221 protein-coding genes, 3 pseudogenes and 3 riboswitches (1 of these 227 running past the window's edge) are annotated in these 230,686 nt (G+C 44.7%); of the genes and pseudogenes, 91 read left to right on the top strand and 133 right to left on the bottom strand.

Annotated elements, in window-relative coordinates; genetic code table 11:
* Window positions 1-42, top strand: the end of a protein-coding gene (gene msrB / locus DP120_RS10495; RefSeq protein ID WP_420812436.1) for a peptide-methionine (R)-S-oxide reductase MsrB. Its footprint begins 1,110 nt before the window's first position; 42 of the gene's 1,152 nt are visible here — the last part of the coding sequence; its start codon lies off the left edge, out of view; its stop codon occupies window positions 40-42.
* A 202-nt stretch (window positions 43-244) separates the two neighbouring features.
* The gene (locus DP120_RS10490; RefSeq protein ID WP_112223623.1) at window positions 245-1,255 is read left to right on the top strand and encodes an STAS domain-containing protein; all 1,011 of its coding nucleotides are present in this window, start codon (window positions 245-247) and stop codon (window positions 1,253-1,255) included.
* A 102-nt stretch (window positions 1,256-1,357) separates the two neighbouring features.
* Here the strand turns inward: DP120_RS10490 and DP120_RS10485 are convergent, their stop codons facing one another.
* Complete coding sequence (locus tag DP120_RS10485) at window positions 1,358-1,816, bottom strand: hypothetical protein (protein ID WP_112223622.1); 459 nt, start codon at window positions 1,814-1,816, stop codon at window positions 1,358-1,360.
* 19 nt (window positions 1,817-1,835) lie between these two features.
* Window positions 1,836-2,393 (bottom strand): methyltransferase family protein, encoded by a 558-nt coding sequence (locus DP120_RS10480; protein ID WP_112223621.1) that lies wholly within the window; start codon window positions 2,391-2,393, stop codon window positions 1,836-1,838.
* Between the two features lie 200 nt (window positions 2,394-2,593).
* On the opposite strand from DP120_RS10480, the gene DP120_RS10475 reads away from it, so the two are divergent.
* Entirely contained in the window at window positions 2,594-4,414 is a 1,821-nt protein-coding gene (locus DP120_RS10475; RefSeq protein ID WP_112223620.1) for an LTA synthase family protein, read from the top strand.
* A gap of 59 nt (window positions 4,415-4,473) precedes the next feature.
* Here DP120_RS10475 and DP120_RS10470 read toward each other — a convergent pair whose 3' ends face one another.
* Window positions 4,474-5,373 carry a 3-hydroxyacyl-CoA dehydrogenase gene (locus DP120_RS10470; RefSeq protein WP_112223619.1) on the bottom strand — a complete coding sequence of 300 codons (900 nt, stop codon included), beginning with the start codon at window positions 5,371-5,373 and terminating at the stop codon, window positions 4,474-4,476.
* Window positions 5,374-5,783: 410 nt separating this feature from the next.
* On the opposite strand from DP120_RS10470, the gene DP120_RS10465 reads away from it, so the two are divergent.
* From DP120_RS10465 to DP120_RS10455, 3 genes are all read left to right on the top strand, one after another.
* Window positions 5,784-6,407: a hypothetical protein gene (locus DP120_RS10465; protein WP_112223618.1), complete on the top strand. Its 624-nt coding sequence runs from the start codon at window positions 5,784-5,786 to the stop codon at window positions 6,405-6,407.
* A gap of 172 nt (window positions 6,408-6,579) precedes the next feature.
* On the top strand, window positions 6,580-7,479 hold the full coding sequence (locus DP120_RS10460) for an oxidoreductase (RefSeq protein WP_233785946.1): 900 nt from the start codon (window positions 6,580-6,582) through the stop codon (window positions 7,477-7,479).
* A 192-nt stretch (window positions 7,480-7,671) separates the two neighbouring features.
* A complete protein-coding gene (locus DP120_RS10455; RefSeq protein ID WP_112223616.1) occupies window positions 7,672-9,150 on the top strand; it encodes a protein adenylyltransferase SelO in 1,479 nt (492 codons plus the stop codon).
* Between the two features lie 305 nt (window positions 9,151-9,455).
* On the opposite strand, the gene DP120_RS10450 is transcribed toward DP120_RS10455, so the two are convergent.
* A complete protein-coding gene (locus DP120_RS10450; protein ID WP_112223615.1) occupies window positions 9,456-9,881 on the bottom strand; it encodes a hypothetical protein in 426 nt (141 codons plus the stop codon).
* A 212-nt stretch (window positions 9,882-10,093) separates the two neighbouring features.
* Here DP120_RS10450 and DP120_RS10445 point away from each other — a divergent pair, with 212 nt between their 5' ends.
* From DP120_RS10445 to DP120_RS10435, 3 genes are all read left to right on the top strand, one after another.
* The gene (locus DP120_RS10445; RefSeq protein WP_112223614.1) at window positions 10,094-10,981 is read left to right on the top strand and encodes a fructose bisphosphate aldolase; all 888 of its coding nucleotides are present in this window, start codon (window positions 10,094-10,096) and stop codon (window positions 10,979-10,981) included.
* 151 nt (window positions 10,982-11,132) lie between these two features.
* Window positions 11,133-11,597 carry a BsuPI-related putative proteinase inhibitor gene (locus tag DP120_RS10440; protein WP_112223613.1) on the top strand — a complete coding sequence of 155 codons (465 nt, stop codon included), beginning with the start codon at window positions 11,133-11,135 and terminating at the stop codon, window positions 11,595-11,597.
* A gap of 366 nt (window positions 11,598-11,963) precedes the next feature.
* A complete protein-coding gene (locus DP120_RS10435; RefSeq protein WP_112223612.1) occupies window positions 11,964-12,869 on the top strand; it encodes a DMT family transporter in 906 nt (301 codons plus the stop codon).
* Window positions 12,870-12,923: 54 nt separating this feature from the next.
* Here the strand turns inward: DP120_RS10435 and DP120_RS10430 are convergent, their stop codons facing one another.
* The 10 genes from DP120_RS10430 to DP120_RS10385 form a co-directional block, all read right to left on the bottom strand.
* The gene (locus tag DP120_RS10430) at window positions 12,924-13,340 is read right to left on the bottom strand and encodes an RDD family protein (RefSeq protein WP_112223611.1); all 417 of its coding nucleotides are present in this window, start codon (window positions 13,338-13,340) and stop codon (window positions 12,924-12,926) included.
* Window positions 13,341-13,353: 13 nt separating this feature from the next.
* Window positions 13,354-14,475, bottom strand: coding sequence for a GGDEF domain-containing protein (locus tag DP120_RS10425; protein ID WP_112223610.1), 1,122 nt, complete (start codon window positions 14,473-14,475; stop codon window positions 13,354-13,356).
* 177 nt (window positions 14,476-14,652) lie between these two features.
* Window positions 14,653-15,273: a type 1 glutamine amidotransferase family protein gene (locus DP120_RS10420; protein ID WP_112223609.1), complete on the bottom strand. Its 621-nt coding sequence runs from the start codon at window positions 15,271-15,273 to the stop codon at window positions 14,653-14,655.
* A 64-nt stretch (window positions 15,274-15,337) separates the two neighbouring features.
* Entirely contained in the window at window positions 15,338-15,853 is a 516-nt protein-coding gene (locus DP120_RS10415) for an RDD family protein (protein ID WP_112223608.1), read from the bottom strand.
* Window positions 15,854-15,973: 120 nt separating this feature from the next.
* Entirely contained in the window at window positions 15,974-16,651 is a 678-nt protein-coding gene (locus DP120_RS10410; protein ID WP_112223607.1) for a protein kinase family protein, read from the bottom strand.
* Window positions 16,652-16,814: 163 nt separating this feature from the next.
* Complete coding sequence (locus DP120_RS10405) at window positions 16,815-18,797, bottom strand: FtsX-like permease family protein (RefSeq protein WP_112223606.1); 1,983 nt, start codon at window positions 18,795-18,797, stop codon at window positions 16,815-16,817.
* On the bottom strand, window positions 18,790-19,557 hold the full coding sequence (locus tag DP120_RS10400) for an ABC transporter ATP-binding protein (RefSeq protein WP_112223605.1): 768 nt from the start codon (window positions 19,555-19,557) through the stop codon (window positions 18,790-18,792). Before DP120_RS10400 ends, DP120_RS10405 begins: the two co-directional genes overlap by 8 nt.
* Window positions 19,558-19,697: 140 nt before the next feature.
* Complete coding sequence (locus tag DP120_RS10395) at window positions 19,698-20,714, bottom strand: sensor histidine kinase (RefSeq protein ID WP_205854530.1); 1,017 nt, start codon at window positions 20,712-20,714, stop codon at window positions 19,698-19,700.
* Window positions 20,707-21,396 (bottom strand): response regulator transcription factor, encoded by a 690-nt coding sequence (locus DP120_RS10390; RefSeq protein ID WP_112223604.1) that lies wholly within the window; start codon window positions 21,394-21,396, stop codon window positions 20,707-20,709. The genes DP120_RS10395 and DP120_RS10390 overlap by 8 nt, the downstream gene beginning before the upstream one ends.
* A gap of 198 nt (window positions 21,397-21,594) precedes the next feature.
* Entirely contained in the window at window positions 21,595-22,104 is a 510-nt protein-coding gene (locus DP120_RS10385; RefSeq protein ID WP_165843776.1) for an NUDIX domain-containing protein, read from the bottom strand.
* 115 nt (window positions 22,105-22,219) lie between these two features.
* Here DP120_RS10385 and DP120_RS10380 point away from each other — a divergent pair, with 115 nt between their 5' ends.
* Window positions 22,220-22,429 (top strand): TM2 domain-containing protein, encoded by a 210-nt coding sequence (locus DP120_RS10380; protein WP_084242712.1) that lies wholly within the window; start codon window positions 22,220-22,222, stop codon window positions 22,427-22,429.
* Between the two features lie 54 nt (window positions 22,430-22,483).
* Here the strand turns inward: DP120_RS10380 and DP120_RS10375 are convergent, their stop codons facing one another.
* On the bottom strand, window positions 22,484-22,654 hold the full coding sequence (locus DP120_RS10375) for a hypothetical protein (RefSeq protein ID WP_165843775.1): 171 nt from the start codon (window positions 22,652-22,654) through the stop codon (window positions 22,484-22,486).
* A 248-nt stretch (window positions 22,655-22,902) separates the two neighbouring features.
* On the opposite strand from DP120_RS10375, the gene DP120_RS10370 reads away from it, so the two are divergent.
* From DP120_RS10370 to DP120_RS10350, 5 genes are all read left to right on the top strand, one after another.
* Window positions 22,903-24,828, top strand: a complete 1,926-nt coding sequence (locus tag DP120_RS10370) for a S9 family peptidase (protein ID WP_112223601.1) — start codon at window positions 22,903-22,905, stop codon at window positions 24,826-24,828.
* A 145-nt stretch (window positions 24,829-24,973) separates the two neighbouring features.
* On the top strand, window positions 24,974-25,492 hold the full coding sequence (locus DP120_RS10365; RefSeq protein WP_112223600.1) for an SRPBCC family protein: 519 nt from the start codon (window positions 24,974-24,976) through the stop codon (window positions 25,490-25,492).
* A complete protein-coding gene (locus tag DP120_RS10360; protein WP_112223599.1) occupies window positions 25,489-25,929 on the top strand; it encodes a VOC family protein in 441 nt (146 codons plus the stop codon). Before DP120_RS10365 ends, DP120_RS10360 begins: the two co-directional genes overlap by 4 nt.
* Before the next feature lie 173 nt (window positions 25,930-26,102).
* On the top strand, window positions 26,103-26,609 hold the full coding sequence (gene mug, locus DP120_RS10355) for a G/U mismatch-specific DNA glycosylase (protein WP_112223598.1): 507 nt from the start codon (window positions 26,103-26,105) through the stop codon (window positions 26,607-26,609).
* A 114-nt stretch (window positions 26,610-26,723) separates the two neighbouring features.
* Entirely contained in the window at window positions 26,724-27,206 is a 483-nt protein-coding gene (locus DP120_RS10350; protein ID WP_112223597.1) for a DUF2975 domain-containing protein, read from the top strand.
* Window positions 27,207-27,462: 256 nt separating this feature from the next.
* Here DP120_RS10350 and lipA read toward each other — a convergent pair whose 3' ends face one another.
* Together lipA and DP120_RS10340 are read right to left on the bottom strand one after the other, a co-directional pair.
* The gene (gene lipA, locus DP120_RS10345; protein ID WP_112223596.1) at window positions 27,463-28,407 is read right to left on the bottom strand and encodes a lipoyl synthase; all 945 of its coding nucleotides are present in this window, start codon (window positions 28,405-28,407) and stop codon (window positions 27,463-27,465) included.
* Window positions 28,408-28,418: 11 nt separating this feature from the next.
* Window positions 28,419-29,243, bottom strand: coding sequence for a lipoate--protein ligase family protein (locus tag DP120_RS10340; protein ID WP_112223595.1), 825 nt, complete (start codon window positions 29,241-29,243; stop codon window positions 28,419-28,421).
* A gap of 81 nt (window positions 29,244-29,324) precedes the next feature.
* Window positions 29,325-29,428: riboswitch (TPP riboswitch) on the bottom strand.
* A 131-nt stretch (window positions 29,429-29,559) separates the two neighbouring features.
* Between DP120_RS10340 and DP120_RS10335 the strand changes: the two genes are divergently transcribed.
* On the top strand, window positions 29,560-30,078 hold the full coding sequence (locus DP120_RS10335) for a cysteine hydrolase family protein (RefSeq protein WP_112223594.1): 519 nt from the start codon (window positions 29,560-29,562) through the stop codon (window positions 30,076-30,078).
* Between the two features lie 52 nt (window positions 30,079-30,130).
* Here DP120_RS10335 and DP120_RS10330 read toward each other — a convergent pair whose 3' ends face one another.
* The 3 genes from DP120_RS10330 to DP120_RS10320 form a co-directional block, all read right to left on the bottom strand.
* Entirely contained in the window at window positions 30,131-31,009 is an 879-nt protein-coding gene (locus tag DP120_RS10330; RefSeq protein ID WP_112223593.1) for a GNAT family N-acetyltransferase, read from the bottom strand.
* Window positions 31,010-31,087: 78 nt separating this feature from the next.
* Window positions 31,088-31,861 carry an SDR family oxidoreductase gene (locus DP120_RS10325; RefSeq protein ID WP_112223592.1) on the bottom strand — a complete coding sequence of 258 codons (774 nt, stop codon included), beginning with the start codon at window positions 31,859-31,861 and terminating at the stop codon, window positions 31,088-31,090.
* Window positions 31,862-31,889: 28 nt separating this feature from the next.
* Window positions 31,890-32,732 (bottom strand): DUF4037 domain-containing protein, encoded by an 843-nt coding sequence (locus tag DP120_RS10320; protein WP_112223591.1) that lies wholly within the window; start codon window positions 32,730-32,732, stop codon window positions 31,890-31,892.
* Window positions 32,733-33,085: 353 nt separating this feature from the next.
* Between DP120_RS10320 and DP120_RS10315 the strand changes: the two genes are divergently transcribed.
* Window positions 33,086-34,630: a collagenase gene (locus DP120_RS10315; protein WP_112223590.1), complete on the top strand. Its 1,545-nt coding sequence runs from the start codon at window positions 33,086-33,088 to the stop codon at window positions 34,628-34,630.
* 266 nt (window positions 34,631-34,896) lie between these two features.
* Here DP120_RS10315 and DP120_RS10310 read toward each other — a convergent pair whose 3' ends face one another.
* A complete protein-coding gene (locus DP120_RS10310; protein WP_240612004.1) occupies window positions 34,897-35,859 on the bottom strand; it encodes an Abi family protein in 963 nt (320 codons plus the stop codon).
* A gap of 113 nt (window positions 35,860-35,972) precedes the next feature.
* Window positions 35,973-36,470, bottom strand: a complete 498-nt coding sequence (locus DP120_RS10305; protein WP_112223588.1) for a pyridoxamine 5'-phosphate oxidase family protein — start codon at window positions 36,468-36,470, stop codon at window positions 35,973-35,975.
* 183 nt (window positions 36,471-36,653) lie between these two features.
* On the opposite strand from DP120_RS10305, the gene DP120_RS10300 reads away from it, so the two are divergent.
* Both DP120_RS10300 and DP120_RS10295 read left to right on the top strand, forming a co-directional pair.
* Entirely contained in the window at window positions 36,654-37,403 is a 750-nt protein-coding gene (locus DP120_RS10300) for an SDR family NAD(P)-dependent oxidoreductase (protein ID WP_112223587.1), read from the top strand.
* Window positions 37,404-37,571: 168 nt separating this feature from the next.
* Window positions 37,572-38,093 carry a DUF2798 domain-containing protein gene (locus DP120_RS10295; RefSeq protein ID WP_112223586.1) on the top strand — a complete coding sequence of 174 codons (522 nt, stop codon included), beginning with the start codon at window positions 37,572-37,574 and terminating at the stop codon, window positions 38,091-38,093.
* Window positions 38,094-38,156: 63 nt separating this feature from the next.
* Here DP120_RS10295 and DP120_RS10290 read toward each other — a convergent pair whose 3' ends face one another.
* Window positions 38,157-39,290, bottom strand: a complete 1,134-nt coding sequence (locus tag DP120_RS10290) for an NADH-dependent flavin oxidoreductase (RefSeq protein WP_112223585.1) — start codon at window positions 39,288-39,290, stop codon at window positions 38,157-38,159.
* Window positions 39,291-39,443: 153 nt separating this feature from the next.
* Here DP120_RS10290 and DP120_RS10285 point away from each other — a divergent pair, with 153 nt between their 5' ends.
* Together DP120_RS10285 and DP120_RS10280 are read left to right on the top strand one after the other, a co-directional pair.
* The gene (locus DP120_RS10285) at window positions 39,444-40,472 is read left to right on the top strand and encodes an NADP-dependent oxidoreductase (protein WP_112223584.1); all 1,029 of its coding nucleotides are present in this window, start codon (window positions 39,444-39,446) and stop codon (window positions 40,470-40,472) included.
* Between the two features lie 383 nt (window positions 40,473-40,855).
* On the top strand, window positions 40,856-42,343 hold the full coding sequence (locus DP120_RS10280) for an aldehyde dehydrogenase family protein (protein WP_112223583.1): 1,488 nt from the start codon (window positions 40,856-40,858) through the stop codon (window positions 42,341-42,343).
* A 104-nt stretch (window positions 42,344-42,447) separates the two neighbouring features.
* On the opposite strand, the gene DP120_RS10275 is transcribed toward DP120_RS10280, so the two are convergent.
* The 5 genes from DP120_RS10275 to DP120_RS10255 all read right to left on the bottom strand — a co-directional run bounded on the left by DP120_RS10275 (window position 42,448) and on the right by DP120_RS10255 (window position 45,946).
* Complete coding sequence (locus DP120_RS10275; RefSeq protein WP_112223582.1) at window positions 42,448-42,984, bottom strand: DUF1697 domain-containing protein; 537 nt, start codon at window positions 42,982-42,984, stop codon at window positions 42,448-42,450.
* A gap of 35 nt (window positions 42,985-43,019) precedes the next feature.
* Entirely contained in the window at window positions 43,020-43,790 is a 771-nt protein-coding gene (locus DP120_RS10270) for a class I SAM-dependent methyltransferase (RefSeq protein ID WP_233786255.1), read from the bottom strand.
* Between the two features lie 172 nt (window positions 43,791-43,962).
* Window positions 43,963-44,163: a hypothetical protein gene (locus DP120_RS10265; RefSeq protein ID WP_112223580.1), complete on the bottom strand. Its 201-nt coding sequence runs from the start codon at window positions 44,161-44,163 to the stop codon at window positions 43,963-43,965.
* Between the two features lie 171 nt (window positions 44,164-44,334).
* The gene (locus DP120_RS10260) at window positions 44,335-45,270 is read right to left on the bottom strand and encodes an NADP-dependent oxidoreductase (protein WP_112223579.1); all 936 of its coding nucleotides are present in this window, start codon (window positions 45,268-45,270) and stop codon (window positions 44,335-44,337) included.
* Between the two features lie 79 nt (window positions 45,271-45,349).
* The gene (locus DP120_RS10255) at window positions 45,350-45,946 is read right to left on the bottom strand and encodes a TetR/AcrR family transcriptional regulator (protein WP_165843774.1); all 597 of its coding nucleotides are present in this window, start codon (window positions 45,944-45,946) and stop codon (window positions 45,350-45,352) included.
* Window positions 45,947-46,103: 157 nt separating this feature from the next.
* Here DP120_RS10255 and DP120_RS10250 point away from each other — a divergent pair, with 157 nt between their 5' ends.
* Window positions 46,104-46,886: an SDR family oxidoreductase gene (locus DP120_RS10250; protein ID WP_112223577.1), complete on the top strand. Its 783-nt coding sequence runs from the start codon at window positions 46,104-46,106 to the stop codon at window positions 46,884-46,886.
* 69 nt (window positions 46,887-46,955) lie between these two features.
* Here the strand turns inward: DP120_RS10250 and DP120_RS10245 are convergent, their stop codons facing one another.
* From DP120_RS10245 to DP120_RS10225, 5 genes are all read right to left on the bottom strand, one after another.
* Complete coding sequence (locus tag DP120_RS10245) at window positions 46,956-47,177, bottom strand: hypothetical protein (RefSeq protein WP_112223576.1); 222 nt, start codon at window positions 47,175-47,177, stop codon at window positions 46,956-46,958.
* An 80-nt stretch (window positions 47,178-47,257) separates the two neighbouring features.
* Window positions 47,258-48,238 carry an SPFH domain-containing protein gene (locus DP120_RS10240; protein ID WP_112223575.1) on the bottom strand — a complete coding sequence of 327 codons (981 nt, stop codon included), beginning with the start codon at window positions 48,236-48,238 and terminating at the stop codon, window positions 47,258-47,260.
* A gap of 33 nt (window positions 48,239-48,271) precedes the next feature.
* On the bottom strand, window positions 48,272-49,054 hold the full coding sequence (locus DP120_RS10235; RefSeq protein ID WP_233785948.1) for a TPM domain-containing protein: 783 nt from the start codon (window positions 49,052-49,054) through the stop codon (window positions 48,272-48,274).
* The gene (locus DP120_RS10230) at window positions 49,051-50,079 is read right to left on the bottom strand and encodes a TFIIB-type zinc ribbon-containing protein (protein WP_112223574.1); all 1,029 of its coding nucleotides are present in this window, start codon (window positions 50,077-50,079) and stop codon (window positions 49,051-49,053) included. The genes DP120_RS10235 and DP120_RS10230 overlap by 4 nt, the downstream gene beginning before the upstream one ends.
* Window positions 50,080-50,127: 48 nt before the next feature.
* A complete protein-coding gene (locus DP120_RS10225; RefSeq protein ID WP_112223696.1) occupies window positions 50,128-50,844 on the bottom strand; it encodes a PspA/IM30 family protein in 717 nt (238 codons plus the stop codon).
* Between the two features lie 780 nt (window positions 50,845-51,624).
* Here DP120_RS10225 and DP120_RS10220 point away from each other — a divergent pair.
* Together DP120_RS10220 and DP120_RS10215 are read left to right on the top strand one after the other, a co-directional pair.
* On the top strand, window positions 51,625-52,518 hold the full coding sequence (locus DP120_RS10220; RefSeq protein WP_112223573.1) for a glycine betaine ABC transporter substrate-binding protein: 894 nt from the start codon (window positions 51,625-51,627) through the stop codon (window positions 52,516-52,518).
* Window positions 52,519-52,920: 402 nt separating this feature from the next.
* A complete protein-coding gene (locus DP120_RS10215; RefSeq protein WP_112223572.1) occupies window positions 52,921-53,481 on the top strand; it encodes a DUF4256 domain-containing protein in 561 nt (186 codons plus the stop codon).
* Window positions 53,482-53,599: 118 nt separating this feature from the next.
* Here DP120_RS10215 and DP120_RS10210 read toward each other — a convergent pair whose 3' ends face one another.
* Window positions 53,600-54,334 carry a glucose 1-dehydrogenase gene (locus tag DP120_RS10210; RefSeq protein ID WP_112223571.1) on the bottom strand — a complete coding sequence of 245 codons (735 nt, stop codon included), beginning with the start codon at window positions 54,332-54,334 and terminating at the stop codon, window positions 53,600-53,602.
* Window positions 54,335-54,486: 152 nt separating this feature from the next.
* On the opposite strand from DP120_RS10210, the gene DP120_RS10205 reads away from it, so the two are divergent.
* The 3 genes from DP120_RS10205 to DP120_RS10195 all read left to right on the top strand — a co-directional run bounded on the left by DP120_RS10205 (window position 54,487) and on the right by DP120_RS10195 (window position 56,805).
* Window positions 54,487-55,071, top strand: a complete 585-nt coding sequence (locus tag DP120_RS10205; protein ID WP_112223570.1) for a TetR/AcrR family transcriptional regulator — start codon at window positions 54,487-54,489, stop codon at window positions 55,069-55,071.
* A 112-nt stretch (window positions 55,072-55,183) separates the two neighbouring features.
* On the top strand, window positions 55,184-56,356 hold the full coding sequence (locus DP120_RS10200; protein WP_112223569.1) for a DUF2157 domain-containing protein: 1,173 nt from the start codon (window positions 55,184-55,186) through the stop codon (window positions 56,354-56,356).
* Entirely contained in the window at window positions 56,353-56,805 is a 453-nt protein-coding gene (locus DP120_RS10195) for a GDYXXLXY domain-containing protein (protein WP_112223568.1), read from the top strand. The genes DP120_RS10200 and DP120_RS10195 overlap by 4 nt, the downstream gene beginning before the upstream one ends.
* Window positions 56,806-56,896: 91 nt before the next feature.
* Here DP120_RS10195 and DP120_RS10190 read toward each other — a convergent pair whose 3' ends face one another.
* From DP120_RS10190 to DP120_RS18480, 3 genes are all read right to left on the bottom strand, one after another.
* Complete coding sequence (locus DP120_RS10190; protein ID WP_112223567.1) at window positions 56,897-57,412, bottom strand: hypothetical protein; 516 nt, start codon at window positions 57,410-57,412, stop codon at window positions 56,897-56,899.
* A 77-nt stretch (window positions 57,413-57,489) separates the two neighbouring features.
* Window positions 57,490-58,083, bottom strand: a complete 594-nt coding sequence (locus DP120_RS10185) for a hypothetical protein (protein WP_112223566.1) — start codon at window positions 58,081-58,083, stop codon at window positions 57,490-57,492.
* Window positions 58,084-58,300: 217 nt separating this feature from the next.
* Complete coding sequence (locus DP120_RS18480; protein WP_165843773.1) at window positions 58,301-58,462, bottom strand: hypothetical protein; 162 nt, start codon at window positions 58,460-58,462, stop codon at window positions 58,301-58,303.
* A 195-nt stretch (window positions 58,463-58,657) separates the two neighbouring features.
* Between DP120_RS18480 and DP120_RS10180 the strand changes: the two genes are divergently transcribed.
* The 8 genes from DP120_RS10180 (at window position 58,658) to DP120_RS10145 (ending at window position 67,548) form a co-directional block, all read left to right on the top strand.
* Complete coding sequence (locus tag DP120_RS10180) at window positions 58,658-60,757, top strand: MMPL family transporter (protein ID WP_112223565.1); 2,100 nt, start codon at window positions 58,658-58,660, stop codon at window positions 60,755-60,757.
* A gap of 66 nt (window positions 60,758-60,823) precedes the next feature.
* The gene (locus tag DP120_RS10175; RefSeq protein ID WP_112223564.1) at window positions 60,824-61,495 is read left to right on the top strand and encodes a response regulator transcription factor; all 672 of its coding nucleotides are present in this window, start codon (window positions 60,824-60,826) and stop codon (window positions 61,493-61,495) included.
* Window positions 61,492-62,886 (top strand): sensor histidine kinase, encoded by a 1,395-nt coding sequence (locus tag DP120_RS10170; RefSeq protein WP_112223563.1) that lies wholly within the window; start codon window positions 61,492-61,494, stop codon window positions 62,884-62,886. Before DP120_RS10175 ends, DP120_RS10170 begins: the two co-directional genes overlap by 4 nt.
* Before the next feature lie 16 nt (window positions 62,887-62,902).
* Window positions 62,903-63,292: a hypothetical protein gene (locus tag DP120_RS10165; RefSeq protein ID WP_112223562.1), complete on the top strand. Its 390-nt coding sequence runs from the start codon at window positions 62,903-62,905 to the stop codon at window positions 63,290-63,292.
* A gap of 157 nt (window positions 63,293-63,449) precedes the next feature.
* Window positions 63,450-64,223, top strand: coding sequence for an ABC transporter ATP-binding protein (locus tag DP120_RS10160; protein ID WP_112223561.1), 774 nt, complete (start codon window positions 63,450-63,452; stop codon window positions 64,221-64,223).
* Complete coding sequence (locus DP120_RS10155) at window positions 64,220-66,049, top strand: FtsX-like permease family protein (RefSeq protein WP_112223560.1); 1,830 nt, start codon at window positions 64,220-64,222, stop codon at window positions 66,047-66,049. The genes DP120_RS10160 and DP120_RS10155 overlap by 4 nt, the downstream gene beginning before the upstream one ends.
* A gap of 154 nt (window positions 66,050-66,203) precedes the next feature.
* Complete coding sequence (locus DP120_RS10150; protein ID WP_112223559.1) at window positions 66,204-66,527, top strand: PadR family transcriptional regulator; 324 nt, start codon at window positions 66,204-66,206, stop codon at window positions 66,525-66,527.
* A complete protein-coding gene (locus tag DP120_RS10145; protein WP_112223558.1) occupies window positions 66,520-67,548 on the top strand; it encodes a DUF4097 family beta strand repeat-containing protein in 1,029 nt (342 codons plus the stop codon). Before DP120_RS10150 ends, DP120_RS10145 begins: the two co-directional genes overlap by 8 nt.
* Window positions 67,549-67,872: 324 nt before the next feature.
* Here the strand turns inward: DP120_RS10145 and DP120_RS10140 are convergent, their stop codons facing one another.
* Window positions 67,873-68,697, bottom strand: a complete 825-nt coding sequence (locus DP120_RS10140; protein WP_112223557.1) for an SDR family oxidoreductase — start codon at window positions 68,695-68,697, stop codon at window positions 67,873-67,875.
* Between the two features lie 98 nt (window positions 68,698-68,795).
* Between DP120_RS10140 and DP120_RS10135 the strand changes: the two genes are divergently transcribed.
* On the top strand, window positions 68,796-69,317 hold the full coding sequence (locus tag DP120_RS10135) for a TetR/AcrR family transcriptional regulator (RefSeq protein ID WP_165843772.1): 522 nt from the start codon (window positions 68,796-68,798) through the stop codon (window positions 69,315-69,317).
* A gap of 108 nt (window positions 69,318-69,425) precedes the next feature.
* Here the strand turns inward: DP120_RS10135 and DP120_RS10130 are convergent, their stop codons facing one another.
* The 13 genes from DP120_RS10130 to DP120_RS10070 all read right to left on the bottom strand — a co-directional run bounded on the left by DP120_RS10130 (window position 69,426) and on the right by DP120_RS10070 (window position 83,060).
* Complete coding sequence (locus DP120_RS10130) at window positions 69,426-69,986, bottom strand: hypothetical protein (RefSeq protein WP_112223555.1); 561 nt, start codon at window positions 69,984-69,986, stop codon at window positions 69,426-69,428.
* Window positions 69,987-70,360: 374 nt separating this feature from the next.
* Entirely contained in the window at window positions 70,361-71,287 is a 927-nt protein-coding gene (gene rbsB / locus DP120_RS10125) for a ribose ABC transporter substrate-binding protein RbsB (protein WP_112223554.1), read from the bottom strand.
* Window positions 71,288-71,300: 13 nt separating this feature from the next.
* Entirely contained in the window at window positions 71,301-72,245 is a 945-nt protein-coding gene (locus DP120_RS10120; RefSeq protein WP_112223553.1) for an ABC transporter permease subunit, read from the bottom strand.
* Window positions 72,226-73,728: a sugar ABC transporter ATP-binding protein gene (locus DP120_RS10115; protein WP_112223552.1), complete on the bottom strand. Its 1,503-nt coding sequence runs from the start codon at window positions 73,726-73,728 to the stop codon at window positions 72,226-72,228. The genes DP120_RS10120 and DP120_RS10115 overlap by 20 nt, the downstream gene beginning before the upstream one ends.
* A gap of 18 nt (window positions 73,729-73,746) precedes the next feature.
* Window positions 73,747-74,133, bottom strand: coding sequence for a D-ribose pyranase (rbsD, locus tag DP120_RS10110; protein WP_112223551.1), 387 nt, complete (start codon window positions 74,131-74,133; stop codon window positions 73,747-73,749).
* Window positions 74,130-75,011 (bottom strand): ribokinase, encoded by an 882-nt coding sequence (gene rbsK / locus DP120_RS10105; protein ID WP_112223550.1) that lies wholly within the window; start codon window positions 75,009-75,011, stop codon window positions 74,130-74,132. The genes rbsD and rbsK overlap by 4 nt, the downstream gene beginning before the upstream one ends.
* Window positions 75,008-75,991, bottom strand: coding sequence for a LacI family DNA-binding transcriptional regulator (locus DP120_RS10100; RefSeq protein WP_112223549.1), 984 nt, complete (start codon window positions 75,989-75,991; stop codon window positions 75,008-75,010). Before DP120_RS10100 ends, rbsK begins: the two co-directional genes overlap by 4 nt.
* A gap of 177 nt (window positions 75,992-76,168) precedes the next feature.
* Complete coding sequence (locus tag DP120_RS10095; RefSeq protein WP_112223548.1) at window positions 76,169-76,855, bottom strand: FusB/FusC family EF-G-binding protein; 687 nt, start codon at window positions 76,853-76,855, stop codon at window positions 76,169-76,171.
* A gap of 252 nt (window positions 76,856-77,107) precedes the next feature.
* The gene (locus DP120_RS10090) at window positions 77,108-78,127 is read right to left on the bottom strand and encodes an SDR family oxidoreductase (RefSeq protein WP_112223547.1); all 1,020 of its coding nucleotides are present in this window, start codon (window positions 78,125-78,127) and stop codon (window positions 77,108-77,110) included.
* A gap of 51 nt (window positions 78,128-78,178) precedes the next feature.
* The gene (locus tag DP120_RS10085; protein ID WP_233785950.1) at window positions 78,179-78,874 is read right to left on the bottom strand and encodes an MgtC/SapB family protein; all 696 of its coding nucleotides are present in this window, start codon (window positions 78,872-78,874) and stop codon (window positions 78,179-78,181) included.
* 126 nt (window positions 78,875-79,000) lie between these two features.
* Entirely contained in the window at window positions 79,001-81,748 is a 2,748-nt protein-coding gene (locus tag DP120_RS10080; RefSeq protein WP_112223545.1) for a YfhO family protein, read from the bottom strand.
* 192 nt (window positions 81,749-81,940) lie between these two features.
* Window positions 81,941-82,585 carry a class D sortase gene (locus tag DP120_RS10075; protein WP_112223544.1) on the bottom strand — a complete coding sequence of 215 codons (645 nt, stop codon included), beginning with the start codon at window positions 82,583-82,585 and terminating at the stop codon, window positions 81,941-81,943.
* Between the two features lie 52 nt (window positions 82,586-82,637).
* Window positions 82,638-83,060, bottom strand: a complete 423-nt coding sequence (locus tag DP120_RS10070; RefSeq protein WP_112223543.1) for an LPXTG cell wall anchor domain-containing protein — start codon at window positions 83,058-83,060, stop codon at window positions 82,638-82,640.
* 276 nt (window positions 83,061-83,336) lie between these two features.
* Here DP120_RS10070 and DP120_RS10065 point away from each other — a divergent pair, with 276 nt between their 5' ends.
* Both DP120_RS10065 and DP120_RS10060 read left to right on the top strand, forming a co-directional pair.
* Window positions 83,337-83,846 carry a glycine/sarcosine/betaine reductase selenoprotein B family protein gene (locus tag DP120_RS10065; RefSeq protein ID WP_112223542.1) on the top strand — a complete coding sequence of 170 codons (510 nt, stop codon included), beginning with the start codon at window positions 83,337-83,339 and terminating at the stop codon, window positions 83,844-83,846.
* A gap of 66 nt (window positions 83,847-83,912) precedes the next feature.
* The gene (locus DP120_RS10060; protein WP_112223541.1) at window positions 83,913-84,116 is read left to right on the top strand and encodes a hypothetical protein; all 204 of its coding nucleotides are present in this window, start codon (window positions 83,913-83,915) and stop codon (window positions 84,114-84,116) included.
* Window positions 84,117-84,241: 125 nt separating this feature from the next.
* On the opposite strand, the gene DP120_RS10055 is transcribed toward DP120_RS10060, so the two are convergent.
* On the bottom strand, window positions 84,242-85,609 hold the full coding sequence (locus DP120_RS10055; protein ID WP_165843771.1) for a YkuS family protein: 1,368 nt from the start codon (window positions 85,607-85,609) through the stop codon (window positions 84,242-84,244).
* A gap of 148 nt (window positions 85,610-85,757) precedes the next feature.
* Between DP120_RS10055 and DP120_RS10050 the strand changes: the two genes are divergently transcribed.
* Window positions 85,758-86,630, top strand: a complete 873-nt coding sequence (locus tag DP120_RS10050) for a sulfurtransferase (protein ID WP_112223539.1) — start codon at window positions 85,758-85,760, stop codon at window positions 86,628-86,630.
* Window positions 86,631-86,702: 72 nt separating this feature from the next.
* Here the strand turns inward: DP120_RS10050 and DP120_RS10045 are convergent, their stop codons facing one another.
* The 4 genes from DP120_RS10045 to dcuS all read right to left on the bottom strand — a co-directional run bounded on the left by DP120_RS10045 (window position 86,703) and on the right by dcuS (window position 91,454).
* On the bottom strand, window positions 86,703-87,608 hold the full coding sequence (locus tag DP120_RS10045; RefSeq protein WP_112223538.1) for an AEC family transporter: 906 nt from the start codon (window positions 87,606-87,608) through the stop codon (window positions 86,703-86,705).
* A 63-nt stretch (window positions 87,609-87,671) separates the two neighbouring features.
* Window positions 87,672-88,979: a 2-hydroxycarboxylate transporter family protein gene (locus DP120_RS10040; protein WP_233785952.1), complete on the bottom strand. Its 1,308-nt coding sequence runs from the start codon at window positions 88,977-88,979 to the stop codon at window positions 87,672-87,674.
* A gap of 152 nt (window positions 88,980-89,131) precedes the next feature.
* Window positions 89,132-89,848, bottom strand: a complete 717-nt coding sequence (locus DP120_RS10035) for a response regulator (protein ID WP_112223536.1) — start codon at window positions 89,846-89,848, stop codon at window positions 89,132-89,134.
* A complete protein-coding gene (gene dcuS, locus DP120_RS10030) occupies window positions 89,841-91,454 on the bottom strand; it encodes a DcuS/MalK family sensor histidine kinase (protein WP_112223535.1) in 1,614 nt (537 codons plus the stop codon). The genes DP120_RS10035 and dcuS overlap by 8 nt, the downstream gene beginning before the upstream one ends.
* A 253-nt stretch (window positions 91,455-91,707) precedes the next feature.
* Here dcuS and DP120_RS10025 point away from each other — a divergent pair, with 253 nt between their 5' ends.
* Window positions 91,708-92,706 (top strand): TRM11 family SAM-dependent methyltransferase, encoded by a 999-nt coding sequence (locus DP120_RS10025; protein ID WP_112223534.1) that lies wholly within the window; start codon window positions 91,708-91,710, stop codon window positions 92,704-92,706.
* Window positions 92,707-92,903: 197 nt separating this feature from the next.
* Here the strand turns inward: DP120_RS10025 and ilvD are convergent, their stop codons facing one another.
* On the bottom strand, window positions 92,904-94,613 hold the full coding sequence (gene ilvD / locus DP120_RS10020; protein ID WP_112223533.1) for a dihydroxy-acid dehydratase: 1,710 nt from the start codon (window positions 94,611-94,613) through the stop codon (window positions 92,904-92,906).
* A 349-nt stretch (window positions 94,614-94,962) separates the two neighbouring features.
* On the opposite strand from ilvD, the gene aldA reads away from it, so the two are divergent.
* A complete protein-coding gene (gene aldA / locus DP120_RS10015; RefSeq protein WP_112223532.1) occupies window positions 94,963-96,414 on the top strand; it encodes an aldehyde dehydrogenase in 1,452 nt (483 codons plus the stop codon).
* Window positions 96,415-96,783: 369 nt separating this feature from the next.
* Here aldA and DP120_RS10010 read toward each other — a convergent pair whose 3' ends face one another.
* Both DP120_RS10010 and DP120_RS10005 read right to left on the bottom strand, forming a co-directional pair.
* Window positions 96,784-97,548 (bottom strand): hypothetical protein, encoded by a 765-nt coding sequence (locus DP120_RS10010; RefSeq protein ID WP_112223531.1) that lies wholly within the window; start codon window positions 97,546-97,548, stop codon window positions 96,784-96,786.
* A gap of 4 nt (window positions 97,549-97,552) precedes the next feature.
* A complete protein-coding gene (locus DP120_RS10005; RefSeq protein ID WP_112223530.1) occupies window positions 97,553-101,320 on the bottom strand; it encodes an AAA domain-containing protein in 3,768 nt (1,255 codons plus the stop codon).
* 368 nt (window positions 101,321-101,688) lie between these two features.
* Between DP120_RS10005 and DP120_RS10000 the strand changes: the two genes are divergently transcribed.
* Window positions 101,689-102,531: an aldo/keto reductase gene (locus DP120_RS10000; RefSeq protein ID WP_112223529.1), complete on the top strand. Its 843-nt coding sequence runs from the start codon at window positions 101,689-101,691 to the stop codon at window positions 102,529-102,531.
* 66 nt (window positions 102,532-102,597) lie between these two features.
* Here DP120_RS10000 and DP120_RS09995 read toward each other — a convergent pair whose 3' ends face one another.
* Window positions 102,598-102,933 (bottom strand): hypothetical protein, encoded by a 336-nt coding sequence (locus DP120_RS09995; RefSeq protein ID WP_112223528.1) that lies wholly within the window; start codon window positions 102,931-102,933, stop codon window positions 102,598-102,600.
* 198 nt (window positions 102,934-103,131) lie between these two features.
* Here DP120_RS09995 and DP120_RS09990 point away from each other — a divergent pair, with 198 nt between their 5' ends.
* Together DP120_RS09990 and DP120_RS09985 are read left to right on the top strand one after the other, a co-directional pair.
* Window positions 103,132-104,331 carry an MFS transporter gene (locus DP120_RS09990; protein ID WP_112223527.1) on the top strand — a complete coding sequence of 400 codons (1,200 nt, stop codon included), beginning with the start codon at window positions 103,132-103,134 and terminating at the stop codon, window positions 104,329-104,331.
* A gap of 171 nt (window positions 104,332-104,502) precedes the next feature.
* Window positions 104,503-105,804, top strand: coding sequence for a DUF2254 domain-containing protein (locus tag DP120_RS09985; protein WP_112223526.1), 1,302 nt, complete (start codon window positions 104,503-104,505; stop codon window positions 105,802-105,804).
* Between the two features lie 218 nt (window positions 105,805-106,022).
* Here the strand turns inward: DP120_RS09985 and DP120_RS18475 are convergent, their stop codons facing one another.
* Window positions 106,023-106,196: a hypothetical protein gene (locus DP120_RS18475; protein ID WP_165843770.1), complete on the bottom strand. Its 174-nt coding sequence runs from the start codon at window positions 106,194-106,196 to the stop codon at window positions 106,023-106,025.
* A gap of 218 nt (window positions 106,197-106,414) precedes the next feature.
* On the opposite strand from DP120_RS18475, the gene DP120_RS09980 reads away from it, so the two are divergent.
* Genes DP120_RS09980 through DP120_RS09970 form a run of 3 tightly spaced genes read left to right on the top strand, consistent with a single transcriptional unit; the run spans window position 106,415 to window position 109,023 of the window.
* On the top strand, window positions 106,415-107,848 hold the full coding sequence (locus DP120_RS09980; protein WP_112223525.1) for a PQQ-dependent sugar dehydrogenase: 1,434 nt from the start codon (window positions 106,415-106,417) through the stop codon (window positions 107,846-107,848).
* Window positions 107,849-107,861: 13 nt separating this feature from the next.
* Window positions 107,862-108,416 (top strand): hypothetical protein, encoded by a 555-nt coding sequence (locus tag DP120_RS09975; protein WP_112223524.1) that lies wholly within the window; start codon window positions 107,862-107,864, stop codon window positions 108,414-108,416.
* A 37-nt stretch (window positions 108,417-108,453) separates the two neighbouring features.
* Entirely contained in the window at window positions 108,454-109,023 is a 570-nt protein-coding gene (locus tag DP120_RS09970; RefSeq protein ID WP_112223523.1) for a hypothetical protein, read from the top strand.
* 125 nt (window positions 109,024-109,148) lie between these two features.
* On the opposite strand, the gene DP120_RS09965 is transcribed toward DP120_RS09970, so the two are convergent.
* The gene (locus tag DP120_RS09965) at window positions 109,149-109,604 is read right to left on the bottom strand and encodes a hypothetical protein (protein ID WP_112223522.1); all 456 of its coding nucleotides are present in this window, start codon (window positions 109,602-109,604) and stop codon (window positions 109,149-109,151) included.
* 135 nt (window positions 109,605-109,739) lie between these two features.
* The gene (locus tag DP120_RS09960) at window positions 109,740-113,915 is read right to left on the bottom strand and encodes a tetratricopeptide repeat protein (protein ID WP_112223521.1); all 4,176 of its coding nucleotides are present in this window, start codon (window positions 113,913-113,915) and stop codon (window positions 109,740-109,742) included.
* A 281-nt stretch (window positions 113,916-114,196) separates the two neighbouring features.
* Here DP120_RS09960 and DP120_RS09955 point away from each other — a divergent pair, with 281 nt between their 5' ends.
* A complete protein-coding gene (locus DP120_RS09955; RefSeq protein WP_112223520.1) occupies window positions 114,197-115,279 on the top strand; it encodes an AI-2E family transporter in 1,083 nt (360 codons plus the stop codon).
* A gap of 215 nt (window positions 115,280-115,494) precedes the next feature.
* The gene (locus DP120_RS09950) at window positions 115,495-116,319 is read left to right on the top strand and encodes an STAS domain-containing protein (protein ID WP_112223519.1); all 825 of its coding nucleotides are present in this window, start codon (window positions 115,495-115,497) and stop codon (window positions 116,317-116,319) included.
* Between the two features lie 89 nt (window positions 116,320-116,408).
* On the opposite strand, the gene DP120_RS09945 is transcribed toward DP120_RS09950, so the two are convergent.
* The 4 genes from DP120_RS09945 to DP120_RS09930 form a co-directional block, all read right to left on the bottom strand.
* On the bottom strand, window positions 116,409-117,278 hold the full coding sequence (locus DP120_RS09945) for a foldase protein PrsA (RefSeq protein ID WP_112223518.1): 870 nt from the start codon (window positions 117,276-117,278) through the stop codon (window positions 116,409-116,411).
* A gap of 159 nt (window positions 117,279-117,437) precedes the next feature.
* A complete protein-coding gene (locus DP120_RS09940) occupies window positions 117,438-119,105 on the bottom strand; it encodes an alkaline phosphatase (RefSeq protein WP_112223517.1) in 1,668 nt (555 codons plus the stop codon).
* Between the two features lie 225 nt (window positions 119,106-119,330).
* Complete coding sequence (locus DP120_RS09935; protein WP_112223516.1) at window positions 119,331-120,836, bottom strand: phytoene desaturase family protein; 1,506 nt, start codon at window positions 120,834-120,836, stop codon at window positions 119,331-119,333.
* A 284-nt stretch (window positions 120,837-121,120) separates the two neighbouring features.
* Window positions 121,121-121,363: a hypothetical protein gene (locus tag DP120_RS09930; protein ID WP_112223515.1), complete on the bottom strand. Its 243-nt coding sequence runs from the start codon at window positions 121,361-121,363 to the stop codon at window positions 121,121-121,123.
* A gap of 244 nt (window positions 121,364-121,607) precedes the next feature.
* Between DP120_RS09930 and DP120_RS09925 the strand changes: the two genes are divergently transcribed.
* A complete protein-coding gene (locus tag DP120_RS09925) occupies window positions 121,608-122,432 on the top strand; it encodes a GNAT family N-acetyltransferase (protein ID WP_112223514.1) in 825 nt (274 codons plus the stop codon).
* Between the two features lie 52 nt (window positions 122,433-122,484).
* Here DP120_RS09925 and DP120_RS09920 read toward each other — a convergent pair whose 3' ends face one another.
* The 3 genes from DP120_RS09920 to DP120_RS09910 form a co-directional block, all read right to left on the bottom strand.
* Window positions 122,485-122,805 (bottom strand): hypothetical protein, encoded by a 321-nt coding sequence (locus DP120_RS09920; RefSeq protein ID WP_112223513.1) that lies wholly within the window; start codon window positions 122,803-122,805, stop codon window positions 122,485-122,487.
* Between the two features lie 132 nt (window positions 122,806-122,937).
* Window positions 122,938-124,323 (bottom strand): Na+/H+ antiporter NhaC, encoded by a 1,386-nt coding sequence (nhaC, locus tag DP120_RS09915; RefSeq protein WP_112223512.1) that lies wholly within the window; start codon window positions 124,321-124,323, stop codon window positions 122,938-122,940.
* Between the two features lie 403 nt (window positions 124,324-124,726).
* Window positions 124,727-125,542 carry an STAS domain-containing protein gene (locus DP120_RS09910; RefSeq protein WP_112223511.1) on the bottom strand — a complete coding sequence of 272 codons (816 nt, stop codon included), beginning with the start codon at window positions 125,540-125,542 and terminating at the stop codon, window positions 124,727-124,729.
* A gap of 217 nt (window positions 125,543-125,759) precedes the next feature.
* On the opposite strand from DP120_RS09910, the gene DP120_RS09905 reads away from it, so the two are divergent.
* A complete protein-coding gene (locus DP120_RS09905; RefSeq protein ID WP_112223510.1) occupies window positions 125,760-126,431 on the top strand; it encodes a 5'-methylthioadenosine/S-adenosylhomocysteine nucleosidase family protein in 672 nt (223 codons plus the stop codon).
* An 85-nt stretch (window positions 126,432-126,516) separates the two neighbouring features.
* Here the strand turns inward: DP120_RS09905 and DP120_RS09900 are convergent, their stop codons facing one another.
* Window positions 126,517-127,581, bottom strand: coding sequence for a saccharopine dehydrogenase family protein (locus tag DP120_RS09900; RefSeq protein WP_112223509.1), 1,065 nt, complete (start codon window positions 127,579-127,581; stop codon window positions 126,517-126,519).
* Between the two features lie 136 nt (window positions 127,582-127,717).
* Window positions 127,718-127,817: riboswitch (purine riboswitch) on the top strand.
* A gap of 70 nt (window positions 127,818-127,887) precedes the next feature.
* Between DP120_RS09900 and DP120_RS09895 the strand changes: the two genes are divergently transcribed.
* A complete protein-coding gene (locus tag DP120_RS09895; protein ID WP_112223508.1) occupies window positions 127,888-129,063 on the top strand; it encodes an MFS transporter in 1,176 nt (391 codons plus the stop codon).
* Between the two features lie 186 nt (window positions 129,064-129,249).
* Here the strand turns inward: DP120_RS09895 and DP120_RS18620 are convergent, their stop codons facing one another.
* The 3 genes from DP120_RS18620 to DP120_RS09885 all read right to left on the bottom strand — a co-directional run bounded on the left by DP120_RS18620 (window position 129,250) and on the right by DP120_RS09885 (window position 131,617).
* A complete protein-coding gene (locus tag DP120_RS18620; protein ID WP_205854529.1) occupies window positions 129,250-129,408 on the bottom strand; it encodes a hypothetical protein in 159 nt (52 codons plus the stop codon).
* 98 nt (window positions 129,409-129,506) lie between these two features.
* Window positions 129,507-130,442 (bottom strand): nuclease-related domain-containing protein, encoded by a 936-nt coding sequence (locus DP120_RS09890; protein WP_112223507.1) that lies wholly within the window; start codon window positions 130,440-130,442, stop codon window positions 129,507-129,509.
* 290 nt (window positions 130,443-130,732) lie between these two features.
* A complete protein-coding gene (locus DP120_RS09885; RefSeq protein WP_112223506.1) occupies window positions 130,733-131,617 on the bottom strand; it encodes a proline iminopeptidase-family hydrolase in 885 nt (294 codons plus the stop codon).
* A gap of 193 nt (window positions 131,618-131,810) precedes the next feature.
* Between DP120_RS09885 and DP120_RS09880 the strand changes: the two genes are divergently transcribed.
* Window positions 131,811-133,118, top strand: coding sequence for an acetamidase/formamidase family protein (locus DP120_RS09880; protein ID WP_233785958.1), 1,308 nt, complete (start codon window positions 131,811-131,813; stop codon window positions 133,116-133,118).
* Between the two features lie 54 nt (window positions 133,119-133,172).
* Here DP120_RS09880 and DP120_RS09875 read toward each other — a convergent pair whose 3' ends face one another.
* Together DP120_RS09875 and DP120_RS09870 are read right to left on the bottom strand one after the other, a co-directional pair.
* Window positions 133,173-134,159: an aldo/keto reductase gene (locus DP120_RS09875; protein ID WP_112223504.1), complete on the bottom strand. Its 987-nt coding sequence runs from the start codon at window positions 134,157-134,159 to the stop codon at window positions 133,173-133,175.
* Window positions 134,160-134,338: 179 nt separating this feature from the next.
* Window positions 134,339-135,145, bottom strand: coding sequence for an alpha/beta hydrolase (locus tag DP120_RS09870; RefSeq protein WP_112223503.1), 807 nt, complete (start codon window positions 135,143-135,145; stop codon window positions 134,339-134,341).
* Between the two features lie 234 nt (window positions 135,146-135,379).
* On the opposite strand from DP120_RS09870, the gene arr reads away from it, so the two are divergent.
* The gene (arr, locus tag DP120_RS09865) at window positions 135,380-135,796 is read left to right on the top strand and encodes an NAD(+)--rifampin ADP-ribosyltransferase (RefSeq protein WP_112223502.1); all 417 of its coding nucleotides are present in this window, start codon (window positions 135,380-135,382) and stop codon (window positions 135,794-135,796) included.
* Between the two features lie 303 nt (window positions 135,797-136,099).
* On the opposite strand, the gene DP120_RS09860 is transcribed toward arr, so the two are convergent.
* From DP120_RS09860 to DP120_RS09845, 4 genes are all read right to left on the bottom strand, one after another.
* Window positions 136,100-136,573 (bottom strand): DinB family protein, encoded by a 474-nt coding sequence (locus DP120_RS09860; protein WP_112223501.1) that lies wholly within the window; start codon window positions 136,571-136,573, stop codon window positions 136,100-136,102.
* A 216-nt stretch (window positions 136,574-136,789) separates the two neighbouring features.
* Window positions 136,790-138,220 (bottom strand): carbon starvation CstA family protein, encoded by a 1,431-nt coding sequence (locus DP120_RS09855; protein WP_112223500.1) that lies wholly within the window; start codon window positions 138,218-138,220, stop codon window positions 136,790-136,792.
* 720 nt (window positions 138,221-138,940) lie between these two features.
* A complete protein-coding gene (locus tag DP120_RS09850) occupies window positions 138,941-139,975 on the bottom strand; it encodes a zinc-binding alcohol dehydrogenase family protein (protein ID WP_112223499.1) in 1,035 nt (344 codons plus the stop codon).
* 146 nt (window positions 139,976-140,121) lie between these two features.
* Window positions 140,122-140,478 (bottom strand): winged helix-turn-helix transcriptional regulator, encoded by a 357-nt coding sequence (locus DP120_RS09845; RefSeq protein ID WP_112223498.1) that lies wholly within the window; start codon window positions 140,476-140,478, stop codon window positions 140,122-140,124.
* 118 nt (window positions 140,479-140,596) lie between these two features.
* Between DP120_RS09845 and DP120_RS09840 the strand changes: the two genes are divergently transcribed.
* Both DP120_RS09840 and DP120_RS09835 read left to right on the top strand, forming a co-directional pair.
* Window positions 140,597-141,655 carry an LLM class flavin-dependent oxidoreductase gene (locus tag DP120_RS09840; RefSeq protein ID WP_112223497.1) on the top strand — a complete coding sequence of 353 codons (1,059 nt, stop codon included), beginning with the start codon at window positions 140,597-140,599 and terminating at the stop codon, window positions 141,653-141,655.
* A 12-nt stretch (window positions 141,656-141,667) separates the two neighbouring features.
* Window positions 141,668-142,234: an NADPH-dependent FMN reductase gene (locus tag DP120_RS09835; protein ID WP_112223496.1), complete on the top strand. Its 567-nt coding sequence runs from the start codon at window positions 141,668-141,670 to the stop codon at window positions 142,232-142,234.
* 165 nt (window positions 142,235-142,399) lie between these two features.
* Here the strand turns inward: DP120_RS09835 and DP120_RS09830 are convergent, their stop codons facing one another.
* Window positions 142,400-143,263: an SDR family oxidoreductase gene (locus tag DP120_RS09830; RefSeq protein WP_112223495.1), complete on the bottom strand. Its 864-nt coding sequence runs from the start codon at window positions 143,261-143,263 to the stop codon at window positions 142,400-142,402.
* A gap of 230 nt (window positions 143,264-143,493) precedes the next feature.
* On the opposite strand from DP120_RS09830, the gene DP120_RS09825 reads away from it, so the two are divergent.
* Window positions 143,494-143,769 carry a hypothetical protein gene (locus DP120_RS09825; RefSeq protein ID WP_112223494.1) on the top strand — a complete coding sequence of 92 codons (276 nt, stop codon included), beginning with the start codon at window positions 143,494-143,496 and terminating at the stop codon, window positions 143,767-143,769.
* Window positions 143,770-143,863: 94 nt separating this feature from the next.
* Here DP120_RS09825 and DP120_RS09820 read toward each other — a convergent pair whose 3' ends face one another.
* From DP120_RS09820 to DP120_RS18790, 3 genes are all read right to left on the bottom strand, one after another.
* A complete protein-coding gene (locus tag DP120_RS09820; RefSeq protein ID WP_112223493.1) occupies window positions 143,864-144,604 on the bottom strand; it encodes a class I SAM-dependent methyltransferase in 741 nt (246 codons plus the stop codon).
* A gap of 101 nt (window positions 144,605-144,705) precedes the next feature.
* The gene (locus tag DP120_RS18795) at window positions 144,706-144,927 is read right to left on the bottom strand and encodes a zinc-binding dehydrogenase (RefSeq protein WP_112223695.1); all 222 of its coding nucleotides are present in this window, start codon (window positions 144,925-144,927) and stop codon (window positions 144,706-144,708) included.
* A 44-nt stretch (window positions 144,928-144,971) separates the two neighbouring features.
* A complete protein-coding gene (locus tag DP120_RS18790) occupies window positions 144,972-145,142 on the bottom strand; it encodes a zinc-binding dehydrogenase (protein ID WP_205854528.1) in 171 nt (56 codons plus the stop codon).
* 415 nt (window positions 145,143-145,557) lie between these two features.
* Here DP120_RS18790 and DP120_RS09805 point away from each other — a divergent pair, with 415 nt between their 5' ends.
* The gene (locus DP120_RS09805) at window positions 145,558-147,963 is read left to right on the top strand and encodes a S8 family serine peptidase (RefSeq protein WP_112223492.1); all 2,406 of its coding nucleotides are present in this window, start codon (window positions 145,558-145,560) and stop codon (window positions 147,961-147,963) included.
* A gap of 335 nt (window positions 147,964-148,298) precedes the next feature.
* Here the strand turns inward: DP120_RS09805 and DP120_RS09800 are convergent, their stop codons facing one another.
* A complete protein-coding gene (locus tag DP120_RS09800; RefSeq protein ID WP_112223491.1) occupies window positions 148,299-149,075 on the bottom strand; it encodes an Ltp family lipoprotein in 777 nt (258 codons plus the stop codon).
* 221 nt (window positions 149,076-149,296) lie between these two features.
* Between DP120_RS09800 and DP120_RS09795 the strand changes: the two genes are divergently transcribed.
* Window positions 149,297-150,226 (top strand): AAA family ATPase, encoded by a 930-nt coding sequence (locus tag DP120_RS09795; protein ID WP_112223490.1) that lies wholly within the window; start codon window positions 149,297-149,299, stop codon window positions 150,224-150,226.
* Between the two features lie 117 nt (window positions 150,227-150,343).
* Here DP120_RS09795 and DP120_RS09790 read toward each other — a convergent pair whose 3' ends face one another.
* On the bottom strand, window positions 150,344-151,111 hold the full coding sequence (locus DP120_RS09790) for a toxin regulator (RefSeq protein WP_112223693.1): 768 nt from the start codon (window positions 151,109-151,111) through the stop codon (window positions 150,344-150,346).
* 259 nt (window positions 151,112-151,370) lie between these two features.
* A riboswitch (SAM riboswitch) is annotated at window positions 151,371-151,475 on the top strand.
* Window positions 151,476-151,549: 74 nt separating this feature from the next.
* On the opposite strand from DP120_RS09790, the gene DP120_RS09785 reads away from it, so the two are divergent.
* The 6 genes from DP120_RS09785 to DP120_RS09760 all read left to right on the top strand — a co-directional run bounded on the left by DP120_RS09785 (window position 151,550) and on the right by DP120_RS09760 (window position 158,020).
* Entirely contained in the window at window positions 151,550-152,671 is a 1,122-nt protein-coding gene (locus tag DP120_RS09785; protein ID WP_112223489.1) for a methionine biosynthesis PLP-dependent protein, read from the top strand.
* Window positions 152,668-153,840, top strand: coding sequence for a cystathionine beta-lyase (metC, locus tag DP120_RS09780; protein WP_112223488.1), 1,173 nt, complete (start codon window positions 152,668-152,670; stop codon window positions 153,838-153,840). Before DP120_RS09785 ends, metC begins: the two co-directional genes overlap by 4 nt.
* Window positions 153,841-153,885: 45 nt before the next feature.
* On the top strand, window positions 153,886-155,013 hold the full coding sequence (locus DP120_RS09775) for a 5-methyltetrahydropteroyltriglutamate--homocysteine S-methyltransferase (RefSeq protein ID WP_112223487.1): 1,128 nt from the start codon (window positions 153,886-153,888) through the stop codon (window positions 155,011-155,013).
* A gap of 580 nt (window positions 155,014-155,593) precedes the next feature.
* Window positions 155,594-155,968 (top strand): Na-translocating system protein MpsC family protein, encoded by a 375-nt coding sequence (locus DP120_RS09770; RefSeq protein WP_112223486.1) that lies wholly within the window; start codon window positions 155,594-155,596, stop codon window positions 155,966-155,968.
* Window positions 155,969-156,128: 160 nt separating this feature from the next.
* Window positions 156,129-157,151, top strand: a complete 1,023-nt coding sequence (locus DP120_RS09765) for a sodium-dependent bicarbonate transport family permease (RefSeq protein ID WP_112223485.1) — start codon at window positions 156,129-156,131, stop codon at window positions 157,149-157,151.
* Window positions 157,152-157,195: 44 nt separating this feature from the next.
* On the top strand, window positions 157,196-158,020 hold the full coding sequence (locus DP120_RS09760) for an STAS domain-containing protein (RefSeq protein ID WP_165843768.1): 825 nt from the start codon (window positions 157,196-157,198) through the stop codon (window positions 158,018-158,020).
* Window positions 158,021-158,116: 96 nt separating this feature from the next.
* Here DP120_RS09760 and ystJ read toward each other — a convergent pair whose 3' ends face one another.
* Both ystJ and DP120_RS18465 read right to left on the bottom strand, forming a co-directional pair.
* On the bottom strand, window positions 158,117-159,331 hold the full coding sequence (gene ystJ, locus DP120_RS09755) for an NADP-dependent malic enzyme (RefSeq protein ID WP_112223483.1): 1,215 nt from the start codon (window positions 159,329-159,331) through the stop codon (window positions 158,117-158,119).
* 148 nt (window positions 159,332-159,479) lie between these two features.
* Window positions 159,480-159,626 carry a hypothetical protein gene (locus tag DP120_RS18465; protein WP_165843767.1) on the bottom strand — a complete coding sequence of 49 codons (147 nt, stop codon included), beginning with the start codon at window positions 159,624-159,626 and terminating at the stop codon, window positions 159,480-159,482.
* A gap of 293 nt (window positions 159,627-159,919) precedes the next feature.
* Here DP120_RS18465 and DP120_RS09745 point away from each other — a divergent pair, with 293 nt between their 5' ends.
* Window positions 159,920-160,432: a zinc metalloprotease gene (locus tag DP120_RS09745; RefSeq protein WP_112223481.1), complete on the top strand. Its 513-nt coding sequence runs from the start codon at window positions 159,920-159,922 to the stop codon at window positions 160,430-160,432.
* Between the two features lie 69 nt (window positions 160,433-160,501).
* Here the strand turns inward: DP120_RS09745 and DP120_RS09740 are convergent, their stop codons facing one another.
* The 3 genes from DP120_RS09740 to yiaA form a co-directional block, all read right to left on the bottom strand.
* Window positions 160,502-161,467, bottom strand: coding sequence for a DMT family transporter (locus DP120_RS09740; RefSeq protein ID WP_112223480.1), 966 nt, complete (start codon window positions 161,465-161,467; stop codon window positions 160,502-160,504).
* Between the two features lie 55 nt (window positions 161,468-161,522).
* Window positions 161,523-162,107, bottom strand: a complete 585-nt coding sequence (locus DP120_RS09735) for a hypothetical protein (protein ID WP_112223479.1) — start codon at window positions 162,105-162,107, stop codon at window positions 161,523-161,525.
* 113 nt (window positions 162,108-162,220) lie between these two features.
* A complete protein-coding gene (gene yiaA / locus DP120_RS09730) occupies window positions 162,221-162,679 on the bottom strand; it encodes an inner membrane protein YiaA (protein WP_112223478.1) in 459 nt (152 codons plus the stop codon).
* 109 nt (window positions 162,680-162,788) lie between these two features.
* On the opposite strand from yiaA, the gene DP120_RS18270 reads away from it, so the two are divergent.
* Entirely contained in the window at window positions 162,789-163,088 is a 300-nt protein-coding gene (locus tag DP120_RS18270) for a hypothetical protein (RefSeq protein WP_165843766.1), read from the top strand.
* A 118-nt stretch (window positions 163,089-163,206) separates the two neighbouring features.
* Here DP120_RS18270 and DP120_RS09720 read toward each other — a convergent pair whose 3' ends face one another.
* From DP120_RS09720 to DP120_RS09695, 5 genes are all read right to left on the bottom strand, one after another.
* Complete coding sequence (locus DP120_RS09720) at window positions 163,207-163,494, bottom strand: hypothetical protein (protein ID WP_112223476.1); 288 nt, start codon at window positions 163,492-163,494, stop codon at window positions 163,207-163,209.
* A gap of 380 nt (window positions 163,495-163,874) precedes the next feature.
* Window positions 163,875-165,293, bottom strand: a complete 1,419-nt coding sequence (gene xylE, locus DP120_RS09715) for a D-xylose transporter XylE (RefSeq protein WP_112223475.1) — start codon at window positions 165,291-165,293, stop codon at window positions 163,875-163,877.
* Between the two features lie 377 nt (window positions 165,294-165,670).
* Window positions 165,671-166,564: an acetamidase/formamidase family protein gene (locus DP120_RS09710; RefSeq protein WP_112223474.1), complete on the bottom strand. Its 894-nt coding sequence runs from the start codon at window positions 166,562-166,564 to the stop codon at window positions 165,671-165,673.
* A gap of 457 nt (window positions 166,565-167,021) precedes the next feature.
* The gene (locus tag DP120_RS09700; RefSeq protein ID WP_112223472.1) at window positions 167,022-167,246 is read right to left on the bottom strand and encodes a hypothetical protein; all 225 of its coding nucleotides are present in this window, start codon (window positions 167,244-167,246) and stop codon (window positions 167,022-167,024) included.
* Window positions 167,247-167,629: 383 nt separating this feature from the next.
* Window positions 167,630-168,718, bottom strand: coding sequence for an acetamidase/formamidase family protein (locus DP120_RS09695; protein ID WP_112223471.1), 1,089 nt, complete (start codon window positions 168,716-168,718; stop codon window positions 167,630-167,632).
* Window positions 168,719-169,154: 436 nt separating this feature from the next.
* Here DP120_RS09695 and DP120_RS09690 point away from each other — a divergent pair, with 436 nt between their 5' ends.
* A complete protein-coding gene (locus DP120_RS09690) occupies window positions 169,155-170,591 on the top strand; it encodes a carbon starvation CstA family protein (protein ID WP_112223470.1) in 1,437 nt (478 codons plus the stop codon).
* A 91-nt stretch (window positions 170,592-170,682) separates the two neighbouring features.
* Here DP120_RS09690 and DP120_RS09685 read toward each other — a convergent pair whose 3' ends face one another.
* Together DP120_RS09685 and DP120_RS09680 are read right to left on the bottom strand one after the other, a co-directional pair.
* On the bottom strand, window positions 170,683-171,894 hold the full coding sequence (locus DP120_RS09685; protein WP_112223469.1) for a DUF1572 domain-containing protein: 1,212 nt from the start codon (window positions 171,892-171,894) through the stop codon (window positions 170,683-170,685).
* A gap of 406 nt (window positions 171,895-172,300) precedes the next feature.
* Window positions 172,301-173,110 (bottom strand): tryptophan-rich sensory protein, encoded by an 810-nt coding sequence (locus tag DP120_RS09680; RefSeq protein WP_112223468.1) that lies wholly within the window; start codon window positions 173,108-173,110, stop codon window positions 172,301-172,303.
* A gap of 242 nt (window positions 173,111-173,352) precedes the next feature.
* Here DP120_RS09680 and DP120_RS09675 point away from each other — a divergent pair, with 242 nt between their 5' ends.
* Entirely contained in the window at window positions 173,353-173,730 is a 378-nt protein-coding gene (locus tag DP120_RS09675) for a YidH family protein (RefSeq protein ID WP_112223467.1), read from the top strand.
* Window positions 173,731-173,793: 63 nt separating this feature from the next.
* Here the strand turns inward: DP120_RS09675 and DP120_RS09670 are convergent, their stop codons facing one another.
* The gene (locus DP120_RS09670) at window positions 173,794-174,303 is read right to left on the bottom strand and encodes a YfiT family bacillithiol transferase (protein WP_112223466.1); all 510 of its coding nucleotides are present in this window, start codon (window positions 174,301-174,303) and stop codon (window positions 173,794-173,796) included.
* 227 nt (window positions 174,304-174,530) lie between these two features.
* Window positions 174,531-175,235, bottom strand: a complete 705-nt coding sequence (bioD, locus tag DP120_RS09665) for a dethiobiotin synthase (protein WP_165843765.1) — start codon at window positions 175,233-175,235, stop codon at window positions 174,531-174,533.
* 909 nt (window positions 175,236-176,144) lie between these two features.
* On the opposite strand from bioD, the gene DP120_RS09660 reads away from it, so the two are divergent.
* Window positions 176,145-177,659 carry an acetyl-CoA hydrolase/transferase family protein gene (locus tag DP120_RS09660; RefSeq protein ID WP_112223464.1) on the top strand — a complete coding sequence of 505 codons (1,515 nt, stop codon included), beginning with the start codon at window positions 176,145-176,147 and terminating at the stop codon, window positions 177,657-177,659.
* 330 nt (window positions 177,660-177,989) lie between these two features.
* Here DP120_RS09660 and citZ read toward each other — a convergent pair whose 3' ends face one another.
* Window positions 177,990-179,111, bottom strand: a complete 1,122-nt coding sequence (gene citZ / locus DP120_RS09655) for a citrate synthase (protein WP_112223463.1) — start codon at window positions 179,109-179,111, stop codon at window positions 177,990-177,992.
* 591 nt (window positions 179,112-179,702) lie between these two features.
* Between citZ and DP120_RS09650 the strand changes: the two genes are divergently transcribed.
* Window positions 179,703-180,986, top strand: coding sequence for an L-lactate MFS transporter (locus DP120_RS09650; RefSeq protein WP_112223462.1), 1,284 nt, complete (start codon window positions 179,703-179,705; stop codon window positions 180,984-180,986).
* Window positions 180,987-181,630: 644 nt separating this feature from the next.
* Here DP120_RS09650 and DP120_RS18710 read toward each other — a convergent pair.
* The 6 genes and pseudogenes from DP120_RS18710 to DP120_RS09620 all read right to left on the bottom strand — a co-directional run bounded on the left by DP120_RS18710 (window position 181,631) and on the right by DP120_RS09620 (window position 186,134).
* Entirely contained in the window at window positions 181,631-181,876 is a 246-nt protein-coding gene (locus DP120_RS18710; RefSeq protein WP_276310402.1) for an SDR family oxidoreductase, read from the bottom strand.
* A 198-nt stretch (window positions 181,877-182,074) separates the two neighbouring features.
* A pseudogene (locus tag DP120_RS09640) lies at window positions 182,075-182,731 on the bottom strand (Type 1 glutamine amidotransferase-like domain-containing protein).
* A gap of 278 nt (window positions 182,732-183,009) precedes the next feature.
* A complete protein-coding gene (locus tag DP120_RS09635; protein WP_112223460.1) occupies window positions 183,010-183,468 on the bottom strand; it encodes a GNAT family N-acetyltransferase in 459 nt (152 codons plus the stop codon).
* Window positions 183,469-183,585: 117 nt separating this feature from the next.
* The gene (locus DP120_RS09630; RefSeq protein WP_112223459.1) at window positions 183,586-184,635 is read right to left on the bottom strand and encodes a glycosyltransferase; all 1,050 of its coding nucleotides are present in this window, start codon (window positions 184,633-184,635) and stop codon (window positions 183,586-183,588) included.
* A gap of 308 nt (window positions 184,636-184,943) precedes the next feature.
* A pseudogene (locus DP120_RS09625) lies at window positions 184,944-185,207 on the bottom strand (VWA domain-containing protein); the annotation flags it as partial.
* A 231-nt stretch (window positions 185,208-185,438) separates the two neighbouring features.
* Window positions 185,439-186,134, bottom strand: a complete 696-nt coding sequence (locus tag DP120_RS09620; protein WP_165843764.1) for a response regulator transcription factor — start codon at window positions 186,132-186,134, stop codon at window positions 185,439-185,441.
* Between the two features lie 169 nt (window positions 186,135-186,303).
* On the opposite strand from DP120_RS09620, the gene DP120_RS09615 reads away from it, so the two are divergent.
* Window positions 186,304-187,338, top strand: coding sequence for a zinc-binding dehydrogenase (locus DP120_RS09615; RefSeq protein WP_112223457.1), 1,035 nt, complete (start codon window positions 186,304-186,306; stop codon window positions 187,336-187,338).
* 597 nt (window positions 187,339-187,935) lie between these two features.
* Here the strand turns inward: DP120_RS09615 and DP120_RS09610 are convergent.
* Both DP120_RS09610 and DP120_RS09605 read right to left on the bottom strand, forming a co-directional pair.
* On the bottom strand, window positions 187,936-190,206 hold the full coding sequence (locus DP120_RS09610; protein WP_112223456.1) for an ATP-binding cassette domain-containing protein: 2,271 nt from the start codon (window positions 190,204-190,206) through the stop codon (window positions 187,936-187,938).
* A 146-nt stretch (window positions 190,207-190,352) separates the two neighbouring features.
* On the bottom strand, window positions 190,353-190,658 hold the full coding sequence (locus tag DP120_RS09605; RefSeq protein ID WP_112223455.1) for a hypothetical protein: 306 nt from the start codon (window positions 190,656-190,658) through the stop codon (window positions 190,353-190,355).
* Between the two features lie 597 nt (window positions 190,659-191,255).
* Between DP120_RS09605 and DP120_RS09595 the strand changes: the two genes are divergently transcribed.
* Window positions 191,256-192,302 carry an aromatic acid exporter family protein gene (locus DP120_RS09595; RefSeq protein ID WP_112223453.1) on the top strand — a complete coding sequence of 349 codons (1,047 nt, stop codon included), beginning with the start codon at window positions 191,256-191,258 and terminating at the stop codon, window positions 192,300-192,302.
* A gap of 177 nt (window positions 192,303-192,479) precedes the next feature.
* Window positions 192,480-193,472 carry an MsnO8 family LLM class oxidoreductase gene (locus DP120_RS09590; protein WP_112223452.1) on the top strand — a complete coding sequence of 331 codons (993 nt, stop codon included), beginning with the start codon at window positions 192,480-192,482 and terminating at the stop codon, window positions 193,470-193,472.
* A 185-nt stretch (window positions 193,473-193,657) separates the two neighbouring features.
* On the opposite strand, the gene DP120_RS09585 is transcribed toward DP120_RS09590, so the two are convergent.
* The gene (locus DP120_RS09585; RefSeq protein ID WP_112223451.1) at window positions 193,658-194,728 is read right to left on the bottom strand and encodes an alpha/beta fold hydrolase; all 1,071 of its coding nucleotides are present in this window, start codon (window positions 194,726-194,728) and stop codon (window positions 193,658-193,660) included.
* Between the two features lie 277 nt (window positions 194,729-195,005).
* Between DP120_RS09585 and DP120_RS09580 the strand changes: the two genes are divergently transcribed.
* Both DP120_RS09580 and DP120_RS09575 read left to right on the top strand, forming a co-directional pair.
* Window positions 195,006-195,800 (top strand): CPBP family intramembrane glutamic endopeptidase, encoded by a 795-nt coding sequence (locus DP120_RS09580; RefSeq protein ID WP_165843763.1) that lies wholly within the window; start codon window positions 195,006-195,008, stop codon window positions 195,798-195,800.
* Window positions 195,801-195,970: 170 nt separating this feature from the next.
* The gene (locus DP120_RS09575; protein WP_112223449.1) at window positions 195,971-196,927 is read left to right on the top strand and encodes a calcium/sodium antiporter; all 957 of its coding nucleotides are present in this window, start codon (window positions 195,971-195,973) and stop codon (window positions 196,925-196,927) included.
* Between the two features lie 49 nt (window positions 196,928-196,976).
* On the opposite strand, the gene DP120_RS09570 is transcribed toward DP120_RS09575, so the two are convergent.
* The 5 genes from DP120_RS09570 to DP120_RS09545 all read right to left on the bottom strand — a co-directional run bounded on the left by DP120_RS09570 (window position 196,977) and on the right by DP120_RS09545 (window position 203,016).
* Window positions 196,977-198,632: an SWIM zinc finger family protein gene (locus tag DP120_RS09570; protein ID WP_112223448.1), complete on the bottom strand. Its 1,656-nt coding sequence runs from the start codon at window positions 198,630-198,632 to the stop codon at window positions 196,977-196,979.
* Between the two features lie 609 nt (window positions 198,633-199,241).
* A complete protein-coding gene (locus DP120_RS09565; protein ID WP_112223447.1) occupies window positions 199,242-200,417 on the bottom strand; it encodes a M20 metallopeptidase family protein in 1,176 nt (391 codons plus the stop codon).
* A gap of 309 nt (window positions 200,418-200,726) precedes the next feature.
* Window positions 200,727-201,053, bottom strand: a complete 327-nt coding sequence (locus tag DP120_RS09560) for a hypothetical protein (protein WP_112223446.1) — start codon at window positions 201,051-201,053, stop codon at window positions 200,727-200,729.
* 588 nt (window positions 201,054-201,641) lie between these two features.
* Complete coding sequence (locus DP120_RS09550; RefSeq protein ID WP_112223444.1) at window positions 201,642-202,097, bottom strand: hypothetical protein; 456 nt, start codon at window positions 202,095-202,097, stop codon at window positions 201,642-201,644.
* A gap of 196 nt (window positions 202,098-202,293) precedes the next feature.
* Window positions 202,294-203,016, bottom strand: a complete 723-nt coding sequence (locus DP120_RS09545) for a hypothetical protein (protein ID WP_112223443.1) — start codon at window positions 203,014-203,016, stop codon at window positions 202,294-202,296.
* A gap of 332 nt (window positions 203,017-203,348) precedes the next feature.
* Here DP120_RS09545 and DP120_RS09540 point away from each other — a divergent pair, with 332 nt between their 5' ends.
* Complete coding sequence (locus DP120_RS09540; RefSeq protein ID WP_112223442.1) at window positions 203,349-204,878, top strand: FAD-dependent monooxygenase; 1,530 nt, start codon at window positions 203,349-203,351, stop codon at window positions 204,876-204,878.
* Window positions 204,879-205,649: 771 nt separating this feature from the next.
* On the opposite strand, the gene DP120_RS09530 is transcribed toward DP120_RS09540, so the two are convergent.
* Window positions 205,650-206,348, bottom strand: coding sequence for a DUF4085 family protein (locus DP120_RS09530; protein ID WP_112223440.1), 699 nt, complete (start codon window positions 206,346-206,348; stop codon window positions 205,650-205,652).
* 222 nt (window positions 206,349-206,570) lie between these two features.
* On the opposite strand from DP120_RS09530, the gene DP120_RS09525 reads away from it, so the two are divergent.
* From DP120_RS09525 to DP120_RS09515, 3 genes are all read left to right on the top strand, one after another.
* On the top strand, window positions 206,571-207,260 hold the full coding sequence (locus DP120_RS09525; protein WP_112223439.1) for a GIY-YIG nuclease family protein: 690 nt from the start codon (window positions 206,571-206,573) through the stop codon (window positions 207,258-207,260).
* Window positions 207,261-207,286: 26 nt separating this feature from the next.
* The gene (locus DP120_RS09520; RefSeq protein WP_112223438.1) at window positions 207,287-207,820 is read left to right on the top strand and encodes a hypothetical protein; all 534 of its coding nucleotides are present in this window, start codon (window positions 207,287-207,289) and stop codon (window positions 207,818-207,820) included.
* Window positions 207,821-207,938: 118 nt separating this feature from the next.
* Window positions 207,939-208,532: a hypothetical protein gene (locus DP120_RS09515; protein WP_112223437.1), complete on the top strand. Its 594-nt coding sequence runs from the start codon at window positions 207,939-207,941 to the stop codon at window positions 208,530-208,532.
* Window positions 208,533-209,080: 548 nt separating this feature from the next.
* Here DP120_RS09515 and DP120_RS09510 read toward each other — a convergent pair.
* Window positions 209,081-209,263: a hypothetical protein gene (locus DP120_RS09510; RefSeq protein ID WP_112223436.1), complete on the bottom strand. Its 183-nt coding sequence runs from the start codon at window positions 209,261-209,263 to the stop codon at window positions 209,081-209,083.
* 269 nt (window positions 209,264-209,532) lie between these two features.
* Between DP120_RS09510 and aspA the strand changes: the two are divergent.
* Window positions 209,533-209,851: pseudogene (gene aspA, locus DP120_RS18705) on the top strand (aspartate ammonia-lyase); the annotation flags it as partial.
* A gap of 26 nt (window positions 209,852-209,877) precedes the next feature.
* Window positions 209,878-210,675 carry a fumarylacetoacetate hydrolase family protein gene (locus DP120_RS09500; RefSeq protein WP_112223435.1) on the top strand — a complete coding sequence of 266 codons (798 nt, stop codon included), beginning with the start codon at window positions 209,878-209,880 and terminating at the stop codon, window positions 210,673-210,675.
* 308 nt (window positions 210,676-210,983) lie between these two features.
* On the opposite strand, the gene DP120_RS09495 is transcribed toward DP120_RS09500, so the two are convergent.
* Both DP120_RS09495 and DP120_RS09490 read right to left on the bottom strand, forming a co-directional pair.
* Window positions 210,984-212,357, bottom strand: coding sequence for a PQQ-dependent sugar dehydrogenase (locus DP120_RS09495; RefSeq protein WP_112223434.1), 1,374 nt, complete (start codon window positions 212,355-212,357; stop codon window positions 210,984-210,986).
* A 534-nt stretch (window positions 212,358-212,891) separates the two neighbouring features.
* Complete coding sequence (locus tag DP120_RS09490) at window positions 212,892-213,164, bottom strand: hypothetical protein (protein WP_112223433.1); 273 nt, start codon at window positions 213,162-213,164, stop codon at window positions 212,892-212,894.
* A gap of 430 nt (window positions 213,165-213,594) precedes the next feature.
* On the opposite strand from DP120_RS09490, the gene DP120_RS09485 reads away from it, so the two are divergent.
* Complete coding sequence (locus DP120_RS09485) at window positions 213,595-213,942, top strand: hypothetical protein (RefSeq protein ID WP_112223432.1); 348 nt, start codon at window positions 213,595-213,597, stop codon at window positions 213,940-213,942.
* Between the two features lie 396 nt (window positions 213,943-214,338).
* On the opposite strand, the gene DP120_RS09480 is transcribed toward DP120_RS09485, so the two are convergent.
* The 9 genes from DP120_RS09480 to DP120_RS18785 form a co-directional block, all read right to left on the bottom strand.
* Window positions 214,339-214,560, bottom strand: a complete 222-nt coding sequence (locus DP120_RS09480; RefSeq protein ID WP_112223431.1) for a DUF2188 domain-containing protein — start codon at window positions 214,558-214,560, stop codon at window positions 214,339-214,341.
* A gap of 24 nt (window positions 214,561-214,584) precedes the next feature.
* On the bottom strand, window positions 214,585-214,905 hold the full coding sequence (locus tag DP120_RS09475; RefSeq protein ID WP_205854527.1) for a hypothetical protein: 321 nt from the start codon (window positions 214,903-214,905) through the stop codon (window positions 214,585-214,587).
* Window positions 214,906-215,186: 281 nt separating this feature from the next.
* Window positions 215,187-215,372: a hypothetical protein gene (locus tag DP120_RS09470; RefSeq protein ID WP_112223430.1), complete on the bottom strand. Its 186-nt coding sequence runs from the start codon at window positions 215,370-215,372 to the stop codon at window positions 215,187-215,189.
* A 150-nt stretch (window positions 215,373-215,522) separates the two neighbouring features.
* The gene (locus tag DP120_RS18460; protein WP_165843762.1) at window positions 215,523-215,696 is read right to left on the bottom strand and encodes a hypothetical protein; all 174 of its coding nucleotides are present in this window, start codon (window positions 215,694-215,696) and stop codon (window positions 215,523-215,525) included.
* Window positions 215,697-215,937: 241 nt separating this feature from the next.
* Complete coding sequence (locus DP120_RS09465) at window positions 215,938-216,168, bottom strand: hypothetical protein (RefSeq protein WP_112223429.1); 231 nt, start codon at window positions 216,166-216,168, stop codon at window positions 215,938-215,940.
* Window positions 216,169-216,688: 520 nt separating this feature from the next.
* The gene (locus DP120_RS09460) at window positions 216,689-217,366 is read right to left on the bottom strand and encodes a hypothetical protein (RefSeq protein WP_112223428.1); all 678 of its coding nucleotides are present in this window, start codon (window positions 217,364-217,366) and stop codon (window positions 216,689-216,691) included.
* Window position 217,367: 1 nt separating this feature from the next.
* Window positions 217,368-218,432 carry a ParA family protein gene (locus DP120_RS09455; protein ID WP_112223427.1) on the bottom strand — a complete coding sequence of 355 codons (1,065 nt, stop codon included), beginning with the start codon at window positions 218,430-218,432 and terminating at the stop codon, window positions 217,368-217,370.
* Window positions 218,433-218,816: 384 nt separating this feature from the next.
* Complete coding sequence (locus DP120_RS09450) at window positions 218,817-220,421, bottom strand: DUF2075 domain-containing protein (RefSeq protein ID WP_420812435.1); 1,605 nt, start codon at window positions 220,419-220,421, stop codon at window positions 218,817-218,819.
* A gap of 233 nt (window positions 220,422-220,654) precedes the next feature.
* The gene (locus DP120_RS18785) at window positions 220,655-221,407 is read right to left on the bottom strand and encodes an excalibur calcium-binding domain-containing protein (RefSeq protein WP_112223425.1); all 753 of its coding nucleotides are present in this window, start codon (window positions 221,405-221,407) and stop codon (window positions 220,655-220,657) included.
* Between the two features lie 384 nt (window positions 221,408-221,791).
* Here DP120_RS18785 and DP120_RS09440 point away from each other — a divergent pair, with 384 nt between their 5' ends.
* Entirely contained in the window at window positions 221,792-222,280 is a 489-nt protein-coding gene (locus tag DP120_RS09440; RefSeq protein ID WP_112223424.1) for a DUF2975 domain-containing protein, read from the top strand.
* Window positions 222,281-222,366: 86 nt separating this feature from the next.
* On the opposite strand, the gene DP120_RS09435 is transcribed toward DP120_RS09440, so the two are convergent.
* The 4 genes from DP120_RS09435 to DP120_RS18455 form a co-directional block, all read right to left on the bottom strand.
* Window positions 222,367-222,549: a hypothetical protein gene (locus DP120_RS09435; protein WP_112223423.1), complete on the bottom strand. Its 183-nt coding sequence runs from the start codon at window positions 222,547-222,549 to the stop codon at window positions 222,367-222,369.
* Between the two features lie 34 nt (window positions 222,550-222,583).
* Complete coding sequence (locus tag DP120_RS09430; protein ID WP_112223422.1) at window positions 222,584-223,249, bottom strand: type 1 glutamine amidotransferase domain-containing protein; 666 nt, start codon at window positions 223,247-223,249, stop codon at window positions 222,584-222,586.
* 158 nt (window positions 223,250-223,407) lie between these two features.
* Window positions 223,408-224,088 (bottom strand): hypothetical protein, encoded by a 681-nt coding sequence (locus tag DP120_RS09425; protein WP_112223421.1) that lies wholly within the window; start codon window positions 224,086-224,088, stop codon window positions 223,408-223,410.
* Window positions 224,089-224,428: 340 nt separating this feature from the next.
* Window positions 224,429-224,581: a hypothetical protein gene (locus DP120_RS18455; RefSeq protein ID WP_165843761.1), complete on the bottom strand. Its 153-nt coding sequence runs from the start codon at window positions 224,579-224,581 to the stop codon at window positions 224,429-224,431.
* Between the two features lie 165 nt (window positions 224,582-224,746).
* Between DP120_RS18455 and DP120_RS09420 the strand changes: the two genes are divergently transcribed.
* The 5 genes from DP120_RS09420 (at window position 224,747) to DP120_RS09400 (ending at window position 228,532) form a co-directional block, all read left to right on the top strand.
* Window positions 224,747-225,937, top strand: coding sequence for a D-alanyl-D-alanine carboxypeptidase family protein (locus DP120_RS09420; protein ID WP_112223420.1), 1,191 nt, complete (start codon window positions 224,747-224,749; stop codon window positions 225,935-225,937).
* 481 nt (window positions 225,938-226,418) lie between these two features.
* Window positions 226,419-226,778, top strand: coding sequence for a YciI family protein (locus DP120_RS09415; protein ID WP_112223419.1), 360 nt, complete (start codon window positions 226,419-226,421; stop codon window positions 226,776-226,778).
* 47 nt (window positions 226,779-226,825) lie between these two features.
* On the top strand, window positions 226,826-227,020 hold the full coding sequence (locus tag DP120_RS09410) for a hypothetical protein (RefSeq protein WP_112223418.1): 195 nt from the start codon (window positions 226,826-226,828) through the stop codon (window positions 227,018-227,020).
* 98 nt (window positions 227,021-227,118) lie between these two features.
* On the top strand, window positions 227,119-227,640 hold the full coding sequence (locus DP120_RS09405) for a hypothetical protein (RefSeq protein WP_133257387.1): 522 nt from the start codon (window positions 227,119-227,121) through the stop codon (window positions 227,638-227,640).
* A gap of 175 nt (window positions 227,641-227,815) precedes the next feature.
* Complete coding sequence (locus tag DP120_RS09400; protein ID WP_112223416.1) at window positions 227,816-228,532, top strand: 3-ketoacyl-ACP reductase; 717 nt, start codon at window positions 227,816-227,818, stop codon at window positions 228,530-228,532.
* Window positions 228,533-228,670: 138 nt separating this feature from the next.
* On the opposite strand, the gene DP120_RS09395 is transcribed toward DP120_RS09400, so the two are convergent.
* The gene (locus tag DP120_RS09395; RefSeq protein WP_112223415.1) at window positions 228,671-229,450 is read right to left on the bottom strand and encodes a 2-keto-4-pentenoate hydratase; all 780 of its coding nucleotides are present in this window, start codon (window positions 229,448-229,450) and stop codon (window positions 228,671-228,673) included.
* Window positions 229,451-229,853: 403 nt separating this feature from the next.
* On the opposite strand from DP120_RS09395, the gene DP120_RS09390 reads away from it, so the two are divergent.
* Both DP120_RS09390 and DP120_RS18450 read left to right on the top strand, forming a co-directional pair.
* On the top strand, window positions 229,854-230,201 hold the full coding sequence (locus DP120_RS09390) for a hypothetical protein (RefSeq protein WP_112223414.1): 348 nt from the start codon (window positions 229,854-229,856) through the stop codon (window positions 230,199-230,201).
* Between the two features lie 95 nt (window positions 230,202-230,296).
* The gene (locus tag DP120_RS18450; RefSeq protein ID WP_158593214.1) at window positions 230,297-230,458 is read left to right on the top strand and encodes a hypothetical protein; all 162 of its coding nucleotides are present in this window, start codon (window positions 230,297-230,299) and stop codon (window positions 230,456-230,458) included.
* Window positions 230,459-230,686: the final 228 nt, after the last annotated feature.

Below are 230,686 nucleotides of genomic sequence, written 5' to 3'. Positions count from 1 at the left end.
GAAAAAAAGGGATATGGCCACCTTATTGATTTAGTCGATTAAGTGCAATAAATAGTTTAGAAAGAATGAAAGCGGTACATTCCAATTTGGGGTGTGCCGCTTTTTTAGATATAAATTTAATTTTACAGGGAGCATATATTTCAAAGCATTAGGGAATAAGATACAGTATCCAAAAATTCATTCGTAAATTATTACACTTTAAAGAGCGATAGCAGGAAATATCAACTGACGGAGGAACGCCATTATGAAAAAACAGATTATAGTCGGCGATGTGGAAATGAACTGGGATTTGAAAACCGGTGAAGTATTATTCGAAGGTGGAGATGTGGTCCTATTTTGGATATCCGCGATGGAGACATTTTTTGATTCTATCCGGGAAATCTCAGGTACTGAAGCGACGAAACTCGTATTGGAAACAACCGGTTTCCGCCAAGGGGTTATTGTCGGGGAAGGGTTTCTGGATAAAAAGAATATCAACACATCCAACGTTGTGGAATGGCTCTCCAATACATATGCGCCTGCAGGCTGGGGCAAAGTGAAAATCGTGGAGATGGATAAAGAAGCCAAGCATTTTACACTCCACATCCAGGACGACTGGGAGTACAAAATGAATCAGCGCAAACAAAAAGGGCTTGACGGTATTTTCGTTCCTTCCCATTATGCGGGAGTATTGACCGGCCTGTTCCGCACAAATTTCTGGTATACCACTGTCCAATACCAGAATGACGAAAATCCTTACAGTATTGTCAAGTATTACCCTTCTGATGTAACCGTTCAATCCAATATTCATGAGATGTCCCGGAAACAGGAAGCGATGCAGATAAAAGAACTTGAGCGAAGGGTTGATGACAAGACGAAAATGCTCCAAAATCTTGTCAAAGAACTTTCTTCCCCGATCATCCCGGTTTTGGAAAAAATCGTTGTGGTGCCGATGATCGGCAGCTATGACGAAGACCGTTCGGAAGACCTTATCTATAATACCTTAAGTGAACTGCCGAAACACCAGGCCCAGTACCTCTTACTTGATCTCACCGGACTTCATAAGCACATTACGGAACATACTGCCATGCTTATAGACAAACTGGGAGCTGCAGCCCGCCTGCTGGGAATCGAAACCATATTGGTCGGCGTATCCCCCGAGCTCGCGATGGTCATCGTCCAATCGAACAGCAACCTGAGAAAATTTGAATGCCTTCAAAGCCTTCAGCATGGCGTCTACTATGCCCTTGGAAAAAGTGGCAGAAGAATCGTATAAAAAGAATGAAATGTTTTCCAACGTTGAAACAGGAAACGCCACCTCAATTCAAATTGAGGTGGCGTTTGTCCGTTCATCAGCACTTTTTAACGCCTGCTGAAATCAGTCCCAAAAATTAAAAATAGTCTCGCCAATAGTTTCCGGCTTCCAGTACTGTATTTGATCGATTTCACCTTTGTTCAGATCGCTGTCCGGTAGTTCCTCCAGATTTTCCGGCACGGGAGTTTCCAGTACGGATACAGGAAGCACCGTAAATTTCTCCGGAACTTCTGCAGCACCTTCAGCATAATCGATAAATTGAATTTTCAAATCCTCCACTGCAGTTGCAAATGCGACGATTGGATAATGCTTGTTCATGACCAGGCAAATATTCAGCGCAGGCAACTTAAAATCCGCTTTATAAAAATTGGCCGGGTATAGCGTATCCGAGAACTCAAGCAATTCACCATTCAGTTTCTTGGCAATCCCATTACACAGCTCCTTGTACTCACTGAGTTCCATCTCTGGCGGCTTTTGTTCATCAGAATTATAAAAACCAGTTACACCGTAAGGAAGTTTCACACAGACCACTCGCTTTCAATTAATATATGAATGGGATGAGCCTTGATCGCTGCTCCATCCATTCCCGATATTCTTCACCAAATTCGTCTATTAACATCGCTTCCTCGCCATCCATTCTTCTGGCCAGAGCCCATCCTACCAACGCTCCCCCAAGAACGGCTGCAAGTATGCTTTGGAAAAACAATGCCATGCCGATGGCAATCAATAATAAACCGGTGTAAAGCGGATGGCGCAGCTTCCGGTAAGGCCCCGTGCTGACAATCCTGTCTCCGTCCTGTACAGTAACATGCCGGGTAAACTGTGCCTTCAAATGAAGGATTCCCCAATACCGCAGAAATACACCCACTCCAAAAAACAAAAGACCGATCCCTTTCATCCAGGGAATCGCTGTTTCAAATGACCGCATTTCACCAAGAACTGCCGCCGCTCCAATCGTAGCTGAAAGCGCAATGAAAATGAGGAAGAAAGAGCGCCTTTCCACTGGGTTTTCTTCACCAGTTCCACGATTGCGGAAAAGCATGAACTCCAAAATCCATACTACTGCGATTGCTGTAAAAATCCAATCCAATGCCGTCATTGAAAACCTCTGCCTTTCCTGTTTACATTCATTATTTTACAGATAATTCAGACACAAAACAATATTCAAGTCCTTTAATACTTACGGCGTTCCCTTTAATGGCATACCCCCAATGGCCTGTTTTATGTTTTCGCTAAAGCGAAAAGAGGTACTGTGAAACAAAGAGTTTTTCACTGGCCCTGATGGAGGTGCATCTTAGAATGACAGTTCTCGACTATGCCATCTATTTGGCAATTTCAATGATCAAATTATTTCTTTTCAGTGTTTATACGGATACGGCCTTTTCTTTCGGTTTTTTCATACTGAATTTTGCTTCCGTACTCGTTCTCTCAAGCTGGACTTTATTGCTTAAAGCAAAAACCCGGCGCTGGGTCTTGTTCTCCCTCCTGTTTCTCCACAGCACATTGATCGTATCGGATATTTGGTATTACCGGTACTTCGAAGATCTTCTCAGTGTCATGCTGATTGCCGATGTACCGCAGATGAGCAGTGTCGGCGGCGGTTTCCTGACCCTTGTCGCCTGGAAGGATCTTCTTTTTTTCACAGACCTCATCCTCTTCTCTGCTGCAGTCCATTATTTCCGCAATCAAACCGGAACGCTTCCCCGCAAAAACAGGATACGATTTGCAGGTGCCGGATTTGCAGCCGGATTGGTTGTTTTTACTGTACCTCTTGCCTGGAGTTATCTGCAGCAAGAGGAATGGCTGGTGGACAATCCAATTTCGAATATGCGGGAATATTATCAGCTTGGATTTTGGGGGTATCACGGAGCCGATCTTCTTAAGGGTGCAGCGAGTTTAGCAGAAAGCAATGGCCTATCCGCTGATCAAATGGATTTATTGCCGGAGACCCTGTCGGAGATCGAAGCTGCCCCGGTGCCTGAAGAGCTGCCGAATGTTATCGTCGTTCAACTGGAATCCTACCAATCTTCAGTGATTGGGCAAGAAATCAATGGAACAGCCTTAACCCCAAATTTGAATGAGCTGAGGGAAGAAACTATTTACTTCCCGAACTTTTACCACCAGACACACGAAGGCAGAACGTCAGATGCTGAGTTCCTGACTCTCTCTTCCCTGCATCCGATAAAGTCCGGTTCAGTTTATACCCAATATGCCGGAAATGATTTTAATGGCCTGCCTGCTCATTTACAACGTTACGGTTACAATACTGTTGCCATGCATGCTTTCGAAAGAAGTTTCTGGAACCGGGATGAATTTTATGACAACATCGGCTTCGATGAATTTTACAGCAAACAGGATTTTTCCCAGGAAGGTCAAATCGGTATGGCATTGAATGATAAAGACTTCTTTTCCGAATCGATTGAGTACATTTCTGATCTCGAAACACCATTCTTCGCTTTCATGGTTGCATTGACCAGCCATACCCCCTATGAGTTCCCTCAAGATCTCGAAAAAATGGAACTCAGTGCATACGACGACGAACTGGTAAGAGGCTATTACCATACCGTCCATTATGTCGATGAAGCAATCGGCGAAATGGTCAGCGACTTAAAGCAACGCGGATTATGGGAAGATTCCCTAATTGTTTTCTATGGTGACCATGACAGTGGCCTGACTCAGAAAGGAACGGCAATGGCCGAAGACGCCGATGCAGATAATGTTGTTGATCTATTCAAATTGGATCACGGAGTCCCATTGTTTATCAAAACACCTGGTTCCTCGAGTGGGGAAATCAACGAAAATGTCGGCGGACAGATTGATATTGCCCCGACTATCCTGGATATGGTCAATATCGATCCGCCTTATATGCTCGGCAACTCGCTGATGGATGAAGAGGAAAATGTCACCGTATTCCGCGATGGTTCATTCCGCTACAATGATTTCTATTACAAACCGGACCTGACTGCCCCGATCGGCAGCGGGACGTGTTATTCTACACTGACTGAAGAACAAGTTGCTTATGGAAATTGTAAGGATAAAGTTGAAGAGGCTGCTGAACAATTGCGTATTTCAGATTTGATAATTCATGAAAATGCGTTGGAAAAGATTCGGGAGCGGTAAATTTTCGACATGCTAAAAGGCGATGAAGAGAATTTCTTCATCGCCTTTTATTTGTTTGATCAGTTTTTCAGGAAATCAGGATCGGCAAATGCCGGGTTCGGGTATTTATAGAAACCTTCGCCCGATTCACGGCCGATTTTCCCTTTATCGAGATACTCTGTCTGCAATAGTTCAGCAAGTTTTACATATTCTTCTTTGCCAGTCGCAGCAGCTTTCGCCTGCACTATATTATGCGCTGTGCGGATACCTACAACATCAAGAATTGCGAATGGCCCAAGCGGCGCTCCTGTCGCAATCATCCATGTCTTATCAACCGTCTGGACATCCGCCACTTCTTTGACGAGCAATAATTCGGCGGCTTCGAGGAACGGCACAAGCAGTGAGTTTAGGATATAGCCCGGCTGTTCTTTATAGAGCGGCAACGCAACCATTCCGATGGCTTTTGCAAAGTCGATGACTTCATCGAAGAATTTCATATCCGTCCCCGGATGTTTCATAACTTCTGCGGTGTTGTTGACCCAGATTGTGTTTGCAAAATGCAACGCCAGGAATTTCTCCGGACGTCCGGTAGCTTCCGCAAACTGGCTTGGCAATAAAGTCGATGAGTTAGTAGCGAAGACCGTTTTCTCAGGCGCCACTTCTCCCAATTTCTGATAAAACTCCGTTTTTATTTTAACCACTTCAGGAATTGCTTCGATTAAAAGGTCAGCCTGAGCAACAGCCTCTGCCAAATCAGTATGGAAAGTCAGACGTTCGTATGCTGCATCCACCTCTGCATCTGTCGCTTTTAAATCATTCTTGTAATTTTCCTTCAGCTTCATCATACGCTCTTTCGATTTGCCAATGGCTTCTTCGTTAATATCATAGACAGCCACTTCAAATCCTTTATATGCAGTTTGGAAAGCAATTTGACTTCCAAGTACGCCGCTGCCGGCGACTGTAATATTCTTATAATCCATACTCCACATGTCTCCTTTTTCTCCATTATATTCCTTGTTTTCCCTTTTGGAAATGGGTAAAACATTGGCGAGCACACTGATAACTAAATTGGAAATCATAAAACCTGCACCAACTGCCTTATATAGTTTGCCAATCAAACCAAAATTATAATCAGCACCCTAATATTCCAATAAAAACAGGTATTTTTTGATAGAAACTTGTCCAAAAATCGCTTGAAATCGTATAGTATTTTATTGACCTTTGTAATATAATGATTGCAATTCCATGGATAACTACTTGGATGCGGCCGCTGAAAAGTAGAGCAATACCTAACTTCATAAATTTCGCATCTGGTCTCGGCTTAACTTTAGCTGCCTGTTAGCACGCCTTGTGAAGAGTAAAAATCCAAACTTCAAAGGAGATAGACATCATGAAAAAGTTATCCATGATTTTATTGACTCTTCTTCTGGCATTCGGATTCACTTCTGCAGCAACGGCAAATAATGGCCACGGAGCCGACCTTGACCCAGATCCAAATAGAACTGTCACCTTCCATAAGGGCATAACGACGATTGTTACTACTGAAGTCGATGTTTCATATGATGAAAAAGTGAAAGTCAAAAAGTACACAGAGTATTTTACTGAGAAAAAATCTTCTACAGTTTCCGAGAAAAAAGTTTTTGTTTCTTATAAAAAGCAATATCATTCTACAAAAGACCTGTACAGAAAAGTGAAAATAGCCAAGACCTACCGAGTCGATACCATCACTACATGGGATGAAGTGACACGTGTCGATAAGATTGTAACGTTCAAAACCCCGATTAAAATTACAACTACTACAGTCACTACTGTGAAACACAGAGGAGCCCCTGGCAGCAATGGTAAATTCCTAAGCAAAGATGTGCAAAAATCTGTAGACAAGGAATATGGGGAAACTATAAAACACGTTGAGAAGAAAAAAGAAGTCTATAAAAAGAACGTAGAAACTGTTGTCAAAAAAACCTTTCTTTACGTGAAGAAAACTTACGGAAAATGGATGAAAATCAAACGGTAAGAATACCTCTGGCTCCCGCTGAAAGCGGGGGCTTTTTTTGAGCAATCATTTTTCGCCATAGGTGAAAAAGCTTACTGATTGCAGTCTGTGCTGCCCTTCCCGTAGACTTGGTTTTGATACACTGGGAATAAATACAGAAACCAACCAACGCCCCGTGAAAGGAGCAATTCACTTGCCTCAAAGCATCTCTGGAAAAAACGTGATCATTACTGGAGCCAATAGCGGCATCGGCCTGGAGGCGGCAAAAGTGCTTGCCGGCAAAGGATTTCATATCGTTATGGCCGTGCGAAGTAAAACCAAGGGGACAACTGCCTGCAAAGAAATTTTGGCTTTGCATCCGAATGCTGCTGTTGAAATAAAGCTGTTGGATGTTGCCGATTTGGCTAGTGTCCGTTCATTTGCAGACGAAATTCTGCGTGACTATGATGCACTCGACCTGTTGATCAATAATGCAGGCGTCATGATGCCGCCCTATTCCAAAACGAAAGACGGCTTTGAAATGCAATTCGGCAGCAACCACCTTGGCCATTTTGCCTTGACTGCCCTTCTCTACCCTTTGCTGAACCGAACTCCGGAGTCGCGCATTGTGACGACCGGAAGCCTGGCGCATAACCGGGGGACCATCGATTTTGATAATCTGGACGGCGCAAACGGCTATAAAGCCAAAAAATTCTATAATCAAAGCAAGCTGGCCAATATGCTGTTTGCACTGGAACTCGACCGGCGCTTGAAAGAACACGGTTCAAGGACCATCAGCGTCATCTGCCATCCAGGCGTTTCCGCCACCAATATTTTTAAGATCGGCAAGAAAGATGCTCCGCTGTTCTTACGCAATCTCGCCAATAAATATTATCTGCAGCCCCCTGAACTCGGTGCCCTGGCAACGGTCCATGCAGCGACCGATCCCGGTTTAACAGGCGGCGAATACATCGGTCCAGATGGTCCCGGCCGCCGAAAAGGCTACCCGGCACTGGAGACGCCGCATCCATCAGCCCTCGATGAAGAAGTTGCGAAACGTTTATGGCAAGTTTCAGAGGAATTGACTGGAATTAGATTCGATTTCGGGGATTGATGATGTTGAGGTGCGGGTCAATCAGATTCGGCCAGCTAAAAAGCAATATCCCCCATTTAGTTGCACTCAGGTTTTTCAGTTGCATTTTATAACCCGCAAAAGATTGTCACCCCATCGGAACGGGTAAATAATAACCAGCAAGGTTTTATTGCGAAGAGCCGCTGGAAACTACTTTTTAGAAAAGGTGATCTTATGAAAAACACAACGAATATTCCGGCAACCGGTTGGAATCTAGATAATAGCTATGCACGGTTGCCCAAGAAATTCTTTACAAAAACAGCTCCTGAACCGGCACGCAATTCGGAACTGATTCTCTTCAACAGCGACTTGGCGAAATCTCTTGGCCTCGACGCACAAGCGCTGAACTCTGAAGACGGTGCAAAAATACTGGCCGGCACGGAAGTTCCTGACGGTGCAGAGCCGATTGCGCAGGCATATGCCGGCCATCAATTCGGCAACTTCACTATGCTGGGTGACGGCCGCGCCGTACTGCTGGGCGAACAAATTACACCTGAAGGACAGCGTTTTGATATTCAGTTGAAGGGTTCCGGGAAAACCGCTTATTCAAGAGGCGGCGACGGCCGTGCGGCACTTGGCCCGATGCTGCGGGAATATATCATCAGTGAAGCGATGCACGGGCTCGGCATCCCGACAAGCCGCAGCCTGGCAGTCGCAACTACGGGCATCCCTGTAGTGCGCGAGACCTTCCTTCCCGGTGCAGTGCTCACACGCGTGGCATCAAGCCATCTCCGTTTTGGGACATTCCAATTCGCAGCGCAGTGGGGAACATTTGAAGAATTAAAAGCGTTGGCAGATTACGCGATCAACCGTCACTACCCAACAGCTCAGGACAGCGAAAATCCTTATCTTGAATTATTGAAAAATGTAATAGCCAAACAGGCACAGCTAGTTGCAAAATGGCAGCTCGCCGGGTTTATTCATGGCGTTATGAATACCGACAATATGACGATCAGCGGTGAAACGATCGATTACGGTCCTTGCGCATTCCTCGATACCTATGAGCCGGGCCGCGTGTTCAGTTCTATTGACCAATACGGACGCTATGCCTACAGTAATCAGCCAAAAATCACCGGTTGGAATCTTGCACGTTTTGCAGAAACCTTGCTTCCGCTGCTTGATAAAAATCAGGAACAGGCAATTGAGATGGCTCAGGATTTATTGGGCGATTTCGGCAATCAATTCCAGAAAAACTGGACAGCAGGCATGAAAGCGAAACTTGGTTTATTTGGCAATGAAGAAGGTGATGACCAGCTGATTGATGATTTGCTGAAACTGATGCATGATCACAAAGCGGATTATACAAATACATTCCGCACTTTAACATTCGATAAGCTTGAAGAGATGCCGCTCGCTGGCAAAGAAGGATTTGAAGCGTGGTATGCAGCTTGGAAATCCCGACTGGATGAACAAACCGAAAACGCGGAAACTTCTCAGGAATTGATGCGCAGCAGCAATCCGGCCGTCATCCCCCGCAATCATCGTGTCGAAGAGGCGATCGATGCGGCGGTCAGCAGACAGGATTACAGTCTGGCCGAAAAATTAGTGGCAGCAGTCAAAAATCCTTATGCCCATACTAATGAGCAGCTTGAATATACGGATGCACCGCCTGAAGATGAAGAGCGGACGTACAAAACTTATTGCGGAACTTAAATAAGAAAAGCGAAAGCGCCCGTTCAGCTCTGAAAGGCATAAGACGGAATAGCGGAGCGGCGTTCTTTGCCGCATAGACTCGAAAAGCGGAAACGGCCGTTCAGCTCCGAAAGGCTTAAGCTGAACTTCCGAAGCGGCGCTTTTTGCCGCACAGGAAGGGCAGCTTAAGTCCGAGGAGTTGGCCGTTGGAGTCTAGACACGAGCCGGCTTATGACCCGAAGAGTTGGGCCGCTGGAGTCTAGACAGTAAATAAGAAAAGCCATCGAAGAAAATCTTCGATGGCTTATTTCTATTGTAATTTCCCATTAGTCTTCCTGTATTTCTCTGAACTGCAGTTCCGGATCCCTTGCAAGTTCGAATGCATAATATTCACCTTGGCTGAGTTCCATAGGTTCCGTTGTACCAGCAGACACTTCCACTCCATCAATCATCGCCACCGCTTCAATCACAACAGGTTCATTAAAATCGATATCTTGTGTGAGAATCTCGAAATCAACAGCTTCCCCCATTACAATCAGTGACTCATCCGCATTCATAACTGTCGGAGATGCCTGCACCATGTCATTTTGATAAAGCTTCAATTCAATTGATGTGATTTGGCGGTCCGAACTATTCGTCACTTGTATAATTGCGGCTTCTTCGTCTGTCCCGGCAGTTTCCGCTTCATCCGAACATGCCGACAGGACAGCTCCTATTAGCAATATAAATAATATTATATATAATTTCTTCATGCCTGCCTCCTGTCAATTCATTTTCAAGCTGAACGCTTTCTCGTTCCGCCTGTTCCCTATTTATACAATACCCTTATTTCAAGCCAGCCATACATAGGGCTTCCAATTCCTTAAACTCCTTTCATTTTTGATGAATGCACTGTTTATTGATACAATATTCAGTGTAGAGTTTTACTTCAGTTTCTCTCAAATTAATCAAAGGAGTTGGGAAAATGAATCAAGAACAATTTGAATTCGTGAAAAATGGAAAAGGGTTTATTGCAGCGCTCGACCAAAGCGGCGGCAGTACACCAAAAGCCTTGGCGCAATATGGTGTCTCGGAGGATTCTTATTCGAACGAAGATGAAATGTATGATCTGATCCATGAAATGCGCACTCGCGTCATAACAGCACCCGCCTTCAATTCCGAGTCGATCATCGGCGCCATCCTGTTTGAACACACGATGGACCGGAAAGTGGAAGGGAAATATACTCCGGATTATCTTTGGGATGAAAAAGGTGTCGTTCCTTTCCTGAAAATCGACAAAGGGTTGGCGGATGAAGAAAATGGCGTTCAGCTGATGAAGCCGAATCCTGGCTTGGACGATTTGCTGAAACGTGCTAACGAACGCAATGTTTTCGGTACAAAAATGCGTTCCGTCATCAATCAAGCCAATGCTGATGGCATTAAAAAAGTGGTCGAACAGCAATTCGAAGTTGCTGATCAAATCCTGGCTGCCGGGCTCGTACCGATCATCGAACCGGAAGTCAATATCCACAGCGAAGACAAAGCGGAATCCGAAGAGATTCTCAAAAAAGAACTCATGAATCACTTAGATAAGCTGAGCGAAGACAAGAATGTCATGCTAAAACTATCGATTCCGACAGTTGATAATTTCTATAAGGAATTGATTGAACACCCACGGGTTGTTCGCGTCGTTGCACTTTCCGGCGGTTATTCCCGTGATGAAGCCAATTTGAAGCTGACTGCCAACGAAGGCTTGATTGCAAGTTTCTCAAGAGGCTTGTCTGAAGGTTTGAATGCCAGCCAGTCCGATGAAGAATTCAACAAGATGATCCAGGAATCGGTGAAAACGATTTACCTTGCGTCAATTACCTAAGTCCATGAAAAGATGCTCCCAATCGGGGGCTCTTTTGTTTTAGGGCAATTATTCTTGCTTCCTTTGTAACTTTTCAGCCGGTCAACCGTTCAAATAGGAAAGCAGAAAAGCGAAAGCAATAAGGGATTTTTCAGACCGGGGAGGGTTATCTATGAAAGCACACAAAATTTTGGCCGTATTCTTATTTCTGTCAATGGCGTTCATTTTGTCAGCATGCGGAACGTCGGATACAGTCGAACCGGATATGGGCAACGGCTCGTCCGAGGGAGTCGTGGAAGATGAGGTGACGGCATTGCTCGAACAAATGGACAATAATCTTTATCGCTACACAGTCAACAATCAGACTGAAGAAACAATGACTTTTGAATTCACAAGCGGGCAACGCTACGATTTCACAATTTCCAACGAAGACGGCGATGAGCTTTACCGCTTGTCCTCTGTCAGCACGTATATACAGGCACTTGGCGAAGAAACCCTGGAGCCTGGTGATAAGCTGGAATATGAATTCGAAATTCCTCCAATGGAGCTGGAACCTGGTTCTTATCAGCTCACCGCATGGCTGACACCGAAGGAAGGCCCGAAATACGAAGCTGAAACTGAATTTACAGTCGAGTAAAATCGATGCAGCCGCTCTTTGGAGTGGCTGCTTTTTTATTGCGCTTGTGCTTTTCCGCTGTCCAGACTCCAGCGGCCCAGCTCTTCGGGTCATAAGCCGACTCAGCTTAAGCGGTACATAACGGCACTTGATCGTGCTCCTGTCTCTGCATCGCTTCGCTAGCTTCGAGACATGAAAAACCGTTGCATCGCTGCGCTGCTTCGTCGCAAAGAGATGGCCCAAAAAGGTTTTGGCCATCTCTTCGCTTACGCTTTTCTTTACTGCTGACTTTCCGCCTTTAAAAGAATATAATAGAATCTGTCTGTTTATTACTGCAGATGGAATAGCTATTCTGTATTTGGCTGAATGGCTGACGGAGGAGAATTTATGAACGCAAAAGCATTTTCTTTGGCATTATTTTCAGTAGTGATATGGGGTTCATCGTTTGCGGCAATCCGCGTTGGCCTTCAGGGCGGATATGATACAGGCCAAAATGTCCTTGTCCGGTTTCTGATTGCTTCCCTTTTGTTTCTTGTATACGCATTATGGCCAGGAGTAAAATTTCAGCTTCCCCACAAAGGTGATATTCTGCGCCTGCTGGTCCTTGGATGGATTGGCATCAGCGTCTATCATATCTTCGTGACATTCGGTATGGAGACCATCTCTGCTGGAACCGCCGGCATGCTGGTCGGATCCGGCCCGATTTTCACGGCTTTGATCGCTGCAGTTGTTTTAAAAGAACGTTTGACCCGGATCGGCTGGCTTGGTATGGGCGTTGGTTTCATCGGTATTATCTGTATCGCCTTCGGATCTAACGGTGGCGCACTGACATTGACGAACGGCGCGCTGCTAGTGGTGATTGCCGCTTTCGCTTCCGCTGCTTTCTTTGTATTCCAGAAACCGTTATTAAAAAAATACACGGCTATAGAGTTGACCGCTTATTTCACGTGGGCTGGCACACTGCCGTTCTTCATCTTTTCACCTGGCTTGATGACGACTTTACAAAATGCGACACTGGAAGCGCATCTGGCGACTCTTTACGTCGGCATCTTTCCTGCCGCAATCGCCTATGTGACCTGGGCAACGGCGTTGTCACTGGCAAATGCCAGCTCGGTATCCAGTGTGATCTACCTTGAACCGGCTGTAGCCATTGTGGTTTCCTGGATGTGGCTCCATGAATTGCCTACTGGACTTTCGCTCATTGGCGGTGTCATTGCAATTGCAGGAGTCATGCTCGTTAATGCACTGGGCCGCAAAAAGAAAGTATTATCCGGAGAAATTGCGGAAGCCTGAAAAACTGAAGCAAGAGAAAAAAGGAAGCAATTCGCCTGGCGAATTGCTTCCTTTTTATAATTTTGGTTCCATGTTTTCTTTGATGTATTCTTTCACCACTGTGTTTGCATACAAATCATGCGGCAATTTGGTGCCTTCATAGAAATCGTATTTTCCCCGGTCTCTTAAATATGAGATCGTGCTGATGGAATCACGGTGAATCAGCCTTTTCAAAATCTGTTCGGAGCTCATTGCACTGCCGTCTGTCGTATCGATGACAATACCCGCAACTTTATGCCCGATTGTTTGTCCGCTCATACGCATCTGCGCATATTCAAGTCCCCAAAATATAAGCGACGGCGCAATTGCGTCATAGGCCATTTTGTCTTTCAATTTGTTTCTGAACAACGGTTCCAGCGCAGCAGAGACTCCCATTGTGATTGCTGTGTCAATCGCCATCGCTTTGATGCGTTTCTTCATTAATCGTTTCATGCGTCATCCTCCTTCAGTTAAACACCTTGTCATTGGATTCTACCATGATGCCGGGAAAAACGGTTATGCGGTTACGTCCTTGCCGTTTTGATTGGTACAGAGACTGGTCCGCTTCTTCAATCATTTCCTCAAGCGGCGCTCCACCTTTAGTATAACTTACTCCTATCGACACTGTCAGAACACCCTCCGGCTGCTGCTCTTCACCTTCGAAATGGAATTCCTGGATATTCTTCCGAATACGATCAGCCATTTCCTCAGCTTCATGCACATCATTCGGTGATACAAGACAGCAGATGAATTCCTCTCCGCCATAACGGGCGACAAAATCTTCTTTTCTTGTAGAATCCATCAGAATCTGTGCGACGGACCGCAATACGGCATCACCTTTTTGATGGCCATGTGTGTCATTGTAAATTTTAAAGTAATCAACATCCAGCATTACAATTGCCATCGGCAGCTGCTTGTCGACAAGGTTGGCCACATTATTTTTAAAAAATCGGATATTCGGCAATTGGGTCATGGGATCCCGATTCGAATAAAACTCGAGTTCCTCCTTCAGTAATGTGCTTCGATTTTCTCCATTAAGAATCAAAGCCATTGAAAATACAGCCACCATTGCAAAAATGAACATACCGACAACAATCAGCAGATTTACAGGAGTTGAGACAATCATCCAAACTGACTTTATCGCTTCATAAACAACAAATGCAATCAGCATCTTCCTTATGTTCAGAATCCCGAAAAACTGGTCTTTGCGCTTCCGGTCATGGAATAGGCTGCCGACTAGTATCGGCAGCAAAATGGCTTGCAGAATCCCAACCACCATAGTTGGCCCGCCCAGATATGCACGAAAAGCAGTTGGCAGAATTGCTGAAAGCACCCCGTATTGCCATCCCCCTACATAAGAAATAAAAAAAATTGGCACTTCTCGCAAGTCGAGCCGCATCCCTTCATATATGAATGGATTATACATAATTGAAAATGTCAGAAAGCCAAAAAATGCTGAAATAATGATGCGCTGTTTAAATGGATCAGTCCAATCCAATAATATGGCTTCTTTTGATTTTATCGCCAAATACATAAGCGCTATAATCAGCGCCATATTTTCCAAAAAGAAAAACAGTAAATCCCCCATAATACAACTCCTAAATTTTTAGTTCCTGAATAGTTTACCAGTATTACCAAAAATAATACATCTGAAATTCACTTGAATATATATTAATAAGCCTAATAAATTATCAAATTATGTAAGATAAAAAACGTCACCGGTTTTCTCCCCGGTGACGTTTTTAAATTTCTGCTTTATGCATTTTCACTGACCGCTTTTCTCTTTCATGAATTCATGATATCCCTTTTTGAAAAAGCTGTACCACTCTTCAATTTCTTCGTCCGGCGCCGCATTTAATGCATAAAGAATCTCCCTGCCGAAGTCCAAGTATGCCGAGCCATTGGCTGTAACAAGCTTTCCGTCCCTTACTGCCTGCTGCTCCAGGTAATTCTGTTCCGCTGTGTAGTTGCCGCCTGCCGCTTCTTTCAATTTCTCCAGTTGGTTGCTCGTATGCTGAGCCGAGTTCAGCTTTCCATTCATCCCCAAAAATACAGTCGCAGCGCAGATGGCTCCCACCACAATATCTTTCTGCTGTGCTCTTTCCACCAATTCAACCACTCTTCGGCTCTCTTCTTTTCTCCATGAATTCCCGCCGATCAATATCAAACCGGCAAAATCTTCCGGAGCGGTATCCACTGAATAATCCGGAAGCACTTTGAATCCTCCTATTGAAGTCACCGGTTCCCCGTCAAGCGACACTGTCTTAACAATGTACTTCTTTTTTTCTCCATGTTCCGGGTCTTCATTCAGTGCAGCTGCTATTGCTGCGGCTTCCCAGTCTGCATATTGCTCCAATATTACAAACAAAACTTCCTGCACTTCCATTTCCCTTCCTCCGTCCATTTTTAGATCCTGACAATCCAATACCGAATGCTGCAACTGTTTCTTTTCATTTGCATACTACTGCTGTTCCACTCAACCTGTCATAGAGCGACCGGTTTTCTTTTGAGAAAATGGCTGTCAGGATATAAATGAAAATCAATAGATAAACCAATGAGCCAATCAACATAAGATACAAGGGGAATTCGCCTTCACTGAGACTGACCAGCCGATAGACGAGAAAATGCGATAATTCCCAAGGCAAGAATTTGAGTATCACTCTGATAGCAGAACGTAAGATACCTATCGGTTGTCCATGTACATTCACAACTTGAATCCCCATTTTCCTTTTTCCATATGTGCCTTTAAACAAAACAGAGTCGCCTATCGCAAAATACAGGGAAACCGGCAAAGTCACCAGAAGAAATCCGGTCAATTGCGCAACCCACACCGAACCGTTGAAATAGCCCTGGATATCAGGCGCTGCAACCATTGTAATCAGCACAACCAAACAGAGATAAAGGAATACCCACAGATAATCCAGTGTGAAAGCTTTTAGCCTGATCCAGATTCCGGCTGAAGGCATCGGGCCACGTCCTTTCTTATCTACTGTATTCGCTTAGCCCCTTTCTCTTTCCTGCACATCTTTGCCGATGAAATAATTCTTCAAGGTATACTCTATTCAAAATATTAAAAGACATTCTCTCTACTTCCTATAATTTAATTGTTCAGAAACAATGCGCATGAATCCATCGAATGTAGCCGAATAGCGATTCCAATGATGGTACCATTTGCGAATCGTTTCAAGCAGCCAGAAAGGCATAGGTGTCCCTTCGATAATCGGATAGTATTCCTCGTAAGTTTTTTTCAGATGTTCCCATCGGAAATCGTTGCCAGGTTTGATATATTCAGAGACATCAATTAGTTTAGCCCGCCCATCCTGCAGTAAAATATTCTTCAAATGGATGTCCCTGGGATTTAAACCGAGTTGCCGGATGTATTCCCTTGCATCTTCAACATCCTGAATCACCTGTTCAGGTATATAAATTCCCTGCAGCAGACAATCAAACAAAGTTGGACCTTCCTCGTATTTCAGGACGAGGAGACGGTCGGCTACTCCATAACAATACGAAAAATATACAGACGAACCGATACGGGCATAAACTTCCGCTTCCGCTTCGAGTTTATCCCGCTTCCCTTCCGCATATATTTTGAAAGCATATTCCGGCGCCGCTCGGGATTGGAATACTGCTGCATCCGTACCAACACCTACACAGCGAAACCCTTCCGCTATGCCTTCAATTAGCACAGGTTCGTTATCAAAACTTGCAGTGACTTTAATTTCTGCCAAGGCGCTAACAGCTGTTTGCCAATTGTGTTCCATGTCATCTCTCCTTAAATCTGAAATGCGTTTCTTTATATTCTCTCTCCAATGTTATACGTCAATCCTCTAAGGAAGTTCCCAGAAATAACGGTTCTATGCAAAGAAAGCTCGTTACAAATAAAAAACCAATCATTGAAAATTTAATTTCAATGATTGGTTTATATTATTTCACAATGCTGTAATAAACTCTTGAAGTTACACGGTAAATCATCCAGTAAATCGCTGCAAAGGCGATAACCACTGCAATGAATGTCAGCAGCCATGTCATATCATTGGTGACGCCGAAAATCATCAGTAACTTCCGCACAATAGGATAGGCAAAGCTGACGTGGATGGTGGCAATCACAATCGGCAACAGGAACATCCAGACAATCTGTGACCGCGTAGACTCTTTAATCATCTCTTCGTCGAGTCCGACTTTCTGCATAATCTGGAATTTTCCGCGGTCATCGAAACCTTCGGATACTTGTTTGAAGTATGTGATCAACAAGGTGCCAAGCGTGAACAGCAATCCCAGGAAAACACCGAGGAACAGGAAGCCTCCATTTACGCTATACCATTCTTCGCGTTGGACATCTCTTGAATTATAAAGCCCGTCGTTTTCTGAACTGAAACTGTACTCACTCCTCAATTGTTCAATAAGAGCTTCCTCCTGCTCTTCCGTTCCTTCCGTGTTCCAGCCGATTTCCGCGTCGATTGTAATATGGGTCGATTCAGGAAATTGTTCCATATAGGCTTCACGGAAATCGAGCAGGTGTGATACATCCGGCACCACTATCGCAATCGATTCTGTTAATGCCATGTCTGCACTGAATTCGTTTTCGATTTCAGTCAGTCTATAGCTTTTATTGCCGATCGCAAGCTCTTCTTTTTCATAGGTTTTAGTTGAATGGTAAAACAAGGCTTCGTCGTCTTCCAATGAATAGTTTTCCCCAGCCATCTCATTAAAATCTTCAAGCGGAATCGCCATCATCAATATGGGCAGAGTTCCATCTGCCGAGCTCTGTTCAAAAACGAAACTGCCGTCTTCAAGCTTACCGAAAAAACTTTCATAGCGGTAACTTTCCATTTCGGTAACTTCCAGTCCCTTTTCTTCCGTTAAGGCAAGAACTTCATCTTGCAGTTCAAAAAATCTGTTATTCATCTCTGCCACGTTATCCATGTCCCCGAACAACTTTATATTATGTTCGTAAGGGTAACGGTTTTCCAGAGTTTCCTCTGAACCCAGATAAATCGTAACTGTCGTGGACACAGCAATAATGACCATAGAAGCCAATATACAGATATTCGCAAGACCGACAGCATTCTGTTTCATCCTGTATAGCATACCTGATATGGAGATAAAAGCGCCTGGACGATAATAGATGCGTTTATTATTTTTCAGCGCTTTCAAGATAAAGATCGAACCTGAAATAAACAATAGATACGTTCCGATAATCACCAGCAGTACAGCAAGGAAGAACTTTTCAATGGCAGCGAGCGGATCCGGGATTGTAATGGATATTCCATATCCCCATCCCAAAAAGATCAGCGACAGGATGAAAAGAATCAGTGAACCCTTCGGCTCTTTTTCCCCTTCCTGTTTGCCTTTCAGTAATTTGATGGGATTGGCGAATGTAAACTGACTGACGTTATACAGGTATGTCAGTCCAAAAATCACCGTGAACAGAGCAATGGTTACGCCCACACTCAGCAGGGATGTCGTATACATAATGTTATTCGGCATCCTCAGCATAAAATTCAGCAGCATGAATACAAGACGTCCGAAAAGCAATCCTGTGAGCAAACCGGCTGCAATACTCAATAGACTGGAAAACAACGATTCAAAAAACAGGATTTTTGCTACATGCTTTTTTTCCAATCCAAGAATTCCGTATAGTCCTATTTCTTTTTTACGCCGTTTGATCAAAAAGCTGTTCGTGTAGAGGATAAATATCACCGAGAATATTCCGATCACCACAACGCCGATCATGAAAAGAGTCGGAAGTGAACTTGAACGCTCCTGCACAAAACGATTGGTCATCAGTGAAACCATCAGGAAAAACATGGCGATGATTGCAGTGGATGATAGAAGAAAAGGAATATACAATTGTTTATTCGACTTGATATTGCGCAGTGCCAAAGATGAGAAAAAACGGTTATTCATCCCGCTCACCCCGGCTTGACAGAACTTTCAGCGAATCGGAAATGCGGTCCATGAATTCATCAGCCGACCCTTCGCCGCGGTAAATTTCGTGATAGACCGAACCGTCACGGATAAACAGGACGCGTTTCGAAAAGCTGGCAGCCCTTGTACTATGGGTCACCATTAAAATCGTTTGGCCTGTTTCGTTGATGCCTCTCAATATTTCCATCAGGTTTTGCGAAGCTTTTGAATCCAATGCACCCGTCGGTTCATCCGCCAGAATGATTTTCGGTTTTGTAATCAATGCCCGCGCTACCGCCACGCGCTGTTTCTGCCCGCCCGATACTTCATAAGGAAACTTATTGATATGCGCTTCAATTCCTAGATTGCGGACAATCGGCATCAAACGGCTTTCCATTTCCTCAATAGGTGTTTTCGACAAAACCAGCGGAAGCAGAATATTATCTTTGATGGTGAAATTATCGAGCAAGTTGAAATCCTGGAATACAAAGCCAAGTGTATTGCGCCGGAACGCTGAAATTTCCTTATCTTTGATCTTTGATAACGGGTTGCCGTCCAAATAGACTTCTCCTGAACTCGCGTCGTCGAGTGTAGAAATGATATTCAACAGAGTTGTTTTTCCGGAACCAGATTCTCCCATGATGGAGACAAATTCTCCTTCTTCCACAGAGAAATTCACCGCTGCGAGTGCTTCGGTCTGCTGGTTTGAAAACCGCGCTGTATATATTTTCTTCAAATTTTTAATTTCCAATAAGGTCATTGCTAACCCCTCCTTGCTATTCATGATACGGGGATTCGAGCGCATCTGCCTGTACCTATCCTTACAAACAGAAACGCAATCTTACGGTTTCGTAAGATTGCACAATTGGCAGCCATTATTCGCAAAATAGTTTGTGTCCGTTAATCAAAAACGGCCAATTCCTTCCTGACCATATTGATTTCTGCTCGTGTACCTTTTTCCAGCTCGGATTTTATAGTAAGTTCATGCCCCAGTCGCCTGCAGATCTTCCTGCTGAGAAACAAACCGAGCCCTGTAGATTTTTCGTGCAGCCGGCCGTTCAAACCGGAATAACCCTTATTGAAAATTTTCGGTAAATCCTCCGGGCGGATTCCAACTCCCGTGTCTTCGATGATGAGCGTCTGTTCTTTTACTGGATCAAGGTAAATGGAAATGGAGCCGCTCGCCGTATATTTCAGACTGTTCGATAATAATTGTTCAATGAGGGTCTGCAGCCACTGTCCGTCGGATAAAACCGTCGTGTTCAGCGGCTGATAATTGAGTTTGATGCCTTTATAGATGAAAAGAATCGAATATTTCTTTACAGCCCTTTTAATAACCGAATCCAGATCCACTTGGGACAAATCCATGTCCGACCCGGTCTCTTCGAGTTTTACGTAATTCAGCGCCATGTGTGTATAGTCTTCCAGGCGCACAATTTCCTGTGAAATTTTCTTGGATTCAGGTGTTGCATTGCTCTGATTCAATAAGCTGATGGCAGAAAGCGGCGTTTTGATCTGATGCAGCCAAAGCGTGAAATAATCGAGCTGATCCGCCTGCCGTTCAGCATGAAGATTGTTCATCTCTCTTATACCCTGCTGCAGCTCCTCTATTTTCTCCAGATACAGCTGGTCCGCCGGATCTGTTCCAGCAGCGATATTCTCATCTTTAATGGAATGGGCTTCTCCCACCTGAATAATTGCTTCGTATCTTTTTCTGTACCTGAAATACTGGGTAACCAGATAAATGAATAAAAAAAACAGGGCCAGTTCCATACTATAGAGATAAAGTGTCAAAGGAAGGCTGCCGAGTACGAAGATGACAGCAAATATCAAAGCCATGCCGATAAAGATGAAAACCTGTTGCCGGACAGACAAAAGAAACAACTTGAATACGCCAGTCTTAGTGTTATCAGCCATTCGCTGATTCCTTGTTCAAGGCGTAGCCGATCCCTTTTTTCGTCAGGATGAAATCAGGCAGGCCGACCCCCGCCAGTTTTTTCCGCAGCCTTGCCATATTGACTGCCAGCGTGTTGTCATCGATAAACGATTCATCTTCCCACAGCTTGACCATCATATCTTCCCTCATGACATATTCACCTTTTTGCATAAACAGCTGCTCCAGGATTTTCAGCTCCGTACGAGTCAAATCCACTTCCTGCTCCGCATAATAAAGCTTGGATTCTCCTGGTTTCAGCACAGTCCGGTTGAAGTTCTGGTAGTTATCGGATTCATTGAAATCATAAGTCCTTCTGAGCAGCGCCTGGATTTTCGCCACTGCCACCGTCAAATCGAAAGGTTTTGGGATAAAATCATCAGCTCCCATCTGAATGCCCATGACAATGTCCATATTTTCACTGCGGGAAGAAATGAAAATGATCGGCACCTGTGAAACTTTGCGGATTTCCTGACACCAATAATAACCATTGTAAGCCGGCAAAGATATGTCCAGTAACACCAGCTGCGGTGCTTCGGCTGCGAAAACTTCCATAACGTGATTGAAATCTTCCACAACAGCCGCTTCCAGATTCCATTTCACCAGCTCTTTTTGTAGCACTTCTGCAATCGTCAAATCATCTTCCACTATTAAAACTTTGACCATCGGTATACCCCGTTTCCCTTTATCGTTTCATCTGTTTCAATCTCTTATGCTCCAGTTTAGCGGATATTCCCATTTCAAACCAGCTGGATTCTTCCAAAGAAAAGGAAGTTACCATGCATTTAGTTTTGTAAAAGCAAAGTCATAAAAAAGAGCATAAAAAAAAGCGCAGCCTTTCATTCTAAGGCATACGCTTTTCTGCTATAAGTTTTCCCTTAACCATTCCAACACGAAATTTTCACGCAGAATGAAAACTCGGGTTTTATTTTCTTTAAAAACCAGATTGTTAGCATCGATCACTTCCTGAATCGGAACCCAGACAGGCTGGTATCCTTCTTCCAGTTCATAACCAATAAGCGACTGGCCAGCCGTTTCTTTATTGTCCAACTCACATAGAAAATGACGGGAAACCATATGGAAATGTGATTCTGGCGATTTATGGTCAAGGCGATGCTCTGAAACGATTCCAAGCTCCTCTTTTATGCCACAATTAATATAACCCGTCTCCTCAGCCACTTCTCTGACTAAAGCTTCTGTGAGGCTCTCCCCTTTTTCCACTCCGCCGCCAGGCAATTTGTAATAGCCCAGCCGGGAACGGACCATCAAAATCTTTTCTTCTTCTATTATAATTGCGCGGACTGCTGTCCGATGAATGATTTTAGTGGATTCTGCAGCTTCACGAATAAAGCTGATTGTTTTATTGAAATGCATTGCATTGTTTCCTCCTGGATGGTGTGAATAAATAAAAAGCGGAAATTTCATTGTTGTGCAGATTAACTTTCAATAATTCGGGAAAACATTCATATATGCAGAAAGGATGATCGGCATGAAAAATAAATTAGCTGCTGCCTTGCTCGCCATTTTCCTGGGAGACTTCGGCGCCCATAAATTTTACTTGGGCAAACCGGGCACCGGGCTAATCTACCTTCTTTTCTTTTGGACAGGAATACCTGCGGTGATTGGTGTTATCGAAGGCATCATCTATCTTCTTTCTTCTGAAGAAGATTTCCAGAGAAAATACAGCAAAAGGTATTAAGAGCAAATTTTTAAGCATGCTTCCTGTAACGACTTGGGAGCATGCTTTTTTGTTTCATGTAGAAAATGGGCCGATAAAGAAGCAGAGAGCCAGGCCGATTAATGCACCAACCTGGAAAGACAATTGACTTTTGAAAATCAGCCTTAATATCATGGCAGGGACAAGCATCCAGAGACCAATCGGCAATATGTAAGTTGTTAAAATCGGCAAGAAACCATCCATCATACTTTCAAACAAAATTGAAGAAAAATCCATTCCCTTCATCTCCCTGTTATTATTCATAAAATATTTAATGAGTCTATTATACTAAACAAGATACAGAGTGTATGCTTTTACTCATATTAATTCCCATTTATTTCACAAACTTTTTCGATTTAATATAAAAGTCTTTTCCAGCCCCTAAATTATCCAACAATTCCAACTCTTCTCCTGTTAAACTAAATATACTCAAGTTGAATAGGAGGCGTTTTCTGATGGAGAGAAAAATAATGCCATACGGCAACTGGAAGTCGCCGATTACCAGTGAATTGATATTGAAGGACACAGTAGCTTTTGAAGGAGTCGTGTACGAAGGGGATGATCTTTATTGGCTGGAGCGTCTTCCTTCCGAAGGCGGCCGCAGTCGGGTTATGAAAATGACATTGGATAATGCTCCGTCCGAACAGACACCCGCTCCCTTTAATGTCCGGACCCGAGTTCATGAATATGGCGGCGCGCCTTTCACAGTCTTTGGGGAACGCCTCTATTTTTCTAATTTTGAAGATAACCTTTTATACATGAAAGCCGGTGAAAACCACCCGAAACCGATTACTGCCGACTCAAATAACCGCTATGCTGATGCAGGAATCGATCGCCTGAATCAGCGCCTTTACTGGATTCGCGAAGACCATACTGAATCCTCGCTCACGCCTGAAACAACCATCGTCGTGATGAATGCTGACGGCAGTGCTGAAAAGATTGTTGTTTCAGGTAATGATTTCTACTCGAATCCACGGGTCAGTCCTGATGCCAAGCATTTGGCTTATGTGACTTGGAATCATCCGCATATGCCGTGGGATGAATCGGAATTATGGGTGGCTGATATCAATGAAGATGGCACGCTATTCAATAACCGGAAATTAACCGGCGGTTCCGGTGTCTCGATTGTCCAACCCTTATGGTCGCCTGAAGGCACACTCTATTTCCTCTCCGACCACACCAATTGGTGGAATTTGATGCGCTGTTACGGCAGCCGAAAAGAAGAAGTCTGTCCAGTCAAAGCAGAATTCGGATCGCATAGTTCAGTGCTGGGGAAATCGGATTATTGCTTTATCGATGAAAACACCATCATCGCTTCCTATTCACAGCATGGCATGAGGCAGCTTGCAAGCGTGGATGTCTGGAATGGACGGCTGAATCCCATAACAAATCGCTTCACTTCATTTTCATCTCTTCAATCCAATGGAAACCGTGTTGCCTTCATCACAGCGTCGCCGACGGAATTTCCGCGGATTGCCCTAATGGATGCGGATTCAAAGAAAATTGAAGACGTGAGAGTCTCCTCAGAAACATCGCTCGATAGTGATTATTTATCGCTGCCGGAAGCGATCGAGTTCCCTACAGCGAACCATAAAACAGCGCATGCACTCTACTATGCGCCGAACAATCCTGACTTTGCCGCTCCTAGAGGTGAAAAACCGCCGTTGCTCGTACATGCGCACGGTGGACCGGTTGGCGCCACTTCTTCAGCGCTCAATCTGGTAAAGCAGTATTGGACAAGCCGCGGATTTGCAGTGGTCGATGTGAATTACGGCGGTTCCACTGGTTATGGGCGTGAATACCGGGAACGCCTGAGGGGCCAGTGGGGCATCGTTGATGTTGAGGATTGCGCAAACGCAGTCCGTTACCTCATCGACAGCGGTGAAGTCGACAGCAGCCGCATCGCCATTGCCGGCGGATCGGCTGGCGGTTATACGACGCTCGCCTCTCTTGTCTTTACGGATATTTATCATGCAGGCGCAAGCCATTTCGGCTTGAGCGAACTGGAAAGTTTTGTTCTCGAAACGCATAAATTCGAGTCCCATTATCTTCATGGACTCATCGCCCCTTATCCAGAAGAAAAGCACGTTTATTACGAACGATCACCGATCAATTTCACCAACCGCCTGTCCTGTCCCGTTATTTTCTTTCAAGGGCTTGATGATAAAGTGGTTCCGCCGAACCAGGCAGTGCCGATGGTTGAGGCGCTCCGCGAAAAAGGGCTGCCGGTCGCTTATCTGGAATTCGAAGGTGAAGGGCATGGTTTCCGAAAAGCGGAGAACATTAAACGCTCCATCGACGGAGAGTTCTATTTCTACAGTCAAATATTTGGATTCGAGCCCGCCGATGACATTGAACCGGTAAAAATCGATAATCTGTAATTAATAATGCGAGTTGAAAAAGAACTGAATTTTCGTTTTATTTTCAATGAATAATAGCTATACTGTAAGTGACAAACCGGTCAATCCTTAAGAAAGGAGGCTGCCGAAAGCGATCGGTCATCTAAGGCAGAAGGAGGATTTTCCAATGTCTACGAAAGGTACCCGAACCCGCACAGAAGGACGCGAACTGATTATGGAACGTATTTTTGAAGCACCGAAAGAGCTTGTATACGAGGCACATGTCAGCCCCGACCGCATTAATCGCTGGTGGGGACCAACCGGGTGGGAAACTCATAGCTACGAAATGGCTGTCGAACCGAATGGTATTTGGCATTATTGCATGCGCTCTTCAGAAGACGGACAGGAATCCTGGGGCAAAGCGACCTATCAGGAGGTGGTTCCCACTGAGCGGCTGGTTTATGAAGATGCATTTGCCGATCAATACGGCAATGAGCTGTCCGGCATGCCGAAAATGCTGGTTCAATTGGATTTTTCTGAAGAAAGCAATCAAACAAAACTAACTTCCCGCACACGCTTCGAATCTGAAGAAGAGTTGCAGAAAATCATCGATATGCAGGCAGTTGAAGGAATGTCGGAAACTTATGACAGACTGGCAGAATATTTGAATGACCTGCAAAAAAACAAGGAAGAAGGTCAATCATGATTACAAAAATATTTCCTTATTTGAATTTTGATGGACAAGGTCAGGAAGCTGCCCACTTCTATACTGACGTTCTAAATGGTGATTTGATTGGGCTGATGACTTACGGCGATGCAAATGGCGACGACATGGAGGGCATACCGGAAGAAGCGAAAGATATGGTCATGAATGCCCAAATTGTTTTGAAGAACGGTGATTATCTGATGATCTCGGATGTGCCGCCCGGTATGGGGATATCTTATCGAAAAGGAAATAATGTATCGCTTACTTTGACGCTCGATGACCAGGAAGAAGCAAGCATCATTTTTGGAAAGCTCGCAGAAGGCGGCATGGTCAGCATGGATTTGCAGGAGACATTCTGGAGTCCTCTTTACGGCAATTTAATCGACCGCTTCGGCATTGAGTGGCAGATATCAGTAGATCCGGAAACAGAAAAGTAATAATAAGTAAAAGCCAGCCTCCTGGATTTCTCCGGGTGGCTGGCTTTCTTTGATCAATTTTTGTATTCGTCCATTTTCTCTTCTTCGAGCTTGTCTACTTGTTCATATACTATTGCTTTGTTCAAATCGGGTATGATAAATACACGCCCAAACAACTAAAGGAGGAGTTCGTATTGCATTTAGAACCGATTCCCGATTACATACAACCCGGTTTGAAGATATTATTTGTCGGCTTCAATCCCAGTATCCGCTCGTCCGAAACTGGATATCATTACGCGAATCCAAATAACCGTTTCTGGAAGATCCTCCATCAGGCAGGAGTGACGCCTCGGAAGTTCCGTCCTGATGAAAACAGCAAGCTGCTGGAGCTCGGCCTCGGCTTGACGAATATCGTAGCCCGCCCGACCAAAGAAGCAGCCGAGATTTCTAAGGAGGAATATCGGATCGGGGCAGAAAAACTGAAGAAAAAGATTCAGCGTTATCAGCCGGCAGCCGTCTGCTTTGTCGGTAAAGGTGTATACCAGCAATACAGCAAAAAGCGAGTGGTCCCATGGGGAGAACAGGTCGAGCCGATCATCCCGGGAATCGCTGAATTTGTTGCGCCATCGTCGAGTGGGCTCGTGCGGATTAAACAGGATGAAATCGTGGATATTTATAAGGGGCTGCAAAAATACCTATAAGTATATGACTAGCTGAACAATAATTAAACATTAAATTAAGATAATTATTTATTGATATTCAATAAATAATGGTGTATTATCTCATTAACAATATTATTTAATGAGGTGCTTATGATGAAACGAAGTTCAACCGCTGTCTTAAAAGCCGCTGTCTTTCTCATCGGTCTTCCCGTGCTCGCAGTGTGCATCTACGGCTTGTCCAGATTCGATCCCAATTCGCCGTACTGGGCTCTGCCGGAACTTGAAAACCTGCAATATCCGCTGTTGATCGGCATGTATATCGGAATGATTCCATTCTTCATTGCGCTGTATCAATCTCTGAAACTCCTTGGGTATATTGATCGCAATCAGGCATTTTCCACCCTTTCGGTAAAGGCAATCCAAAACATCAAGCGTTGTGCAATTGCCATCATCATTGTCTATCTGCTTGAGATGCCTTTCCTTTATATGCTGACTATGGCAGATGACGCGCCGGCAATCGTTATGGGCTTGTTCATCATTTTCGCCTCGCTGGTCGTCGCAGTCTTTGCTGCAGTGCTCCAGAAACTATTGCAGGACGCCATACGGATAAAATCCGAAAACGACTTAACGGTTTAACGGTAAAATTAAGCGGAAAATAGTAAAGGTCACCGAATATGGTGACCTTTACTATAGGTGTTGAATTTTTTCTTCTTTTATGGACGACTAGAGGCTATTCTCTCCTGTTTTTACGAAACAGGGTGGGTTTGTTTGCGGAGAATCGGATTTGTTTGCGCTGAGTGGAATTTATTTGCGCAGCTCAGATTTTATTTGTGCTAAGCACAAAACCAGAGAAAAAAGCCACCGCATATGCGATGGCTTGTCACATTATAACTTAAAAAGATTCCACTTCCAGCTTCTTGCCTTGCGACTCGTAGCCTTTCATGTAATTGATGCGGCGCTGTGCCGAGGTCGCATTGACCTGTTCGTCCGCATGATAGGATGAACGTACCATCGGCCCTGCTTCGCAATGGCTGAAGCCTTTCGACAAAGCAATTTCTTTCAGCTCCGCGAATTCATCCGGATGGTAATAGCGTTCCACATTCAAATGTTTCTTGGTCGGCTGCAGATACTGGCCGATCGCCATGATATCAACATTGTGCGCACGCAGATCATCCATCGTTTCAATGATTTCTTCCTTCGTTTCACCAAGCCCGACCATGATGCTCGATTTCGTCGGTGTGTTCGGCGCAATTTCTTTAACCCGCTCCAGCAATTGCAGAGACCGGTCATACATCGCCCGGGCACGCACCCGCTTCGTCAGGCGTCTGACGGTTTCAATATTATGGTTGAAAATATCCGGCGCACTGTCCATCAACGTGTGGAGACTTTCGTAATCGCCTTTCATATCAGAAGGCAGAATTTCCACTGTCGTTGCCGGCATCCTTCTTCGGATGGCCCGTACCGTCTCCGCAAAAACAGCTGCGCCCCCGTCATTCAGGTCATCCCGGGCAACTGCTGTCACCACGACATGCTTCAAGCCCATAATTTCTACAGATTCCGCTACGCGTTCCGGTTCGCCCAGATCAAGTTCATTCGGCAAACCTGTTTTGACTGCACAGAACCGGCATCCTCTCGTGCAGGTATCTCCAAGAATCATGAAGGTAGCGGTTTTGCGTTCACTCCAGCACTCGTGGATATTCGGGCATCTCGCTTCTTCACACACCGTGTTCAGCTTTTTCTCCCGCATCAATTTCTTGAGCCCGGTAAACGATTCGTTCGTGTTGATTTTCACCTTCAGCCAATCCGGTTTCCGTATATATTCTTCTTGTTTTGACATTTAAACTCCTCCTATTTTTCAGTTGAGTGACTCCAATCAAGATTTTTATACTTCGTTTCCGCTAATTGGCTGATTTCCAGCAACCTCGCCTCCGACAGCATAAGCGGTTCCAATTTAATGCCGAGCCCTTGTTCGAATCCCTTTTTGAAAGCACCCTTCACTCTGTCAAAATCAAACGATTGACCAGTCGCCGCGTTGATGGATATGGCCTTATCTTTGAAAGCATCCCTTGCGCGCTGTTTTATTCCAGGTGAAGGATAACTGAATAAATCGAATAACTTCACGCTGTCAATTTCAATCGGAATCGAACCATGCTGTAATATCATGCCTTTTCTTCTCATTTGGGCACTGCCTGCTGCTTTTTTGCCATCAACCAGCAGTTCGTACCAGGAAGATTTATCGAAGCAGACCGCCGACTCCGTCTTTTCAATCGATGTTTCCGGTATCGCAAATTCTGCGTCGATTCCAAGTTCCCTGAAGCCTTCCAATAAACCTTTTGAAATGACTAGATAAGCTTCCTTTACAGAACGCGGCATGGCCGGATGAGTTTCCGGAACCACTACACTGTATGTCAATTCCTGATCATGCAGCACAGCGCGTCCGCCCGTCTGCCTGCGGACGATTTTCGCTCCGTAGGCTGATGCCTGCTGAAAGTCGATTTTTTTATCGGCATCCTGAAAACGGCCGATTGAAATGCCCGCAGGTGACCAGCCGTAAAATCGGATGGTGGGACCGATTTCCCCTTTGCTTAGCCATTCCAGCATCAACTCATCCAAAGCCATATTGAACGCTGGGCTGTTATGGCCTGAATCGATAAATCCCCATGTTTCTCCCATCGCTTCTCCCCCTTTTTTGCACAAAAAAATACACAGCTTCCATAGAAATGGACAGCAGTGCAGAGTGGTTGCATCACAATAAGTATGCAGTTGCCACTTCCCTCCGCCGGCATAATCCAGATCAGGTTCAAAGGGTCCAAGCAATGCTTGTCTCAGCCCAAAAAGCGGCTCCCCCAGTGCAAAATTTAGTTGTTAACCAAATCCTATCACAAGGTAACAGAAAAACAAACCTCTTTTTTATTGTCATTGTTCAAGAAGGTATTGAAACGCGGCTGTCGAATAAAACAAAAACAGTATATGAAGAGGAGACGGTCCTATGCCGAATACGGCCTTGCTGATCATCGATGCCCAAAACGAAATGTTTGAACCTGCCAACCCCGTCCATGAAAGTGATAAATTGCTGGAGAATTTGCAAACGCTGATCCAAAAAGCGCGTTCAGCAGACGTGCCCGTTATTTATGTGCAGCATAACGATGCAGGTCTTGTGGAAGGCACAGATTTCTGGCAAATTCATAAGGCGATCCAGCCGGAAACAGGAGACGCAATCATCCAGAAAAAATCGCCGGACTCATTCAACGAAACAGCATTGCTGGAGCAGTTGAAAAACCTGGGGATACAGAATCTCGTCATTGCCGGCAACCAGACTGAGTATTGCATAGACGCAACTACTCAAAGCGCCAGCAAACACGGATTCAATGTGACGCTCGCGAAAGATGCCCACGGCACATGGGATTCAGACACGATGAGCGCTGAGCAGATTATCAGCCACCATAATGAGCTGCTGAGCGATTTCGCTGAATTGCGTGAGACCCTAGACATTAAATTTCCGTTATGAATTTTATTGAAGAAGGAAAGCACCTGTTATATCGGCGCTTTCCTTTTTCGTTTTATGAATGAGACGTCATCGGGAATGCAAAATATCGTGGAAAATCGAACAATGCCTGCCGAATAAACAATCTGTCGCTTGCAGTGCTTTTTTCATTAGTATAAATTTCATCATTCTGAAACTCGGGCGTAAAATGAAGATGAATATTTTCCGTCCCTTCCGAAACAATCTTTTGGAGAACGGTATCTACATCAACTGCGCTTTTCGAGATTATGTCATAGACATGGTGCTGACCATCCGTTTCTTCAAAAATCACAATCAGATTCATCTCCTCCACATAATAAAGATAGTCCGGAAATGCCAGCAGGAAGTGGAAACACAGCAGGTGTGAATTGTTTCTTATCCCTAATACTGTAGAGACAGGTACTCTTTTCTCTGCAAAATCCTTTAACAAGGCAAAATCTTTCTCTACGTCGAGTTTTCGGAGAGTATAATCTCCTGCTGACTCCCAAGCAGTCCGCTTCATTGCAAAGCGACTCTCCTCTACTGCATTAAAGCCAAACTTCGGATAAAATTCCAATACGGAATCATTTGCAAAAAGATAGATAAAATCGCATTCTTTTTCATATTTCGCAATGACGATTTCCATCAGCTCAGCAGCCAACCCCTGCTTCCGGTAATCAGGATGAGTCATCACGGTTCCCAATTGAACCGCTTGTACATTTTTGCCTTTGAGAATGAGACTCATCTTATTAACGGATACATTGGCGACAACCCGATCACCGTCAATATAGGAATAACAAATGTAATCCTCATTCCAACACCCTGCTTCGATCCATTTGCTGAAATCAAGCCCGAATACCTGTTTCGAAAGCTCGTTAAAACTATTCCTGTATTTCGCATTCGAACTATAATCAAAAATCAATTGAAAATTTCCCATGGAACTTCCTCCGTTTTCAAACAAGCCATTTGCTTCTTATTATATCCAATGCCCACCCATTTCTGAATGAGTTCCCGACTACCGCACAAACCCGCCTTCCGAATGGATGATCTGACCCGTAATCCATGCGGCATCGTCACTTGCCAGGAATTTCACTAATTTCGCCGCGTCCTTCTGTTCACCTGGACGTCCGAATGGGAACCGCGGCTGCAGTGCATCTTGTATTTCTGGTGTCATCCATCCGCTGTCGGTCGGACCGGGATTCACCGCATTGACGGTGATTCCAAGCGTTGCAACTTCCGCTGACAAAGTGATTGTCAAAGCATCCACCGCTCCTTTAGTCGTGGCGTAAGCCAGTTCTCCCGGCATCGGGCCTTTGGACTGCCCTGACGTGAGGTTGATAATCCGTCCGCCGGATTTTTTTGTAAAGCGCTTGGCAAAACCGATGCTCAGCATAGTCGTGGCACGCACATTCACCCGGTAATGCCGATCCAGTTCTTCGATGGTCAAAGTGGAATAGCCGGTACCCGTAGAATAGGCAGCGTTGTTCACCAATATATCAGCTTGACCGCTCTCGCTTTCCACCTGTTTAAGCAATGATTCCAGTTCTGCCGTTTGTGACAGATCCACTTCCAAAGACGCCACTTTCACGCCGAAACTCTCCAATTCCTCTTTCAACCTGGCCGGTTCGTCCGATTCAATTTTCCAGGGCATGCTATTATCATACGCTGTCCAATAAGTGAAAAAGATATTGCAGCCGTTCTCCGCCAGTTCCTTGCAGATTGCAGCTCCGATGCCGTTCAGGCGACTGGCACCTGTCACGATGGCAAGCTTGCCATTTAATAGGCCCATTCCATTTTCCTCCTCAAATCTTTTTACTTCATCGACTATCGTTTCGCGGCCTCACCCGCCCTGTCTGTATTATTGCCTCAGATAAATCCATGTCAGGGATTTCCTTCCCGATAAGGATGAAAACTTCGCGAATGATTTCTTCCAATATTTTTATCGCGTCCTGCGGATTTCCAAGAAAAACGGATTCCATACGGCCTTCTATGTTTTCCGGTTTAATGGCCATTCCCTCCAGTGAATTCCGCTGCCATTTAAAACCTGGGTGCACAATGTATTGACGATTCAACGCGAATAAAATCGACATGATTTTTGTTTCTGCATCAGCCATTACCCTATGGAGCATCAGCAAGTCTTTCCGGTAAAGCAAAGCTTCCCTATTGCTCCAGCGACTGCCAAAGTTGACGTTTGCTCTAATCACTGCTCTTCTCAGACCATCCGGATAATCATGGCCCCTGCGCTTCATTCCATTGATCAACGATTCACCTGTGAGCGGTGATCCATATTGGATTGCAGCCGCAATGCATTGCGTTTCAGGATTGGTATCAAAAAGCTCGACTGTGTCAGTGATAGACCGCTGGATGGTTGCAGTCAGGAAATTGCTGATTTCGAGCTTTACCCCTTCTGTAATATAAGTTTCGGACCATTCTTCATCTTCATAAGGATGAAAATCAAGGACGGTCCCTTTGGATTTGTTTATGGGTGTTTTTCTTTCTTCATCTGCTGGCGGTTCATTCCAGAAAACCAGTAATTCAATATCCGAATAACGATCCTGCCATCCCCGTGAAACGGATCCGCCAAGCAGCACTCCATCCACTTTCGGATTTTCTGCATATAGTCGCGCAAGCTGCTCAGCCAGTATCTTCAAATCTGCCATTGCTTCTCCTCCATTTCTCAGTTTTATAAATTTTTACCGATAGTATCTTATTCCCTTAACTTTATCACAGCGGTTGATCGACAGAGTCAATTTCTTTGTAAATGAATTCCATTTCACTTTTAACTTAATCATTTTTCAAATAAGGACTATCTTCACATGAAAATTAGATATATTCCAGGACTTTTAAATGTTAATATATAGAAAACTTCTAAGTAGTTTATCGTTAAAAACAACTTGAAAGGTGATACCCGAGGCGAAAAATACAAGTCAAAGCTGAATCCAGCGAAACACTCCTCTTTTTTCAATCGGCAGAATACGACTTCAATCAAATCAGATGGATAGTGGAGGGAAATATGAAAGTATTGCGGAAAGTAGTAATTTTGTCTGTTTTATTTCTTGGATTCAGCATCGGGAGCTATTGGCTCATATTCAGCCAGGGACTTGTTTCAGGCATTCTTATATCGTTCATGCTGCTGGTGCTTTGTGTAGCTGGACTCGCATTCAGCCTTTATGGACTTGAAAGTGGGCAGCTTGAAAAAATATGGCTCAAAAGCCGGATGGAAGTCGCTGCCCTATTAATTTTGACTGTGTACCTAAGTTCGGCGATCGGCCTGTTCGCTGTCGCCAATTCTTTTTTGGAAGCCAAAGAGCTTACAAAGAATTTTTCAGCTGCCGAAAAGACGCAGATGCTGGCTTCGTCTCTTTGGAACAGCAATTCAACTTCCAGCACGATTGGCAGCATCGAGAAAAACGGTGTGGTTTATTCCTTCACTGCTTCAACTAAAAATGAGATTGATAAAATCGATGCGTTCCTGGAAGAGGAAAAAGCACGGATCGCCGATTTCTATGGCAATACAGAAATGGGCGGCTTGACGATTGTCTTCCATGATGATTTTGATACATTATCCAAAGCGTCCGGCTACGAGGAAGCCATGGGCTATTATGATTATTACAGCCAGGAAATCCATTTGGTTCCGGACGATTATTCATGGGATATCATTCTCCTTCATGAATACAGCCATTACCAGAGCCATTTGTATTCACAGAAATATGGCCTGTCCGAGACACGCCTGCCTTTATGGTTTGAAGAAGGGGTTGCTGATTATCTGGCTGGTGAAACAAGCGATTGGTATGTACTTGAAGATGTGGAGGTCACTGATTTCAAATTACTGGACTACGACTATTCATTCCATAATACGTATTCACGCAATTATGATCCATATGTCCAAAGCTTTTTAGCCGTAGAATCGCTGGTCAATGATCACGGCGAAGAGTTATTGCCGACATTTCTTTCTGCCAAGATGCCGAGTGAATTCTACGCCATGCTTGAAGAAGCGACCGGCATGGAACTTGCCGAATTCCAGAAAACTTTCCTTGATAGCATGATTGAAGAAAGTACAGCGGAGCAGGAGAAATACGACGCAGCTTATGAAGCAATGGAAAAAAGGAAATACGAGGAAGCTGCAAAAATCATAGACGAACTGAAGGAAAATGCATCGGAAGAGGATTTAAACCATCTGACCTGGATGCAGACTGATCTTTACTTGATGCAGGATCAATTTGATGAAGCCATCGTTTTCATGCAAGACCGTCTTGAAAACGGAAATTCCGACTATCGCCTTGATGACCTCATGACGCTTGCGGAAATTTATCTGCTTGTCGATCCGGAGGTGTCTTTGGAGTTGGTCAGGGAAGCGGACGTGGTCGCCATGGAAGATGAGAATATGGAATTCGGCTATTATGATATGGAAGCCTATCTTGAAGCTTATGAGCTGATCAACTCCTCATCACCTTATGAGGGATATATGATTTTATTGGAAGAGGAACTGATCTATAACGAAACCATCATCGAGAAAATTGATGAAAAAGTAGCGGAAGAGTTTCCGGAAGCCAGTTGATTGATAAGAAATAAAGCAGGCTCCGCTGATGTGCGGGCCTGCTTTTTAGCGATTTTGCTAGGATGATTTGTGCCGAATGATCATAGAATGCTTATAAGTGATCATAGAATGCTTATAAGTGATCATAGAACTCGCTGAGTGATCATAGAACTCGCTAAGTGATCATAGAACTCGCTGAGTGATCATAGAATCCGATAAGTGATCATAGAACCCCAAAAACCGCTCATAGAATCCTAAATAGTCTCCACTGACCCTAAATCAGCTGCTCAATTCTCCCGAAACCCCGTATCACGCATAACCACGCCATAAGCGCGACCCGGCAGCGCCGCTTTCAGTTCCGCCATCAGCCGTTCCAATTCCGCCGAAAACACTTCGTATTCTTCTTTCGCTAGCACCAGCCTCAAAAGGCTTACCATTGAATAAACCGTCCCTTTGCCGAGGCTTCCCCCCGGCAATCGAAGCATCGCATCGACGTCAATGAGTTCTTCCGGATGCGTCAGCCTGTATCGGTACAGCACTTCTTCATGCGCGGATTTATTGCGGTACGGAAACGCGATGCGCAGCAAGGCGTCCAATTCACTCGCCTTCAAGTGCAGCGGTTCGTATTCCTCGCTGAATTCTTCGGCAAAGTCCTGCGCAATGCGCTCGCGCAGTTCATCATCGATCACGGAATAGAAATTCGTGATTTGCCCTAGCGACAGGAAATTGACGAGCACCCATAACGGCACGTTTCGGTGCTTGTCGAAGAATTCGCGGATAGCCGGGTATTTCACACGGTCGCGTTTCTTATGGCTCTTGATCAAATTATAAAGTGTCGAAATGATGCGGTCCCGCTCATGGTGGCGATCTGTTTCCCCGCTGTAATTAGCCGGTTCCAGGAAAGAGTCCATGTCTTTAAACTTCTCCGAAAAGCGATACGCCACTTTCGACTTGATGTTCTTTTCGAACTTCAGCAATTCATTGAGCATCAGCATCCGCAGTTCCCGGTCGAAACGATATAGCGCGTAAATATGTCCAAACTCCGTTCCCGCCTGATACTGCTCTCGGCCGTATGGATTCAATCGCTCATCCCGTTCCAGAAACGGTTCCTTGTAACCGTCAATCAGCGCATAGTAATTCTCGCGCGATAAGATGCGCCGGGCCGCCGCCTTGTCCGGCACCAGCAGTCCGCGGTTCTGCAATATCGTTATCTGTTCATCATGGGAAGCAAATACTTTCATCGGTTTCATCCTTTGCAAGTGATTCTTTCTATAACTGTAAGCGAGTTTCTGATTTTAATAAACCCATACAAACAGAAAAACCCGCAGACATCTGAATGTCTGCAGGTTTTCTCAAACGTCGATCAGTTGAATTCCACTGTATCGTTCATCTGTTTTTTATCGCCTTCATCTTCATTGCCAGTCAGCTTTTTGGCGAAATTCTTGACAGTTTTCGTCATGTTGCCAGACTCCCAGTATTCCGCTGTTTCGGCAGTGACTTTGATCAAAATGACGTTCGGGTCGTCATAGGTCGTATTCAGCAATTTATCGAAAACCGGATTCCAATATTCCTTTTTGCGCTCCAGATCATCGATAAATTGTGCAGAGCCACTGATGGATACATATGATTTACCTGCATAAGCTACGTTGACGGAAGGGTTCTGTAATATCTCCTGGTACTTGTCCGTATCTTTTAAAGTCAGGAACCAAAGGTCACCGTCGAATTCCGCTTCTTGCGTCTGCAACGGACGTGACACCGGTTTATTACCGACAATGGTGGTAAACATCGCGACATCGATATCCTTGATCAAATCGTTGACGATTTTCAATTCTTCTTTGTGAGTCGGTTCATTTTCAGCCATAACTTAAATTCCTCCTTGAGTAATTTAACTTCCACTTATTTACTGACTCTTCCCGGTTTTCAATTTGAATAAACAGTCCGAATCTTCCTTCTGATTAGCCCTTTTCGAAATCGGGTACCCGTATTATGGGAAGCATACACAAGTTAAGGTATGCAATAAATAAAACAGGAGGCAGATTTCATTATGAGTAAAGTGGCAATTATCACAGGTGCAGGCAGTGGACTCGGACAATCAACAGCGTTGCGCCTGGCACAGGATGGTGTCAACATTGCAGTGGTCGATATAAATGAAGAAGGCGGCAATGAAACCGTCAGCAAAGTGAAAGAGCTCGGCGCGGACGCCCTTTTCATCAAAGCCGATGTATCGAAAGCGGAAGAAGTGAAAAACTACGTCGACAAAACGGTGGAACATTTTGGCTCGATTGATTATTTCTTCAATAATGCCGGTATTTCAGGAAGCGGTAAGTACTTCCTTGAAACCGATATAAAAGAAATCGAACAGATTGTCGGCATCAATATGCTCGGCGCACTTTATGGCCTTCGCTATGTCGCGGAAGTGATGGTGAAAAACGGCGGCGGTTCAATAGTCAATACCGCATCAAGTGCCGGCGTCATCGGCCAGGATACAGTCGTCACCTATTCAGCGACCAAACACGGTATCGTCGGCATGACGAAATCACTTGTTGCCGAGTACGCAAAAGACGGTTTGCGTGTCAATGCCGTTGCACCGGGACCAACTGAAACGCCGATGGTCAAAGCTTATTTCGATGCCAACCTGGAGATGAAGAAGAATGCGGAAGCCGGCATCCCGCAAAAACGCCTTGGTACAGCGGATGAAGTCGCGGAACTTGTTACTTTCCTGCTGATTTCAAAAGCACAGTACATCAATGGCGACGTGATCCGCATCGATGGCGGATTCACGAATACGAAATAAGAAATTGTTTTTCATTTCATTAATTGTTAAAGGCAGAAAGCTGCATAAGCTTTCTGCCTTTTCATCTGATACTGTCACACAATGGACACTTACGAATCCCCTTTCTTATTTGCTATAGTTAGCAACAGTCTTAAAAAGAAGGCACCAGAAAAGGGGTTAACAGATACTATGCATTTAGAAAAACGACTGCCGCGCAACGGCAAAGAAGGACTTTTATACGGCACGATTATTTCCACACTGACGGTTTTTTTCATGACAACTTACAGCGCCATTTATTTCGCAGGCGATTTTAACGGTGAAGTAGCCTTTACGATTTTAAAGATGCTGCCGATCATCTGGATCATCGTCATGATTATTGAACCTGCCATTTTCGGCCGAATTGCAGAGGCGTTGACGGCAAAATTCACGAAACCGGAAGACAGCTTCAACTCGAAGATCCTGTTCCGTATTCTGTTTACCGTACTCGGCATGTCTGCAGCAATGACTTTTATCGGTGACGTTGTCGGAAACGGCTTCCATTCAGAGCTGTTCAGCAACTGGCTGCTCAACTGGCCGCGCAATTTTGTCATCGTTCTGGCAGCTGAAAGCCTGGTCATCCAGCCAGTTGCCCGGTTCGTCATGGTGAAACTGCATGAATCACAGGATGCAAAAGCGAAGGTTTCGACTGAAGTGAATGGCAAAATTATTTAATGAGAACCAAAAAGCTCCCTGGCCGAATAACGGTCAGGGAGCTTTGTAAGTTAGATATCGGGATTAAACTTCCACTTCTTCATCGATTTCCACCATTTTATAAGTGACCATCCGTTCCCATAGCGGTCCAGGAATATCGAGCTTGCCAATCATTTCCTTTGGAACGTTTTCATTGATTTCGTCTTCTCTGCCTGATTTCACTTTCTCTGTCCATTCCGGATCAGCCAGCACCTGGCGTCCCATCACGACCATGTCCGCTCCTTCTTCAAGAGCCGCGACTGCTTCTGCCGGTTTTTTCACACTGCCGACGACGACAAATGCCACTCGTCCAGCAATCTGTTTTGACAGGATTTCGACGATGCTGCCTTCCGCTTTATCATCATGCGGCAGTTTTTGGAAATCCATCAACGATACATGCAGATAATGAATTCCCCCAGCAATCAATTTATCAGTCAGAACCTTCGTTTCATCGATTGTATAACCGATACCTTCCGGGCTGTATTCTTCCGGAGACAAACGATAGCCGATGATGAATTGCTCATCCGCGTATTCCGCTGCCACTCGTTTCACTTCCGCCAATACAGCCAGCGGGAATTTCAGGCGATTCTCGAGGCTGCCGCCCCATTCGTCTTCACGGCGATTTGTTACTTCCGAAACGAATTGCTGAATCAGATACGTATTGGCACCATGGATTTCAACGCCGTCAAAACCGGCTTTAATCGCACGGCGCGTCGCTTCGCCGAAATCACGGATGATGTCCGTAATTTCATCAGTTCTCAGTGCGCGCGGTGTCGGTCTGCCAGCAGGACCTTCAACTGCACTTGGGGCAACCGTTTCGTTGGTTTTAATCAGCGCCGGCTGTCCCTGGCGTCCGCCGTGCTGGATTTGAAGAATAGCTTTATTGCCATTCGCTTTCATCTCGGTTGCCATTTGCGTCAAGCGCGGCAGTACCTCGTCCTTGAAAGCGACAAATTGGTTCGGAAACGCAATGCCGTTTTCAGATACAGCGATACACGCCGAAACGAACAGGCTGCCGATATTTGAACGGCGGCGGTAATAAGCAAGTTCCTCGTCCGATACAGTGCCATCCGGATTGCCTGAGTACGTGGTCATTGGTGCAACGCCCAAACGGTCATTCAACACTACACCGTTCGGTAACGTGATTTCTTCGAATAAAGATTTGAATTGTGATTTCATATATAAGTTCCTCTTTTCTCATGAGCTTCGTTATTTCAAAATAGCATAGCCTCCATTCCACTACAAGAATTCAAGCTTGCAGGCTGTAATTTTTGATTCCATTCTTTTACAATGGTACGATTTTTCCGAATAGAATTTTGAGGAGGAATTTGCATGACACCGAAAACATATAAAGAAATCCATTTGGCAAATCGCCCTGAAGGCACGCCATCCAACGATGATTTTGCTTTTATAGAAAAAGAGATTGGATCACCCGGCGAAGGCGAAGTCTTGCTTAAAACCCTTTACCTTTCCGTCGATCCTTATATGCGCGGACGTATGCGGGACGTGAAATCATACGTGGCTCCCTATAAATTGAACGAAGCGATTTCCGGAGGAATCCTTGCTGAAGTCGTGGAATCGAATTCAGAGCTTCTGCAAAAAGGCGACATCGTCAACGGCACGCTGAAATGGGCGGAATACAATATCGCCAAAGCGGAGAAGGCCCAAAAAGTCGACCCAACAATTGCCCCGATTACGACGCGTCTTGGTATTTTAGGATTAACGGGTTTGACTGCCTATTTCGGGCTTCTTGATATCGGCAAGCCGCTAGCTGGCGAAACAGTCGTTGTCTCAGGCGCAGCTGGGGCAGTCGGTTCGGTTGTGGGCCAAATCGCTAAATTGAAAGGCGCACGCGCTGTCGGCATCGCCGGTTCACAGGAAAAAATCGATTACCTGATCAACGAACTCGGTTTTGACGCTGCAGTAAATTATAAATCGGACAGTTTTAAAGAAGATTTGAAACAGGCATTGCCTGACGGCGTCGATGTCTACTTCGACAATGTCGGCGGCGAAGTTTCCGATGCAGTGATTTGGGAGCTGAACAATAAAGCACGCGTTGTGTTATGTGGAACCATTTCTTCCTATAACACGCCTGGTGCAGATATCGGCCCGCGCATCCAGTGGAAATTCATCACGACAAGCTCCATGATGAAAGGCTTCACTCTCGGCGATTACGCATCCGAATTCCGCACCGGTGCCACTGATTTAGGCAAATGGCTGCAGGAAGGCAAGCTGAAATACGAGGAAACCATCGTTGAAGGTTTTGAAAATACACCTCAGGCATTTTTCGGATTGTTCGAAGGATCAAATCTCGGCAAACAATTGGTGAAAGTCGCAGATCCGGAGTTTGCGGAACTTTAGAGTTTATTTTTGAAGTAAAAGAACGTGGATTTGTTGGGTAGGAAGCGGTTGTAATGCGTTTGTGATCGGCTAGCAGTCATTTATGATCGGCAAGCTAATTTTAAAGGTCTCTCCTTCCAAAGAGCCAACGATTCCCTACATCCTAACCGGATTCTTTTCGCACCTCGAAAAGAATCCGTAATTTTAGAACCCTCCACAACTGTGGAGGTTTTTTTATAATACGTCATTGAACCAGCACCTCACTATGAAACTTAATTTAAACCCGCACCTTGCCAAACAGGGAGCGGGTTTTCTGTTTTATTTGAAAAAATGTCCGCAAGTTTATCATCGATAATACAGGGAAAACTATATAAGCAGTTACTCTGATCCATTTTAAGAAAGGAATGATTGAATTGGTACATGAACCAGTTACAGTACATGCTCTTATAAACGGAGAAAAAGTGGATACGAAAGATAAAATCACCCGGGAGAATCCGTCGAATCCGTCAGAGATTGTCGGCTACGCGCCCTTGAATACAAAAGAAGATACGGTCCGCGCAATCGATGCAGCCGACGAAGCGTTCAAAACTTGGCGCAATAGTTCGCTTGAAGAGCGTATTGAACGTATGCAACGCGCAATCAAAAGATTGCAGGATTCGCAAAAGGAGATCACGGAACTACTGTCCCGCGAACATGGTAAACCGGTATACGACTCTGAAGGTGAATTATACGTTTCAATCGCATGGATGGAGCACGCCTGTAAAACAGCAAAAGATGTGATAGGCGATGATGTCCGTGAAGATGAAAACGGCACGACAATCATCAAGCATGATCCGATTGGCGTTGTTTCGGCCATTGCACCATGGAACTATCCGATTTCCCTGTCGACAATCAAAGTCGCTCCTGCCCTGCTGGCCGGCAATACGATTGTCGTGAAACCAAGCCCGCTCGCACCGCTTGCCGTGACCGTCGTGCTCGATATCATTGCGGAGGAATTCCCTCCAGGCGTCGTGAATGTGCTGAACGGCGAAGCGGATGTCGGCATTGAAATGACCTCGAATCCGAAAGTCATGAAAATCGCCTTTACTGGCGGTACAGAAACCGGACGCAAGATTATGGAAGCGGCGGCTCCGACCGTTAAGGAATTGACGCTTGAACTCGGCGGCAACGACCCGGCAATCATGCTGCCAAGCTTTGATCCGAATGACGAAAAAGCCATGCGCCGCTTAGTCGTTTCAAATTTCCTGACGGCCGGCGAAATCTGCATGATCGCTAAACGCATTTACGTGCCGCGCTCGATGCATGATCAATTTGTTGAAAAATATATCGAAGCGGCAAACAAATGGGTGCGTGTCGGCGATCCGTTCAACCGCGATGTGACATTAGGTCCTGTCAACAATAAAAAACAGAAGGACTACGTTCAGGAACTTGTGGATGATGCGCAGGCTAACGGTGCTGAAATCCACAAACTTGGAGAAATTCTTGACCCTGAACTATTCGAGAAAGGTTACTTCATGCAACCGACCTTAGTCGTCGGCGCGAAGCAGGAAGACCGTATCGTTAAAGAAGAGCAGTTCGGCCCGACAGTACCAATTGTCGCATATGACGATGTCGACGAAGCCGTGCACCTCGCCAACGACAGCATTTTCGGTTTGACAAGTTCTGTCTGGGGCGATGATCAGGAAGCGATCGAAGTGGCTGCACGCATTGAAGCCGGCACCACGATGATCAATACTGCCGCTATCCAGGGGCTCGACGTCCGCTATGAATTCGGCGGCGTAAAACAATCCGGTGTTGGCCGTGAATACGGTGAACAAGGTCTGAAATCGTATGTGAACATTCACATCATCAACAATCCAAACACGAAAGACTTGCCGCATATTCCGGAATAATGTGGTTAGAACACGATAAATATTTAAGAGCCTCTGCGGATGCAGTGGCTCTTTTTTTAGCTTTACTGGAATGAAGAAGTAATTTCAATACATCGGCTTCCCTCTTACTCTTCCATCAGCCCGAGTAATTTCCTGACCGTGTTGACATTGCGGATGGTCACCAATTTATATAATTTTGTCCCAATCACTTTCTGCATACCGCTTTTCGTAACGCACTCCTTATCGACAGACCATAAAACTGCGCCGGGTACATAGTTCACCCTGTCGATTTCCGGCTTGATCGTCAACTTTTCCAGTACAGCCTCATCATCTGCTTCCGGCCATAAGAACCAAACATCACTTTTCATATCCTGATCGTTAGTCCAATTATCCGGAATACTTGCAGCTATCCGCTGGAATTCGTCAAAGCTATATACAAGCACTTTGATGCTCAAATTGAAGTGAACCAGAATTGCCGCTTCTAAAATAGCCGGCAATTCTTCTTTTTCATGAAGGCTGTCCGCAAAAATGATATTTCCTGAATTGATATAAGTCTTAACTGATGACATACCTGCTTCTTCAAACACCTTTTTCAGCTCTTTCATATCCACTTTATTGTTGCCGCCAACGTTTATACCCCTTAAAAGCGCGACATAAATCATCATTACGCCTCCCCTCACGCCAAATTTTCTCGTGTTTACTCCGCTGTAATTACAAAACTGTCCAAGCTTTCGGCCTCTTCATCAACTTCAAGCATTTCATAGAGACTGGCGGCCAGCGACTGAATCCGTTTCGGCACACTGGAAAACGCCTGCTGGACACTCTTTGCGTAATCAGCTTCCCACTTACCGTCTTGCAAATAGCCGGCATCAACTACAGCGGTTTTCCCGACTGTCCATCCTGCTGTACCAAGCATTTCCTGCAATTGAAGTGAATTGAACATGTGCTGGATATTGCCTTCATTATCAATAAATTCACTGTACAGCGCTAGAATTGCTGCCGCCGCAAAATGCGGACGCTGCGACATGCGGGTAAAATTGACATCCCATTCCGCAATACAGATCCGTTTGGCCATACGCCGCATTTTTTTTAAATATGCGAGAAGCTGTTCCGGATTACGAAAATACCATGAGGAATGGGAAAGAATTGCCACATCAAAACTCTCCTCAGGCAAGTCGAGAAAATCTGTCTGCAGCTTGAAGTCGATACGGCTGCCGAGTGCAGAAGCGACAATCGCTGAAGTCGCTTCTCCCAGTGTTATCGGCGCACCATAATCCGGATCCGCAATATCCACCGCCAGCACACGCCCTTCTTCACCCACAGCATCTGCCAAAACAACCGTTGTATCCCCTTGGCCGCAGCCGATTTCCAAAATGCGCATTCCTTTCTCCAAGCTGAAGGCATTTACGAGTGACTGCCGATGCTTCAGCTGTACTCTTTGGATAGTGTCGTCTCCCACAATCTTCATACTTGCCAATAAGTGTTCCACCATATATATCCTCGATTCATCAGTTTATTTATAATAAAAGCATTTTTTCTGCAGACATAAATTCCTTTTTTCTTAGTTTCGATCCTTGCAGCTAATGAAAAAACTGCTATGTCCAGCTTACAGCCGGACATAGCAGTCTCGATAATTGGACTCACACTTCTTTAACACTCACCATTTTTACTTCTTCCATTCTAAATTGAAAATGTGTGTCGTTTTCTCCTAGAAAGTCTTTCATTTCTTTCTTATCCAGTCCACAAGCAGCTTCTTTGGGGCTTCCCGCTTCTACAATTTGAACAGCCTCAACGTCTTGGCCTAAATGATATATGACCCGGTAATTTTTGTTTTCTGCCACGGTATTCGCCCCTTTGCATTTGATGGTAACTCAATCTAGTATGGGCAAGGTCTTCGAGCGGATTGCGACCGAAGTTCTTGTCTGTCCCACCTAATCAATGTCTACCCTTTCGAGCCATTAAAATGCATATCGGATGAATTTTCCAAATAATTTTTTCTTTTATACTTTTCATTACTTCACTTTAATGACAATTTTCCCTTGCGCATGATTTGTTTCGCTTGCAGCGTGTGCGTCTTTCAGTCCCTGCGCTGAAAATTCAAAGGTTTCCCCAATCACCGGTTTCAGCTTGCCCTCTTCATACAGTTTGGCCAGTTTCTGCAATTTCTTGCCTTCCGGCTGAAGGAAGACATATCCTGCTTTAACGCCAAACTTTTCTGCTTCTTCTTCAGATGGTGGCTCAGCAATCGACACCAGCGTGCCGCCTTTTTTCAGCACACCGAAGCTTTTCGACTGGATATCGCCTCCCAGCGGATCGAGCACGATGTCAAAGTCTCTCACTACTTCTTCGAATGCTTCTGATTTATAGTCAATCACCTGATCGGCTCCCAGTGACTGGAGCAGCTCTAAATTTTTATCGCTGGCTGTAGCTGCGACATAAGCACCGAAACTTTTCGCGATTTGAATGGCGTGAGTGCCCACTCCGCCAGCTCCCGCATGGATCAGCACTTTATCGCCTTCCTTAATGCCCGCCACTTCAACCAGGCATTCCCAAGCCGTCAGACCGACCAGCGGCATAGCGGCTCCTTCTTCATAAGTCATACTGTCCGGCATTTTAGCAAGTAAACGTTCTTCCGTGGCAATAAATTCTGCGTATGTCCCGTCACGGGTCAGCTCCGGGCGGACAAATACCCGGTCACCCGCCTGAAACTCCTTAACATTTCCACCAGTTTCTGCAACAATTCCTGCCGCATCCCATCCGAGTATGATCGGAAATTCAAAAGAAAGCATTTCTTTCAAATAGCCTTCACGTAATTTCCAGTCTATCGGATTAATCGAAGTGGCATGCACTTCGACCAGCACTTCGTTCTCTCCAATGTTGGGACGGTCCAGTTCACGCTCTTTCAACTCTTCTTTTCCACCATATTGATCAATGACAATTGCTTTCATTTATTCCCTCTCCTTTCTCACTCTCCTTTATTCCTTCCCGATTATCCTGGTATTACACATGAGGTTCAGTTATCCTCTTTCACTCCACCCGAAATCCGACAGCAAACGTCTGCAGAATATTGATCAATTCGCCTGTAATTTCCCGCGGCGATTCACAATATCCATTCCTTGCCCAATCAAGAATCAGACCCGCTGTCCCATGAGCCATATATAATTTGAACTTCTTGGAGTTGAGGTCATGGCCTCCTTTTGCCACCAGTGTGAATTGCTCGTCCAGCAATTCGAAAATAGCTTTCGGCAAATCCTGGTGCAAACCCGGAATGGTATCTTCCATCAAATATAAGTTAAAAAACGAACGATTATCATAGATGAAAGACACCAATTCGAACGAATCTGTATCCAGGGATTCGGTTGTGATGATTTTCCCAGGTGTGTACCGCTCCATACTTTTCCTTTTAATCTGCTCGAACATTTCCTGTTTTAATTCTTCTGTGATATGAGGCTTGTCCAAAAAATGAAGATAGAATGTTGCGCGGTTATAAGCTGCCCGCTGGACAATATCCGTCACCGATACATGGCTGTATCCTTTTTCATTGATCAATTCGGTAAATGCCTGCTTGAAATGCTGCTTGGTGCGCAATGCTTGCGGACTCAACTTTTCTTTATTCATTTCCATCCTGTTTCTCCTCCAAAATCGACACATTTCCTCTTGTTGTCGATTTACTCGACAACGCCGGAATATCTACTGATTGAGGCGTTCTCAGCCCGGGTATATATTGGAATAGAAGCTTTTACTTCAGTTTAGCATACCTATAAAAAAGGAGAGGTGACCAATGATTAATTACAAAGACAAAGTCGTCATTATTACAGGCGGAGGTTCGGGTCTCGGACGCGCTGCGGCTGTATCGATTGCCAAACAGGGCGGCAAGCTCGTACTCGTGGATATGAATAAAGAAGGCTTGGAAGAAAGCAAAAATGAAATTATGTCTGTGGCTTCAGACGCTCAGATTGAAACGGTCGAGGCAAACGTAACCAATGAAGAAGATGTAAAAAACTATGTGGACTTCACAATCGAGAAATTTGGTAAAATTGATGGATTCTTCAATAATGCCGGTATCGAAGGCAAACAAAACCTGACTGAAGCTTACGGCTCGGATGAGTTTGAAAAAGTCATTAATGTTAACTTGAACGGTGTTTTCTATGGCATGAAATATGTACTCAAAGTCATGAAAGAACAAGGCTACGGTTCAATCGTCAACACGGCTTCCGTTGGCGGTATCCGGGGCGTCGGCAATCAATCCGGTTATGCAGCGAGTAAACACGGCGTTGTCGGTTTGACCCGCAACTCCGGGATTGAATACGGCGAATTCGGCATCAGCATCAACGCCATAGCTCCTGGTGCAATTATGACACCAATGGTTGAAGGCTCTTTGAAACAAATGGCTGGCGATAATTGGGAAGCTGCCGGCAAGGAATTTGTCAGCGTCAACCCGATGAAACGTTTCGGTAAACCGGAAGAAGTCGGCAACCTCGTTGCATTCCTTCTTTCCGATGCAGCGAAGTTCATCAATGCTTCTGTCATTCCGATTGACGGCGGCCAATCTTATAAATACTGATTTAAAAGTATGCAAAAAAGCGTTGCAGCTAACCAATCCGGCTAGCCGCAACGCTTTTTCCTTCTGCTTCTATTCATTTCGGCGTGGGTTATTCGGACGTTCATCCGACACTTTCTCGGAATATTCCTTGGCATCCTGCTGTTCATCTCTGCCTTTTACTTCTTCGTAATCCGTCGCATCGTTATCACCGTCAAAAGCTTCTTTCGCTTTATTGATTGCTTTATCAATTCCGGATTCGTGGGCTCCCACCTGTTTTTCAGGCGTGCGGCCGGCTGTTCCTTTTCTCGCCATTGAAATCCCTCCTGGTAAAAATTATTTACTAATAGTTTACCCGGTAACGAAGATTCTACTCCTGTTTTATAAGTCTCGGCTCAGGTGAGTTTCTGCCCGCAGTTCGGGCAGAATTTGGCACCATTGACTTTCTCGCCGCAATTCGGGCAAAAGTTTGGCGCTTTTCCGTTGCCGGACTCGGAGCCGCCAGTTTGTTTATTGGGATCCCCACTGCCTTCTTTGGAATCTTTCTGATCGCCCATCATTTCTTTTGCGATATTCATGCCCATCATCATGCCGGCCATATCGGATGCCGTATTCGACCCCGATGATTTACCCATCGCATCAGCCACTGATATCTGCTGGTATCTGGAGACGTCCCCCACCATCCCTTGGGACGCATTTTTATTGATCATATCCTGAATTTCTTTTGGATAGTTGAAGCTCATGATCTGGAAACCGGTAATTTTCATACCATCGTCCATTATCTGCATATCAAGATCGTCCTGAATTCCTTTTGAAATATCATGGGCATTGGCCTGGAGGTTGAACATATCCTTGCCTTCTTTTGGAATCCATTTCATCAATAATTGGTCCAGAACAGCCGTGATGCGGATCTTCACATCATCGACTGTATAGCTGTTGCGCACACCGGCGATTTTGTCGATGAGATTAATGTAATCGTTGACTTTGAACTGGAACGTCCCGTTTGCCCGGATTGGCATGCCGCCTGGAAGACCCGGTGCCGGGATGTTAATCGGATTCTGGGTGCCCCATCTGACAACAAACTCTTTCGTGTTGACGAATAGCACTTCGACCCGCATGCCGCTGTTGAATCCGAATCGGAACCCTTTTAATGTCGACAGGAACGGGACGATTTCCGATTCGATATCGTACTCGCCGTCATCTTCAAAGATCCCTTCAATTTTGCCGTTATTAAGGAAGATGGCATCCTGTCCCGGACGGATAATCAGGCGGCTGCCTTTTTTCACTTCTTTATTGGCCCATTTATAAAAAATCATATCGTCGCGGAATTCATCCCATTCCACTACATCTGCAAATTGATTGCCGAAAAAAACCATGTTGTTCATTCCTTCCTTTATTTCGATTGGCGCTTAGAAGCTTCTGCCGCCTCCACTGAATGAACGGCCGCCGCCGGTCATGCCTCCTCCGCCGCCAAAGCCGCCGCCACTATTGTTGTTTTTGGGAATCCTGCGCCTTGTGACGGTTTTATTGCGGAAACGATCCGAATCTCTCGTCACACGTGTATGATCACGGTCGATATAAGTTGCTGCAGTGGTCGTATTGCGCCCTCCTGAGTTGTAAAGCATCGTGCCGACGATTCCTCCTGCCAGCAGCAATGCCACTGCTGCATGGAACCAGGTTTGGAGGAAGATGCTTTCGGGATTGACACCCGGATTGTATTCCATGTAACGATCCGCTGTTTCAATCGTTTCGCGGAATGCGCCGGCATATTGTCCCTGTGCCATATAAGGAGTGATCCGGTCGAGCACCATTTCAACGCGTTCATTGTCGAGGCGGGTTCTGGCATTACCGAAACCAGCCAGATAATATTCGCGTCCACCTATATCGATCGTCAGTAGCACTGCATTTTCCATTCCTGTTTCATCAGCCAGATCGTCATAAAAATCACCCATGTAATCTATAATCGGCATACCACTTGTACTGTCAGTCGTCAGCAGCAGGAATTCCGTTCCCTGTTCACGGCTCTTTTCGGCGGCATACGCCTCGAGATCACTGATTTCTGAATCAGTCAGCAATCCCGCCTGGTCATAAATATGCTGATCAGTTTGGGCAAAAGCTGCAGTACAATTCAACATCATCAATATTGTAAGCAATAAAATCAGCATACTTGCTTTTAACACCGGTTTTCTCACCAGAGGACACCTCCCACCAGATATGAGATGGCCTTTAATGCCGCAAATGTCGAAACAGCAATTCCTGTAAACCAGGCAGCGACCTTGCCTCCGCTGATGGGCGGCTTGCCGACCACTTTGCCGGTCTGGCCATTCATCGCAAAGGTATGTTCTTTGTTCTCAAAATCATAGTAAACCATCCAAACCGGGAATAATGTATAGTAGACCTTATGTTTATTGGCGTTGATCTGCTTATTTGTGTAGCTGACTGTCGAATAGCCGGAAATCGTGCTGCCGATATAAGAATCGATATACGGCACAATTTTCGACTCCACACGTGAAAACAGAGCATCTTCATCAAAATCGTATTTTTCAGCCAGAAAACCCGCTAGATAAGGCATCCTGAAATCTTTTAAATCACTGTAATCATAAGGCTCCAATTTATCCATCAATTCGTCATCCATTTTTTCGGAGGCATCTGCCGGCACCTTCAAATAGCTTAGATCGATTTCGCGATAGACATCGTAAAAGTCAGTTTCCGTAACAACCGTATCGCCTTGCTGATAAGTCCGCATCCGTGTTCCGATTGCTGCCACTTCCGCCTTGCCGTTAATGTCATAAAGCCAAAAGGGTACATACATGCCGGTCATCTTTTTTATGCGGTCGCCGTTCATGAATCCTCTCGGCGTCAGCCTGCCGTTTTTCGTCCATTTACGGAATGCGGCTACAGCTTCGTCTTTGCTGATGGTGAAAGGAATCACTTTTGCCGGTGCCAGGTCGCCGGTCAGCCGGTCGGCGAGCACGACTGCTGCACCGCAAAAGCTGCAATGCGTCGCAGTCGTTTCCGCTTCTGTCAGAAGCACGGCGCCGCAGTTTTCACAATGATATTCCTTCGCTTCTTCAGGAGCGAATTTCTGCTGGATGTTTTCTTCCGGAAACGTCTCGATATCATCCTGCCGGCCACAATTCGGACAGGACAATTTGCCGGAGGTGGCATCGAACGCCATGTCCGATCCGCAGTTTGGACATTTATAATGAGTGACCAACCCGTCTTCCTCCCTTCTGCGCAACATCTATCTTATGGGTGGCAGTCATTATTCACCTTTATTCAGCTGTTCTTTCAGTGCCTTCATTTCATCATCCGTGTTGACCCCGCCTTTCAGCGATTTCAGTTCATCGTCTACGTTCGTGTCGCTATCGTATTTTTTTGCCAGGTCTTTGACGGAATCTCCTGAACTTTTGTTAAGCTCGGACATGGCATTCGCTTCATCAAGCTGCTGATTAATTTTCTTTTCCATTGCATCAAACGCCGATATCCGTTCTCCCGCTCCTCCCATTGATGAATTGAATTCATTCATGCGCTCTTGGGTTTTTGCGACTGAAGCTTTCCCTTTCAGTTCAGCACGGCGCGATTCAAGTTCACCGATGTCTTCTTCCAGCTTATCGTGCACCTGGCGCATCTGTTGGGTATTGGCTACGGCCATTTCGACAGCTGTCTCTAGCCCCTGTTCTCTTTCAGTTAACTCAGCTTTGCGCTGAAGGAATTTACGGGCATCATCTTCGTTGTCTGCTTCCAGAGCTTTGACCGCATAACGCTGCATATCATCTATCTCTTTCTGCACATCAGCAAGTTCCCGGCGCTCGCGTTTTTCCGCCGCCATGATGGCTGCTGTCTCCGACTTCACTTTACCGAGATCGCTGTTTAAATCACGCAGATATTGATCGATCATTTTTTCAGGATCTTCCGCCTGATCCAGCATTGCGTGAATATTGCTCGTCATAATATCACGAAAACGTTTTAAGATTTCCATCATCATTCTCCTCTTCGGTTTTTTCCTGCATTGCAGGAGTTCTTTATTCAATAAAACTACCCTTTCCAGCCGCGCATTAATCATGAAATCCCCTAGCACTGAAAATCCTCAGACTCCTTCTATATAAACCTTCTCCTATTGAAGGAAAGTTCCTGCCTGAGCGTTTTAACGGATTAGGGAATCATCGTTTATATAATATCTTTGATGATCCGGAATATCCCCCGAGGGATAAAAAGAAGCAACTCCCCAGCATCAATTAATAAGTCCACTACCCACCATCGATCTTTCTTCTTTCGCACTTCAGCCGACATCCTGATCCTCCGCCTTTCTTTTTTTACAATCTACGGAATTGATTGACTAATGGTTTCAATCCTTATCAGTTATTTTGTTATTCGAAACTGGATTCCCCAAAAATCAACGAACCTCAAATAGGCTAATTATCTGCTATTTCCACTCCTTTTCTGCTTAGACCCTGTTTATATGTTATACTAGTATTTGTCGCGTTAAATTCGATAACCGTAAATCTCGGTTTAAAGAGAGATAATTCAGCAGGATTCACTGGCTGAAACCGATCAGTAATATTAAATAATGTGATTATTTATGCCATAGGAAACTCCCGAAACCATCAGTTTTCATCACTTTATACTGATTCAGCTGAGAGCTGAAATCCTGTTGAAATTCCTTTCAAGAAATGTACGGATTGCACCACCTGATTCCTAGAAATTGAATCGAAGAATTATGACCGGCTGCTTACCACCAAATCTTAAGGAGGAATTATTTATGATTAAATACAAATATCTTACTGGCACTGCCGCTCTGTCTGCTGCGTTACTGGTTGCAGGCTGCGGAAGCGATGAAGGATCTGCTGGCGGGCAATCGCTTGGCGAAGAGTTGGATTACACGATTACTGGGATCGAGCCTGGAGCCGGCTTGACCGGTCTTGCCAAAGATACACTGGAAGAGTACGACAATTTGGAAGGCTGGGAACTCGAAGAAAGTTCGACAGCAAGTATGCTGACTGCCTTGGACGATGCCATTGACGATGAAGAGCCGCTTATCATCACTGGCTGGACGCCTCACTGGATGTTTTCTGCCTATGACCTGAAATTCCTGGAAGACCCGAAAGAAACGCTCGGTGGACCTGAGAATATCCAGACGATTGCAAGAGAAGGTTTTGAAGAAGATTTTCCGGAAGCCTATAAAATTTTGGACGCTTTTGAGTGGGAATTGGAAGACCTTCAATCAGTAATGTATGCGGGGCAAGACATGCCCTTTGAAGAAGCTGGCCAAAACTGGATTGATGAAAATCGTGAAACAGTCGATGAATGGACAGCAAATGCTGAACCGGTAGACGACAAGAAAATTGAACTGGTATCAACTCCTTGGGACAGTGAACGCGCTTCTGCAAGCGTGCTGGAAATTGTCCTGGAAGAACAAGGATTTGACGTAACAGTAACTGATGTAGACCCTGCAGTTTTATTCGAAGCTATCGCGACTGGCGGCGCTGACGCTTCCATCGCTCCTTGGCTGCCTGTGACGCACGGGGCTTTTTATGAAAAGCATGAAGAAAATATGCTCGATCTTGGACCGAACCTGACTGGCGCACAAAACGGCATTGCTGTTCCTGCCTATATGGATATCGATTCAATTGAAGATCTTGAACCAAAAGAGTAAAGAAAAGCGACAGCGCCCGTTAAGCTCTGAAAGGCATAAGACAGAACAGCAGAGTGGCGCTCTTTGCCACGGCAGCTTCGAAAAGCGGAAACGGCCGTTCAGCTCCGACAGGCTTAAGATGAACTTCCGTAGCGGCGCATTTCGCCGTGCAGGAAGGGTAGCTTAAGTCCGAGGAGTTGGCCGTTGGAGACTAGACACGGGCTGGCTTATGACCCGAAGAGCTGGGCCGCTGGAGTCTAGACAATAATAAAGTACGCACGAGCCGGACCCTTTTCCAAGCGGTCCGGCTTTTTTTTCTTTTAATTTCTTCTATATGAATTATCTCAACTAAGAATTCGCCAATACGCTTATTAGAATGTATATACTTAAGCTAAGAAGATTTTTTAAAAGGAGGAATTTCAAATGGCGAAAAAGGAATTGTCTACTGAACAGCAGGAAGAATTGCTCGGCAAATTGAAAAGCCGTTTCGAAAAGAATATGAATCGGCACGAGGGTGTGGAGTGGGATGAAGTGCAGAAGAAACTTGAAGCAGCTCCCGACAAGCTATGGTCACTGTTCCAAATGGAAGAAACGGGCGGCGAGCCGGATGTCGTAACCTTGGATCTGCAGGACGGCGTCCATGTATTTTATGATTGTTCTCCCGAAACACCGAAAGACCGCCGCAGTCTTTGCTACGACCGCGAAGCCTGGGAAGCACGGAAGAAATTCAAGCCTGAAAATACTGCGATGGACATGGCTGCTGAGATGGGCATCAAAATGATTTCAGAAGATGAGTATCGCTCGCTGCATCAATTTGGCGAGTTTGACCGTAAAACGTCGACCTGGGTGCTGACACCAGAAAACATCCGGTCCCATGGCGGCGCAATTTTCTGCGACTACCGTTATGGCCAGGTCTTCACCTACCACAACGGCGCTGACTCTTATTACGCCAGCAGAGGGTTCCGCGGCAAACTGGAGGTTTAACTGGCCAATTCGTTTATCCCTAAATTCACTGTAAGAGTCATAGTTAGAATGGATCTTGAGTCTAATAACAAAGCCAGTCCGGAATTTTTTGGACTGGCTTTGTTATTGCAACACTTATTTATTGGGCAGTCAAACCGCCGTCGATGACAAATTCTGAACCTGTTGAGTAGCTTGCTTCATCTGAAGCAAGGAATAGCACCATATTGGAAACTTCCTCCGACTGAGCCACACGCTTCAAAGGGATATGTTTTGAGAATTCCTCCACGGCAGCTTTTGTATCTTCCTGTACGACCATCGGCGTAGCGATGACGCCTGGATGAACAGAATTCACGCGAATTCCATAATTAGCGCATTCAATTGCGGCCGCTTTCGTCATTCCGCGAACCGCGAATTTCGTATCCGTATAACCGATTGCTCCTGCTACCAGTCCATTCATGGATGAGATATTGACAATCGAACCGCCACCCGCCTTTTGCATGGACGGAATAACAGCCTTCATCCCTAGAAAAACAGAAACCTGATTGATTTCAACAATTCGGCGGTATTCTTCTGCAGTCGTCTGCAAAATTGACTTGGCCATTGTAATACCGGCATTGTTAACCAAAACATTCACTGGTCCGAATGCTTTTTCAGCTTCCTCGATCACTTTTGACCAGTCATCCTCAAGCGCGACATTTTGCTTTACGAAAAAGGCATTTTCTCCAAGCTCATGTGCCAATGCCTGGCCTTTTTCCTCATTTAAATCTGTCAGCACCACTTTCGCGCCTTCTTCGATGAATTTTTTTACGTGTGATGCACCCATCCCTTGAGCGGCACCTGTAACAATCGCTACTTTTCCAGCTAATCGGTCCATTTTCCATTCCTCCAGCAAATTATTGGTTCTATGAAATAAACTACACTTGTAAGTTAACGGAAAAATGTGCTGTTTGTCCATTGAAAATAAATCATGTCATAATAAATTCAAGAGTATCATCCACAGGATGGACATAAGAGGAGGTTTTTGACATGGCAAGCCCAGAAGATCGCCGCATCTTACGGACACAGAAAAAGTTAAAAACCGCGTTACTGGATTTATTGCAACACAAAGAGCTGCAAGAGCTGTCTATCACTGAAGTTACTAAACAGGCTGAATGCAATAGAGTCACCTTCTATTCGCATTACAGGGATTTAAATGCCTTACTGGAAGCAATAGTGGAAGACCACTTAGCCGGGTTGACGGCTCATTTCCGTCGAAGCTTTAAAGGCCGCGAACGTTTTTCTTCAACAGATGTGGAGCGCCATCTGCCAATTTTCGAATATATGTACCAGAACCAGTTCATTTTTTCGCTGATCATCAAAGGAGAAGTACTTCCTGGTTCTCAAAATCTCTTTTGCGAGAGCTTGGTCCAGGTTTCCAGTATCGAGTTGAAATTGGAAGAAGAAAGCAATATCGAGATTCCTTCGCTCAATTATTTTGTGACTTATGGCAGCCTTGGTTTCTTCCTGTACTGGATTAAAGAAAATTTCAGCAGTCCGCCAAGAGTCATGGCTGAAAAACTGGCCGTTCTCCATGGCAAGATATACGGAGGCGCAATAGTAGTCAAAGATTGACCACCTTGGCCCCTTTTTTCAGTAAAATCTTTAAGTCTTTTTGTTCATTCATTGTCTGTCAATTCTGTCAAATCGGCATTATAATAAAGGCAAAGATTAGGGGGAGACGATGATGGATTTCGAACGGAAACTGGTGCAATGGCGCAATGAAGGGTTTATTGACCAAGCGGCTGTTGACCGCATACTGATATTTGAAAGAGGCCAGCCCAAAAAGAAAAAGATTCCATTATTACTGCTGATCGGCTTGATTTTCTTCGCATTGGCTGTGTTCAGTTTTATCGCAGCCAATTGGCAGGCGATTCCTGAGCTGGTGAAAGTGGCATTGGTTGTTGCATTGATGTGGATTTTCTATATAATTGCCTACTTTTCCGAAAAGAAACGTGTCGGACAGCCGATACTATTCCGATTGCTCGGACTCGCCATGTTCGGAGCCAGCATTCTGGTGACGGCCCAGACATTCCATTTCAGCCTCTCCAATTCCATGTTGCCATGGGCAATTTTCATCGCTGCATTGGCCCATTACTTCCAGTGGAGGCATTTAGCGTATGTAATGATCGCCTTCATTTTTGGCATATTTACGCTCACGTCATTTTTGCCCGATACCAATTGGGTTGAATGGGGAATCTTTGTAGCCATCTCCCTCGCCTGGTTCTATTTCAGCAAAGATGATGCACCGAAGATATTAAGCTGGATGCTGCTGTTTTTCTCGGGTCTGTTAATGTGGGATCTTGTTACATACAGCAGCCCTTTCTGGCCGGTTTGGACCCTGTTCGCGCTCGTCCTTCTGCTGTTCTTAGCTCCAAAGGACAAACAGGAGCTTTTGTCGCCGCTTTATCTGCTCTTCGGCGCTGTTATGCTCGTCGTCTATCTGGCCCTTAGAGGTGAAACCGAAATGTCGCTCGTCGATCTCAACTGGCCAGAGGCGATTATGCTTGCCGCTGCTGGACTTGCTGTATTATTTCTTGCCTATACGAGATTCAGGGATATCATTTGGATTTCCATTCTCGGTGCCATGGGCTTCCTGCTGTATGACGATACAGCCATCGCATTGGCGCTGGTTGCTGAAGTGAGTGCACTTGCTTACCTCATTATTGCCCAGCGGCAAAACCGGATGCTTGCTCCAGGGTTCGTCTATTTTATCTTGGTGCAATTTGTGATTTACGTCATCTATGCCTGGGAACGCCTTGATATGTCGCTGTTCTTCCTGATCGGTGCACTGTTACTGTTTGCACTTTCAGCAGCTGCCTGGTGGTTGAACCGCAAGAGAGAAGGTGCTGCATCATGAAATTAAAATCTTGGATTTTGCCGATTCTCATGACGCTGTTCATTGTCATATTAGTAGCAGCTTTCTATTCCGCCTCCTGGTTTGGTGAACAATATACACTGCGGGCAGAGCCTTTTGACCCGTTTGATCCGTTTTACGGAGAATACGTTATGCTGCAGTATCCTGATTTAAACGCAGTGGGCGGTACCTATGAAGGAGATATCTATTTTACATTGACAGAAGGACCTGAGGGTTTTGCTGTCATCGATGAAATCAGCGAGAATCCTTTTTTCGGTGCCATCAGCGGTTACTCTTATGGCAACCGTTTGACCGCTCCGCAGCTTGAGCAATTCTATGTCGAACAGGGTCTCGGACCACAACTGGAAAGCGCGGTTGAGCTGCAGGTGACAATCGATGTCGCGCCGTGGGGCACCATCCGTCCGGTCAGTATCGCGGAAAGGGAAGAATAAATCAGCGTCTGAATTTAACCAATATTAAAGACCTCCATCAGATCAAGTAATCTGATGGAGGTCTTTAATATTGGCCTATTTCTACATCGAACTAGATTTTATTTCTTCGGTTTGATAACGAAATCCAGACACCTGCAATGACAATCCCTGCCACCAAAAGCGACATCAGGACAATTACAGTTGTGTTATTCGAATCGAACCCGCTCGATTCCACTTCCTGTAAAACCACTTCTTCTTTCTCTGCATAGGCTTCATCCGCAAGTTCCGTCTTATGGGTAGTCGGAGAGCATAGAGGATGTATCCACTTCCCTGCGTCCTGGTTGAGGAAGAATAAATACTCTGCGTTCTTTTGGCTTTCTCCCCAAGTAATATCTTCGTAAACTGTAATGGTTTTAGTCTCCACACCTTTATAACTTTTCCCGACTTCGATTATCAGCATTTTCATATTATTGTTACGGTTGATATCTTTCACTTCCCCAACCAAAACAGCATCATATTCGTCATAGGCAATCTTCACCGGTGATGGTTCCGCACACGACAAGGCAAAACTTTGGGCCGGCATCAGGACAAAAGAGGTTAAGAATACCAGAATCATGATTTTTTTCACAATAAAGCCTCCCCGTTTAGCCATTTGTCGTTTTGCCTTTGCTGAAGTTACATCTTCTCCATATATATTTCCAGAAGTTAAGCTGCGGCTTGCCTATTCATTCGGTACATAGCAAAAATCAGGAAACCAACCAGCAAAACTGCCAGGATGCTGAGCATATAGATCTCTTCTGAAAGCTGGAACAGCAAAAGGAAAAAAGCTGATATTCCAAACAATGATACAAAGCAAGTTCTGACAAACGGAAGGTTATAGCGAAAGCCTATTAATGCAGTAATGCCTGTCACTGTTACGAAAATCCATCCCATCAATTCATTTGGCACGAATAAGAAGCAAATCAGTATGTTAAGAAAAACAAAAACCGCTGAAGCCGCCACCCCATCTTTATTCTTATAAAAATGCGGCAGCAGGAACAATCCCATCAATAAACTGCAGATGGCGGTCGCTGCATACTGCACAAAAAAGATTCCATCAAGCGTAATCAACAAACATACGGTGATAATCACCAGTCCAATTGGAGATCTTCCCCACCGTTTCCAGCCTTGTAAAAACAAAAAGAACAAAAAGACAGTCAATAAGCCGAAAATCCATTCCGCTCCAAATAAAGCTTCCCCTAAATACGACAGCACACCTGCAACGATCAACGTTGCTGAGTAGAGTAAAACTTGCTTCATCTTTATCCCTCATTTTCCGGAAAAATATGTATATATATGATTCTACGCTTTTTCCAATCTATTTGGCGGTAAATTCTTTCTTCTACTTTTACTGATGATTTTCCAAAGCCTTCTAACGCATTCACGGGTTCATCTGGACCTTAAAACATCAATAGATTTTCGCACTAAAAAACCGTATTCCGGAAGATCCGGAATACGGGCTATTATCATATCGGTTTTACTTCTTCTTATCTTCCTGCTCATCGTTATTGTCATTGTCCATGCCACGGAATTCCTCTTCTGGAAGATTGATCTCTTCTTTATATTCCTGTGCCTCTTGTCTCAATTCCAGGTCTCGCTGATTCGTTTGCAATTCGTCTTTGTTCTTATCTCGTGCCAATCGAATCCCTCCTCTATCGTGTTAGTCCTCCTATTCCCGAAAAGAAAAGAGTGAAACGGGGGATAAAGTTTCATTTATTTTTCTGCCTCCACTTCCGATCGTTCATATCCCTGCCACCAAAAATTGATATTGAATTTATATTCGGACGCTACGATAGCTCTGATACATCTTAAAAGAGAAAGAGGAGTGGAATAAATGCATAAATTTTTAACCTCGATAACCGATTGGGTATCTACGAAACGGGGCATGTGGATTACCATCATCACCTGGTTTGTCGTGATGATCGCACTCAGTATGGGCCCGAGACTGAATGATTACAAAGTCGCGAACTTCCAGTCACTGCCGGATGATGCGCAATCAATCATCGCAGACCAGAAGCTGAAGGAATATTTCCCGGATGACCAGGGAACTCCCGGCATACTCGTCTTCCATAATAGTGAAGGTGAAGTAGCAAATGAAACTGTCGAAGAAATCCTGACAGCGATCAATGCCGAAAACATTGAAGGCATTGATTCGATCATCGATATCAGCCAGTTGCCGCCACAAGCGCTGGAAGGTTTCTATTCTGATGACAATTCAACGATGATTGTTCCCATGACGCTTGAAGCCGGTCTCGGCGGTGCGAATTTCTCTGCAATCAATGATCGTGCCAGTGAAATCGGTTCTGATATAGCTGCCGAATCAGGCAATCTTGAATTTTATGTCACCGGTCCAGCAGGTATTGCAGGCGACACAGTAAAACTCTTTGAAGAAGCGGATTTCGTTCTATTGATCGCGACGGTACTGATTATCCTGGTACTTCTTATCGTCATCTATCGTTCACCGCTGCTCGCGTTCATACCTCTTTTGGCGACGATCATCGTCTATCAGGTCGTTAACCAGACGCTCGCATTCATGGGAGCCGCCGGTCTTGAGCTGACAAGCCAGACCACATCAATCATGAGCATCCTGCTGTTTGCGGCAGTGATCGATTATTCCCTGTTTGTGTTCTCGCGCTACCGCGAAGAACTGAACCATTATGAAAGCAAATATGAAGCGATGAAATACGCAATGCGCGCTACCGGCGAACCGGTATTCTTTGCAGGTGGTACAGTGCTCGCTGCGATGCTGATCCTGTTTTTTGCGGACTTCCGTGATTACACCAACTTCGCGCCGATTTTCGGTACAGCTGTTTTTATCATCATGATTGCTTCCATTACATTGATACCGGCTTTATTCACATTATTCGGCCGTAAAGCATTCTGGCCTAAAGTACCGAAATACGGAGAAGCTAAAGAATTAAAACATGGCATCTGGGGACCAGTTGCGAAATCCGTCGTCAACAAGCCCGTCTTTTCCGGTGGAATTGTCGCCATTTTCCTGATTGTTTCAGCACTGAATATCTTCAATCTCGAATTTGAATTCGATACGGTGAAATCCTTCCCGGAAGATATGCCTTCCCGTGTCGGCTATGAAATCGTTGAACAGAATTTCGACAAAGGCGAAATCGCCCCTTCTACGCTGCTTGTAGTTGGCGACCAGCCGATTGACGGCGAAGCTGCAGCCGCACTTGCTGAAGAATTGACAGCTTACGATGAAATCGCATCTGCCCGTCTGTCAGGTCAAACAGATGACAGCGAAGCTGTGAAATTCAATATCGCCCTATCGATGAATCCCTATTCAACGGAAGCCATCGATTTTGTAGAAACACTGCGTTCCGACAGCGAACAATTGCTTGCCGCTGCCTCAATTGAAGGTGAAACGCATTTCGGGGGCATCACACCGAAATTGACTGATGAGCGGGATGTAAACAATTCAGATATCATCAAAATTGTCGTTCTCGAAACGTTGCTCATCCTGGTTCTATTGTTTGCACTGACACGGTCTTGGAAAATGCCATTCTACATGATGGGAACGATTTTATTGTCATACCTGTCCGCGCTCGGCCTGGGTATTTTCCTGGTGGATGTGCTGTTCGGCTTTGACGCAATCAGCACCCGCGTGCCAGTGTATGCATTTATCTTCCTTGTAGCGCTCGGCATCGATTACAATATAATTCTGGTGTCACGTTTTATCGAAGAACGCAAATCGCGGAAAGTTAAAGAGTCCCTGGAAATCGCTCTTACGAATACGGGCGGCGTGATATCTTCAGCCGGCATCATCCTTGCGGCAACATTTGCTGCACTGACCACGATGCCGATCGCCGATTTATTCGTATTCGGCTTCATGGTCTCCATCGGTATCCTGATCGATACCTTCCTTGTCCGCGGCATGCTGTTGCCGGCATTGATATTGTTTTTTGAAAAAGACAAGTAAACCCTGCATACTGAAAATACCGGGAAGCCGTATGAGACGGCTTCCTCATCACAGGGAGGAATCGGCATGAAAATACTCGTCGTTGACGACGATCTTTATATCCAGCAATTGGTGGCAATCCATCTGGGCAAAGAAGGGTATTCCGTTTTCAGGGCTACAGACGCGGAACAAGCGTTATTGCTGCTGGAAGAACAGCTTGTCGATCTGGCAATCGTCGATGTAATGATGCCGGGAATGGATGGCTTTGACCTGACCCGCATCCTGACACAGGACCTGAACATTCCGGTAATCCTTCTGACGGCAAAAGGCCAGCTTGAAGATAAGGAAAAAGGTTTTTTATCAGGCTCCGAGGATTATGTGGTTAAACCGTTCGAGCCGAAGGAATTGCTGTTTCGTGTCGCGGTGGTGCTGCGGCGCTCCGAACGTTTGGTACAGGAAAATTTGCAGGCAGGCAATGTGGCGATCAACCGCCGGAATTTCGAAGTGACGATTGGCGATGAAACCGTCATTTTACCGCTGAAGGAATTTGAAATTCTGTCCCTTCTGGTCTCCCGCACCAACTTGGCCACTCCCCGCGGCCTGCTGTTTGAATATGTCTGGGGCGAAGACCACGATGTCAGTGAAATGACATTGAATACACATATCAACCGTATCCGTGACCGGCTCAAACGATACGGGGCCACTGTTGAAATCCATACGATGCGCGGCATCGGCTATAAATTAGAGGCGTTGAAATGAAAACCCTATACCGCCAATTTACCGTTGCCACGCTGTTCATCCTGGCTATCAGCATCCTGATCGGTTTTACTATCGCCAATATTTTTTATATTACTGTCACTAAAGAAGAGACGATCGAACAGAATGTGGGCATCGCTCAGGAAATTGTGGCAACTGTCCAAAATGTGCCTTATTCCGATGAAGGCTTCGATCGCTATATGCAGGCTGTGGCGAAGCTCGGCTACCAGATTGCCCTTGTCGACAGTTCGGGCAATATGAATTTTTTTGGAGAACCGTTTGACGACACGACGTTTCCGGAGGAAGCCAAGCGCGTTCTGACTGAAAATGATACTTATACCGGACTCGACAGTTTCACGGACCAGATCTTCATGATCGGACATTTCACAAACGAATTGCATAACACTGTCGGCGTCCCTTTTGAGCGCAACGGCGAAAACTATGGCTTATTCATCCGGCCCGATACCAAACTTTTGGGAACCGATATCCATTCGGTGCTGATCGGCTTTGTGGTGGCTATCGGACTTGTCAGCATCATCGGCATGATCTGGCTTGCGCGGCAATTGACGCGTCCTATCGTGCAGCTGACCGAAGCGACCAAACACATCGCGCGCGAAAACTATAACTACCCGCTCGATATAAAGCGTAAAGATGAAATCGGCCAGCTGTCGGAGAGCTTTAACTTGATGCAGACACAGCTGCAGCAAAACGACTTAGCGCGCAAAGAGTTCATCAGCAATGTATCGCACGATTTCCAGTCGCCGCTCATGAACATTCAGGGCTACGCGGATCTCTTGAAATCGCCTGACTTGCCGGATGGTGACAGACTGGCTTACACATCAATCATCGATCAGGAAGCGAAACGGCTCTCCAGCCTGACGCGCCAGCTCTTATTGCTGACGTCGCTTGACCAGGGCGCTTATCCGATGAAGACCGAAGAATTTCAACTCGACGAGCAGCTGAAAGCTGTTGTCCGGAAATACCGTTGGCGCCTTGAGGAAGAAGATATCAATCTTTCTTATTCTTTGCCCCCTACCCTTTTCCGGGGCGACGCCGAACTGCTCGATAACGTCTGGGACAATTTGCTGACAAACGCCATTAAATACAATAAACCCGGTGGCAGTATCGAAATTGGGCTCAAGACAGTCGGCAAAGAAGTTATCATTATATTTAAAGACACTGGATCAGGAATCTCGGAAGACGCGATTTCCCAATTATTCGAACGCTTTTACCGTGGTGATGCCGCCCGCAAAAAAGACGGCACAGGACTCGGTCTGTCCATTGTGGAACAGGTTGTCCAGTTGCATCATGGTAATGTTGAAGTTAACAGCAAAATCGGTGAAGGCAGTGAGTTCATCCTCACCCTGCCTCATCCCGATTTGAAACAAACATAATTTGGAGGGTTTATTCATGGAAAAAGTTTGGAGTTTAAGATTGATCCGCTTTTCGGCAATTTTCGGTTTTATCGGCACGTATCTGGGTTCACACATGGCTGGCCAGATGGATTATTCGCTGCGACCGGTCCACGCTCACATCTTGCTTGTAGGTTGGCTGTCGGTATTTGCCTGGGGTATTTTCTATCACGCCTACACGATTAAATATAAAAAACTCGTTACCGTCCACGGTATTCTGGCAATGGTCGGCGCGGTCGGCCTGACGGGCGGCATGTGGCTGTATAATTTGAACCCGTTCAATTGGAACGAAACCCTTGTCATGGTGCTGTTCATCGTAGGCGGTTCGCTGTTATTACTGGCCTTCCTGCTGTTCGCGGTTATTACGTTCCTGACGGAAAAAGAATAGATTTAAGCGAAAAACTGCTCCCAAGTCATTAACAATGATTTGGAAGCAGTTTTTTTGAAAACCTTAAGAATTCTTCATTTTTATCGAAAGTAATTCTTCATGTTTCTCCAATATACTGAGTCTCATCAGATATTTTGAAACAAATGGAGGAATTAGTATGAAAACAATATTAAAGGCAAAAAACGTAACAAAAACTTACGGCAAAAAAGGTACGGCCGCCTACACGGCAATCAGCGATTTATCATTTTCAATGAATGAGGGTGAATTCATCGGCATTATGGGTCCATCAGGTTCCGGCAAGACCACATTACTGAATATGGTCGCGACACTCGATCCATTGACGGATGGTGAAATCACCATCGACGGCATTTCCGTATCGTCCATGAACGAAAATCAATTATCGGACTTCCGCTCCCAGAAACTTGGATTCATCTTTCAAGATTTTAATCTGCTGGAAAATATGACAGTCTTTGAAAATATTGCTTTGCCCTTAGCGCTCCAGAATAAGAAATTAGATAAAATCCAGGCAAGCGTTCATCAAGTAGCCAGTCTGCTTGGAATTAGTGACATTACAGAAAAATATCCGGCAGAGCTTTCAGGAGGCCAGAAACAGCGGACCGCCATCGCCCGCGCTTTGATCCATGAACCGACACTGCTTCTCGCCGACGAACCAACGGGTGCACTCGATTCCAAAAATGCTGCCACATTGCTCGACACATTAGCCGATTTGAATAAAGAACGGAAAGTCTCCATCCTGATGGTGACCCATGACCCGCGCAGCGCCAGCTATTGCAGTCGGCTCCTGTTCATAAAGGATGGAAAACTGGACCACGAACTTTTTTCAGCCGGTACACGTGAAGAATTTCATCAGGAAATCCTGGCTGTTCTAGGCGATTTAGACCGCCGCCCTGTGGCAGGTGTCCGCTCATGATTCTGAAACTGGCGTTAAACGGCTTGAAAAAGAAACAGCGGGATTATGCTATTCTCTTTACCGGCCTGATCATTTCCATCGCTGTATTTTACATGTTCCTTACCCTTTCACTGAATAAAGAATTTATCCTGCAAAATTCCGTTATCAATAATATTCAATTGGTCTTTCTCGTCGGGACAGTAATGCTTTCTGTCATCACATTCTTCTATTTGTTCTATACCAATTCGTTTCTGCTGTCCTTACGAAAAAAGGAATATGGCCTTTATGAACTGATCGGTGCGAAAAAAATCCAGATTCGGCGTGTATTTCAGATTGAAACCATGGCCATAACCGGAATTTCACTCATCATTGGCCTCATACTCGGAATCATTTTATCCCGTGTCGTTTCCTGGTTGCTGATGAACCAGCTGAATATCGAATTCACTCAATTCAAGGCCGTCTATTTGCCGGCGGTTTTCTGGACCATGATTTATTTCCTTGTCACTTCTTTCATTACGTCGTCCATCCATAATTTATGGCTCACCAAAATTTCCATCATTGAATTATTGCGTTCAGAAGTACAAAACGACCTCTTACCGGAAAAGCCCAAAAACGCTGCATTAATGATTTTCTTAGGTCTCTTCTTATTGGCAATCGGTTATGTTGCGCTCTATTTCATGGAAATACTCCGTTTTATCGGGTTATTCACTGCACCAATAGCAACAACGCTCGGCACTTATGTGCTATTCGTGGCACTGCTGCCTATCATCGTCCGAAAATGGAAACGCAATAAAAGAGTGAATTTTAAAGGGATCAATTCTTTCACTTCCGGACAGCTTAACTTCCGTTTATCATCACTGAAATGGGTTCTTGCCACGATAGCATTGCTGATCGCATTATCTGCCGGTGCTATTGCAGGCGGATTCGCTTTCAAAAACGACGCTTTCACATCTATTGATGAACATTGGCAGTATGATGCTACGCTTTACAACCCGGGCGCTGCAGAAATGGCTGTTTTAGATTCAATTCCAGTTGAAGAACAACTCACATTCCGCATGAAATTGAATGATGAGTTCATCTATTTGGTTCAGGAAGAGCTGAATGCTTCACCTCCGCTGATTAGAGATATGGTCACGTATGAAGTAGTCCGCCCCGATCCGCTGCCGGAAAAGCTGGATATTGAGGACGGCAACCAAATTGTCTCTGACCAATGGTTTACTGCACTCTATGCAATCAACCCTGCTCTTGAAGGCACAAGATCTACCCGCATCGTTCCGCTTGAGGAATATGAACTTGCGGAAGGAGAGGAAATTTCCATTCTGCTGGCAAGAACCTCTGATTTTTCTGCCCATATTGAAGAGTGGCAGAAGCTGGATGAGCTGCAGTTAAACGTATACCCCGATCTCGTTTCCGGATTTGATCCAGAAATCGATTCTGTCGCGACCAAATACGCCCAGTTCAAAACACAATACGCCATTGCCAGCGGAACGTTTTTTATGGGCTTTTTCCTTGGCCTTGCTTTTCTGACGATGATGGCAAGCATCCTGATGTTCAAAATTCTGTCTGGCGCAAATAATGACATCCGCCGCTATGACAGTCTGCGGAAACTGGGTGTGCGACGCAGGCTTCTGGAGAATTCCATTTACCGTGAAATCCTGATTGTCTTCTTATTCCCAGGCTTATTAGGATTGCTGCATGTCTTTATCGGCATGCGGATGTTCACATTCATCATGGACGAACCTTATTACCGATTGTGGGTGTCCATCCTGATTTTCCTGGCAATTTACAGCGGCTATTATTTCTTTACAGTCTATCTTTATCGGAAGATTGTTTTACCTAAGCATTAAGTTTATCAAAGCCTTTTCGGACTGAAGATTCCGGGAAGGCTTTTATTGTAAAAATAAATTCTCTCAATACCTTGCATTGAATAGTACTGAATGTTATATTACTCATTAACCACTACTGTTTATAAAATACTAGTTAGGAAAGGAGGCTTTTCAGGTGAATATTCAATTTAAAAAAGGCGCGTTGAATTTATGTGTGCTGGTTCTTTTGGATAAACAAGACCGCTACGGCTATGAATTGGTGCAGAAAATTTCCGATCGCATCGCCATTTCGGAAGGCGCTGTTTATCCCCTGCTTCGCCGTTTGACCAAAGAAGGCTATTTCTCCACTTATCTGCAGGAATCGTCGGAAGGTCCGCCGCGCAAATATTATTCGCTTACCGAAGCCGGCAGAACATATCTTCATGAACAGCTCGAAGAATGGAAAAGCTTTACGGATGGGGTCAATAAACTAATCGAAGAGGGTGTGCAAAATGACTGAACAACAATTTCTGCAACAGCTTGAACAAGCCTTGGAGCGGCTGCCTGCCGAAGAACGCAGCGACATTCTGCAGGATATCCGCGAATACTTTGCGAATGGCCGCGCTGATGGCAAATCCGACAGCGATATCGCTGTGGAATTGGGCTCTCCGGATGCCATCGCAAAAGAACTTGTCGACAGCTTTGACTTTAGCCAATCAACAGTACCTGCCGAGAAAATCGATATTTCGAAGGACAAATTCGATAAAGTTGATATTCAGACCGACAATGCAGTGGTGCAAATTTTCCCTTCTGCTGATGGCCAAATGCACGTAGATGTTGAAAATAAAACCTACCGCCAGCACCTGGCAGTAGACATCCTTGACCGTACCCTGGTGATTACGTTGAAAGAAGAAGCAAGAAAATGGGGATTCTTTACGATTACAGGCAATTTCAAGTCACCCACTCTGATTGTTCGACTGCCTCCTAAACTATACGAGAAGATTCAAATTCTCTCTGACCATGGCACCATCACCGGTGAACGCCTGGAAAGTACAGAACTTCTGGTTGAAACGGATAATGGCAGCATCGATCTAAGCCGGATAACCGCCGAAAAGTTCGCGGTAAAATCGGATAATGGAGCGATAAAGCTGACAGCTGTCCAGGCAAAAAATTTGAGAGCCGAAACAGATAATGGCCAGCTCACGTTGAAAGATATCCGAGCCGGTAAACTGAATGCCGTCTCCGACAACGGTGGCATTACATTGAAAGAAGTTGAAGGTGACGTCCAGGCACAAACAGATAATGGACGCATCCATCTTTTGGCGCCCGATCTTGAACGCAACATAAGTCTGGAAACAGACAATGGTTCTATTCTGCTGGAAACAAAGAGAAAGCCGGAAAACGCCACCATCAACGCTGAAGTCGATTGGGGCTCGGTTTCTGTATTCGGCTCGAAGAAAAGAAGAACTGTTTACGGAACCGGCCAGCACCCCATTGACCTGCAATCCGACAACGGCAGCATTACAGTTAAATTGGTATGAATGATTGAGGCTTCGCGGACGCGAAGCCTCTCTTTAATGGATTGGAGTTTTTCGCTATGCGAAAAACATCCGTTTAGTTCAAGGACTTTGTGTGGGAAAGTTGTGTTTTTGAATTGATTATTCGGACAGCATAAAGTTATTTATTTTCACGGATTATTGGCACTGCGCACATAAGCTGCAGGACAAAAGGAAAATCCGCTTCAATAGACACTTCCATCCGTTAAAACGCACCCTGCTTCACCAATTTGCAAACTAACAGCTAACCAAAAAACCCCTAAACGCGTCGCAAACGCAATCAGGGGGGGTCGTATTTTCCCTATCCAATTAACGGGACATTGATGCACGCATGCGCGGGAAGTTGGCGATAGTGCCGCCGTCCACACGAAGATCGATGCCTGTAATATATGATGCAGCGTCGCTCAGCAGGAATTCCATAGCCGCCGCAATTTCAGACGGCTCACCTTCACGGCGAAGCGGCGTGTGATCGAGCATGATTTTCATCTGCTGCTGTTGGGCAGCTTCCTGGCGGCCCATCGGCGTATTGATGGTCCCCGGTGACAACGAGTTCAATCGAGCGCCTTTTTCGCCCCAAGCCCAAGCCTGATCTTCAACGATCAGGATGACACCAAGTTTCGACATGCTGTATGCTGCACCTGAATCGCCTTGAGTGAATTGCTCCATTGTTTCCACTGCATTTTCTGCAAGCGGCTGTACCAATGCTTCCATGAACGGACCTTGGCGAGGCACCATATATGCACTCATCGACGATACCATTACCGCAGCTGTTTTCTCATTGGCCAATGGCAGGAATGCGTCGAGGATCAATCCTGTACCAACCAGGTTTACAGCTGTGATTCGTTTGGAATCGGCCATCGTTGGCGATAAACCGGCTGTATGAACAAGACCTCTTAATGTACCAAGTTCTGCCGCTTTTTCTGCCAGTTTTGCAACATCTTCTTTTGATGTAATATCAACCGTTTGGTAATGGACATCCGTGATGCCTTTAGCAGCAAGTTCTTCTTTCGTCTGGACCAGACGTTCCTCTGAAATATCCGCCAGTAAAACCGTTCCTTTTTTGCCGACCAGTTCAGCTGTTGCCTTACCCATTCCACCAGAACCGCCTGTGATTACATAAACTTCATTTGTCATGAGCTATTCCTCCAATCATTTATTATAATTAATTGTAAGCGTAACCGCAGAAATTTCACGAGACATTTTCATCCCGAATGTCCATTAAGGAGCCACAAATGAAATCAGCGAAAGAAACGATAATTGAATCATTACTGCAATTGCTTGCCAACCGAAATTTCGACGCTGTTTCCGTAAAAGATATTGTGCAACAAGCCGAAATCTCCCGCTCCACCTTCTACTTGCATTTCACTGACAAGTATCAGTTAATGGATGAAGTGCGTAAAAGCTTGAATGATCAATTTCTGCGTTTTTATACAGAAACATCAGCAGTGTCTCCAGTCACCTACCAGATATGCCAGCATATCTTTTTCTACCGTTCATTTTACAGCCATGAATTTTCAAACGCGGTCGCAATCCATCATTTATCCAATGAGCTCGCAGTCCGGCTGCATGAAGTATTCAATGATCAGGATTATGCCATTTTCGCCAGCTACGGCACTATCGGCTATTTATGTGCCTGGGTCGAAGACGACTTCCGGTCAAGCCCTGGTGAAGCTGCGGAAAAGCTCATGAAAATCGGTTTCACTGACTGGACGGAAAGTATTTCATTTACGAGGGGTGAAATCAGACAGAAATAATGAATAGAAAAGCTGGTATTTAAGATCATAAAAAAGGCTATCCCAAAGTCATGTGCCTGACCTTTTGAACAGCCTTTTCTTTTGAACGAACTTTTAAGCACCCAGCTTCTACTGGCCACTCGTCAGCTCCGAATATTTTATCTCCCCCAATTTATCAGACGCGATGTTCTTGAAGGTTTTATTGCCGCGCCATTTATAAAGATGGTGGGAGGAGTTTGAAATATAATAGACATTGCCATCCGCCGGGTGGGTAACTTTCTTCAGAAAGAGTAAATAGTCGCCTGTTTTCATGGGCTTCATGCCTCTTTTCGATGAATACTTATCAGCATCCGAATCCTTTAAACCGATCACCTGATTGACCACGATTTCGGAATCTTCATCAAATCCATGGCCTGTATGGTCAAGAAATACCTCATCAATAGCCACTTCGTAAAAAGCTTGCTTTGTGGTTCTTTCTTCTCCTCCATATTCACGGATATCATAATACAAAGGAATATGGGCACGAACCACGAGATCCGAGTCCGCTTTAATCTCATCAAGTGTTCTATACAATTCATCCGATCCCCATATGCCGTTACCCGCTTCCGCTTTTTCTAAATATTCATAGCCCAGAACTCCAAGAACAATCAGCAAAATGATAATCAACAATGATGTCATCCTTCTCTTCATAGCTTCATCTCCAGTAGTTATATTTCTTCTATATGGTGTCAGCTGTCCACATGGAGCAGATAAGGTAGTTTGTGTACCTTGCTTCTTCTGATAGTAAACTGACAAATTTTTCAAATCAATAGACAGAAATATTTCCCAACCTCTTAATGAACAATCAAGTTATATACACCTATTAAAAGTTCATATTTCATTCTCATTAGTCAAATTAACATTAAAAATTAAACATAAATATCATTTTAATCCCCTTATTAATAACTCCTCTCTAAAAACACGAAAAATTTTCCCAACCTCGATTTTTCAATTATTACTGGACAGAAAAAAGCAGCATCCAGGTAAAAGGATGCTGCTCCGTAACTGTTTTTATTCGATTTCGATTACGGCTGGATCAATTCAAGCTCTACTGGAATTGATGCTTCCACATCTTCTCCGTCTAGGAATTGAACCGCTGTTTCTACGCCTGTTTCACCGATCAATTCCGGTTTTTGGGCAACTGTGCCTGCAAGACGTCCTTCTTCAACCGCTTGCACTGCATCTTCCGTGGCATCAAAACCGACAACTTGAATATCTTTGCCTGCAGCTTCAATGGCTTCAAGAGCCCCTAATGCCATTTCATCGTTATGAGCAAAAACGCCTACGATATCCGGATTGGACTGAAGAATATTTTCCATAACGCTCAATCCTTCCGCACGGTCAAAGTTTGCAGTTTGCTGTGCGACTACATCCAGGCTTTCCTGTGCGATATTATTAAAACCTTCTCCGCGTTCACGCGTTGCTGAAGCTCCTGGTACTCCTTGGAGCTCAGCCACTTGTGCGCCGTCTCCAACCAATGACAACAAGTATTCGCCAGCCATTTCTCCGCCCGCTGTGTTATCAGAGGCAATATGTGAAATCACTTCTCCGCCTTCAACGCTGCGGTCAACCGAAATTACAGGAATATCAGCATTGTTTGCTGATTCGACTGCAGTTGCAACCGCTTCTGAGTCAACTGGGTTGATCATGATCAAATCGACGCCCTGTTGAATTAAATCTTCTACATCACTTGCTTGTTTTGCTGCGTCATTCTGTGCATCAACAACTGAAATTTCCGCGCCAAGCTCGTCAGCTTTCGCTTCAGCCCCTTCGCTCAATGTTACAAAGAACGGATTGTTCAATGTCGAGATTGAAAAGCCGATTGTGTATTCCCCATCACTTTCCGTGCTGCCGCCTGATTCATCTTCTGAACTTGAACCTGGACCTTCCATTGAACATGCCGCTAAAACCATCATGGCCACCAACATTGCTAGAAACTTGAACTTGTTCATTCTCCCACGCTCCTTAAGCTGTTTTTTTACGATCCAACAGGACCGCCAATAATATGACTGCACCCTTCACCACTTGCTGGAAGAAGGACGAAACCCCAATTAAGTTCAAACCATTATTCAAAACACCGATGATCAAAGCACCAATCAAAGTACCGACAATCCAGCCGCGCCCACCGGTCAAGCTCGTTCCACCAAGCACAACAGCCGCGATGGCATCAAGTTCAAACATCTGTCCGGCAGTCGGCTGCGCTGAATTCAGGCGTGACGTTAAGATTAATGCAGCAAACGCCGACAGGAAGCCGATCAATGAATAGACATAAATCTTAATGCGGTCCGCGTTGATTCCGGAAAGAATTGACGCTTCTTCATTGCCGCCCACCGCGTAAACACGGCGTCCGAAAGTCGTTTTCTTCAAGATGAAATAAAGAATAAGGAAACTGATGATCATGGTGACAACCGGAATTGGTATGCCGAGGAAATAACCTCTCCCCAACATCTGGAATGCGCCGCCGTCGCCGAGTCCGGAAACCGGGCGACCTTCTGTATAGACAAGAGTCAAGCCCCGGTAAATCGTCATTGTCGCTAAAGTGGCGATGAAAGGAGCAACTTTCCCTTTCGCAATGATTATTCCGTTGAAAGCTCCAAGTAATGCGCCGAGCAAGAGGCCGACAAACATGGCTAAAATCGGGTCAACGCCGCTTGCCATCATTCCGGCAGTAACGGCTCCGGTCAATGCCAGAATCGAACCGACCGATAAATCTATGCCGCCCGTCAGAATGACAAAGGTCATCCCGAAGGCAATCAGGGCATTGATTGATACTTGTCTCAGTACGTTGAGAATATTGTTCATGGAAAGGAAACCAGGATTCAATAAAGTAATGATTAGGATAATAAGAAACAAACCGATAAACGGTGCGATTTTTTGAAACAACGATTGATTAGCTGTTTTGAGTTGCATTACTTTCACCTCCAGTAGCGTAGTGCATAATTCTTTCTTGTGTCATTTCTTCTTTCGACAATTCACCTGCAAGTTTGCCTTCGTGCATAACGAGTACGCGGTCGGCCATACCGAGCACTTCCGGCAATTCGGAAGAGATCATCAGAATAGCAACGCCCCGCTCCGCAAGTTGGTTGATAATCGAGTAAATCTCTTTTTTTGCCCCAACGTCAACGCCCCGGGTCGGTTCATCCAGAATAAGCAATTTGGGTTCGATGCCGATCCATTTGGCGATGACCACTTTTTGCTGGTTCCCCCCACTCAGTGATTTCGCTGTCTGGTGAGGACCGGAAGTCCGGATGCCCAGCCGTTCTTTCATCGATTGATAAAGTGCACTTTCTTTCTTCTGTGAAATCAGCCCGTATTTCGATATTTCATGGAAATTGGTCAGGCTGATGTTTTCTTCTACAGTGAAGTCCACCAGCAGGCCTTCAGACTTCCGGTCTTCCGTTACATATCCGATGCCTAAATTCTTAGCAGCGCGGGGGCTGTTGATTTTCACCTTTTTGCCGTCCAGTTCCACATCGCCCGCGTCCGCTTTCCGGTAACCGAATAATGTCTGCGCCACTTCGGTCCGCCCGGCACCCATCAGACCTGCAATTGAAAGCACTTCGCCTTTGCGCAACTCGAACGATATATCTTCAAAGTGGCCTTTTCTCGTCAAGCCTTTCACCGCAAGCTTTACTTCGCCAATCTCGGCATGCCTTTCGGGGAAACGCTCGCCCAGTTCACGGCCTACCATCAACTGCACAATTTCTTCAAATGAGGTATCTTTTATATATTTCACTCCCGCGAATTCGCCATCCCGCAGCACGGTAATACGGTCGCAGAGAGAGAAAATCTCTTCCATCCGGTGGGAAATGTAGATGAAAGAAACGCCTTTTTTCTGCAGATCCCGAATCGTCTTGAAAAGCGTATCGATTTCGCGGTCAGTCAAAGCGGCAGTCGGTTCATCCATTACAATGACTTCGGCTTCTGCAGACAGCGCTTTCGCGATTTCCACGATTTGCTGCTTGCCGACAGACAATCCGCTTGCCGGAGAGGAGGGATTTATATTCAGTCCTAATTCACCAAGAATCTTCTTCGTCTTGTTGTTCATACTCTTCGTTTTAAGAATGCTCGTTTTCCCGACGGTTTCTTCTTTTCCAAGAAACAGATTTTCAGCAATCGACAGATGCGGCAGTATATTCAGTTCCTGATGAATTACAGCAATCCCGGCTTTTTCTGCCTCTTTGGGTGAAGTGAAATTCACTTCTTCCCCTTTGACAACAATCGTTCCGGCATCCCGCTTATGAATTCCCGTCAATACTTTCATCAATGTAGACTTTCCGGCTCCGTTCTCTCCCATCAGGGCATGGATTTCACCCTTCTCCAATGAAAAAGAAACGTCTTTTAATACTTGGTTGCCACTGAATGCTTTAGAAATGCCTGTCATTTCAATCATGATTACACACCTGCCTTTCTAGAAAATAACGCCTGACCGCAGCACAATGTTGGCGTATGGAGTCGCTTCACCGGTCCGGATAATCAGCTTGGCGTCTTTGCTCATTTGTTTCAATTCCTCATGCGTAATATAGGATACAGCTGTCCGTTCTTTAATTTTTGATTCGACTTCCGGATTTTCCTGTTCTATTTCATTGGCAATAAATGCTGCTTCGTGCTGAAAGTCCGCAAGTACAGCATCCAGAATATCGATGAATGACGGCTTGCCCAATTCGTATGATAAATCGACGCAGCGAACGTCTTTCGGCATCGGCAATCCGCAATCCGCAATCACCAGTTGATCTGTATGGCCGAATTCGGCCAGCGCCGCTGCGATGTCACGGTTAATCATCCCATGCTTCTTCACTCTGAAGCACCACGCATTCTCGCGAGGACGTCTTCTCTATTAGGCATGCCGCCCTGGGCACCCATTTTTTCTACAGATAATGAAGCCGCCGCATTGGCAAAACGAACCGCTTCTTCAAATGGCATCTGTTCCGAAAGCGCTACGCCAAGTGCACCGTTGAATGTATCGCCGGCACCCGTAGTATCAACAGTTTTTGTCGCATAACCTTCGACGATTATATGTTTATTGCCATCGAAATAACGGGCACCTTTTTTCCCCAATGTCACAATCAGGCGGTTCGGAAATTGTTCCAGAGCGTTCTCCCATTGCGGGCCGAAAATTTCTTTTGCTTCTGATTCGTTTGGTGTCAGGTAAGTCCAATAAGGTTCCATTTCTTTGCGGTAACCTGCAGATGGCGCAGGATTTAGAATGGTAGGAGTTCCGATGCGCTGGCAAATTTCCAATGTCCGCTGCACAACGGGAAGCGGAATCTCCAATTGCATAATTACAAGATCACTTGCTTCAAACAAGTATTCCAAACCATCTATTTCTTCTTCCTTCAGAAGATGGTTCGCACCGGGCACCACGATGATCCGGTTGTCTCCTTCAGATAGCAGGATATTGGCGATTCCGCTCATTCCATCCAATTGTTTGACGTGTTCAATGTGAACGCCTTCTGTGTCCAATCCTTCGACCAGCACTTGGCCAAATGCATCGGTTCCTACTGCACCAACCATCTGCACATCGCTTCCAAGCCTGGCAGCCGCGACTGCCTGATTGGCTCCCTTACCGCCTGGAATTGTCGTATACAAATCTCCAAGCGCCGTTTCCCCTTGTTTCGGGAATCGATCCGTGCGAACTACGAGATCCATATTGATACTGCCCACAACTGTAATCATGTCACCGCTCCTTTCGTCGTTCCCCGAACCACAAGATTCACTGGAATCTCGTTCATGAAATTTTCAATCGGCTGGCCTTCAATCTGCTTGATCAGCACCCTTGCCGCAATCGCACCCATTTTATAAATATCCTGTGCGATTGTCGTCAAAGCGGGGGTCAGCATCTCTCCCATTGAAATTCCGTCAAAACCGATGATCTGCAAATCTTTCGGCACAGCCAATCCCAGATTATGCGCTGCTTTCAACGCTCCCGCAGCCTGCACATCACTGCTGGCGAATATGCCGTCGATGTCTTTATTGTCATGTAAATACTGTTCCACAATTTTTTCTGCTTCCGCGAAATGAAAAGGGCAGAAAACTGTTTCATAAGTAACGCTGTTCTTTTCCATCGCTTCGCCAAATCCTATGTAACGGTCATTTGCCGACCCGAATTCTTCCGGACCTCTCAGGAACAGCAGGTTTTTGCTGCCTCTGTCGACTAAAGCCTGCGCTCCCATAAAACCACCTTGTCTATTGTTTGATACGACAGTCGGTATCCGCTCGTTGATAACACGGTCCAAAGCGACGACGGGCAGCTTTAAATTCGCGTAATGCGGGGCGTCAAGCTGGTTTGAGGTCACAATAAAACCGGCGATATATTTTTTCTTCAAGGTTTCAATGTAATTCTTCTCTTTTTTGGGATCTTCATCGGAATTACACAGCACCACGGTGTAGCCGTAGGTCAATGCAACGTCTTCCACTGCACGGGCCAGTTCCGGGAAAAAGGGGTTTGTAATATCCGGCAGGATCAATCCGATCAGATTCGACTTTTTAGTTGTAAGCGAGCGGGCAACCGTGTTCAACTCATAGTTCAACTCTTCTACAGCCGCTTTCACAGCAGTTGCCGCTTCTTGGCTGACATAACCGTTGCCGTTCAAAAATCTTGAAACTGTCGCAACGGAAACTCCCGCTTTTTTAGCTACATCCCTGATCGTCGTCATACGCTTCCCCCCCACTCCATAATGTGTAACCGGTTACACATAATATATATTCTGTTCCACATGTTGTCAACCTGAAATTCTGTCAACTGGGTTATTTCTTGTCCCGCATACTTGTCTGAAGCGCTTTTTCTTCAATAAAAAAAGCTTTCCGGTTTCCCGAAAAGCTCAATTTTTTAATTATTTTTGCAACCGTTCCACAAAGTCATGGAGCCGCTCCAATGTATCGATATTGCTGTTGCAGGTGTCGTTGTCCTGGCAGATATAGTTGCCGCGTTTCACGAAATTATCCTGGCTGGAACCTTTTGTCTTGGCAGTGAACAAACCTACTTCGCTATGTTTATTGCAGATTGAGCAGATGCCATGTTTCGCACTGCGGTTGAAGCTGCCTTGGATGCCTTCGAGGCGGCCATCTTTTTCAATCACTAGGTACATAAGCGTCGAACTTTCAATCCAGCCGAGATAAGACAGCTTTTTGAAATCGAGCGTATCAAGTTTCGGCCCTTTAAGCTTTTTCGCTTTTGGGAATAATTTCTTCAAGCCCTGATCCGTTACACTTTTGAACGGCAGCAAATATGCAGACACCTGTTCAAGAAATGCTTCTGCTTCCGCCGTTTCCTTTACCGCTGTCAACGGTTTCAATACGGCTTTCTGTTCTTCGGTCAAAGATGGGAACAGCCCAAAGACCTTTTCCTGTGCCAGATGGCGCAGTACACTCAGTACTTCCGCATCGCTGCTGGTTGCCTTGCCATTGACCAGAATTTTCGCCTGATCTTTGATAAAGTTAAACTGGTCATTCCGGATAAATGCTTCCGGACGTTCGCCGGCAGTGCCTTGTTTATCACTTGTTTCTTTTACATGTATCATTTTGAAACACTCCTTATTGTTTGATTGTATATTTATAAGGACGCCATGTTCGAATGACACATTTACGGGCGAATTAGTTCTTGCTTCCCCCACGCAAAGTATCGCCATTCTGTATCACAGGCTTTGCATGAGTTTCTCCTGACGCTGACATTCGAGATTTGCTTGTCAACTGATATCACCCCTTCCGAAGGTGCCGTATGACTCTTATCTTATAACAAACCCCAATTATTTTGGAGAGTATCGCCTTTTAATTTATAAACCTTTTTCATTCCAATCTTTCAGCACCGCTTTTTCTTTGGCAGGATCCAGTCCCGCTTTCTTCTCAGTTACGCTGCGCGACGACTCCCACTTTAAGGTATCGAGGATTGTTTCTTTCAGCGGACGAAATTTCAGTCCGGCATCCATTGCTTTTTGAATGTTGACCGACAGAAAGCCGGGCATATTCGCGCTGTCAGGAATCCACAGCGGCATGTCGGTCCACCCGTTTACTTCATGGCCCAGCAGAAATTTCTCCTCAACCCAGACTATATCGACTCTATCTCCTACTGTTTCTTTGCATCTGTCCAAAAACTCTTCCATCGTCAACTCGGTGGCCGGGCCTGTGGCATTATAGGTGCCATACACTTTCGACTCCACCATCCGGATGATCCATTCAGCGAGGTCGCGCACATCGATAAACTGAATTTCCTTGTCGCGACGGCCTGGTGCCAGCACTTCTCCGCCTTTTGCTATGCGGTTGACCCAATAACTGAAGCGGTCCGTAAAGTCGAAGGGGCCAACGATCAATCCCGGCCGGACAATCAAACTGCGTCCTGTGAATACCCGCTCCACTTCCTTTTCGCACAGGTATTTCAGTTCGCCATAATTTTCAGCTATCGCCTGTGCCGGTTCCATCGCTTTCAATTCTTCGATTCTTTCCTGAGGCAATTTGCCGACTGAGTGGTTCTCATCAATGTCGGGTTGATCGAGCTGATCATAAACCGAAGCACTTGAGATGAAGGTATAATGCCCGGCTGAGTCGGTCAGCAATTCCGCTGACTCCTGGACGGACCATGGCAGATAGCCGCTCGGATCAATAACCGCATCCCAGCTGCGTCCTCTCAACGCTTCCAGGTCCCCGTTCCGGTCGCCGATCAGCTTCTCCACTTCCGGAAACAGTTCCGGTTCTGTTTTTCCTCTATTGAATAATGTCACTTCATGACCGTTTTGCAGTGCCGTTTCGGTTAGGAACCGCCCTAAAAATCGTGTACCTCCAAGAATCAGTAATTTCATATCCGTTCCCCTCTCTTGCCGCTTTTGAAATAAATTCAGTGCTGCGTTCAGTCACACAATCACTTTAGCGACTCCGTCTAACTTCTGGATCTCTTTAACCAGTTCCATTTCGTTTTGGACCTTTCCTTCTTTTAGCGAAAAAATATATTTTGATACTTGTTTTTCAGAATATGTGTCCAATTCTTCAATTTGAAAATCTGTCACTTTGAGGTCGTTGTTTTCAAAGAATCCGCTGAGTTTCGCAAACATTTCACTCTGGTCTTCTGCGATGATGACGATTTGTTTCTGTTTATGCTTCGAGATATATTTTTTCTCCACTTCTCCCAGCACATATAATGTCCCGATGACAATCAATGTCGATAACACGGCTACGTAATACATGCCGATGCCGATTACCAGTCCCAATCCGGCAGCCACCCAAATCGAAGCGGCAGTCGCCAGTCCTTTTACGGATCCACGGTTAACAATAATCGTTCCGGCTCCGAGGAAACCGATACCGCTTATGACATAGGACGGGATACGGGAAGGATCAAACTGCAACGGCCCTGTCATTGTATTTATATAAGTATCAAAACCTGTGACAGAAAGAATCATCATCAGACAAGCTCCAGTGCCGACCAAAAGATGCGTCCGGAGTCCTGCAGGCTGCTTTTTCGTTTCGCGTTCGATTCCGATAATGCCGCTTAGCACCGCTGCCATTAGAAGGCGCACTGTGATGACCATATAATCCGCAGGCAAAAAGTCCATTTCCATCACTCCTGATTCAAGCTTCTGTTATTCTTCCCTACCCTATATTCTGCGCCTTCATTCTTATTCAGCGAATAGATGCACCGGTTGAAAAAGGAGAGCCGGCATAACGCAGCCGGCCCTCCTTCAATTTTTGCGTTTCCACAGATATAAAATAGCTGCCAACAGAGATATCACGCTGAGCAGCAGTGATTTCCAAAAATACGGCGGCCGATAAGTCAACCTGATTTCATTCACCCCAGGAGATGCCGGGACAGCGAGAAAAGTGTAGTTCGCTTCAAGAACTTCCCTCTTTTCTCCATTGACTTTCGCAGTCCAGCCGACTTCATAAGGCACAGGAAACACAATGAATTCATCGTTTTCAGCATTCAGATAATCCGCCTGAATCCTGCTGCCGCTCCATTCAAAACGATTGCCTCCATCAGCCTCTTCCACTTCGGAGCGCAGCACGTCATAAGGCTCTTCATAGACGGCAAGTTCAGTAAGTTCATAGGTTCCTTCGGGAACACGGATTCGAACAATACTGTCTGCCGGTATACGAATGGTCAAATCGTCGACAAACGTCTTATAGACAGACACATTCGACTTCCTCGATGTTCTGTACGAATTGACCGTCACTGAAAATCCCTGATTTTCAGCTCGGTTGGCCAGATGAAATGCGACATATAAATCGCTTTCTTCCGGCACGGCATCTTTCAGCATCAAATCGATGCCGCCTGCTTCGCCCGATACATCAAGCACACCATCTTCATAAGTCGCTTCAACTCCGTTAACTTCAAATGCCAACGCTTCCGGTTCCGGCGGAAGCACAGCCTGCTCAGCAGGATTTTTCAAAACGACGCCAGACAGCATCGCATGTTCACGCCGGAGCACCGGTTCATCGGCAAGGCTGTCTTCGCTGTAAGTCGCAGTTGCGGAACGCACAAACGGCAGCGGCAATTGATTTTCGTAAACTATAAAATTTTCCGAGGCCAGAATTTCCTCAAAACCGGCCGGCACATTTTCATCGCCACGCGGAAGTATGACGTAGTTCCCGAGCAGCAAGCTGTGCAAATTAGTGCGCTTGCCAAGCGTCGCGTAGCGGCTGACACTTTCACGCGCCATATCGATTTCAAGTTCATACAAGTAAAAATACAGTAATTCTTCATTGAGAATGCTGGAATAAGCACTTAATCCGTAAAAATCCTCGACGATCGGTGTGTTGTTCCGCACCCCTTCCATCCAATCGATGCGGTAGAAAGGAAAGGCATCACGTTCTTCGATTTCTGCAAGAAGCCTGTTGATTTCCGGATCATCATAATCCTCGCCCGTAATGTATTCTTCCGAAACTTTTTGTGTATTGCCGCCATTTATAAGATTTACATACTGAAAACCGTTGGCCAGCACCAGCAGGGTGATGACAATAAAAGCTACGGCTTCACCGATTTTTGATTGGTCCCGGACAGTACGCAATAACAGCATAAATGTAAACAACGCTGAGCCAAGTACACCTAGGAACAGCGGAAACTGGATCGTTACTCCGTCTTCGGAGACGGCAAGGGCAAATTGGTAGCCTGCCGCTAAAAAAAGCAAGGCCAGAAGTACGGCGACGGCCGCCTGCCCTTTCTTGGAATTTCTTTTAACAGCCAAAGCAAAGAGGACATAGACGAATAAGCTTGCGCTTACCGCAGTGAAGATAAAAAGTGCACGTATCTCGAGCCTGTCATCATATAAAGCAAACAGTCCATAAACCAGCAGCGCCAGACCGCCAGCAAGCGTAAAGTCCTTAACATTCAATACAGGGAGTTTGCTGAAGCCGGCTGCGACAGCACCGCCGGAAACAAAGGATAGGAAATATTCCCACCGGAATTGAGGCGCGGAAAAGCCGTTAAAGACACTGGCAACTTGCGGACTGTAATGGAGCAATACGCCAAACAGTATAAGCGATACGAAAAAGCGGAACCGGGAATCGCGGTAAAGAGGAAATGCACCAGCCAGTCCGACAATAGCTGCGGGCAAAATGACATAGCTGCTCGTGAATAGAATGTTATCGTGGAACATCAGCCAGTCAATTTCATGGACATAAGCAGGCCGGTGATTGTGTATGAATGCATGCACAGCCGGTATAAAAGATACTGAGCTGATACCCGCTCCGATTACTCCGCTTATGAGAAAAAGTACGATTGCTCTGCTTCTTCTGATTTCATTTTCCGCGAGCGGCATAAAGAGCCGGAAGAGGATGTAAATGCCGGCAAGCAGAAAATTCACATAGGCGAAGTAGAAGCTGTCGATCATTGATACAGCGACTGCAGCGAGGAACCAGCCAGGCTTAGCTTCACGGAAGATTTTTTCGATGCCGAAAATGAGGAATGGCAACCATAAATAAGCATCCGCAAAGAATTCCCAGTAAACGGCATGGCGAAAATACATGCTGGATAATCCATAGATGCTGGCTCCAAGAAAGGCTGGCACCGGCTTGAATTTCATATAGCGGAAGACGTGAAAACTGATGAAAAGCACTGCTGTAAGCCGTGCGATATTGATGAAGACAGCGGCATGTGCCCAGAACAAGACGTCGGGCTCTGTAATAATGCCAGCCACTTCCAGCATGAAAACGAATACAACAGTCAGTGCGAATACGAACGAAGTGGCAAAATAATAAGATAGGCCACTATAGGTCCCGCTGCCCAAGCCGAATGAAGGTGAATAGAAAAATTCACCTGAAGTGTATTGTTCATAGAGCATCGCCTTGAATGGCATCATCTGTGACAGTCCATCGTTTGGACCGAGCATAAAACGATCTCCAGCCCATTCCAGCAGATAAGCGGTATGGGCTGCCGTACTTAAAAAGAGGCAAAGGACAATAAGTATAAGAAAAGTACGCCACTTTTTCATAAGTCACCTTCTTTATTCTGAATGCGGTTACACCGGCATAAGGAATAAGGTTGGAGTCAGACCCATGCTTCCTGGGGTATTGAATTAATTTTTGTATACCCGTTTTTCAGAAGGACAAAATAAAAACACACCCGATTGATTAAAATACAGGTGTGTTCAGGTATTGTTCTGCTGACTTCTGATTGGTTCTACTCACTTCATTTCGCTGCTTTGGCTGGAAATGAATTTTGCCTGAACGATATAACGGTCAGGCGCGTATCCGATAAAGTCAAAAGGATAACAAGTCGTCAGCGTCAAAGTCGATTCATCTTTTTCCACGATGACCGATTTATCATCTTCATGTGTTATCCAGATATCTGTAATCTCATAAACAAATACTTCAGTCTCGTATTCGACATACAATAAATCCGATACTTCCAATTCACCCAGCCCGGTAAACACGGTATCACGGTGGCCGCTTAAAACAGTATGGCCGTTGCCGCCGGGAAGAGTAGTCAGATCGCTGACAAACATTCCGACTCCCTGATTCAAAGTGGCTGGATCAGTACCCCAGTAAACCGAATACTTTTTTTCGATTTTAGGAATTAAAAGAGCTGCCATTTCCTCTCCTGTCTTATGTGATGCATCTGAAGTGAGGAGAGGAGCAGGATCTTCCTTTAATGGAGGCGGCGTAAACAACATATCTTTTTCCATCGTCTTTTCGATTTTTTCAAAAGTCTGTACTTCTTCTACAGTGAAGTCCTGGGCAGCCGTTTGCCCGGCGTTCCACTCCAGAAAGTTTGTTACCGCTATTGCCAATCCGGCCATCAGCAGGATTAGCCCCAATAAGCGCCTCATCAACCATCACCTCGAAGTAAAACGGCAGGATATTTCCTGCCGTTTGTTTGCATTAGGCTGTTTTACTTTTACGACGGAATAAAAGCAATGACCCGGCACCCGCAACTCCAGCACCGAACAGCATCATAAGAGGTCCGTTTGATGCGGTATCAGGTAAAGCCGCTCCTTCTTCACTTTCATTTTCTGCAGCATTTTCATCTTGTTCTTCTTCAGCAGAATCATCCTCTTCCTGGCTGGCTACATAATTGTCGTATTCAGACTGGCTGACTTCACAAGCCAGACCGTCGTTATCACGGTCAAGATCATGTGGGTCATTTTCTGCACTGTATCCATTTTCATACCAAAAAGCCATAACCTCGTTATGATCAGCAAAATCCCCACAATCTTTGTCAATGTGTTCATCAGCAGCCACACTGAACGTTGTTCCGATAAATAAGATTGAACCAGTTAAAATTCCTGCAAGACCCTTTTTCATTTTTTTCTCCTTTCTTATTCCTGTATTTTGAAGCTAACTATATAATATTCTGAATTGGTATAATATTCAATATAAAACATTAATTTTTTACTATATTTCACATAAAAGCATCAATAGTCTTATGGAATATACCGTTTTAGGTGAGAAGTCATACGTTCTTTACTTTATCTTCAGATTTGTGCCGCCTGTCAACTAACCGCTATTACAATAAAGGAGTTCGCAATCAGACAGCGAATTATTAACATTAATCAAGCCGAAACGGAGGAATGCGGATCTATGAAAATGAAGACAAAGATCAAGTCGAAAATGTCGCGGACTTTTTCAGGGAACTTCACGGGAGCTTACAAGAAATTCACCATGAGCCATATGAGGGAACATACGAGTCTGCCCGAAGCTTTTTTATCAAAGCCTTTGAACCTATGTAAAGTAGCACTAGTATCAACTGCAGGTGTCCACCTCGAAACCGACGAACCTTTTGATGTCGATAACCCGGCCGGCGACCATACTTTCAGAATCATCCCATCGGATATTTCGGAACAGGAACTGACAGTGACGCATATATACATCGATACGAAGTTTGCAAAATCGGATCCGACAATCGTCTTTCCATTGCCGCAGCTGAAACAAGCTGCTGCTGACGGAAAAATCGGATCCCCTTCATCCATTAATATCGGATTGAACGGCGGCATCCTGGATACGGCATTAGCCGAAAAGGAATCGATTCCAAAAGTTGTCGAGCTGTTCCTTAACGAAGGAATCGACGCTGCGTTGCTTGTGCCTGGCTGAGGATCCTGCCACAATGTACTCGGGCTGTATGCCCGGGCTTTAGAAGCTTCAAATATACCAACCGCCATGATCACGCTGTTCCCGGAAGTCACCGATAAAGTCGCAGCTCCCCGCACAATGCATGTTCCGTTCAAGATGGGCCGGCCTTGCGGCGAACCCTTCGACTTCGATACACGGAAGAAAGTTGTGGACCAATTGCTTGAGCTTTTGGCCCTTCCATCGGGCCTTCCATCGGAGACACGGGTTGTTTATCAGGACAAATTACAATAAAATTTAAAAAAGACGTTTCGGAAGGTCAGCTGCTGGCCCGAAACGTCTTTTCTATACTTTTTCTATGAAGTAAAACAGTTTAATCAACTTCATGATATGACTTTCTCTTACCTTGTGAAAGTCTGTTACGGATAAATCGCCAGGCCATCTTCTGCGATGATGATATCACCTTTAAAGCCGGCCGATGAAAATTCCTTAGTGACACGCTTTACATCTATTTTACCCAAACCGAGATGCGTCAGTACTACCTTCCCCGCTGCAGATTCAGCTGCCATCCGGGCGAGGTCTTCGGTCACTGCATGAGAGTTTTCCAATCCTTTTTCAAGGTTTTCCGCTTTCTCTTCAGGAAGCCCTGAAAAATCACTGGTCATCATTCCATCCAGGACAAGGATATCTGTATCCTTTGCAAATGGACCCAGATCCGCAGTGTAGGTCAAATCTCCAGAAACCACTGCACTTTGCCCCTCTGCATCAAAACGGAACGCATACGTCGGTGCACTATGTGGCACAGGAATTGCCGTGATTTTTACACCATCAAGTTCCAGGCTGTGCTTTTCTTCAGTGAAATCAGTGATATGCACATTTGTCAGCGCTCCGTCTTTCGATGTCCCCAGACCGGCCCGGTACTCCAAATCTTTCTTGAAGAAATTTACAGTTGCATCATAGAGTTCCTGAACCTGTGGACCTGCCAGATTCAGGAGGCGTCTTCCACCAGACCCCTGCCAGCCATCAATGAAGAACGTCCAGAAATCACCGTTATGGTCGACATGCTGATGTGTGAAAAGCATATTATTGATTTTATTGGCGGGGAGACCAAGTTCAAATAATGTGCTCGTCGTATCGGCACCGCAGTCAACCAGGAAATACTTATCCTTGAATTGAACAAGTGTACTCGGCGAGTTCCTGCCGATTTCAGTTAATGGATTGCCGGAGCCCACGGTCACGACGCGGAAACCGTCAGGAACCGTTTCAAAAATGGATTGATTTCCTTTTTCCTGGCCCATGGACTTTTTGCCTTTCATTTCCATTGCTTTATCTTTTACTTGTGCCGCCTTTTCTTTAATGCGATTTAGCGAATCTTCGCCCTCAGAATCGCCAGTCGAGATTTTTTCCTTTAGAAGGCGCTGCAGCTCCTCACCGCTTTTCGGAGCCATCATAAGTGCTGCCAGCGCGCCAGCTGCGGCACCAGCCAACATGCCAGATTTAAAACCCGCGCCGGTTCCGCTCCTTTCAGCGTTCGCTCTGCCTGCAATTTTCCCTGCACGCTGGAGGCGTTCTTCCACTTCCATGACGACTTCCTTAACACTGCGCCCACCGGTTTCCACAAGCGAGCCCTTTATAAAAGAGGCGCTCAGCGCATTAAGATTGCGTACAACAATCACATCATAAATGGATGCGTCTGCTTCCATCTCTACCATATCTGTCTGATATCCTTTTTTCTGCAGTGCCTGCCGAATATCTGTAAATGGGTATTCTACTGCGACTTTTACCATCTGCAGCATTCCTCCTTCAGTGATTTGGCTATAATTTTTGTTTTCCCTGTCTTGTCGACAGGGTAAACATTCATGAAAAGGCAGAATTTTTGACGCCTTTTACCAACAACCTTAAAGTGAAGTAAATGCAATAAAGGAGGATGTTCAGATGAATGATATTCCATTGATCGTTTCAACTGACTGGCTCGGGGAGCGCTTGGAAGATCCTAAGCTGCGAATCGTTGATGCTACAGTATTCATGAAATTCCCTGAAGGCGGCGGACCCCCGAACGTGGAGTCCGGTAAAACTTCTTATGAACAAGGCCATATTCCAGGAGCAATTTATGCCGATTTGGTGGGCGAACTATCGGATAAAGATTCCGATTTGCCGTTTACTGTACCATCCCGTGAAGCTTTCGTGAAAAAATTGACAGAGCTTGGAATCGGCGATGACACCTATACGGTCATTTACGACCAGAACGCATTAGTCGGGGAATCGGTTGCGGCTTCCTACTGGGCCTCCCGCCTCGCGTGGCAGATGCGCTACGAAGGATATGATAATGTTGCCATTTTAGAAGGCGGCCTCCAGAAGTGGCAGGCGGAAGGCCGTGAATTATCCACGGAGCAACCGTCTTATCCGGCAGCAAGCTTCTCCGGCAAGCGCCGAACAGAAATGCTGGCGACAAAAGAAGATGTCCGAAAAGCGATGGACGATGAACATACCGTCCTGTTGAACAGCCTGTCGCCGGAAGAATTCCAGGCTGCACACATCCCGAGCAGCACGAACGTCTTTTTCGGCGCCCATGCGGATGAAGAAACAAAAGCGCTTTACAATGAAGACCAAGTGCGCGCCTCCTTTGAAGGAACAGGTGCACTCGATCCTGATAAAAAAGTCATCACCTATTGCGGCGGCGGAATTGCCGCTACCTGGAACGCGTTACTGCTGAACAATCTCGGACAGCAAAACGTCGCGGTTTATGACGGCTCGATGAATGAATGGGCAAGTGACCCTTCATGCCCGATTGTGAAGAGTGAAGTTTGAAGATTAAAACATGAATGCAAAACTCTCCGGATGAAATTGTCCCGGAGAGTTTTTTTGCCTAATATATTTATTTTAAAGTACCAGCAGCAATATCGGAATGGTAATGATACTCGCTAACGTGCTGACGAACATGGCACTCGAAACCATATCCGGATTCATATCGAATTTTATCGCCAACAATGTCGTTGTTGCAGCGGCCGGCGTCGCAACAGCAATCAGCAGCACTTTCGATTCGAGCGAGCCTGCCGGATAAAGCAATGTCAACAGCAACAAGCCGATTGCCGGAAAAGCGATCAATTTGAGTATGGCTGCTGTGCCAATAAATTTCAGGACATTTTTAATCTGAATCGAAGCAAGTGTAATACCGAGAAGCGTCAGCAAAACCGGCACCGCCGCCTGCCCCAATAAACTTGTGGCGTTGCCAATTGCTTCAGGAACCGCTATACCAGCAATTTTTATAATCAGCCCTATGGTTATGGCAATAAATCCAGGCATCCGGACAATTGTTATGAATATATCCTTCCTCGGCGTTTTTTCATGGTTCGATGCATAAAAAATGCCAGCAGAATTCATCAGCAATGATTGCATGACGACATAAATAATCGCAATGGCCATTCCTTCATCTCCGAATGCGAAAAAGACGATCGGCAATCCGTAATTTCCGGTATTCGGAAAAGCACTGGCAAGCATCATCGTATTTTGATAGGACAAAGTCCATCCAAAAAGAAGCCCCAGTAATTTAACAAGCACGGCAAACAGTAAAAATAATGACAAGGCAAACAGCACGATTTTCCCTAAATCGCCAAGATCCAACGAGGAAGTCGTTACGGAATGGAAAAACAGCGCCGGACTGAATACGTAGATACATAAATCAGAAACCGACTTCGAATTAATATCCATATATTTGCCGACAAAAAAGCCGATTCCCAGCAAGATGAATACGGGCAGTATTACATTGATGATTTCAGTAAAAATCATAGCATTTCACATCCCATCAGAAAGAGGGAAAGGATTTCTCCCTTCCCTCCCATTTTAATCTCATCAAATGAAAAATGGTATAAAAATACTGGCCAGCAATAAGATCAATGCACCGCCGAGACGTGAAGAAATTTGCGCAAACGGCATCAATTCCATTCTTCTGGCAGCGGACAATACAGCCACATCGCCAGTTCCTCCCATGTTCGCCATGCAGAGTCCCGCTGTGATGGCAGCTTCGATCGGATAGAAGCCCATGAATTTCCCGACTACTCCGGCTCCAATTACTGCTCCAATTACTACCGCCAGAACAATAAGTACATATTGGATACTCAAGGCATTAATAACCGCTTCCAAATCGGTATAAGCAACCCCGATTCCAACCAGAAGCGCATTGGTCCAGTTTCGTGCTACAAATTCATACCACTGACTGGCGCCTTCCACAATAACTTCCGGCATAACATTGGCCACTTTCAAGGCTGCGACCAAAACAATCATAATCGCATAAGGATGCAAGGGAATAAAGTCACCCAGCAGATTCCCTAAAATATAGAACGAAACAGCAGCCAATACGCCGATTCCCATTTTGGCCAAATCGTAGCGCGGCGTTTCTTTCTTTTCGTAATGGAAACCACGGATCAATTGTCCATTCCCAGTCAGACTCGGATATTTATTGCCGATTAAGTTTAAAACACTGGCAAGAATAATCGCGAATACATTACCCAGTGCTAAAGCGGGAACCAGAATCGATAGATAATAGCCCGGTTCATTGCCCAGCATTTCGGAATAGACCTGGGACATCGGCACAGCGCCTGCACCCATGCCGCCGCCCATGATAGGCATGGCAATGACGAGTACAGCTTCCTGCACACTAAAGCCCAGCAACAAACCGATCAATGCAGCGAGACCCACTGCACCAAGAACTGCAGCCAGCAATGGCAACGCATAGCGGACTCCCGCTTTCACCAGAATCTTTGATTCCATACCCAGGATACTGCCGGTAATCAATGCAGCAATATAAAAATTAAGAAAATCGCCGTCTCTCATGAATTCTGAAATGGCGGTGGACGTGCTTTCAGGCATAAGTCCACTATAGACCATGAATGCGGATCCGAAAATAGCAACGATGGCACCGCCGCCCAGGAATGTGCGCACAATCGGCGTATTGTTGCCGAACCAGCCAAACAATTCACCGAGCACCATGGTTATCAGTAAAGCTCCAATCATGCCTGCTGGCAAATTTTCGGTATACATCGCGTATATTGCAATAACAGCAAAAACACCAAACCATAGAATCGGTATATTAAAAATCGTGAATTTGTTTTTTCTGTTCTTCTCCGGCAGCTCTTCCGGCACTTTTTTTGTTTCTTCCACTCTATACACCCCGTCTTCTTTGTCTTCTGCGCCACGATTAGGTAAGCGCTTTCAGTTTGTATTCATTATAATAGACAAGTTTTCAGACAACTTACACCTTATAAAAGTATTGATATTATTGTAATTAAAAAAAGCAACCGCATTGGTTGCTTTCATAAATAGGAATAGAGCCGCTGTGAACCTTCCTTGTTCAATTGATATTGGTAGATCGGTCTCCCCACGCCGTAAATTAGATTCTCATCCAGGTAGCCGATTTCGGTTAAAAACTTTAAATACTTTCTTACGGATACACGGGAAATATTGACCGCTTTTGCAAGTTCGTCTGTTGAAAAGGTTGCTGGCTCCATCGACAGTATCACTTCATTGATTGTTTGCAGCGTATTCTTCGTTAACCCTTTTGGCAATGCCCGCAAGTTAGTGGGCTCAGTTCCAGGTGTATTTTTTCGCTGCAGCAAGCGGTCCAGTTCTTGCTGGTTGACCCGGCTCTTATCGTGGATTTTGTGATAATTGTTTTTATACTGCAGCAGCGCTTCCTGGAAACGGCTGAATTCAAACGGTTTTATCAAATAGTCCGCCGCACCAAGCCGCAAGGCCCGCTGAATCTGCTCCATTTCAGAAGCTGCTGTAATCAGAATCACATCGAGATCCTGTTGCTGCTCACGAATCCACCCCAGAAATTCAATTCCGTTCATGCCCGGCATATGGATATCCAACAGTATCAAATCGATATCTGTCTCACTTAGAAATTCCTTGGCTTTATCGGTATCGGAGACAGCTCCACAAACCATAAAACTGTCGATTTGCTCTACGAACTGCCGGTTCAAAGCGGCAACCATCGGATCGTCTTCCACAATCAGCACCTTAATCATCATTGTCACCTCCCGCTTCATAAGGCAACACCACTTCAAATGTCGTGCCTTTCTTTATATCAGAATCCACATCGATTGAGCCTTCCAGTTTTTCAACACTGTTTTTCACCAGATGGAGCCCGAAACCGCGATGATATCCTTCTTTATTGGATACTCCTTTTGTAAAAATGGATTCCTGCAATTCTTCCGGAATTCCGGTTCCTGTATCGCTGATGGTAATGGTCAGCAATTCATCGATGTAAGAAAATGCAGTATGGATACTTCGCTGTTCCATGCCAATGACATTTTCAATGGCATTATCAATCACATTGCCGATTATAGTAACCAGCTCATGAGTCACCGCTGGATCTGCAGGTTTCGGAATTTCCGTTTCACAACTGATCGTCAACTCGACATGGGCTTCTCTCGCAAAGCTGATTTTCCCGATAATGAATCCCGCCAGAACCGGGTCTTTGATATAACGAGTAATGTTACCAACTTCATATACCTGATGGTCCACAAGTTTCCCAATGAAATTTGAAACTTGATCGTACTCCTCCAACTTAATCAGCCCCAGTAACACATGGAGCTGATTCATAAATTCATGGGACTGTGCCCGCAACGTTTCTGCATACATTTCAACACCGGTCAGCTGCTCTGCCAGCTGATTTAACTCTGTTTTGTCACGGAATGTGACAATCGCACCGATCACCTCTTCATTTACCAGCAATGGCACCTGATTCGATATGATGGTTAGACCATTGACTGTTTGTTCCTCATCCAAAATCGTTTTTTTATCCTGAAGCACCCGCTCCAGTTCCAAGTTCGGCAGGAATTCCCGTATATCCTGGCTAACGAGGTCATTATCCATCAAGCCCGCTTTTTTAAGAAGTTCACTTGCCGATTTATTTACCAACAGGATCCGGCAGTTCTTATCGATGGCGATTACTCCTTCATAAACAGAATGGAGCATCTGATTCCGCTCCTCATGGATTCGTGCAATTTCATGAGGTTCCAGTCCAAGCAAGTTTTTCTTGATGTACCGGGCCAGCCAGAAAGCACCGATAATTCCGATCAGCAAGCCGATCAGCGAACCGAGCAGAATTGTCTTTCGGTTTTGCTGAATAGCCGTATCTACTTCCTGCAGCGAAATTCCCACTGCGACTGCACCAATCTGGTTTTCAGCGGTATCGAAAACCGGTGTGAAAGATCGGACGGAAAGTCCGAGCGTCCCTTCCGCCCTTGAAGTATATGCTTCTCCTTGAAGCACCCGAAGCTCATCACCCCCGGCAAACGCTTTTCCGATATTGTCTGGGTTCGGATGCGATTTCCTGATGCCATCCATATCTATGACAACTACGAATAAAACTTCCGTTGCCTGTTGGACGGCAAGCGCGTAATCCTGAATGTTCTCTTCCGCAGCTTCAGATTGCAGGCCATCCCGGACCACTTGTGATTCGGCCGCTGTCCGGGAAATGCTTACCGCCTTTTCTTCCAGCTGCTGTTCGATCACTTCTCCCGACGTATCCGCGATGAGCAGATTGGTGATCAATAATGACACCAGGACAACTGAACAAACGAACAAAATAATAATCGTACTTAACTTAAATCGTGATGATAACGTAATCGGTCACCTCATTCTTATCTTGCAGAAATAACTTTCAACACAGATGTTTCTACTATAAGCCAAAAAGGCGGGCAAGGAAAAGGCAGTTGCCTAAAGAAAAGGCAACTGCGATGGTAAATCCTTAAATTTCATTATGGAATAAGATTATTTTAACGAAGACAATGGCAGAATCTACATTATCTCTTCTCCTGCGACATGTTTTGCTGATGTTCTTGGTATAATAACTACATACGGCTTAGAAGGACGGGATGAATTGAAACGATTAACACCGACTGGTGAATTTATATACACATATGCATACCACGGGGATGAAAGGGAACTTTGCCATTTGGAGATGCGCGCATTTTTTGGCAAAGACACGGAAGATAAAATTATTAAAAGTACATTCGGCATCGATCCGAGCAGAAGCCCGTTTATCAAAGAGCGGCTTGAAGTGTTGTTTGAAGCCAGTGGACTGGCAGAGATATTAGAGCAAGCCGCTGATGTGGACATGGAAACTGCTACTTTCAAAGTGATTTTCCCGAAAATCAATGACCTGGCTTTGGCTGATAAAGTTGAATATATGGAAAAACGCGATATTGAACGGCAAATCGGTGCTGTCATCACAGGACGCGCTGACGTCCATGATCCTGATATCACATTCGGGCTGATTCCATTTCGCGGCCGATGGTATTTTGGAAAATATCAGCTGAGCGAGTCTGTCTGGTTCCGCCACCAGCAGAAACCACGGGAATATTCCACGGCGCTGAGCACGAAAGTAGCCCGGGCCATCGCCAATATTGCTGTGCCGAATCCTGTTGGCGTTAAAGCGATCGACCCTTGCTGCGGCATCGGAACCGTTCTAGTCGAAGCTTTATCGATGGGCATCGATATTGATGGGCGCGATATCAATCCACTCGTCGTTGACGGGTCACGGGAAAACATCGCCCATTTCGGATTGACGGGAACGGTCGAATTGGGGCCAATCGCCGACATTACAGAGCAATACGACGTCGCAATTATCGATATGCCTTACAATCTGTACACGCACGCAACACCTGATGAACAGCAGGAAATTTTAAAAGATGCCCACCCTTTTGCGGAAAAACTGCTGGTCGTCACCATTGAACCGATCGACCATATGATTCAAGATGCCGGCTTTAAAATCATCGACCGCTGCATCGCGAAAAAGAGTTTATTCCTGCGGGAAATACTGGTTTGTGAACGGATCGATCAGCCTTCATCTAAAACTGCTGAATTGAAGCAGGCATAATAAATACTATGCCTTTCTTTAATCCTCTCACTTTGGATAAACGGTTATCTTCAATCAACATCCTAAGTTAAAAACAAAAATGCATGTTTTACCGTATTGCATATGAAAGGCCTGAAAACATCACGGAATTCCGATTGATTCAAAGAATTTGCCAATAAAAAAGGCACACTCTTACAAAAGAGTGTGCCTTTTTTTAGTTATATTTTCACTTCACTTGGAGAAGTTTCTCTATTCAAATAGTCTGTAACTGCACCTTTGGAAGAACAAGAAACATTATGGGCATACTTTCCAAGCACACCTTTCTTATAAAGAGGCGGTGCTTGCCATAATTTACGGCGCTCATTCAATTCTTCTTCAGAAACGTCAACCGTGATTTCCTGCAAATCCGAGTCGATTGTCACCAGGTCTCCTTCTTTCAATAAAGCGATTGGTCCACCCGCTTGCGCTTCTGGAGAGATGTGTCCTACCACCAATCCATGGGTTCCACCGGAGAACCGGCCGTCCGTCAGTAATGCAACGGTTTCGCCCATCCCTTTGCCTACCAAAATTGCAGAAATCGATAACATCTCAGGCATTCCCGGACCGCCTTTCGGGCCGACATAGCGGATCACCAGAACATCTCCGTCTTCGATTTCATTGGCCATGACGGCTGCTGTAGCTTCCTGTTCGGTATCGTAGACACGCGCTGGTCCCGTATGGCGTTTGACTTTCACCCCGGATACTTTTGCAACGGCCCCGCTAGGAGAAAGATTACCCTTTAAGACAATCAATGGACCGTCTTTTCGTTTCGGCTGATCAAGCGGTGTGATCACTTTCTGTCCTTCAGTAAGGTCAGGAGCATCTTTTAAATTTTCGGCTACTGTTTTACCGGTGACTGTCATACAATCCCCATGGAGGTAACCGGCTTCCAGAAGGAGCTTCATAACGGCCTGGACGCCTCCGACGCGGTGAAGGTCCTGCATGACGTATTTGCCGCTCGGTTTCAAGTCCGCAATATGCGGCACTGTCTTTTGCAGGCGGTTGAAATCATCAATCGTCAAATCCACTTCACTGGCATGGGCAATCGCCAATAAATGAAGGACTGCGTTTGTCGATCCACCGAGTGCCATGACAACAGTAATTGCATTTTCAAACGCTTCTTTCGTCATGATGTCTTTCGGATAGATTTCTTTTTCCAGCAGGTTGTAAACTGCAGCTCCCGCTTTTGCACAATCATCCAGTTTAGCTTGTGACTCAGCTGGGTTCGATGAACTGCCAGGCATACTGATGCCAATCGCTTCAGCAGCAGACGCCATTGTATTCGCAGTATACATTCCTCCGCAAGATCCCGCTCCCGGACAAGCTCCGCACTCAATGCTGCGTAATGTATCATCGCTGATGTCTCCGTTATTGTGCTGGCCGACTCCTTCAAAAACAGAAACGATATCAATATCCTGGCCATTATGGCGTCCAGGCGCAATCGTTCCGCCGTAGACAAAGACCGCAGGAACATCCGAATTGGCGATGGCAATCATGCACCCTGGAATATTCTTATCACAGCCTCCGATCGCCACAAGCCCATCCAGACTTTCCGCTCCGACCACTGTTTCAATGGAATCCGCAATGACATCGCGGCTCGGCAGCGAATAACGCATGCCTTCCGTCCCCATTGAAATACCATCCGACACCGTAATTGTATTAAAAATAAATGGTACTCCGCCTGCAGCTCTTGCTCCTTCTTTAGCACTGACGGCTAAATCATGAATATGTATATTGCAGGGTGTCACTTGACTCCAGGTACTCGCAACACCAATCATCGGTTTTTTGAAATCTTCATCTGTAACACCAACCGACCGGAGCATTGCCCGGTTCGGTGCTTTCATCGCTCCCTCAAATACTTTACTGTTGATCCGCAAATCCTTTTTCATAACATCCTATCCTTTCTATTCTGTTCATTCCATTATAGAGAACAATTTTCGGAATTCAATGAATTGATTGAATGTTATTTCATTATTTTTTAAAAATTTCACTAAAAATTTATATGTATGCGTTTTCATAACATTTCCTCTTTTATTCATTAAAAATCGATGTCTTTTTTGAAATAATAATTATTAAGTAATTGAACTCAGTGACCACCAAATTATTTCGGGAGCCTAACAAGCTTTGGTACAGGTTCTTTGTCTTAAGAGACAAAGTGAACTTCTTATTTTTCCGCTTTGTTTAACACTTGGTGCAACGGGAAAAACATAATAATCTCAATACTAGGAGGAAGCAACTTTGCAGAAACATCAATTGTATGTGAACGGCAAATATATAGATTCCACCGGAAATGAATGGATTGATATCATAAACCCAGCCACTGAAGAAGTGATTTCACAAATTCCGAAAGGCAATGAGGAAGACGTTGATAAAGCAGTCGAAGCGGCATTCCAGGCGCAGCAGGCATGGGAACTGACGCCAAATATCGAACGCGGAAAAATCGTCCGTAAGCTTGGTGATGAAATCGCCAAAAAACGGGATACTTTTATCGATTTATTACAGGAAGAACAAGGAAAAGACTATGAACTCGCAAGCGGCGAAGTGGATCTCGCCATCGATTATTTCCATTATATGTCCGAATGGGCAAGAAGAATCGAAGGCGAAATACTGCCGAGTGACCGCCCGAACGAGAATATCTTCATCTATAAAAAACCGATCGGCGTCGTAGCCGGGATTATCCCCTGGAACTTCCCCGTCTTTATTCTCGCGCGAAAAGTCGCTACTGCCTTGGTGACCGGCTGTACAATTGTCATCAAGCCGAGCCAGCAGACGCCGAATACAGCAATGGAATTCACCAAAATCATTGACGCGATGGATGAAATTCCAGCAGGTGTCTATAACGTAGTGACAGGCACCGGATCTGAAATCGGCAATGCACTGGCGGCGCATAAAAAAGTGCAGCTGATCACGATGACAGGCAGTGTGCAGGCCGGAACGAAAGTGATGGAAGCGGCAGCGCAGAATATCACCAAAGTCAATCTGGAACTGGGCGGCAAAGCACCGGCCATCGTGACGCAGAATGCAGATTTGGAGCTGGCGGCTAAAGCCATCACCGATTCACGGCTTGCCAATGGGGGACAAGCCTGCACAAATGCCGAACGTCTCTATGTACATGAAAGTGTCGCGGAAGCATTGACCGAGAAACTGGTTAAGGCATTCGAATCGAAAATTTTGGGCAATCCACGTGAAAATAAAGATGTGGAAGTCGGTCCGTTAATCAGCCAGGACCGTCTTGAGACCGTGGAAAGCATGGTCAAAGAGGCAGTCGAACAAGGTTCTGTGGTTGCGGCTGGCGGAGAACGTCCGGACATCGAAAGCGGCTTTTTCTACAAACCGACCATTTTGACCAATGTGGCACATGATTCGGAGATAATCCGCGAAGAAGTTTTCGGCCCCGTCCTCCCTATCACGACATTCAAAACATTGGATGAGGCAATCGAAAAAGCGAACGACACCGTATACGGCCTGTCTTCTTCCGTTTACACCGACGACCTCAACGAAGCGATGCGCGTCGTCAATGAAATGAAATTCGGTGAAACTTATGTTAACCGTGAGAATTTTGAAGCCGTGCAGGGCTATCATGCCGGCATGCGCCAATCCGGCCTCGGCGGAGCCGACGGCAAGCACGGTATGGAAGATTTCCTAGCTACGCAAGTAGTTTATATGCAGTACAAAAATGATAAGCAGTAATTAATGAGGAGTGGAAACGGCCGCCGTTTCCACTCCTTTTATTGTTGTTATAATTTTGGCGAAAAATCGGCGAACGCCGATATATTTTCGTGAGCGCCGATATAATCTGCTGAACGCTGATTTAATTTCCTGAACGCCGATATAATCTGCTGAACGCTGATTTAATTTCCTGAGCGCCGATATCTGGTTATATGTCTAAAAAATTATAGTAAATAGCAATGTAAATAGCCGTTTTCGCATAAAAATAGAGTTCACTTCAATCTAAATCTTAAGTCAAAACACATAATGCATGCTTTTCGTAAACGAAAAGCGAAAAAACCAAACAAAAAGGTGCAGAAACGGCAATCGCTTCTGCACCTTTTTCTTGTTTCATTCACTCTGTCCAGCAATCTCAACTTCCGCTTTCATTGCCTCTCGCCATTCCACAAGTTCGCGTTCTTCAATCGCTTTCTCCAGCGTTTCATCCCATACTCCCGTTCCTGTATTCCAGACGCGGGCAAACAGAATGTCTTGCTTCCGGTCATAACATTGAAATTCGATGCAGGGAATAAAAACGGTTTCGAGTTCTTCGAAATCCTCAATCCCAGAGACGAGAATTTGAAAACCTTCTTCTGTCGAGTTTTTCTCATTTGCGAGCAACTCGAGCATCGATTCTTCTTCCACGTCCTTCTCTATCGCATATCGATAAATCGAAAACTCACCTTCATTCGGTGAATTATCTATTTCACTTAACCGATAAGAATCATGTGCCGCACTATAGGAAATCACCGCCTGCTCCCCGTCCAGCTCTTCCTCGAAAATGCCTTTGTCCAGATAATCATGGCCTTTCGGTGTTAGCACATAACCTTTTTTCCCAAGCAGCACCAGTCCCGTACGCTGCATCTTGTCGATCAGATCACTGACAAACAGCTCTTCCACCGACAGCATATCAGCCAGGACGGCGGCGCGGCGGATTTCGGACTGCTGAAACGCGAACAGCAGCATTTTCATCAGGATATCCATCTTCAGCCGCTTGACCCGGTCGAAAGACACTTCATATGAAATGACCGGCAGCTGCCAGACATCGCTTTTCCGAATCGACACATCACGGTTCTGCGTGATCTCCGAGCTGAGTCTCTCTATCAGTTTCTCCATGCGCTCATCCCTTCTGCAAGACTTTCAAGCCGTTTTTCTTCTCAACAGTGGCGAGCACATGCTGATACATCCGCTTCGTTTCTTCTTTTTTCGCACGCTGCGTAAACATCTCCGAACTGCCGATCATGACAAGCAATTGCTTCGCCCGCGATAAAGCCACGTTCAAACGACGGTAATCTTTTGCAAAGCCGATATCGCCGTGGTTGTTTTGGTTATTGCGCACCATACTCAACAAAATGATTTCCATTTCACTGCCCTGGAATCGGTCGACGGTGCCTGTACGGATCGTCAAATGCGGCAAGCGCAATTCCTGGTCAATCATGCGCTGCAGTCGTTTCACTTGTTCACCGTAAAATGAAATGACGCCGACTGTTTTCAGTTCATCGGCATCTATTCTGCCAGCCGCCTTCGCAACAGCCACTGCATCATTCAACTCAACCAGCAACCGGCTGATTTCCTGCAACTCGGCTGGATTATACAAGCTCTTTCCACCGCTCATCCGTTCTTCGAAATACGCCGGTTCATTCGGCAAGTCGATCCACATGAGATGGTTGCCGCGTTTCACGCCCGGTGATTCCAGGAAGTGATCGCGGTCCCGGTCGGAATCTTCCAGTCCGCATTGCAATTGGTCGTTGTCGAATTTATAGAACGGTGCAATCGTCTCCATGATGTCTTCATGCATCCGGTACTGGATTGCGAGCATCGTTTTATTGCTCTCCGGCAGATTTTTATACAAACGTTCAAACAGCGACTCTTCGAGCAGCTTCTCAAGTTCTCGCTTTTCCTCAAAGCCGCTGTTTTCCTTGATCATTTCCTCAAGCGTTTCTTCCAATGTATCGTTGCCGAGAAGCGGCGGCAATTGATGATGGTCGCCGACGAGGATGATTTTCTTGCCTTTCAGCATCGGCAGCAGCAATTCCGGCGGTGTCGCTTTCGACACTTCGTCGATGATGACGACATCAAACACCGGATAATTATCAATGAAATCTTTGCGCGCCGAAGCCACGCACGTCGTCCCGATCACGTTGGCGTGCTTGATATACAATTTGCGGATTTCATCCAAATCGTGGTCGTTGGCATCTTTCAATAGCTCCAGCCATTTCTTTTGGATCGTCTGCATAAGCGGCAGATTCTTCTGCTCCTGCGTGAGTGATTCCCTGTCGAATGAAAGGCTGGCGAGCTGTTTCGCCGTTTTTTCGTATTCCGCTTCAGGATCTGTGGCGATGATGTTTTCCAGTCTTGCCATTTCTATTTCCTGGCTGCTTAAACATTCCTGCACTTGCTCAAGAACCGCTTCGATCTCACCCAGTCTTTTTTGGATATCGCCAAGTGCTTTCGTTTCCGTAAGCTGTTCTTTTCGCTGCGTTTCGAGTCGCTCACCGACTTGTTCGAAAGCTTCTTTGTCTTGTTCGAGATTGGAAAGTTCAGCTTGATGCAGGCGAATTGCTTCTTCAATATCAGCCGGAATGTTAAAATCGGCTGGCAATGGTGTTGCTTGCCGCTCCAAACTTGAAAGCTCCTGCTGCATTTTTTCCAGTTCGATTAGCCATTTGTCATTCAGCGCGCCATAATGCTGTTGCTGTTTCACCAGCTCTGCGTTGATTGCCCGCTTCAACTCCTGAAACGCCCGCTTGGAATCTTCGATATAAACTTCAGGAGATTTCAGCTCCGCGCCTCTTCGCCACAATTCGTTTTGGCGTTTATATAATCCTGCCAACGCTTTTGCAAGTGCAGCCGGATCGATGCTCGGCGAACTCTTCATGAAGACGCGCAGCTTTTCGAGAAACTCTTCGATTTCTGCCAGACTGAACGAACCGCCTTGTGCCAGCGCGGTTTCTTTTACCTTATCTAGTGCCACTCCGGCGGGTGCCAGCAGTTTTTCCACATAGGCGATTGCCGCTGTCAGGCTGGCATTCACTTTCTCCAGGTTTTTCCGCTCCGCCATCTTATCGCGGATCATATCGAGTTTGCCGGTCGAATAGGTAATTGCCGTTGTTTCCTCGATTTTCTGTGCAGCCATCATTCGCATCAGGCCATCGACTTTTTTGATGTCTTCAATTTCTTCCAGTGCAACTTTTTTTGCGTCAATCAAACCAGCCAGTTGATTTCGTTTATCGGCTATCACTGAAATTTCCTGTTTCTTCTCTGTGATTTGCTTTTCCAATTGCTCGAGCTTAAGAACGTGCTCCAGTTGATGGATGACCTTTTTACGTCGCTCCTGCTCTTCACTGAACCAGTCCAGATCCTTGCCGCTGTCGACTGCCGCCTCGTCTTTGGCAATCGCCGCGGACAACGCTTCAAGTTTTTGTTCACTGTCTTGTTGTTCGCGTAAGGATTGCTCTTTTTGCAGATTGAAAGCCTCGAGTTTATGCTTTTCTTTATTCAACAGGAGTTCGATTTCTTTCTTTTGTTCCAGCGCGTCTTTTTTCGCTGATACCGCTGTCTTCAAATCTTCAAAAATCGGCTGCAGTTCTGCATACGCTCCTTCGGTCGCCTCAAGTTGCCTGGCGATTTCCACCTGGCGCTTTGAACGCGTCTCGTATTGCGCCGTTATCTCTTTCAGCGTACTTTCCTTCCAGTACTGGCCGACGTTTTCTTCGATGAACTTTTTGCCGTCTTCTTCGATGCTTTCCGTCCGCCCGACGCGCAGAATACGGATATCTTTATTGGAAAATAAACGGCCAAGCGCATTATCAACCGCCAGATTCGACTGGGAAGCGACAAGTGTACGCAAGCCTTTTTTCGCATTTTGCAGACAGATTTCCGAAATGACAGTCGTTTTCCCGGTTCCCGGCGGCCCTTGGATGGCATACAAATCTTCCGCAGCCATTGCGCCGGACACTGCCTGCTGCTGAAACTCGTTCAGCCTGTTATGGAAAGTCAGCTTTTCCAATTGTTTCAATGGTGCCACTTTCGGTTTCTCTTCGAATAAAAGACGGTCGAGCTGCGGATTCACCGCCAGCCCTTTTTCCAAATTCGTGAAGCCTTGGCGCAAGCGGCGGATTTGGCTGAGCGCCGCAAAGTTGCTGAATACGACTTCTTTTTTGGTGAGGCTATGCCCTTTTTCACGCAGCTGCTTGATTATGTAAGAGTTTAATTCGACTTCGATAATTTTCTTCGAAGCTTTCATCACCGTACCGACATCGCCGTCGATACCGGTAAGCCGAACGCTCAAATTGCGCAGGTTCTTCCATTCTGTATCGTTCATCCGGCAGCCTGTCAGCGTAATGCGGCTGAAGTCATGGCTGAATGCAAGCGTCGAATACGCCGACTTGATATCCGGAATATCCATGCCTTGTTCCTGGATCTTTAAATAGCCTTCCCAGCTGGAAATACGTTTTTTCACATAATCGGACCGCTCTTTTGCCGGCGTCATCCGGTTGATCAGATTGATGAATGCGACCGGAACAGGGTCTCGTGAATCGGTGAACATGACTGACTCCTCACGCTGCCAGTTTGTGCCGACTGATTGAAACGCTTTTCGAAGCGTCACGTTCGTCACCAGCAATTGATGGTTGCGGAAAACGCAGTGCAGCACGATAGACCCTTCCGTTTCCTTACCCGTCAGACGTTCTGCTTCCTCCGAACCGAAAAACAGCGCAACCGAAAGAGAACCATCCGCGCCTGTCGGGTAGCGTTCCATGAACAGTTTGAAAGGCTTTGCTCCATTAAAAAACGAGCGTTCGCTGATGCCGAACCCTCTCATTTTTTCTGAAGCGGTTTTGGTTATTCTGATTGACGTTTTATATGTAATTGCCTGTGCCTGAACCATTTAATCACCTGTTCTAAAATCTCAACATATCTTGTAATTATAACATCTATCGAGGTGAGCTATCACAATTAAATAAAAGTCAAAATCTTAAGTGTGGCAACTTCTGCTCCTCTATTTCATCGGCTGATTTGACGGAATCGACGATAAACGGCTGAAAATCGACGATAAACCTAAAAAAATCGACGATAAACGATCAAAAACCGACGATAAACTCCAAAAAATCGACGATAAAAAATTCCACCCTTTCAATAAACCCAATCTTCGACGCTTTATCTTCCAATTTTCGGGTATGGATAAACATTCGCAGTTTTTCAGTCACTGCTTGAATTCATCAAATTCATTATCACAATATAGGAGGTTCTTTTATTATGGAAAAAAGTTTACAGGATGTTGTGCAACTGCAAGGCGGTGCTGAAATGCCGTGGTTCGGACTGGGTGTTTTCAGAGTCAAAGAAGGACCCGAATTGGTCAACGCGGTAAAAACTGCGATAAAACATGGATACCGCAGTATCGATACGGCAGCTATCTATCAGAATGAGGAAGCCACTGGTCAGGGAATCCGTGAAGGCATTGAAGAAGCAGGGATTTCACGGGAAGATTTATTCATAACGTCAAAAGTTTGGAACTCGGATCAGGGCTACGACTCCACCATCGCAGCATACGAAGCGAGTCTGGAACGTCTTGGTTTGGATTATCTGGATTTATACTTAATCCACTGGCCGGTTGAAGGCAAATACAAAGAAACGTGGAAAGCGATGGAAACCCTCTATAATGATGGCCGAGTCAAAGCGATCGGCGTCAGCAATTTCCATGTGCATCACCTGAAAGATTTGCTGTCGGAAGCGACCGTGAAACCGATGGTCAATCAAATCGAATATCATCCATACCTCACGCAAAAAGAAGTTCAGGCGTATTGTGTGGAACAGGGAATTCAATTAGAAGCGTGGTCGCCGTTGATGGCCGGCGAATTGCTGGACCAGCCGGTGCTGAAGGAAATCGGTGAGAAATACGGAAAATCCGTTGCCCAGGTTATTCTTCGCTGGGATTTGCAGAACGGTGTCGTAACGATTCCGAAATCAACGAACGAACAGCGCATCGTTGAGAATGCTTCGATCTTCGATTTTGAATTATCGATTGAAGATATGGACCGGATTTCAGCATTAAACCAAGATAAGCGAGTTGGTCCCGATCCGGATAACTTTGATTTTTGATAAGAAAAGCAATACTTTCTTAACCATTAAAACAGGCGCATTCCCCATAGAAGGAATGCGCCTGTTCTATTTCTCTTCTTCTTCCAGCTTGTTCTTAATTTCCTCTTCCGACAAACGTTCAATCGGAAAATAAGTTTCCAGCCGCTCCAACTGGACCAGCGCATCTTTATAGAAATCCATATCTTCAAACTCGTCTTCGTAGTACATCGAATTATCCGTCGTCTCCAACAGGAGACGGATTTTCTCTACGGCTTTTCCGCCGCTGGCATCTTCATCACCAAATGACGTTCCGCCCTGCGCCGTTTCTTTCTGCTGAAGATAAACGGTTCCTTCCAAACCTTTTCGTTTCGACTCGTCTGCAAAATCCACCACTTCTGACAAGGCTACTGCTGTACTTCGCATTGCATCCACTCCTTTTTGGAACTGAATTAACGTCTGTACCCTTGTTATTGACGTCAGGAAGCGGAGCTAAACATTGTTTTCATTTTCCTTCCATCACCCTTCGAAAGCTTGTGCTCCCCAGCCTGCTCCGATATAGTTATTCTCTGAAGAAGAACTGTAAGTTCCTCAAAAACACCCTGACAGACAAGGAGACACCACGTGAATCAAACAAAACCAAAACTCTGGACAAAAGAATTCATCCTTATATCCACAGTCAATTTTTTCTTAACTTTAGTCTTTTTTCTATTGATTGTGACAATTGCCGTATACGCTGTAGCAGAATATGGCGCAACAACCAGCCAAGCTGGGCTCGTTACCGGCATTGCCATTATCGGGACCATGACTGGTCGAATCATTATCGGCCGGCTGATCGAAAACATTGGCCGAAAGAAAACATTAGTCATTGGACTTATCTTATTTGTATTGACCACACTGCTTTATTTTGTGAATTTAAATCTTAGCTTTTTACTGGTCAACCGTTTTCTTCACGGTATGACGCTCGGAATGGCAAGCACCGCTGCCGGAACGATTGTGGCTCAGATCATACCCATGACACGAAAAGGTGAAGGAATCGGCTATTTCAGCATGAGCTCAACACTTGCAACAGCAATCGGACCGTTCATCGGCCTCTATATGAGCCAGCATACCAGCTTTGACATGATTTTCACCCTGTGCGTTGTATTTGGGCTTGTCAGTCTTTCTTTCGCCCTTTTTACAAAAGTGCCGCCAGTGGATTATTCCAGCAAAACCGGCCAGGCAAGAGGATTCAAACTATCTGATTTCCTGGAGCCGAAAGCTTTGCCCATCGCCCTTATAACATTGACATCTGCCCTATGCTTTTCCAGCATTCTTTCGTTCATCAATTTTTACGCGATAGAAATCGACCTTGTGGAAACAGCCAGCTTCTTTTTCGTGGTCTATGCGATTGCAGTTTTATTATCCCGACCATTTACCGGCCGCTTAATGGATATTAAAGGAGCCAATTTTGTCATGTATCCTGCTTTTGTCTTTCTCGCTGCAGGACTATTGCTTCTGAGCACAGCCAGCAGCAGCCCTAGCTTTTTACTCTCTGCCATATTGATCGGCTTGGGTTTCGGCAATCTGCAATCCACTACCCAAGCCATCGCCGTCAAACTGACTCCGACTCACCGGATGGGTCTTGCGACGTCGACCTTCTTTATCTTTCTGGACGCGGGACTCGGTTTCGGACCTTATATTCTCGGTTTCATCATTCCATTGACCGGCTTCAGTTCCCTTTATGCCATACTTGGATTTACGGCTCTTGCTGCTACCCTTCTTTATTATGTACTGCATGGACGGAAAGAACGGGCGGAAAGTACCGCTGCTTCGATTTCATGACAACAGAAAGAGGAGTTCCTCATAGATAATGAAAGGCGCAGGCTTAAAAAGCCTTGCGCCTTTTTATATTTTTCTATTTAAATCTTTGTTTCCAGATTTTTTATACAGTGTTTGCTTACAAAAGATATCGGGTAAAAAAATGCTAATTATCAGAGGAGAGGGTGGGATAATATGAGGCCCCATTTTTATTATTTAAGAAAGCAAATTTGGTTAATCCCCACAATGTTTGGCTTGGCAGCTGTCACTTTATCTATTGCAAGCTTTTATATGGATCTTCTGCTGATAGGAAAAATCATTGGTTACATCCCCCCGATTCTTCTGACAAATGTCGAACTTGGAAAAGATATCATGGGTATTTTAGCGGCAGCTATTCTCACAATGACAACTTTCACCTTTTCTACTGTGCTGGTCGTTCTGACCACTTATTCCTCACAATTCTCTCCACGAGCCCCTGAAAATTTTGTGCATGGACAAACTACACGGACCATTCTCGGCATTTTTCTTGGCGGATTTGCCTACACCTCCCTGTCATTGCTTTTCATGCAGGATAAGACATTCGGCCATGAAGTACTAACGCCCAGCATCGGAATCCTTATTGGTTTCATTTGTGTTGGAGCCTTTGCCTATTACATCCATTTCGTTTCTTCAAATGTACAAGTAACTGCATTGGTAAATAAACTGACCACTGACACTGAAGACGTCATTTTCAAATACCGGAAATTACAGGAAGAGAATTATGTTTCTATGGATAAATGGGAGCCCGGCAGCAAAAAAAATACAGTTACAGCGGATTCTGAGGGATATGTTCAATTTATCGACCTGGTTAGCCTGGTTAAATTTGCTGAGAAAAAAGATATTGAAATTGAAGTCGTCGTTAAAACAGGGGATTATATTTATAAAGATGAACCTATTATTCATATCCACAAGAATAAAATAGAGAATAAAGATTTAAGCGATTTTTATAATATTGGCAGTGAACGGACTGTCGAGCAGGATCTTGGCTATGCAGTCCAAAAATTAATCGAAGTGGCAATACGTGCTATTTCTCCTTCTTTAAATGATCCCAATACTGCTAATGACATCCTTTTGCGGGTTGGCCGACTGCTTGGAGAAATGGGCAAGTTGAAAACGCATGGATGGGTGATGACCGATTCAAAAGACTATAAAAGAGTGCTATATGATTTTTCTTCATATAAAACAATTTTATATGAGACTTTCTACCAAATTTCCAAATATGGAAATGATGATATTTCGGTTTTAGCCTATATGACCGACTCCCTTAAAGGAGCAGCAAAAAGTGCACCATCCATGCGGCATGAGTCGTTATGGGAAATCCAAAAATACATCCTGGATGGTCTCGATTGCACTGAGATGAAAAAAATGGACCGCGACTATTTACAGCAAAAAATTGATGACTTAGCAGATATGACAAAACAAAAAAGAATTGATCTTATTACTAAAGAAGAAACTTGAATCAGATTCCATGTAAATTCCTTTATAACTCCCCAAAAAAATCTCAGTTATTTCACTCTCATAAACACCAGTTAATTGCTTCTCTCCTCTTCTATAAAACTTGGCTGTTGGATTCAGCAGATTAAATATACTGGGACTAAATATAAAAAAACCCTAATGAGACCACTTTAAAAAGTGGTCTCATTAGGGCTTAATCTATCTTCGTCAACTTACATTGTTTATTTCTTCGTTTTCTCTTTTATCTTATTCGCAACGTCATCTTTCATGACCATGGCTTTATCTTTATATGTCGATGCTTTTTCCTTATAGTCGTCTTTGTTTTCTTCCCAATGCGCCTTGCCTTTTTCAATCGACTTGTCTTTCATTGCGTTCAGCTTATCTAAAAATGCCATTTGAACCATCCTCCCGTTCTCCCCATCACCCAAGTGATTGGTGAACTGGGTTAAGCATAACCTTTTTTATTTACAATGTCTAAAAGCCGATTCCCCCGTAAGATGTCCATTATTTAAGACTCGATTTTTATTGATTCCAGTGAAATTCTCCTCTTTATTATTTTTAGAATAATCAGTTAATATATGTTATAGTCAAAATAATTGAGGAGGGCTGCACAATGAAGATAGGTGTTCAGACGACAAAAGATAAGCTCCGGAAGTTGCCAACGACTGCAAGGCCGACGATAGATGCAGATCAGGTTTACGTGCCTGATGGATATGAAGTTGAAGCAGTGGTTGCTGGGCTTTCTTTTCCAACGGGCATGACTTTTGCAGACGATGGAACTTTGTTTATCAATGAAGGCGGAAGTACCTGGCCGACGCGCCCCGCTATGATTCCGCGGATTCTCAGGTTGGGCTTGGATGGTAGTCTGGACGTCTTTGCAGAAGAAAATTTAGGCGGTCCGCGCGGACTTGCCTACCGTGATGGATTTCTGTATGTCACATTAAAAGGCGGATATTTTGCCCGCGTTGTCCGTTACGATACCTCTACCGGCGAGCGCACAGTCCTCCATGATAAGATTCCGAGCGGCGGCTGGCACGAACCAGGCGGTCCGCTTTTCAGTCCGCATGACGGGCTGATGTATTTTGCCCACGGTTCTGTTTCGCAAAACGGCGTCGCACTTCCCCAGGGATTCACCGTAGATTTGGCGAAAAACCCAGAAGCCCATGATGTTCCCGGCCAGGATGTAACGCTTACCGGCAATAATATTTTCAGCCGCAATCCTTTGATGCCTTATCCGTATTTGACAGAAACCGGTGCCTACAAACCTTTTGGTACACCTGCAAAAGAAGATGAGGTCATCAAAGGCGAACTTTGGTGTACGACAGGGGTATGGCGATCGAAACCTGATGGCAGTGAGCCGGAGCTTATTGCCTGGGGAATCCGCAATCCATATGGCATGGCTTTTAGTGAAGATGGTGAGCTTTATGTTTCAGATAATGATATGGAAGAAAAAGGTGAACGGGCGATTGCTATGGATCCGGATCGGATCTGGCACATCAAAAATGCGAAAAAACCACATGGTTCGGTAACCTCTCCTGACTGGTACGGTTTTCCGGACATTGCTGCAACGGGCTTGCCTGTCTGGCACGAGAAACACTTACCTGAAAAAGGAAAGCCCGCTGAGCAACTCATCAAGAATCCGCCTGAATGGGCAGGGCCCGCCGTGTATCTTGAAAAACCTCATTCCTGCATGACCAAAATGGATTTTTGCAAAAGTGATGAATTCGGCCACCGCGGCAAGTTATTTATCAGCGAATGGGGAACGATGGCACCATTTAATTCTCCACGTGAAGAAGATTTGAGCAACGGTTTCCGGGTCATGATGGTTGACGTGGAAACAGGAGAAGGCGAACCCTTCCTTTATAACCGGCATCCTGAACCAAAATCCGAGTCCACCATTGGCGGCATTCAACGGCCGGTCGATTGCCAGTTCAGTCCTGACGGTAAAAGCCTTTACGTTCTTGACTTTGGTGTTGCCCAAGTGGATACCGGGCATATGATGGCATATGCCCATACAGGTGTTCTATGGAAAGTGACAAAAAAATAAAAGAGGTGAAAAGATGGAAAAGGCAGGCACACCCATCGTTATCGGATTGGACGAAAAAAGCTGGGAAGAAAAACTGGACAAAGTGGAGAAATGGTTCGACCAATTGCTCATGATTCAATCTTCTTTCAAAAAACTGGCCGAGCAGACGGCAGATAAAATCGGAGAAATCCATATCAAGACTATTGTGCTGGCGATGGTTGAAGAAGCAGAAGAACACGAACGTCAAATCGAAGAATTATATAAAGTGATCGGCCGCGACCCTTCAAGCGTGCGGAAAAAAGCCGGAGAACTGATGGGTAAAATGGGTGATGCACTTGATAATTTGCAATCAATGCTTGGCGGAACGTCAGGGTATTGGAAAGAGCTCCATCAATTGCACCTGCTTAACCTGAATGCCATGAGCGCTTTTGGAATGGCGGAACAGCTGGGATTGGCCCTTGGCCTTACAGAAGTGGTCGATATAGTTTTTCCGATTCTTCACGACAAACAGAAGAACCATATGATGCTGCAGGAATATACATTGGAAATCGGTGCAGTCTCGGTATTATATGACAGGGATTTCGGCTGACACCTAAAGCAGTTCCGAGAAAAAAGAGGTGTGAAAGATGAAGCAATTCAATGCTTATTGGAAAAACCCGATTTTTTCCGCAGACTTTTTGTCAGCTATTAAGAAAAGCCGCAATCAGCTGTTGGTTTTCTCAGCACTTTTAGCAGCACTCGCGGCTATTCTTCAATCAGCAGGCGGCTTTCTTCCAGGCGTTGGTTTTCTGATTAGCCCGTTTGCTACTTTGCCGGTCGTAGTGGCAGCATGTCTGTCACCCACTGCCGGCTTTTTCACATATTTCCTTTCAATCGCTTTGCTGTTCGTGCTGCAGCCAAGTGAATTGTTCATCTTCCCGTTTACCACAGGCCTTCTCGGACTGGCCATTGGAATTTCCATCCGATTGGTTAAGACCAGATTGCCTGTCATCCTTTTTTCTGGAATTGCGCTTTTTGGCGGCATCTCGTTTGTAGCTTTTGTGCTGAATTTCCCGATTATTGGTCCGGCATCTAATATAAATACACTTCTCTTGATGGCGATACTGGGATTTTCCTTGCTCTACAGTTTTATCTGGACCGAGGTCAGCCGGTATTTTTTGCGGCGGCTTTTTTCGATTTTAAAATTTAATAAATAAAAAAAGCGGTAGTTCTTCACTTTATCTAATCAGCTGACCAACAGATCAACTCATTACAAAGTAAAGTACACACGCTCCAGAAAATATTCCATCGGCAGCTGCTGATAAATAATGATTATCAAACACTAATTCAACGGCAATTCGATGTCCACTTTGTACAATTGATCAAATTCCCAGTACCTGTCGGTAGTACCGTCCTCGAAATTTTGGATTGTATTGCAATAGCCAATTTCATACAGAACTTCATCCTCGTGCTTGAACAGTAATTTGTAATCAGGGCCAGCCCAGGAAACAGCCCACGTATAATTTATTTCTGCATTTTCCAGTGCATAGACAAGGTCTTCTAATAACAACTCATCCTCAATCGTTGTAACATATTGGTCGCCTTCCCAAGTAAGCACTTCAATTTCCGTCACTTCTTTGCTGACTGCGAATTTCTTTTCGTCAATTTCAACTTCTTCTATCACTTCTTCTTTTGACTTCTCTTCTTTTATTTCTTCACTTCCATTCGCATTGCTCTGGCAGGCCGCCAGACCAAGCGCCGAAATCAGCAATAATAAAAGCCACCAGTTGATTTTCAATAACATCTACTCCTCTCGAACAGTATGACCCCACAGATAAGTTCATCTTATCATATACAAAAAAGAGCATAGCTAAAGCAGTGCTTCAGCTATGCGTTCCTCATTGTTACCGAACAAACCTGACTTCAGAACTTTCTAAACTAATTCTGCCACCAATTCATCAATATCTTCATAAATCTCTTCGAACAGCGGCTCTTCACCGATAGCCATCACAAAGTTTATGCCGTCTTCCTTATGGAACAGCTCACGCAAGGCCTCAATAGCTCCCGCTTTATTGCCCAGCATCATTTCACAGTGCGCCAATTCGTAAAAGGCGGGCGAAAAGTCCGGTACTTCTTTCGTCAAAGCTGTCAGAAATTCCTTTCCTTTTACCGCTTCCCCCATCTTCATATGGCTCATTCCACGCGCCATCCGAATCCATTCGCTGCTTTCGAGTTCTTCCGGAATCCGTGCAAGCAACGTCGGCACCTCGGATTTTCTTTCGTCAGACAGGATTTCAAGCATACGGACATACGGCTCTCCGTTAAACGGTTCCAGCTGAATGACGTGATCATATTTCCTTAAGGCTTCATGCGTTTCGTCGATCACAACGAGTGCATGGCCCCAGTTCATCAGCACAGCCGCATCGTTCGGCTGCTCTTTATGCAATCCTTCCGCCAGCTTGATGGCTTTATGAATCAATTTTTCCGATTGCTTGTCGACCGCCAGCTGCATCGTCGCCTCCAATTGCAGGCTCGCCGCTTCGTAATTGCCGGTCCGTTTCACAAATGGTCCCAGCTCCTCGATGGCTTCTTTGGACATGCCCCGGGATAAGCAGTACGCCGCGTGCCGTAGCACTGGCACTTCATGTTTCGGTGCCCGTTTCATCGCTTCACCGTAAAGGATGAAAACCGTTGTAGACACCCGCAAACGCTGCCCGGTATGAAGCAGCTTGCCGAAACCGCCTTTTTTCTCATGCTCAATTTCCGACTCTTCTTCTGTTTCATTGAACCACTGACCGAGTTCATCAGCGCAGTATGCTTGTGCAAGTCCCAGCTCCTCGCCTTTAAGATGCTTTTTCAAACGCTTATTGATATCGTGGGATTTGCCCATTTCCGCATAGATCCGGACATATTCACCGTAAAGCCGTTCGTCTTCCGGATGCTCTGCAATCAGCTCCTCCAGCAGCAGGGCAGCGCGTTTCAGCTGACCTCTCCGCACACAGAATTCGGCGTGCTGGTAATAGGAAGGAAATGCGCCGTTCAGCGCTTTTGCCTGTTCGAACAAATCTTCCGCTTCTTTGATGCGCCCTTCTTTTTCCGCGCAATGAGCTTTCCCGACAAGCCACCATTCTTCCGGCACTTGCTCCGCCACTTGGTCTAGCGTTTTCGAAATCGCTTTGACCGATTCCTCTGTCACGGCCAGTTCGAACAATTCCTTAAAATCGAGTTCAAGGGGATCGTTCTGCAATAAAGTCAAAGCCGCCGCAAAAGCACGCGGGATGTCTTCCTTCTCCGTGTAAACTTTGACCAGCGCTTCCCGCACAGCGGAATTTGCGAAATCCAGTTCGGCACTGCGGATTAAATATGGAATGGCTTCATCCAGTCTGCCTGCTTCAGCTTCCATCAAACCGATTTGGAAATTGGCCTGTGCACTCGGCTCTTTTTGCAATGCCTCTTCATAGAGTTTACGTGCAAACGGATTGTTTCCTGCCTGCTCATGCAATTGCCCTTCGATGCACAATAAGGTTTCGTCGCTTTCGGTTTCACGCAATTCCTTGAATTTATTTAATACACGATTTCGGAATAAAGGATTGCCCCCGAAATCCGCGTATTGCAGCGCCATATCTATATAGTCTTCAAGTTCTCTGTTTTCAAGACCGGCCTCCAAAAGAGTCAATGCATGCTGCTGCCCCGCATATTCCGGCCATTCTTCCCACAGCATTGTCGCCGAGCGGATAAAATAACCAGCATCGCCTTTTGCTGTGTATTGTTTTAAAAATGCAACGGCAGGTTCAAAACGGTCCTGCTTCAAGAGCGCATGTGCGATGAACGTCACGGCAAACAAATCTTCCGGATCAAGTTCGAGCGCTTTATGGTATTCGCTTTCAGCTTTAGCAAACTGCTCCTGCTCAGCGGCAATATGTCCGCTGTAAACATGAAGCACATCTTTATTGTCCGCATGCTCCAAGCCTTTTTTGACAATAGTTGAGGCATCTTTCCAGTTTTCCGCCGCCATATGGATTTCGGCAAGGCGCAAATAGGAATACGCCAATTCCGGCGCCATGTTGATATACCGCTCAAAGGAGTCGATGGCTTCGGTTTCTTCGCCGAGCGCCAATAGGCAACGGCCGATTTCATAGATGAAATAGCCGTCTTCCGGATGTTCCACACTCAATTTACGGAAACGTGCCAGAGCTTTTGCGTAAGCGCCGGACTCATATTGGATCAGGCTGTGCGTTATCTGCACATAAGTATCTGATGGCAATTGTTCCACTGCAATCAACGACCATTTATAGGCCTGATGGATTTTGCCCACTTCCATATAACAGCGCGCCAAATGGCTGTACGCCGATGGCTGATAATGATCCAACTCGATCGATTGCTTGAAATACGGGATCGCCTGCGTGTGGCTGTCCTGGTTCATCAGGATCACACCACGCAGGAACAGCGCATAAGGGCTGTTCTTTTCATTGACTGCAGCCAGACACGCCAGCGCTTCCGGCAATTCATCCTTCTGGAAATGCATGTGGGCGATCAATAGCGCGAGATCAGAATCGTCCGGACCAAATTCCTGCCGAAGCCGCTCCACCCATTTATCGTGAAGGGCTTTCGCCCGGTCGGAAAATAGAATTGAAATCCCGATTACGGCAGCATAACGTTCTTCGATATGCTCTTCCAGGAAAGTAAGAAACGCTTCGCTTTCAAGCTCTTCTTCCTCGTCCAAAAACGCATACATCTGCTCATAGAACCGATGCTCTGACAGGTTGAGCTCCGCCAATAAATATTCCTGTTCTTCGTTGGCGAAAATCATACTCAACGAATCCGTCATCTTATAGCCATCTTTCAATTCTGTATACGGAATCAATGACGGTGCCTGGTCGTTCGGATCTTGGATGAGCATCACCTGCAGCCTGTCATCATAACCGACCACGACCTGCACATGCGCGCTGTTTTCAATCATCATCGACAGCAGCACCGGCACGCCAGCATCTATCATCTTCTTATAAAGCTCAAGATTGCCTTTGAAATACTGCCCTTTCAGACCGAGCGACTCCATATACGTCATCGTCGTCCGAAGTTTTGAACCTGTTACGTCAAACACGTGCGAGGCAATTTCATCCTGGCCGATTTCCATCCCATACGCTTCCAGCATGATCGACAGCGACGCGGGCACACAATAATCGAGCTTCTGAACCTTAGGCGTGAGCTCCAGCTGTTTATGTCCAGCCTCCCGTTGAATTGCCGTTTTGCCGTAAATCGTCTTTTCCAATATGATTTTATGCTGCGAAATCCAAGCTTCGAGTTCGTCCCATCTCTCCAGCTTGTATAAACATTCTGCTGTCAGGTACGCATAAAAATCGCGATGGCTATGATATGGATTTTTCGCATCGATGTCTTCCATCAAACGCATTGTTTCCTCATAACGATTCAGGTGGAACAGGCGCCTCACCTGCTCCATCCAAAACGACCAGTTATTCGGATATTGCCTTTGTCCTTCCTGCAGCAGTTCAAGAGCCTCACTTTGCCGGCCCATCACCGATAAATGATCCGCCAACAGGCTGAGCACATAATCATTTCGCTCTGCCTTTTGATTCACTAAGGCGTTTCGTAAAATCTCTTCTGCCTCATCCCATTTGCCGCTGTGAAGATTATAAAGCGCTTCAAGATCTGCCCATTCCAACACTTTGACTTCTTTAATCTTCTCCAATTGCTCTTTCGCTTCCGGAATCCGGTTCAGCTGGCAAAACACACGAAATAGCAGCGTATGCGCCGACACCCGTTCATCAACCGTGAAATTCGACTCCGGCACACCGTGCAGACGCGCTGTCATGCGCTCTTCCGCTTCCAGGCTTTTGCCTGTTTCCAACAACCGCGTGCAATACCAGGCAAACGGCCTCAGCGTGCCGAAACGTTTATGCGCATGCGTCGCCAATAGATTGCTGTATTTATAAAGTTCCGCCCGATCTCCCAGGCGAATCAACCGGTAATAATCCTCTTCCGTCTCTAATTCCGCTAGCCAATTGCGCAAGCGGCTGATCGATCGCTCTCCCCACAAACCCCGAATCTCTTCTATAAATTGCTCTATCGTTTTAATCTCATTCGCTCTCATCGGCCGCGCACCCTCTTTTCTCCCATGTCCCCGCAAATACGGTTGATTTATTATATGTTGGAAAATTCTAGGGCGCAATGGTTTTTAGAGAAGAATTAATAGGATTTTTATATCCAATTAAAACTGAGGTTTTTACCTTTATTCGATGAGAGGTTTTTAATAAATTCATGAAGTTCACCTACACTGGGTGGACGCAGCCTCATTTAATTGTTTAACGCCCTCCCTTACAGGTAATAAGGAAATAAAGGCCTTTCTACGGCCGGAAGCTGGGAGGGCTGCGCATGCCGAAAACAAAATGGTTTTTATTCCTCTATAGCGTTGTTCTCATTCTCATTATTTTATATTTGGCAGCACGTATGCCCTTTCTTCTATATCCATTTAAAGTCATTATTTCTACCATCGCCCCTACCGTGATTGTCGGGGGAATCCTCTATTATATTTTCCGCCCGCTCGTGCGATTGCTCGAAAAACGGATGGGGCGTGTAACAGCCATTCTGTCGATATTCATGATTTTCTCCATCATCTTGTTCTTCCTCGGCAGCTGGCTGGGTCCATTACTGGCGGAACAGATAATGACGCTCATCAATAATTTTCCGGTTATTGCACAGCGTGTGCAGGATTGGGTAGATATGACCCTTGAAAGTGACTGGTGGCAATTTATCCAAGAGCAAAATGTCATGCCGGATCTTCAGCCAACCACGTTAACAGACAATTTTTCTACCACTTTTTCAGATTTAAGCTCAAGTATTCTTAGCTTTCTGGCAAGCTTTTTAAGCATAGTGTCCAAATTGGTCATCGTGCCGTTCGTCTTGTTTTTCCTCTTGAAAGACGGCGACCGCCTGCCGGACAGTTTCCTTAAAATTTTGCCGCAGGATTCCCGTGAAGAAGGGAGAAAAATCCTTCAGGATATGGATGAAAATTTGAGTGCCTATATTCAGGGACAGGCGATTGTCAGCTTGTTCGTCGGTGCGCTCAGCCTGGTCGCATACATGCTGCTTGGATTGGAATATGCTGTGATTCTGGCGCTTGTTTCGATGTTCACTAACCTGATTCCGTTTCTCGGACCATTCATCGGTGCAGTGCCGGTGCTGATTGTGGCGCTTATCCAGGATCCGCTGCTTGCGCTTTGGACGGCCATCGCCATCCTCATTATTCAGCAACTAGAGAGCAATCTGATCTCGCCGAACGTTATGGGCCATAAACTTGAGGTACATCCGGTCACAATTATTTTCCTTCTTTATATTGGCGCAAGTTTTGCCGGAATTATAGGCATGATTCTCGTCATCCCATTCTATGCGGTCGGCAAAGCCATAGTACAGAATATTTACCGTTTGATCCGTTTGAAGTTTCCAGCACTCCGGTGATATATGTGATGAACCGCTCCCTGTGGGCGGTTTTTATTTATGAAAATAAAAACTTATATCCCCTAATATTTGGTTTTATTATGAAATAGGAGGGTATAGTTAGAATTGTTCATTTTGTTAGACATAGGTTTACAATGTGATTTTCATTGATGCTATACTTAAATAAAGTTATTGGGATTATTTTAAAAAAATTACTTATAAAAGGAGAAAGAGTAATGGCTGAGGCATTGCAAAAATCAGAAGAAATCAAAGCTTTTTTCGATAAATACCAGGAAGCGTTTGAGGAAAAATTATTGGAAGAAGCCGTGAACGTCAAGGACCAGATTGATGAAATACTGAAAATCGGCAACATTGACCTTGTCTCAAATGCCCACAAAGTCGTCGGCTATATCATCGAAGGCCAGGAAGAAGATCTTAAATTATTTGCAAAGCAGGAAGGCATTGCCTGGGCAACACACTCGATTGAACTTTCTTTTAAATTGGAATGGGTGCAAGCAATCCGACGTACGCTTTGGACATTCCTCCAGCAATACAACGATGCTACATACAATAAAACAGGATTCGATTTTTTCTCCATGGAAAAAGATGTGAATACACGCGTCGATACATTTCTAAATAACTTTTTCATCAATTATTCTATCTATAAAGACTCGTTGATCAAGGCACATCGCCAGCTTGTCGAGAACCTGTCAGTGCCGATCATTCCAATCAATGCCTCTGTTTCAATCCTGCCATTGATCGGTTCGGTTGATTCTTTCCGCACATCGATTCTGGAAGAAAAAGTGCTGACCGAAGTAGGAAATTCACATATTGATACATTGATTTTGGACTTGTCCGGCATTGCTGATATGGAACCGGAAGTCATCCATCACCTGATGAAGATCATCGATGGTACGGCCATGATGGGATGCAAAACGATTATTACCGGGTTGCGCGCAGAAGTCGTACGGAAAATGATCAATCTTGGTTTATCTTTTGATCCTAAAACCAAAACACTGGGTACGCTGCAGAACGCTCTCAGTGAGTATCTGGCAGTTTAATAACAAGATAAACACACTGAAAAACCGCGGCTTGGATTATCATCCAAATCGCGGTTTTTGCTTTACTTCCTTAATATAGGGGCTTAAAATCAGCCCTGGTTTAATTTGTTTTCAATACTGTATGCCGCCTGTTTTTCTGCAATCCACGTTGCATATTGGGCATTCAAGGCTTCATCAAATAAAATCTCTTTGATCTGTTCCTTGCTGTCTTCAAGTGTTGCTTCTGCAGCTTCGGTCTTATCTGTTACTTTAATGATATGGTAACCGAAATCCGTTTGGACTGGATCACTGATTTCATCCGGGTTCATGGAGAATGCCGCTTCTTCGAATTCAGGTGCCATTTCACCGGTTCCAAAGCTGCCAAGTTCCCCGCCGTTTTCGGCAGTGGCCGTGTCAATCGAATATTCAGCAGCAAGTTCTGCGAAGTCTCCCCCGTCAGCCAATTTCTGCGACACTTCTTCAGCTTGTTCTTTTGTTTCAGTTAAGATATGGCTGGCTTCCACGGTCGCGCTTTGGCCAAGAGCCTCTTTGTTTTCCTTGAAATAAGTTTCAATCGCTTCATCTGTAATTTCGATTTCAGGACCAATCAATTTCTCGACTCTCAGGAAGTTTTTCATCTCTTTTTCCAGATCTTCCTCAGTCAGACCGCTTCCTTCAAGCGCAGTGGCAAGGCCTTCTGCACCGCCGTACTGTTCTTCATATTCCGCCAATTCCGCGTCCAATTCATCCTGTGTGATTTCAATATCCGCTTTTTCGGCTTCCTGGCGGATGATTTCATTGGAAATCATGATATCCAGCGCCTCTGTTCCGCTTGTCTTCACCATCTGATCATAAAGTGCATCCTTTTCGATATCCGTGCCGTTGACTGTCGCCACGACCTCATCTTTATTGAACCCCACCAACAGGAAAATTGCTGAGGCAGCGATAATTCCAATTGCAATGTACATAGCCTGTTTCATTGTCATCCCTCTTTCTTTTGCTCGATGTCCTCACTTTAACAGACGTTTATGAACAAAGTATGACCGGGACATTAATAAACAGGGAAAGTTTCAGCTTTAAATCCAGACAAAAAAACTGTCCCCCAGCTTATCACTGGGAAAACAGCTTTTTGACTCGGCTTATTTAGACATATTCAATGCCTTTTTTGAAACGAAGAAGGCTTCTCCGTTGAATACCGTCACACCTTCAAGCTTCTTCTCGTATGACTTCTTGTTCTGCGTTACATTTGCAACGTTCTTATTCTCGGGCAACTCGATTTTGAGGTTCCCTTTTTCTGCAACAAAAACCAGGTTTTCTGCATCCGTATCATCGATATTTGTTACGAAGCCTTTTTGTTCAAACGCTTCTTCCGCATTGACGAAAAGCTCCTCAGTTACTTCAGCAAGGTTGAAGCCAAGATGCGCAGCCATATTTCCGGCAAGGTCTGTGTTGTCCACCAGCCCAGTAGGTTTAGACGGTCCGTATGCATACAGGAAGACATCTTCTCCAGTATGTCCTCCGGTCGTGAAGCCTAGGTTGGCCCGTTCAGACAACAGGTCTGACATAAGGCCCGCCACGTTTTCCGCAGCTTTCAACGCTTTCAGCTCATCTCCCGACAAATCGTCCAAGCCATAAAGTGCTGCCACTTCTTCCATATTGGAACGGTCTGCTTTCAGTTTCGACAATGCCCCTTCAACAGTCAGTTCCGCTTTTTTCAGCGGCTCGATGTATGCGGAAACGGGAATGGATGAATAAGTACCACTTGTATTTACATTGCCCATGGTGATGCCGCTGTTGCCGTGGTCACTGACAACGATCACCATCGTGTTGCCGTCTTCTTCCGCAAATTCCAGGGCTTCTTTAACAGCTTCATCGAATGCCAGCACGTCACTGATAATGCCGATTGGATCATTGGCATGTGCTGCCCAGTCCACTTTGCTGCCTTCAACAAACATGAAGAATCCATCTTCATCTTTGGAAAGCGTCTCGATACCTTTTTTCGTCATTTCAGCAATCGACGGTTCTTCACTGTTTCCAGCTGCCTGACGGTCAAAGTCATAGGCCAGCGCAGAAGGTGCGAATGAACCCCATAGCTTATCTGATGTAGAATTCAAGAGTTCATCTTTCGTTTCCACAAAATCATAGCCATTCCCGTCAATGACTTCCAATAAGTTTTCACCGTCTTTACGCGCGTTTCTTGTATTTCCGGTATTCAATGATTCTCTTCCGCCTCCAAGGACCACTTCGATGTCCTGATAAACCTGTTGCTCCGCAATATCGTCATAATGAGAACGTGCGGGTGCATGAGCAGAGAATGCCGCCGGTGTGGCATGCTGGATCTCTGAAGTTGAAATGATGCCTGTCGATTTGCCGGCCAGTTCAGCACCTTCCAAGACATTGGCTATCGGAGCAAGCGCATCTTCCGGCTCGACCGGTTCGATCATTTCTGCGCCTTCGGTGTTTACAACTTTCGGTAGAAGACCGATTACTTTATCGTTTGTCTTATTGCCGGTTGCCATAGCAGTTCCGGCCGGAGCAGAATCCGTAATGGCAGACTCAGCAGAATTCGTGTGCATTCCACCCACGAGAATTTTATCCATTGCAAGATCCTCGCCTTTATACCATCTTGCTAACGTAATTGCCCCTGCACTCGTGCCATCCTTGACCATCATGATGACATTCGCCGGTTCATTTTTTTTGCCCTCTACTTCTGTTGCCGGGCTGTTCAACGCTAAACCGATTGAAGAAAATGCGACAGCAGCAGCGATGGAAATCCCGGCAGCCTTCTTGCTCAATTCGTACTTCATCTTAATACCCTCCTGTAATCGCTCTTGTATTTTGTTGCCGATTCCAAGTGTAGAGTAAGAATGTGAAGCTAATTTTATGGAAGTGTTAATTTCTCATTACAGCATGTAAATATTATGAAATAATTCTAAATAAAAGTATTTTTTATGATGCTATAAACAAAACTAAAATTCCGATGCAAGAAATAAAATTTCTCACACCGACCGGGATTGCTTTTATACTTTCCTTTAACGTTTTTTCACCTGGTCACGCTTCACAATTTTGTCGCTCACCTGCTGGCCGCTTAGCGTCACCATTGGCATGCCGCCGCCAGGATTGACCGTACCTCCGACAAAATACAGGTTATCATAAAGTTCACTCTGCTTTTTATGTTTAAATCCGCCATTTCGTTTTTTATCGGAAACGGTGCCGTAAATGGCGCCGCGGTCGGAGCCATAGACACGTTCTATATCATGCGGCGTCCAGACGTCGCGCGTTACGATATTTTCCCGCAGTCCATCAAGGCCCATGCGTTCGAGCTTATCGATGACACGGTTTTCAAATTCCAGATACTGTTCCGGCGTAAACGTCTTGTCCTGAATGTATGGAATGTGTGGCAGGATCTTGATGTTTTCGTGTCCTTCCGGTGCCTGCATCGGGTCTGTTTTATTGACGTTAACAAGATAAATGGTAGGATCATCCGGCAGCTCGTGTTTCTCAAACACTTTCTCCATCTGTTCTTTCAGATTTTCAGAGAAGAAGAAATTATGATGGTTCAGGAACGGATACGTTTTCTTCACACCCAAGTGCAGCACAAGCCCTGAACTCGCCGGTTCGTATTTTTTCTCGAGCTTCTCGACAAACTTGTCATCCGCGTCCACCATTTCCCGGTAAAACGGAATCACTTCCATATTGGACACATAATAATCAGCAGTCTGGAATGAACCATCTTCGAGTTCAACACCTGCGATCTTCTTATCTTTATTCGTGCGGGCACGGACTACACCCATGCCAGTATGAATTTGCACACCTTCTTCTTCCGCCAGTTTCGTCAGGCCTTCCGCCAGCTTGTGCATTCCGCCCGGTACATACCAGCAGCCCTGCGCATGCTGCATATAAATCATCATATTGAGCACAGCCGGCGCGCTGTATGGAGAAGAGCCGACGTATTTGACGAAATACGACAGCATATCACGCAAATGCGGATTGCTGATGCGCTTGGAAATCCCCTCGTACATCGTCGACGTCAGATCAAAGCCGACCAATGTCGCCAGGATGCCGTTTTGTGCGACCGCTTCTTTCGGCGACTCGAAGCCTTCTGCCAAATAACTGTGTTCAGTCGTTTTATAGATCCGCTGTGAATATTTCAACAGTGAATAATATTCTTTGATATCCTTTTTGGAAAGAGCAGGATTTGTCCGCTCCATCATGTGAAGATTGCGGTATAGATCCAGCACGGTGCCGTCAGGAAAGAACGAACGCCATTCCCGGTTTAGCCGCTTCATCTGTATGTAATCCTCCATCCGCTTGCCGCTCCCGCGGAATAATTTATCGAAAATATGCGGCATCGTTAAAATGGACGGACCCAGGTCGAAACCGAAACCGTCCTGTTCCAGGCGATTCACTTTGCCGCCGATATGGTTATTCTTCTCATATAATGAAACCGCATAACCTTTTTGCGCAAGTGAAATAGCAGCAGACAAACCGCCAAGCCCTCCCCCAATCACGATTACGGATTTTCCAGCATTACTCATATATGTACCGCCTTTCATTCCCACAGTATTTTAGTCTACCCAGCCGGCTGAAGTTTGCAGAAGTATCTTTATAAGAGGGCTTTATTCAGAATGTGGCACTACTCCTTCTTATTCCCTCAATTTTAAACTTGGAAACTCAGTTTGTATAGTTATTGTGTAAGGGTCATAAACACGTATTTAAAGGAAAAGAAAAAGGAGAAAAGAAGCTATATGAATCGCATCTTTTCTCCTTTTATGTTTGGCTTGGCTAAGTTAGGTAGTAACCGGGAACTAAATGGAACATCTTATACCAGCTTCTTTTGTTTATTCTGTATGAATAAAAAGCCGGATACAATAAAACACCCTGCTGAAATTAATCCAGCGGCCTGGACGGGCATCTCACCTGATAATAAGTAGAAAGAAACCGGAAGAGTTGCCAATCCCAGTACAATAAAACTCTGCCAACTGCGTGCAATGGTTACATAAAATAACGCAAATACCGACAGCAAAATCGAGATTCCAAATATTATCGCCAGCAAGATACCCATGTTTCCCCTCCTATAAGGATTTATTCTTAACCACTTCTTAAACGAATCGTACGTAACTTAACTCAATTGTATCATTCTATTTAAGAATCCCAGTTAAATTACAGAAGAATCTGCGAATAAGTTTTTAATAAGTAAATCTAATCTTGTCCTGACAATGAATCAACTGCGACGTTGCTTCCTTTAAAAGAATATGAGAAACTTCAATGATGGCGAATATTCAAATTTATTTATTGAGGAGAAAAACATGTTAACAACGCAACAACTTCACGAGATAGAACAACTCCAAAAAGAAGTGGAATTATACGATGATCTTGAACTAAAGTTGAATTGGGAGATGCTCCGAAACAGAGATTCCACTCAACTTGATCATTTATATTATGAAAATGATAAACTGATTGCTTTTATCGGATTGTATTCATTCGGTTCAACAGTAGAAGTGACGGGAATGGTGAAGCCGGATGAACGCAGAAAGGGACATTTCTCCAAACTCTTTGATCAAGCGATGGCTGCTGTAAGACAGAACGGCTTCAACAAAATTTTATTGAATGCCCCCGCCAGTTCAGCAGCAGCAAAGGAATTCCTAAGGAATATCGGAGCCGTTTATTCTTTTACCGAACATCAGATGGAGTGGAAACCCCAGCCTCTCGAAGATGTGTCCGGCTTCCAATTACGCACAGCGACAAATGAAGATCTTGAAGTTAGGATTCGGCTCGATGTGGAAGCATTCGGTTATTCAAAAGAGGATGCCAGAGCTATGGAAACCCGGCTGGACGGAGACGAAGATACGGAAATGCTGATGATCGATGCAGATGGAGAAACCGTCGGAAAAATTCGGGTAGCCAGAAAAAGCAACGAGGCATGGATCTATGGTTTTTCAATTCTTCCGGAGCACCAAGGAAAAGGCATTGGCCGTAAAGTATTGCGGCGCACAGTCAAGCACCAGCATGACCTCGGCTATTCCGTGCATCTGGATGTGGAAACCAAGAATGCCCAGGCACTAGGTTTGTATGAATCAGTTGGCTTTGAAGTCATGCATGCCCAGGATTACTACCTGTACAGCAATAAATAAAAAGCAGTGAAGCGGTCAGCTTAATTCCTGACTGCTTCACTGCTTTTATTCTCTACTGGATATTCGGCTCTTCTTGCTTACTGTAAAATTCATAAGCAAAATAACCGCCGAGCAGCCCTAATCCAGCGCCAAACGTAATGCCTGTTGCCATTGAAAACGGAAGGAATATACTGAGGACTAAACCGAGTGCAGTGCCACATACCATTCCTAAAGGAATCAGACTGTCCAGTAAACTCTGGGCAGCTGTTGTTTCTTTCTTGGCGAGCGTCCCCCTCTTCTGCTTCTCTTTAAGTCTGAGAATTACAAAGAGCGAAATTGCTCCCACAAGAATGATCGGCAGGACAATGTGGAAAATTTCAATCCCGATTTCCATATGAAAACTCCTTTCATATTCGAATGGTGGATTCCTGATGGTCGGCTTCTACCGTCTATGGTAAACGAAGCTAGCAGAAACAGCCACTAACATTCAGAAATTGGTAGTGCTTTTGCCCAACTACTATTGTCTTTAGGCATTTTTAGTGTACGTCAACGTTTTTCCACTGATTCCAAACAGAACAGTCAATACTGGTGACAATAGACAGAAGAACGCAAACGGCAAGTATTCAAGAGTCGATACGCCAAGGACAGACGTGATGAAAATACCGCAGACACTCCATGGAACGAGGGGATTCACAACCGTTCCAGCGTCTTCCATAACCCGGCTTAAGTTCTTTCCTGCCAGACCCAACTTTTCGTATGGACCTTGAAAGGCCTGTCCTGTAAGCAGAATCGATAGATATTGTTCTCCGATTAAAATGTTGACGCCGATTGCCGTCAAAGCAGAAGCTACAATAACGGAAGAAACCTTTTTCAACAGGCTTTCAATTTTCATTAGTAAACATTGAACGATTCCTAAAGTGAATAATAAGCCGCCCATGCTGAGTGCCAGCAGCACCAGGCCGATGGTAAAGAACATGCTTTCCATGCCGCCTCTTGAAAGAAGGGCATCAACTTCTTCAATGCCGGTCGCCGAGACATAGCCGCCGAATAAAACACCGAGCGTCTGAGAAACTTGAAGGCTTTGATGAAACAGCGAAACGATAATGGCAGCAATCGAGCTCGCAGCCAATGTCATTAACGCCGGCACTTTCATGATTGTCAATGCGATTAGGACGAGTAAAGGAATGACTGAGTACCAATGAATTAAGCCGGTCTCCAGCAATCCTTCTTTAAACAGCGCAATATCTGCCGTATTGTCGAGTGTAATCGACGGCGACATGAGCCCAAAGAAAATCAATGTCAGAAGGAATGCTGGAATTGTCGTCCAGCTCATGTTCCGGATGTGTTCAAACAGATCGACGCCTACAATTGATGATGCCAGATTTGTTGTGTCCGATAGCGGAGACATTTTATCGCCGAAGAATGCACCGGAAACAATGGCACCCGCCGTGACGGCAAGCGACAGATCAAGTGCACCGGCGATCCCGATAACAGCTACACCCACCGTAGCGACGGTGGTCAAGGAACTGCCGATGGATAAACCGATGATTGAAGTGATGATAAAAACGATGGCAAAGAAAAAGAGTGGCGTAACCAGATTAAAGCCAGCAAAGATCAAAGTCGGAATAGTACCGCTCAGCATCCAGCTGCTGATCAGTATACCGATAAAGAAAAACAGGAATACCGCGCTCATCCCTGCTCCCGCGCCTTCCACTAAACCGCGTTCCAATTCCTTGTACGATATCTTTTTAACCAAGCCGTAGCAAATCAAAAGCAAAATCGATAATAGAATCGGTACATGCGGAGGAGCTTCAAAAAAGATGATGCTGGAACTGATAATTGCTACTACGATTGCCACAAGCACAACCGCTTCTGTAAAACTCGGTGATAACACTGCTTTGATACGAAACATTGCCGATTCCCCCTGGATTCTAGAAAGTATTTAAAACGAAAAAAAGAAAGCCCACGTCCCCTAAACAAAGGGACGAAGACTTTCTCCGCGTTACCACCCAATTTGACATCCCGATTTCTCGCCGGAACATCCACTTCATTCATCGTCGAAATTACAGATGGCGTAATTCACCTATATTGCTGCCTGAATTTGCACCACTCATCCAGTCTCTTCCTGCTGCCCGCAATTAGCCTACTCAATCATCATTCAACGTTCGTATAGCCGCTTTCAATTTTCATAATCTTAGCATGTTCTGTAAACAAGTCAAGCACGTCATTTATTTTTTTCAGTAATTCCACTTGGATAACGCAGGCAAATCAAAAAAGAAAAACCGCCAGCTTACCGTTCAGCCGACGATTTCCCCTTATTGTTTCGTAAGTTCCAGGAATTCTTTCACAGTCCCATAAGTCTGCATATCGTTCAAGTTGATTCCCAAACTGACAGCGGTATGCGCAATCACCGGCCGAATTCCCGTCAACACCGGTTTTATTCCAAGCAGCTGCAAGATGTCCCGAATCTGGAAAATCTGCTGCGCCACATTTGTATCGAAATGATGGATTCCAGAAAAGTCGATCACGAGTTCCTCGATATCCAATTCCACTACCTTCGGAATAACTTCCGTCGAAAGATAAGTTGCCCTTGAATCGGTGAATTCTCCAATGAGCGGCATAACGCCGACTCCACTTTTGATCGGAACGATCGGCGCAGCCAGTTCCATGATTTCCTGTTCGTTGGCATCCAGTATTTTCTGGTTTTCCAAATTGAAATTCGTTGTCGTTTTCCGAAGTGCATCATCAAAAATGTAAATCACATGATGATAAAGCCTGGAAATTTCAGCGGCGCTGCTGTTCTCCAGTACGCCCCTGTCCTGCAATTCCTGCAGAAGCGACAGGCGAAACGTGCTGATGATTTCAACCGTATTTTTCAGAAGCGTCCCGTCGTAGTAAAAGAAATGATCGATATCATAATCCATTTCCATATCCAGGGTTTCCTGGCGGGTGCTTAATAAGCCAAGTGCAACCTTATCCAAAAGGAGTCCGATTAATTCGTGATGCCTGGCCAGCTGATCATTCGATAAATTTAACTGCAGCTCTTCTGTTGCCTGCCCCAACAGATTCTCTGTTAAAGCATTATTTTCTTCTTTGATGAATTTTGCTACTTTATTAAGTATATTGTCCATTCCTCTCTCCTTGCAGTCAGCCTCGTAATTGGTTATACAAAACTTATATAAGGTGTTTTTTCTTACTATTCCCCGAGAATTTCTGGCTAAACCATTTAAGGAGCAATTTACTTAAAAAAAAGCGGATTTTAAAAAGAGTAAATGGAATTTTATGTTAATATAATGATAATAGCTCAGAACGAATATTATTTAACTTACGAGGCAGGGTGATAAGTCAATGATAGGAATAAGTATAGCGACGAAGTGGGAATATGAAGCGACATTGGAATACTTCAGCATAAAAGATAACGAACGTTTCGGTTATCCTTATGGCGAGTATTTCTTGAGGACTATCGAGGATGCGGAGCTTATTTTTTATAGTACCGGCATAAGAAAAGCAAATGGTGTCGGCGGTAATCAGTATATGATCTCTAAATTTAATCTAACTAAAGTAATCGTTGCTGGAACATGTGCAGGAATAGATGATCAGTTCAGCAATTTGGATATTTTTGTACCCGATAAAGCCGTTCAATATGATTGCACAGTAAAAGAAATTGAGCCCTTCATTAAGCGATCCTTCATAGTCGATATTGATTTATCCAAATACGGAAATGATTTTTATACCGGAACCATCGGCACAGCTGACAAAGCAGTAGTTATGTGGAAGGATTATTTGGAACTTAAAGAAAACAACATCATAATAGCCGATACAGAAGCAGGTGCAATTGCTTATATCTGCAAGAAGAATGAGGTTGAGTGCATTATTATAAAAGGAATATCCGATTTCCCAACAGAGGAAAGTGACTCTGACAACTTCGAATCGAACAGGGAACAAATTAATGTTTATATAGAAAACACACCGAAAGTTATGAACAAAATATTTGATGGATATTTACATAGATTTATTTGAATAGATAAAAGCAATCCAGTCATAGAAGCGGCGATTCTACTGGATTGCTTTTGTCATTTTATAAGAATATGTGGACCAGGATTTATCATTCCGGATAAATCGTCTCTTCTTCAAACTTCCCTGAACCCGGCAACTCTTCGATCAATCCCGACCCGAACAGCATTGCCGGCGTGTAGCTGCCTTTTGGAAACTCGCCTTCCAGCAAGCGGCTGACCGATTCAAGTGCTCCATATACCGTTAAGTCGTAGACATTCGCCGTTTTAATCCGGACCGTTTTTATGACACCTGCCTCGTTCCGCGCTTCTCCCCAGATATATGCAGGAGCTCCCGCTCGCCGTGTTTCATCCGGCCCTTTTACGCGCAGGCTGATCCACTTCTTCAATCTTTTCTGGATAAACGGCAGCGCAAGAATCGAACCGGCCGGATTCAACAGCCGGGCACCGGCGATGCGTGACTTTTTCATCGGAATCCAAGTGGCGATGTTCTGGATGCCTGTCGTATGAAATGCGGTCGACACGTCGCCCCACGGAATACCCATGGCAGAACGCATGCCGCGGCCGAAATCGATTGACCGGCGCTGGCTTCCGATCGACACAGGGATCAGCTGGCCGTTCTGCCGCTCTGCACTGCCGGAACCCATCCCTTCGATCATCGTTTTATACGTGCCCGGCGAAATACCCGAATCCGAATCAAAGCCGAGTGAAAGAGTCGTCGCATCCGGCAACAGCTCTTTCAGCTTAAGCGCTGTACAATCTGTCGGAATCACATCAAATCCGACACCCGAACAAATGGTGATGCCCGCTTCTTTCGCTTTGGCATCCTGCGCAAAACTGTGTTCGAAAACGGAAATTTCACCGGTTATGTCCATATAATCTGCTCCCGCTTCAAGGCACGCCTTGATCATCGGTGCGCTCGTCTTTTGGAAAGGACCGGCACAGTGCAGCACAAGTGCGATGTCGGACAGGTTTTCAGCCATATTCGGACCAACTGGAAACACCCTCGCTTCCATATCCAGCTCTTTGGCAAGATGATTGAGCATCTCGGGATTCCGGCCGGCCAGTACAGGGTTCCAGCCACGCTTTTTCGCTTCTCTCGCAATCAATTCCCCTGTATAGCCATAAGCTCCGTAAATCAGCCATTTCTTCTGCACTGCCGCCACTTCCTTTTCATGTATAATTATGGTTTCTCAAATCATACCTTTTGTGGTGAAAGCGTTCAAATTTTTATTGTGCATATCTGCCGACTTGCACAAAAATTTTATATGTAGTAAGATTTTCAAAGTAATCAATCGAACCACCCATACTCTCTGTATAACCTTAAGAATACGGCTTAAGGGTCTCTACCAGGAACCGCAAAATCCTGATTACAGAAAACGACTTTTCGTTTTCTGTAATCAGGATTTTTTTATTTTCTGACAAATGAAGCAATTTTTTATTGGAAAGGAAGCGTAGTTGCAATGAATTTGAAAGTTTATATCTTAGCCTTATCCACGGTCGCAGTCGGACTTGTGGAACTGATTGTCGGAGGAATCCTGCCGACGATAGCCGATGAATTCAACGTGTCGGTAAGTTCAGCGGGGCAGCTGATCACTCTATTCGCGTTGGTCTATGCGATTGCCGGCCCTGTCCTGCTGGTGGCGACCAGCCGCTTTGAACGCAAAAAAGTTTATCTGATTTCCTTGTTCATCTTTTTCCTCGGCAATATCATGACGTTTTTCAGTCCTGATTTTACCTGGATGATGATTGCACGGATTTTGACGGCTGCAAGTACAGCGCTGATCATCGTGCTGTCGCTCACCATCGCCGCTAAAATCGTCGAACCGCCTTACCGCGCAAAAGCGATCGGCCTTATTTTCATGGGCGTCTCTTCGTCACTCGTTCTCGGCGTTCCGCTTGGCATCCTTATTTCAGATGCATTCGGATGGCGCTTCATCTTCCTTGGCATCGCAGCATTGTCCATCGGCTCGATGGCGCTGATCGCGCTTTATATCCAGCCGATTCCTGGCAGTAAGGCAATTCCGCTGAAGCAGCAATTAAAAGCGGTAGCCAGCGCAAAAATTGGCACCGCTCACCTGGCGACAATGTTCATGCTGGCGGGACATTACACCGTATACGCCTACTTCACGCCGTTTCTTGAGACGACGTTGAACTTGAATCCTTTCTGGGTCAGCGTCTGTTATCTGGTATTCGGTATCGCTGCAGTAAGCGGCGGCGCAATCGGCGGCACAATGTCCGATTCGATCGGCTCGAAGAAAAGTATCCTAATCGTCATTTCCGCATTCGCGGTCTCTTTGTTCCTGTTGCCATTCACCACATTTTCACTTGTGATCTTCATGCCGGTGATGGTCGTTTGGGCAGCACTCAGCTGGGCTCTCGCTCCGCCGCAACAAAGCTACCTGATCGAAACGGATCCCACCACATCCGACATTCAGCAGAGCTTCAATAACTCCGCCCTGCAAGTCGGCATCGCGCTAGGTTCCGCAATCGGCGGCTTCACGTTGGCGCAAACCGGTTCCGTCACCAGCACCTCATGGGTCGGCGGCGTCATCGTGCTCGGCGCACTCGGTTTTGCCGTCTTCTCGTTAACGCGTCCGGCGGTTAAGCGGAATGAAAGAGAAATAGAGAGTATGTAAAGGGAAAGATGGCCGCGAAGGATTTCGCGGCCATCTTTTTTTATGGGGTTGAATTTAATAAGGGGCTTTTCGCGGGCGAAAAGCATCGTTCTTTCTTAAATTAGCGAAAGAAAGGCGGTTGCGACTTTCGCAACCGCTTTTTTCTATGATTAGAAAGAGAATTACCTTTAAAAAGGTTCGTCGATCTTAATAAATCGCTTTTCGCCTGCGAAAAGCATCATTATTGGGTTTGAAGGTGAGAGGTGGAGGCTGGGTTTTGGGTTTATCAGCGATTTTTGATGATTTATCAGCGATTTTTTTAGGTTTATCAGCGATTTTTGGACGTTTATCAGCGATTTTTTCCACTTTATCAGCGATTTTTCACCGTTTATCAGCGATTCTCGTAATTCACCTAATTTCCACCATTCAACTTTAACCAAAAGTCATAAATAATTACGCATCCTTCACCTATTCTTTATTCTATAGACACGTGTTTTTCTATCACCTGTAATCTCCAGGTCATATTTAGCTAAAACACGCCTTGCTGAGTCAGAATTTTCGATGCCACTAAACTCCCGAAACTTCCTATTCGTCAACTCTCTATCTATCAATGAAAAATACTCCTGCACCGCCAATCGGTCGGCAGCCGCATCTTTATTGCCGCAGGCAGCGCAAATCCAGGATTTCTTTACACGTTGCATGCCGTGGCTGGAGCATTTATTGCAATAAACACCGGTCTTCACGTCACGGAGATTGATCTTATAAAACTCACTCAAAGGGGATAATTTAAAGGGGACCTGGTTTGCCGCAATCAGTTTCCCGATGTCCATGAGCGGACGGGAAACGGCGGTTAGGGGATTGTCCCGAAGAATTTGGTATAGATACTGGTTCATCTGGTACGTTTTACAAATCAATGCGTCAGAAGGCTTCGTGTGGAATACGCAATTGTTAGCGGTGTACACAATCAAACCCGTAACGGGTAAGTTGATTTTGTGCAGCGAAAACCATTTCCGCATAAAATGGATATGCTTATTCAGCTGGAACACGGGATTTTCCATAGTCAGTATTTCTCCACCCGGAATAGTCTTCCTATAATACTCTTCATTCAATGGGTCGTAATGGATTTCACCGCTGACATTCTTGGAGTCCATCACAATGGCACAACGGTCAGTCAGCAGCAGGCCGTCAATCTGAACCGCCCATTCGCCCAACCCCATATTCAGATTCCACAACGGCAAATAATTGCCATCATAAGAAAACTCCCGAAATTTCTTTACCATCTTACCTTCCCCGCTGATTCCGGCAGTCGCGCGGTGCAACTGGTTTTCCAGGTATTCGGGTTGCTTGTGGTTGGAAGAAATACGCTTCAATAAACACTCAATCGCCAATGTCTTGGGCAATAAATCCAGCTCCGTTTTTATGCTTTACACCTCCTGAAAATTTTAAATTCCGCCTACTACTCTTGCCGTGAACGAAGCACTATTCACGCTTCAATCGTACCATATTACCAACGGTATCAATATCAAATTCCAACCCAAAACTCTAGAACAAAAACATTAGAATGGAACAGTTTGCCCCGGCAAACTGCTGGGGCTCGTGAGCTGTGGAACGCTCACGAGCCCGAAAAATCTGATTGCCGTTTTTCCATTAACTTCATTTCAATATATCACTACTTACCGTCAAACCGTCTTTACGCCCCCGGTTTCATCTCCTGCCGGTTCACCCACTCACGCACAGTCTCCACATAGGCTTCCGGCTCTTCAATCGCCGGCATGTGTGAACTGTTTTCAAAAACATGAAATTCCGCATCCGGCACCAGACTCGCATAATACTCTGTCGCTTCCGGCGTAGCTTCGTCATAACGGCCACATGTGAATAAAGCTGGAATCTTTATTTCACCCAAACGGTCTGTCGCATCAAAATGCTTCAACGTGCCGGTCACCGTAAATTCCGAAGCGCCCCACATATAATTGTAAACTTGGTGATTCAATTGCTTCATATCTTCCACAAGCCCTTCTGGCCACGGATCGACGCGGCACATATGGCGCTTGTAATAGGCCGTCATCGCCTCATCGTATTCGGCAGAATCGGTCGTTCCTTCACGCTCGCTCCGCTCAATCGTTTCCTGGATGTCCTCAGGAAATCCCTTCAAATAATTCCGCTGATCCCGCTCCCAGCGCTGCGCATCAAGAGCGGGTCCTGAAAATATCACACTGCGGACCCCTTTCGGCTTTTTGAATAGATAAGAAGCAGCTAGCATCGTGCCCCACGAATGCCCGAGCAGATGGAATTCTTCCAGGCCCAGCGCCTCAACAACCTGCTCCAATTCTTCAACAAAACGCTCCACCGTCCAAAGCGACGTATCTGTCGGACGGTCCGAATTCCCGCTGCCAAGCTGGTCATACTGAATCACCGGCCGGTCCGTCCCGAGCTGACGAAGCGGATCACTGTCGCTGCTTTTCGACCCCGGTCCTCCGTGCACCACAAGCAGCGGTATTCCTGGCCCTTTCCCGGTAATCCGGTACCAGACGTTTCCTCCATTAACTTCGATGTGTCCTACGGTAACATTCTCCATTTATATGCAACTCCTTTTCGTATACTTCTTTATTACCCTTTCTGTATAGGAATAAAAATCTCCTTTAAATGAAATTAGGAATAGCAGACAGTTTCATTTCCATTGCAACTTTCCAATCCTCCATATTGTGAATCCAAGCCCCTACCCACTATAATAAAAATAGTCAGAATATTATAAAATGAGGAGGATAAATGTGAATAAAACAGCTGTTGAGACTTTATTCGTAAATCATTTTGTTAATGGTATTTTGGATCCGGAAAAAGAAATGCTGGGGCCGGTGAAAGACGGCGGCACGATTATCGCCAATACGGCGCCGGGCTGCTGGGGGCCGATGATGACCCCAAGCATTATCGGCGGGCACGAGGTGACGAAGCCGGTTTATGTGGAAGGAGCTGAGCCGGGAGACGCAATCGCTATACGGATCCAATCGATTACGGTGACGTCGCATGCAACGGCTTCGGGCAACGATAAAATGATTGAAGACCGGGCAGACGGCGACGGCTATGTGGCGGCGAAATGTCCGGAATGCGGTACCAAGAATCCGGAAACTGTCATCAAAGGCATCGGCATGGAAGCGATTCGCTGCGCCAATTGTGGAGCAGATGCGACACCTTTTGTCTTTACGAACGGCTATACGATTTTCTTCGGTGAAAAAGGCGATGTCGGTTTGACCTTGCCGCAGGAAGCAGCTGAAACGATTGCACGCGACGGCCGCGCTTATATGAAAACACCTGACGAATCGGTGCAGAATCCGGTCGTGACGTTTGCGCCGCATGATTTGGTCGGCACGATGGCGCGCATGCGTCCGTTCCTTGGACAACTTGGCACAACGCCATCCCGCGCGACCCCCGATTCGCATAACGCAGGTGACTTCGGTTCATTTCTTGTCGGTGCACCGCATGATTACGCAGCCACGCAGGAAGAATTAGAAACACACCGCACGGATGGCCATTTGGATGTGAACCGTGTGCGTGCCGGCGCGGTGCTGATCTGTCCGGTGAAAGTTCCGGGCGGCGGCGTTTACCTCGGTGACATGCACGCCATGCAAGGCGATGGCGAAATCGCCGGCCACACAACCGACGTTTCCGGCATTGCTCATCTTCAAGTCAGCGTACTGAAAGGAATGAACATCAAAGGGCCGATCCTGCTGCCGACTGTGGAAGACCTGCCGTACACGGCGAAACCGTTCACTGCGGAAGAAAAGCAATCTGCGCGGCAAATTGCCGAGACGTGGGAAGTCAGCAAAATCGAAGAATCCTATCCGGTGTCGTTTATCGGCTCCGGTCCGAATCTGAACGACGCCACCGAAAACGGCTTGAAGCGCGCTGCTGATTTCTTCGGTGTCACTGTACCGGAAATCATGAACCGCGCGACCATCACGGGCGCCATTGAAATCGGCCGCCATCCGGGCGTTGTCACTGTGACGTTCCTTGCGCCTGAGCAATATCTGCGGAAGACCGATTTGTTCAAGCTGGCGAAACATCAGTATGGGCAGCAATGACAAAAACCGCCATTCCAAAAGGAATGGCGGTTAATTTTAAATTTGAATAGAATTTTATTTCCCGGGCAATACCGCTTTCGAAGAAACCAGATTCTTCTCAACCAGCTCTTCCCAGAAAGCAGCCGGAATATTCACCTGCATCGCCTGCAAGTCTTCCTTAATGTGTTCTGGTCTCGTCGAACCGACTACTACTGCTTTTACAGCCGGATGTGCTGCCGAGAACTGAAGTGCCGCATGCTTTAATTTGACATCATGATTTCGTGCCACATCATTGAACTGCTCGACTCTCTTTTTGATATCTGGAGTGATTTCCTGATAATCGAAAAAGTCTCCGCCGAGCAATGCGCCAGAGTTATAAGCCGAGCCGACTACGAGTCCGCCCCCTTTTTCCTGAGCGAGCGGCATCATGCGCTCAAGTGCACGTTCGTGTTGAAGAAGCGTATACTGTGTCGCAGACAAACTGAGATCCGGATGGGCTTCTTCCAGCTCAAGCGCCACTTCGATCGGTGTCGTCGTATTGACACCCAGTCCCCAAGCCTTTATGACGCCTTCATCTCTCAGCCGGTCGAGTACTTTGAAAGCGCCTTTACGTGCTTCATCGAATTTTGTAATCCATTCATCTCCGAGAAAATCCGGTGAAAGGTCATGCACATAGACCATATCCAGACGGTCGGTTTTCAGACGCTTCAGACTGTCTTCAATCGATTGGAGTGTGCCGTCTTCCGTATAGTCTGTCCGGATTTTATTCTTGCGGCCATATCCAAACAATCCTTCTTTTTCTTCCTCTTCGTCGAGAATAAGCCGGCCGACCTTCGAACTTAGCAGGAAATCATCGCGCTTATGCGTAGATAAGATTTCCCCTAACCGGATTTCAGCCAACCCTGCGCCATAAAACGGCGCCGTGTCGAAGTAACGGATTCCTTCGTCCCACGCAGACTGGATCGTTTTCATCGCTTCGTCCTCCGGAACGTCCCTGAACATATTGCCCAGCGGCGCGGTGCCAAAGCCCAATTTATGTTTTACCGTCAATTCGTTTTTCATTGGTATCCACCTCTTTTAAATTTTTTTCATAACCCCTATCTACCCACTATGAAAATGGGTAAACGATTGAAACCAATCTGCATTTCAATAAAAATTCCCCCTGCAGAAAAGCAGGAGGAAAATCTTATTCTGTCTATTTTTTATCAGCGTCGTACAGCGTCTTTGCAGAGCAGTTCCATCTAAAGCCGTTCGTTCATCCACTCCACCACTTCATCATAAATCTTATACTTGGATGGCTCATTAAATATCTCATGCATCAATGACGCATAGATTTTCAGTGTTTTGTCTGAAGAAGCGATTTCACCGTAAAAGTCGCGAGAATCTTTTTCAGCGACAAGCCCGTCTTCATTGCCATGGAGTACAAGCACTGGGTCTGTAAACCTTTCGGCATTGGCTTTCAGCCAGTCGATGCCGGTTCCAAACTGATTGATGAGAGCGACCGAAATCTTCTTTTCCACCATCGGGTCATTTGCATATGCCTCTACGACAGCCGGATCGCTGCAGACGCCTTCCCCGAGTTCATTGTCCAGATACGTTTCTTCCGGCAAGTCCATCGGCAGCGGACCGAAAAGCTGATTATTATAGCGGGTCAGCGCACCGGACAATACGATTCCTGCTGCCTGTCCCGGGTATTTCGTTCCAAACGTCGCCGCTGTGAAGCCGCCCATACTGTGGCCGATGAGAAAAATCGGCGCATCCGGATTCTCTTCTTTTGCCAGGTCCATAATGGTTTTCAAATCATCCGGCATTTCATTGAAATCGTCAAAATGCGTGCGCTTCCCGTCAGACCGCGCATGGCCGCGCTGTTCATAGCGATAGACGGTGAAACCATTGCTCAACAGCGTTTCAGCCAGCGTATCATAACGGCCCAGGTGCTCGGCTAAACCGTGCGAAATCACAGCAACCGCCCGTTGATTTTCAGCCGTATCCTTCCGGCTGAACAATTGCGTACCATCAAAAGATTCAATCTTCCGTTCTTCTGCCATCGAGTTTCCTCCATTCAATTAAAACTTATCTCTTCTCCCATTCTCCATGAAAATGAAAAAACCCTTCTGAAATGGCCGGTGAACGGTTCATTCAGAAAGGTTTATAATTTATTCGTTATCGTTCTCTATACCTTTATTATACACCCAATAAAAAATTATTAACAGACTACTTTTCTGCAAATACCTGTCCTATACTGCTACATACCAAGCGAATCAAACAGGAGGCAGACCAATATGAATGAACAAAAAGAAGTTCTCGACCTCGGCCCTTTCTTTCATGGAACGAAAGTACAGTTGAATCTCGGCGACCTGCTCGAAGCGCAAAACCGCTCCAATTATCAGGACAAAAAATCAAATTACATCTATTTCACTGCAACATTGGAAGCTGCTAAATGGGGAGCTGAACTGGCAGCGGGCAATGCCCAGGAAAGAATCTATATCGTCGAGCCGCAAGGCGAATTCGAGAACGATCCAAACCTGACCGACAAACGTTTCCCAGGCAATCCGACCCGCTCCTACCGGTCGAAATCACCGCTGAAAATAATTGCCGAACTCGGAAACTGGGAACGGCATAGCGATGAAGAGATCGATCACATGCTCAGCTCGCTGAAGTCGCTGCGCGAACAAGGCAAAGACGTTATCATCGATTGACGTTAAATGAAAGTAGTCATGCTTGCCCTCTTTTCTTCTTAGTTAAGAGCTAATATATCGCGTCTGATCTTTAGAAGGGGCTTTTCGCCAGCGAAAAGCGTCCTTTTTTGTTTTTTGTTCTTTATTTCCGGGGAAAAGTAGTGGGAAGTTAGGTTATCCTCGGCTGGATGGTGTTTATCCGCGCCAGCCTCAAAATCAGTAAAAAAAACAAAAAAGCTGCCCGCCCCCCCAAAATAATTGAGAGCACAAGCAGTTTGATGAATGTATTCTATTTATTTCTTTTCAACCTGCAAAGCCAGCAATTCAGCTTTCACCATTAGCTGGCGGCGGCCAATGCCCTTTAATTTTCCGGGCAAAAACCACCTGCCCGGCATGATACGTATTGTGCAGAACGATTGTCTGCAGACAGTCGCCCCGGGTGTCATCCCGTCCGGCAACCACTTTCTCCAATAAATCTTTCGTGGATTCCTGCTCGGCTTCTTCCAATCCTTTCAGGAAGTACGCAATCGCCGAATCCCACTCATCTTCGCTTTCCGGCGACGGCGTATGAGGCCAGGATTCCTCGTCGGGATTCTGGCTTTTCGGCGTTAGGCCGTTTAACAAATCGAGCATGAAATCTTGCCAATAATTCATATGGAACAATAATTCCCACACCGAATGCGGGAAATCACCCGATTTGTCTCCCGCCAGTTCCCAGTCCATCCCATCAAAAACCTTCGCTGTATCAAAATTGGCTCCTTCTCCGTGCAGACTATTTTTGAAAAATTGCCCGTTCATGAAATTCCTCCTTCTGTCATCAAATAAAGCTGCCTTCCTTATACTTACCTATTCCACATATCCAGGAAACATCCTTTTCCGTTTAATAAATTATAAATGAATAAAAACGAGTGGTTATATAAGAGGATTTTTATAAATATCCTCAAGAAAAAAACAGAAAAGCCACACCGTAACGCCGAAGCATCCGGTGTGGCAGTATGATAATTTATTCTCAGGTCAGTCCACCGCAACAACTGTCTCCACGTCGTCGGCACGATTTTTCCGTGCTTTCGCGAAGAACAGTCCCACAATGATGATGGTTAAGACTATACCAATGATAAACGACAGATTGAGGTCAAGATTGAAACCGATTTTTTGATTGAGGATATAGACAAATACCATATAGGTGATAAAAATTGCCGGTGCCAATGACACCAGGTAATTCTTGCCTTGGATATACAAGTACATCGTCGCAATCCATAAAGCAATCCCCGCTGTCGCCTGGTTTGCCCAGGAGAAATAACGCCACAGCAAGGCGAAATCAATTTGAGTCAATAACAATGAAACTGCAAATAACGGAACTGCAATCATCAGGCGTTTCATCACTTTCTGCTGGTCCACTTTAATGTAATCAGCAATGATCGAACGCGCAGCGCGGAACGCCGTGTCGCCTGAAGTGATTGGCAAGACAATAGCACCTAGAACAGCTATCGTACCGCCGACTGCACCCAGCAGCGTCATGGAGACTTCATTGACAACAGCTGAAGGAGTCCCTGAACTGATGATGCTGGATAAAGTCTGTCCGTCGAAAATGCTCATTGCGGCTGCAGCCCAGATCATCGCAATGATCCCTTCCGCAATCATCATACCGTAGAAAATGTAACGCCCCTGCGACTCATTTTGCGTTGTCCGCGAAATAATCGGCGACTGCGTCGCATGGAAGCCGGATAAAGCTCCACAGGTAATCGTGAAGAATAAAATCGGGAAAATCGGCAAATTATTCGGATGCAGATTCTCCAATCGAAGTTCCGGGATTTTGTACTCGGAAAACATCAGCGCAATGCCGACACCGAATGTCCCGATCAAAAGCACGGCACCAAAATAAGGGTACAGCCGGCCGATGATTTTATCGATCGGCAGAATTGTCGAAAGGAAATAATAGACGAAAATAAAGCCAATCAAAATTCCCACAGCCACTTTTCCATCCAATAGAATAGAAAGCAATGACGCTGGTGTTGTCACGAACACGGTTCCAACAAGCAACAGCAGCAATAATGCGAAAAAGTTGACGAGGTGTTTGGACGCCGCGCCAAGGAATTTACCGGCAAGCTCCGGAATATGTGCTCCCTTATTGCGGATGGAAATCATGCCCGTCAGGTAATCGTGCACCGCCCCTGCAAAAATACAGCCGATGACGATCCATAGAAATGCGACTGGCCCGTAAAGAGCTCCCATAATCGGACCGAAAATCGGGCCGGTCCCTGCAATATTCAGCAATTGAATCAACGAGTTTTTATGTTTGTTCATTGGTACAAAATCAATGCCGTCCTGATTGGCATAAGCAGGCGTTTTTCGACTCGCCATCGGTCCGAAAAGTTTTTCGATATACTTTCCATATGTAAAATAAGCTGCCACAAGCAACGCAATTGAAACGATAAATGTAATCATTCTTTCTCTCCTCTTATTTGAAATCGCTTACAGCAGTAAACAAATTAGCTACTAATCCTTTTTACTCCAACTCCCCGTGCATAAAGGAATAAACACTATTTTTATACTGTTCTAAAGAATATTACAATAATTTTATAAAGTCAATTTGTTTTTTTGTCGCTTTGAGCTAAAACTTTTGGATATAGATTTAGGGATGTCAATTTCCAATTTTATGGATTTACTGTCCATTAGGATGCCGTTACTGTCCGTTACGAACCAAATACTGTCCATTGCAGCCGAAATACTGTCCCTTACGATTTCTGGACGTCAAAATGGAGTCTCCAAAGCACGAATCCTGGCTGTATGACCTGTTTAAAAGAATTTTAATTCCCAGTATATGGCTATACTTTCTGTTTAGCCTCAAATACTTTCTATTTGACCCTACATACTTTCCAAATCACCCATAATACTTTCCAAATCACCCATAATACTTTCCAATTCCAATGAAATACTTTCTGTTTCAATTTCTCGATTAACCCCTAAATATATTGGCAATTATTCCAAATAAACCCGATGCCCACTCTCCATTTCCGGATAGACATTAACTGCTATCCCTTGTACTTTCGCTTTTCTCCTGCGAAAAGCATCCATTTTTCTTTTGATCTTGACTCTAAATGATCAATGAAATGAAAAAAACGCCGACCCCTCCATCAAAAAGAGAAGTCGACACTTTATTTATTTTCACTCGAACGGACCTTCCAGCACGATCTTGCCGATCGTCTTGCCAGTCAGCAAATTCGTATAAGCATCTTTCAGATTATCCACTGAAATCGGTGAGAAATGCTGCGTCATTGTCGTACGGATTTTATTGTCATCCACCCAGTCCGCCAGTTCGTTCAGCATCATGTGCTGGTGGTCCATGTCGGCCGTTTGGAAAACGGAGCGCGTGTACATGAGTTCGTAGACGAACGTGACACTTTTGCCGAACAGCGCGAGATCGAGCGGCTTGAATGCCGGCAGGATTGAGCAGATTTTCCCTTGTGGCAGAATCGCTTTCGCCATTCCGGCCATGTGCTCGTCGGGGCTGTTCAGGCAGAAAATATAATCCACACCATTGATGCCAAGGTTCTCCAGCTGCGGTCCGAATTCCTCGTGATGATTTATGGTATGGTCGGCGCCGTGATCTTTTGCCCACTCGACCGTCTCGGTGCGGGAAGCTGTACCGATTACCGTCAAGCCGGCGAGTTTTGCAATCTGCACCGCAATCGAGCCCACGCCGCCTGCCGCTCCGATGATCAGGATATGCCTTCCTTTATTATCTGCTGCGTCTTTGGAAACGCCCAGCCGTTCAAACAGCGCTTCATAGGTAGTGATGCTGGTCAACGGCAATGCCGCTGCCTGCGCGAAATCAAGACTCGCCGGCTTGCGGCCGACAATGCGCTCATCCACCAGATGAAATTCGCTTTGCCCGCCTGGCCGATTATTGGTGCCCGCGTAAAACACTTCATCACCGACATTAAAATAAGAACAGTCATCACCAGTCGCAACAACCACGCCAGCCACATCCCGGCCGACAACAGTCAGCGACTCGTCATCGTCCTTTTTGCCGTCGCGCGTGCGAAGATCTGTCGGGTTCACCGAAATCGCTTTTACTTCAACAAGCAAATCACGTCCCGTCGCTGTCGGTTTTTCCTCTTCCACTTTCTGAAAATCCATCGCTTCTTCCTTTGATCCCGGCTTGTAAAAACCAAATGTCTTCATCGTTTCTAAATTCATGCTGCATCGCCTCTCCTTCAGTTTCTCTTTTAGGTATAACCATATGCCCTTCATTTTACACATCGGATTTAAGCCTTACAAAATATTGAATTCCGATGAACGCAATAAAACCGGGCCTCTCCTATAATCAGAGAGACCCGGTTTACTCAAGAAGAACTTTTCAGCTGGTTTTGCTGCTTCTCCATTTTATGCTCGGTATGTTTGGCACCCCATTCGTGCATGGCTTCAAGAATCGGTTCAAGGCTGCGGCCATATTCCGTCATGGAATATTCCACTTTTGGCGGGACCTGCGGATAGACAACACGAGCAATTATGTCTTCATCTTCCAGTTCGCGCAATTGCTTCGTCAGCATCTTTTGCGTGATGCCCGGCATATTGCGTTTCAGCTCACTGAAGCGTTTAGTGCCTTCCTGCAGCAGGTATAGAAGAATCACAGGCTTCCATTTTCCGACAAGGATGCCGAGCGCATCTTCCACGCGGCAATTATCCGGTTTTCGTTCCATTATGGCATCTCCCTTAGTATCTTTTTGTATACTATAGCACTTTGGAGTGCGTACTTATAATAAAATCACCTATCGCTTATAATGACTTTATATTGGAAATAGAAGGGCGGATTTATTCATGGAAAAATATCGCATCAATCCTGACAATGGTCTGGAGTTCGGCATCTATACACTTGGCGACCATTTGCCTGACCCGGCTACAGGTGAAAGAATTTCTGCACAGCAACGGATTCAGGACATTATCGAATATGCAGGACTTGCGGAACAGGCAGGCGTCGAATTTTTCAGTGTCGGCGAAAGCCATCAGGAATTTTTCGCAACACAAGCCCATGCCGTGGTGCTTTCTGCCATTGCACAGGCAACAAAAAAGATTAAGATCGCCAGTTCTTCGACCATCATCAGCACGTCCGATCCGGTCCGTGTCTATGAAAACTTTGCCACACTCGATTTGATTTCAGGCGGCCGGGCGGAAATTGTGGCGGGGCGCGCTTCGCGCATCGGACTGTTCGATTTGCTTGGTTATAACGTCCGCAATTACGAAGAGCTGTTCGAAGAAAAATTTGATTTACTTCGGCTGATCAATGAAAACGAAGTCGTCAATTGGAGTGGCGAGTTCCGGGCACCGCTGCGCAATGCACAGGTGCTTCCGCGTCCGGTCAACGGCTCTCTTCCGATTTGGCGCGCAGTAGGCGGCACTCCGGCCAGCGCGATGAAAGCCGGTTATGCCGGTGTGCCGATGTTCATGGCACATCTTGGCGGCGCCGCTTCAACTTTTAAACGGACAGTCGATGCCTACCGCGATGCGGCTCGGGCAGGCGGTCACGACCCGGATGAATTGCCGATCGCAACGGCAGGCTTTTTCTACGCTGCGGAAGATTCCCAACAGGCGTTAAAAGATCTGTATCCGCATATCAATGAAGGCATGAAACGCACCAACGGCGGCGGCTTCCCGAAACAGCTATTCGCACAAGGCGTCGATCCGCATAACATCATGAACATCGGCAGCCCGCAGCAAATCATCGAGAAAATCCTGCATCAGCATGAAGTATTCGGCCATCAGCGCTATATCGCCCAAATCGACTTTGGCGGCATGCCGATGGACAAGCTCAAGCGAAACCTCGAATTGATCGGCACGGAAATCATCCCGGCCATCAAAAAATACACTGCCAAAAAATAAGGAGGAAGCGGAATGAAAATCGTAGGCTTATCCGGTTCCCAAATCGGTTCAAAAACAAGAATCGCTATGACTGCAACCATCAAATCACTCTCGGAGAAATATCCTGAAGTGGAAACAGAGTTGATTGATTTAGCCGATTACAAAATGGAATTCAGTGACGGCCGCAATTACCTCGATTACGAAGGTGATACCGGCTATGTGACGAAAACTTTGATGGAAGCTGACGCCATCGTCATCGGCACACCGATTTTCCAAGCTTCCATACCGGCGGCGCTAAAAAACATTTTTGACTTGCTGCCGGTCAATGCGTTCCGCGATAAAGTGGTCAGCATGCTGGTGACAGCTGGTTCTGCCAAACATTATATGGTCGCAGACACCCAGTTGAAGCCAATACTCGCATATATGAAAGCGCAAATGGTCCAGACTTTCGTCTTCGTCGTGGAAGAAGATTTCTACCAAAAAGAAATCATCAATCACGACGTGCTGCTTCGCATTGAGCGACTCGCAGAAGACACGGTGGTGCTGACGGAAACATTTACGAAGATCCGTGAAGAAAAAGAAGCTGAGTATGATTTTTGAGAATGCTTATAAATTGATAAGGAGGGGAAGTCGCTGTCTTCAGCAACTTCCCCTTCTTTTACCTATCCAGCCAAATACATAAAAAAATAGCGGGTTACCCCCAATACAGGAGCAATCCGCTTCACTGAACTATTTAGTTTTTGCTTATATCGCTAATTATTTTCTTTATGAATTTGCCTTGATAATTTGTTCTAACGCTTCATTAATCGGTGTAACCGGACGACCAAGAACTTTCTCGAAATCGGTGTTGCTGACTTCCAGCGAACCGTTTCTGATGCTTTGTTGAATACCCACTACTATTGGCAGCACATAATCAGGCAGGCCCAAACCTTTCATGACTTCCGCATATTCTTCATCGCTGACTTGTTGTACAGGCACTTCTTTGCCCAGAATATTTCCAACAGCAGCTGCCAGTTCTTCTTGCGTCAATAGAGGGCCCGAAAGTTCGTATATCGTGTTTTCGTGACCGTCCCCAACAAGTACCTCTGCAGCCGCATCTGCATAGTCCTGTTGCAATGCCCATCCTACTTTACCTTCTCCAGCAGAAGTTACCCACGGAGCTCCTGCCATGGCACCTTGAATGCTTCCGATTTCATTTTCCAGGTACCAATTGTTGCGAAGGAATGAATATGGTATTCCTGTCTCAACTATGGCTGCTTCTGTCGCTACATGTGGCGGTGCCATTGAGTTTTTACTTTCCGTTGCATTTGCAAGACTTGTATAGGCAATAAATCCAATTCCTGCACGCTCAGCTGCCTGGACAGCATTCTTATGTTGCTGAATTCTTGTTTCATTGTCCCCATCTGTAGAAATAATCAATAATCGGTCAATTCCCGCAAAAGCTTTATCCAATGTTTCCGGACGGTCAAAGTCTCCTTGACGGACCTCTACTCCACTCGCACGAAGTTCTTCGGCTTTCACCGGATTTCGAACACTTACAGCCAGATCGCTTGCAGGTACTGATTCCAATAATGACGCTGCGACCTTCAAACCTAATTTCCCTGTTGCTCCAGTTACTAAAATTTTCATCCGATATCCCTCCAGTCAAGTTTTAACAAATTACTTGTATAAAGCTTAAGTTATCACTTCCCTGGAATCAGTACAATTTCTGGAACTCGGTATACAAAAAAATTATATCAGGGCCCGTAAACTGTCGACTTCGTCAATATTCCCAAGATTATTTTTGATATTAGAAATGCCGGAATTACGCTACTTTTGATACAGCATAAGGTACACTATTAACAGGAGGTGTTCGCAGAATGAAGAAGATATTTTTCTCGATTCTAGGCGGGCTCTTATTGGGACTCGTTACATCCTTCATCTTGTTTAATTACCAAAGCAGTTCTATAAGCTATGTAAATAGGGCTGGAGTTGACCAAGTTGCCGGTGAGATGGATTTTGATTTTGTATTCAATGCTTCATTAATGGTAATAGGTATTTCAATTTTAATCTTTACAATTTGGAGTTTCGTTGACAGGAAGACAGATGAAAAGTTTCTTAAAGATTATGAAAGCAGCAGAAAAGAGAATAGCTAAATCAATCTTTGAAGCATCCTGGACAGGATGCTTTTTGTTTTTTCTCATCAAAAATTAGCTGTTGTGTATCAGTTAAAGGTTCTATTAATCGCCTCTACTTTCCACATTCAAATACATGAAATGAACTTCCTGCTCCGTAGCCATTTTCGACTTCATGACGAGTGAAATCCTTAAAACCATTGGCTTTCAACACATTTTCAAACTCGCCCTTTTCATAGAGCCGAACCGGGAATTCCATTATTTCTTCTTTAACTGCTTGTCCACCTTTTATTAAATGATACTTCAAGGTAGTATTCAGCATATTACTTTCCTGATCAAAACTCATTTTCTTGTATTCAATAATTTCATTGCCATCAATATACTGCCTATTCGTTTCACCCCAGTCCGGCATCTCGTCAATCGGGCCATTATTCATTATGACAGTCAGCAGGATCTTTCCATCATCCTTCAAGACATTTCTCATGTTAGCAAGACTGTCTTTCACTAATTCATCCGGCAGCAGCGAAAAAGAACCAAACGGTATCAACACCAGATCGTACCTCTTATCGCTCGTGAATTCTTCCAGTCTGCAATGAAATACATTCGGCTTGAGATTTAAGTTCTGTGCTTTCAATCTGCATAAGCTGAGCATTTCTTCTGAAATGTCAAAGCCGTCAATATCAATTCCTTTTTCCAAAAACGGGAGGAGCATTCTGCCATTTCCGCACATCGGTTCCAGCAGCTGCATGTTTTTATGCTTTACATAAGACAGATAGAATTCAAGCTCCTCTCCACCTGCAATAGACTTATTTGTTTCATATACTTGTGTACAAAGTTCCCCGTAATAATCGTTCAAACCAATTTCCCCCATCAAATGTATTCTAATCTTTCTAAATAGGCTTCATAGAAAACCCGCTTCTTTTTATTATAGCTTACGAATATACAACCATTGCTTTGTCATCGATTGCTGACTACAACATTCCCTTTCTTCACGCCGCTTTCCCCGTAACGATGCGCTTCACTCAGCTCTTCCAGAGGAAAGATCCGATCAATGACAGGCCTGATCCTGCCGTCTGCAATCAACCCGTTCAGATAGCGTAAATCTTCGGATTTATAGCTGGCCGCTCCCTCTATAATTTTTCGATTATCTTTTGTCGTTCGGATGAGCCTTCGGACCATTTGAGTAAGGTTCGGATTACCCAACAGGTAAACGCCTTTTGGTTTTATTGAATTGATCGTTTAGAAAAAGGGCTCTTGCCCGCAACATCGAAAATCACATCATACGTTTCACCCGTCGCAGTAAAGTCTTCATTGCGGTAATCAATCATTTTGTCTGCGCCAATGACAATTTCCAGCAGTCCCCAATTGATCCCTGTGTTGAACGCAATTCCCAAACAATTTATTCAGATGATAAAAAGGAAAAATCAAACCAAAACTACTGCTACAGCAAACACGTCCATGTATAAAGTATAAATTGGCATGAATTATTAGAGTTATTTTTGACACAGGGTCGCTGATGTAAATGAGTATTTGAAGTTTCAAAAAATATAAAGTTTGTACAAATCTATTAAAGTAAATATAAATCCGCCGTTTTCTTCTCTAACTTCTAATTCCTTAGTCCGTAATATCGGTATCAGAAAATAAAATTAGTATAATATTCTCATTTTAATAAAATTAATGGAATTATTGTCTGAATAGAATTAAAATTACAAAGATTGGGATAGAAAAAGTTAAAAGGAGGTGCGAAAGAAATACTGCGCTATCCCGGCGAAGGCTACAACAAAATATGAATTAAAAGGGGCAGACTGAATGCAGCAGAAGTTTAAAAGGTTTTCGATCTATATATTAATTTTCCTATTGGCATTCTCTTCGTTCGGCGGGCAGGCGCTTGCAAATTCTACTACACCTGCATCATCACCGGCGATATTGCATCTGGGTGAAGATGCAACTGCTTTAGAAGAACTTACAGTCATTGTGGAATTGGACGAGGAGTCGATTTTACAGGCAAAACATAAAGGAAAAATTCAAAGTGAACAATTCTTAAGCGAGGAGCGCGACCGGGTTCTTACAGAATTGCAGGAAGACGGTGTTTCAGTTGAGCTGATCCAGGAGTACGATACAGTATTCTCAGGCTTCTCGATTGAAATCGCTTCAAGCGATATCAATTTATTAGCGGAAATCGCAGGGGTTAAAGCGATTTATTCAAACCAGGAATACTTGGTAACTCCGTTTGATGCGGAGTCGATCAATCCCGAACTGTACAGCCCGCAAATGCTGGACAGCGCACCGTTCATCGGTTCTGATGACGCTTGGGCAGCTGGCTACACAGGCGAAGGCGTTACCGTAGCGGTTCTTGATACAGGTGTTGACTACACGCACCCGGATCTCGCACACGCTTTCGGCGACTATAAAGGCTGGGATTTTGTTGATAACGACAATGATCCACAGGAAACACCTGCCGGCGACCCACGTGGAGCTACAACGAACCACGGTTCTCACGTAGCAGGTACGATTGCAGCTAACGGCAACATCAAAGGTGTGGCACCTGATGCAACTCTTTATGCTTACCGTGTTCTTGGACCTGGCGGGAGAGGCACAACAGCGAACGTAATCGCTGGCATCGAACGCGCAGTTACTGACGGCGCAGACGTGATGAACCTTTCTCTGGGCGCAGCAGTAAACGACCCTGATTATGCAACAAGCATCGCGTTGGATACAGCGATGGCGGACGGCGTGGTTGCAGTCACATCAAACGGCAACAGCGGTCCGAACAACTGGACAGTCGGATCTCCGGGCACTTCCCGTGAAGCGATCTCAGTTGGCGCAACACAACTTCCTTACAATATGTACAGCGCAGAGCTGTTCACTTCTGAAGGCGTATCTTATCCTTCAGCTGCAACAATGGGCTTCCCATCTGAAGAAGAGCTTCTTGCGCTGAATGAAGGTGAATTTGAATTTGTCCACGCAGGACTTGGTGGAACAGCAGCATTTGCAAACGTTGACGTTGCCGGTAAAATTGCGTTGATCTCACGCGGCGAATTCGCGTTTGTCGACAAAGTGCAAAATGCTAAAAACGCCGGAGCGGTTGGCGTTGTAATGTACAATAACGTTGCAGGCGAAGTGCCGAACGTACCTGGCCTTGCGCTTCCGACAATCCGCACAACTCTTGCGGACGGCCAAAAACTGCTTTCTGAACTGGCAGCAGGTAACAACACGATTTCATTTGATATCGAATTCGCTCAAGCAGTCGGCGAAACGATGGCAAGCTTCTCATCACGCGGTCCGGTTATGGACACGTGGATGATCAAACCGGACGTTTCAGCTCCTGGAGTTGCAATCGTCTCCACAGTTCCAACGCATAACCCGGCAAACCCGCACGGCTATGCTTCAATGCAGGGAACTTCAATGTCAGCACCGCACGTAGCAGGAGCAGCAGCATTGGTACTCCAAGCGCATCCTGACTGGGGCGTTGACTTTGTCAAGGCGGCATTGATGAACACTGCAGAAAACATCTACGATGCAGACGGCAACCTTTATCCGCATAACTCACAAGGTGCAGGAAGCATCCGCGTTCTTGATGCGATCAACACAGAAACATTGGCACTTCCAGGCAGCCACTCTTTCGGAATCTTTGAGAAAGACGGCGGCAAAGAATTGAAGCGCCAGAAATTCACTGTCCATAACCTTTCGGACGAGAGCAAAAACTACTCGATCAAATTCACTGGACACGAAGGCATCAAAGTTCAAACAAGCAAAAACCTTCAAGTGCAGCCAGGCAAAACGCAGGACTTGAACTTCAGCGTCCAGGTTGATGCAGGCAAATTGGCACCGGGATACTACGAAGGAACATTCATCTTGAGCGACGGCACGCAAACGATTGAAGTACCAACAATCCTGTTTGTTCAACAGCCGGATTACCCTTTGATCACTTCGATCGCTTTGGGTCTTTCAGGCGGTAACCTTGTCGGCAACGTAAACTTGCCGGCCGGCGCGGATTCATTTGAACTGCGTATCCGCAACGCTGACACAGGCGCTTTATTGGCAACACCAGCTCAGACAACTGACCTGTCTCGCGGCTTACACTCATTCTCTTGGGACATGACCATCAATGGAGCACCACTGACTCCAGGCCGTTACCAGATCAATGCGTACGCGAAAAAAGGTGACAGAGACATCGAATTTGCAGGTGGAGTTCTAACGATCAACGCTGAATAAATTCAAAAAAACATGAAGACGGAAGAATTCCTTCCGTCTTTTTGTGTGGGTAAAATAAATTTCACACTTCCTATGGAGCGACACAATCCTTATTCAACTGAGCCAAACACAAGGTCACCTTCCATGAACAATGTCTGTCCGTTTCCCGCAGATTCAATTTCCCAGGAAAACTCCTGTTCCATTACTTTCATCCGCTCCTTTACCTTTTAGTCTTCGCTGAAAGAGATGGAAACCTTTTTAATTGGAGGCTGTATAAAAAGAAAAACACCCGATGATTGAAGTCTCGGGTGTTGGCAAGAAAAAATATTTATTACGATAAATCAGCATTTCTTGTTTTATAATCCCGCAGCGTCCACAGCTGCAGTGGCATCAGCGTTACTGAACCCTTCAAATAGTAATTGATCAATCAAACCTGATCTTGAAAAAGCAGAGTATTCGAGGTAATCTTTAGCCATTTTCACTGCCTGTGCGCTCCAATCTGCATTTACGTTCTCAGCAGCATAAGAGGCATCCGTATTACTGAAACCTTCAAACTCCAGCTGCTCGATCAATCCGCTCTTGGAAAACGGCGTATAATCCAGATAATCCTGAGCCATGGCTAACGCTTGCTTCTGTGAGTTCGTGACCGCAGCTGCTGCAGCTTCTGCCTTCGCTTCTGCATCAGCCTTGGCCTTTGCTTCTTCTTCAGCTTTTGCTTTTTCTTTCGCTTCAGCATCCGCCTTCGCTTTAGCCTCAGCATCAGCTTTTTCTTTGGCTGCAGCATCTTCTGCCGCTTTTTTAGCCTTTTCTTCATCTTCTTTCTTCTTCAACTCGGCTTCTTTTGCTTCCCGTTCTTTCTCTTCCAATAAGAAAAACGGTTCCGCCTCTTTAACTTTGGCTTCGAGCTCTTTTATTTTTGCTGCCGATTCTTCATTAGCCGTTTCGAGTGTTTCAACTTTTTCAGCCCATTCTGCATTGCTTGCTTCCAGTTCTTCCTGCAACTTTTGGCTGTCATTTGCTGAGGCATCCACGTCAGACTGTGAAGGGCCGAAACTCGCTCCAATAATTAAGGCGATCAATGCCACTAATATGTATCTCCACTTGCGTTTTACAAAAGCTGTTACTTTATCCATCTGCTATATTCCTTCTTTCTAAGTTTCTATTCATTTATCATAATTTGTTTAGTACTAAAATACTACACAAAATTAGCGTTAACAGGATGATTTACCCAATAAATTAAATATATTTATTTTCTTTAGAGTCGTCTTTGCTGTGTTGAATTCTTTTTCCAGGAAAGGGTAATAAAATACCGATGAACTATTACTGAAATCAGTCTGCTGAAAGAGGGATTACTATGGCGAAATTCACAATGCTGATTGGTTTACCCGGAAGCGGGAAAACGACATATGCCCGCAACCTTCTTCAAGGAAATGAAGACTGGTTCCATATCTCTTCCGATGAAATCACGAACCGAAGCCGGTTGCCCGGCGAGTCCGTCGATTATCAGAATACGTTTGAGAAAATGTACCAGCAGACCGTCCTCCAATTGGAGAACGGCGGCAATGTCATTTACGATGCCACAAACCTGGCATCCAAAAGAAGAAGGAGCATATTGAACCGGATTGAAAAATTCAAGCCCGAAACAGAAGCGGTCGTCTTTCTCACTTCTTATCCATTGCTCAAAAAGCGCAATAGCCAGCGACACGCCGTTAACCGGGTGCCCGACCACGTCATCGAACGATATATCCGCGCCTTCCAATTGCCGAGAAAGGATGAAAAACTCGACTGGATCCGATTTTTATCAATGTCACCCTCTAAGGAAATAAATCCGGAGCAGCTCAAGGAGCAGGCTTTTTCCTTTGGAGAACATGAACTGTTTTTCAAAAGCTTTGAAGAAACCATACCTATGACAGAAACTGCAGAAATGCGTGCCTTGCTGCAGCAAAACTATAAAATCATCGAAGAAATACAAAAAGAAGTTAGGGATCCGGATGAGCAGGGATTTCTGTCATGGGCTATCCTGCTGCATAACATCGGCAAAGCTTACGTCCGGAAAAACCTGCCGATTGAACAGGATAACTTCTATGGCTACGAACATGTCAGTGCCTACCTTGCTTATCCGGTGCTCTTATCGCTCCAATTCCCTTTGCGGTTTATATACGATGTTTTATTGCTGATAGATGAATTTGAAATCGGCAAGGAATTAAAACGCGGTAAAGTGAAGCGGCGGGTCGGTTTGGAGAATTATGAGCGGCTGGAAGTGTTGTGGAGGATTGTTAAATAAGAAAAAGAAAACAACCACCACTCCTTCTCTAAGTGGTGATTGTAACTAGTTATCCTAATTTAAATTCAGTATACACAATTGCCTTTTACACTTATTAATTTCAATTCTTTTACCTTGTTACTCTATCTGATCAATAATAACGCCAGGGATTGAAATAGAACCACCCATAGTTGATTCATAAGTAATCAAGCCACTGGATAAGCCTCTAATTGTTATCGTGTCATCTTCTAGAATCCTATAATCCAACACTGCAGCATCAAATTCAGCAAAAAGGATAGTATCGTAGTCGTCATTTACAGCCAATCTGATTTGCGTCAGACCATCACCTTCCATGACCTGGATTACTGTTCCGCTGAATTTTACTTTTTCGAAAATATATTCATCAGGCGTTCTTGCTAGCTGATCGTAAGTGATGCCAGTATCATACCCAACTTTTTCTGCTTCTTCGGCAGCGGCTTTTTCTTCAGCAGCTTTTTTAGCTGCCGCTTCTTCTTTGGCTTTAGCTTCTGCATCTGCCTTTTCTTTGGCAGCAGCATCTTCTGCTGCTTTTTTTGCTTTTTCTTCATCTTCTTTTTTCTTTAATTCAGCTTCTTTTGCTTTTCTTTCTTTTTCCTCCAACAAGAAAAACGGTTCTGCCTCTTTTACTTTAGCTTCTAATTCTTTGATTTTTTCAGTCGATTTCGCATTAGTTGACTCTAGTTCTTCAATCTTCGTAGCTAACTCTTTATTTGCTGACTCAAGTTTTTCTTGATTCTTTTGGTTTTCATCTGTCGAAGCATCTACTTCAGACTGAGAAGGACCAAAACTTCCTCCAATAATTACAGCGATAAGCGCTACTAAAATGTATCTCCATCTGCGTTTTATAAATGCGGTTACTTTCTCCATCACCAATAAACCCTCTTCCCAATTTCCTTTTCACTAATCATAGTACACTTGAAAGTACATTAATACAGTAATTTACAATAACTATGTCATATTACTTAATTTTTATTTATTCTGATATTATTCTAGCTATTTACCTCTTTATACCTTTAATTTCCTCTATCACCATCCCTTCAAAATTTATTTATCAAATATTCTTGCATTTACTTCCAACTTGTTTTATTGTTAAACACATCAGCTAACAACTAACTTAATAATCTATTTCTTATCTAGAGAGACGGAGGGATTTGGCCCTTTGATGTCTCAGCAACCTGCCTGCATAGGCAAAGGTGCTAATTCCAATAGGCGCGAGCCTAGAAGATGAGAAGAATGCATTTCCATATATGGGGCTTTCTTCTTTATTGAAGAAAGCCCTATTTTTATTTTGAAAGGATGATGGCCATGCCGAAGCAGAGTCCAGAAACCCGATTGGTGCAATTGGGCAACCGCAGTGATCCAAAAACAGGAGCGGTCAATCCGCCGATCCATTTATCGACAGCATATGAACATCAGGGGCTTGGCCAATCGACGGGCTATGATTATACTCGGACCAAAAACCCGACGCGTTCGCTCCTCGAAGAAGGCTTGGCCGCTCTGGAAGGTGCCGATGCCGGATATGCCTGCAGTTCAGGGATGGCAGCGATCCAATTAGTGCTTTCGCTGTTTCGTCCGGGAGATGAATTGCTCGTTCCGGATGATGTATACGGAGGTACTTACCGACTGCTGGATCACTTCTCTGAAGCATATGGCATCAAAACCAATTATGCTGGATTCATTGATATCCAGGACACCGAAGAACAAATCACAGCCAATACAAAAGCGATTTTCATCGAAACACCGACAAATCCTTTGATGCAGGAAATCGATATTGAAACACATGCCGAACTGGCGAAAAAGCATAATCTCCTGCTGATTGTCGACAACACATTTTTCACTCCCTTCCTCCAGCAGCCGATCGGCCTGGGTGCAGACATTGTCATCCACAGCGCCACAAAATACATCGGTGGACATAATGATGTGCTGGCCGGAATAGTTGCTGCGAAAGGTGAAGAAATCTGCAATAAACTTACCGTCATGCATAACGCTGCGGGAGCGGTCCTGTCCCCTTTCGATTCCTGGCTGTTGATACGCGGACTGAAAACTTTGCCGCTGCGCATGCGTCAGCACGAAGCGAACGCTAAAGTTCTGGCACAGTTTTTAAATGAATCCCCGGCGGTGACGGATGTTCTTTATCCCGGAAAAGGCGGCATGCTGTCGTTCCGATTGAAAAAAGAGGAATGGGTCGGACCTTTCCTGGAACAGATCGGGCTCATTACATTTGCTGAGAGTCTTGGCGGCGTTGAAAGCTTCATCACTTATCCCGCCACACAGACCCATGCGGAAATTCCGTTCGAGGAACGGACTGCGCGCGGCATCTGCAACCGGCTTCTCCGCTTTTCTGTCGGCATTGAACTGGCAGATGATTTAATAGAAGATTTGCGGCAGGCTTTTGCGAAACTGGAAAAGGAGGTTATGCAATTATGAGCGACCGTTTAGAAACGAAATTTATCCATTCCGCCGGTGTTGATCCGCAGACCGGCGCCGTCAATGTTCCCATTTACCTGTCGTCGACGTTCCATCAGCAAAGCATCGATGAATTCGGGCCATACGACTACAGCCGCTCCGGCAATCCGACGCGCCAGGCGCTGGAGGAAACCATCGCGAAACTCGAGAACGGCACGCGGGGATTCGCGTTCGCCTCCGGCATGGCGGCCATCTCGTCGGCGTTCATGCTGCTGGAATCCGGCGATCACGTATTGGTATCGGAAGATGTCTACGGCGGCACTTACCGCTTTATTACGGAGGTGCTGGGCAAATTCGGAATCGACCATTCCTTTGTCAATATGACGGACCTTGATGAAATGGCTCGAGCTTTCCGGCCGAATACGAAAGTGATTTACATCGAGACCCCGTCCAATCCGGTGATGAACATCACCGATATCGAAATCGCAGCCAAACTCGCCAAAGCGAACAGCTGCCTGACGTTTGTCGACAACACATTCATGACGCCGCTGTACCAGAATCCGCTCGATCTCGGCGCGGATCTCGTGCTGCACAGCGCGACGAAATTCCTGTCCGGCCACAGCGATATCACTGCAGGACTCGCCGTCACAAAAGACGCGGAGCTCGGTGACCGTTTAGGCTTTATCCAAAATTCCTTCGGTTCGGTGCTCGGCGCACAGGATTCCTATTTATTGATACAAGGAATCAAAACGCTCGGCGCGCGGCTCAAGCAGTCGAGTGAATCTGCACAGAAAATCGCTGAATTCCTGTATCGCCATCCGGTCGTGGAAGAAGTCTATTATCCCGGCTTCTCCTTCCATCCCGGCAATCCGATCCAACAGCGGCAGGCAAGCGGCTACGGAGCCGTCCTATCATTAAAGCTGCCGAATAAAAACGCGGCGCGCATCTTCAAGGACGCGCTGCGGATTCCGGTTTTCGCCGTCAGCCTTGGCGCAGTCGAAACGATCCTGTCTTATCCCGCGACTATGTCGCACGCCGCGATGCCGAAAGAAGAACGTGAAAAACGCGGTATCACCGATGGCCTGTTCCGTTTCTCCGTCGGTCTTGAACATACCGATGACCTGCTCGAAGATTTGGAGCAGGCGCTGGAAAAGGTTAGAGTGAAAAGCAAGCTCAGCATTGCGAACTAATATTCACACCAAATAAAAACTAAAAACAGAAAGCAGGAATTTCACATGACAAATCCAATCACAGAAACAACGAAAACAGCGGTAAAAGCACCTTTCAAGGCAGATCACGTCGGCAGCTTGCTGCGTCCGGAAAGCATTCATCAGGCAAGAAAAGATTTTAAAGAAGGCGTTATCACTGCAGAGCAATTGAGAGAAGTCGAAACAACAGAAATCAAACGCATCGTCGACAAGCAAATCGAAGTCGGCTTGAAAGCCGTGACAGACGGCGAATTCCGCCGCACGTTCTGGCACACCGATTTCATGGCTGGTATCAACGGCTTTGAAGGCTACACACCGGAACATGGCTATAAATTTAAAAACGTCGAGACCGAAGCCTACGACGTACGCAATATCGGCAAAGTCTCATTCAATGAAAACCATCCCTTCATTCAAGATTTCATTGAATTCAAAGAGATTGTCGGCGATCGCGCCATCCCGAAACTGACGATTCCGAGCCCGAACCAATTCTTCAATCAGGGCATCCGCGACGAAAGCATTTATCCGGACATCGAAGAATACGCAAAAGACGTCATCCAGGCTTATCGCGACGCCCTCCAAGCTTTCTATGATTTAGGCGCACGCTATATCCAGATTGACGATGTCTATATCGCCGGGCTGTCGGCACCGGGAATCCCATTTAACGACGGCAAGTATAATAGAGAGTTTTTGATCGACCTCGCGCTGCGTGTCGCAAACGGTGTGCTTGAAGGCAAACCTGAAGATCTTGCGGTAACCACTCACCTCTGCCGCGGCAATTACCAGTCCGACTGGGCATTCGAAGGAAGCTACGCGCTGATCGCACCTACCCTTTTCGCCAAAGAAAAAGTCGACGGCTTCTTTCTCGAATACGATGACGACCGCTCAGGCAGCTTCCAGCCGCTCGAGCACATTCCAGCCGGCGGCCCTCGCGTTGTTTTGGGAGTCTTCACTTCGAAAAACGGTGAGCTTGAAGACAAGGATGCTATCAAAGCACGCGTTGCGGAAGCCGCTCAATACGTGCCATTAGAGCAGCTCTGTATCAGTCCGCAATGTGGATTTGCATCAACACATCATGGCAATAAACTCACGGAAGAGCAGCAATGGGAGAAATTGCGCTATATCGTGGAAGTTTCTGAAGAGATATTTGGAGAGTGAAATAATGAGGAAGGCAAGCGCTGGTTGCGCTTGCCTTTTTTTTGTGTATGGAGTTTTATCGTCGGTTTTTTGGTGTTTATCGTCGATTTTATTCCTTTTATCGTCGATTCATAATTTATCAGCGATTTTCATGAGTTTATCAGCGATTTTTGGAGCTTTATCAGCGATTATTGGAGCTTTATCAGCGGTTTTTCACCGTTTATCAGCGATTCCCCTACTCCACAGAATTTTATTCCCAATCTCATTTAAAACTTCCTTTGCCTAGCACAAAAGCAGCATTTCCACCAAAGCACATTACCGCCAGAACAGTCTTTACAGTACGTTCCCTACCACGAAAAGTACGCTGTTGACAAAATAAAACAGATTAGATAAGATTACTTCAACAGAATAGCCGTAAAATTTAAACTGGTAACCAGATGTTGTTTCAGGCTTGAGCAGGCAGTTAATAAGTCACTTATTGATTGGATGAAAAAGTTTGGGGAATCATTGGTTAAGAGTGGGATCAGACGGTATATTTTTATCTCTGCATGTATTGCAGGAATAGAAGTATGCCGTTTTTCTTTATAAGGGGAGACAGTTGATGGAGCATACCAAATGGACAAAAGGATCTCTGGAAGCGGAGATCAGCAAGACATTGACACAATGGGAGAAAGACTTTTTAGGAAGAGGCTCTGTTTCTGTAAAAACGGACATTCTCCGGGATATGCTGGTTGTTTCGTTGAGTGGTGTCTTGACGCCTGCAGAATATAAATTATGTGATGCAAAAGAAGGTTTGTTAGCCGTTAAAAGAATGCGTTCGGATTTAGTGGAATCCGGGCGTGATTTTTTAGGGAATGTCATACGGGAGTTGACGGGAGAAGAAGTGAAAAGCTTCCATACCGATATCAGCACCCATACCGGAGAACGCATCATGGTATTCAGGCTATCCGGGAATCTGCAGGAAAAATTACAATAAGAATAATGGGAGACTTTCAGAACAAGGCAACTTGAGCTGCAGGTAAACCGGTGTTATTCAATAGGCGATGATGAGCGTTATCATTGCCTGTTGACTAATACCGGTTTTTTTATGCAGAAATCTGGACAATTAACCCGGAAATAAAGGAGAAATGATCAGAATGTACGATATCATGATTCAGAATTTATTATCCCCTGTCGTATTATTTTTTGTACTGGGGGTAATTGCTGCTTTAGTTAAATCCGATTTGAAATTCCCCGCTGGCTTAAGTGAGGCACTGAGTATTTATCTGTTGGTGGCAATCGGCATCAAAGGCGGTATGGAGCTATCCCATTATGAACTCCACACCGTCATTAAGCCTATTTTAGGAACCCTGTTTTTGGGCATTATCATTCCGATTCTTGTATTGGTCGCGCTGCTATTCATGAAAATGGATCTCCATAACTCCATCGGACTGGCTGCCACGTATGGTTCCGTCAGTATTGTCACTTACGGGGCTGCCATCTCTTTCCTTGAAAAGAAAGAGATCGGCTATGAAGGCTTCATGAATGCACTGGTGGTTTTATTGGAAAGTCCGGCCATCATTATTTCCCTGCTGCTGTTGCGGATTTTGCATAAAACTGATCCAGGGGATTTAATTACAGCTCCAGGCAATCCGCGAAAAGTTAGGCTGAATTTGGTTTCCTTCATGAATTTATTTGACAAGGAAGTACTGCGGGACAGCTTGTTAGGCAAAAGTGTTCTGCTGTTAATGGGCAGCCTGATCATCGGCCTGCTGGTGGGACAAACCGCTGAATCCATTGTCAAACCGCTGTTTATCGACCTTTATGGAAGCATATTAATTCTCTTCCTATTGAATATGGGATTAATCGCAGGAGAACGCCTTCCTGAAATCAGCAAACACGGCTGGAAGATACTATTATTCGGGCTTTGTGTTCCGCTGATTGGAGGCAGCGCAGGTGTCATGGTAGGAAACTGGGTCGGCCTCTCCCTTGGAGGAGTTGTCCTAATGGGTGTACTTGCGGGAAGTTCTTCATACATCGCTGCTCCAGCAGCCTTGCGGACGTCCGTTCCGGAGGCGAACCCGTCGATATACCTCGGCCTGTCTCTTGGCGTTACATTCCCTTTCAACTTAATCGTTGGAATCCCTTTTTATTTTGCTTTAGCACAGTTTAGCCAGTAATTTCGAATGAATTACGGATGCAATTAAAGAAAGGTGGAACAACAATGCTGAAGGATATAAAACTACAGGATTATTTCATTGAGAATAACCAGGAAACTGCTGAAGAGAATAACGAGAAATCCGATGAAATCGTTGTTACTTTCACCTCGGAATTACCGGAAAAACCCGGAGAGTACGATACCGATTTTCATCTGCTGTTTCGTTCATTGATCACGAAAGAGTTTGATGAATTCCAGGAAAATTTCCGGGAGTGGATTATCCGTTCGCCGAAGGATGAGGAAATCTTAGCCACTTCTCTTCCGTTAGCATTGGATGAACTTTTCCACGTGCAAAAAGAGTATCTGCAGCTGATCGAAGTATTTGTCTCGCTGTATCGTAATCAAATTGCCCAGGAAGAAGTAACAGCCTGGAATCAGGAAGTGACAGCAGCCTTCAATAAACTCATTTTGCAATACACTGTTCAGCATTCAGCCGTGTTACAGCAAAGAATCGATGGCCGACCGGAATCGATTGCGGAACTGATCGCACCACTCCTTCTTCTTACCGAACGTACAGGTTTGCTTCCCATCACCGGGAAAATCACTGAACACGAATCTCAGATTATCTGTGAAAAAACACTGCAAAAATGCTGCGACGCCAAATTGGAAAAGCTGTTCATTGACCTGTCAGGCGTTCGAATGACCGACCAAAGAGATGCGCAGCAGCTCTTCCTTTTATTTAATGGCCTGAAAATCCTTGGTGTGAAAACGGTCCTTACAGGCATCGGCCCGGATATTGCAAAACTTTTCATTCAATCAAACTTCGACGCCAGCAATATTGAAATTTCCAATACGCTAGTCCAGGCGTTGAAAAAGGAAAACCTTCAATAGCTGCGAAGAAATAAAATTACAGGTACCGACGACAAGTTTATCGTGCCACAAACCAAAAGACAGCCATGCTCCCAGAGCACGGCTGTCTTTCAACTATTATTTATCTGAAAACACTTCGACCTTCTCAGCCAACGGCTTCCTCGCCACACCCGTCTCGACAGCAGCCTGCGCAACAGCTTTAGCTACGGCTGGTGCAACCCGTGGATCGAAAGGCGCCGGGATGACATAATCGTCGTGAAGCGCATCTTCTTCCAGCAAGCCGGCAATCGCTCTAACGGCGGCAATTTTCATCGCTTCATTGATATCGCTTGCCCGCACGTCGAGCGCCCCCCGGAATATGCCCGGAAACGCAAGGACGTTATTGACTTGATTAGGGAAATCAGAACGGCCGGTGCCAACAACGCGCGCGCCCGCTTCTTTTGCCAGATGCGGCAGAATCTCCGGATTCGGATTGGCCATCGCGAAAATAATCGGTTCAGCATTCATGGAGCGGATCATGTCCTGTGTCAGCGCCCCCTCAGCCGAAACGCCGATAAAGACATCAGCTCCCTGGATTACATCTGCCAGTTGGCCGTCTTCTTTATTGAAATTAGTGATTGCCGCAACCTGCTCTTTATATGGGTTCATGCCATTCGGGCGGCCTTCATAAATCGCGCCTTTGGTATCGCACATAATGATATTCGGAAAACCGTAGCCACTCAGCAATTTCACCACCGCAATTCCGGCGGCACCCGCTCCATTGACGACCACTTTCGTTTCTTCCACGGAACGGCCCGTTAATTTCAGCGCATTGATCAAACCGGCCAGCGTAACAATCGCCGTGCCGTGCTGGTCATCATGGAACACCGGAATATCCATTTCCTTTCTCAACCGATCTTCGACAATAAAACACTCAGGAGCTTTGATATCTTCCAAGTTCACACCGCCAAATCCCGGCTCAAGCAATTTCACCGTCCGAATGATCTCTTCCGGATCCTCCGTCTTTAAAGCGATGGGAAATGCATCCACGCCGGCAAAACTTTTCAGCAGTGCCGCTTTCCCTTCCATGACTGGCATCGAAGCATCCGGTCCAATATTGCCAAGGCCGAGCACCGCCGTACCATTCGTCAGCACAGCGACCGTATTGCCTTTCATCGTATAATCGTATGCTGCCGCTTTATCCCGCTCAATTTCCTTGCACGGTTCAGCGACGCCGGGAGAGTAAGCCAAACTCAAATCATACTCATTTCGCAAAGCGACTTTTGAAACAATCTCCAGTTTCCCCTGATGCTCCCGATGCATTTGCAGCGCTTCCTGTCTCAATTTCGTCATCGCTTCCACTCCCTATTCCATAATTGTTCATTATATAGAAATTAGAGGAGAATAGAAGAGTTTAGGCTTAAATTAAAGAATATTCAGACTTTTGGATGAGAGGTAATAAAAAAGGCATACGGCAAAAAATATAAGGATTCACTCACTATCACATTTCTTCACTCTCTTCATCCTTCGAAAACCGCCCCAACAAATAATCATTCACAAAAAAGAAAACCAAACCGCCGATCATAATATAGAACGAAGCGTTGAGTGTGAAATCCTTATAGAATCCGTAGATTGTATGACTTAACAAGACCAGTAAAAAGAAAGCAAAAGTTCTTTCAGCCGCTTTTCTGGCAGGAGTACTCTTATGTCCCTTAGAATTATTATACGAAACCATAAGTCCCCTCCAGATGTTGATTTCTTCAAGAAAAACTGTTTCTCACTTCTCTTCATGTTACCACTGACTTGGCAATACTGTTTCTAATTCTGGATAAAAATTACTTATAAAATCGGTAATTTCTATCCAAATTGAAACTTCCCCTGCCTTCCTCCCGTAATAAAGAAAAGGAATTTTTATACATAGTGAAATGGAGGTTGCATTTAATGTTTCTTTTAGAAGTAATTACAGTGCTGCTTATCCTTAACACAGCACTTTTCATTCATGAACTTGGGCATGCCATTCCACTGCTCTTGCGAAACAAGAAAGCAAAAGCCGAAATTTATTTAGGGGCGATTACTAAAGAGAATAAGCTGAAGCTTCGCCTTGGAAGACTGACATGTTATCTGGCCATCGCCTTTTCAGGTCGCTGCGTAATTGGGAACCCAGATGAGTTGCCGCCCGCCACGCATAAACAGAATCTCTTGTTTAGTGCCGGTGGACCGCTCGCTTCATTGATTGCTTTTATAGCACTCTTAAGCTGCTCATATTTTATTGCCGGCGTTCCGGGAATCATTCTAAACAGAATAGCATTCGTTAGTTTATCTGTATTCTTCTTTACGATAATTCCTATCACTTACCCTTCATTCATGCAGAATTTAGGCGGTCAAAAATCCGATGGGATATATATCTTAAACGATTTCAAAGAAATGAAAAAAGAAGCTAAAGCAGTTTCATAAAAAGCAAAAAGGACTTCCGAAAAAACGGAAGTCCTTTAATTCATCTAAAAGAGCAATCCAAAAAAAGAACTACACCGCCTGCTTAACAAGCTTCTCCGCTCTCACACTCGAAACATAACTATGCAAAATCATGCCCAGAATCACAATGACGATACCGAGCCAGGATATCGGCGACGGGAACAGGATGGACAGAAACAGCAGTTCACCCGCTAAGGCAAAGAGAACTTCCATTGACTGCGTTGCTTCCACTGCTGCAAGTTTCGACATGCTTCCCCTTACCATATCGGTCGCCATGAAGAATAGAACCGTGGCGATTACGCCTGAGAAAATGGCCACCAGCAATGACTGGAAAGCCTGGCTGCCGCTTGGCATTCCGACGGTGAAAATGCCGAACGCTGAAAGCAGGAACCATAAAGGCAGACTTGCGATTGTCATCCCCAGTACCCGTTGGTAAGCGTCCAGCCGCCCTTCGCACACTTCCATCATTTTGCGGTTTCCGAGCGGATAGGCAAATGAAGCGATGAGAATCGGTACAATTCCAAACAATATGTTTTCCAATGACAATTGCTTGGCGTGTTCCATTTGCATCAACGCCACGCCAAGCAGAATGATCAATGACATAAGCAGCCCTTTGACCGGAATCTTCCCTCTCACTTTCCGGGTGCCTCCCGGCGTATGTATGGTTGTAAAAAATAATGGAGCGAGTAAAGCGCCTGAAACAATCGTGATCTGCCATGTTCCGGCAATCAGCCAGCCAGGTGAATAGGCAGCGGCAAAACAGAGAGGCGCGTAGAACAAGCCGAATCCGACAAAGCTCCATAACAGCCATTTACCTGGCTGTTTTCTCATTTCACTGAATACAGGCCGCAGGTTTTTCCTCATGAGCACGATAGCTATTAAAAATGGGACCATGAAAAAATACCTGAGCGAGGCACTCCAGATCCAGCTGCCTCCGGTGGCTTCCATCGATGCATTGAGTACAAATGTAAAGGCGAAAAAGAATGCTGAAAAGACTCCGATTATGATTGGCCGCAAGTGACTCCCTCCCGTTCTCATCTGTATATTTCCTCGGTGACATATCTACCTTACTTTATTCCATTACCGAATTACCGCTGATTTTGAAGTCGAGTCCATCACGAGTAAAGGTGTAGCTCTCGCTTTTGCCCTCGCCGCCGACCACCAAATCGAATGCATGATACCTGCGTTTGAATTCCAGGACTTCCAATTCTTCGACTCCAGCGGGACGCGAATTAATGCCATATAACGACATCATGTAGGCCGACTCTTTTACAGCAATTTTTTCTGCCCTGGCACGCAATTCGTTTTCATCAAGATTCAGTTCTCCCAGTTCGAACATCTGCTCCACTTTCTCCAGTCCTGCCTCTTTCAGATATTTCTCCGAATAAAAATGGGAAGCAAACATTTGGTAGGCGAAGAACAAAGACATTAGCAGGATTGCAGCCGATTGGAGAGGAAATTCATACCGGCTTTTTGAGATAATACCATCCAGTTTAATTGCTGCCCAGATTGCTCCAATTATTGCTCCTATGAAAACGAGGGAACCCGTAATCGAATTTAAAAATAGAAAGCCCACTAAATAACTGTATTTCATAAACAGATAAAATACCGTACCAGCACCCATAAGGATAAATATCGTCCTAATTGAACTTCCCACCACCGTTCTCCCCCTTATATATAAAACAAAACGTCCGATACAAACCGGACGCTTCTGCTTTAATGCTATCGTTTGGAACCGTCGTCATGCAGTATCCTCTTATCGCAGCTTTTTTATTCCCCCATATCCTTCGCTTCTTCTGTATCCCGCACGTTCTTCTGCACAGTCACCACAGCGAACAAACTCAGCACAAACGAAATGCCGTAAAAGCCTTTCTCGCTCAGATCAATGCTGCCGGCGTTGAACAAGCCGATTGCCATAAGCGCAATCGCCGAAATCAGCGCGAACCAACTGATGCCGTAGTATAGGTTCGTGACTTTCATTCCTTCGTCGCGGTCCCGGACAGCTTTTTGCAGCGATACCGCAGAGTAAAGCCCGAGAATCAGCAATACGATGTAATAGCCTTTTTCGTTCAATTCCATCCCAGCGTTGTACAAACCGATCAAATATGACGATACGCCGATCAGCAACGCTCCCCAAGCCGCGCCTTTGAACGCGCCTGTCGGTTCACCCAGCCTGCGTTTCTCCGCCGGTTTCTTCGTGAACACATCTTCTTCTCTTTCCCCCAACATACATCCAGCCCCTGTCTTTTGATAATGCAAATCTTGCACCCCTGATTCAATCTAATAAAATTCATTATTACGATTATTCTACCATATGGATATGCCTTTAGAACGACTGATGAAAGGAAAATTTTTCAAAGCTGATGGCGGCAAATTGTCAACGTTTATCTCCTTACCTACCGGGAATACTAATAAAAATAGGAATGAAGGAGAGATTCAAATGAGCAATCACCAATCTTCCGAACAGGAAAAGAATATCGAAAAAATGAAAGAAATTGTGGACGAAAAAAAACAAGAGAGTTCGCAAGAACAGGATTTCAATCAAGAGGAACAAAAAAATCAGTCGATAAAAGACAATGAACATGTTCCAGACGAAAACAATATATTAATTGACACAAAAAATAACCGGATGCCTTAAGCTATAACTAAACCAAATCTAAACCAGCCAGCAAATCGCTCATGATTTGCTGGCTGGTTTTATTGTGTTGAAGCAATCAAAAAAAACGCAACTGCCAAGTCGGCAGATGCGATTTCTATTAGTTATTCCAGTTTTCATTCTCTTCGATTTCACGGTGGGTTTGTGGATAACCGATTGATACCCATTCAGCGCGGAATGCGGAATCCAGTTCGGAAAGGCCTTTTTCAGCAGGATCGACGTCTGCGTTCGGACTCTCCCGCAAGTCTGCGTCATCACTGTTTCGCATATCATGGTCTTCATATACCCAATACGTATTCTGGCGTTTATTGTACGTTTTAACCAACATAAACATGCTGACAGCAGTTGCCCCGGCATACAGAACTAATTGCAATGTATCTTTTCTCATAAAATCTCCTCCTAAGCGGCAAGTGGTATTTCGGTATTTCTATTGGTTTTCCCGTTTGGCGAAGATTTAACCTTGTCAAAAGGATGACAAGTGTTGCAAACAACCCAGAATACGGACGAATGCTTGGTGCACCAGCTTTTTTACTGTGTTTTTTTCTTTGCCGAATAAGCTTTTTGATAATCTTGGCAAATCAGTAATCCGGTTTTATCAAATGGGAAGCACATGTGAAAAACCTGCTCCCTCTTCAGTTGCTGATCGATTAAAAAAGAGTGATGTATTATTTAAATCATAGAAGAATTAACAAAGAAGTTCCTGATCGTGATGATCAGGAACCTCTTTTTTGTGTACTATCACTTGTTTTGGTTAGGCTTTGATACAGCTTATATAGCTTTTTCAACCACTTCGTTCTTCACGCCTTGTGATTTTTTCAAAAGAATTTCAAGCTCTTCCAGTGATTTACCTTTTGTCTCAGGGATGAACTTCCAGACAAACAGCCCTGAAAGGATGCTCATAATCCCATAGATTCCGTATGTCATCGCCCCGCTCACTTCCATCATCGCCGGATAAGTCGAAGAGACAAAATAGTTTGCGGCCCATTGGAATGCAACAGCTATCGCCAGTGCCTGTCCCCTGATTTTATTCGGGAAAATCTCAGACAGCAATACCCACACAACTGGGCCCCATGACATCATGAATGAAGCTGTGTAGATGATGATGAAGACCAAAGTCGCTATTCCGATTTGCTCGAATAACGCGAGGCCGGCAACACCGAACATCCCGATCGCCATTCCGATTGAACCGATGATCAATAACGGCTTGCGGCCCACTTTATCCACTGTCACAATCGCGATGATCGTGAAGATAACATTAACCAGACCCATGACAATCGTTTGGAATAAGGAAGCATCACGTGCGGCGCCCATGCTTTCAAATATTCTCGGGGCATAGTACAGTGCCACGTTAATGCCGACAAATTGCTGGAATACCGAAAGCAGAATTCCAATGAAGATGATGCCTTTCCCGTAAACAAACAATTTTTCCTTTTTATTGTCAAAAGAATTTTTTATTTCATATAAAGTCGCTTTTGCCATCGTCGCATCATAGGTTTTAAGCAAAATGCCCATCGCTTTGTCTTCTTTATGCTGGGAGACGAGATACCTCGGCGTTTCCGGAACGAACAGCAACAACAGGAAAAACAGGAAAGCCGGTATCGTTTCAGAAGCGAACATGTATCTCCAACCTATTTCGTTGAGCCATTCCATGGTTTCGCCTCTTGCAATGCCCCAGTTAACGAAATAAACCACGAGCATTCCGAAGATGATGGCAAATTGGTTTAAAGAAACAAGTCTTCCTCTCAAGTTCGGAGGCGCAATTTCCCCTATGTACATCGGAGCCACCGCAGAAGCGAGACCGACCCCGATTCCGCCGATAATCCGGTAAAAGTTGAACGTGGCCAGTAAAGCGATGGACGGCTCTCCTGGTGTGAAGAATAAGAACTCAGGATAAGCAGATCCGAGTGCAGAAATCAGGAATAAAAATGCAGCCACAATCAATGTATATTTCCGTCCAATTTTTGAAGAAAAATAACCTGACAGCAACCCGCCGATGATGCAGCCAATCAGCGCGCTCGAAACGGTTAGCCCATGGACGAACGAACTGAGTCCGAGACTTTCAGCAAAATATGTCTGCAGCGAACTTTCTGCACCAGAGATAACAGCTGTATCATAACCAAATAAAAGACCTCCCAATGTTGCTACTAAAGTAATTCCCACGATGTATAAAATCTTAGAGTTTTTCATCTGGCTATCGAGAGCAGTATATTTTTGCTCTCTCCTCCTCTCAATTTGTAAACGCTATCATATATTCTATCAATATCCATTAACTTAGTGCAATGAATAAACAAAGATTCCGCATTTTTTCTGTAATACTCTTATGGCTTTTATTTATATTACCTATCTATAAGACTGGCTAAAACGAGAAAAACACCCGCAATGCGAAAGCAACGGGGGTGCTGATGTATGGAATATAAATTGAATTGTACAGTCATAATCGGTTGGAATAGTTGCATCTTCCCTGATATACGATTTAAATCTAGTGATACAAATTGTAAATTCTTGTAAAAATTTTAGACTTACTTTTTTCCTTGGAAGTGATTTTCAGACCTTGATCAAAGGTGCTATTCCCATTGAGAAGACTCAGGAAGTAACGATTTAGGAACTGCTATTCTCACGGTAACAAGCGGATTGACAATCTGACTGAATTTCAGATCACAAACTGCACTCAATAGTCGGTAGCTGTCCTCAAACGATAAATCCAGCCAGCTCGCCAACTGGTTTGTTGTCTGAAGCAAGGCCGTATGGATGGCGTTTTCATAAGATTCGGCGGAAGCGATAAAGTAAAGGAACTTATCATCTTCAACGATCGGATTCCCAATGGTGAAAGGAACCTTCGTAAACCGCACCTGGATGACACCGCTTGTTTCAATGCCGGTTCCGCTCAACTCCCCATCGCCCATGGCTGCGTGCAGGTCGCCAAAAGCAGCTAAAGCCCCTTCGACAAAAATAGGCAAGTATAACTTATTGCCGGCTTTAATGTCTTTCGTGTCAAGGTTGCCGCCGTGAGTTCCTGGAGCCGCCGTTGAAACTTCTCCTTCTGCCGGCGCAACACCGGCCACCCCGATCATCGGCTGCAGGGGAATCTTGATCTTTTCATTGAACTCAACATGGTCTTCGTATACAGGCAGAATTTTTGTCGAAGAGCCCGAGACGGAATTGCCTAATGGTCCAAGACCCGGTGCGGCCATCATAATTCCGTAATTGCCCGTTTTAATGTCCAGCACTTCCACGCACATGGTATCTCCCTTTTGCATGCCGTTGATGTAGATTGGACCAGTAGCCGGGTTCAACCGGCTCCTGTCAAAATCTCCACGGAGAGTATCCACGGTTTTCACTTGGCCGTCATAACAGTCATTTGTTTCGATTTCCACGACTTCACCCAATTCAGCAAAATAAACGGGCTCGTGCTGACTCGAAAAAGAAGTGATTGTTCGGTTGCTCGAAAAATGCTTCATCATTTACCATCCTTTTTAACTACGATTCATAGGAAGTGATACAATTCCCAAACAATTTATACTCCTTAATGTAACTTAAAAGTCACAGCATGAAAAATTATTCATACAGACATGGTAGTAGTTAGAATATGAATTGCAGTGAATCGTCAAAAACGTTTAGAATTGTTTCTTTTCGAGGAAAGCGATTTCGACTGACCAAAATTTTTTCACCGGAATTGTGAATTCGTCCGACTAGAGCCAATATATTCTCGATGATTCCCTTGCGCCTCTATCATGAGAATGACCGATGTGTGGCCATTCCCGGTATTGGGACCTTGAAGCAGCAATAAATTTGGGAAGCGAGAAACGGCTGTGCCAAGATAAGCTTTAGGGCTACCTAACAGGCCCATCCCGAATAAAGAATAGGGCGATTTTTCTATAGAGTCACGGTTTTTCGGAATCAAAAAAAGTGGCATCATTAGCCACCCCTTCTGGAAGTATTGACAGGCTCAATATAATCTTTTATCTTCACTAGTTTAATGTCGTCTTTATTAAACAGATTCAGTTCTCCGAAAACATCCTCAAACTGGACAATCTGTTCCGATAATGCCATGGCCGCCACATTTTCCCTCGATTCCGCTTCTATCGTCCTTTCCACCGAGAGACCTTTTTCCAGGGTATATTGGATGACGAATTTTTTCATGTTTTTACCTCCCTAAAGTTCAATTTCTCGATATTTGTATATAATCCTTTAAAATCCTTCAGAATCATTCCCAGGTTACCGCCTGCCAGGGAGCGGCACAATTATATGGTAACTATAGTTTATTTTATACCTTACTGGGAAAAGAAGTGGTGAATTTCAAAACCAGGAGGAGACTATCGATGGACATGGAAAGAAGTTCTTCAACTGAAGGTTTTCAGTCGGTTACTTCCGTAAACAGCCATAATGGCATCGAAATGGGGGGATGATTTGTACAGCTATACCATCCAGATTGTGTACGTCATTTTCTTAAGAAGCCGCACCTTTCATTATCCGGTGCGGCTTCTCATTGTACTTTTCTGGGAGGGCACAATTATTTTTCAAGCTCAATCAGGTTTCGCATTCGAATCCGTATTGGGCATAATTACTTTTTTAGGGATGCTGATATGAATTCCTTTGTTTTGGTTGACGACTTGCGTGATATGGATATCCGCAGCCGTGCTGATGAGCGAGTAGCCGTCTTCCTTGCTGATGCCATAATAGGTTTCGAGAAACTTCAGCGTTTCGTGGGAACCGATTCTGACAGCTTCGTCCAAATCTTCATGGAACGCATGGATCATCCAGGCTTCCTCCGTTTCCAGAACCGGAAGAGAAAGCGACAAATCTTTCCGCAATGTTACTTTGATGAGGCAGTTGAGCGATGTTTCGACAGCGGTGCCGCTCAATTCGCCATTGCCCTGTGCCAGATGGGAATCACCAAGCGACAGCAAAGCGCCATCCGCGTGGACAGGATAATACATCGTCGCGCCTTCACCAATCTGCCAATTGTCCACATTGCCTCCATGAATATCCGGAGGAGTGGTATCAACTTTGCCGTTCCACGGAGGTGCCACGCCAATCGTTCCGACATGGAGCCTCGCTGGGATCTGCAAATTCCTGAGAGCTTCGACCCGTTTCACTTCATCAGGCTGATACACTTTGCCGGCTACATAATAATCCGAAGGATACTGATAAGCAAACTGGGCCGTCAGCCAATTTTTTTCTGCATCGAGTTTATAAATGGTGACCCTCTCTTCATTGTTGAAGTCATCAGCTAAATAACCCCACGGTGCCGCCAGATTGGAGCCATACGGCAGACGCGGTTCAAGCGCCAGAATCTGAACTTCAAGCACATCCCCCGGCTCCGCGCCTTTCACTCCAATCGGCCCCGTCAAAAGATGCGGACCGGGTTTGCGTTCATCTTCCGTAATCGTATCGTAAATTTTCTTTATCCCTTCATCCATCATCAATTCGGGTGCGTCTCCGGCATGATGAGTCACCGTCTCCACGTAAACAAGATCTCCTGAGTCGATGGTCAGTGCCGCCTGCATACTATTATCGAAATAACCCCAGTGCACCGTTTCCGGTGTGGCTTTCAAAGTGTGGAAATCCGCATCTTCCAGCTCTGCAAGACGTGAGTGCGGGATTCTTTTCATCAAATAACCTCCTTGATATTTTTAGAGATAAAACCCTCAATTCCAGTCATTAGTATTCACATTTCCGTTTACAGAGCAGGTTAAACGGATTCACGCGAATTAACCACCAAGCGCAAAATCGCTTATGCGGCAACCAGGATATTTTTGTCTTCCTTACTTTTCTTTAGACGTTTCTGGCCAGTAAAAACCTCTGTAAGTTATATCTTGAAATAATAAAGTACAAAGCTGTTGCGAATTACTTCAGAAAATAGCAGTGTTTAAAATCACGCTTAACCAAAGAATACGCTTACATTATCTGCTCAATACAAAATTTTTATTTTCGCTGAAAATAAATAAAAAGAAAATTTAATTTTTTCGAAATATTATATTCCATTTTTCAAAATTGGTGGTATTATGTGTATACGATATATCGCATAACCGAAAGAGGAGGAATATTATGATTACATTTTTCGCTGCACTTGCTCTATTGATTTTGGGGTACGTCTTTTATTCGAAGTTCATCGAAAAGGTATTTGGAGTCGATGATCAAACGCCAACTCCCGCTTATGCGCAAGGAGACAATGTCGATTTTGTCCCGATGAGCTGGTGGAAAGGCAATTTGATCCAATTGCTGAACATCGCTGGACTTGGCCCGATCTACGGAGCTGTAGCAGGCGCATTGTATGGCCCTGTGGCATTTATCTGGATCGTTGTCGGCTGCATTTTTGCAGGAGCTGTCCACGATTACTTTTCCGGCATGATGTCAATGCGGCACGGCGGCGCCCAGTTCCCTTCCCTGGTCGGCCGTTATCTAGGCAAGCATGCAAAAGCTTTTATCAACGGAATTTCCTTAGTGTTGATGTTGTTGGTGGCTGCCGCATTCACGGCAGGGCCGGCGCAATTGATTGCCCAAATCACACCAGTCAGTTTCATGGTGGCTTTAGTCCTTATTTTCGGTTATTTCATTGTGGCAACAATTTTACCGATCAACCAGCTTATCGGACGTATCTATCCGTTATTGGGCGCCATTCTATTGTTCATGGCGATTGCGGTGGCAGTAGCGTTGGTATTCTCCGGCAAACCGATGCCCAACCTGACGTTCAGCAATCTGCATCCAGGTGATTTACCGATCTGGCCGTTGCTGATGGTCACTATTTCTTGCGGAGCGATTTCAGGTTTTCATTGTACGCAAAGCCCGATTATTGCCCGCACAATGAAAAAGGAAACGGATGGCCGCAAAATCTTCTATGGCGCAATGGTAATCGAAGGTGTCATCGCTTTGATCTGGGCGGCTGCCGGCATGACATTCTTCAGCGGCACGGATGGCCTCGGTGCAGCACTTGCAGCTGGCGGGCCTTCTGGCGTCGTCAACGAAATCTCAATTACGCTGCTTGGCACAATGGGCGGCATTCTGGCGATCTTCGGCGTTATCATCCTGCCAATCACGACTGGTGATACGGCACTTCGTTCATCACGGATGATTTTAGGCGAACTTGTATCGAAGTTTTACAAGACGGATGGGAAACTGAAAATCCTGTTGATCACCATCCCATTGGCTATCCCGACTTTCTTCATGGCCACAATCGATTATACATTCCTATGGCGCTACGTCGGCTGGACCAACCAGGTGGTCGCCACGTTCATGCTTTGGACAGCGACGATGTACCTGTTGAAAAACTATAAATTCCATTGGATCAGCGGCGTGCCGGCAGTCTTCATGACAGGCGTCGTTTCCATGTACATCTTCTATGCACCTGAAGGCTTGAACATGGAATACCATATTGCCGCAATCATCGGCTCAGTCATCACGCTGGCGGTAGTCCTGTGGTATGCAGCACAGATCATCAGACATCGCCCTTCGAAAGAAGTGGATTCTGAGTATGAAGCAGTTTAATAAAAACACACCCTGTAATCAGGGTGTGAAGTGATGACTTCGGCAATTTTGCCGGGGTCATCTTTTTGTGTTCTTTTCCGGTATAGTCGGGTTATTTCGGCACATACGCGTACACTTTCTCATCATCCGCAAGTTCCACCAGCATCTCCGAAGGAACCTCTTGAGATGCTGGCTTTTGCTGACTGATTCTCAGCGGAGCGACTTCTTTCAAGCTTTCCAGGTTTCTGTATTTCAGCGCCTTCACACCGAAATTCAATTTCACTCTGTAGTTTTCTTCGATTTTCTCGACTTTGTTTTCAATGACTCCGACAATGTGATTGTTTTCGGCAATCACATCGTTCAGCGTATCTGACTTCGCTGCCGTGTCCTCGTAATTCCGGACGGTCGTCAGGTAAGGCCCGTAACATTCCTCAATGAACTTGATGTTCAGCAGCACCAGCTCCTGTTTGCTGTTGAAGGCATCGATCAGCTTCTTGTAATCCTTGATGACGGCGGCCTCTCCCCATTTGCGGATCGTTTCATGCTCCTTCAAACGGTCGATGCTTTCGCCGATGCCTTTCAAATCTTTATTCAACACCTTCAAATCCTGCAGCGCGGCCGTATAGAAATCTTCAATCTTCTGATCCTCCACGCCGCCGAGCATGATCCCATTGGTCCGGAAGCGGCCAATGATTTCGCTGAAATAAATAAAACGCGATTCGGTCCTTCCGAAAAAGTCGTTGTCACGGTGCTGAATGATCGTATCCAATTTCTCGCCCATATTCTTCAACGAACTTTGGATTTCCATCAATTGCTGCTGGCCGACCACAGCCGTCAGCAAATTCGCACTCGCCTGCACCACGAGTGCCGGATTGATATGCTTCACGAGCACCGCCTGTTTATAGATGCCTGCCGCGCCTTCTTTCTTCACCGCCGGCAGATATCCCTTGCCGTCTGCTTTTTCAATCAGCGTCATGCTTTTATCTTTCAATCCCTTTACCACTTCCGGGCTGAACTCCACCTTATACGTTTTGCGGTCACGGATGACCATCGCACCCGCCGACAACGTTTTCAGGATATCGGATTTCAGAACGGCCGGGACTTCGATTTTCCGGTACCCGCTTTTCATGCTCTCTTCGTTTTCCACTTCCGACACATGCGGCATAAATTCAGCGTATGGATCCGGTTCGTTATCGACGGTTTCAGCTTCGTTAACCTGTTCATCAGCTTTGGGCACAGACTTTCTACTATTGAAATAAACCAGCAGGCCAACTCCCGCAATCAATAAAATCGCTGCTATCAAAAGTATAATTTCTAAAGTCATAATCTCATCTCTTTCTTGAAGTTGCTTTGAGTGCAGTAACACGTTAATTTACCATACCCTTTTATTCTAATTAAAAGCGAAAATATGTGAGCCCGACCGGAATTCCGGTCGGGCTCACATATTTGGTGACGTAAAATTTTATCGTCGATTTTTGTGGTTTTATCGTCGATTTTTCGAGGTTTATCGTCGATTTTTCACCGTTTATCGTCGATTCTCATTTTATCAGCGATTTTTGATGGTTTATCAGCGATTTTTCGACGTTTATCAGCGATTTTTTCCTGTTTATCAGCGATTATTAAGCGTTTATCAGCGATTCTCCTGAAACGACAGAATCCGCTTCATTATTAATTCATCAAACGCTTCTTATACAAGATAAAGAATTGCAGATTTTATTGCCATAACACTCTTAACTCGTACGCTGCTGGAAAAGGGCATTGCCGTTCTTGATGAATCTCCACACCGCCGCGATTAAAAAGATTACGATGCCGGCAACCAGTAACCATTGAATGGCTGTCGATAACTCGGGGTCGACTCGTCCGCTCATGTATGATCCATAAATCCCGAAGAACGCCCAGGCCAAAGGAAGCGGGAAGGCAGCGTTTTTGTACCGGGAGATATAAATAAGCACAAATGCGATGGCAACCGCCAAAATGATCAGCGTCCAGACCGAAAAGGAAACGCCGAAACCGTTCCAGTCCAGCTGCACTAACAACAGCGAGGTATTGACGACAGTCGCAATCGTCACCCACGCACAGTAGAGCGTGAAGCTGAGTCCTGCCAGCGTCGACGGGACTTCAAAGCGATGTGTATAGATTTTCCCGATGATGAGGAGCAACGAGAACAACATACCGATGATTAAAATCGTAGAAATTCCCAATCGTTCATAAGAGAATGCAACGATCCAGCCCATATTACAGAATGAAAGCACAATAAACCATGGCGAGATTAACAAGACCAGCTTGCTGACTCTCGCATCTTTCCGTTTGATAAACAGATAGACCAAAGTAATCAGAACCAAAGTGTAAATGACACCCCAAATAGAAAATGTAAAAGGTGCCGGAGATATCAACGTCAAATATTGGTCGGAGATGTCCCCCTGGCTCTGTCCATTAAAGAATCCGGAAGAGCCGAGGTAATTGACTCCTAACGTCAAAAAATAAAGCACCAGATTCACTATCGTGAAGATTTTCGCTTTCTTCAATCTGCTTTCATCCATAATGGATTCATCCTCTCGATGGATAGTTTAAATACCGTTAATATTCCTTCTTCGTTACCTCTTCCCGATTTGGCTGTCCATCAAAACAGTTTCCTGCAAAATATTGCCAAAGAAATAACCGCCGAACGGAATAACTCCGGCCAGCGGTTCAGGGATGCTACGATTCCCGGCTGCCTTCCTTGCCTAAACAACCCCCCAATGGCACAATTAGAAAATGAATCGTCTTGAAAGGAGTGGAATCGATGGCTCGGCGTTCACGTCCAGAACCTAAAAATCAATTGCTTTTCACCCAGCAGCATCTCGCAAACGAACGCACGTATCTTGCGTGGATCCGGACGGGCATTTCCATTGTCGGTGTCGGCTTCCTTGCAACAAGTCTCCATTTCACGATGGGTGTCATCCGCAATCAGTTTGTCGATATCTTCACGATCATCCTTGGCATTTTCTCTTGTATTTTCGGGCTGATGATCATCTTTTCCGCCACCCAGAACTACAAGAAGAAAAGGCAGCAGATTATCAATGAAACCTTCTATCCTTCCGACATCCACATCACCTTAATTTCTTCCATGCTCGCCATCATGATTATCATGGTGATCATCTACTTTTTCATGATCATGTAATGGCAGAGCCGAAATAAAACCGCCGAACGGATAACTCTCCGTCGGCGGTTTTGTCGTTCTATTTTAATTCTCCAAAGCAATCTGAATATGCGCCAGATGGTGTTCTTCGTGCCAGCACAGCTTAGCTAGTTTCGTCGCGACGCTGATTTCACCATTCGTTTCATGGGTGAAGACGAGGTCCAATACCTCTTCCGGCAGACGCTGCCCCAGTGAGACAATCCGTTCATTCAACCCTTCCAGCATACGGATTGAACTTTCCACCGGCAAATCGTTGTCCGGAAGCGCCGCCCATTTTTCCTGGTCAAAAGCGGGAACCGTCGGATTGTCATCCGTCAAAGCCAACTTCAGGCGCTGATACATATTGAGCTGAGAATCCGCAATATGATGCACTAGCTCGCGCACAGTCCAGCTGCCTTCCCTGTACTTTTTGGCCAATTCCTCGTCGCTCAATCCGTCGACCGCTTCCCGCAGCCGCACCGTATAACTGCCGATTTTTTCGAGCCATTCCTGGATATGTTCAGCTTTCACGTTGTCAGGAACCTGTAATGGTCCAATAGGAAACTTTACGTCCATTTTTCCAACCTCTTTCCCTTATCCGTATTTGGTGACTATCCTGTTCACGCTCAATATACCAATGGGGCCAGATTTTGTAAACTGGCAGTTGGTGCATCAAAAACTGGGTTACCAACTGCAAGACTAAAAATGAAATTAGTTAACCGGGTGCAATTCCAACATTATCCGGCAGTTTGTATCTTTTATTTTAAGCGCTCGATACTCAAATGCTTTATTGGATAAAGAGATTAATAATAGAGTTTATCTAAATCAATTCCACCTATCAGTTTTTCCAACACTTCCTCTTCACCTAGTCGTGCTTCCACATCAGCGATTTGAGGAACAATTCCAATGACTGGTATTCCTGTTACTTTCTCAATCATTGTGAGGTTATCTTTAATTCCTTCGGTTGGATTGTCCGGATAGCCGTTTATTATGATACCTATTATGTTAAGGCCTTTACTTTGAGCATAGTGAGCAGTTAATGCAGTAGCGTTTAATGTCCCCACACTGGCTTGGGTGACAATCACAATTGGTATGTCCAAATCTTTAATAAGCTCTGGTGTTCCATACTGCTCATCAATTAAAGGAACGGCCAGTCCCCCTGCTCCTTCTATCAGTACCAATTCATGCCCCTCTTGTAATGCATGATAATTACTTTTAATTACCTGTGGATCAATGGGGGCATCAGCTAATTGCGCAGCAAAATGAGGGGAAAAACGTGGTTCATAAAGAAAAGAATTAAGCTGCTCATTTTCTTTTGGATTATAAACTTTCCGATAAAGTTCTACATCAGGAGCCAGCCATTGTTCACCTTCCGTAATTGCTCCGCATTGTACTGGTTTATAGGGAACCGCATCTATATTCCGTTTTCGAAATGCGTATGTAAGACACGTGGTAATGACGGTTTTACCAACATTAGAGCTGGTACCAGTTATAAAAATCCCAGACAAACAAATCACTCCTTACTTAAATTAGCAATAGTGTAGCATATTTACTTTAATTAAGAACAACCTTTTGTATAAATGACTTCACTTTTTCTCAGTATAATTTTCATTGAGGAAGACCGCCGTTTCGTATTATTCAGCAACTAAAAACAGCAAGAAGCGGAATTCGCTTCCCTGGGAACGAAACAATTAGGTTCGACATAAAGCACTTTTGAATTATTCTTCAGCTCAGTCTTCAATAAACGCCGGGTTTTCTAAAAACAGTCTCCCGATGGCGATGCAGTCAGCTTGCTGTGATGCCACTATTTCTTCCACCAATTCTTTTATATGAATCAGCCCACCGCAATGACAGGCACGCCTGTCGCCTTTTTAATTTTATTGGCATAAGGGGCCTGATAACCGGGGGATATGCGCATCTGAAAAAAACCCCAATATCATCCAGGAACAATCGACCATCCTCTGCCACACTGGTGGAGTTGTTGCACAGGGGCCAAGTTCAGTCTATTTTTCAGTTCTATCTGACCAATCCGGACAGGTTCAAATAACACAGACATAAATTTACCTTCTTTCTTTATTTAGTCAGAGGGAAAGGGGATTGCCTTTAAAACAATATAGTTCTTTTCAGACCTTCATACTTCTTGCTAACTGACATTCCAACGAAGTCTCAGTCAGCGGAAGTAGAAATATGCTGCTTTGGTCAATAGATTTTCTGCTTCACGCAGATAAACACTTTTCCACTCGCTTGATCCAGATTTGGAAAGAGAATAAGTTACAATTATCAAATAATTAACTATTAGATTATGGTCTCTTCTACTGTGGTGAGGTAGATATTTTTTATGCGGCAGAATGAAAACGCTTCATTCTTCATTTAGAAACAGCAGCACTTATAAAAATTTTCGGAAGCGAGTGATATATATGGAAAAGAACCTTGAACGAATCAAAGCGGCTGAGCTGCAGGAACGTCTTGTATCTCCTGAAGAAGCGGCTTCATGGATACAAGACGGCATGACGCTTGGACTAAGCGGTTTTACAAGAGCCGGAGATGTGAAAGCGGTCCCATTTGCATTAGTGCAGCGTGCTGAAACAGAAAGTTTTAAAGTGAATGTCTTTACAGGAGCTTCTTTAGGTTCCGATATCGATAAATTATTTGCCGAAGCAGGAATTGTCAACAAACGCCTCCCTTTCCAGGCAGAACCAGCAATGCGCAAAAAGATCAACGAAGGTGAAATGCTGTTCGTTGACCACCATTTATCGCATACAGCGGAATGGATTCGATCAAGCGTTATCGAACCGGTCGACTTTGCGATCATAGAAGCACTTTCCATCACAGAAGATGGAATGATCATCCCGACAACTTCTGTCGGCAACTCGGCCATCTTTGCAATGCACGCACGCAATATTATAGTAGAAATCAATCTGGCGCAGCCGGAATTGTTCGAAGGGCTGCATGATATTTACGATACAGGCAAACAAGGAGAACGATCGCCGATTCCATTGACATCAGTGGATGACCGCATCGGCACAATCGGGATTCCGGTTGATATGGAAAAAATCAGAGGAATCGTCTTTACGGAGCAGAAAGATTCGCCGTCAAATATCGTTCCGCCGGATGAAGACACGAAAATCATGGCTGATCATTTACTGGAATTCTTCCGTTCGGAAATCCGCGTTGGCCGTTTGACTGAAAAACTGGCTCCGCTGCAATCGGGCATCGGTTCGGTTGCCAATGCGGTGCTTCATGGCATGATCGATTCTGAATTCAAAGATTTGGAAGTTTACTCAGAAGTGCTGCAGGACGCCGTCTTCGACTTGATCGATGCAGGAAAAGTCAATTTCGCTTCTTGCTGTTCAATCACGTTATCAGAACCGAAAATGGAGCAGGTTTTCGGCGAATTCGAAAATTACCGCAATAAAATCATCATGCGTCCACAGGAAATCTCCAACCATCCGGAAATCATCCGCCGTCTCGGTTTGATTTCAATCAATACAGCTTTGGAGTTCGACATTTACGGCAATGTCAACTCGACGCATGTGTCGGGCACGAAAATGATGAACGGCATCGGCGGTTCCGGTGATTTTACCCGCAACGCTCGTTTGGCTATTTTTGTTACGAAATCGATAGCCAAAAACGGCAACATCTCGAGCATTGTCCCGTTTGCTTCCCATGTCGATCACACCGAGCACGACGTCGATGTCGTGGTGACAGAACAGGGTTATGCGGACCTTCGCGGACTGGCGCCGCGTGAGCGTGTAGAAGTCATCATTGAAAACTGTGTGCATCCAACATACCGCGCTCAAATGCGGGAATATTATGATGAAGCATTGACCCGTGGTGGCCAAACGCCTCACGTTTTGGAAAAAGCTTTCTCATGGCACGCCAGTTTAGCGCAAAACGGCACAATGATGCAGAAAAAAGAACAGCCTATTTAATGGCAAATAAAAACCAGCTGGTCACTTATGCGGAGATAGCTGACATAATTTAATGAAACAAACTAAAACACCTCCGAAACGGTACATTTAACGCAAGTACTGAAATCGGAGGTGTTTTTTTATGGCAGGGATAATTTTCACAGAGCTTTTGATTCATTTCCTTCTATATAATAAGCCTGGCTCACGAATTTGAGAGCCAGGCTTAATTCTATATTTGAGGCAGTAGACAGTAGTTATTATGTTCACAACAGTATTTCAATAATTCTACACAGCAAATCCATTTTAATGGGGATTCAACTCGGAAGTCACAAGCTCTTGGGTTCCCTGGAATTACCTTTCATCAACCGGTACATACGTTTGCATGCCGGGACCATTGTACTCGGCGCGCGGGCGAATCAGGCGGTTGTTTGAATACTGTTCCAGAATGTGCGCCAGCCAGCCTGATGTGCGGGACACCGCAAAAATCGGCGTGAACAGGTCGTGATCGATGTTCAAAGAATGATAGACTGAAGCCGAATAGAAATCCACGTTCGGCGGAAGGTCTTTCTGCCCTGTCACGATTTCATCGATTTTAATCGACATTTCATACCATTTTTCTTCGCCGCGGATTGTTGTCAATTTCTGTGACATTTCACGCAGGTGTTTCGCACGCGGGTCGCCTTTACGGTAGACGCGGTGGCCGAAGCCCATGATTTTTTCTTTGTTCGCCAATTTCTCATTAATTACTGATTCAACATTATCGACAGAACCGATTTCCGTCAGCATCTTCATCACCTGCTCGTTTGCGCCGCCGTGCAACGGGCCTTTCAGCGCGCCGATTGCCGCGGTTACGCCAGAGTAGACATCGGAAAGTGTCGCCACTGCCACACGCGCCGTGAACGTCGACGCGTTCAACTCATGGTCAGCATGAAGGACAAGCGCTTTGTTGAACGCTTCCACTTCGAGGTCGGTCGGTGTTTCGCCGGACAGCATGTACAGGAAGTTCGCCGCGTAGCTCAAATCCCTTTTTGGAGCGACTGGCTCCTGGCCGTTGCGGATACGTCCGAACGCCGTTACCAAAGTCGAAATTTTCGCCTGGATGCGGACCGCTTTGCGGCGGTTCGCTTCCGGGTTCATTTCTTCCCCTTCCTCGTCGAACAGTCCAAGCATCGAAACGGCTGTGCGAAGCGCTGCCATCGGGTGAATGTTTTTAATATCATATGTTTTGAAGTGATCCAATACCGCTTGAGGCACGGACATATCGTCCGCCAGCTGCTGCTTCAGTTTTGACAACTCATCCGCCGTGGGCAGGTGCTGGTGCCATAATAAGTAAATCACTTCTTCAAAACTGGCGTTGTCCGCTAAGTCGTCGATATCATAGCCAACGTATGTAAGTGTGTCATCAATAATCGAACTGATGGCTGATTGTGTAGCGACGATTCCTTCTAACCCTTTTGTAGTTGCTGGTGTCATTAAAATCGCTCCTTCTTATTAGTTATTTTGAGAGAATAATCACTGGTCAATCAAAATTCATTTTGTTGTTCACTTCCAGAAACTCCAATTCTTCAGGAAGCGCTTTCATCTGCTTGAAAAAGAAAATTCAACACTACGCTGTTGAGCGAATGAAAGAATATTTATTTGTGTTAATTATTAGATAATTGTAACTTATCTTTTTTTCTTATAGAGTTAAAATGTGCGGATAAGAGAATAATTGAATGAAGCAGTAATATTAATTGCTGAAGCAGCATATTTTTGCGTATTTAAATAACGGTGTGTGCGAAAACAGGGATGTTGGTGAAACCCCCATAGATTTTGGCTATTCCCTGCCGTTTTTTTGGAATTAGTTATTTTCAATAGTATTGAACAATAACTTTATTGGAGAAAGAAAAAATTTCTTTGAATCGTGTGAAGCTTAGAGCGCCAAGGCTCAAAAATGAAAACCCTTCCAAATATTAAAGAAGATTGGAAAAAAAGATTTGTTTTATTATGAAATCCAATGTAATCTCTTAAGAGCAATTAAAAAACGAATAAGTCAAACTATTTCAAAAAAAGGGGCATGTATTTATGAAAACATCAAAAAATAGGTGGCTGATTGCTTTGTCAGCCATCGCAATTCATTTATCGATCGGGGCAGCATATGCCTACAGTGTATACACATACCCAATCAGCGATGCAATGGGCTGGTCCACAACAGAAGTTACATATGCCTTTACAATTATGATGGCGCTCGGCGGTTTATCGGCCGCTTTCTTCGGAAGTTTCGTAGAGAGGAATGGTCCGAGAAGATCCGCGATGTTAGCCGCCGTACTATTTGGCCTGGGTCAAGCCGGTGCAGGATTTTCCACCCAAATCGATTCATTGCCGCTATTTTTACTCACTTACGGCTTGCTGAGTGGACTCGGATTAGGAATCGGTTATATTTCACCGGTTTCGACTCTCGTCAAATGGTTTCCTGACCGCCGCGGGTTGGCGACAGGTATGGCAGTCATGGGATTCGGAGCTGGCGCACTGATTACAGCACCTGTTGCGGCCAGTCTGATTGAGTCAGTCGGAGTCACAACCACATTCTACATTCTCGGTTCCAGTTACTTCGTCCTGATGATGCTTGGCGCTTCTTATATTGCGCCACCGCCACAAGGCTGGATGCCGGATGGAATGCAAAAAGCAATCGATTCCGGAAAGAAAGTCATGAAGAAGGACCTGTCTCAATTAACGGCCAAACAAGCGGTCAAAACAAGAAGATTTTGGATGCTTTGGTCGATGATGCTCATCAACACAACAGCAGGAATCATGATGATTTCCGTGGCTTCCCCGATGGCACAGGAACTCGTCGGCTTGTCTGCGGCTGCGGCTGCCACATTGGTTGGCATCATGGGGATTTTCAATGGAGGAGGAAGGCTCGGATGGGCTGCCATCTCCGATTATATTGGCCGTCCAACAGTCTTTATGATGTTCTTTATTTTACAGATCATCGCCTTCTCGCTACTGCCAAGCATCACCAACGTACTCCTGTTTCAAGCTTTGATATTGGTTGTGGTCAGCTGTTACGGAGGCGGGTTCTCAAACTTGCCAGCCTTTATCGGCGACATTTTCGGAACCAAGCAGTTAGGAGCCATTCATGGCCTGTTGCTGACAACCTGGTCGCTTGGCGGAATTTTGGGACCAGCGATTGTGTCGCAAATCCATGAAAGAGCGGATAGCTATGTACCTGTCTTTTATGTGTTCATTGTCCTGACCAGTATCGGTTTGGTCATCTCTCTGCTCATTCGAATGGACATTAAACGGATTGAACGAAATGAAGAAAAAGCAACTGACACAAGAGGCCTGGAACTGGGAAGTGAAAACTGATCATCTCTAATAGAGCCACAGCCCCTAAAATTCAAGGCTAGACTAACATAAAAATGAGACAAATAAAAACACCCTTCGTTGAAAAACAGGTATGGGAATACCAATAAATCAACGTGGAGGTGTTTTTTTCTATGGTCATCAAGAGTCAATTGGCCAGTTGACGTAAAAATGAAGGTGATGAATATTGTGTCCATTCTAAGGGGGTCGACCACAGGGAGCGACGTAATTCCCAAACAATTTATATGGATGAATAAAAAGAAAAAAACACATCTGAAATGTTGATGCAACAAGTATAGCAATGTATGGCGTATAAATTGTAATGTATAGTCCAAATCGTTTAGAATGGTTTCTTTCCCTGGGAAGCGATTTCCAACTATAGTAAACAATTTATTGCAGAAGTAAGCGATCTCAAATACAGTTTAAACTACATTGTTCCGTAGAATGCTTATTGTTCCTTCGGCATTTTCTATTCTCATTTTAACATACACGTTGTGCATCAAAAACGAACAATAAGGAATCTCCTTGGCTTCCCATTATTAATGTAAAAAATCCGCCCTATAATTGAATAGGGCGGATTTCGTATACATAATTACTTTATAACTTGAATTCTCTTCAACACAGAAACTCTTTTTTTCAACACCAAATCAGTAAGCGCTCCACCCTGCATCTGCTGCCAGGACTACGCCGTTGATGTAGGAAGATTCGCCGCTTGCCAGGAACAGGGCGATGCTGGCGATTTCGTCCGGTGATGCGCTGCGGTTCATCAAACTCGTACCGCAGGTTGCCTGCTGCAAGCCGAACATATCGTAATTATCGATGGATTGCGTCAATCCTGTTTCAACCTGTGCCGGTGCGATTGCATTGCAGCGAACGCCTTGCGCGCCGTAAATGGAAAGAATAGGATGAATGGAAAATCCACTTTCCCCAGGGAGCGATATACTAACTGCGCAGGGGGGTCAAATTTACAGCTAATTTTTTCGCAGGGAAATAAAAGACTCAAACACAATAAGACCTGCCCATCCGTATTGAGGATGGGCAGGTCTTATTTCAATTTAGAAGTGACTTTTTTCGATGCAATACAATTAAGTTCAAATCGTCTCATCCAATTTCTGAATCTCTGAACATGAAATCAAATAGACATCGCCTAAAATGTCGACGTTATCTCCCTTTACCCGCAGAGCGCAATCCTTGTTCGACGCATAGATATTCATTTCTTCCGACAAAAGAGACAGTTCGCTTCGAACCATTTCAATATTATTTTCAAGATCAAAATGGGACAGGACGGAAAAATTACCTAGACCGATTCCTTTATAAACCGAGCTCTCCTCGACTTCATATCCAAAGTTTCTTGAGCACAGCCACTTCGCCGACATATTAATCGCCCCAGCGCTTGCCCCTATCACAATAGCTCCACTTTTTCAGATTGAATCCGCTAGCCCGTAGTCCATTAAAAAACCGTTTTGATCAACAGTATCTCCGCCCAATAGGAAAATGACGGAAGCATTTTGAATCAGCGTTTGGGCATCTTCCTCCCGGACGCGATAATTGATCAAATGGTATGCATCAAACTTAATGCCGGCATGATCCAGCCATGAGCGTTCAGCAGATCCATCAATTTCATCAGAGGCTGGAGTCGAGCTGATCATCACAAGTGATTTCCGTTCTATTATATCTTCCTGCAACGCCTTCTCCAACTTCTCTGGAAAGTATTCGTTGAACCATCCTAAATAATAATGAGTTTCCATGTGTACCCCCTGCAAATAACATCAATCCAATTCTTTATTCAACCTAAAATCTGTTTTTAATCTTCCCACTCAAGAAACCGCACGTTTTGCGGCTGTTTCTCAGCTTTTTCTTAGAAATGAAGTCACGCAAGCCTTCTTTTGTGGAAATCATCGTGCGCGCGGCGGTTCTATGAGCGGTTTTGACTGTTCTATGATCACTTATTGGATTCTATGATCATTCAGAAGATTCTATGATCACTCAGCGAGTTCTATGATCACTCAGCGCATTCTATGATCACTCAGCTACTTTTCACCTCAAATCTCCGCCACTCATATTTGATATCAGGCAAATTTTCTTCATTTTCATATCCTCGGCCAACTTCTGCAAATCCATGCTTTTCGTAAAACCGTTGTGCATTCTTATTTATTTCAAACGTATATAAGAATAAACTGCCGCCAGAATGCTCTTTGGCTAAATTCAATAATGCCTCTCCGATTCCTTTTCCTTGGTGGTCATCGGCTACATAAAGCTGATTTAGTTCAGCCGAGTTGAAAGCGACAATGCCAACAACACGGTCGTGCTCGAGCGCCACATAAATCTCATAATCCTGCGGTAAAATATGATTCAAAAAATGGATATGGCTTTCAAAAGAATGGATCTCTTTTTGCCCAATCGCCTTTTCTTTGCTCAAGCGCCACATCGCTGCCGCTTCACTGGAGAAAGATGGTTCAAAACGACAAATTCGGATATTAGCCATATCTCAACCTCTCTTCTTTTGGAATCTGTATGCTGTTACTTCTTTCTATTGGATCTTCCTATTAAAATCCCCTTTTGTCCCAATCAATTTATATAGATGAATAAAATAACCTTTACATCAAATCCATTTTTCCTCTTTCGGCTCCTGCTGCATCCGCGACTGGCTTTTCATGGCCAGGTAATCATACAGCTGACCGACCTCTTGCTGGGCGATCATGGAACCCACCAGGCGGTTTTCCTCGTCACCACTAGAAAAGTAGGCCAGGCTTTCCTTCACTTGATCATCCTGCATGATGCGGACGATATGCTGTTTCTTCTCTTCCTTTGTGAGCGAAGTCTTCGGGTGGAATAAATTCCAAAAACCAAGCATGATACGTGTTATGTAATACCGCTCAAATGCATCTTTCATTTCTCCGTGGTAACTGCCGTTGCGTTTTAAAAAAGCCCGCGTCATACTCTGCATCATCTGCGTGTTGTCGAAGAAACCTACACGATACTGGCTTGTAATCGAATCTGCATTAGAATGGGTGTAATCATACAGCTCATCCTCGATGAGCCGGATGCTGCTGCAGCGTTCGATGACTTCCAGATTGAACAGCAGGTCCTCTCCCCAATCCAGATTTGGATTGAACTGCAGACCAGCTTCTTTAATGAAGGAAGCGAGATAGCATTTATTCCATGCATAATGAATGAAGAAATTGGGATACAGCGCGGTAAAAAGAGTCAGAAACTCCTGTTTTGAAAACTCGCCGCTGAATGGAAGCGGATTGTGGATGGAGTGGAAAATCCGGCCGTTTTGCTTCAGCACTCTGCGGTAACCGCAGATCAAGAGTGGATGGCTGCCGATGGAGGCCATAAACCGTGCAATCATCTCCGGGTGGATGGCATCGTCTGAATCGATGAACTGGATGTACTCGCCTGTCACTGCCTGCAATCCGGTATTCCGGGCAACAGATGGACCGGCATTCGGTTGATGGATTACACGGATGCGACTGTCTTCTACAGCAAAGCGGTCACAAAGCTCCCCGCTCCCATCAGTTGATCCATCGTTTATAAGCAGCAATTCGATAGCGGGATACGTCTGCCTAAGCACACTGTTGATGCATTCCTCCAAAAACGCTTCTGCATTGTAAACAGGAACGATCACACTGACGGTTTTCTCCGACATAAGCCATCTCCTCCAATTATTCGATGTCTCTTCTAAAACCTTTTTTGTCCTACTTCTATTTCAACTTACTTTCTATATGCGTGACCACAACTCCTGCAATGAGTATCAACTTTTATGAAATGAGCGCCATAATCCATGACAGTTCTGTTTTGCATAAGCAGCAAACTTCCTCGCCTGAAACCAGTTGTTCATGGAAAAGAACAGTAGCTGAAGGATGGTTATATTATTCTATGGAATTTTACTAAACCAAAAAAATCCTCCGATGAAACAATCTGTTTCATCGGAGGATTCATTTTTATCAGCTACTGCTACAATATTCTTTTCTCCTTCGCTTCCTTCAGCCACATCGGAAACTCATTCAATAACTGATCGTATAATTCTGTGTCGGACACTTGGCTGATGTCGTCGACGTGAAAGAAATTCGCGTTGTCGACCACGCGGCCGCCCATCGTATCGAGCCTCCGCAGCACTTCGAAATTCGCGTCGCCAATCCCGACAAACTGCCAGAAGATCGGCTGGTCCGACGAGTCCATGATGAATTTCTTGATCCCCGATTTACATCCTCCATCACTTCATGCACGACGTCTTCCTTATACAACCTTCTCATCGAATCGGAAATATCCAGCAAAGAATAAATGAAAGAAGCGGCTTTATTAATGGAGCGATTTTCCGAAAAAGCTACACCCGCTATGTTGATGCAGCAGGTGTGGCAATGTATGGCTTATAAATTGTCATGTCTTGCAGGCAGGAACCCGATTATCCTTTAAGGCTCCCAGCAAGAAATGCTATTTCCCAATCCTTTTTTACGTGATGATCCCTCTTCTGATTAACTCCGAAACCGCATGGGCTCGGTTCGCCGCTCCGATTTTCCTGATGGCCAGTTTTACATATTGCTTTACTGTGAATTCACTGATGCCAAGTGAATCCGCAATTTCTTTCGTCGCGGCCCCTCTGGAGATTTCTTTCATCACTTCCAGTTCCCGGTTGCTTAAGGTGTCCTGCCTCGCTTGCTGGGAAAAGGATTGAAGAATTCTTCCTGCCTGCTCACCAAATTCAGTGAGACGATCCAATGAAGGCTGAAGGATTTCCTCACCTTTCGCAATGTTCATGCTGTAGATAAATCCCATGACGGATGTTCCGTTGAAAATTGGCATCACCAAAAATGAATTGACGCTTGAATCGATGATGTATTGGCTGCTCGTTTTTTCAAAAAGCTCATGGCTTCCATAATAGCGCGCTTTTCGTTCCATAAGAGCAGCTTCAATGGTCGGCAGCGTTCGGATATCGTATCTCAAATCATGTATGTATTTAATTTCTTCCTGCTTTAACGAAATGACCCCTTCCCCTAAAAATCCAATCGGCGAATAGCGGCAAAGGTAAGCTTCCTCTACAGGACACAGCTGGGTAAAAGTTCTAAGAATCTCAACAATGAGCTTTTCGTGGTTCGTGATTTTTTTGAGATGCTGGAGCTGATCTAAAAAGGTAATTGATTGGACCATCATTTCACATCCTTTTGGGGTAGGCGCCTTCAACTTAATAGGGAATATACTAAATCTATTGAATATTATAACATTAATAACTGTAAGCGTTAACAATTCTATTTTTTTATGAATGGTTTTACAAGTCTTCACTAAATAGATATCTAAAGAAAAGGATGGGGATAATCATATGAAAGCCTTAGTAATGGAAGATGTTCAAAAAGCGGCAGTACAAGAAGTAGCCGCACCGACAATTGAAAAAGACGGAATTCTTATCAAGACAATGGCTAACGGCGTTTGTCGAAGCGACTGGCATGTTTGGGTCGGCGACCACGGCATTGTGCAGCCGATTATCGGCCACGAATTCTGTGGCATCATCGAAGAAGTTGGCAGTGACGTTAAGAACTTCAAACGGGGAGATCGGGTTATTGTTCCGTTTTCCGGCAGCGACGGCACATGTCCGCATTGTATCGCAGGAAATACACATTTATGCGACTCGTTCCTTGTTCCCGGCACTGCCTATCAGGGAGGTTACGGTGAATATGTTGCCGTGCCGAAAGGAGATCGCAATGTGATGCTGTTGCCCGACTCTCTCAGCTTTTCGGATGCTGCTGCACTCGGATGCCGCTTCATGACTGCATACCATGGCATCATTGACCGCGTCAACGTCATGCCCGGCGAAAAAGTCGTTGTCTATGGCTGCGGCGGCATCGGATTGTCCGCCATCCATATCGCTTCCTCAATGGGTGCCTTTGTCATCGGAGTCGACATCAATCCTGCAAATCTGGAACTGGCCAAAAAACTTGGCGCTGACTATGTCGTCAACAGCAAAGACAATGATCCCGTCGAAGCCGTCAAAGAAATCACCAAAGGCGGAGCGGATGTATCTGTCGACGCACTCGGCATTACGGAAACATGTGTACCGGCCATCAACAGCCTGAAAAAAGGCGGACGCCATCTGCAGGTCGGCGTAACTTCCAAAAAAGAAGCCGGTTTTATTTCCATCCCGGTTGACGATATGGTGGTCAACGAAAAATCATTCATCACGACCCTGGGCATTCCTGCTTTCCGCTTCACTAAACTGCTGGAACAAGTCGCCCTTGGAAAATTGCATCCCGGAAAAATGGTGACCGGTGAGATCAAGCTGTCCGAAGTGGAAGGAATCTTCCACGACATGTCGAATTTCAAAACGACCGGCACGTATGTCGTAACTGACTTCACTTAAAATGAAGGAAGTTTCGAGTCCGCTTGCCAGCAGCATCTATAAAAGCACAGAAAAACGGGGCCGCATCCAGGCCCCGTTTTTCGTTTGCTTTGAATTTCCTCGCTGCTTCCTGCGCTTCCCTGATGTTACCTGTGATCCGAACGATCATCTCTTTCAACCTTATCTTTCATCGGAAGGTTTTCGCTGAATAAAAGAGTGAAAAACCTCAGCAGGGATCGACAGGAAGACTTTTTCCGTGATAGTGAAGTTGCTTGTTGAAAAAATGCATCGAACCTTATGCTAAATTCGGGTGTGCTGCGATTCTATGAGCGGTTTTTTCTGTTCTATGATCACTTATTGAGTTCTATGATCACTCAGCGGATTCTATGATCACTTATCGAGTTCTATGATCACTCATCGGATTCTATGATCACTTATCGAGTTCTATGATCACTCAGCGGATCCTATGATCACTTATCGGCATTCTATGATCACTCAGCTACTTTTCACCCTAATTCTCCCGCCACTCATATTTGATATCAGGCAAGTTCTCATCATTTTTATACAAAATAACCCCTCGCCGCGGATGCAGCAAGGGGCAACAACTTGAATTATGAATTATCCCTTCACACCGTCCCTCAACCACTTCGCCGTCAGCGTTTCCGCCTGAAGCATGCTTTCCGGTGTTCCTTCAAACAGGACTTCGCCGCCTTTTTTTCCTCCGCCTGGGCCCATTTCGATGACCCAGTCGCTCGCGGCGATAAAGTTCATATTGTGCTCGATGAGGATGACAGAATTCCCTTTGTCGACGAGTCCCTGGAATACGGCCAATAGATGTGCATTGTCTTTTGTGTGCAGACCCAGTGATGGTTCATCCAACAAATAGATCTGCCCTTCTTTTTTCAAGTGGCTCGCCAATTTCAGGCGCTGCACTTCGCCTCCGCTTAACGAACTGGTCGTCTGGCCGAGTGTCAGGTAGCCCAACCCTACATCTTTCAACGTATCCACTTTCTTGACGATCTTCGGCATTTTTAAATACTCATTGGTTTCGTCGATCGACAGTTCCAGAATTTCCACGATATTTTTTCCTAAGTGGCGATGGGACAGCGCTTCATCGGAATACCGCGTCCCTCTGCAGGCTTCACAAGTGACGGTCACGGGATCCGCAAATGCCACGTCCGGCGTGGTGACGCCTTTGCCTTCGCAGACAGGGCAGGCTCCAGTCGAATTAAAGCTGAACAAGCCCACCGGCTGTCCTGTTTCTTTTGCCAAAATCGACCGGATGTCATCCATGATTCCCATATAGGTGGCGAGTGTCGAACGGCTCGAAGTTCCGATGCTGCTTTGTCTCACCGAGATGGTTTCGGGATAGTTATCCTTAAATGCGCCAAACAATAAAGAACTCTTGCCTGAACCTGAAACGCCGCAGACAGAGACCAGCACATTTTTAGGAATTTCCACACTTACATTTTTCAAATTATTAGCAGAAGCGTTTTTGATTGAAAAACTGTTTTTTGACTGTCGCGGGGTTTTATTGATGGTGACTTTATGATTCAAATCGGTGATGGCGGACGCTTTCTGTAAGCCTTTCTGTGTCCCTTGGTAGACTACTTCGCCGCCGGTTACACCTGCGCCTGGACCCATTTCGATGATTTCATCCGCTGTTTTGATGACGGCCAAATTGTGTTCGATGACGACGACAGTATTATAATTGTCTCTCAGACTTTTCAGCATGTGCGTCAACTTCTCGATCTCTTCCGGATGCAGGCCTGCACTCGGCTCATCGAAAATATAGGTGATGTTGTTCAGACTGCTGCTCAAGTGACGCGCAATTTTCACACGCTGCGCTTCGCCGCCGGACAGAGTGCCCATATTTCGCGCCAGACTCAAATAACCCGGCCCTAAGTCAACCAACTGTTTGACACTCGGATACACCTGCTGCGCAATCGATTTTCCAACCGGATCTTTTATTTTCACCAATTCCTCCAACAAATCCGTCATTTCCAGCCGGTCATAATGCGCGATATTCAAGCCGTTAATTTTGCATTCCAGCACTTTCGGATTCAATCCAGAACCTTCGCAAGTCGGGCACGGTGTATTTGTGGTCATCGCCAGAACGTCATCCTGGGACGTTACTTTCAGTTTCGTGAGGTCCCGGTTAATGTACAGGCGAATAAACCTGGGAAGGATGCCGTCCCATTCAATGTCCCTGTTGCCTACTTTGTAATAATAAGTGCTAAATGCCCGCTCGCCTTCCGGCGGACCGTAGACCAGAAGATTATATTTTTCTTCCGTAAAATCTTTGATAGGGAGATCGGGGTCGAACAATCCGCCGTCCACCATCCATCTGCCTTGCCAGCCGGGCGGTGCCAGCGGCTTGAATCTCACTGCGGGGTCCCTGAGTGTTTTCGTGTGATCGATAAGTTTGTGGATGTCCGGCGCAACAATTTCTCCGAATCCGCTGCATTCCGGGCATTTGCCGAAAGAACTGTCACTCGAAAACTCGGTCGTTGAGCCGATCGGCGGACTGCCGATCCGTGAAAACAGCAGCCGGATCAACGGATCGATATCCATATACGTCCCGACAGTCGAGCGGGAATTGCCTCTTACCGGTTTCTGTTCCACGACGACCACCGGACTTAAATGCTGCATCAAGTCGGCATGGGGCCTTTCGTATCTCGGCATCTGGTGCCTTATGTAAAGTGGATAGTTCAACGTCATTTGTCTTCTGCTCTCTGTCGCTAAAGTATCAAATACGACCGAACTCTTCCCTGAACCTGAAAGGCCGGTGAAAACGTTTATCTTTTCTTTCGGTATATTTAAATCGATATTCTTCAGATTATTTTCCTGCAGCCCTCTCAGGATGATTTCATCTCTTTTTTCTGTCATGGTGAATTTCTCCTTTTCCAATCAAATCAGGGAACTAACCCACTAATATAAGGGTTCCCTGTTTTAGCCTGGCTTACACAAAGGATATAAAAGTGCGGGAGAAAAAATTCACAGGAATGCGTTTTCTGGCATTGGATAAGATTTTGTTATGCCGGATACTCCGTCGCAAACGGCCAAAACACGATCAAATAACCCAGCAGGACGAGCACAGTGAAAACTGCTGCCCATAAGGCATTTTCCTTCACTTGTTTCCTTCTGAGCAAACTAATGAAAAATAAAAGCAAATTCGGCGAAGCACCGAGTGCGGCCATAAACACTAAGATATTGACGATTTCACTCCTCGGCGCATCTTCATTGCCGCTCCCAAGTCCCATTACGGTTACTGCATATAAAATAATATGTAGCAGAATCATACTGATATTGATTAGAAAATAAGTCTTGAAAACTTTCAAAGGGTGCCTCCTTCTATACCTGCGCCATTGAGCTCCTGGGGCAGTTATTGAAAATGATGAAAGAAATTATTCTAAGTAATGTGCATCAGCTCTCTTGCAAAGATATTTGGAGTTTCATCCAATATTTTTTGCAGCTTCCATTTATCTCTTTTTTCTTCAATGGTGAATTTCTCCTTCTCCAATCAAATCAGGGGACTAACCCACTAATTTAAGAATTCCCTATTTTGAGCTGGCTCACACAAGCGATTATTGATAAAAAACCGCCATTTTGATGAACCGGCGTATTTCTTATACGGTTTTAGTGTGAAAGCTGAATTATTTCGTCTTATATAGGAAGAAGATTTGCTGAAAAATGGTTTATCCGCGGCTACGGGCTGTTTATCCGCGCCTAGGAGACATTTATCCGCGGCAAAGCGATGTTTCTCCGCGCCAAAACGCGATTTATCCGCGGCAGCTGCAAAATCCGCATTTCCTCACTCTTTCCATTAAATTGCTTCTTCATCAAGCATGCCGAAAAAAATCTGTTGCAATACATAAGAAAATCGGTGATATACTGAACTACAGTGAAAATACTACGTAAAGGAGAGGGTGGTCCACATGCGATCCTTTCATTTCAATGGCAGCCGAATTTTGAAAACAGGCATAGCCATATTTTTAACAGCCACAATCTGTCTTTGGTTCGGCTGGCCGCCCGTCTTCGCAGTCATCACGGCCATTGTCACGATTGAGCCGACTGTCCGCGATTCAATCACAAAAGGACTCGTGCGGTTCCCGGCATCTGCAATCGGTTCCGCATTCGCCGTATTGTTCATCACACTATTCGGGGATGCTCCAATCACCTATACGCTTGCGGCAGTTGCTACTATATTAGTCTGCTACAGACTCAAGCTGCACGCGGGACTGCTCGTTGCCACATTGACAGCCGTCGCGATGATCGAAGTCATCCATGACCATTTCCTGGTCTCATTCTTTATTCGGTTAGGTACAACGACGATTGGTCTGGTCGTGTCCACCGCTGTCAACATGCTCGTTTTCCCGCCGAACTACCGGGACGATATTCTGAAGAGCATCCAAAATATCAGTGAACGTGCGGGAACGATGCTGGAGCACACATTCCATACGATCCTCTTTGATAGTGACGCGGATCTTAAGGAAGACAAGGATCTTGTGAACCGGCTGACGACGGAAATTAGGAAGACGGAGAAATTAATCCATTACCACCGGGACGATTTCAGTCTATATCCCCGTGTCCGCGACCGGGAAACCGAGCTGCGCATGGCGGAACGGCAATTGCTCTTTCTACATAACCTGGAGTTCCATCTCGATGCCTTGCTCCGCATCCCATACCACAGCATCAAGTGGTCGCAAGCTGAACGCAATATCATCATGCAGGCAGTCGCAGAACTTGCGGACGATTTGCAGAATTCCAATGCATATGACCACGAAACCCATCAGCAGCAATTAAAAATCATCACCGATTTCTTCTGGGAAGACAGTAAAGGCATATCGACCAGCGATGCCCTGCATCCTACCCTGTTCGCACCAGAGTTCAAAATCCTTTACGAGCTCATCACGATTTACGATTTAGTCGATAAGTTCTTCGACCCGAACAGTGTCAAAGCTGCTCGGGAGGCGGAGAAGTAATGGAATAAAGAAACGGCTGTGCCGGAAACATTTCTGTTTCCAGTACAGCCGTTTTTAAAAAGGAGGATTTAATTTCCTACCTAAAAATACCCTAAGACAGATAAAATGATTTCACTTTACCAGCCTGCTATACTCCTCTATATGCAAACCTGCAGGTAAAGAAAGGAAGATATATAGATGAAACTAAGTGTATTGGACCAAGCGCCCGTTACGTCAGGCAACACGGCTGAAGCAGCTATCCAAAAAGCGGTGGAACTCGCGGTTCTCGCCGACAATTTAGGCTACAGCCGGATGTGGATGGCAGAGCATCATGGCTCTGGCGCATTTTCCAGCTCTGCGCCTGAAGTCACTGCCGCCTACTTAGCCGCCAAAACGGAGAATATCCGAATCGGCACCGGCGGCGTGATGATGATGCATTATTCGCCTTTGAAACTTGCGGAGGTCTTTAAAACATTGAGCGCACTTGCGCCGGGCCGCATCGATTTCGGCGTGGGACGCGCGCCGGGCGGCGATCATAGTTCCATCTACGCCTTGTCCCAGGGACGCCGGCCGATGACAGACGATATGTACGGGAAATTCGACACAGCGTTGAAGCTGATCAATGACGAAACGCCTGAAGACAATATGTACAATAAAACCCTCGCTGTCCCGACAAACATCCAATTGCCGGAAGCCTGGCTGCTCGGCTCAAGCGGCAACAGTGCATTGGAAGCAGGACGAATGGGTGTCGGCTATTCGTTTGCCCAATTTTTCCAGGGCAGCATGTCGAACGAAATCCTGAACGCGTACAGAGATAATTTCACGCCTTCCGCCTTCATGGAAAAACCCGAAATTTCGGTATCGTATCTAGTGACAACAGCTGAAACGGCCGAAGAAGCGGAATACGAAGCATTGCCGCAGGACATTGCCCGCCTGATGTTAATGAAAGGCCGCATCATGCCGCTCCTGACGCCTGAACAGGCGCAAAACTCTGCACTCACGGAAATGGACCGCATGCAAATCCAGGAAAGCCGCAAAATCCATTTGGTCGGTTCCGCCAAAGACGTCGCAGACCAATTGCAGCGGGAACAGCAGGAATACGGTTTTGAAGAAGCGATGATCTGCAGCATCCCGCATTCGCAGGAAAAACGGTTGGATGTTTATCGTTTATTGGCACAGCATTTACTCTAAATGAACATACTAAAGCCGTATCTGCTACCTCTTGAGGTTAGTGGATACGGCTTTTTTTTGCTGCGCTTCCCAAAGATCGATACAATTTTGCCATAGAAAAACTGCACCTCCATTGTTACTTGTAATTAGCGATGAAGGTACAGTCCAACGTTCCGTCTGTTGAGTTTGCATTCTCTCAAAGAATATTATTCAAGCACGCCTTCTTCTACAGAAACCGCCAATAAATCTTTCAAATGCCCATCAATCTGGCTGTGGTACGCTTCCCCTTCCCCTCCGAACAGACCGAAATGGCCGGCAATACTGTTAATCACTCTCAGTTCACTGTTCGAAATCAGCTTTTGTTCGGGTTCACAATCACTTGGCGGAAAAAACATATCGGTATCAATCGGCATTACATACATCTTGGCTTTAATGCTGCCGAGCGCTTTTTCCAAATTCCCTTCAGTCAATCGGCTGACATCACCGCGCTGCCATTTCCATGCCATTGTCAGCAATGCATTGGGATCCATCATTTGAAAAAACGGCTCAAGGAAACCTTGCACCAATTCCTCTGCAGTCTCCACACCAAACAAGACCCATTTTTCCTGTTTGAAAAATTCCGGAGTGAAGCCCATAACGGCCCATATATCGGCATGCCGCTTCAAACCGTCCGCCACTTCTGTATTGGATGTGTAATTTCCGCCATTCCACCCCGGATCGGATGTAATCGCATCCATCAATGTCTGTGTAAATAGGAAATCATGGATAGTATTTTTCGCAGTTCCAGCAATTGGTGCCGCTCGTTTCACCATATCCGGGAATCTGACCGCCCATTCATACGTTTGCTGGGCTCCCATCGAACCGCCCACCACCAATGCCAGTTCTTTAATCCCGAACTTTTCTGTAATGAGTTGATGCTGCGCCCTTACATCATCCCCGATACGAACCTTCGGAAAATCACTCATACGGATAGAATCAGCACTGTTATGTGGCGAACTCGATAGTCCATTTCCGATTTGGTTGATCACAATGATAAAATAATTGGCTGGATCCAGCGCCCTTCCTTCCCCTATGTAAGTCTCGTAGTCTTTGCTCGTCCCTGAAAACCAGGTGGGGATCAAAATAACGTTATTTTTCTCTTCGTTCAGTTCTCCGTGCGTCGCATAAGCCAATTTGCAGTCCGGTATCCGTCCCCCTTCTTCCAGCTCAAAATCCCCTAATTCATAAATCTCATAAGGTCCATGGTTTTCCTGTGAATAAAACTGATTTCCAATCATTACACATACCGCCTTTCCTCAGGAATTTTATTTTCTGGCAGGAAGCATGAAACTGTTTTACGCAGGAGTTATCTTTTCACTTCCTTATTTTAATTATACTTAAGTTCCAGTATAAGTAAATACAGAATTTTCTGATATTTAAATCGTAATTCGCTGCCCGAGGAAAGGAATAATTATCCTATATCCAACAGTTCTTAAATAACAATGAAATCACATAATGATATTATTAAGTCATAATACTATCATTATCTAAATCCGTTGAAAGGCGGCGATGCGGGTGTTTGAGGAAAAGAGGTCACGCTTCGTAATCGGCTTGATGACTGTCGTGGCCATCATGTCGATTTCCCTGCTGCTGCAAGCCACTGGAAACCTGCTTCTTCACAATGTGGTCATGCTGCTGGTTTTTTACACCGTCCTGCCTTTTTGGATTTGCAGCTACTATTTCCAAAAGAACGGGATAAAACTGCGCCAAATCTTATTTTTCACGGGTACCGCACGCTGGCTTCTGCCCGTAGCAGGGCTCACTGTCCTGCTCCTGGCATTTTCCATCAGCATCTACTGGCTGATGCTGCGGGGACTTGCATCCCTTTCTCCCATCTGGGTCGAATACGCGCTCACACGGCAGCCGCTCCCTGATGAATGGTGGTACGTCGCCGCGAGCGGCTTCATCATCGCGATTCTCGCGCCGATTGCGGAAGAGTTCGTATTTCGCGGGGTGATTATGCACCGGCTGACCGTATCACTCGGCTTATGGAAAGGTGTCGGATTGAGCAGCCTCTTTTTCAGCATCTTCCACATCAATATTTTAGGCTCTTTCCTGTTCGCCGTGGTGGCGTCACTGCTCTATTTAAAAACCGGCACGCTGCTGGTGCCCATTTTGCTTCATATCTTCAACAACTGCATTTCCGTTTTTCAATACACCTTCAACCCGTCTTTTCCGGAATGGCTGATGGTGACGAGCATAGACGATCTGTATTCGAAAACCGCTCCCAACCTTATTGTGTTGGTTGTCAGTCTGGTGTCGTTGCTTTTATTTATAAAATGGGTGTTTCGGGATTTGGAAATTAGATGAAATAAAACACAGCTGCAAGCAGGAATAAGCGATAAACTTAAAATCGCATCCTTGGAAGCACTTCTTCTAATGACAGCTTTTTATGGTTTTCACAGTAGTTTGAAGGGTATTGGCATAGAAGAGAGTAAAGTTGATTGAAAGTCTTACTGTAGGAAGGAATTGAACAACACATGACTTATCTTTTATTATTGGTAGGATTCGCTCTTTTAGTTAAAGGAGCTGATTATTTTGTGGAAGGCGCTTCGAAAATAGCGCAAAGCTTGAGAGTGTCGCCTTTATTGATCGGCTTAACGATTGTTGCTTTTGGTACAAGCGCACCGGAAGCGTCAGTCAGTTTTATCGCAGCGTTCGAAGGAAACAGTGATGTAGCGATCGGGAACGTCGTCGGCAGTAACATCTTCAACATCACTTTCATCTTAGGAGTTACAGCTCTCGTTTTCCCTTTGCTGGTTCAGAGCGAGACGATACGGAAAGAAATTCCCTTCGCGTTATTGGGTTCCGTGGCGTTGCTGCTGCTAATCAGCGATATCCAACTCCAGGCCATGGACAGCAATCTCATCACAAGAACTGAAGGCATTATGCTGCTGCTGTTCTTCGCGGTTTTTCTTTATTATATCTTCGAAGTCGCCAGGAAAGATCGACTGAACACAGAAGCAAATCCCGTGGACCCTGCGAATGTGTCCAAACTGAAAAATTCGCTCTTAACAATCGGCGGACTTGCCGGCATCGTGTTCGGCGGCACCCTCGTCGTGGAAAACAGTATCGAAATCGCTCTGTCACTCGGTATGAGCGAGACCTTAGTCGGTTTAACAATAGTTGCCGTAGGTACTTCCCTTCCTGAGCTCGTCACCTCGGTAACCGCAGCTTTGAAGAAGCAGGTGGACATTGCTTTAGGTAATATCATCGGCAGTAATATCTTCAACATTTTCTTCATATTAGGAACCTCAGCAACTATCAGCCCTTTAACTGTCGATTCGAAGATCTTTTCGGATGTATGGCTGATGATCGGTGTGACCGTGCTATTGATGATTCTTGCGAGAACCAAGTATAAGATTTCAAGGATCGAAGGTTCGGTATTGGCTGTTATTTATATCGTTTATGTGGTTTATATTATTTTGAGGAATTAAACAATAAAAAATGGAGCAGCGCCAGGGAAATTACTGGTGCTGCTCCTTTCTAATTTATCTTCCCCAACTCATCCAACAAGGCTGTCCGCTTCGGATACATGAACTTCAGCTCTTCAATCAATCCCGCTGCCGCTTCAGCGCCCAGCGCTCCTTTGAAACTTTTGATGATCTGACATGCGCTCCAGTATGCCTTGCGGTTGGAAGCCCGATCGACCTGCCGGTAAATATAGGCCGTATAGATTTCGTTCACTTCATGCGGATAATCGGCCAGCAGGTGCGGATACAGGTGCTCGATTGCTGAGACATTGGTGCGGCAATAATCCAGCAGCTCGTCCAACCTCTTTTCATCAATCAGAATTCCGAGATACAATGGCAGACTCCGCGGACTGTTTTTCATCTCGGCAAGAAGCGCCTCCAATATCTTCGGCCATTGCTCGGCATTCACTAAGTTCCTCAGCTTAATGTAATACTCTTCCTCACCTTGCAGTGCAAACTCAAAGCTGAGGTCGATTATTTCCGCCGTTCTGCCCATTCCTTCATAAGCTTCAAACCGCAGCTTTTTCCAGTCGTAAACGAGTCCCGGAAGGTTGGCATCCAACTCTTCCGACTCTTCACACAACCGGATCACTTTTACATATTCACCAGCATCCAGCGCCTGTTGGACCCGCGCTTTTCGGATTGCCGGATAGCTGTTGTGCTCCGCGTAAAACGCTTCGACCGCTTCCTGGTCCTCTTGTTGCTGCAGCACCGTCAATTGCATCACACGGAACTGCTCTTCTGTATATTCGTACGTCTTGTTTTGCATTTCCTTGCTGCCAATCACTTTTTCAATAAAACCATAAAACTTCTCTGAGAAATTACCGCTTTTATTCCATTGCAGTACTGATTCCATCAGATAATCCGCCGCATCCGTCATATCCCGCTCCAGTCCGAACAGGATATGCGGATACAGCAGCTCAAGCATCTGGTCGACGGTCGCTTCATCCAGTTTCCCTGGCCACTGCGCCAGCGCTTCGTCAATTTTCTCCAGGCTCTCGTTAATGGCTAAACTGATGTCCCCCGATGAACTGTCCGCAATTTCCAGTATTTTTGTACATTCTTGTATGGTAATCAAATTGAGGCGGACGATCCGTTCAGCATCGTGCTTCAAATCCAATCCATTCACAAATTCCTGGACTTCCCACACGTCTTCGAGTGCCAAGTCCGTCCGGTCCCAGTCGATAAATCCCTTTCGACTGGCGCGGCTCACCGATTTCTGGATGATCCGGCGTGCCTTATTTTCATCCATGCCATCAGGATTCACGAATTTCTCCATCAAATGAAGCTGGACAGCTGGCTGTTTCTCGACGAGCTCCTCCAGAATTTCCAGCAGCTCCGCTTTTTTCAGCGCCTTTAATTGCGTCCTCACATCCACTTCTGCCGTCGAATCGTTCTCTTCCTTATATTCACGGATCGCCAGGCACACCGCCACTTCATGTTTGCACAGCGAATCAGATTCGAACGGGCAGGTGCAATAAGAACCCACAATCGTCCCGTCCTTCGTCAAAATGACCGACACCTCGTAATCCCGCGTACCCGCTACGCGCGCATGCCAACGATTCGGCGCATCTTCCTTCAAATGCTCCACAAAATCCTGCTCAAAATAATCAAGCCCGCGGTTATAAAGCTTCGCCGGCACCTGTTTTTTCAGACTGCTTAAGTTCATGAGAATTCCCCCCTGGGTTGATTATAACGTGTTGTAGTTTGGGGATGAATAGGGAGTTCTTTTTTGGAGAGATGACGGTCTATGTGGAAGAAAATATCTTCTATTATCTTGAGGCAGCAGATATGAGGAGACATTTTGTAACTTTTATATGTTTTCGATGGGTTTGAGCTAGCTTTCTGTATATGCGTGAGATTTTTTGCTGGAAACCCGCCCAGATAAGCTTCTTTTTGAGGCAGCCACCCCCATTTTATGTGCCTCGAACCCGCTTACCCGTGGCAAATCGATGTTTATCCGCGGCTGCGGCATGTTTATCCGCGCCTACGCCGTTTTTATCCGCGGCAAAACGACATTTATCCGCGCCTAGCACCACTTTATCCGCGCCAGCCTTTAGAACTGCCCATTTTTTGATTTCGCCAACTCATCCACCACTCTTCACCAATCATCCCAGCCGCCATTTCTGCATTCAAAAAGTAAAAGCCACACCCAACTGCTGATCCAGCGGGCATGGCCATGTAAAATTAAAAACAGTTTTTTATTCCCAAAACCGTTCAGACTAGTTTTTACCTCTTCTCAACTTATTGCTTCAATCCACAAATACCCGGACTACCCTCATTTCTGCGCCTCAAAATAAGCCGCCGCAAAAACCTTTGCGGTCATGGCCATTGCCGGTTCATGGAAATCGAATTTCTCGTGATGGTGGGGAAACGGATTTTCAACATCCAAAGGCTTCGCACCCACAAAGAAAAAGGCGCCTGCCACCTTCTGCAGATAATAAGAAAAATCTTCCACCGGCATAACCGGATCGATGTCTTTATAGACTCCGTCGCCAAACGAACTATCGACGGCGCGGCGAATAAGATCCATCTGTTCCGGGTGATTCCAAAGGGAGTCATAGCCCTTACCAATCTCAACGTCGACTGTGCATCCGAGTCCCTGCCCAACTCCAGCAGCAAGATCTCTAATCCGCTGGCCCGCAAGCGACCGCAAGTTCTCATCAAACACCCGGATCGTCCCTTCCATAATCGCCTTTTCCGGAATGACATTGTCCGCATCTCCTGCGTGGAATTTACCGATCGACACGACGAGCTCTTTCAGCGGATCCGCATTCCGGCTGACAATCGACTGCAAAGCGACCATGATATGGCTCGCAGCCAGTATCGGATCGGTTCCTGTATGCGGCTCTGCGCCATGCGTGCCGGAGCCGTTCACCGTAATTTTCACGGTATCTTCAGCCGCCTGCAGATAACCGTCCCGCCCGTACACATGGCCAACTTCCATCTGCGATTGCAGATGCGCGCCATAAATCTCGGCCACGCCCTCCAAGCAACCATCTTCAATCATCGCCGTCGCACCACCCGGCGACAATTCCTCGCCGAATTGATGGATCAGCACGATGTTGCCCGGCAGTTCATCCTTCACCTCATTCATCGCTTTCGCAAAACCGAGCAGCGCAGCCGTATGGCCATCATGTCCACAGGCATGCATCACACCGGGTACAGTGGATTTATACGGCACATCCTTAGCGTCTTGGATCGGAAGCGCATCAAAGTCGGCCCGGAACGCAATCGTCCTCCCCGGCTTCCCTCCTTCAATCCGCCCAACGACTCCCCTGCCTCCAACGCCCCGCCGTACCGGAATATTCAGCCCTTCCAAATAGTTGGCAATAAACTCAGGCGTCTCTACTTCCTGATGCGACAGCTCCGGGTGCATATGGAGATGGCGTCTGATATCTGTAATTTCGCTTGATATCTTATCTATGTTATTGAATATTTGTTGTAAGGTCATTGGTTGGTCTCCTTTTAAAATATACGTATAATTTATAGTTAACCTTATCGTGTATTAATATGCAATTGAAAGATTATTTATTCCGTTGAATTTACAAATAGTTTTCCAGCAGTCTTCAGATTCTCCCTATGTCGCGGGCAATTATGTGTATTTAACTTCTCACATAAAAATACGAAAGCCGTATCCCTTAACCCTTGAGGTTAATAGATACGGCGATTTTTGATCTCAAATCCAGGATGGAAAGACTGACGTTTATATATCAAAAAAAAAGAACCTTGAAAGTCTCTAGGTTCTTTTCACAACTATATATTAAGCATGTAATTTATATTGTTCCGCCTTGCCGTACATACCGTTCTCGGCTGTTGCGTCATTCAATTCAGCGATAATGACCTTGGGACTGGAAGGACCAACTATTGTTGATATATAACTAACTTTAAATGTATAAGTAGCTTTCATACGGAAGTTTCGATATTCAGGCGATTCTTCTGTAGTCGTCCAATAAAAAACATTGCCATCTCTATCAACTAAAGCGACCACTCGATGTTCGTCGTTTTTAAAGCATGACAAAAACTCAAGATCGCGAGTATATTTCTTTCCTTTTTCAAATCCGTTCACTTCTTTGATTGCAAGCACCATCGAAATACACCTCATTCCATAGTGGTATGCTTTTAATATACCAGAACTTACGTTCGATTACCAGTAAAAAGCTAAAAAAAGTTAGAATTTTTAGTTATTATCTATCCGAAGGGTTAATTTAGAGTAGCTCACCTACTTTTTTTTGCACATTAAAGCTGGCTGGAACGGTCATTAGCCAAAACGATCGGCTGCTACTGCCCGGCAGCAGATATTGAGAGACATTCATATAAATTTCTCATGTTTTTGATGTGTTTGGATAGTTTTCTGTATAGGAGTGAGATTTATGCTGTAAATCCGTTTAGAAATGATTGTTTTCAAGGCTGCGACATCCTTTTTATGTGCCTCGAATTCGCTTATCCGCGGCAGATTGATGTTTATCCGCGGCTGCGGCCTGTTTATCCGCGCCTAAGCCCTTTTTATCCGCGGCAAAACGTCATTTATCCGCGGCTAGCGCCCGTTTATCCGCGCCAGCCTTCAGCGCCAAAATTAATCGAAAAAAAAAACGCTCCCGGGGAAGCGTTTTTTTGACACATCTTTTATTTTCGGTAAGAAATTTCTTACCAGCAGTCCATATTTCATTTCCAATAATTATTTATGAACCCCAATAATCTGCCGCATTAACTCAATCCAGTCTTCCCTTTTAAAATCATAATAATCCAACTCTGTTTTCCTTAGAACCAGATGAATGCTGTCGAACTTTTCATCCCTACGGAATCTCCACCAGCTTTTCACCGTTGACGTCTTTTCGCCAGGCGGATAATAAGTTAGCGTCGCCTCAGGATCTATGATTTTCACCAACTTCTCAAATTCGAAGAAATCATGCGGAAAATCGATGTAAAGGCCAAGTGAGAGTTTGTGCGGATTGATGGAGCCGATTTTATGCGCTGACTCCGCATCCTTCTTCTCGAGCGAGTCGCTCCAAGGAACCGGTTTGTGGCTCGCGATCAACAGCCGGTCGCCTTCAGTCTTTTCAATTTTACAATCCGGGAGATTTTCGAACACTTCGAGCATCTCGTTTAATTGTTCTTCTACTAATTTGTCCATTATGCCCCTCCTTTAAATCTATCGACTTTTTTATCGATACTTATGGGTTTTGTTCTAAGTATATAGGATTGGCAGCATTCTGCAGGATATTTCTTCATCTGCCGGACTTTCCAAACGAATACTGATTCATCTCACTATATTTATGCCACATGTTTTCTACACAACTTGCACCGTAACATTATTCTTAATCGAATACCTAGCGCAACTGTTCATTATTCGTGTAATCCGCCAGATTATCGATCCGGGTAGTTGCATCACACTCCATGCATTCCAGGAGATCATCCGCAAGCAACGCTTCGATCAGCTCGGGACTTCCGCCAATCAATGAAAAATTCAGGTCAATATCCGTATAAAGACACCATGTCTTATCCTCCGGCCACCAATAAGTGGGAGTTCCATACAGGTGGTCCCGTTTTGCCAGCTCTTCGACTTCTGTCAATTCACCGTGATAAAGTTCATCGATATAATTTGCCGACTTCAAAAGACCATACAGAAAATAGCAGTCCCCTTCTCCGACAAACCGCTTTAGCACCTTAACCAGCGCTTTCAAACTATCCGGCTCGATTTCCCCTTCTTCGCCTGAAATAATATAGCGGGGAAATCCACCCAGCTTATTCATCAGTGACGCCGGTGACAACTCTTTCGAAAATTTAAGATCATACTTTTCTGCAAGCTCCATAAATCTTAGCCGCTCAGCAAGCTGAATTTCACCTGATTGTTCCAGAGTACATTCGCTCCACAAAAGATTTTCATCTTTAATTTGCGGATCACGGAACAATGGATGGATGATTTTGCAATAATGGTTAAAGCGTTTTGGCAGGAAGTTTTCCACCCGGCTTCCCTGCCGATTATCAGTCAGGAAGTAAACAGTCTCATCCTGAATCCACTTGTACTCTTCCAAGCTGTCCAACTTCTCCATCTGCTCACTCCTTTTCAATCAGCTGCTGCAGATCCCCTCTTTTCTTTAATCGTAGCGGGGTTTGGTGGAGGTGGCAAGGAGAGATGATGCTGTTTCACAAAGAACTGAGTATTCCCCAGTTCATCCCTGTGTTCCGCACAATTAATTATTGTGTATTGCCGCAATCGTTTGGAATTTCTTTATACAAGAGATGATTTTAAATTTCAATCCTCACTTGCTTGAAACGGATCGATTAAGGATATAGTAGCTGTACAAGAACTTTTCCTAAACCCGATTTCAGCTGCCAGTTACATGATATCAGCAGGCGTGATACTCATTAGGAGGTCCCTATGATGAACCCACCAATCTTAATCGTCGGAGCTGGCCCCACCGGCCTGGCTCTTGCCTATAGCCTGGCGCGTCAAGGCGTGCCGTTTCGGATTATCGATAAAAACGCAGGAACCGGCACAGCGTCACGCGCGCTCGCTGTGCATGCGCGCATATTGGAGCTGTACGGGCAGCTTGGCCTGGCCGAACGCAACATCACGCGGGGGAATCCGATTTTGTCGCTTGATGTCAGTGATGACAATAAAGTGAAAGCCACAGTGAAATTCCATGATTTCGGCAAAGGGCAGAGCCCGTTTCCGTTTATCCTGAGTTTGCCGCAAGACGAGCACGAAGAAATTCTCGTAGACGAATTAAATAAAATAGGCGTCGAAGTCGAATGGAACACTTCGCTGCTTTCATTTGAAGACACGGTAGCAGGCGTAACCGCCGTTATGCAGCAGCAAGGACAGCAGGAAGAAACAGCGGCATTCACCTATTTATGCGGATGCGACGGAGCCGGCAGCATGGTCCGAAAAGGACTGGGACTCGAATTTCCCGGTGGCACGTACAAGCAATTATTCTTTGTCGCCGATATCGAAACCGAAAAACCGGCAGACGACATGCAGAAGATGGACATGTACATGGACGATGACGGCTTTATGCTGTATATGTCCGTCCGCAACGCCATAACCAAACGAATCCTCGGCATTGTGCCCGAGGAGTTCAACGAACGCACCAATCTCCACTACAGTGAAATCAGCGATTACATTGAAAATAAAATCCATGTGAACCCAGCAAAGGTCAATTGGTTTTCGACGTACCGCGTCCATAACCGCATAAGCGAGCAGTTTGCCAAAGGGCGCATTTTCATCTTAGGCGATGCCGGCCACCTGCACAGCCCTGCCGGCGGACAAGGCATGAACACCGGTATTGGAGACTCCATCAATCTAGCGTGGAAGCTCGCTGCGGTGATTCAAGGGAAAGGCGACCCCAAAATATTGGGCACGTACGAAAAAGAGCGCATCGTCTTCGCACGCCGGCTGATCGCGACAACTGATACAGCGTTCTCGACTATCGTCAGCCAAAAACTGCGCGGCACCTTGCTGCGCCAGTATTTCGTACCCTATGTCCTGCCGTCAGTATTCAAATTCTCCTTCTCACAAAAAAATGCGTTCAAGATCCTGTCTCAAATCCACATCAACTACCGCAACAGCCCCTTGAGCAAGGGCAAAGCCGGCAAAGTCTACGGCGGCATGCGCTTGCCGTGGATCGAAACCGCAAGCGGCAATAATTTCGAGCCGCTTCGCTCAGTCGATTGGCAAATCCATATATATGGCAAAGCGCAGCCCGAGCTGATCGACTTTGCCCGCTCCCAGTCGCTCCAGCTCCAAGAGTTTCCATGGGAAGCGCAGATGAAAGATGCAGGATTCAAGCAAGACGCGCTGTACCTGATTCGACCTGATGGGCATGTCGGGCTTGCGACTGAAAAGCAATGGCTGCGTGTGTTGAATGCATATTTAGAGACTTATGGGATTGTGGCTTTTAGGGCTAAGTAAGGTAACAATAGTAAAGAAGGCTGGAGGAATGACCCCATTGTGGATTCATTCCTCCAGCCTTCTTCTATATTAATTCCTATAACTAGACGCAGTACAACTGTCTCTAATGTAATTTCTCCTTAAATTCTCTGCGCAATAGATAAAGCACGTGAAACCAGATAAGAACTGGAATAACGATAAGTTGTAAACCTACTATGAATTCCACGTTATACAATAACAGTAAAAGCAATAGGCTGATAAATAAATACAATACTAATTTGAAACAATAAATCTTTTTAATAGTTTTTATGTTTGCTTTCCCAGTGAGATAATCCACTAAATAAGAGACTGGGATTCCAAGAAATAAATACACTCGCCAAGCAAAAATAAATAAAAGCATGAAACCTAAAATCATACTCTCAAATTTTGCGGGAGCCATATTTGTGCTACCCGTATACAGTTCTGGGTAAGCAAAAAAATCCAGAACACCATAAATAATGACTAGAATAAACACCGATATAATTGTGCTTTTGATTCTAACTGATAAAGATTTCATAAATTCATTGCTCCTAAAGTTACTTCTACTATATACGATTTTTTTTAATACCGCTTCCCAAGGATCGACACAATTCCCGAAAAACTTATTTGGATGACTAAAAAGTAAACACTACACCCAAAATATTGAAGTATCCGTGGCGGCTATGTATAAAGTATAAATTGTAGTGTATTGTCAAAAACGTTTAGAATTGTTTCTTTCCTGTGATGCGTTTTTTAAAAATTTAAACTAGCCAGCTACCTTCTTCTATACAAATTCTTCAGCCGCCGCATCAGCGGCAATTTCAACGGCTCAATCTTCACATCACGCGCACGGATCACTGTCTCGGTCATTGGGGTGTCGAACAATGTGTGAAGCTCAAAGCCATCTTCCGTTTTGTAAATTTCATCATACAGCCACCATCCACCTATGAAATCAGCCGGAATGTTCGAATAGGTGACCCCCTCAAAAGTGAAGCGGACATCGGTGAAATAATGGAAACCTCCACTGCAGTCGAGCGTCAGGACAAGCTGATCTTCAGACGGTCTTTCAACAGAAAGGACGACAGCATCGTGCAGGCCATTCTCCACCAACTCGGCTGCAGCCTGCGGGAGCTCCGCTTTGATCGATTCGAAATGCTGCATATAGCGGTCACTGAGTTCTTCCATCCGCCGCTCGTAATCCCGCTCCCAGCGATTGACGAGCAAGCGCAGCTCCGGTGTCGGATATTCTCTCACCAGCGTGCCGTCATGGATATACGGATGAAATGATTCCGGCAAGTAGCGCAGCAAACTTCCCCGCATATCGTCCAGATTGCGCAAGTTCAATTCCCGCAAATCCTTCCCTTCCTTGCGGTAGTATTCCAATTCCTCTTCCCAGTCCTCTTCTGACTCATGTAATGCAAGAAAACCGGAAACCTGCATTTCATCATACCAATCCTTTGTGAAGTACTTCATCTAGTGATCCTCCTTGGTGTTCCGCTTCTATGGGAGCGATACAATTTCTAAAAAACTTTCACGGATAAATAAAACAAACAAACCACAACCGACATGTTGATCCAGATGAAGTGATTATTTATATAGCACCCTATTTACATATTTTGATATATATAAGAAATAAGTCCTTCTCTAGGCTATAATTGTATATAACATTAAAACTGATTTGGAGGACTTATACATATGGTTAAAAACATTTTCACTAAACTTTTCTCTAACAAAACTGCTCCTGAACCGGCCATCACTCCCCCTGCTATGCAGCAGCATAAGATTTACCTTTTTGAATCAAATCAATATGAGCTTGAAAAAATTATTGAGTCCCCTGACCTAAAGGGCAAAGCTCCCGGATATGTCTACTTTGTACAGGAATACATGAATGGCTCTTTCAAAATCGGCAAGACCAAAAACCTTGAGAAAAGAATGAATATCTTTGGCGTAAAATTGCCTTTTGAAAATAAACTTATTTTCCTTATAAAAACCGGCAATCATCATCAGACAGAAGCCACTTTCCATAAACATTTCGCTGACAAAAGACTCGAAGGAGAATGGTTTGCTTTAAACAAAGATGATCTGTCCTGGATTAAAGCTGGTAAATACACTGAAGAAATTAACCAAACCATCTTCCCTCTTGAAGAGAAGAAAAAAACAGCAATCAAAACTGAAAACGAGAATAAAGAGGACAAATTGTTAACGCCAAAGCAAGTGGAATTTGCCAAGACATTACTCACAAAGCTGGAAAATGAATACGAACTTGCCACAGATCTAGCTGCTTTAACACAAAAAGACTTAAACCGTTTAAGTGGATACTTCAGATTCAAGAACAAAGGCGCTTTAACTAATCTGGTTACAGCGGGCGTTTTGAAAGTAAAATAATTTTTCATTAATAAGGAGACTATTGTATGTCCATCAATCCTGTAACCCTTATTCAAATCGAATGGGAGGGTTCTTATAAACTATCAGAACTCCCTCAGCTTATGAACGAAGAAATAGACTATGGAATTTATCAAGTATACGGAAGACATCCTGTTTACGGAAACGACTTCCTACTATATATCGGCAAAGCTGATTATCAAACCCTAGGTAAAAGAATATCTCAGGAAGATTGGCTTTATACAAATGATTCAAATAATCACAAGATTTATATTGGAAGGCTTCATGGATCCCAACCTTTAACTGAAGATTTATGGTCTACTTATATCGATTTAGCTGAACGGCTGCTGATATACACTCACAAGCCTGCATTCAATTCCAAAAGTATCGCATCTTTCCCTGATAAAGAATTGCAAGATATCCATGTATTAAACTGGGGACATTACCGGGCTTTGCTTCCTGAAGTATCAGGATTGAGGTGGACCAGCAAGTTAGATTGGGAAGGATATGAAGTCTTTAGATATGGGGATGTTGTATTGCCATCTGAAGATGAAGTGGTTTAGTTTGTCTTGCAGGATATATTGAATAATTTATAGATCCATTATGACAGGATTAGTATAGATTTTGGATACAAGCTAGCAATGTCTTCGATTAAAAAACGAAAAGAATGAGGTGTATCGAATGGCTAAAATACCAGTTAATCTTATAGTTGATGTTGCAAAAAAACACGGTCCCAAAGCAATTAATAATTTAAAAGATAACAAAGAACTTGTTGCAATAGTTGCTCCTTTAGTTGGCGCAGCAGCAGCAAAATTAAAGAAACTTTACGATGACAGGAAGATTGCTTTTGCTGAAAAAGAGCATCATAGAAAAAAGAGATATTCTGAATACAAAAATGAGATATTAGGCAATTTGCCAGACTTAAACAGGCTACAATTGGTTAATCATAAAGATGAAGTTGAATCTTTCATTTCACAAATTGAATATGAAGAAAAAGAGGAAGTTGCGCTAAAAAAACCACTTCATTCTAAACGAAGAGATGACTGGAAAAAAATATTGATTCAAATCGAAGATAAAATAAGATTAATGGATTATCAAGAGTATCTAAAATTTTTCAATAACCTAACTTACACCAGCAGTTATTTCGAAGGTTATGATCGGAAACTTAATGCTTACAAAAATTTAATTTCAGAAGAAAGTATAAAAGAAATTCATGAGTTTATTTTTGAGCAAACAGGAAAATCTACAGAAGCCATTCAAAGAGATTTTGTGTAAGTTTTCTCTTAATTTCATTTAAAACCTTATATTTTTTAAGCACGAAATACTATATATGAATGAAAGAAATGAAACAGTCCCACCCGCAGTAATAATCACGCGGGTGGGATTTGTATGTTGTATAAGTTTTTGTAGAGGTTCAAAATCCTTTATAAAGTAGTCCCTACCAGCAGTCGATTTTTCATTTCCAACTACCATTTATGAACTGCTGTTATCTTTCGCATCAATTCAATCTCCCACTTAAAATCATAGTGATTTAACTCAGTTTTCCTCAAACCTATTATATAGGAGTGGTTCTCTCATGTCTTAAGTGGTTCTATTTTTGTCCGTAGTGGTTCTAAAATTTGGCACAGGTGGTTCTATTAAGTAGCTGTATCCATCTGACGCTTAAATTCAGGAAATACAGGGCTGCCTGCTCAAGACCTAGCAGCGATTGGATCCACCCGTTTTAGTCACTCGACAATAAGTGAATCTTAACTTTTAAAAATAAGCTTCGGCAACCTTTCAATAAGGAAGCCAAAGCTTATTTTCAATTGGGCTTCTGGCTCCTAGAATAAGCCGCCGAGCCCTCCGCCGAGTTTAGATTTTGCCATATCCATCAATTCGTTCTTTTCATTTTCGTCAATCTTACCATCGTCATATGCTTGCTTGACTTGAGTGATGATTTCTTTCGCTTCTCCCTTGTCAGCATTGCTGATTTTTTCTTTTAATGCGTCAAAAGTTTGGCCCATTAGAAAAATCCCTCCTCAAATTATCTTTCGTAAAGAGTATACCCTCCGTAAAAATGAAGAAACGGTATTCATGAAAATAGAGTTTCAAAAACTGCACAAAAGTAAGCATCAAATAGTCTATTCCTATTTCCTATTTATTCATTTAAACAAGATGTTTTACGTTCTCAACTATTTACCTTAATAGGCTGAATCCTCTCCGGCACAAGTTCGCGATTTCTCAATATTTTTGTATAATGGAAGTTGTGTTTGACACAAGGACATGATTTTTAATAAGTATTATGAACAATGCATTCAATGTGTTTACCAATTCTGTTTAAGTGGTATCGAAGCTAATGCCGAAAGAATAAAAGAATATGTCAAAAAAGTATTTGTGTAATTACTGCAGTGAATCCTCATATAAGTTACGAGAGTGCAGTTAGAATTACTTGAGAAGCAATTCTAACTGGAAAGCCCATTAGTGAATTCTTTAAGGATTTATTAACAGAAGAGGAAATCGAATGCATCCTTGACCCTTATGAAATGACTAATCCAGGTATTTCTGGTTCGAGATTATTAGCGATTAATTACACGATTGCAATTAAGATTTAAATTTAAAGGAAAAGGTGATGTTCGAAATGCAGATGCTGCAAAAAACACAGAAAATAGTTCGCTACCAGGCTCCTAATGGCAAAAGGTATTATGGAATTGTCGAAGGTGATGCAGTCTTACAATCTTCCAGTGATTTTACTGAAATTATAAATAATGAAATGAAATTTGATGGTATAAGACTTAAACACAGTGACATAAAATTTTTAGAGCCTGTATCACCCTCAAAAATCATTAATTTCGGTTGGACATATGCTGAACATGCAAAGGAGACTGGAGGAACGGCTAACCTGAAGGAACCGTTTCTATTTTTAAAGCCACCATCTTCTTTAATTCCAAATGAGGGAGAAATCATACTTCCTTCCAGTAATTTAACTAAACAGGTGGAAATGGAAGGGGAAATTGCCCTTGTTGTTGGAAAACGCGGAAAAAATATAAAAGAAGAAGAAGCAATGGATTATATTTTTGGCTGTACCATTTTTAATGATATTACAGCAAGAGATCTTACAAAAACTGATCCTCAATTTACCCGCGGTAAAGGTTTTGATACTTTTGGTCCATTGGGTCCGTGGATTACAACAGGTATAGATCCAACAAATTTAAAAATAACCACAACTTTAAATGATAAAGTAGTTCAGGAAGGTAATACTAATGAGATGTCACTGTCACTGCCTTTTCTTATCAGTTGGATTTCACAGGTTATGACACTAGAACCGGGAGATATTTTAGCGACTGGTTCACCTGCAGGCAGTTGTCCAATGAAGTCGGGAGACATAGTTGTGGTGGAAGTAGAGGAAATTGGTAAACTACGTAACTATGTAAAATAACAGATATAGTTTTTTAAAAAAATTGTCAATTCAAGTTGAACGCGGCAAGAAACTCATGAATACCTCAAAGCGCGTATTGTAGTTCAGTACTTTGTAAAAGCGCTTCCCCTGGGACGCGATTCTTTAAGCGGGATTGAACTTCCAGCAGTCTCCGATTGTCCCTGTGTCCCGCGCAATTATTTATATTTAAGTTCTCAGATAAAAATATGAAAGCCGTATCCGTTAACCCTTGCGGTTAGCGGATACGGCTTATTCTTAATGTAATTCTAGCTAATAAACTGAATCCTTATTGACACAGAGGCAGTTTTTTATTCACCTGCTGCAGTAACCCTATAAATACTACCTCCATCAGTGCTTGCAATAAGCTCGCCAGCCTCAGTTACAAGAATATCACGGAAACGTTCGCCTTCATCAGCTAATAGACGCTCTTCTCCAACGATGGTGTCACCTTCAATAACGACACGTGCAATATAGCTCGACGCTAGACCACCGATGAACAAGTTGTTCTCCCATTCAGGGATTGCGTCGTTATCATAGAATGAACTACCACTTGGCGCACTTGTTGGATCCCAATAATATCTTGGTTCAACAAAGCCTTGCGCTTCGTGTTCTGAAATACCCTCATTGATTAATTCACCAGTGTATTCGATACCATAAGAAACAATCGGCCATCCATAGTTATTGCCTGGTTCAATAATATTAAGTTCATCCCCAGCTTGTGGACCGAATTCAATAATCCATAAGTCGCCTGTTTCAGGGTGGAAGTCTATACCTTGAATATTACGGTGACCGTAGCTGTAAATACCATCCAGTGCTTCTTCATCTTCGATAAATGGATTCGTATCTACTGGTTCTCCATCTTGTGTAATGTGAATGACTTTACCTAAGTAAGCATCCAAGTCTTGTGCACGTTCGCGAATTGGATCATCTGAACGCTCACCAGTTGTTAAGAAGAGGTTGCCTTCTTCATCAAAGATAATACGTCCACCATAGTGCAAGTCACCTTCATAAGCTGGTGTCGCTTGGAAGATCACTTCGAAATTTTCAAGTGAGGCTTCATCTTCTGATAAAGCACCTTTACCGAGAGCAGTTACAGTACCACCTTCAACATCTTGAGAAAACGTCAAAAATACCATTCTTGAATCGTCAAAATCAGGTGCAATGGCTACATCAAGTAAGCCACCCTGACCAGAGTTATTTACTTCTGGTGTACCTTCGATTGGCTCTGAAACAGCGTAATTCTCAATGTTTACAATAAGAAGTTCTGCTGTATCTCTTTGCGTAACAAGCAAGCGGTTTGTATCAAACTCTGCCATACCCCAAGTCACGCCAAGACCGTCAACAATAACTTCCTCACTAAGTTCTGTTTCAGTCTCTACTGCAGGCGCTCTTGTTTGTTCTGGAAATGCCGGTTCAAACTCAGTAACTTTTGGTTCAGTTTCTGCAGGTTCTCCATCTGCACTTTCACCAGCGCCCTCATCTGCAGGTTCTTCTGTTTCAGCGCCCTCGTCAGCAGGTTCTTCTGTTTCGGCACCCTCGTCAGCAGGTTCTTCTGTTGTAGTACCCGAATCATCCGCTGGTTCTTGGTCTGAAGTTTCATTATTGCCACTACATGCTGCCAAAGCCAAAATAAAGATTAGCATCAGAAGAAACAGTAATCTTGACCACGAAACTTTCGTCATCGTTTTCCTCCCCTTTCTATGATATTTACATGAATATATATTAAAGTTCATTCCCCCTGAAACCCAGTATCAAAACTTGGTTAAGACTTTCATATCATAAATAAAAATAAGAAACTCCTTCGAAAATAATATTATCACAATTTTATGATAAAAAACAATAATCTGACTTTATGGTATTTAACTAAATTCTTGTAATAATATCTTATTAAAAGAAAACAACCGGAGTTGCCGCCTTCTTTGATGTATTAAGCCTGTCTTTATCTCGCATCCCTGCCTCGCGTAATGCTTCGCCGATGTTACGTACACATAGATTCTCAATGTTGCCAGCAGCTATACCCACCATCTGTGTTGCAGTGCCTGAGACTGGGTCGCATAAGAGTTTATCAATTTTGTTATGATAGGTTCACTAACATCCTCACTTAAAGCAGTAGTACAGTGAAAATATTTAAAACTGATTCTTTACTTGCGTGAGTAAAAAAATCCTACAAAAAAACTGCGAATCCCTTCGCAGCTTTTTTTACGTATATTATTTCATTACAGAAACCCAACAATCACACTCATCAACTCATCCGACAGCGGTAAATCAGGATTGCTGTTTGCCGCCTCATTCTCACCTTCAGAGGATACCGTTTTTAGCACATGGTTCATATCCTCAATAATTTCGGGATGCGCCGCATGCAAACTTTCCGCATCGGATTGCGGTACCTGCGGATCATACGCCAGCCAGGAAATCATATAGGGCTGGACAGACGGACGGAAAACACTTTGCAATTCGGGGGTGATATAGCGGGATTGAACTTCCAACATTCTCTCGATTGTCCCTGTGTCCCGCGCAATTATGTATATTTAAGTTCTCAGATAAAAATACGAAAGTCGTAGCAGTTAACCCTTGCGGTTAGTGGATACGGCAATTTTTTCATGCAATTGTAATTAATAAAATGAAGTGGATTTGACACAGGGAAGTGATTTAGGAGGGGTTGACAGATGCTGATAGTAAAGAATTCTTCAATATAATTCAACTTACTAGGGAGCGACTCAATTCCCAAACAATTTATGCTGGTGAATAAATAGAAAAACAAGACCACGATGTTGATACAGCGTCTGTGTAAATGTATTGAATATAAATTATAATGTTATGTAAAGATCGTTTAGAGTTGTTTTCCCTTAAGATTGATATTTCAGACTTCACAGTAATGTTTGTTATAATAAAAGATATTGATGAAGGGATTTGATATTTATGGGTTTTTTGAGAGGTTTATTTGGTAGTTTTGAAAGTGAAGGCAATACCACCGATATTCAAAATGATTTCGCATTTGATTATATTTATTTTAAGAATGGTCTAGCATATGAGAACCTAAGTAGTGACGAAGGAGAACCGTTTGAATTTGAAGTAAATGTCACTATTGAATTCCTTTGGAATGGTGATAAAAATATGTATGAAGTTGAATATTATGTTTCTTCACCAACCGTAACTGATGTTGATGTACCAGATTATGAAAAGTTCAAAACAGACGTATATAGAGATTTATGCAACAAAGGGATTAACTTAGATTATATTCCCGATTCCCTTGAATGGAATATGTAATAACTCAATTATAATTTACTTCCTCTAATTTTAGTTCCGGGGGTGAAGCACAATTTTAAATAATTTATAATTAAAGCATGTATAAGAAAACCACACTACAAATGTTGAAGCATTTGGGCGTGGCAATGTAGAAATTATTATTTGTAGTGTATTGTCAAAATCATTTAGAATTGTTTACTTCCCTAGGGACTCGATATAAGAATCAGCTGAGCCGACAATAATCAGTAGCTTCGCTTTCACGCGAAGCTAACAATTCCCAAACAAATTATATTGATGATGAAAAAGAATAAACCACAACCGAAATGTTGATGTAGTCAGGCTGGCTAAGCAAAAATTATAGTGTATTGTCAAAATCGTTCAGAGTTTTTCCTTACTAAGAAAACGACTCCCATTTTTTTATCCTTTAGGTGGATATGGATCTTTCCCATATGAATCTGCAGCCCTGAATTTGCCGTCTTTTCCTTGAATACGATGTTCAGAGTTATTTTTTTGAGCCTGTTCTCTAGAATATTTTATTGCTTCACTTTGTGTATCGAATTCTTTAGAAAGTCTACTTGCCCCTTCCTTTCTTGAACCCCACTTTTCTCCATTCTTCACTGTGTAAACATTTTCTCCCATTTTACTGCCTCCTTTTTTGAAAAATTATAAACCAAGTTGTTTTACTGTCCACTCTGAACCAGCCTTACTTAACATTTCTTTCCATGAATTAAATAAAGTATTCTTTGATACATAAATGTCTAATTCATCTGCAGGTATTGAATTTAAATCTTCTTGTTTTTCTAATACAAAAGGGGAAGCGTCAAAGAAAGAACTAATATCTGTAAACCCCTTTGTATTACTTTCCATAAATTTTCGAGTAAACAATTCATTCAATGGCACAGAATTTTGTCCACTAATACTGTTAGCATTACTTTGCAAATCACTTAGCTTTTTATTGAGTTCTTCTAACCCTGTAATTTTCATAATATTCCCTCCTCTCCTAGTGCTATATTATCACACTTTAACAAAATACAATATATAGTATTGATTAAAAATATTTTATCTACATATAGTATAATTAATAATTTTCCAGTTATTCCCGAAAGAATTATTCAATACCGCAAGTCTGACTATACCTAAAAGTGTAAATTGTAGTATATTATCAAGATCATTTAAAATTCTTTCTTTACTCGGCGAACTAGTAAAAACCACACAAAAAAGCTACGAGTCTCTTCGCAACTCCACATTCATAACTTTAACTTATTTCATTCCAAAAACTGCAGAATCCCATCCACCAACCCATCCGTCAAAGGCAAAACAGGGTTACTATTGGCCGCCTCATTCTCGCCTTCTCCAGATACCTTTTTCAGCACATGGTTCATGTCCCCAATAATCAGCAGTTCTGATTCGGGATGCGCCGCATACAAACTTTCCGCATCGGATTCCGGCACCTGCGAATCATATGCCAGTCAGGAAATCATATAGGGCTGGATCGACGGACGGAAAACACTTTGCAATTCGGGACTTACCGTTGCGACTTGCTCGCCTTCTTTTAATTGCTTGATGATTTGTCGGACTTCATTCATGTGATCTTCCGGAAGCTATGCAGCCAGTTGCTCCATCAACACTTCATCAATGGGGCGTCCTGCTCCCGCTTTGGAGATAAACGAATCGACTGAAGCGCGCACTGCTGCCACCATGCCGATCAGCGAACCTTCGCTGTGCCCGATAATCCCGACTTCCGCAAATTGGGCATCCGATTTCAACTGCTCCACCTAGGTAACCTCATTGTCAATGTAGCGGGATTGAACTTCCAGCAGTCTCCAGATTGTCCCTGTGTCCCGCGCAATTATGTATATTTAAGTTCTCAGATAAAAATACGAAAGCCGTATCTGTTAACCCTTGCGGTTAGCGGATACGGCAATTTCTTCATGCAGTTATAGTTAATAAATTGAATTGGGTCTGACACAGGGTGGCGATTTTCTAAACCGTTTCCTCAGCTGTCCCCGGAGTTAATTAGCAAGGAAAGGTCTGGCCTTGTTGTGTAAAATCTCCGGAAATTTTCTCGTCTTCGAGTTTCCTTTCGAAGACAAGCCTTTGCCCCTGGAGATTCAAATCAAACACCAGGTCCAGATCATTGAATTCCACTGTCAAAAAAGGATAATCGCTCAGCCCCTGCGGCGGAATACTTAACGTGCCATCATCTTTTTCAAACTCCACCATGATCGGCAGCGGCTGATTGTGCACTTAAATTGTACCTTCCCATATCCCTGTAATTTCTTCAATCGAACTCGCCTCCTCGATTGAAGTGTCCTCACTGTCTCCTCTGCAGGTTGCTAATAAAACTAACATGTCTAGTATATTTCCTATTCCTATAGTTTTTATCAATGCAAATACTCCCGCTTTTTTCGAATGTTTCTATATCTTTTTTAATCGTAGTGAAGTTTGGAGGGAGTGGAAAGGAAAAAACTGAAGATTGCTATTTTGCAAAACTGGAGGCGCGAACAGAGATGAGAATGAAGGAAATGTACTGGACGAAATTTCGCGTTTGTATTTCCATCAGTTCCCAGATTATTCCTGTGTCAGATATCATTATGAACATTTACTTTCTTAGATAAAAATACGAAAGCCGTATCCGTTGACCCTTAAGGTCACTGAATACGGCTTTTTCTCTATACAATTGCAGTGATTAAATTGAATCCTGTCTGACATAGGAAAGCGATTTTTTGAAACAAGTTCGAGTTATTAGTAACATATCTAGAATTAGTTAATAATTTGATATAAAACGTTGATTACTTATAGGTATTTCAGGAAATTTAAAATGTGAATAGTCTAGCAGCCAAACATACTTCTCCCTAACAGAAGTATTGTTAAATTTAGCGCCTTCTACAATAAATCCTAGTAAATTTTCCATCGTTTCATTATTACCATTTTCTAAGTAATCAACAAAATAATGACCATCATATTCTTGTAACAAACCCAAGTCACTTAAGTTCATTTGATCCTCATATAATAATTCAATTAAATCCTTGGAAACTATGATTCGTGGAAATCTAGCCACTTTCGATTCTAGATGATATGCCTCAATTAAACCTAAGCTATACATGAATCCATCATTATAAAAATGTTTTCCATAAGTAATGCCCCCTCTTACTAGAATTCCTTCTTGCAATAAATTATATTGATATTCAGAAATTATATTCAAGAACAAAGGGAAATTTGATTTATCAAATTTGGTAGCTAAAACTATGGAGTCTGAAAACTGTACAAGTTGCAAATCTAAGGTGCTTTTATTCAATTCTAATGTTTTTTTATGGATTCTATATAATTTATCCATATATTTTTGAGTTCCTAATGGTGCTTCTAAATCCTTTTTCACCATATCGCTAAAACCTAACAAATCTATAAATGCCACAAAGTATGGTGATGAGTGTTCTGGATTCATTTTATATCAACTCCAACTTTCCTGCTAAAACTTCATATTTTTCTCTATAATCCGATATTCGGCGTTGAGCGTCTCTCCAGGTTCCACCATTCCAGGGGACTCTGCTAGTTATTATAAGTGCTGTATCTTGCTGACTTATTTGGAAAACTGCTTTACCACATTCTTGCATTAGTGGTGCCAAACTTCCGAAATCTGGGATTTGAGTAGCGTTTATGGTATCAATATCTAAACCACAAGTTAAATCTTTTTCTGTAGTTGAATGTTGACTTAATACGTCAAAAAAGTCTGTAACAATAACTTTAGGAATTCTATTCATCCAAAGTTGAAAACCTGGTTTCGGTCGACCATTTATTATTTTAAAATGTTGAATGGTTGTTCCCAAAAATTTTGGTTTTCCATGCTTTATTGGTAGTCCTAACTCTAAAAATTGTTCGTAAATTTCTTCATGTTCATTCATCCATCTATTAATTATGGAAGAAAGTGTTTTAATTGCTTGGACATTAAATCTATCAGGAGCTGTAGGAATAAAGAATCCATCACAAGCTAAAAAGCAACTTCTCGTTAGGGCACCAGAACTTGGTCCAACATCAATTAAGATATAGTCATAACCTTTTTCATTTCCAAATCGATATAAAAAGTCACCAATAGCCACATAAGTTCTCTTGTCATGCGTTTTGGAAGAAAACCTTTGTCCATGGGCTTCTGCCAAATCATCCTCAATACTATTTAATGATACATCTCCTTTTATTAAGTCTAGATTATTATTAATTTTATTTACAATTACTTCATCTAAATTAATTCTAGGAATTTCTCCTTCTATTCTTGGTTTTAATATATCTAATAAACTTGTTCCAGATAATTCTTTTTCAACGCCAGTATTCAATTGCTCATCGTCTAAAGCAGCTATTTCGGGTGATAGAAGTAATTCCGTTATATTACATTGCGGATCTGCATCTACTACTAAGATTTTAGCTCCACTTTCCGCAAGATAATGTGCTAAGTTAAAAATAGTAGTAGTTTTAGAGACACCGCCTTTATGATTATAGAAAGTTACAACTTTTGACATTTAATTTCCCCCTAAAATATCTATTCTTGGATAATAATATTACCATAATAACTTAAAACTTCGCTTCCCAGGGAACCGTACAATTTACAAATAATTTATATGGATGAATAAAAAATAAAACTAAAACCGAAATGTTGATGCATCCGAATTGGCTATGCATAAAGCATAAATTGATGTGTATTGTCGAAATCGTTTAGAATTGTTTCTTTCCCTGGGACGCGTTTTATTGGTATTCCATACCAATGCATAGCCCTATAACATCTTGCGCCCTATTCCTTGTCTACTTTCATAAAGCTTATTAGGAAAATATTACAGCCCAAACATTGAAATCCACGCAAAATATTTTATTCTAATGCTTGTCATATAAGAAACTATGCCTCACTGCTAAATTTCCAAAAGCCGCTCCCTCAACCCCTCATCACTAGCAAAAATATAAAGCCCCTTAATCCCCCTCTTCATCAACACATTAATAGAATTCAATATAATCTGTTCTTTCGCTCTTTCAACATTATCGATACCTTCTTTTCCTCTAAACGCTTCGGTGTCGCTATATCTTTCAGTGACAATCTTCAAGCAATCATTTTGGTCATCATAAGTAACGGATGGTCCCAATATCACGCCTACATAATTCAGATCGAAGCCCTGAATCGTATAGATGGATCCCGCTTCTTTAATTGTCTCCGGCTTTTCAGCCCAGGTATTTTTAGTGTCGGTTGAATTCCATGGGATTTCAAGACTGTCTGCTCTAATGTAGTATTGCTCGCCGTCTTTTTTATGTTCATAATCGAATGTCGAAACCACTCGTGAGAGTCCGTATTCTTTATTCTTTTCCACTATGGCATCATGCATTTCCTTGGCAGAATCGAATATTTGAAAATCATATAGTTCGTCTTTCGGAAGCTTGCCAATTCGCTTTTCTACAAAATTATCGATCCAGTCGATTACATCGTCACCAGCATTCATGCGGAACTGTTCTCTTAAAACGTAGGGCTCTTCTCTTTGATAGCCTGACACTATTTTCTTGAGCCGCTCCTTGTCCCAATAGCTTTTCAGCTTTAAGACCTGTTTTTCGTCATAGACTACGATGACGACTTTGCTGTGCTTAATGATTTCTTCCAGTTGATTGTCTTCATTGAATCCGTTGAAAGCATCCGCTCTGCTCAGCAATAAATGCGCTTCGTCGACCAACACAATGTCGGCTTTTTCTGCAGCTTTTTTTTGCTTATTAATGAAACTTGTGGGCTTATCAAAATTATTCTTTTTGAGAAACTTCACATTGGCAGCAATGTTTTTATACGTTTTCAGCATCTCTGAATGATTGACGAGCAGATAATTCTTCGTGTTATGGAGATTGGAATTTTTATCAGCCGCCAGCTCCTGGATGCTGTTGAATACAGAACTTAGGACTACACTCTTCCCTACACCGGCTTCGCCTGTGACCATGAAGACAAACGTTTCATCGTCATTGATATGCTCTTCGCATACTTCCAGAATTTTTGTTTTTAGCTCGAGCTGCGTCATCGTCAGCTCTTTAAAAGGAGAAAGTTTGAAGATGTCCCTGTTTTCAATTACGTGAGCAGGGTTATTAACCATCTTCCTTTTCACTAGTTCTTTCCATATATCATGGAATATCTCTTTATCGTAGAACTCCTTGTTATGGTAGTTGTGCGTGACGCTTTGCGCAGTCTGGCTCTTGTTCTGCAGCTTGTAGCGATCATCGCCCAGGAAATAATTGATGAGTTTGGTTTCGATATTGTATGTAGCCGACCGGTGAAATTCTTCATGGATGATGAGCGTCATTTTTTCTAATTTCTTTCGCTCGATATTATTCAAGTGGGACTTCATCCGATTTTTAAAGGCCACCGTTTCTCCTATGTATACCGTCGTGTTATTGTTCAAGAAATAAACCACTGGATAGTCAAAGTAAGTATCGTGCTTGATACTTTCCAACGTGGCTTTGTTAAAGTCCCAGGTTTTTAGTTCGGTCATTCCCATATGTATTCAGCCTCTCTGGATGCAGCAGATTAAATGATTGCTGTCAGATATGTAATTGGAGCGGTTACAAGTAAAATTAAAATTTATAGTCGTAAATAAAACGAAGATCCAATATCTTAATATTAGCATTATTTAACTATTAATTGTCTGCTTTTGGAAAATTTAATTCTCTGAATACCACTAGCTAAATTAAATAAAACCCTACTTTTAAAAAGTAGGGTTTTTGATTATGCTTCACAAGCATAGTTATCTTTATCACGATCCATCTTCGATTGGTAAGCTGAATGGGTTGATGGCACACCGCTTGGGTATACTTTTCTTAGTTCAGTACAGTTTGCAAAATTCTCTGATTTGGCCGGAGCAGCTGCACTGCTGGCACTTGAAGTCGTTTGATCTGATGAAGAACTGCTCGAACTGGATTCTGAACTTCCACTGGAAGCAGCCGCTGTAGTTTGGTTCGCAGTGTTCGATTTCGAACTTGCAACTTCTTTGCTAAGCTCGCTGTTTTTGGTTTCCAGCTCTTTCACTTCCTTTTCCAGTGCTGTAAGTTGCTTGTCCAATTCTTCTTTCTCTTTGTCAAAAGCTTCTTTTTGAGTGGCTAGCTCAGCGACAGCATTTTCATTTTCATCCTTCTTGCTTGCCAATTCTTCAAGTTCTTTCTCAGTTCCTGCTTTTTCTTCTTCGAGTTTAGCAAAATCTTCTTCCGACTTGCTGACAGCAGCTTCAAGCTTATTTATTTCAGCTTTCAATGACTCATTTTCTTCAATTAATTTTTGTCGCTCCGCTTCTGCTTCGCTTGCACCAGTCATCCCAACTCCGGTAAAAGATAAAATAAGGACAGTTAGCGCAATTAAAGCATTACGGCCAAATTTCTGACGTCGGTAATCTTTTTTGATGAATTTGTGGAGTCCCCACAAAATTCCGAAAACAATTAATGCAATTAAAGCTGCTACTGCTAAAAAAGAAAACAATGTACCCATAATACTTCCCCCTATATTGTTTTGATTTTGAAATATATTTTTATCAGTAGAATCAGAGATCCCAATACAAGCAATGGAATTCAAAAAAACCTCTTACTTGCAATGCTTTTCAGATGTTCCTTTTTCTACCACTTCTATATCTTCTGCGATATTTTACCACGTTTTCAAGAATAAAAAATAGATATTTTTTAATTAAAAGTAAATATTATCAATATTTATTATTGTACAGAGTATGCATAAGCATAAATGTACAGATTTCTTTAGCATATTGAAGTCATTATTAGTTTTTAGAATTTCAAAAAAATTTTAACGATATTTATTTATTGAAATTCAATAAATAAAATGATATATTCAACTCACCAACAAACGATCGGAGTGTTTCCCATGACACGCAAACAAGCTTCGACGCTCTTCCTGAAAGTGGTTCTGCTACTGATCGCTCTCGCAGTGCTGACCGTATGTCTATTCGCCTTGCCGGGAATGGCTGCCCGGGATGCGGCGCAGCATCCGGAGACGGCTTATCTGCAGTATCCGTTTTTGATATCGGCTTATGTGTTCTTCTTCCCTGTTTTTATCGCCATGCATCAGGCCTTCAAATTATTGACCTATATCGACCGGAACCAGGCGTTCTCGGATATGGCAGTGAAGTCGCTGAAGATCATCCGGTATTGCGCGTATGCGGTCATCGTGTTTATCGTGCTCGGCGAACTGGCGACGATTGCGCTGATTCGGGGTGAGGACATTACGCATATCATTATGCTGGGTGCCATCGGATCTTTTGCATGCATTGTCGTGGCTGTTTTTGCCGGACTGTTGCTGAAACTTTTGAAGGATGCAATCGGAATCAGGTCGGATAATGATTTGATTGTTTGAAGTATGGGCCCCGCAACCTAGTCGGAAATTATATTGCAACGAGAAAAAGCCCACATCGTGTGGGCTTTTTTGTGTCCTCGTTTATTCTATTCTTCTCCCTTTTCTTCGAGAGCTTCGGGGTACGTGATCGTATCGAATACTTCGCCGGTTTCAGCGTCTGCCATTTCGATGACGACTTCGAAACTATCCGCATCTGCAATATCATATACCTGATAGAAAGAGCCGCTCATGCCGAGTGTCAAAGAAATGCAGAACTTCCCGACAATCAATCGCGAAGTTCTGCATTTTGCATTTATAAGCTATTTATTTCTTTTTGTCCAAAGCCTTCACCAATTCTTCGGCCAAAGCTTCAGAAGAAAACGGATCGCGTCCCGTTACCAATTGATCGTTGCCCCATACCACTTTCTCATCGGCAGTGTAGTTTGCCACTTTGCTCATTTCGCCTTCCAGGCTGAATGGCAGAATGGCAGGAAGCCCTTCAGGTTCAACCGCTTCCGGGTAGCCTGTTACGTCCAGGCCGGACAGGATGCTTTCGCCGTTAGGGCGTTTTGTCCAGATTAACGGAGCCGGTCCGTGGCATACAGCCGACACGATTTTTCCGTTGTCGTATACGCTGTTGATGATGCTATGCAGGGTTTCATTTTCCGCCAGGTCATACATTGCCCCGTGGCCGCCAACGATGAATACAGCATCATAGTCTTCGGGCGTGATATCCGAAAGCCTTTGTGTGTTGTCTGCTAATCCCGCTTCGTACATATTTTTGTATTTGCCTTCAGGATCATATTCATTGCCGATACTCGCCTGGTCGATGGTCGGTTTGCCGCCGAGTGGTGAAGCCAGTTCCACTTCATGGCCCGCTTTTTTCAATATCTCCATCGGGGCAAATAGTTCTTCTCCCCACCAGCCGGTTTCGTAATTGTTTTCTGCGTCATTGTGTCCGCTTGATAACACTGCTAATACTTTAGCCATATATATATTGCCTCCTATAATTTAAAATTCAACCTGTCAGTTGTTGTTCCCGAATGTTTTCCCGTATAAACAAACTGTATATTTAGACTCCGGATAAAAAGAACTCTCAAGAAAAGAACGCACATCGCTGGTCCGATGTGCGTTCACTGTTATGCAGATTATTGATTCACTTCAATTGTATGTGAAGCATCCTCACCCATTGTATTAAACTCACTGTCGGTTGGCGCCAGAATCCTGAGTTCAATGGTTTCCAGTTCGTCCACTGTAGAGTCTTTCAAAGTATACACATTGTGGCCTTCATGTCTGACTTTGCCCATGTATTCTCCATTGATATATCCAGAGAGGAGCATATTAGGTTCCAATTGCTCCAGTGTATTGGTTATTGCAACTGTTTGATCCAGATAAAAACTCATGTCTTCATCAGAAGTATTCTCTCCGGCAAGTTCAATCGTAAATGCATGAACTTCCTCACCCACCGCCACCTCAAAGAGTTCTGCTGTCGCCTCATCTTTAGGTTCGATGATTTTCAATTGGATTGCCTTAATCTCGTACTGCATCGGACCGATTTCGCCCGTAATACCTAATTCTTTATCTGTATAAGTGTTGGTAACCTTCATGCTTTCATCTTCCTGCACATCTTCGTCGACTACCCCTGTGTCTTCTGCAACCTCTTCTGCTAATTCCTCTGTTTCTTCAGAATCTATTGTCTCCGTCATTTGTTCTTCCGCACCCGTGTTTGCCGGGTTTTCAGACTCCTCGTTTATCCCCGTAGTATCCGATCCGCACGCCGATAAAGCTAAAGCGGATGAAAAAAATAAAGCCATCGTTGATTTTTTCATGCTGATTTCCTCCTTAAATCTTTAATAGAATCATTACCAAACTACTGGCAGCTACTTCTGGTACTTCAAAATCAAAGGAGTCGAAACAAAGAAATAATCATAAGATACTTATGCTAAGTATACAATAAATTATCTGAATTTTACATTTATAATCCGGTTTTCCAGAAACACCGATTTCTTTTTAATCCATAAATGGAAAGTTTATTTGCTTTGGCCGTTTGCTTGGAACTGCGCGTGTTCCAGTTTTACTATTATTTAATTCCTGTGATGGACAATTTCTAAAATAAATAAAAAAAATTATTTCTGGGCGTGATGCAGCCATATATTTGAAATTTGCTTTTTAGATAAAGCTTTGGACAGAAACAATGAAAACGGGAATTTTTTGAAAATCTTTAGTCCCTGATTCAATCAGCCGTTTATCCTCTCTATCAAACTGCTCAAGCAGCTCAACTTTAATAAAAGTCTCGTACATTACCGGTTCTAATCTCCTCATTTTCATTTAAGAAAGCTTCTTCTTTATAGCAACATAATTACGTCGATTGGCCTATTCTCCATCATTTTCCTTATTAGAAACGAACTTGTTTTATCAACGTTTATAGGCATTATCTAAGTGGTAGGGCATTACTAAAGAGGGGATAAATTCACAAGGAGGCTAAACATGAGAAATTCAGCTGGAATTTTCACTTGCAGGCCATTCATTTTCTTGGGGATGGTTACCCTGCTCTTGTCACTTTTCCTGCCAATGACGGCTTTGGCCCATGAAAAAGACGAGATCCTTCTGGTCAATAAAGAAAACTCCCTTTCTGCAGACTATGTTCCGGATAACCTTGTTTATCCAAATGTTTCATTCTCTTCAGATAGAGAGTCAATGCAGCAGCATTCAGCCAACGCCCTTGAAGAAATGTTTGCCGCAGCGAGCAATGACGGCGTGCAATTGTATGCAGCATCCGGTTATCGCTCCTATGACTATCAAGCAGATCTTTATCAGTACTGGGTAAACAGATACGGAGAAGAACGTGCTAACCAAATCAGTGCAAAACCCGGCGAAAGTGAACACCAGACCGGATTGGTAATGGATGTAACAAGTGCTTCAGTTAATTATGAGCTGGTTCAATCTTTTGGTGATACGACGGAAGGCCAATGGGTAGAAAACAATGCGGCAAACTATGGCTTCATCGTCCGCTACCCTGAAGGAAAACAGCATATAACAGGCTATCAATATGAGCCGTGGCACCTGCGTTATGTCGGTGCCGACCACGCGGCAGAGATTGCGGCAAATAACCTGACGCTTGAAGAATATCTTTCCCAGGATTCTTCGGATGGTACAAGAACCTATACGATCCAAGCCGGAGATACATTCTGGAAAATTGCAAATGACCATGGAACAACAGTTGACCAACTTCTTGCGTTAAACCCCGATTTCGATCCGCTCACTTTGCAGATCGGGGATCAAATCCTTTTGCCTGGCGATGGTTCGACGAATCCCGACCAACCCAATGAAGGAACCAGTTATACAGTCAAAGCGGGAGACACTTTCTGGGGTATCGCCAGCAACTATAGTGATGTAACCGTGCAGGAGTTGATGGATGCCAACCCGGATATTTCTCCGAGATATCTCAGCATCGGAACAACACTGACGATTCCTACATCTTCTGATAATCAGAATGGAGAGCAATATGTAGTAGCGACCGGCAATGTCTGGATCCACAGCACTCCTGACTTCACTGTCGACTCAAGAAATGGGGTCCTGTATAACGGAGAACGAGTAGAGCTTCTTGGCGAAACTACCAATATGTATCAGATACCGGACGGTTATGTTTCGAAAAACTATGCAGAGATCGTCGAATAACAACTGTGTTTAATGTGTAATATCGGCCGATATGCAGACACTCAATAAGTGACTGCAGCCGGTAAACCCCTCTTTTTCGGAGATCCCTACCATGGAGATTTCATATTAATCGGTTAGTATGGCCGCTGACAGCAGATTTTCATTCTGCTGTCTTTTTTGTTGAAAAGGACAAAGTCATACAGCAGGAAGATTGGGCAAGAATGATGGATGCCTCAATTGATTCTTCAACAATTAAAATAATAATATACTTCCTTTACTTGGTTAATATGCTTACAATTTACATAAGGGAATGATTGGATCGATTGCTCCGATTCTATATCTAACTTCGAGCCCAATATGAAATTTAAGAAGACACAAGGCTTTGCGCCGGTTGAAAAACTTCAGCTGCAGTATCAGTGAAGCAATCAACTTAAGCCTTATATCTACAAATGAATTACTGTTTAATTTGCTTACAAGAAACAACTCTTGAGGAGGAAATCATTTGAGGTTCTTAATTTTATTGGCTTCAGGTCCGAATTGGAAGAAGGACACAGCCCTCCACAACCAGCCGTTTATGCCGGAACACGCAGTATATGTACAGCAAGCGTTCGATAAGGGCGATGTTATAATGGCCGGTCCATTCATGGATTTTTCAGGTGGCGCCATTGTATTCGATGCGGAAACTGAAGAAGATGCAATAGCTTTTGCTGAAAACGATCCTGCCATCAAAAATGGGATGTTTACTTTTTCTATCAAGGAATGGGGTTTTCGAATGAGCAAATTCGAGAATATCAACCCCAAGTATGGGCAAGAGTATATCGATATTAAGCATAAGCAGCAGAAAGAGTTGGGAATTCTTTGAGTTTGTAATAAAATCAGTCAAGCTTTAAAAGAAAGAGGCGGCTAAATGTGAAACGGTTATTTTGGGGTGTTACGACGGGAATCAGCGCAGCGCTTATTGTTATTGCATTGATGGATTTTTTGATGCAGAGATCAGGAGAATTTACTATCTATATTTTGATTGCAGGTCTTATTATGACTGCTATCAGTGCTTGGGGAATGATGAAATACACAGGTGTAGGGTTCTTTTCCAATAAAAAATGATACAGGTCATCAGGTGAACAGAATAGAATCTTTGCTAAGTTAAGTTTATTCCTAAAGGAGGCATTTGTCTGAACAAGAAATTTCTCCTCTTTATTTCTATGTTTGCCATAGCAATATTAGGATTTTCTATTTATTATATGAATGAATATCATATTGAAGATAATGACGCATCTATTCAATCCAATCTAGAGACCTGGTTGAACAGGCCACCTAGTGAAGAACTCAATCCAGAAGTATTACAGGTGAAACAGATAGAGGATACCACTTCCCATATCATTCTTTTTCAATTAGATAATGGAGATTACGGTTATGCTCGTTTATTAAAGGGGTTAAATGGAAAATTTAAGATTGATGTTGCCGGATACGGCTCTGGAATTTATAATTCGTCTTATCAAGTCATTGAGACCAATAAAGGAGAATATTTGGTTTTATACGGCGAAAATCCTGATTTGAAGATTGACCATATTTTAGCGACTGCTCTAAGTAATGAGTATGATGTTACATTCGATATTTCGAATGAACAAACGTTTTTGCAATCTGCAAAGATACCAAGTGACGTGGAAAGAGCTTTTCCTGTGGATTTATCATTTTATGATGATGCCGATAATTTGATTGAATAATTTTTTTCTCAATTGAAAAAGGATTGGTATGAACAACAAAATAATTTTCCACCGACAGCAGATCTCCACTCTGCTGTCCTTTTTTATTGCTCCCAAGTTCTCCGTTTGGATTTCCACCTGCCCTCTTTGCTACACTAGATTACGAAACTGATTGATATTAGAGGAGCTGTTCAATATGCAAAACGTTAAAGGTAAAAACGCATTAATTACAGGAGCCGGTAAAGGGATCGGCCGGGCTACGGCCATCGCTTTCGCAGCGGAAGGCATCAATGTGGGGCTGGTCGGACGCACGGCGGCCAATTTGGAGAAAGTGGCTGCGGAGCTTGAGCAATACGGAGTGAAAACGGTATTCGCTGTGGCGGACGTCGCGGATATGGAAGCGGTCAATGCAGCAGTTCAACATATAACAGAAGAACTTGGATCGATCGATATTCTGATCAACAACGCCGGCATCGGCAAATTCGGTAAGTTCCTTGAGCTGTCGCCTGGCGAATGGAAAGGCATCATCGATACAAACCTGATGGGCGTTTATTACGTGACGCGTGCTGTCCTGCCGCAAATGATCGAACGCGAGTCTGGCGAAATCATCAATATTTCATCGACAGCCGGACAAAAAGGCGCACCGGTAACAAGTGCATACAGCGCATCGAAATTCGGCTTGATGGGATTGACGGAATCATTGATGCTGGAAGTCAGAAAGCACAATATCCGTGTGACTGCCTTGACGCCAAGCACAGTTGCGACTGACCTTGCGATCGATTCGAATTTGACGGACGGCAATCCGGACAAAGTGATGCAGCCTGAAGATATGGCGCAAATGATGGTTGCCCAGTTGAAACTGCACCCGCGCGTGCTGTTGAAATCGGCTGGACTTTGGTCGACGAATCCGTAAAAGTATAGAACAATAAAAACACCTCCGGGCTGGTAAAGTTTAAACTTGTACCGATTCGGAGGTGTTTTTTTGCGCAAAAAATACAGAACCCTGCTCATGGATTGGTGCAGAGTTCTGTAGTATGTACGATCGATTTTATTACGCTGTAAAAGTAATTTCCACTTGTCCTAAATTGGAGTATTTCACCGTATAGGTGCCTTCTTCGGCAACGAGCGGCGAGATGAATGTACCTGATGAAATCACCATGCCTTTTGTTAAGGCTTTCCCGTTGGCCGCCAGCTTCCGGGACAGCCAGGCAACAGCTGAAGCGGGATTGTCCAACACGGCAGAAGCCGTTCCTTCGCTAATTTTTGCGCCGTTATGGAAAAGTTCCATCTGGATATTCGCCAATTCCTCGAAGGACGGCGGGTCCACAGGTTCTGAAACAACCACTCGTCCGACCGCTGTGTTATCACAAATCAAATCAGCCAAAGAGAAATTAGGGAACCAATCTTTATACCGCGAATCCGGAATTTCAATGCCGGCGGCAATCTTGCTTTTCCTTAAAACCTCTTCCTCGTCTGCTCCTGCAGAAAGATCTTCCGTTAAGATGAACATGATCTCGGTTTCAATCAGCGGCGAAAACAGGCTTGATAGCGAAACCGTCTCCCCGCTTTTCAGCAGATGCGACGTCAGCAACGTTCCATATGCCGGCTCATGCGTATTCGCAATCGCTTGCGTCGCTGCACTGGTCATACTGATCTTATACCCGGCAAGTTCGCCTTGCCCAGCCGCACTCAATGCGCTGACCACTGTATCCTGCACAGCATAAGCCGTCTTTTCATCCACCGTATATTGATGGCGAATAAATTCGGTGGCTTCCCCCGCTTCATGTGCTTCTGTGATCTTTTCGGAAACTTCCTTCACAAGATTTGTCATTTTCACATCTCCAATTCAGTAAGGTTTAAAAATGATCATTTCTGCTGGATGCATCATTTAACTATAAACTATCCCTCATTTCTGGGTGAGAGTCCAGTGTTTTTACAGCAATCTCTCATATCATGAAGCGGCTGCTGTTTGGTGCTGGCATTCTGGTGTATGTGTGCCATATAGAATGGGTTTGTTATCGTATAACGTGATTATTGTGTCGTATAGAATCGTTTTGTTGTCGTATAAAATAATTCACCTCACGTATAACGTCCTTTACCTAACAGTGCTACATTCTTATTCAGCTACCCTCCCTTTCACTTCCCCACTCTCTGGAATAAGGTTTCCCCCTCCAAATTCGGGTATAGAACAACATACTGAAAATACGTTTTTTATTCCCGAAGGAGGACAATACATGCATTATCAATTGAATTTGCACCTGGCGAGTGCGAAGAAGGATTATTATTGGCTGTTCAAGAGTGAGGAAGATACGATTACGGTTTTCAATGAAGTGGTGGAGACGTTCCGGAAGTATGAGCCGCGCGATGCGGATGCATTCATGAAGGAAAAACAGCGCGAGATTGATGAGACGGGCAAGAGCAATTCGGTGCAGATCGAAGTTGTGAAAGTTGATAAGAAAGCGATTATCCGCTCCGCTTCGTACAGTGAGATGTGGTACGAAGACCGACATTTTGATGATATTTACAGAACGTTGACGGATCGGCTGGGTACGCCGGAGGAAGAATCGTCGGAGCCAGTTTGATATGAAAGCATTCCCTATGTATGGGAATGCTTTTTCCGTATTTCTGAAACATTTGCCAAAGGCTTACGTATAGTAAGTATAAGGAGGGATGAATTATGATGGGCGACGGAATGATTACGGTATTTCCGATTATTGGACTTTTATTATCTTTATTGCCAATTGTGATTGCGATTTATGTAGTTATTATGTGGGTGAATTTGACGAAGGAGCGGAATGCTTATTTGAAGCAGATTGCTGAGGAGCTGCGCAGACGTTAGTTTTGAAGAAAGGAAATGGTTAGAATGGGATTGATTCGATTTTTGTTTTTCGAAAAAAACATCTTGTGTATACCGCTTTTGATCAAGACATGTATTTTAAAGCCGCCAGCAAATTAAGCCAGCATGGCTTCCAATACAATCTGGCACGGAAAATGACAGCCAACCTGTTTAGGCCGTCGGCCGAAGCCCATATTCCGCTGACGCGAAACAACGAAATTGCTAATGCCC

The sequence above is a fragment of the Planococcus halotolerans genome, assembly GCF_003289955.1.
In the GTDB taxonomy this organism is placed as follows: Bacteria; Bacillota; Bacilli; order Bacillales_A; family Planococcaceae; genus Planococcus; species Planococcus halotolerans.
Note: the sequence above shows the minus strand (reverse complement) of the source record. Positions and strands in the feature narration are given on the sequence as shown.

Excerpts from the sequence above, each read along its gene's own strand:
- DP120_RS10390 (WP_112223604.1), bottom strand. The coding sequence starts at position 21,396 with ATGGTCAAAGTTTTAATAGTGGAAGATGATTTGACGATTGCAGAAGTG.
- DP120_RS10135 (WP_165843772.1), top strand. The coding sequence starts at position 68,796 with ATGAAATCAGCGAAAGAAACGATAATTGAATCATTACTGCAATTGCTT.
- rbsK (WP_112223550.1), bottom strand. The coding sequence starts at position 75,011 with ATGATTACAGTTGTGGGCAGTATCAATATGGATCTCGTAGTTCGCACG.
- citZ (WP_112223463.1), bottom strand. The coding sequence starts at position 179,111 with ATGACACCAGCAACTACAAAAGGGTTAGAAGGAATCGTCGCTACACAA.
- DP120_RS10035 (WP_112223536.1), bottom strand. The coding sequence starts at position 89,848 with ATGATTAAGGTGCTGATTGTGGAAGACGATCCGATGGTTGCCGCTTTG.
- arr (WP_112223502.1), top strand. The coding sequence starts at position 135,380 with ATGAATGAACAAAAAGAAGTTCTCGACCTCGGCCCTTTCTTTCATGGA.
- DP120_RS09635 (WP_112223460.1), bottom strand. The coding sequence starts at position 183,468 with ATGGCTAATATCCGAATTTGTCGTTTTGAACCATCTTTCTCCAGTGAA.
- DP120_RS10370 (WP_112223601.1), top strand. The coding sequence starts at position 22,903 with ATGGAGAGAAAAATAATGCCATACGGCAACTGGAAGTCGCCGATTACC.
- DP120_RS18795 (WP_112223695.1), bottom strand. The coding sequence starts at position 144,927 with ATGGTCCGAAGGCTCATCCGAACGACAAAAGATAATCGAAAAATTATA.
- DP120_RS10285 (WP_112223584.1), top strand. The coding sequence starts at position 39,444 with ATGACACCGAAAACATATAAAGAAATCCATTTGGCAAATCGCCCTGAA.
- DP120_RS09690 (WP_112223470.1), top strand. The coding sequence starts at position 169,155 with ATGATTACATTTTTCGCTGCACTTGCTCTATTGATTTTGGGGTACGTC.
- DP120_RS09530 (WP_112223440.1), bottom strand. The coding sequence starts at position 206,348 with ATGAAGTACTTCACAAAGGATTGGTATGATGAAATGCAGGTTTCCGGT.
- DP120_RS18455 (WP_165843761.1), bottom strand. The coding sequence starts at position 224,581 with ATGAGGAGATTAGAACCGGTAATGTACGAGACTTTTATTAAAGTTGAG.
- DP120_RS09540 (WP_112223442.1), top strand. The coding sequence starts at position 203,349 with ATGAACCCACCAATCTTAATCGTCGGAGCTGGCCCCACCGGCCTGGCT.
- metC (WP_112223488.1), top strand. The coding sequence starts at position 152,668 with ATGAGCGACCGTTTAGAAACGAAATTTATCCATTCCGCCGGTGTTGAT.
- DP120_RS09855 (WP_112223500.1), bottom strand. The coding sequence starts at position 138,220 with ATGATTACATTTATCGTTTCAATTGCGTTGCTTGTGGCAGCTTATTTT.
- DP120_RS09980 (WP_112223525.1), top strand. The coding sequence starts at position 106,415 with ATGAAGATAGGTGTTCAGACGACAAAAGATAAGCTCCGGAAGTTGCCA.
- DP120_RS09570 (WP_112223448.1), bottom strand. The coding sequence starts at position 198,632 with ATGAACTTAAGCAGTCTGAAAAAACAGGTGCCGGCGAAGCTTTATAAC.
- DP120_RS10250 (WP_112223577.1), top strand. The coding sequence starts at position 46,104 with ATGATTAATTACAAAGACAAAGTCGTCATTATTACAGGCGGAGGTTCG.
- DP120_RS09400 (WP_112223416.1), top strand. The coding sequence starts at position 227,816 with ATGCAAAACGTTAAAGGTAAAAACGCATTAATTACAGGAGCCGGTAAA.
- DP120_RS10240 (WP_112223575.1), bottom strand. The coding sequence starts at position 48,238 with ATGGTTTTTTTCGGCAATCAATTTGCAGATGTAGTGGAATGGGATGAA.
- DP120_RS10295 (WP_112223586.1), top strand. The coding sequence starts at position 37,572 with ATGCATTTAGAAAAACGACTGCCGCGCAACGGCAAAGAAGGACTTTTA.
- DP120_RS09425 (WP_112223421.1), bottom strand. The coding sequence starts at position 224,088 with ATGAAAAAATCAACGATGGCTTTATTTTTTTCATCCGCTTTAGCTTTA.
- lipA (WP_112223596.1), bottom strand. The coding sequence starts at position 28,407 with ATGTCAAAACAAGAAGAATATATACGGAAACCGGATTGGCTGAAGGTG.
- DP120_RS09615 (WP_112223457.1), top strand. The coding sequence starts at position 186,304 with ATGAAAGCCTTAGTAATGGAAGATGTTCAAAAAGCGGCAGTACAAGAA.
- DP120_RS09490 (WP_112223433.1), bottom strand. The coding sequence starts at position 213,164 with ATGTTGGAAGTTCAATCCCGCTATATCACCCCCGAATTGCAAAGTGTT.
- DP120_RS10440 (WP_112223613.1), top strand. The coding sequence starts at position 11,133 with ATGAAAGCACACAAAATTTTGGCCGTATTCTTATTTCTGTCAATGGCG.
- DP120_RS09985 (WP_112223526.1), top strand. The coding sequence starts at position 104,503 with ATGAGGCCCCATTTTTATTATTTAAGAAAGCAAATTTGGTTAATCCCC.
- DP120_RS10420 (WP_112223609.1), bottom strand. The coding sequence starts at position 15,273 with ATGGAAGTGCAGGAAGTTTTGTTTGTAATATTGGAGCAATATGCAGAC.
- DP120_RS10185 (WP_112223566.1), bottom strand. The coding sequence starts at position 58,083 with ATGAAGCAAGTTTTACTCTACTCAGCAACGTTGATCGTTGCAGGTGTG.
- DP120_RS09460 (WP_112223428.1), bottom strand. The coding sequence starts at position 217,366 with ATGAATCCAGAACACTCATCACCATACTTTGTGGCATTTATAGATTTG.
- DP120_RS09500 (WP_112223435.1), top strand. The coding sequence starts at position 209,878 with ATGCAGATGCTGCAAAAAACACAGAAAATAGTTCGCTACCAGGCTCCT.
- DP120_RS10145 (WP_112223558.1), top strand. The coding sequence starts at position 66,520 with ATGACTGAACAACAATTTCTGCAACAGCTTGAACAAGCCTTGGAGCGG.
- DP120_RS09610 (WP_112223456.1), bottom strand. The coding sequence starts at position 190,206 with ATGACAGAAAAAAGAGATGAAATCATCCTGAGAGGGCTGCAGGAAAAT.
- DP120_RS10350 (WP_112223597.1), top strand. The coding sequence starts at position 26,724 with ATGAAACGAAGTTCAACCGCTGTCTTAAAAGCCGCTGTCTTTCTCATC.
- DP120_RS09770 (WP_112223486.1), top strand. The coding sequence starts at position 155,594 with ATGGAGCATACCAAATGGACAAAAGGATCTCTGGAAGCGGAGATCAGC.
- DP120_RS10195 (WP_112223568.1), top strand. The coding sequence starts at position 56,353 with ATGAAATTAAAATCTTGGATTTTGCCGATTCTCATGACGCTGTTCATT.
- DP120_RS18475 (WP_165843770.1), bottom strand. The coding sequence starts at position 106,196 with ATGGCATTTTTAGATAAGCTGAACGCAATGAAAGACAAGTCGATTGAA.
- DP120_RS10065 (WP_112223542.1), top strand. The coding sequence starts at position 83,337 with ATGAAAATGAAGACAAAGATCAAGTCGAAAATGTCGCGGACTTTTTCA.
- DP120_RS09970 (WP_112223523.1), top strand. The coding sequence starts at position 108,454 with ATGAAGCAATTCAATGCTTATTGGAAAAACCCGATTTTTTCCGCAGAC.
- DP120_RS10465 (WP_112223618.1), top strand. The coding sequence starts at position 5,784 with ATGAAAAAGTTATCCATGATTTTATTGACTCTTCTTCTGGCATTCGGA.
- DP120_RS10455 (WP_112223616.1), top strand. The coding sequence starts at position 7,672 with ATGAAAAACACAACGAATATTCCGGCAACCGGTTGGAATCTAGATAAT.
- DP120_RS09475 (WP_205854527.1), bottom strand. The coding sequence starts at position 214,905 with ATGAAAATTACAGGGTTAGAAGAACTCAATAAAAAGCTAAGTGATTTG.
- DP120_RS09510 (WP_112223436.1), bottom strand. The coding sequence starts at position 209,263 with ATGGGCCAAACTTTTGACGCATTAAAAGAAAAAATCAGCAATGCTGAC.
- DP120_RS10415 (WP_112223608.1), bottom strand. The coding sequence starts at position 15,853 with ATGCCTTCAGCCGGAATCTGGATCAGGCTAAAAGCTTTCACACTGGAT.
- DP120_RS10115 (WP_112223552.1), bottom strand. The coding sequence starts at position 73,728 with ATGATTGAAATGACAGGCATTTCTAAAGCATTCAGTGGCAACCAAGTA.
- DP120_RS18450 (WP_158593214.1), top strand. The coding sequence starts at position 230,297 with ATGATGGGCGACGGAATGATTACGGTATTTCCGATTATTGGACTTTTA.
- DP120_RS10095 (WP_112223548.1), bottom strand. The coding sequence starts at position 76,855 with ATGATACATGTAAAAGAAACAAGTGATAAACAAGGCACTGCCGGCGAA.
- DP120_RS10090 (WP_112223547.1), bottom strand. The coding sequence starts at position 78,127 with ATGAAATTACTGATTCTTGGAGGTACACGATTTTTAGGGCGGTTCCTA.
- DP120_RS09520 (WP_112223438.1), top strand. The coding sequence starts at position 207,287 with ATGTCCATCAATCCTGTAACCCTTATTCAAATCGAATGGGAGGGTTCT.
- DP120_RS10260 (WP_112223579.1), bottom strand. The coding sequence starts at position 45,270 with ATGAAAGCAATTGTCATTGATCAATATGGTGGAAAAGAAGAGTTGAAA.
- DP120_RS09870 (WP_112223503.1), bottom strand. The coding sequence starts at position 135,145 with ATGGCAGAAGAACGGAAGATTGAATCTTTTGATGGTACGCAATTGTTC.
- DP120_RS09765 (WP_112223485.1), top strand. The coding sequence starts at position 156,129 with ATGTACGATATCATGATTCAGAATTTATTATCCCCTGTCGTATTATTT.
- DP120_RS10325 (WP_112223592.1), bottom strand. The coding sequence starts at position 31,861 with ATGGGCCTATTAAATGGCAAGCTTGCCATCGTGACAGGTGCCAGTCGC.
- DP120_RS10330 (WP_112223593.1), bottom strand. The coding sequence starts at position 31,009 with ATGGGAAATTTTCAATTGATTTTTGATTATAGTTCGAATGCGAAATAC.
- DP120_RS10410 (WP_112223607.1), bottom strand. The coding sequence starts at position 16,651 with ATGGAACACAATTGGCAAACAGCTGTTAGCGCCTTGGCAGAAATTAAA.
- DP120_RS10215 (WP_112223572.1), top strand. The coding sequence starts at position 52,921 with ATGGCGAAAAAGGAATTGTCTACTGAACAGCAGGAAGAATTGCTCGGC.
- DP120_RS10000 (WP_112223529.1), top strand. The coding sequence starts at position 101,689 with ATGGAAAAAAGTTTACAGGATGTTGTGCAACTGCAAGGCGGTGCTGAA.
- DP120_RS09800 (WP_112223491.1), bottom strand. The coding sequence starts at position 149,075 with ATGGATAAAGTAACAGCTTTTGTAAAACGCAAGTGGAGATACATATTA.
- DP120_RS10430 (WP_112223611.1), bottom strand. The coding sequence starts at position 13,340 with ATGAAACGATTAATGAAGAAACGCATCAAAGCGATGGCGATTGACACA.
- DP120_RS10080 (WP_112223545.1), bottom strand. The coding sequence starts at position 81,748 with ATGAAAAAGTGGCGTACTTTTCTTATACTTATTGTCCTTTGCCTCTTT.
- DP120_RS09960 (WP_112223521.1), bottom strand. The coding sequence starts at position 113,915 with ATGAGAGCGAATGAGATTAAAACGATAGAGCAATTTATAGAAGAGATT.
- DP120_RS10360 (WP_112223599.1), top strand. The coding sequence starts at position 25,489 with ATGATTACAAAAATATTTCCTTATTTGAATTTTGATGGACAAGGTCAG.
- DP120_RS10305 (WP_112223588.1), bottom strand. The coding sequence starts at position 36,470 with ATGGCTGAAAATGAACCGACTCACAAAGAAGAATTGAAAATCGTCAAC.
- DP120_RS09720 (WP_112223476.1), bottom strand. The coding sequence starts at position 163,494 with ATGAGAAAAGATACATTGCAATTAGTTCTGTATGCCGGGGCAACTGCT.
- DP120_RS09670 (WP_112223466.1), bottom strand. The coding sequence starts at position 174,303 with ATGGACGTAAAGTTTCCTATTGGACCATTACAGGTTCCTGACAACGTG.
- DP120_RS09805 (WP_112223492.1), top strand. The coding sequence starts at position 145,558 with ATGCAGCAGAAGTTTAAAAGGTTTTCGATCTATATATTAATTTTCCTA.
- DP120_RS09495 (WP_112223434.1), bottom strand. The coding sequence starts at position 212,357 with ATGACGAAAGTTTCGTGGTCAAGATTACTGTTTCTTCTGATGCTAATC.
- DP120_RS09830 (WP_112223495.1), bottom strand. The coding sequence starts at position 143,263 with ATGAAAATTTTAGTAACTGGAGCAACAGGGAAATTAGGTTTGAAGGTC.
- ilvD (WP_112223533.1), bottom strand. The coding sequence starts at position 94,613 with ATGAAAAAGGATTTGCGGATCAACAGTAAAGTATTTGAGGGAGCGATG.
- DP120_RS10085 (WP_233785950.1), bottom strand. The coding sequence starts at position 78,874 with ATGGACTTTTTGCCTGCGGATTATATGGTCATCACAGTGCGCCTTCTA.
- DP120_RS10475 (WP_112223620.1), top strand. The coding sequence starts at position 2,594 with ATGACAGTTCTCGACTATGCCATCTATTTGGCAATTTCAATGATCAAA.
- DP120_RS10180 (WP_112223565.1), top strand. The coding sequence starts at position 58,658 with ATGCATAAATTTTTAACCTCGATAACCGATTGGGTATCTACGAAACGG.
- DP120_RS09860 (WP_112223501.1), bottom strand. The coding sequence starts at position 136,573 with ATGAACGGGCAATTTTTCAAAAATAGTCTGCACGGAGAAGGAGCCAAT.
- DP120_RS09895 (WP_112223508.1), top strand. The coding sequence starts at position 127,888 with ATGAATTTGAAAGTTTATATCTTAGCCTTATCCACGGTCGCAGTCGGA.
- DP120_RS09695 (WP_112223471.1), bottom strand. The coding sequence starts at position 168,718 with ATGAAAAGAATCCCGCACTCACGTCTTGCAGAGCTGGAAGATGCGGAT.
- DP120_RS09835 (WP_112223496.1), top strand. The coding sequence starts at position 141,668 with ATGAAAATCGTAGGCTTATCCGGTTCCCAAATCGGTTCAAAAACAAGA.
- DP120_RS09930 (WP_112223515.1), bottom strand. The coding sequence starts at position 121,363 with ATGGGTATCTTGCTGGCGATAATATTTGGAATCTCGATTTTGCTGTCG.
- DP120_RS09525 (WP_112223439.1), top strand. The coding sequence starts at position 206,571 with ATGGTTAAAAACATTTTCACTAAACTTTTCTCTAACAAAACTGCTCCT.
- DP120_RS09480 (WP_112223431.1), bottom strand. The coding sequence starts at position 214,560 with ATGGGAGAAAATGTTTACACAGTGAAGAATGGAGAAAAGTGGGGTTCA.
- DP120_RS10395 (WP_205854530.1), bottom strand. The coding sequence starts at position 20,714 with ATGGCTGATAACACTAAGACTGGCGTATTCAAGTTGTTTCTTTTGTCT.
- DP120_RS10275 (WP_112223582.1), bottom strand. The coding sequence starts at position 42,984 with ATGATTTATGTCGCGCTTTTAAGGGGTATAAACGTTGGCGGCAACAAT.
- DP120_RS09700 (WP_112223472.1), bottom strand. The coding sequence starts at position 167,246 with ATGAAAAAATTCGTCATCCAATATACCCTGGAAAAAGGTCTCTCGGTG.
- nhaC (WP_112223512.1), bottom strand. The coding sequence starts at position 124,323 with ATGTTTCGTATCAAAGCAGTGTTATCACCGAGTTTTACAGAAGCGGTT.
- DP120_RS10175 (WP_112223564.1), top strand. The coding sequence starts at position 60,824 with ATGAAAATACTCGTCGTTGACGACGATCTTTATATCCAGCAATTGGTG.
- DP120_RS09945 (WP_112223518.1), bottom strand. The coding sequence starts at position 117,278 with ATGAAACAGGCTATGTACATTGCAATTGGAATTATCGCTGCCTCAGCA.
- DP120_RS09515 (WP_112223437.1), top strand. The coding sequence starts at position 207,939 with ATGGCTAAAATACCAGTTAATCTTATAGTTGATGTTGCAAAAAAACAC.
- DP120_RS09685 (WP_112223469.1), bottom strand. The coding sequence starts at position 171,894 with ATGACTTTAGAAATTATACTTTTGATAGCAGCGATTTTATTGATTGCG.
- DP120_RS10120 (WP_112223553.1), bottom strand. The coding sequence starts at position 72,245 with ATGCAACTCAAAACAGCTAATCAATCGTTGTTTCAAAAAATCGCACCG.
- DP120_RS10300 (WP_112223587.1), top strand. The coding sequence starts at position 36,654 with ATGAGTAAAGTGGCAATTATCACAGGTGCAGGCAGTGGACTCGGACAA.
- DP120_RS10255 (WP_165843774.1), bottom strand. The coding sequence starts at position 45,946 with ATGGAAATGAATAAAGAAAAGTTGAGTCCGCAAGCATTGCGCACCAAG.
- DP120_RS09775 (WP_112223487.1), top strand. The coding sequence starts at position 153,886 with ATGACAAATCCAATCACAGAAACAACGAAAACAGCGGTAAAAGCACCT.
- DP120_RS09650 (WP_112223462.1), top strand. The coding sequence starts at position 179,703 with ATGAAAACATCAAAAAATAGGTGGCTGATTGCTTTGTCAGCCATCGCA.
- DP120_RS09925 (WP_112223514.1), top strand. The coding sequence starts at position 121,608 with ATGTTAACAACGCAACAACTTCACGAGATAGAACAACTCCAAAAAGAA.
- DP120_RS09760 (WP_165843768.1), top strand. The coding sequence starts at position 157,196 with ATGCTGAAGGATATAAAACTACAGGATTATTTCATTGAGAATAACCAG.
- DP120_RS10310 (WP_240612004.1), bottom strand. The coding sequence starts at position 35,859 with ATGAAACCGATGAAAGTATTTGCTTCCCATGATGAACAGATAACGATA.
- DP120_RS09795 (WP_112223490.1), top strand. The coding sequence starts at position 149,297 with ATGGCGAAATTCACAATGCTGATTGGTTTACCCGGAAGCGGGAAAACG.
- DP120_RS09560 (WP_112223446.1), bottom strand. The coding sequence starts at position 201,053 with ATGGTGCTTGCAATCAAAGAAGTGAACGGATTTGAAAAAGGAAAGAAA.
- DP120_RS09405 (WP_133257387.1), top strand. The coding sequence starts at position 227,119 with ATGTTTGCCATAGCAATATTAGGATTTTCTATTTATTATATGAATGAA.
- DP120_RS09785 (WP_112223489.1), top strand. The coding sequence starts at position 151,550 with ATGCCGAAGCAGAGTCCAGAAACCCGATTGGTGCAATTGGGCAACCGC.
- xylE (WP_112223475.1), bottom strand. The coding sequence starts at position 165,293 with ATGAAAAACTCTAAGATTTTATACATCGTGGGAATTACTTTAGTAGCA.
- DP120_RS09790 (WP_112223693.1), bottom strand. The coding sequence starts at position 151,111 with ATGGAGAAAGTAACCGCATTTATAAAACGCAGATGGAGATACATTTTA.
- DP120_RS09845 (WP_112223498.1), bottom strand. The coding sequence starts at position 140,478 with ATGGAACGAAAACCGGATAATTGCCGCGTGGAAGATGCGCTCGGCATC.
- DP120_RS09675 (WP_112223467.1), top strand. The coding sequence starts at position 173,353 with ATGGCTCGGCGTTCACGTCCAGAACCTAAAAATCAATTGCTTTTCACC.
- DP120_RS09595 (WP_112223453.1), top strand. The coding sequence starts at position 191,256 with ATGCGATCCTTTCATTTCAATGGCAGCCGAATTTTGAAAACAGGCATA.
- DP120_RS09975 (WP_112223524.1), top strand. The coding sequence starts at position 107,862 with ATGGAAAAGGCAGGCACACCCATCGTTATCGGATTGGACGAAAAAAGC.
- DP120_RS10470 (WP_112223619.1), bottom strand. The coding sequence starts at position 5,373 with ATGGATTATAAGAATATTACAGTCGCCGGCAGCGGCGTACTTGGAAGT.
- DP120_RS09885 (WP_112223506.1), bottom strand. The coding sequence starts at position 131,617 with ATGGAGAATGTTACCGTAGGACACATCGAAGTTAATGGAGGAAACGTC.
- DP120_RS10405 (WP_112223606.1), bottom strand. The coding sequence starts at position 18,797 with ATGAATAACCGTTTTTTCTCATCTTTGGCACTGCGCAATATCAAGTCG.
- DP120_RS10270 (WP_233786255.1), bottom strand. The coding sequence starts at position 43,790 with ATGAAGATTGTGGGAGACGACACTATCCAAAGAGTACAGCTGAAGCAT.
- DP120_RS09935 (WP_112223516.1), bottom strand. The coding sequence starts at position 120,836 with ATGAGTAATGCTGGAAAATCCGTAATCGTGATTGGGGGAGGGCTTGGC.
- DP120_RS10130 (WP_112223555.1), bottom strand. The coding sequence starts at position 69,986 with ATGAAGAGAAGGATGACATCATTGTTGATTATCATTTTGCTGATTGTT.
- DP120_RS09940 (WP_112223517.1), bottom strand. The coding sequence starts at position 119,105 with ATGAAGTACGAATTGAGCAAGAAGGCTGCCGGGATTTCCATCGCTGCT.
- DP120_RS10100 (WP_112223549.1), bottom strand. The coding sequence starts at position 75,991 with ATGACGACGATCAGGGATGTAGCTAAAAAAGCGGGAGTTTCCGTTGCG.
- DP120_RS10210 (WP_112223571.1), bottom strand. The coding sequence starts at position 54,334 with ATGGACCGATTAGCTGGAAAAGTAGCGATTGTTACAGGTGCCGCTCAA.
- DP120_RS10315 (WP_112223590.1), top strand. The coding sequence starts at position 33,086 with ATGAAAGTATTGCGGAAAGTAGTAATTTTGTCTGTTTTATTTCTTGGA.
- DP120_RS10480 (WP_112223621.1), bottom strand. The coding sequence starts at position 2,393 with ATGACGGCATTGGATTGGATTTTTACAGCAATCGCAGTAGTATGGATT.
- DP120_RS10290 (WP_112223585.1), bottom strand. The coding sequence starts at position 39,290 with ATGAAATCACAATTCAAATCTTTATTCGAAGAAATCACGTTACCGAAC.
- DP120_RS10245 (WP_112223576.1), bottom strand. The coding sequence starts at position 47,177 with ATGGCGAGAAAAGGAACAGCCGGCCGCACGCCTGAAAAACAGGTGGGA.
- DP120_RS10225 (WP_112223696.1), bottom strand. The coding sequence starts at position 50,844 with ATGGAAATCTTAAAACGTTTTCGTGATATTATGACGAGCAATATTCAC.
- DP120_RS09455 (WP_112223427.1), bottom strand. The coding sequence starts at position 218,432 with ATGTCAAAAGTTGTAACTTTCTATAATCATAAAGGCGGTGTCTCTAAA.
- DP120_RS10055 (WP_165843771.1), bottom strand. The coding sequence starts at position 85,609 with ATGGTAAAAGTCGCAGTAGAATACCCATTTACAGATATTCGGCAGGCA.
- DP120_RS09585 (WP_112223451.1), bottom strand. The coding sequence starts at position 194,728 with ATGATTGGAAATCAGTTTTATTCACAGGAAAACCATGGACCTTATGAG.
- DP120_RS09950 (WP_112223519.1), top strand. The coding sequence starts at position 115,495 with ATGGCTGAGGCATTGCAAAAATCAGAAGAAATCAAAGCTTTTTTCGAT.
- DP120_RS10200 (WP_112223569.1), top strand. The coding sequence starts at position 55,184 with ATGGATTTCGAACGGAAACTGGTGCAATGGCGCAATGAAGGGTTTATT.
- DP120_RS10010 (WP_112223531.1), bottom strand. The coding sequence starts at position 97,548 with ATGGAGAAACTGATAGAGAGACTCAGCTCGGAGATCACGCAGAACCGT.
- DP120_RS09620 (WP_165843764.1), bottom strand. The coding sequence starts at position 186,134 with ATGGTCCAATCAATTACCTTTTTAGATCAGCTCCAGCATCTCAAAAAA.
- DP120_RS10070 (WP_112223543.1), bottom strand. The coding sequence starts at position 83,060 with ATGAAAAAGGGTCTTGCAGGAATTTTAACTGGTTCAATCTTATTTATC.
- DP120_RS10045 (WP_112223538.1), bottom strand. The coding sequence starts at position 87,608 with ATGATTTTTACTGAAATCATCAATGTAATACTGCCCGTATTCATCTTG.
- DP120_RS09850 (WP_112223499.1), bottom strand. The coding sequence starts at position 139,975 with ATGAATTTAGAAACGATGAAGACATTTGGTTTTTACAAGCCGGGATCA.
- DP120_RS09905 (WP_112223510.1), top strand. The coding sequence starts at position 125,760 with ATGATAGGAATAAGTATAGCGACGAAGTGGGAATATGAAGCGACATTG.
- ystJ (WP_112223483.1), bottom strand. The coding sequence starts at position 159,331 with ATGACGAAATTGAGACAGGAAGCGCTGCAAATGCATCGGGAGCATCAG.
- DP120_RS10140 (WP_112223557.1), bottom strand. The coding sequence starts at position 68,697 with ATGACAAATGAAGTTTATGTAATCACAGGCGGTTCTGGTGGAATGGGT.
- DP120_RS10425 (WP_112223610.1), bottom strand. The coding sequence starts at position 14,475 with ATGGGGGATTTACTGTTTTTCTTTTTGGAAAATATGGCGCTGATTATA.
- DP120_RS09825 (WP_112223494.1), top strand. The coding sequence starts at position 143,494 with ATGAAGAAGATATTTTTCTCGATTCTAGGCGGGCTCTTATTGGGACTC.
- DP120_RS09440 (WP_112223424.1), top strand. The coding sequence starts at position 221,792 with ATGACACGCAAACAAGCTTCGACGCTCTTCCTGAAAGTGGTTCTGCTA.
- DP120_RS10385 (WP_165843776.1), bottom strand. The coding sequence starts at position 22,104 with ATGCATTTCAATAAAACAATCAGCTTTATTCGTGAAGCTGCAGAATCC.
- DP120_RS10075 (WP_112223544.1), bottom strand. The coding sequence starts at position 82,585 with ATGAGGCGCTTATTGGGGCTAATCCTGCTGATGGCCGGATTGGCAATA.
- DP120_RS09545 (WP_112223443.1), bottom strand. The coding sequence starts at position 203,016 with ATGGAGAAGTTGGACAGCTTGGAAGAGTACAAGTGGATTCAGGATGAG.
- DP120_RS09395 (WP_112223415.1), bottom strand. The coding sequence starts at position 229,450 with ATGACAAATCTTGTGAAGGAAGTTTCCGAAAAGATCACAGAAGCACAT.
- DP120_RS10280 (WP_112223583.1), top strand. The coding sequence starts at position 40,856 with ATGATTGAATTGGTACATGAACCAGTTACAGTACATGCTCTTATAAAC.
- DP120_RS09660 (WP_112223464.1), top strand. The coding sequence starts at position 176,145 with ATGGAAAAGAACCTTGAACGAATCAAAGCGGCTGAGCTGCAGGAACGT.
- DP120_RS09680 (WP_112223468.1), bottom strand. The coding sequence starts at position 173,110 with ATGGATGAAAGCAGATTGAAGAAAGCGAAAATCTTCACGATAGTGAAT.
- DP120_RS18270 (WP_165843766.1), top strand. The coding sequence starts at position 162,789 with ATGAAAGGAAAATTTTTCAAAGCTGATGGCGGCAAATTGTCAACGTTT.
- DP120_RS09910 (WP_112223511.1), bottom strand. The coding sequence starts at position 125,542 with ATGGACAATATACTTAATAAAGTAGCAAAATTCATCAAAGAAGAAAAT.
- DP120_RS09390 (WP_112223414.1), top strand. The coding sequence starts at position 229,854 with ATGCATTATCAATTGAATTTGCACCTGGCGAGTGCGAAGAAGGATTAT.
- DP120_RS09875 (WP_112223504.1), bottom strand. The coding sequence starts at position 134,159 with ATGAAAAACGAATTGACGGTAAAACATAAATTGGGCTTTGGCACCGCG.
- DP120_RS10050 (WP_112223539.1), top strand. The coding sequence starts at position 85,758 with ATGAATGATATTCCATTGATCGTTTCAACTGACTGGCTCGGGGAGCGC.
- DP120_RS10170 (WP_112223563.1), top strand. The coding sequence starts at position 61,492 with ATGAAAACCCTATACCGCCAATTTACCGTTGCCACGCTGTTCATCCTG.
- DP120_RS09745 (WP_112223481.1), top strand. The coding sequence starts at position 159,920 with ATGTTTCTTTTAGAAGTAATTACAGTGCTGCTTATCCTTAACACAGCA.
- DP120_RS09430 (WP_112223422.1), bottom strand. The coding sequence starts at position 223,249 with ATGGCTAAAGTATTAGCAGTGTTATCAAGCGGACACAATGACGCAGAA.
- DP120_RS09450 (WP_420812435.1), bottom strand. The coding sequence starts at position 220,421 with ATGACCGAACTAAAAACCTGGGACTTTAACAAAGCCACGTTGGAAAGT.
- DP120_RS09995 (WP_112223528.1), bottom strand. The coding sequence starts at position 102,933 with ATGCGAAGTACAGCAGTAGCCTTGTCAGAAGTGGTGGATTTTGCAGAC.
- DP120_RS10435 (WP_112223612.1), top strand. The coding sequence starts at position 11,964 with ATGAACGCAAAAGCATTTTCTTTGGCATTATTTTCAGTAGTGATATGG.
- DP120_RS10375 (WP_165843775.1), bottom strand. The coding sequence starts at position 22,654 with ATGATGGATGGTTTCTTGCCGATTTTAACAACTTACATATTGCCGATT.
- DP120_RS10490 (WP_112223623.1), top strand. The coding sequence starts at position 245 with ATGAAAAAACAGATTATAGTCGGCGATGTGGAAATGAACTGGGATTTG.
- yiaA (WP_112223478.1), bottom strand. The coding sequence starts at position 162,679 with ATGTTGGGGGAAAGAGAAGAAGATGTGTTCACGAAGAAACCGGCGGAG.
- DP120_RS09420 (WP_112223420.1), top strand. The coding sequence starts at position 224,747 with ATGAGAAATTCAGCTGGAATTTTCACTTGCAGGCCATTCATTTTCTTG.
- DP120_RS09710 (WP_112223474.1), bottom strand. The coding sequence starts at position 166,564 with ATGAAGCATTTTTCGAGCAACCGAACAATCACTTCTTTTTCGAGTCAG.
- rbsB (WP_112223554.1), bottom strand. The coding sequence starts at position 71,287 with ATGAACAAGTTCAAGTTTCTAGCAATGTTGGTGGCCATGATGGTTTTA.
- DP120_RS10060 (WP_112223541.1), top strand. The coding sequence starts at position 83,913 with ATGATCACGCTGTTCCCGGAAGTCACCGATAAAGTCGCAGCTCCCCGC.
- DP120_RS09630 (WP_112223459.1), bottom strand. The coding sequence starts at position 184,635 with ATGTCGGAGAAAACCGTCAGTGTGATCGTTCCTGTTTACAATGCAGAA.
- DP120_RS10335 (WP_112223594.1), top strand. The coding sequence starts at position 29,560 with ATGCCGAATACGGCCTTGCTGATCATCGATGCCCAAAACGAAATGTTT.
- DP120_RS10005 (WP_112223530.1), bottom strand. The coding sequence starts at position 101,320 with ATGGTTCAGGCACAGGCAATTACATATAAAACGTCAATCAGAATAACC.
- DP120_RS09485 (WP_112223432.1), top strand. The coding sequence starts at position 213,595 with ATGGGTTTTTTGAGAGGTTTATTTGGTAGTTTTGAAAGTGAAGGCAAT.
- DP120_RS10155 (WP_112223560.1), top strand. The coding sequence starts at position 64,220 with ATGATTCTGAAACTGGCGTTAAACGGCTTGAAAAAGAAACAGCGGGAT.
- DP120_RS10320 (WP_112223591.1), bottom strand. The coding sequence starts at position 32,732 with ATGGCAGATTTGAAGATACTGGCTGAGCAGCTTGCGCGACTATATGCA.
- DP120_RS10380 (WP_084242712.1), top strand. The coding sequence starts at position 22,220 with ATGAAAAATAAATTAGCTGCTGCCTTGCTCGCCATTTTCCTGGGAGAC.
- DP120_RS09565 (WP_112223447.1), bottom strand. The coding sequence starts at position 200,417 with ATGACCTTACAACAAATATTCAATAACATAGATAAGATATCAAGCGAA.
- DP120_RS10205 (WP_112223570.1), top strand. The coding sequence starts at position 54,487 with ATGGCAAGCCCAGAAGATCGCCGCATCTTACGGACACAGAAAAAGTTA.
- DP120_RS18785 (WP_112223425.1), bottom strand. The coding sequence starts at position 221,407 with ATGGGTACATTGTTTTCTTTTTTAGCAGTAGCAGCTTTAATTGCATTA.
- DP120_RS09590 (WP_112223452.1), top strand. The coding sequence starts at position 192,480 with ATGAAACTAAGTGTATTGGACCAAGCGCCCGTTACGTCAGGCAACACG.
- DP120_RS09575 (WP_112223449.1), top strand. The coding sequence starts at position 195,971 with ATGACTTATCTTTTATTATTGGTAGGATTCGCTCTTTTAGTTAAAGGA.
- DP120_RS09955 (WP_112223520.1), top strand. The coding sequence starts at position 114,197 with ATGCCGAAAACAAAATGGTTTTTATTCCTCTATAGCGTTGTTCTCATT.
- DP120_RS09920 (WP_112223513.1), bottom strand. The coding sequence starts at position 122,805 with ATGGAAATCGGGATTGAAATTTTCCACATTGTCCTGCCGATCATTCTT.
- DP120_RS09550 (WP_112223444.1), bottom strand. The coding sequence starts at position 202,097 with ATGGACAAATTAGTAGAAGAACAATTAAACGAGATGCTCGAAGTGTTC.
- DP120_RS10450 (WP_112223615.1), bottom strand. The coding sequence starts at position 9,881 with ATGAAGAAATTATATATAATATTATTTATATTGCTAATAGGAGCTGTC.
- DP120_RS10220 (WP_112223573.1), top strand. The coding sequence starts at position 51,625 with ATGATTAAATACAAATATCTTACTGGCACTGCCGCTCTGTCTGCTGCG.
- DP120_RS10365 (WP_112223600.1), top strand. The coding sequence starts at position 24,974 with ATGTCTACGAAAGGTACCCGAACCCGCACAGAAGGACGCGAACTGATT.
- DP120_RS10160 (WP_112223561.1), top strand. The coding sequence starts at position 63,450 with ATGAAAACAATATTAAAGGCAAAAAACGTAACAAAAACTTACGGCAAA.
- DP120_RS10445 (WP_112223614.1), top strand. The coding sequence starts at position 10,094 with ATGAATCAAGAACAATTTGAATTCGTGAAAAATGGAAAAGGGTTTATT.
- DP120_RS10165 (WP_112223562.1), top strand. The coding sequence starts at position 62,903 with ATGGAAAAAGTTTGGAGTTTAAGATTGATCCGCTTTTCGGCAATTTTC.
- DP120_RS09840 (WP_112223497.1), top strand. The coding sequence starts at position 140,597 with ATGGAAAAATATCGCATCAATCCTGACAATGGTCTGGAGTTCGGCATC.
- DP120_RS10400 (WP_112223605.1), bottom strand. The coding sequence starts at position 19,557 with ATGACCTTATTGGAAATTAAAAATTTGAAGAAAATATATACAGCGCGG.
- DP120_RS10340 (WP_112223595.1), bottom strand. The coding sequence starts at position 29,243 with ATGGGAGAAACATGGGGATTTATCGATTCAGGCCATAACAGCCCAGCG.